Genomic DNA, 223313 nt, shown 5'->3' on the forward strand with positions numbered 1-223313 from the left:
AGCGCCGGGTCTCGTATCTGGTCAGCACCACGCCGCCGGGAAACGTCTGCGTCTCGACCAGGTTCAGGTTGACCCAGCTGTCCAGCACGGTGAATTGCGGTGTGCCCCCGCCCACCAGGACCGGGTAGGTGGCCAGCGTGTACTCGTCGATCAGCCCGGCGCGCATGGCAGCCCCGGCCAGCGTTGCACCGCCGATGCTCATCGAGCCGCCGTCTTGGGCCTTGAGCCGGGTGATCTCGGTGACCGCATCGTCGGTGACCAGGCGGGCGTTCCAATCGACGTTCTCGATCGTCGAGGAGAACACCACTTTCGGGGTATCGCGCCAGTTGCGCGCGAACTCCATCTCCGCCGGGGTAGCGTCGGGCTGCTCGTCGCCGGTCGGCCAATAGGCGCTCATCGTCTGCCAGAGTTTGCGGCCGTACAGTGCCAGGTCGCAGGCCAGATCGTGGTCGAGCCACCACTGGAACAGTTCGTCGCTGGGCGGTCCGCCCCAGGCGATGTCGTCGCCGGGTGCGGCGATGTAGCCGTCCAGGGTCACGTTCATGCCGTAGATGAGCTTCCGCATGTGCCAGCCTCCGTCGTTGGGTCTTCGGCGTAATGACCGGCGCTGGGCGCGAAACTCATCGCTGCCGGGTTGGGGCTAGCGTTCCACGGTCGCCAGCACCGTGTTGTTCGCATCGACGATGTTGAGCTTGCGCAGCTTCGGCATCGGGATGGATGTCGCGCCTTGGACGACACCTGCCCCGGTCGGCATCGCCGCCCAGGTGGCCGCAGGCTGCATCGCGCCGCTGTCGTCCATCGTCCGCAGCGTGAATACGCCGTCGGTGGGCAACTTTTGCAGGTTGAGCACGATCGCGGTGCCCCATGGCTTGGGTGTCAGGGTCACCGACCCCGATGCGCCGGCGGCGGACACCGACTGCATCGCGAAGGTGCCGGTGCCCGGCGGAGGCGTCTCACCGCGCGGGATGACGAATACCAGGGCGACGGCAGCCAGTACCGCGGCGCACGCGCCCACCGCCACCCGGCGGCGGATGCGGCGGCGGTTCGCTGCCGCACGTCGCGCGGCGAGCATGTCGCCCAGAGCCAGGACCGCCTCGCCGCCGTCAGTGGGGCCGGTTTCCAGATCCACCGGGTCGGCCTTGCTCAGGAGCGATGGCAGCGGCGCGAAATCGGCAGCCTGGGCGCGGCATTGCGCACATTCTTTGAGGTGCGTCTCGAATCGTGCGCGTTCCTCGGCGTCGAGACCGCCGAGGATGTAGGCGCCCAGCAGGACATGAGGTTCGTCGATCACAGCAGCCCCATCTCGTCGAACACCGCGCGCAGCGCGCGCACTGCGTAGTAACTGCGTGACTTCACGGTACCCACAGCAACATTGAGCCTATCGGCTGCTTCAGCGAGGGTGAGGTCATCGAAATACAGTGCCTTGACCACCTCTCGGTGTTCGGGCGACAACCGTTTCAGCGATTCCCCGATGACGATCCGCTCCAAGGACTTGTTGACGGCGTCAGCGCTGGGCAGCGTGATGTCGGTCTCGACGAGCACCTCGCCTCGCCGGGACCGCCGCCGCCATTGATCGACGATGACGTTGCGGGCGATCGTGAACAGGAAGGATCTGGGATTGCCGCCGTCTGCGTCGATGTGGTCGATGTTCTTCCAGGCCCGGACGAACGTCTCCTGCACGACGTCCTCGCGGTGCTGTACATCGACGACATGGCCGGCGACGAATCGCCGGACCGCTTCGCCGTGAACGGTGTACAGCGTGGTCAACAGCCGATCGTCGGCCGCACTGTCAAGTTGTGCGGCCGACGGTCGGCGACGTCGTGGGCGGTTCGGCACGGCTCAGTACCGGGGAAGCCCGTCGGATTGCATGACGCCCCATTTGGAGTTGCCGAGCTGCTTGCCCACACCGTTGTGCTGCCCGGCCGCCGTGTCTTGGACGAACGTGTAGAGCGGGTGCGAATTCAGGGTCAACTGGCGGGTGCCATCGGGACGTAGGTACACACCCAATACTCCATCGATGCCGGAAGCTTGTGCCGGCAGGGGGTCCGGGGCCAGGACGGCAGGCCACTTCTGCAGGCAACCCTCGCCGCAGCCGCTGCTTGCCGGAGTGTCGCCCTGGAACGCGTACACCGTCATACCCTCGGCGTCGACGACGATCTCGCCCAGGTCGGACGCCTGCCTCGTCAGCACCGGCTCCTCGGCGTTGGCGGTACCCGGAGCGGCGAGCCCGATCACCACGCCGGCGGAGAACAGCGCCGCACCAACAGTTCTTCTGATCCGATTGATTCCCATGGCCTTACGTACGCCGACGGAGTTCGCGAGGTTCACCGGATCCGAAAGACATTCGGCGCAGCATGCCGTCGCGCAGTGTCAGGGTGTGCAACAGCACCGCTGACACATGCGCGGCGATCAGCACCACCAGGCCGTAGGCCACCACCGAGTGGCCGTTGCGCAGTAGCCCGAACAACTCTGCATCGGCTTGGACGATCGGCGGCAACCGCAGGCCGCCCAGCACAACCGGGACTCCGCTCGCCGACAGAATCGCCCACCCCAGCAGCGGCTGCGCCAACAGCAGTACGTACATGCCGAACTCGGAGCCGATCACCGCCACGCGCTCTGCCCGCCCGACCGTGGCCGGTAGGGCAGGCCCGCGATCGGTGATCCGGTTGACGATGCGGATCACGAAGACCACGAACACCAGGGCGCCCAGACCTTTGTGCACGGTGAGGAGAACCCTGTAGTCGGCGAGGGAGTTGGCCAGGGCGAATCCGGCGAGCAGTGTGCTGAATACGAGCGTGGCGCCCAACCAGTGCAGGATGCGAGTGCGTGTGGCGTAGCGGGAGCGAGAGTGTGTGGGAGTCACCATCATCGGGCAACCTCGTCCGCCTGGACCTGTGGGGCGGCTCCGCTGACACCGGCGCGGCGGCGGAATGACGCCGCGTATACCGCCGAACGTGCGGGCAGCAAGGGGTCTTCTGAGGGTTCGATCCCGTCCGGCAGCACCATGGGATCGAAATTGACATCGCGGGCGTTGCCGGCGGACTCTGTCGCGATCGAGTCGAGCACCACGGTGCCGGTGTCGATGGTGCGCCGATCGGGCGGCCAGGCGATGGTCGCATCACGCACGTCGTCGTCGGGTTCGCCGATTGTCACGATCAGCCGCCAGCGCAACGGCGCGGACCGGATATCGCGAACGACGTTGTCGAACAGCCAGTTCGGGCTGATCGACGAGGTTGGTGGTGGCGTCACCTCCCGCAACGGGGCCAGCGACCATCGCACCGGGGTACGGTCGCCGGCCGTGCCGACGAAGTAGAAGGCGTTGAGCCCCCGGAACGTGCTGTCGGCAAAGCCGGAGGTGGGTGGTTGCTGCTTGATCACCGACATCGCCCGCGCGGTTTCGGGATGGGCGGCCAGAAACCGTGTCATGGCCGCGGGATCCGGTTTGCCGGTATCGGGCAGCGGTTTGGATGCCAGCAACCGGTCGTAGAATCCCTGCACCGAATTATCCTGGAATACCGGCAGGTTCAGCATCGCCGTTCGCCACTGCCCGGCACCGGGATACCCGATCGCCAGACCCAGACCGCGCGGGCCGGCGGCGGTATCGGACACCGTGGGATTGCCGCCCGGCACTGAGAACCGTCCGAGCAGCGGGGTGCGTCCGGCGCGGAAGACGGCCGCCCGGCTGACTTCGGCGCCGGCACCGTTGCTGTCGAAGTATCCGCTGACCGCAACCCCTTTGGCATGGTTGAGGCGATAGCCGGGGTGGACCCCGGTGACCGCCCGGAACGCGTCGATGAATGCCTGGGGGGTCAACCGGTGTTGCGATCCGAGTGGGCCACGCGCGTACAGCACGGCGCCCAGGTCGGCGGCCAGGAAGGCGCCGACGGCCGCGATGCCGACGACGACGCTGCGCCGGCTGGCAGATGTGTCCCGCCAGGATGAGGGAACGATCGATCTCCGGTCCATTGGTCACCTTCCAAACTTGGGTGCCGGTGGTTCACCCGAGGCATACGCCGAGGGGGCGGCGCAGGTTCATTGCGGAAGGAAGACGCTGGTCAGTACCGGCTCGGCAGACGTCACCGCTAACCCTGGCCCGGCCACCCCATCTCAAGGCCGAAGTGGCCCTCGATCAAATGCCGCTTCAGGACCTTTCCGGTGGCGGTGCGTGGCAGCTGATCGACGAATGTGACATCACGCGGAATCGAGAAGCGGCTCAGTCGGTTGCGCACGTAGTTCTTGACGGTGTCTTCGTCGAGTGATGTCCCCTCGGCGCGAACGACGAATGCTGCCAGGCGCTGGCCGAACTCGGAATCCGGGACGCCGACCACCGCCACGTCGGCGACCTGGGGCAAGACGGCGATGGCTTCTTCGACCGGCCGCGGGAACACGTTCTCGCCGCCGGAGATGATCATGTCGTCGTCGCGTCCGGCCACGAAGAGGCGTCCGCTGGCATCGAGGTACCCGAGATCGCCGGTGTCCATCAACCGGTCCTCGACGGCCGGCGACGCCGCATTCGTGTAGCCGTCGAAGAGCATGTCATTGCCGACGAAGATGCGACCGACCACGCCGACCGGGACGACGCGGCCGCCTTCATCGAGGATGGCGATGCGGGTACCCAGCGGTGGCCGCCCCGCTGTGGTCGGCGCGACCCGCAGGTCGGCAGGATCGGCGATCGTCGCCCATGACACCTCGGTGGAGCCGTAGAAGTTGTAGAGAACGTCGCCGAAGGTGTCCATGAATTTGGTGACGGCTGCGCCGGGTATCGGCGAACCGCTGCTGGCCACCACCTTCAGCGACGAGGTGTCGTATCGCTTGACCACGGCGGCGGGCAACTCGAGAATGCGCTGCAGCATCACCGGAACCAGAACCACCACGGTGCAGCGATGGCGCTCAATGGCTTTGAGGCAGGCCTCGGCGTCGAACCGTTCCATCAGCACCACCGTCGCGAGCAGCGGCGTGCTCACCTGCAGTGCGGCCAGACCCCAGGTGTGGAACAGCGGCGCCGACAGCAACATCACTTCGCCCCGGTGCAGCGGCATGCGCGACAGCATCGCGGCGATGGCGCCGAATCCGGGTGGCGTGGGCCGCCGGGCACCTTTGGGGGTGCCGGTGGTGCCCGACGTGAGAGCTACCAGCTTGCCGGGTTGCTTAGGTGGCGCCACCGGTGTGGCGCCGGTGCCGGTGGCGATGAGCTCTTCCACCGAGCGACGCTGCGGCGTAGCCGAATTGGGGTGGATGGAGATCCGCGGGGTGTCCGCGGCGACATACCGCACCTCGGGTTCGAAACCGCTGTCGACGAATATGGCGTCGACGCGGTGGCGTTTGACGATCTCTTCGATCGCGCGGGCGGCGAGGCCGGTGTTGAGCAGGACCAGGTCGGCGCCCAACTTGCTGGCCGCCACCATGCATTCGACCATCGCCGAATGGTTGCGGGCCAGTACCGCCAGCGTGCTGTCGCTGGTGAAACCGATCACGGCCAGACCCGATGCCAAGCGGGTGGTGCGTTCGGCCATTTCGGCGTAGGTCGAGGTCCCGTACTCGTCGATCGTCGCTGTGGTGCGTGGTGCGCGCGCAGCTGCGGCGGTGAGGCCGCCGGCCAGCGTGAACCCCCATTTGGCGAGCGAATTGAGTTGGCGGATACCGCGATCGGGTCGAGATGCGCGCACCACGCCGCTGGTGATCATGGTCTTCAGGACGTTGAGTTGCAGTGACCGCCCGTCGCCCATGTTGACCAGTTGCGCGGACGGCTCGCCGGCCAGGTAGTCCGAGATTCGCCGCAGCCCGTCTCGTATCCAGCCCTCGACGGCGTTGTCGCCGGCCTTCGCGATGTCGGGGTGCAGCGTGCCGACCGCGAAGATCCGCAATGCGATCCGCGCGCCGCTGCCTTCAGGGGTCAGACGAATCGAGGCGAAGCAACGCCCGGTCTGCGTTGCGTCGAGGCGCAACTCCATGCCCGACAGGCGGACCGTCCGGCGCATCTCGTGCACGACGACGGCACCCCGGGAGGTGGACAGACGCACCTCGAAGAGTTGCGGGTCGCTGGTGGCCCGTTCGCACGAACCGAGGCCACGGAAGAACCGCGGGTACAGATCCGGTGTCTCCAGAATGGCCCAGATATCCGGGCATGGGTGATCGAGCGTTGTGTCGATGGCGATCACATCTCGTGCCACAGTGGTTCTGCCCGGCTGTCGGTAGTTAGCTGCGACTAGCCATTGTGGTCCATCTGTCCCCGGTCCGGACCTGTTTCGCCGACGAGCGCGAATGTAACCACTCCCGAGGAACGTTCAGCGCTGGGCAGTTCCGAGGGGATCGAGCTGGTTGGGAGTGATGTCGTCGGCGACGGTGGAGATGCTCAGCGGCTCCCACCGCTCGTCGTCGGCGAGCAGGTCCCGCCCGGCCGCGGTGGCGTAGCGGTAGGCATCGGGCCCGACGAGCAATCGTGCGGGAGGCTCGGGCATGTCGACGATCTTGAGCAGCAGCGCGGCGACCTTGGCCGGGTCGCTGGCGCCGAGATTATCCGAATTTCCCATGGCAGCGGACGCACCCACCGTGGAGGCGTATTCATCACGCACCGGCGCGATGCTCATCGAGGAACCTGCCCAGTCGGTGCGCATGCCACCGGGTTCTAGCACGGTGACCTTGATTCCGAGCGGTGCGACCTCCTGGGCCAGCACGCCGGAGAAGCCGGTGACAGCCCACTTGGACGACTGGTAGGCCGACAGGCCGGGGCGCACGAGCCGTCCGCCCACAGATGACACCTGGATGATGTGCCCGGAGCGCTGGCCGCGCAGGACGGGCAATGCTGCCCGGGTCAGGCGCACCACGCCGAAGAAGTTCGTGTCGACCTGGGTGCGGAAGTCCTCGAAGTCGACGTCTTCGATAGCGCAGAGGTTGGCGTATCCCGCGTTGTTGACCAGCACGTCGAGCCTGCCGAACCGGTCGATCGCGGTGGCGACCGCGGAGCGGACGTGGTCGTCGTTGGTGACGTCGAGCTCGACGACGGCGAGCCGTTCGGCGTGCGTGGCGGCCAGGTCGCTCAGCGCGCCAGGCGAGCGGGCACCGGCGACCACGCGGTGGCCGGCATCGAGGGCGGCTTCGGTGATGGCTCGGCCGAGGCCGCGGGAGGCACCTGAGATGAGGAAGACATGGGATGCAGTGGTCATGTCATCTATCAGAGCCCCTGATCTTCATCGAGTCCAACGATTACTTTTTATGAAAGTGATCAATCACAGCGATGACATCGGGGGTGGAGTTGCGTCCGCTCCGCGGATACGCTTCACGCCGTGACGCAGTCCGCTTCACGCCGTGAGGTCCTTCGGTACGCCGCGCTGTTGGCGCCGGCGCTGGCCGTCCCGGGTGCGTTGGCGGCGTCGACCGGCACACCTACGGCTGCCGGCGACGGACTGCAACTCGTCGATTTCGCCCATCGGCTGGTTCAACCCGAGCAGATCAAGTCCGCCGGCTTCGGCGGCGCGTTGGTCTACGTGTCCGAGCTGCGGCCGGGAGCCACATTCGATTTCAAGCCGGTCACCCGTGACTATGCCGACCGGCTCCGGGGTGCGGGCCTGCAGGTCGTCAGCTGTTACCAGTTCGGCAAACCGGGATGGCCGACGCCGTCGGATTTCACCCGCGGTTATGACGGCGGAGTGGCGGATGCGCAGACGGCGGTGGGGCTGCACACCGCGGCGGGCGGTCCGCCGTCGGCGCCGATCTTCTTCAGCGTCGACGAGGATATCGACGCCTCGACGTGGAAAAGCCAGGCAGTGCAATGGTTTCGGGGCATCAACTCGGTTTTGGGGGTCGGCCGCACCGGGATCTACGGAGGTCGTCGCCAGTGTGGCTGGGCGATCGCCGACGGCGTCATCGGATCCTCGAGCAGCCCGGGCCATCGCTGGGCTTGGCAGACGAAGGCATGGTCACGGGGCGAGCGTGAGCCGGCTGCCGTGCTGTTCCAGAGGGAAGTCGTCACCGCGTCCGACCCGGGGTTCGTGATCGACGGCATCCATGTCGACGTGAACGATGTTCTCGCAGCGGATTTCGGCCAATGGGATCTCGCGAGATGATGCGCCGGCACTCACGACGGCGGGTGCGGTTCAGTCGGGGGACTCCCCGGTGTGCTTCTCCACCACGTCCGGGGCGACCTCTCGGGTAGCCATTCCGCCTTCGCGGCCGTGATCGGTGGGACCCGGCGGAGGGTCATTCTCCTTGTTGCCCTGTGCGGGCTGCTCCGAGCCGGTGTTGTGGTCGTTCATGGGAACGGGATGCCCCGAGTGAGCGGATTTCATTCCCCGAAACGGGGCGTGAGTTTGCGCTGCAACCCCCACGGGGTATGCCGCACGGCATGACGGCGCAGGCCATGGTGGGCGGGCAGCACGACGAGGAAGCCGGCGGAAAGCTCAACCGCAAGATCACCGGGCCGCTGCTGTACTTGTTCATCCTCGGCGATGTTCTCGGGGCCGGCGTCTATGCGCTGATGGGTGTGCTGGCAGCGAAGGTCGGCGGGGTGCTGTGGGCCCCGTTGCTGGTGGCATTGGTGCTCGCGCTGCTGACCGCGGGTTCCTATGCCGAACTGGTCACCAAATATCCCAAGGCCGGCGGTGCGGCGGTGTTCGCCGAGCGGGCGTTCGGCAAACCGCTGGTGTCGTTCCTGGTCGGGTTCGCGATGCTGGCGGCAGGAGTGACCAGCGCGGCGGGGTTGGCCCTGGCTTTTGCAGGTGACTACCTCGCCACCTTCATCGACGTCCCCATGGTGCCCGCAGCCATCGGCTTTCTCGCGCTGGTCGCCGCCCTGAATGCCCGGGGTATCAGCGAATCGGTGAAGAGCAATGTCGTCATGACAGTCATCGAGCTGAGCGGTCTCGTCATCGTCATCGCCGCGGGTGCCATGCTGATCGGCCGTGGCGGCGGCGATGTCAGCCGCGTGGGTCAGTTTCCTGCCGAATCGGTTCCGGCACTGGCAATCCTGGCCGGCGCGATCATCGCCTATTACTCGTTCGTGGGATTCGAGACCTCCGCGAACGTCGCCGAGGAGATCCGCCGCCCGGCCAAGGTCTACCCCGCGGCGTTGTTCGGTGCGCTCGTCACGGCCGGCATCGTCTACGTGCTGGTCGGCATCGCCAGCTCCGTTTCCCTGCCACCCGAAGAACTGAGCCGGTCCTCTGGCCCGCTGCTCGAAGTGGTGTCGGTGTCCGGCCTGGCCGTACCCGAGTGGGTCTTCAGTGCGATAGCCCTGGTCGCCGTCGCCAACGGAGCGCTGCTGACCATGATCATGTCGAGCCGGCTGGCGTTCGGGATGGCCGAACACCGATTGCTGCCGGGTGTACTCGCGCGGGTGTTGCCGCGGCGTCGCACACCGTGGGTGGCGATCGTCGCGACCACGGCCGTCGCGATGGTCTTGACCCTGGTCGGTGACCTGTCCACGCTGGCTGAGACAGTGGTTCTGCTGTTGTTGTTCGTGTTCATCTCCACGAATGTCGCAGTGCTGGTGTTGCGGCGAGAACATTTGGAGCGCAAGCATTTCCGGGTATGGACGCCGGTGCCGGTACTCGGCGTGGCGTCCTGCGTGATGCTGCTGACCCAGCAGACTGCGACGGTGTGGCTGTTCGGGGCCATCCTGTTGGCCGTCGGTGTGGTGCTGTACGTCCTGGCCCGGGCGGCGACGCGACGGGCAGACCGCCCGAAGCCGTGAGAAGTCGCTGGATACGCTGGGCACTGAAGTGAGCCGCCGCTGCAAGCGGTCGTCACCGCCACCCAGGAGGAACCATGAGCAACACCGAGATGCTGGGCGCCGCGGCGGCCACGGGCGACGCAATGGAGCAGGCCGTCGCGATCTTCATGCTGCATCCGGAGACATTCGGCGCCAGCACCGCTGCCGGTTACGCGAACCCATTGGCGCACTATGTGGCCGGCCGCGGCGGCGTGCTCGGTGAGGCCACCGGGGCCACCGTCAGCGCGGTCTTCGCGGTGTTCGAGCCCAAGGGACTCGCCGCGATGTGGGATGAAGGTGTCGCGGTGCGCGGCGCCGCCGGTGCGGCACAACAGTATTGGGCGCAGGCCGCGGAGTTCGGCCGCAAGTACCTGTCCGGGGCCCAGGGGTTGGACCGCATCGCCGCGTTGGGGGAGAAGCTCATCGCCGCCACACCTATTGCGGGGTTGCCGTTGTTCGCCGGCTGGCGCGCGATGCCGCTGGCCGACGATGCACCCGCCCGGGCGCTGCAGGTGATGTTCGTCTTGCGCGAGCTGCGTGCCGGTGTGCACTTCAATGCGCTCACGATCTCGGGTATCGCACCGGTCGAGGCACACATGCTGAACAAGGGACGCCAGTACACCACGATGTTCGGCTGGCCCGAACCGTTCGCGGACGGTGCGGACAAGAAGGACCGCTACGGTGAGATCGAGCAGGCGACGAACCGGCGGATGGCCGAGATCTTCACGGCTGCCCTCGATCCGGCCGAGGCCGGGGAACTCGCCCGGCTCAGTACTGACGTGCTGGCTTCGATGAAAGCGAACGTTCCGGGCTGAGGGGACCGCCGTGCGGTTGAGTTCGGAGGAGCGCGAGCGGGTGTTCGCGGCGGTGGCCGATGAGCGACGGTCGATCGGGGCCTTGATCGGTGGGCTCGATGCCGATCAGCTGGCCACACCGAGCCTGTGTGCCGGCTGGGACGTCAAAACCGTTGCGGCTCATCTGGTCAGCGATTTCACCGACGGCTTCTGGGGCTTCTTGGCCAGCGGCATCCGCCACGGCAGCATCGACCGCGGGATTGATGCGCTGGCCCGAAGCCGGGCGCGACTCCCGGCGGCCGAGATCGCCGAGACGCTGCGCAGCCGCGCCGACTCCAGACTGAGCCCGCCGGTCACCGGTCCGTTGTCGGGCCTGACCGATGTGTTGGTACATGGCGCGGACATCCGGATCCCGTTGGGGCTTGCGCACCGACCGGATCCGCAACACGTCGCGCGGGTGCTCGATTTCCTCACCGGCCGAACGCAGCTCGGGTTCTTTCCGCACCGACGTCTGCGCGGTATCGCGTTGCACGACGAGGACACCGGGCGAACCTGGGGTGAGGGCCAGGTCATCACCGGGCCAGGGGTGGCGGTGATGCTGGCCGTGTGCGGCCGCACCGTCGCGTTCGACCGCTTGTCAGGCGCCGGGCTGACGGTTCTGCGATCGCGGCTTCCTAGTTGAACCGGACGTTCATCGTCGCCAGGCCGAAGATCTTCTTGCCGTCGGACTTGGCCGCGACGATGATCACGCCGGAGCGGGTCTCCGGGTCCAGCGACTTGATCTTGCCGCTGAACTCGATGTCGGCGCCCTCCTTGGCCGACACGATCGCGGGCTGCGACAGCCGCACCGCGTAGCGGGTGACCGCACCCGGGTCGCCGGTCCAGGTGGAGACGAATCCGGCCCCCAGCCCCATGGTGAGCATTCCGTGGGCGATCACGTCGGGCAGCCCGGCCAGCTTGGCGATGTCCTCGTCCCAGTGGATCGGGTTGGCGTCGCCGGCCACACCGGCATAGTTCACCAGGTCGCCGCGGGACAACCGGGTGTGGTGCACCCCGATCTCGTCGCCGACCTTGACGTCCTCGAAGGACGGCGTGCCCGGCGTGCGGGTGGTGCCGCCATCGGCGATCCGGATCTCACCTTCGGGGCGCACCGTCTTCTGGTACTCGTCGTCGCCGACCCCGAAGATGTCGACGTCGTGCATCATCGCTCGCTGCACAGCGGTCTTGATCTCCGGATTGAGGTCCTCGGCGGTGACACCGACGACGGTGGTGTGCAGGGTGTGCACCCGCTCGCCGGCCCGGTCGGTGAACGTGTTGGTGACGGTGATCATGTCCCGACCGGCGATCCTGCGCACCGAGGTCAGTTCGACGTCGACATGCAGTTCGTCTCCGGCCACGATCGGGCGATGCTGCTCGAAGACCTCTTCGGTCTGCAGGTAGGTGTCATAACCGACGACGATCGACTCGAACATGCGCCGGTTGCAGGCCATGGCCGGGGTCGAGGTGAAGGTCAGCGGCGCGACCAGGCCTGAGTAGCCCAGCTTCGCGGCGGCGTCGACGTCCCAGTGTGCGGGGTGGTAGTCCTGCACGGCACGGGCGTACTCGCGTACCTTTTCGCGGCCGACCAAATAGAGGCCGTCCGCCTCGTAGTAGTGGCCGACCCGGGCTTCGAGCGCCGATGCTTCTGGTGCTGCGGTCATGGATTTGCTCAACTTTTCTATCGACTTGTTCGCTGAAGCCGACGAAAGCACACTAACGTCTGCCCACCACGACCATCTACCTCGGTAGGGTGCGGCCATGGCCGGCGTGAGTACCCCCGAGCTGGTGTCTGCCTACGCGGCCCGGTTCAACGAGTCCTTACTCGGTGAGCACGCGGTGGCCTCGCCGCTGGGCCTGTGGCTGTTGCTGGCGTTGGCAGGCCCGGCCGCCTCGGGCGAGTCCAGACGTGACCTCGAGAGGGTGCTCGGCACGACGGTTGAGGACGCCGCCGCGCGGGCGGCCGCCCTGCTGAGCGAACCGCACCCGGCGGTGTCGGCGCTCTCAGCGGTATGGGACCGCGCACTGGGGCCGGCGTTCGACGACTGGGCGCGGACGCTGCCTGCGGTCGTGGAGCGGGGCCCGGTGCCGGATCAGGCAGACGCCGATGCCTGGGCGCAGTCCCACACGAACGGGTTGATCAACCGATTCCCGCTCCAGCTCAGTGAATTGACCAGGCTGGTACTCGCCTCCGCGCTGGCCACCGACATCAGCTGGGCCGAACCGCTGGCCACGACGGCAGAACTCGGTGGGGCGTTCGGTAAACGGATCGGCACCGCGCTGATGTTCGACGACGGGATCCAGTTGGTCGCCGACACCGATGCGGCCGGAATGGTCGCGGTGGCGGCGCCGCCCTCGTCATCGGCGCTCGACGTCCTCAGCGTGATCGCAGCCCCCGAGGTGCCGCCCCGCGATGTGGACACCGCCGCGCATCAGGTGGCGGCGATGCTGCGCGGTGACGAGCGCGCGGCGCGCCGCGTCCCGGTAGAGGAGCTGGCTGCCGGGCATGCGTGGACGGTGACCGAGCGGCGCGAGCGCAGGGTCGGCGGGCCGGGCGTGCAGGCGGAGTGGCGGACCCGTCTGCCGGCCTGGTCGGCGATCAGCGACCACAACCTCGAGAATGCGCCCGGGATGGCTCCGGTGTTCGACACGCTGCGTGGTTTCGCCAGGCCGGAGGATCTGCCGGTGGAGTTCAGCGCCAGGCAGGCGGCCGTCGCTTCTTATACGAGAGAGGGTTTCAAGGCCGCGGCGGTCACCGCGATCGGGATGGTGGCCGGTTGCCTGCCGCAGTTCCATGAGGTGTTGGTCCGCCGGATCGACCTGTGGTTCAACCGCCCGTTCGCGGTCTTGGCCTGCGCGGACCGCTATGACGGACCGCAGCCGTGGCGCGGGGTGCCGGTGTTCAGCGCCTGGGTCACCGAGCCGCAGGAGACGCGGCCAACCGCCGTTGGATGACGGCCAGTGCCCGGTCGGCCCAGTCGACGTTCTCTTCCTCGAACCGGATCCCGCGCAGCAGTGTGAGATACGGGCCGATGCGCTCGGCCCCGGCCAGATAGGCGTCCTCGGTTCGTCCGGCGAGCAGGTGGTCCTGAACACGGCGGTAGCGGGCGAGTTTGGCGGTGGCCCAGTGCCGGCGTTCGATGAGCGCATCGCGGACCGCTTCGATGTTGCCGGTGTCGACGGCTTGAACCTGGACGAGGAGGTCTTCGCGGATCGCCCCGGGTTTCGGGGGCATCTCGGTGAACTCGAGCAGGGCTCGGCGGCCTTGGTCGGTCAGCGAGTACAGGCGCTTGTTGGGCCGCCGGTCCTGCTCGACGAGGCGGGCGGCGATCAGTCCTTCGGCCGCCATGCGATCCAGTTCGCGGTAGAGCTGCTGAGGCGTGGCCATCCAGAAGTTGGCGACCGACGCGTCGAAGCCTTTCGCCAGGTCATAGCCCGAAGCTTCGCCGTCGAGGAGCGCGGCCAGAACTGCGTCGCGTAGCGCCATGAGGCAGATGCTAGCAGCGAAGTGAATAATCAAAATGTTGACTATGGAAACCGGTCGGGCCTAGCATCGCCGCAAGTCGATGAATCAGGTAGGAGGTGCCGCATGCATCCGTTCCGGGAGGCAGTGGAGGCCCGTGACGAGGCCGCGATCGAAGCACTGTTGGCCGACAACGTCGTGTTCACCAGCCCGGTGGCGTTCAAGCCGTATCCGGGCAAGCCGATCACCGCGGCGATCCTGCGCGGGGTGATGCGGGTCTTCGAGGACTTCCGGTACATCCGCGAGATTGCCGACGCTTCGGGACGCGATCATGCGCTGGTCTTCGAGGCCACGGTCGACGGCAAGAAGATCACCGGTTGTGACTTCCTCCATCACGATGACGACGGCAAGATCGACGACTTCATGGTGATGGTCCGCCCACTGTCAGGCGCGACCGCCCTGGCCGAGGCCATGGCCGCGCAGTTCGAGCAGATCAAACAGGAAGCCGCAGAACAGATTCAGCGGCTCGCCGCTAGGGCCTGATCAGCGTTCCCGCATCCGACGCCGCCTTCTGCAATTCCGGAATCGTCATGTCGGCGTAGTCGGCGTTGACCGGTCCCGACGCGTTCCCCAGCCACGGCACCACGCCGGGGTCCGGGTCGACGCCCAGGTGGTATGCCTGGATGCCGGGCAGGTGGTACTGGAGGAAGTTGACCAGGATGTCGGCGACGAAGATGGCGGCGCCGACCGGTCCGGTGTTCAACAGCGCCGCCGAGTTCATCAGCGGGATGGCAGCGTCGGGATTGCCGATCATCACGATCGCGCCGTAGTGCGGCTTGCTGCCGCCGCCGGGCACGTACTCGGGCATGAACGGCTGGAGCCCGGGCAGGTCGGTGGAGAAGTAGGCAGCGGTGTCGCCGTAGGTCAGGACGTTGACGAATCCGGAATCGGCGCCGTTGCCCGGCACCGTGGTGTTGAGACCGGGGCTCTCGAATCCGATGCCCCCCACGCCCGTTTGTTGCGCGACGTATGCGGCTTCCCAGCCGCCGAGTGAGTGGCCGGTGACGAAGATGTCTTCCTTGGTGTAGCCCTGCTCGATCGCCGCGGCCTCGACCTGCTGCTCGAAGGCCACCGAATCGTGGAAGGCCTGCGGTGTGGTGTCGGTGAAGATCACCTGCGTATCGGCGATGATCTGGGACACCACGATCAGCGGATTGTGCAGCAGGTTCGTCCCGCCCGTCGTGCCCTGGTAGGCGATGATGATCTGGCCCTCTGGAGTCACCCACGCCTTGGCGGACATTCCCGACAGCACGTTGGTGGACTCCATCTGCTTGCCGTCGACCACGAACGGTTTCAGATCGCCTGGGGCGCCGCCGTACACGTACGCAGCGGTGGCGGCGTTGAGGAACTGCGACACCGTCGGGGTCTTGCCGGTGGTGGGGCCGTTGTACGTCATCGTCGGCGGCACCGGTTGCACGTCAGGCGTTTTGGTCAGCCCGAGCTTGCCTTCGATCTCCCGGAACGCCGCGAACACGGCGTCGTTGATCGGGGCGAAATCGATCGGGCTGGTCGGGCCGTTGGCGGAGACGGTGATGTCCAGCACCTGCAGCACCGTGTTGACGATGCGCCCGGGCAGCGCGGCGATCTTGGCGATAGGCGACAACGGCTCCGGAGGTTTCGGAGTCGTCTTGGTCGTGGTGGTGACCGCGGCGACCTTCGCCGTCAGGGGCACCGTGTTCACGGCGGCCGGGGGAGCGGCCGGGATGACCGCGGTGATGTCCGGCAGCGCAACCTTGGACACCTCAGTCGGCGTCGATGCCGGCGCGGGTGCCCGCGTGGTCGGCACGTCGGGCAGCGCGGACGGTGCGACCACCGCGAGGCGCTTCGCCGCCGAGCGGGGTGACAAATCGGACTTGGCCAGTCGCGTGCCGTCGGCCCGGACCGGACTGTCCGGCTTGGTGGTGCTGAGTTTGCCGCCAACGATGTCGCTGATCGTCTCGCGTAGCTGTGTCGCTGAATCCGGTGCTGCGGCAGGGGATCCGACGGGAGTCTTCGCCGCCGACGACGACGGCCGGCCCGGCCGGATGCCGGCACGGTCGGCCGGCTTCTTGGGGCCGTGGCCGGTTCCCGCTTTCGAAGGCGCCGAGGAGGCCGATGAGCTCGACGAGCTCGACGAATCTGAGCTGCCGGGGTCCGCCCATGCCACGGGGTGCGCGCTCGCGCCGGCGATGCCGATGCCCATGGCGACGACCGCGAGGCCGTACCGCAGTGGTGTGCGTCTGACGTTGTCCGGGCAGCGCGAACCGTTCACCATTGTTGATGTCCCCCTTGACATTCCGCGCTGGTGTCCGGATCTGCCGGTGACGGGAATGCCAGCCGCCGCGAACACACGCCGGCCCAATATATGACATCGACCGATGTCATTCATGGCTTTTGCCGGATCGGTGGATTCAGCCCCTTCGTCGCGGGCGTCGGATCGCAGCCAGGCCGTTGCGGCGCACCGCCGTGATGGTGCTGCGCCACCACGGCAGGCCCGGATCGGGTTCGAGTCCCTTGGCGATCCGGTGGATCTGGTCGGTGTGCCATTGGACATCGAGAAATGCGTCAGCGGCGTGCAGGTCGACGAAGCGGCCCAGTAGTGAACGGGCCCCGATCCGCGGGGTCCCGGACGCGGCGTAGTGCCCGGTGTTGTCGAGAAGGCGGCGTGCGGCCTTTGGGTCGATGCACAGCGGACGACCGATACCGACTATGTCGCAGGCGCCTTCGGCGAGTGCCTGTTCCATGGCGGAGCGGGAACGGAAGCCGCCCGTGACGGCGAGCGGCACCTCTTTGGCGTGCTCGCGAACCCGTTCTGCGTACGTGAGAAAGTAGGCCTCCCGTTCGCGGGTGCTTTGCCGTGCGATCGATCCCATCATCGCCGGCTGCTCGAATGTGCCGCCGCTGATCTCGATCAGGTCGATCTGCTCACCGGCGAGGCATGCGACGACTTTCTCGGACTCGTCCTCGGTGAAGCCGCCGCGCTGGAAGTCGGCCGAGTTGAGCTTGATTCCGACGGCGAATCGGTCACCGACCGCCGCGCGCACCGCGCGCAACACTTCCACCGGGAACCGCATGCGGCGTTGAAGATCGCCACCCCAGTCGTCGTCACGCTTATTGGCCAGCGGGGAGAGGAACTGCGAGATCAGGTAGCCGTGCGCGCCATGCAACTGGACGCCGTCGAAGCCGCATTCTTTGGCGACGGCCGCCGCCGTCGCGAAACGCAGCACGGTCGCCTCGATCTCGCGACCGGTCAACGCGCGCGGCCGTGGCGCACCCGGAACGGCGAGTGCGACTGCGCTCGGTGCCACCGGGCGCGTGCGCCCGGCAAGCGGGTTGGCTTGGCGCCCAGGGTGATTGAGCTGCAGCCAGATCGATGTGCCGCCCCGCTTGGCGGCAGTTGCCCAGCGGGACAACCGCTCGCGGTCGCGGTCGTCCTCAATGGCAACATTGCGCGGTTCGGCCATGTGGAGCCGGTCCACTGTCACGTTCCCGGTGATGGTCAGGCCGCAGCCGCTACGCCCCCACCGTTCGTAGAGGTGCTCCAGGTGCACGGTGGGTGCGTGGTCGCGATCGCTCAGTTGCTCACTGAGCCCGGCTTTCATCAGCCGGTTCGGCAGGGTCTGCCCGCAGGCCAGCGTCAGGGGCTGACCGATGTGGCTCATCGGGCGAGCGCTCTGTCGAGAAGCCGGGGCAGGCCGCCGATCATGGGGCAGAGTATTGCACGATTCCTCAGTTTTTGAAGTGCCGTTCAGTTATTGTCATGCGTCATGCGGGTCCTCGCGGCGGCAGTACAACTCGAGGCGGTCGTCGGCGCGGTCGACGCCAACCTCTGCGCGGCCGAACGGCTGGCAGATGAGGCCGGCACCGCCGGGGCCAAGGTCATCGCCCTGCCCGAGTTCTTCTCGACCGGTATCGGTTTCGTCGAAGAACTCAAAGACGCTGCCCTGCCGCCGGATGGAGAAGCCACCGCTTTGCTCTGCCGGCTCGCCCGCCGGCACCAGGCGCTCGTCGGTGGATCGTTTCTGTGCCGCGACCCCGACGGGAACGTCCGCAACGCCTATATCGCCGCCAACCCCGAAGGCGTCATCGGTCGGCATGACAAGGACCAGCCGACGATGTGGGAGAACGCCTTCTACGTCGGCGGCAACGACGACGGGGTGTTGTCCAACGGGGATTACCAGATCGGGGCCGCAGTGTGCTGGGAACTGATGCGCACCGGCACGGCGCGTCGGCTGCGGTCGCGCATCGATCTGGCGATGACCGGCTCGGGGTGGTGGTCGATTCCGGCGTGGCCTCCCCGGATGTTGTTCGAGCGGTGGGAGCGCAACAATTCCGCCACGGCCCGGGCTGCCGCCGCGTCGTTCGCGAAGTACGTCGGGGCACCGGTCCTTCATGCCGCCCACGCCGGCACGCTGACCTGCCCGATGCCGTGGTTGCCAGTCCCCTATGAGGGCCGGTTCGAAGGATCCACCCTCATCGCCGACGCACAGGGCACGGTGGTCGCCGAACGCCGAGCTGACGAGGGCGAAGGTGTTGTCCTCGCCGAGATCGAGATCGGGCGTCGGCCACCGGCGCTCGAGCCACCTGACCGGTACTGGCTCCATTCACGCGGCGCCTTGGCGACCGCCACCTGGCACTATCAGCGCCTGCACGGCAAGCGTTGGTATCGGCGTCACGTGGCGAGTGCGCGGGGGTGAGCCCTCATGCCTGCAGCGCGTCGCGCACCAGTCCGCGCCCCAGCTCGAGGCAATGCTCGAGCTCGGCGAAGCTGAGGGCGAGGTCGTCCTGGCGCAAAGCCAGGGCGATCACACCGTTCCAGGCTCCCCACAGAAACTGCATCGTGGTGGGTACGTCGACATCGCGGATCAGCCCGGCGGCGCGCGCCTCGACGAGGTCGGCTTCGACATTGCCGACGATCCGCCGCACCCGCGCCGCGATCCGCAGCTCGGCGTCCTCGAGCGTGCCTCCGCTGGACGGTTCGAGCACACGCAGGACCACGAGCCTGAACTTGTCCGGATGGTCGAGGAAGAAGCGCAGGTAGCAATCGCCGGATTGCAGCACGCGGTCGAAGGGTCCCCGGTCGCGATCGATCCGGCCCATGTACTCCTCGTTGACGTCGAGAGCGCGCTCGACGAGCGCGAGGTACAACCCGTCTTTCGACTCGAAGTGGAAGTACACGGTTCCGACCGAAACGTCGGCTGCGGCGGCGATCTCGTCAACGGTCGTCCGCACCAAACCCTTTGCCGCGAACAACCGCTCGGCGGCATCCATGATCGGGCCGGCCGTGCGCATCCGACGGCGCTGCGCCCGCTCGCTGAGACTCTTTTCCGCCATACCGAATCGAACGCTACCTCGCGTTCACCCGAGACCGGGCGCTGACCCACTGGCATGGATCCGCGCCCCGCAAGAACTGGACCAACCGAGGAGGATTCATGAACCGAGCAACAGAAGCACTGTTCGAGCGCTATCACGCTGCCTGGGTGGGGCACGACCCTGACGCCATCGCCGGCATGCACAGCGTGGGCTCGGTCTTCCATGTGCACACGGGCCAGGAGCCGGCACACGGCCGGGAGGCGATTCGGCAATCGGCGGCCCACGTCTTCGAGCTGGTCCCGGACTTGGGCTTTGAACCGGTGTCCTTGCGGGTGGGGGAGGACTACTGGGTCGCGGAGTGGAAGATGACCGGCACGACGTCTGCCGGTGTGCCCGTCGAGATCGATCTGGTGGATGTGGTGTCCGTCGAAGACGGGCTGGTCGCCGGTAAGCAGTCCTATGTCGACGGAGCGGCCATGCGGGCCGCGATGGGCGGCTAGGCGTATTCCGCTGCACCACAACGGGTCACCGTTCTCTCGAAGTCACCTCTTGACAACGTACAACTAATCGGTTGTATATTGAGGATGTGACCGAGAGCGACGAGGACCGGGCGGACGCCCTGTTCCAGGCGCTCGCCGACCGGACGAGGCGGGACATCATGCGCCGGGTCCTGGCCGGGGAGCACTCGGTCTCGGTGCTCGCGGCGAAGTACGACATGAGCTTCGCCGCAGTGCAGAAACACGTCGCCGTGCTGGAGAAGGCCGGGCTGATCACCAAGCGGCGCAACGGTCGTGAGCAGCTGGCCAGTGGTGACGTGCAAGCGGTGCGGTCGGTGGCGTCCATGTTGACCGAGCTGGAACAGGTTTGGCGTGGCCGCATCGCACGCATCGATGAACTGATCGCAACCGATCCCTTGGAGGACTGAACCATGCCCGTGACCGACGTCCAACACGACCTCGACAAACTGACGCTGACGATCACCGCCGAGTTTGCCGCGCCGGTGCAGCGAATCTGGCAGGTGTATGCCGATCCGCGTCAGCTGGAGAAGGTGTGGGGTCCGCCGACCTACCCGGCGACGGTGGTCGACCACAGCCTCACCCCCGGCGGCCGCGTCACCTACTTCATGATCGGCCCGGAGGGCGACAAGCACGCGGGGTACTGGGATGTCACCGCCGTCGACGAGCCGACGAGCTTCTCGTTCGACGACGGTTTCGCCGACCAGGACTTCAATCCGAACCCCGACATGCCGGTGTCAAAGAACGTCTACACCTTCGCCGAACACAACGGCGGCACCCGCGCGGTCTACATGAGCACCTACGAGTCCGCCGACGCGCTGCAGCAGGTGCTCGACATGGGTGTGGTCGAGGGAGCTTCCTCGGCGATCAACCAGATCGATGACCTACTGGCCGCCTGACCTGTGCCCCGGGCGTGCGCTTAACGGTGGCGCCCGGCTGCCGCCGCCACGGGGCGTGACTCGGCTGCGTCCTCGTCGGCATTGCGATCAGGTGCCAGCATCACGGCGGTGATCGGGACGACGAGGGCGAGCAGGCCGATCACGAAGACCGGGAACAGGAACGAGAACACCTCGGGCCCACCGGGAACCGGCATCGTGTGGTCGACACTGACGCGCACCGCGGCCATGCCGGTGTAGTGCATGCCGACGACGGCAACGCCCATCACGAGGCCGGCGATGAAGCGCAGTCCGCGTGATTTCAGAACCAGGGTGAACCACAACGCGGCCGTGGCAGCCACCACGGCGATGACGAAGGAGATGACGACGAGCGTGGTGTCGTAGGTCATCGTGCCCTGCATCTGCACCGCCCACATACCCGTGTAGTGCATCACCGCGACCGCGAGGCCGGTGATCACACCGCCGGCCAGCAGCCGGCGCAGATCGAATTCCCGGCCGATGGTGATCAGACCGACGAAGACGGCGACGATCGCGATCACGGCCGACGCGATCGTCCAGCCGAGGTGGTACCGGACCATGCTGTTCGGAATGGCGAAGCCGAGCATCGCGATGAAGTGCATGAGCCAGATGCCAACGCCGCCAATGGCGATAGCGGCCATGAGCAGCCAGCGGAGCCGATCGCGGCCATTGGTTGCCCTGGCGCCGCACCGGGTGCAGGCCAGGCCGACGACCGAGCCGGTCACCGAGACGATGTACGCCAGGAACAGCAGCCACAGGCCCATGTCGAAGTGATGTACTTGGTGGTTCATGACGGGTTCCTCGAGACTGTGTGACTGACGGGGCTGAGGGGATCTAGGAAGTAGTCGACGGAAGGCGTTCCAGCGCGAACGAGGTGATGGCGATCAGCGCGTTCTTCGCCGATTCACGTTGCCGTGCATCGACATTGATGATCGGGACATTGGGGGACACCGAGAGCGCCTCACGCAGCTCTTCGGTGCTGTAGCTCGGTGAGTCGTCGAACTCGTTGACGGCGATCAGGAACGGCAGGCTGCGGGCCTCGAAGAAGTCGACGGCCGCGAAGCTGTCCTCGAGCCGGCGGGTGTCGACCAGCACCACCGCGCCGATGGCGCCGTGGACCAGGTCGTCCCACATGAACCAGAACCGCCGCTGCCCGGGTGTGCCGAACAGGTACAGCACGAGATCGTCGGCGATCGTGATACGGCCGAAATCCATGGCGACCGTGGTGGTTTCCTTGCCGGGGATGGCCTCGAGGTCGTCGTGGCCCTGCGAGGCGTTCGTGACGAGGGCCTCGGTGCGCAACGGCACGATCTCCGACACGGCGCCGACGAACGTGGTCTTGCCGACGCCGAAGCCGCCGGCGATCACGATCTTGGTCGACGACACCGTGGGGCCGGAGTCAGAGTGCGCGTAATCCACTGAGGGTCCTTTCGATCAGTAGGCGCCGTTCTGCAACGGTCGAGCGGTCGGTCAGGGTGGCGTGAACACGCAGGTGGCCGCTGTCCACCAGATCGCTCACCAGTACCCGGGTCACCCCGATGGGCAGCCCGGCGTACGCGGAGATCTCGGCGATCGACGGTCGGGTGTCGCACAACCGGACGATGACGGCGGGGATGTCGCCAGGCGCGCAGTCGAGTTCTCCGGAGGACAGCAGGGCCTCCACCGGAGCTTCGATCGGCACCTCGACGCGGGCACGGGTTCGTCCGCCGGTCAGGGTGTACGGCCGCGCGCGACTGGCGGACCGAGGCTGCTCGGGTTTGTCCATGCTCAGGGTCATCGAGCTCCATGCGTGGCGCGCGGCGTCGCCTCGACGGTCTTGCCGACCCGGTCGACGAGCAACGCCATCTCGTACCCGACCTGCCCGATGTCGCACGAGATCGACGCCAGGGTGGCCAGATACGAGCCGTTGCCGACACCCATCAGCAGCAGAAACCCGTCGTCCATCTCGACGATGGACTGGCGCACGTTCCCGGCCTCGAACAACCGGGCCGCGCCGGTCGACAAGCTGGCCAAACCGGACGTGACAGCGGCCAATTGCTCGGCACGATCGGCCGGGAGGTGGGAGTTCGAGGCCATCAGCAGGCCATCGGCCGACACCAGAATCGCGTGCGAGACACCCGGCACGTCACGCACGAAGTTCGACACGAACCAGTCGAGGGTGCCTGAGGTACTTCTCGGTGTTGCAGCAGAGCCCGCGGACCGGTCATGTGATTGCGTGCCGGTGTTCATCGATCTCCTTCGATTCGGCTGTGTGCTGCATCGGTTTCGGCTCGGCCCCTGCGTACGCCGGCCAGCTGTCGGCTCAGGACGTCTCGGATTGCCGCGGGATCATTCCCGCCGTCGGCCCTCGCCTGGGTTTCCGATCTTGCCTCATCCGGCACCAGGCGCGCTCCACGTTCACGAATCGGCAACCCGGATGCGGTGTGCCGCTTCGGTTCCTGTTCGACGGCCTTTGCCGCGGCGGCCCAGCCGGCGTCGGCGGCGCTGGACCACACCCGGTTGCGGGATTCGGGTGCTGTCGGATCCATCAGCCACTCCGACGCCATCCGCTCGAAGATGGGCGCACTCTCCAAACTCTCCGTCTCGATATCCACCCAACTGGATTCTCTGGCCGGCGCAGGCTCGGGCGTCGCCGGTTCGGCGGCCCCCGAGCCGGCGTTGCCCGAGGTGAAGTAGGAAAGCGGATTGCCGCGCTGTTGGCGTTCGGGTTCCTCGGGAGCCGGAGCGGGCGCCGCCAGTCCGTTCGCGGGGGCGGGAGCACCGTTCACGCCACTGGCACCGGGCGAACGCTTGGGCAGTCCGCTGGCGGTCGCCTGGACGGGGGCATCAGATCGGCGTTCGGTGTGCGGCGAGGCGGTAGGGGAGCCGGTGGCCTCGGCCTGTATCCCGGTGGCGGCGCCCCCGCGCCCGTGGCCGGACGGCCGCGGCCGCGATTCGGTAAACGAGCCGGTCCGCAGCTCATCGAGGGTCTCGCCCATTCCGATCGGCGACACCAGCGTGCCGGGAAGGTGCACACTCGCCGTCACACCGGGCCGCTCGGTCAAGGCCGAGGTGGTCCGCAGCCGCACGGTCGCCTCATGACGTCGCGCCAACCGGCCGACCACGAACAGACCCATTCGCTTGGCGGTTTCGGAGGTCACCTCACCACCGAGAGCGAGGCGTTCGTTGGCGGCGGTCAGGTCCTCCTTGGACATGCCGAGGCCACGGTCGGCGACTTCGACCAGCAGACCGGCGTCGACGGCGCGTCCGACCGTCACCATCACCGGCGAGTCCGGCGGCGAGTAGCGCAGTGCGTTGTCGAGCAGCTCGGCGATCAGGTGGCCGATATCGCTCGCGGCCGAGCCGGCGATCGAGACGTCGGCCATGTGCCCGACCTGCACCCGGCGGTATTCCTCCACCTCGGACATCGCGGCGCGCAGCATGTCGGGCAGTGCGACGGGCGGGGACTGGCGGTGGCGTTCCACGGTGTCGGCGAGGACGAGCAGGTTGTCGCCGTTGCGGCGCATGCGCGTCGCCAGGTGGTCCAGCCGGAACAGGTGGTCGAGACGGACCGGATCCTCTTCGTCGAGCTCGAGGGTCTCGATGAGTGCCAGCTGCTCTTCGACCAGCGACCGGCTTCGGCGGGACAGGGTTTCGAACATGTCGCCGATCTGCAGCCGCACCCCGTGCTCGCTGGCCAGGCGGACCGCTTGGGAGTGGATGTCGTCGATCGCGCGGGCGAGCTGTCCGACCTCTTCGTTGGTACGGAACGGCAGCGCCTGGATCTCCGGCATGCCACCGCCCTTGCTGAGGCGTTCGATCTCCTCGGGCAGCTCGACCTGGGCGACCTGCAGCGCGCCCTGGCGCAGCCGGCCGATCGACCGGATCAGAGAGCGGCCGACGGCCAGTGCGAAGACGAGTGCGGCCAGCACGGCGCCGAGGATGATCGCGGTGTCTCGCAGGGCGTCGGATCGCAACGCGTTGGCCCGGTGGTGCAGGGTGCCGTCGAGGTCGGAGGCCAGCCGCTGCGTCATCGCGCGGTACGCCTCGCCGCTGGCCCGCATGGCATCGGTGAACGCGGGCGCGTACACGCTGTCGCCGGACGCCTGGGTATAGGCGTGGCGCCGCACGTCGGACTCCTTGGACAAGGTCGTGGCCTCGTCCGTGGGCGTCAGCCGGGTGAGCCGGTCGATGGCCGCGGCCTCCGCGCCTGCCGCGTCCGCCACCTCGGCGCGCAGTGCGTCGGAGTCGGCGAAATCGGGTGCGGCGATCAGTACGCGCTGCGTGGTCAGTGCCCGTTGTGCCGCGAGCGTGTCCACGAGCTGGTCGGCGAGGGGGCGAACGGTGCGGTCGTCCACCGTCTCGGTGGTCTCGGCGATCACGGAGACCACGCCGGAGGCCACGTCCGATGCACGGTCGGCGATCACCTGTTGCGGCAATGGGCCGGAGGTGATGTCGTCGCGCAGCGTCTTGGCGGTCGAGGATGCGGTCGTCAGCTGTGCGGCGACAGCCTGGTCGAACTCGGCGGACTTGATCAGCGAGTCCAGGGTCTTGGCGCTCTCGTCGAACTGAGCGAGAGGTTCCTCCAGTGGTGCGCCCGACGCGGCCGCGTATGCCAGCCCGTCGAGCCGGTCGACCAGCTCTACTGCCGGCACGACGATCACCGCATTGTCGGAGGCGAGATTCAACCGTGAGGCGGCGGACAGTTCGTTGTAGATGCGAACCGCGCCGAACGTCGCCGCGAGCAGGATCGGCAGCACCAAGGTCGCGGCCACTTTCCATCGCAGCGGCCAGCTCTCGATCGCTGCGCGAGACGCCCGAGTCACGGTCGGACGCGCATGTTCTCCGACGCTCGGATCATGTGCATCCACAGCCGTACCACCCTTCACCGAGCTAATTGACGTTCCAGCAGGCGAGCTCGGCCACGGGACAGGGTAAATGATAGGTAACGATTCTGCATCGACGGGGCTAATGGCGGCGCGTTCGCTGGCGCGCTTCCTTAATTTGTGCGCGGCGCCTACATGCGGGTTTCCGTCGAATGTAAGAAGATGCTGCGATTGCGGCCGCCCGGTAGCTGGCATCGTCGCCGGCGATGATCTTGATCGTTCGATCAGTCGCACGGGCCCGCGGAAACAGCAAACATGGCGAAGAAAAATGTCAAATCCGAGAGTGTGAAATACGTCTCTGTCGCGGGTCTTTCAGTGTGTGAAAGCTCATTAAGAGGGATCCTTAATGTGTCCACGGCCAACTCGATGGATCGTCTCAGCTTGGCCGAGCACGCTTGCCACTGTGTAGAAGTGTCGTGAAGCTCCGCTGGAGGTCATTGAAAATGGCGACAAAAGCTGCCGGCTCGACGGTTATCGAGCTGGCGACGCACCCGCTCTGGTGTTCGTCGCAGCGGTACTCCAATGAGCTCGCCGCGGCCAAGCGCAGGCATCCGTCGTCGTATCGCCTTGAGAGTGAAGGCGACGCCTCGGAGCTGGAATCTCAGCGCCCGACGACGTCGGGTCTGCGGACCAACGCCTTGGTGACCCCGCTGTCCTGTGCGCGGGTGCTGAAGCTGAACGCGGCCGGCGCGGACGCCGTGGCCGAAACGTGACGAACGCTTGACCGAATTGCCTACGTGTGACTACACATTCGGGCGGCTGCGGGCCAATACCATGACAACGTTCAAGATCATGGGGGCATCGCAGAGGGATCGAATTGATGCGCGCGGTTGTTCAGGGTGTTCTCGTTGTGGTCGTGGTCGCCATGGCCTATTTCTCGGGAGGCACCGATAGTGTCGACACGGCGGCGGCCAGCCTGCCGTTGAGGTCGACGATCGAATCGATCGCGCCGTCCGAAGGCGCTGTCGTCGGTGTGGGCCATCCCGTGGTGGTGACGTTCAAGAACCCGGTCACCATCACCAACCGGTCGTCGGTGGAACGTGCCCTCGGCCTGAAGTCCACGCCGGTACGCACGGGCAGCTACGAGTGGCTCGATGCCAAGGTCCTGTCATGGACACCGGCACAGTTCTGGCCCGCCCACAGCACGGTGATGCTGTCGGTCGGCGGCATGCGGACGGAATTCCAAACCGGCCCAGCCGTTATCGGCGTTGCCGACATCTCCGATCACACCTTCACCGTGACCATCGACGGTCTCGGTGAAGACCCGCCGATCGCTCTGCCGGCGCCCCATCACCTGCCCCACGCCGGCGAACCGGGTGTACTTCTGGCCTCGTTGGGCCGTCCCGAATACCCGACCCCGGTCGGCACCTACACCGTCCTGGGGAAAGACCGCACGGTCAGGATGGATTCGAGCAGCGTGGGCATTCCCGTCGATGCGCCTGACGGCTACCTCCTGGATGTGGATTACGCCGTCCGCTTCACCCATCGCGGCTTGTTCGTGCATTCCGCGCCGTGGGCCGTGCCGTCGATGGGCCTGGATAACACCAGCCATGGCTGCATCAGCCTGATCCCGGCGGCTGCCGAGTGGTACTTCAACACGGTCAACGTCGGCGACCCGGTGATCGTGCAGGAATAGCCGGTGTAGCGGAGCCGCAGGAGTAGCAAATCCTGCTGGGACACAACGGAAACAAGGCAACGCAAAAGGCGCCTGGCTCGCAAGCCAGGCGCCTTTTGCTGACGCTACGTGGTGATCGGCGGACCCAGCCGCCTAGGAACCGTCCGCCGGACCGGGCAGGGTGGGTGTCCCGGCGACCGGGCCGCCCCCGGGTGAAACGGTGGGCACACCCTTGCCGGTTCCGGCGGCCACGGCCACCGGGGCAGCGATGGGCGCTGCGGCGGGGACCGGGGCGGCGGCCGGTACGACCGGCACAGGCGGTGCCAGGGGGACCGGGGGAACGGGTACCGGAGGGGGCGCGAGCGGTACCGGCGGGGCGGCCACCGGTGGCGGTGCGAGCGGCACCGGAGGCACCGCCGCCGGCAGCGCCGGCTGCGCACTTGTACCCGCCCGTCTTGAGTTGCAGCACCGCCGCCGCTTGCGGGCTGAGAGCTATTGCGGTTGCGGCTGCGGTCACGCACAGTCCTGCGCTGACAACAGTTTTGACCGTGAAGCGAGCAAAGGTGGCCATCCCCGATCAGCTCCTTCGATTCGTGCGGAAAATTACATCGATGAAAATTGTGCCGAGCTGAACCGTAGAACTGTCTGAAATCGATGTCTACACAAGTGTTCGGATGGATACGGGGTTGACATGTGAGCGAGCCGTAGTCGTGACCGCTTCGTATCCAACCGATAGCGTGCGCCGTGATATGGCGGTGGTCGGAAACGGCTCAACTCTTCGCCAGGGTGCGATTTCGGCAAAGCTCAGTGACCGAGCTGCATCAGAATGCCTTTGGCCACAAGCTGTTCGAAGGTATAGCTGAATTCGCCACGACGCCCGACGGACAGCACGTAGCGATCCTGACCTTCGGTCAGCGGCACGGTGAAAGAGAAGGTGCAGTTGGCGTTTCCGCTCTTGCCGGGCCCCAGGGTGGTGCTGGCGAGCACTTCTCCTTTGCCGTTCTTCACGGTGACGAGGGTGCCGGGATTGACGTCGGAGTACCCGTTGGCTCCCTGGCATGTCGCTCCGTCGGAGACGATGCCCGCTGCTCCCGCGTTGTCGTTGAGGACGAAAGTGCCCGTGATGGTCGCCTTTTCGAGCACGTGGAAGCCTTTGGAGAAATGCGGGCAGAACGTGTCGACGGCGATCTTGTCGGCCAGGAGGCCCTGTTGCGGTTCGCCGTCCTCGAGGTGCCGGCACACCTGCCGCCCGTGGGCGACGGCATTGGCATCCGAATTGAACTGGTCGCTGACTCCGGCATCCCTCAGTGCCGCAAGGTATCCGGTTTCCGGCGGAGGCGGCGGCCGGCGGCCCGCCATCAGCAGCACCCACACCACCGCGGCGGTCATCACGATGATCGCCGCCGCGGCGCTGGTGCCCAGCCAGGTCGACCGAATGCCGGAGGTCTTGAGCTCGAGGTAATCGGGCAGCATCCGCCCACCGGCCGGGTCGCTCGATGTGGTCCTGCCGTCGCGTACGCGATTCGTCGGATGCCCGGTCACGAAGTACCGGCCTTCGTGGCGAGCGGTGGGGTCCGGGCGCCAGCCGGTCGGCGCGGTCGCCTTGATCGGCCCGCAGCGACCGCAGGTCTCGGTTTCGTCGAGCGGGGAACCGCAATACGGGCACGTCATATCCCACGACCCGCCTCGGGTGATCGACAACGGGTCGCCGGCGTCATCGTTGGGCCATCTGACATCACTATTGGTTATATGCCGGTCGGCGCGCCCGCACAGCGGTGCCGTTCACATTGGTTGCCCGGAAATTGCGGTAATGACGATGCTGAGCAGGTGCATGACACCCTCACTGCGCGACTGCGGACCCGCCGTATACCGTGCTACTCATGACACGGGTGACGGTGATCACAGGCGGCGCAGGTGGTATGGGACTCGCAACGGCCAAGGTCGTCGGGCGGGACCAGCCGGTGGTGCTGTGCGATGTGCGGCAGGAGCGTCTCGACCACGCCGCCACCGCCCTGGGTGACCTCGGAATCACCGCCACGATCGTCAACGCCGACGTCACCGATCGGGCGGCCGTCGACCGGCTGTTCGAGACCGCGGCCGGGCTCGGCACGCTCAGCGCTGTGGTCCATGCGGCCGGGGTCAGCCCCAGCATGGGTGACGCCGAATACGTCATGAGGACCAACGCGCTGGGCACGTTGCATGTGAACGAGTCTTTTTTCGCGTCCGCGGCCGAGGGTGCGGCCATCGTCAACGTGGCATCGATGGCGGCGCACCTGTTGCCCGAGGAAGTCATCCCGGCGCAGCATTTTCCGCTGGCGCTGCAGGACCAGGACCGATTCCTCACCGAAATGCTCGCGGCGTGCGCCATCGCTCCCGAAGACATGCGGTCGGGTTTCTCCTACGCGATCAGCAAGGCGTTCGTGAAGTGGTACAGCTCGTCGCAGGCCGAGCGGTTCAACGGTCGCGGCATCCGCATCGTCTCCGTTTCGCCCGGCTCCATCGACACCGAGATGGGCCGGCTGGAGGAGCAGGCCGGGGCGGGAGCCATGGTTGCCGACGCCGCGGTGCCGCGGTGGGGCAAGCCGGAGGAGATGGCGGACCTGCTGGCCTACTGCGTCAGTGAGCGTGCCGGTTACCTCACCGGTACGGACATCCTCAACGACGGCGGCGTCGTCGCCTCGATGCGTGAACGCGCTCGACTGGCCGCTACCGGCGGCTAGTCAGCCGAATTCCAGCAGCGTGTAGGCCCCGCGAATCTGTCTCGTGGGCTTGAATTGCCAGAACGCCGGAAATGCGGTGCGGAAGAACCATCCGCGTCCGCGCGGCATCGGCAGATCGTGCACTGCCTTGATGCCCGGCACGGTGTGCGCCAGGTCCGCGAGCTGCGCCGGTGACAGGCTGAACGGCATCGGTGGCACGCGGTAGTGCCGCGATGATCGCATGCCCTTCGGCGCGAACTTCTTCACCAGCACGGGGGGAAGGTCGAAGATCATCTGGCCGCCCGGAAATCGGCGGGCGCACTCGGCGATCAGGCCGAGCGCTTCCTCGGGCTGCAGGTACATCAGCAAGCCCTCGGCCGTGATGAATACCCCTTCGGTCCGGTCCACCGCGTCCATCCAGCTGTAGTCCAGCGCCGACTGCGGCCGCACCCTGATGCGGTCGGACGCGGGCAGCAGCCGCTCGCGCAATTGGATGATGGGCGGGAAATCAACGGTGAGCCAACGGAACCGCGCAGCCGGCAGCGCCGCATCCAGTCGCCAGAAACTCGTCTGCAGACCTTCGGCGAGTGCGACCACGGTTGCCGACGGGTGGTCGCTCAGGTACCGCCGGGCGGCCTGGTCGAAGGCCAGTGAGCGCAGCGCCATCTCCTGGCCCTTGCGCCGGCCGAACTTGTCGAAGTCGAAGTCGATCGAATCGGCGAGTTCGATGGCCATAGGGTCGTCGATGATGGCATGGGGATGGCGGGCCTGATGGGCCCGTCCGTTGAGGGTCAACAGTGCGGTTTCCGAAACCCCGGTCAGGGCACTTGCGTCGACTCGGCCGTCGTCTGGGACATCCACCACAGGAACGCTACCGGGGGCTATCCGGCCAGTGCCTGTGCGATGCGGTCGCTCACCGTGACCAGGTACCCGTCACCGGTAACCCCAAACCACAGCGCCGTGCCGTGCAGGCTCGGTCTGCTTCGGGTACACCTCGAGTGGTAGGCATGTTCACGACCCGCAAACCCGGAAGTGCCGATGTTGGAAACGAAACCATAAGGGAGCCAGGTTGTTTGGTAGCTCGGTGCAGCACATCAGGCACGTCATGCACGCCCGGATGGCGCGTAGGGCCGCGTTCAAGGTTCCGTTGGTCATGACGGTAGCCGCGGCTCTGGGAAGGGCGCCGCGGGCCGATGCGCAGGTCGACGGCCATGGGGCCCGCTGGTCACCCGAGCGTGCGCACGGTTGGTATGCCGCGCAGGGTTGGCTGGTGGGCGCCAACTTCATTCCGTCCAACGCGGTCAATCAGCTGGAGATGTTCCAGCCCGACACCTATGACCCACAGCGGATCGACAACGAGTTACGCATCGCCCGGTTGGCCGGATTCAACACGGTGCGGGTGTTCCTGCATGACCAGTTGTGGGCCCAGGACCATCTGGGCTTTCAGAACCGCCTGGCGCAATTCGTTGCCCTGGCATCAAGCCATGGCATCAAACCGCTGTTCGTGCTGTTCGATTCGTGTTGGGATCCTTTTCCCCGGCTGGGGCGCCAGCGCCGGCCACAGCCCGGCATACACAACTCGGTGTGGGTGCAGAGCCCGGGCGCCCAGAACCTCGACGACCGCCGGTACCGGCGTACGTTGCGTGAGTATGTCGTCGGTGTCATCAGCCAATTCCGTCGTGACGAGCGGGTACTGGGGTGGGACCTGTGGAACGAGCCGGACAATCCCGCGGCCACCTACCGCGAGGTCGAACGGCAGGACAAGGTCGGCCTGATCGAAAAGCTGCTGCCCGAGGTTTTCTCCTGGGCCCGTTCGGTCAATCCCGTGCAGCCGCTGACCAGCGGGGTGTGGGACGGGGCCTGGGCTGACCCGCAGAAGCGCAGCGCGATGGCGAACATCCAGCTGGGCCTCTCGGACGTGTTGACGTTTCACAGCTACGACGATCCGGCCGGATTCGAGGCCCGGATCGGCGAGTTGGCGCCCATGGGGCGTCCGATCCTGTGCACCGAATACCTGGCCCGCGGTGAGGGCAGCACGGTCGAGGGCGTGCTGCCGATCGCCAAACGACACAACGTCGGTGCCTACAGCTGGGGTTTGGTGGCCGGTAAGACGCAGACCTATCTGCCGTGGGATTCCTGGGAGCATCCGTACAAGACGCCTCCACGCGTGTGGTTCCACGACCTGTTCCATGCGGATGGACGGCCGTATCGGGACGGTGAGATCCGCACGATCCGGGAGCTGACGGGCCGGCCGTATCCCTGATGAGGTCAGCGCCCACCCATGCGACTGACATCGGCGATCGCGGCGACGAACTGATCAGGTGCCTCCTGCGGCACGTTGTGCCCGATGCCGTCGAGCACGCGGTGTTCGTAGGGGCCGGTGTAGAGCGCGCGGTAGCCCGCGCCGTCCTTGGCCGCGCCGTCGAAGTCGGACCCGATCGTGATCGTCGGCACGGTGACGGCCGGCTTGGCCGCCAGCCGCGCCTCGTCGGCGTCGTAGCGGGCCTCCCCGGGAGCCAGGCTGAGCCGCCACCGGTAGTTGTGCACCACGATCTCGACGTGGTCGGGGTTGTCGAAGGCGGCGGCCGACAGGTCGTAGGTGGTGTCGTCGAAGTGCCACAGCGGTGAGGCCTTGGTCCAGATCAGCCGGTTGAACTCCTTGGTGTTCTGGCGGTAGCCGAGCTCACCGCGCGGGGTGGCGAAGTAATACTGGTACCACCAGCCCAGTTCGGCCTCCGGTGCCAGCGGCTTCAGGTTGGCCGCGAGGTTGACGGTGATGTAGCCGCTGACCGCGACCAGCCCCGCGCAGCGTTGCGGCCACAGGGCGGCGACGTTGTTGGCGGTGCGTCCGCCCCAGTCGTATCCGCCGATCACGGCCTTGGGGATGTTCAGCGCGTCCATCAATGCGATGACGTCGTCGGCCAGGGCGGCCTGCTGGCCGTTGCGGACGGTGTCGGCGGAGCGGAACCGGGTGGACCCGAACCCGCGCAGGTAGGGCACGATGACGCGGAAGCCCTTGTCGGCGAGCAGTGCCGAGGCATCGGCGTAGCTGTGGATGTCGTAGGGCCAGCCGTGCAGCAGGATGACGGGCGGTCCATCGGCGGGTCCGGCCTCGGTGTAGCCGACGTTGAGTTCGCCGGCGTCGATCTGCTTGACCGGGTTCAGGGTGTGCGACGGCTTCGAGGGAATTCCGGCAGCCGGTGCCGATGAAGGCGATGGTGTTGGTGTGGTGCCGCAGGCGGCGAGCGTCGCCGCCCCGGCCGCGGCGACCGTGAGGAAACCGAAATTCCTTCTGCTCAAACCATTCACCGTCGCTGCTCCTTCTCGCGGGCTGTCGGCGTTCATTTCACCCGCAGCCTGCCATCAAGTCCAACGATTGCAACTGATGAGGGTCATCCATTGGATAGATAGGCTGGCACCGTGGAGTTACGGCAGATCGAACACTTCATCGCGGTGGCCGGCGAGATGAGCTTCACCCGTGCCGCCGAACGCGCGCATGTCGTGCAGTCGGCGTTGTCGACGTCGATCGCGAAGCTCGAGCGCGAGCTCGGGGTCGCTCTGTTCGACCGCTCGCGGCAACGGATCAGCCTCACCGCCGCGGGTGAGGCGTTCCAGGCGCATGCCCACACAGTGCTCCACGCGGCCAGGGCGGCAGCCGAATCCGCCGGCCAGTTCCGTGGATCTCTCATGGGTACAGTCGAATTCGGTTCGCTGATCTCCTACGGTCCGGTCAACGTCGCCGGTGCGCTCGGTGACTTTCACCGGGCCCACCCCCACGTCCGGCTGCGGTTGAGGCTCAGCCAGTCCGGGGCATCGGCCTATCTGGCCGCCCTCCTGGAGGGCTCGCTGGATCTGGCCCTGGTGTCGCTGCCCAACCGGTTTCCGCCGCAGCTGGACATGAAGCTGTTTTTCGAGGAGCCGATGGTGTTCGTCTGTCGCGAGGATCATGGGCTGGCCCGCCGCCGTCGTCTCGACCTGGTGGATCTGGCCGGCGAGGATCTGGTCGGGTTCCCACCCGAATTCGGCCTGCGGCGCCTGATGGACGAGGCGTTTCACCTTGCCGGTGTGGAGCCGCACACGCAGTACGAGGTTCCGGCCGGGTTCGCCGCGATCGCCGAATTGGTCGGCAACGGCCTGGGCACCGCTTTCATGCCCGCCTCCGAGGCGCGTCGCTTCGACGAGCTGCGCTCCGTCGCCTTGCGCGAGCCGGCGGTGTGGCAGGTGTACCTGGCCGCGCCGCCGGTCGACCGGATGACCCCGGCCGCCGCGCGGCTGACCGAAACGCTGCTCGACGCCGCGGCTTCGGCAAGCGGCTAACGAGACAGCGGGCTGTAGAACACCAGGCCGTTGCCCTTGTTGTCGTAGACCACGGCGCGGCGCTCGTGCGCGTCGTCGTACGGGTGCTTGATGATGCCGCCGCCGCTGTCCTCGATGGCCTTGGCCGCGGCGTCGACGTCAGCGGTCTTGATCCCGACGACGACCTGGCCGGGGATCGGATGGTCCACCGACGTGGCCAGGGCCAGGGTCAGCGACCCACCGTCGAGCGCGGCGAAATGCGCGCCGTCGCGGAACTTCAGCGGCATTCCCAGCGTCTCGGTGTAGAAGCGGATCGACTCGTCGAGGTCGTCGGTCGAGAGAATGATCATCCGTACGTCGTGGTCGCTCATCGAGATACCTCCTCCAAGGCCGGGTTTTCAGCTTAAGCCACGCGCGCCGGCAGACCGGTTTCGGTTGCTCCCGCCGGGGGTATGAGTACCGGATCGAGCTAGCTGGACTTCTTGTGGAAAGCGGGACGCCACAACGATTCTGATCGGCCCGAACAAAGGAGGACATGGTGCGGCATGTCCGTCGATGGGGCGCGGTGTACGTCCTGCTGGTGTTGTTCGTCGGTTCATGGATCGGACAGTTCGTCACCCAGCTTCAAACGTTTCACGCCGAGCAGGCCGCGCACGGTCAGCCGTTCCTGTGGCCGGAGTACTGGAGCACCTTCTTCGCCAGCACGCTGGAGAACTGGCAGAGCGAGTGGTTGCAGCTCGTCTTCCAGGCCATCTTGTTGCTCGGCGCCAAGCACTGGATATTCAAGGTCGACGCCGACGACATGGAACGGATCGAAGCGAAGATCGACCGCATCCAGGACCGGCTCGGGTTGCCCACGCCACCGCCGGGCGAGGAGCAGAGCGAGCAGGCAATCCGCTGACTCGACCTCGAGTCTCTACTGACATAGAGACCTGGGCTAGGTTGTCCGAAACGCGGACCGCGAGGAGGACCACCGAGGATGACGCTGCAATTCGACCTGTCAGCACGGCGCGTGCTGATCACCGGTGCCGGTCAGGGTGTCGGTCGTGGCCTGGCTGAGGCGTTCGGTGCGGCCGGGGCCACGGTACTGATCAATGACCTGCGCGCCGAGCGGGCCGAGGCGGTGGCCGCGGAGCTGCGAGAAGCGGGCGGCGATGCGGTACCGGTGCCGTTCGACGTCACGGACTATGACGCGGTCACCCAGGCGATCGGCGCGGCCGGGGACGTCGACATCCTGGTCAACAATGCGGGCAATGCCGGTGCCGAGGGCTTCGCTGCCCGGATGCCGTTCGCCGAATCCACGCCCGCGGACTGGAATCCCTTCCTGCAGGTGAATCTGTATGGCGTGCTGCATTGCACGCGGGCGGTGCTGCCGGCAATGGTGGACCGGCAGTGGGGCCGGATCGTGACGATCGTCTCCGATGCGGGACGCACCGGGGATGCCAGCGGCGCGGTGTACGCGGCGGCCAAGGCCGGCGCCGCGGGCCTGACCCGGTCGATCGCCCTGGAGAACGGCCGCTACGGCATCACCGCCAACAACATCGCGCTGGGGACCATGCGCACCCCGCTCACCGAACCGCTGTGGGCCGAGATGGCGGATTCTCCGCAGGCCAAGGCGATTCTGTCGCGCTACCCGATCCGGCGGCCCGGCCTGCCCGAGGACGTCGCCTACCTGGCGGTGCTGTTGGCCAGCGACCACGGCTCCTGGATCACCGGCCAGACGCTACCGGTCAACGGCGGCTATTCCTTCGCGATGTGAGGCGGCCGGGGCTGCCGCGACGATCGCGGTGATGATGTCGTGGAGCTCGTCGTCGGAATTGATCGTGCGGTCGCCGCGGGCCAGGGCCATCATCAGCCCGCTGATGAAAGTCAGCAGCACATAAGCCTTTTCGTCGATCAGTGCCGGATCGGTGTCGGCCGGGCAGAGCGCCACCACGACGTTGCGGTGCAGTTCGAACAGGCGTTGCCGATTGTGGCTGAAGGCCTCGGCCAGGCCCGCGTCGCGGCTCGACGGCATGGCGAGCTCGAAGCGGGCTTTGCTGCGGATCAGGCGGGCCCCGGTGCCGGACCGGATGACCAGCCGGGCCAGTCCGCGAACATCACCGTGGGTGCCCGAGCCGGTGGCCGCGGTGAGATCGGCCAGGTCGAGATCGGCGATCCGGTTGGCCGTCGCCTGCATCAACGCCGAGCTGGTGCGGAAGTAGAACGATGTGGTGCCGTCCGGAACGCCGGCCTTGCGGTCGACCTTCAGATGGGTGACGCCCTTGATGCCCTCGCGGGCCAGCAGAGTGATTGCCGCGTCGCACAATTCGCGCCGCCGTTGTTCCGGATTCTGTTTACCTCCCACGCTGCACCTAACGGCGGGCCGGCTCGGGCACGTGTTCCGGGCGTACCCCCGTGCCCACCAGGTACGCGGGGATGACGCTCAGTTGGGGGAACCGTCGCATGATGCCCACGAGCGTGCCAGGCGGGGTGATCTCGGCGCCGGCCATCACCGGCTGCATCACCTGACGGTGCAGGATCCGTTGGAGGCCTTGGGTGATGGTGGTCGGCAGAGCACGTTGACGCTGCACCGCGGCCAGGTTGGAGGTCGTGACCCGGTGTTCGCGCAGCGGTTGGTACAGCAGGCGCGCGGCCGCGGCGGCGTCCTGGATCGCGACGTTGATACCGACTCCGCCGACGGGCGACATGGCGTGGGCGGCGTCGCCGATGCACAGCAGGCCGTCCAGGTACCACCGCGACAGCCGGTTGAGTTGCACGTCGAGGCGTTTGACGTCGTCGAAGGAGGACAGGGCACTCAGGTCGGCCTCGGGGATCAGCTCGGCGAGTTCGGCGCGGAACGCCTCCAAGCCGCGGGCCCGCAGCCCGGCGTCGCTGCCCTTGGGAATCAGATAGGCGACCTGGAAGTAGCCGGTGCGAGGAATCATGATCAGCGCACGCCCGGGTCCGGTGCGCGGGATCAGCGAGTACTGACCGTCTTCGGCCCGGGGCAGGCGGAACCACCACACGTCGAAGGGGACCGGATAGTCCCGGGTCTTCAGCCCGGCCTCCCGTCGGACCACCGAGGTGCGTCCGTCGCAGGCCACCGTGAGTTCGGCGGTCAGCTCGCCCTCGCCCTGCGGGCTGGTGTAGCGCACCCCGGTGACGCGTTCGCCACTGCGCAGCAGCCCGGTCACCTCGGTCTGCATGCGCAGGGTGAAGTTGGGTTCGCATTTGCCGGCATCGGCCAGCAGGTCGAGGAAATCCCACTGGGGGACCATCGCCACGTACGGGTGGGGTTGGCGCAGCCGACGGAAGTCGACGAGGGTCACCGGCTTACCGTCGACCGGGAACTCGGCCTTTTCCACCTTGCTGTAGCCGGTCTTGCCGAACTCGTCGAACAGCCCCAGTTCGTCGAGCATCCGCATGGTGCTCGGATGCACTGTGTCCCCGCGGAAATCGCGCAGGAAGTCAGCGTGCTTCTCCAGCACGGTCACCGCCACCCCGCACCGGGCCAGGATCAGCCCGAGCATCATCCCGGCGGGCCCACCGCCGACGATCGCGCAGGTGGTGTCAGGCATGGGCGAGTCCGTTCAGTGCGTCGGGTAGTGGCTCGGTGTGCAGCACGCCGAGGCGCTGCGTCGCGCGGGTGAGGGCGACGTACAACTCGGCTGCACCGCGGTCACCGTCGGCCAGGATGTGCGCCGGCTCCACGACCAGCACCGCATCGAACTCGAGCCCCTTGGTTTCCGACGGTGCCACCGCACCGGGCACCTCAGGCGGGCCGATCACCACACAGGTGCCGTCGCGGGTGGCTTCGTCGCGCACGAATTCGTCCACGGCGGCTGGGATTTCGGAAGCGGTCAGCTGCCTGGCCCACGGCTGCACACCGCAGGCCCGCACCGATTCCGGCGGCTGTACACCGGGTGCGAACTCGGCCAGCAGCGCACCGGCCACCGCCATGATCTCGGCCGGGGTGCGGTAGTTCACCGACAACGTCCGGTAGATCCACCGGCCGGGCACGTACGGCTCGAGCATGGCGTCCCAGGACCGGGCCCCGGCCGCCGAGCGGCGTTGCGCCAGATCGCCCACCACCGTGAAGGACCGCCGTGGGCAACGACGCACCACCCCCCGCCAGTCCATCTCGGACAGTTCCTGGGCTTCGTCGACCACCACATGACCGTAGGTCCAATCCCGGTCGGCCGCAGCACGTTCGGCCAGTTCGCGGGTGTCGCGTTCGAGGAAGCGGTCGGCCAGGTCCTCGGCGTCGATCAGGTCGCTGGCCAGCAGGTGGTCCTCGTCGTCCATCAGATCCTCGCGCGCGATCATCAGATCGAGCACGCCGGCGGCGTAGGCGGCTTCCTCGCGCCGTTCGCGTTCGGCAGCTTCGTCGGCCGCCTTGTCCCGGCCCAGCAGGTCGACGAGCTCATCGAGCAACGGCACGTCCGAGATGGTCCACGCGCTGCCGTCGGCCCGGAACAGCCGCGGGTCGGCACCGGCCGCGGCCAGCCGCTCGGGTGACGAATACAGCGGGGCCAGGAGGGTTTCGGGGGTCAGGATCGGCCACAACGCGTCCAGTGCGGCGGTGAACGCGGCGTTGTCGTCGAGTTCGCTGACCACACTGGCCCGCAGCTCCTCCCAGGCCGCCTTGTCCTGCCGGCTCAGCCAGCCCTTGCCGATGCGGGCCACGGCCCGTTCGGTCAGGACATAGGTGACGATGTCGCGGAACGTCGCGCGGGCTTCGTTGTGCGGCAGCCCGGTCTCCCGGGCTTCCTCTTTCGCCCACTGTGCGGTCTCGGCGTCGATCCGCACGGTGACATCGGGCAGCTCGATCAACATCGGCTCGTCGGGGATCGCCTGCCGGTCGGCGACCGCGGCGGCCAACACGTCGAGGATCTGCAGAGAGCCTTTGAGCGCGGCCACCTCGGGCGCGTCCTCGGCGGTGACATGCAGTCCGGGCACCAGGTCGCCCGGCGTCATGAACACCGCATCCGATTCACCCAGCGAAGGCAGCACCCGGCCGATGTGGTTCAGGAACGCCTCGTTGGGGCCGACGACGAGAACGCCGTGGCGTTCGATGCGCTCACGGTGGGTGTAGAGCAGGTAGGCCACCCGGTGCAGGGCCACCACGGTCTTGCCGGTACCCGGGCCGCCCTCGACCACCAGCACGCCGGTGTGTTCGTTGCGGATGACCTCGTCCTGTTCGGCCTGGATCGTGGCGACGATGTCGCGCATGCCCGCGCCGCGCGGGGCGTTCACCGCGGCCAGCAGTGCGGCGTCCTCGTCACCTTCGTCGCCCGCGGTGGGCCGGCCCAGCACCTCGTCGGTGAAATCGAGCACCCGCCGACCCAGGGTGCGGAACTGGCGCCGCCGGCGCATGTTCTCCGGGTTGGCCCCGGTCGCGGTGTAGAACGGCCGGGCCAACGGTGCCCGCCAGTCCAGCAGCAACGGTTCGTAGTCGTCCTCGCGATCGAACAGGCCGAGGCGCCCGACGTAGAGATGTTCTCCGGCAACGGTTTCCAGCCGTCCGAAGCACAGGCCGTTGTCGGCCACGTCGAGACGGTTGGCTTCCTTGGCCAATGCGCGAACCTCGGCGTCGCGTTCCACCGCGGAGCCGCCGTGCTCGCGCAGCGCGGTGCGGTAGCGGTCACGCACCCGGATGCGTTCGGCGTCCAGGCGGGTATAGAGCCCGTCCACATAGGTCTGTTCGGACTGCACTTCGACATCGTGATCGTCAGCTGGCACGTGCTCCTCGTTCATCCTTGGTGTGGTTCGGCCAGCGATTGTGCGCCATCACCGGGGCCTTGCCGCAAGGCCCCGGGTCCGCGATAAAATGGGGTTCAGCAACCGGTCATCCCATTCGGCCGACATCCACGATACGCAGCACCGCGGCACCCTCTTCGTCGCTGGCGGCCAGGTCGACTTCCACGTCGAAGCCCCAATCGTGATCTCCGGCAGGATCTTCGAGGATCTGTCGAATTCGCCACACCTGCGGCTGCCGGTCGAAGATCAGCAACGCCGGGCCACGCGCGTCAGCTCCGGTGCCCACCTCGGCATGCTCGTCGAAGTACTCGTCGCCGACCTCGGCCCAGCGCTCGGCCGTCCACCCGGACGCGGCGTCCAGCGCGCCCAACTCATCCCAGCGGGCCCGGGCGAACAACTCCACCCGCCGGAACAGCGCGTTGCGCACCATGGCGGTGAACGCCCGCTCGTTGCCCGTCAGCGGGCGCGGCCGGGCCGGCACCGGAACCGGCACGTCGTGCGGCTGGTCGGGGCTGGTGAGTTGCTCCCATTCGTCGAGCAGGCTGGAATCGACCTGGCGTACCAACTCGCCCAGCCACTCGACGATGTCGCCCAGCGCTTCGGTACGAGCGGCCGTCGGTACGCCCGAGCGCAGCGCCTTGAACGCGTCGGACAGGTAGCGCAGCACGGCACCTTCGGAGCGGGTGAGCCCGTAGAGGCTGATGTACTCGCGGAAGGTCAGGGCGCGTTCCCACATCTCCCGCACCACCGATTTGGGGGACAGATGCCCGTCGGCCGCCCACGGATTGGTCTGGCGGTACACCTCGTAGGTGTGCTCCAGCAGTTCTTGCAGCGGCTTGGGATAGGTGACCTCGTCGAGCAGTTCGATGCGTTCGTCGTACTCGATCCCGTCGGCCTTCATCTGCGCCACGGCCTCGCCCCTGGCCTTGTTCAGCTGGGCGGCCAGGATCTGCCGAGGATCTTCGAGGGTGGCCTCGATCACCGAGATGACATTCAAGGCATAGCTTGCTGGATCTTCTGGTTCGGGATCCAGTACGTCGACCGCGGCCAGGGCGAAGGTGGACAGGGGTTGGTTGAGCGCGAAGTCGTCGGGCAGGTCGACGGTGAGCCGGTACCGGCGGCCATCGGGTTCGGGTTCGTCGAGCCTCTCGATCACCCCGGCCTGCAGCAGCGAGCGCGCGATGCCGACGGCCTCCCGGATGTGCCGGAGCTGACGTTTGCGTGGCTCGTGGTTGTCGGTGAGCAGCCGTCGCATCGCCACGAACGGGTCACCCGGACGGTCGACCACATCGAGGATCATCGCCGTGGACACCCGCATGTTGCTGGTCAACGCTTCGGGGGCGGCCTCCATCAGGCGGTTCATGGTGGCCTCGCCCCACGGCACCATGCCCTCGGGTGCCTTGCGGCGCACCAATTTCCGGCGCTTCTTGGGATCGTCGGCTACTTTCGCGAACTGCTTGAGGTTCTCCACCTCGTGGTCGGGAGCCTGCACCACGACGGTGCCTGCGGTGTCGTATCCGGCCCGGCCGGCCCGCCCGGCGATCTGATGGAACTCGCGGGCATTGAGCAGCCGCATCCGGGTGCCGTCGTATTTGGACAGCGCCGAGAACACGACGGTGCGGATCGGGACGTTGATGCCGACGCCGAGGGTGTCGGTGCCGCAGATCACCTTCAGCAGCCCGGCCTGGGCCAGCTGTTCCACCAGCCGCCGGTATTTGGGCAGCATGCCGGCGTGATGGACGCCGATGCCGTGGCGCACCAGCCGCGACAGCGTGGTCCCGAAGGTCGTCGAGAAACGAAAGCTGCCAATGTGTTCGGCGATCGCGGCCTTCTCCTCCTTGGTGCAGACATTGACGCTCATCAGCGCCTGCGCCCGTTCCAGCGCCGAGGCCTGGGTGAAGTGCACGACGTAGATCGGCGCCTGCTTCGTCTCCAGCAGGTCGGCGATGGTCTCGTGCATCGCCGTGGTGGCATACGAGAAGAACAGCGGCACCGGCCTTTCCGCGCCCGCGACCAGAGCCGTCGTCCGCCCGGTGCGCCGCGTGAGGTCCTCACGCAGGAACGTGACGTCGCCCAGCGTCGCCGACATCAGCAGGAACTGGGCCCGGGGAAGTTCCAGCAACGGCACCTGCCAGGCCCAGCCGCGGTCCGGGTCGCCGTAGAAGTGGAACTCGTCCATCACCACCAACCCGATGTCGGCGTCGGCGCCTTCGCGCAGCGCGAGGTTGGCCAGGATCTCGGCGGTGCAGGCGATGATCGGGGCATCGGCGTTGACCGACGCGTCCCCGGTGAGCATGCCGACGTTGTCGGCCCCGAACACATCGCACAGCGCGAAGAACTTCTCACTGACCAACGCCTTGATCGGCGCGGTGTAGAAACTGACGCGGTCCGTGGCAAGCGCCGCGTAGATCGCCCCGGTGGCCACCAGGGATTTACCCGAACCGGTCGGCGTCGCGAGGATCACGTTCGCTCCGCTGACCAGTTCGATCAGTGCCTCCTCCTGCGCCGGGTACAGCGTGGTGCCGTTGGCCTCGGCCCAACTGGCGAAGTCGGTGAACAGCGTGTCGGCGTCGTCGCCCTTGGCGCGCAGCGCCGACAGGTCGTTCGGATCGTCGAGCAGGGGAGTGGTCATATTGATGACCAGCGTGCCAGTCCGCCCCTGCCGACGATCGTCCCGGTCGACCGGTCGTTATCCGAACTGTCCCGGCTGGTAGTCGCCGGCGGGCATCTGAACGATCACGTTCAAGCGGTTGACGGTGTTCATGAAGGCGATCAGGCACACCAGCGCCGCCAGCTGATCCTCGTCGTAGTGCTTGACCGCATTGGCCCACACTTGGTCGCTGACCCCGCCCGCCGCGTCGGCGATCCGGGTGCCCTCCTCGGTCAGTTCCAGCGCCGCGCGTTCAGCCTCGGTGAACACCGTTGCCTCCCGCCAGGCCGCGACCAGGTGCAGACGCTGCTGGGTCTCCCCGGCGGCAGCGGCGTCCTTGGTGTGCATGTCGGTGCAGAAGGCGCAGCCGTTGATCTGGCTCGCGCGCAACGCCACCAATTGCTGAGTTGCCTCGGGGAGTGCCGAATCCGTGATCACCTTGCCCGCTGACGTGACGTACTTGAGCATCTTGGTGGCGGTCCGGTTCTCGAACAGGTTCAAACGAGCATCCATTGGTGCACTCCTATGTTGTTGGTGACTACCCCCTCAAGACACCTCGAATCGACGAAATGTGACATGCGGCGATAATCAGCAGGTGCCGATGCCGACCACTGTCGAGTTCGTCCTGCTGGCGGCTGTCGTCGTGCTGTTCGCGGCGTTCGTCACGTTCCTGGTGCTGTTCATCGTGAGCCGGCGTCAGCTGACCAATGCGCGCCGCGAGATCGAGCGCATGAAGCTCGAGGACGAGGACCGTCGGCGGAAGCGCCGTCGCGGGGTGGCGCCGTTGGCCATCAAAACGGTGTTCCAGACCGCGGACATGTTGATCAACAAGGGGCTGGGCGCGACGGTTCGCAACTCGATCGAGGATCTGGCCGGGTGGGCCCAGGTGGAGCGTCCGGATCTGGCCCGGCTCACCGCTGACGGCCGGGTCGTCATCGTCTTCTCCGACATCGAGGGCTCGACCGAGTACAACGCCGCGATGGGTGACCGGGCCTGGGTCAAGCTGCTGGAGAAGCACAACAAGCTCGTGCAGACGCGGGTCGACAAGCACGGCGGTCACGTCGTCAAGACGCAGGGCGACGGATTCATGATCGCGTTCGCCGATCCGGAGAACGCGGTGCGGTTCGCCGCCGATGTGCAGCGGGCACTGGCCGAGAACGCGCAACGGTGGCAGGCGATCCGGGTGCGCATCGGTGTGCACATGGGCACGTCGGTGCGCCGGGGTGACGACCTGTTCGGGCTCGACGTCGCGATGGCGGCGCGGGTGGCCGGTCAGGCAGACGGCGGCGAGATCCTGGTCAGTGAGGCGGTCGCCGAGGCGGTCAGGCACCTCGATGACTTCCAGCTAGGTGCTCCGCGCGAGGTGGAACTGAAGGGCCTGCCCGGAAGCCATCGGCTCTACCCCGTCCTCAGCGCCGAGCAGCGGGCGCTGGAGGCGGCGGCTGAACATGACGCGTGACCCACTGCGCGGCCAGCTTGATCAGGCCTGACTTCGGATAGCTGATGTGCGCGTTCCAGTCCCGGCCGAGCGAACAGATCGGGTCGTTGGTGTTGCACAGATCGGCGGTCCTGGCACCGAAGTCCGGACTCATCCGGGTCAACGGCTGGCCGAGGCGGGCGGACGGATTGCCGAAGACCACGACGGAGGCGATCCGCGGGACCACCGCGGCGGGCAACGGGGCCGTGTAGCCCAGCCCGGCGATGGGTGAGGTGGCCACGACGTCGACGACGGCCGCGCCCTGTGAGTAGCCACCCATCACGATCTTCGTCTTGGGGCAGCGCGCCGCGGTGGCCTGGACGCGCTTGCTCATGTCGGTGGCTCCGGCGGCGGCCTTCATGAAGTCCCACGATGCCGGGTACTGCACCGCGTAGGTGCCGACGGTCGAGCCTTTCACCATGGGACGCAGCGTGTCGACGAACGCCTTGCCGACGTTGCCGATGCCGGCGGGTTCGTCGGTGCCGCGGGCGAAGACCACTTCGATATCCGGACAGTCCGGTGCAGCCGCGGCGAAGGGCGTCCAGATCGTGCCCACCGCGGCGGCCGCAGTCACTGCTGCGCTGCCCGCGAGGGCCGATACCTTACGGACACCCACGAATCACTTCTACCACTGTTTTAACAGTAATGCCCAGGCATACCAGGCGCGGGTAACGGGTATCACGTAGCGGTGACCAGCCAAGTTCTCGACGAACTCCTGCACATCGAACGCGCCGGGTGGGATTCGTTGTGCGAGTCGACCGGCGCGGATTTCTACGGCGAGCTGATGTTGCCCGAGGGGGTCATGGTGCTCGCCAACGGCATGGTGATGGACCGGAACACCGTCGTCAGCGCCTTGGCGGAGTCGCCACCGTGGCGCGCCTATGAGATCAGCGGTGTTCGGCTGATCGCTCTCGACGACGACAACGCGGCCCTGGTCTACACGGGTACGGCGTACCGCGACGGGGAGGAGCCGGCCTTCGTCGGCGCCATGTCCAGCGTCTACCACCGGGTCGCCGGGGTGTGGAAGCTCGCGCTGTACCAGCAGACGCGCAAACCCGACCACTGAGCACCTCGGCGGCCGGTCGGGCCACGCCCCGCATATGGTCGATCGGTGACGATCGCCTATGACGAAGCCCTGCGGGCCCGCATCGGGGTGCATCTGGCGGGGCACGAGCGCCGCGCCGTGACGGACCAGACGAAGCGGCATGCGGCCGTCGCGGTCGTCCTGGTCGACTCCGAACTCGGAGAGGACCGGGTAGATCCGGCTCCGGTCGACGAGTGGATCGGGGGCCGGCCGATGCCGGAACCCGGACTCGACGGGCGCATGGTCGATGTGTCAGGCGGGGCCGCTTTTCTGTTGTGCCGCAGGACTTCTCGACTTTCTTCTCACGCCGCGCAGTGGGCGCTGCCCGGCGGCAGGCTGGACCCGGGTGAGACCGCGGTCGAGGCCGCGCTGCGGGAACTCGACGAAGAGGTCGGGGTGAGCCTGCCCGAATCGGCGGTGCTGGGCCTGCTCGACGACTACCCGACCCGCTCCGGGTACGTCATCACCCCGGTGGTCATCTGGGGCGGCGGACGGCTCGATCTACGCCTGTCGCCCGACGAGGTGGTGGCGGCCTACCGGGTGGGCCTGCACCAGCTTCAGCGCGAGGATTCCCCGCGATTCATCACGATCCCGGAGAGCCCGCGCCCGGTGGTGCAGATTCCGTTGGGCAACGACTTGATCCACGCACCGACCGGTGCGGTGCTGCTGCAGTTGCGGTGGCTGGCGCTTGAGGGCCGCACCGATCCGGTCGACGAACTCGAACAGCCGGTCTTCGCCTGGAAGTAGGGCTCAGGCCTCGTGTCCTGGCTTGAGATCGGCCACGTCGGTGAGGCTGACCCAGGGCTGCGGCTCGTCGGGCGCCTGGCCGGCCACCGGATTCAGTAGATATCCCACGTGGTCACCGAGGTCGAAACGGTCGAGTTTGGCCCCGACGAACCAGGCCGGCGAGCCGTCGAGAACGGGGGTCCCGGCCGGGCCGGGATGCCAGCGGCAGCCGGCGAACTTGTCCACCTCGTCACCGGTCCGGCCGCCGAACCACCGGGCCAGCTCCAGGTCGTCACGGGCCAACAGGTGCACACCCAGATGGGTGGCTGCTTCGGCCACGGCAAAGGTGTGGTTGTTCTTCGAGATCCCCACCAGGAACCGAGGCGGGTCGATGCTCGACTGTGTGGTGAATCCGACCAAGCAGCCCGCCGGCCCGTCCGCGGCCTGTGCCGTCACGACGAACATCGGGTAGTCGAGCAGCCCGAGGAATCCGTCGAAACCTTCCCAGTGGTGCGCCATCAGACCATTCTCGGCCACCGCGGCGCAGTTTGGCGCGGGCCTGGCGGGGTAGCCCCCACCTGCGACACCGCGAGCGATGGGAGTGCAGCTGTGAAAGCCGTTACCTGGCATGGCCGGCGCGATGTCCGGGTGGACACCGTGCCGGACCCGAAGATCGAAGAGCCCACCGACGCGATCATCGAGGTGACCTCGACCAACATCTGTGGGTCCGATCTACACCTATATGAGGTGCTCGGCGCCTTCATGCACCCGGGCGACATCCTCGGCCACGAACCGATGGGCATCGTGCGGGAAGTCGGCTCGGGGGTCGACAGCCTGTCGGTGGGTGAGCGCGTGGTCATCCCGTTTCAGATCTCGTGTGGCCACTGCTTCATGTGCGATCAGGATCTGTTCACCCAATGCGAGACCACCCAGGTCCGCGAGCACGGCATGGGCGCGGCCCTGTTCGGCTACTCGGAACTGTACGGTCAGATCCCCGGCGGCCAGGCGCAGTACCTGCGGGTGCCCCAGGCCCAGTTCACCCACATCAAAGTGCCTGACGGGCCACCGGATTCGCGGTTCGTCTACCTCTCGGACGTCCTGCCCACCGCGTGGCAGGCCGTGGCCTACGCCGAGATTCCCGACGGTGGCTCGGTGACGGTGCTCGGGCTCGGGCCGATCGGTGACATGGCGGCCCGGATCGCGGGGCATCTGGGCTACCGCGTGATCGCGGTGGATCGCGTCCCGGAACGGCTGGCCCGCGCCGAGGAGCGTGGCATCACCACCATCGACCTCAACTCACTCGACGAATCGGTGGGTGATGCGGTGCGGTCGATGACCGACGGCCGTGGCACGGATTCGGTGATCGATGCGGTCGGTATGGAGGCGCACGGCTCCCCGGTGGCCTCGACCTTGCAGAAGCTGACGGCGTTGATGCCCGATGCAATCGCCAAGCCGTTGATGCAGACCGCAGGGGTGGACCGGCTGGACGCGTTCTATTCGGCGATCGACATCGTGCGCCGCGGTGGCACCATCTCCCTGATCGGCGTCTACGGCGGCATGGCAGATCCGCTGCCGATGCTGACCTTGTTCGACAAGCAGGTGCAGCTGCGGATGGGACAGGCGAACGTCAAGAAATGGGTGGGCGACATCCTGCCGCTGCTCGGCGACGACGACCCTTTGGGCGTCGACGATTTCGCCACGCACGTGCTGCCGCTCGACGAAGCGCCGCACGGCTACGACATCTTTCAGAAGAAGAAGGACGGCGCGGTCAAGATCATCCTCAAGCCATAGGAGTTTCGTGGCGCCCAGGGCGGGAACCCGGACGCCATGACAATTGATGTGCAGCCGGGAACTGTCGTGGTCTTCACCGATGTGGTGTGCGGGTGGTCGACCGTTGCGCTGCACCGCTTCTACGCGGCGCGCGAGAAGGCCGGCCTGACCGACGCTGTCCGCGTGGACCATCAGCTGTTCCTGCTCGAAGACGTCAACGAATTTCCGATTCCGAAGCGCTTCCTCGACAGTGAGATCCCGGTCGTGGGCGCACTGGCACCCGAGTTCGGCTGGAAACCGTGGCAGGGTGACGCCTCCACCTGGCCCATCACCTCGCTGCTCACCAACGAGGCCGTGCACGCGGCCAAGCGGCAGTCTCTTCCTGCAGCCGAACAGCTCGACATGGCATTGCGGCACGCGTTCTTCACCGACAGCAGGCCGGTCTCGTTGTTGCACGAGATCATCCGGGTGGCGCAGCGGTGCCCGGACGTCGACGCCGGCGCGTTGCGCCGCGACCTGGAGGACGGCACGGCGCGGGCGGAGATGATGCGGGGGTACCGCCGCCACCGGGAAGAGGTCCAGGGCAGCCCGCACTTCTTCCTGGCCGACGGTTCTGACGTGCACAACCCGGGCATCGAGCTGCACTGGGTGGGCGAACCGGGATCCGGTTTCCCCGTCGTCGACAGCGACGATCCCGCGGGCATGGAGCAGCTGGTGAAGCGCGCGTCGGGCTAAGGGCGCTGCGTCCGGCGGCCGCGCCGGACGGTGGCAGCCGGGGGTGCACTCGGGCGTGGCGGGTTCGACGGCGGATCCAACCGCTGAAATGACTGCTGGATGCGTTCCCGGTCGCCGCCGAGCCCGATCAGCAGGTTGGTGATGTGGGGGGCCAGAACCCGGGTGACGCCACCGCCGTCGGTGCCGAACACGCCGATGATCTCGGCCAGGACGTAGCCGTGCATCATGGTCCAGATCTGTGCGGCGACGGCCACCGGATCGCCGTCGTCGATCGCGCCGGCCTCCATGCAGCGCCGCACGAATACGGGGATCTGGGCGTACACCGAGTTGATCTCGGACAGCGCCGCCGGGTTGCCGTCGACCGTGACGTCCCGGCCGATCGGCAGCGTGATGGACGGTGAGGTGATTCCGAACATCAGCCGGTACCGTTGCGGATAGGTGAGCGCGTAGTCGCGGTAGGCCAGTCCGGAGGCGAGCAGGTCGGCCACCGGATCGTCGGTGTCGGGACGTCGGCTCAGGTGTTCGCCGAAGCGGACGAACGACTCGCGCACGAGTGCCTCGTAGAGGCCGGACATGCCGTCGAAGTGGGTGTAGACCGCCATCGTTGAGGCGCCGATCCGCTTGGCCAACATACGCGCGTTCAGCGCCTCGGGCCCGCTCTCCTCGAGGATCTGCAGGCTCTCCTCGATCAGGCTCTCGCGAATTCCCATGGTGGACATCGTCCTGGACATGCTGCCATAACAATGTTATACCTGCCAATAACATTGTTATGGACGGGTGGGGAGCGATGTTGGAGACCATTGCGCGAACGACAAGCAGGTACGCGGTCCTGATCGTGGCCGCGTGGCTCCTGCTGGCCGGCGTCGGCAATCTCGCGGTGCCCCAACTCGAACACGTCGTGAAGGAACAGTCGCGGGCGTTCTTCCCGACCGACTCCGGCGCCACCCAAGCCGCACAACGCATGGGCACGCTGTTCGGGGATTCCGACAGCAACAACATTGCCTACGTCGTCCTCGAGGCGGACCGCACACTGGGGGACTCCGACCGCGGCTACTACCGCACGCTGGCTGACCGGCTGCGCACGCACACTCCCGGTGTCGAGTCGGTGATGGATCTGTGGGACGACCCCGCTGCCGCCGCCGTATTCGAAAGCCGAGATCACCAGGCGGCCTACCTGATGGCAAGGCTGTCCGGCCAATTGGGCAGCAGCACCGCCACCGACGCCGTGGCTGCGCTGCGCCAAGCGGTGGCAGCGATCAGTCCGCCGGACGGACTGCGGACCCACGTCACCGGGCCCGGGGCCAGCCTGGTCGACGAATTCGCCGCCCTGGACGCACAATTGGCGAGAATCACAGTGCTCACGGTCGCGATGATCGCCGCCCTGTTGTTGTTCGTGTACCGCTCGCCCATGACCGCGGCGGTACCCCTGGCGTCGGTGGGGCTGTCGCTGGCGGTCGCGCGTCCGGTGGTCGCCCTGCTGGGTGAGCACGGGGTGATCGAGGTGTCGGTGTTCTCGGTGGCATTGATGTCGGCGATGGTGTTGGGCGCAGGCACCGACTACGGCATCTTCCTGCTCGGCCGTTACCACGAGAACCGGCGCGCGGGCATGGCGCCGCCCGATGCGCTGGCCGACGCCTACCGCCGGGTGGCGCCGGTGATCGCCGGGTCGTCCGCCACCATCGCCACCGCGCTGTTCTGCCTTACCTTCGCCAAGGTGAACTTTCTGCGCAGCGCGGGAATACCCAGTGGGATAGGGGTTCTCGCCGCAATGCTGGGTGCGCTGACGCTGACCCCGGCGTTGATCGGCTTGTTCAGCCGGCGTGGGTGGGTTGAGCCGCGGGCGGCCAGGATCAGCCGTCGATGGCGCAAGATCGGCACCGCGGTAGCCCGCTGGCCGGGACCGGTCCTGGTGGTCGCCGTGACTGCCCTGATCGTCTGCACCGTACCGTTGCTCGGTGCCAAGGTCAGCTTCGCCGAGCTGAGCGCACAGCCGGCCACCACGGATTCCAGTCGCGGTTACCAGGCGGTGCACGGCCGATTTCCGGATAACCGGCTGCTGCCCGAGATCGTCTCGATCCGGTCCGACCGCGACCTGCGCACCCCCGCCGGACTGATCACGATCGAGCGGGTCACCAGGAAGATCCTCGAGGTCCGCGGAGTACGCACAGTGCAATCGGCCAGCCGGCCCGCCGGGGCCCCGGTACGCCAGGGCACGCTGACCTACCAGGCCGGGCAGATCGGCGAACAACTCGACGGCACAGCACAATCCGCGCTCGATGGGATGAACTCCGTAGACACCGTCGCGGCCACCATCGGACAACTCGACTCCGCCCTCGACGGTATGCAACGCGGGCTGACCGGCGCCGTCGACGGGCTGAACCGGGTCGGAACCGGCTCGCAGGACATCGGAGCCGGCATGACCGGCTTGCGGGGCAACCTGCAGGAGGTCTCCGGATACGCCGACCCGCTGCGCCAATTCGTCGACGGCAACCCCGACTGTGCGGCCAACCCGATCTGCGCCGCGGTGCAGAAAATCGTCAAGCCCCTCGACGATGCGGTGAGTGCGACGGGCACGCTGGCCGGTGGGGCAGGGGCGCTCAAAGACGGCGCCACCAGCGCCACCGATTCACTCGACGGCGCGGCCAGGGGCGTGGCCACGATGCGGGCAGCGCTGAACCGGCTGCGGGGTCTCACCTCCGCCCTGCGCTCCAGCCTGGACAGCGTCGGACCGCAGATGCAGCAGATGACCGGCTACCTGTCCCAGCTGAGCACCGACTTCGACGGCAGTGCTGAGGGCGGGTTCTATCTGCCGCCAAGGACTTTCGACGATCCGGAGTACCGCCGGGTGATGGCCATGATGTTCTCCCCGGACGGCCACGCCACCCGCCTGTTGGTCTACGGCGACGGTGAATCCTGGGGGCGCGACGGCGCGGAGCGGTCTGAGGAGATCCGCATCGCCGCCGCCGAAGCCCTCAAAGACACCCCGCTGGTGGCCAGTGGTGTCGTCGACCTCACCGGCGTCGGGACCGCCACCGCAGAACTCATCACCTACGTGCAGCACGACTTCGCCCTGCTCGTGATCGCCACGCTGGTGCTCATTTTCGTGATCGTGGCCGGCATGCTGCGCAGTCCCGTCGCCGGGATCGTGGTGCTGGCCACCGTGACGATCTCCTATGCCTCGGCGCTGGGCGCCAGCGCCGCCATCTGGCAATTCCTCTTCGACCAACCGCTGCACTGGGCAGTGCCCGCATTGGCGTTCATCGCCCTGGTCGCTGTCGGCGCCGACTACAACCTGCTGCTGGCGATGCGGCTACGCGACGAAGCCCACGCCGGCGTGCGGACCGCGACGATCCGGGCCTTCGCCGGAACAGGCAGTGTCGTGACCATCGCCGGAATCGTGTTCGGGCTGACCATGTTCGCGATGCTGGGTGCCAGTGTGGTGACGATCGCCCAAGTCGGATCCACCATCGGAATCGGCCTGATGATCGACACCCTGGTGGTACGCACCTTCGTGGTACCGCCGATCGCCGTGCTGCTCGGACGCTGGTTCTGGTGGCCCCGGCGCGTGGCGGTCGTCTCTAGTGTGTCGCCACCGACGACTGCGCGGCCCTGCGATTGGCGGTGAAGTCGAGGGTGAGCTGGTTCAGTGTCATGGGCAGCGGCTGGTCCGGTTCCAGGCGCGGAGTAGAGGTCAGCCGAAGATCCAAGGCGTGCAACAGGTTCGCGAGCACGGTGCTGGCAGCCAGAAGCACCAGGTTGCGGCCCGGGCATTCGGCGGGCCCGGCGGAGAAGGGTACCAGCTGTGGCTGCTGTTGGGCGCGGCCGTCCAGCCAGATGTCCGGGACGAACTGGTGGGCGTACGGCAGCAGCGCTTCGTCGCGATGGAAGGCGGGCACCACGATCATCAGTCCGGCGCCCTTGCCGATGGTGAACCGGTCAGCACCCTCTCCCCAGGTGGTGTCAGCGGTGGTGTCGCGCAGGATGGCCGGGGTGGTCGGCCACAACCGCACCGACTCCAGGACGGTCGCGCGTAGGTACGGGCGCAGCGAGGGTTGCCCTGGGTCGGCGGCTTCGCCGAGGGCGCGCGCCAATGCGGACGGATGGCTGGCCACCAGGGCAAGGGCCCGCACCGAAGCCTGCCCTGCCGCGTCGAACGCGAACAGCCACTGCGGCATCTGGCCGACGGGATCCACCGCGCCGCTCGCTGGTGTGGTGGCCACGGCATGGACCAGCGTGCCGGGCTCGGGATCCTCGGCATACCGGTAGAGCCGGTCGAGGAACCGCGCCCGCTTGCGGTAGTGCGGCAACGACAGAAACGACCAGTTGCCGGCCTTGCGCAGCTGCATCAGCTCGTCGGTGACGTCCTCGTCGTCGCGTGCCCGCTCACCCAGCGTCAGCCGGCGGACCATCCGCCACCAACTGGTCATGAACATCGACGAATCCAGATGCCCGTGATCGGCGACATCGGCGATGAGGTTGCCGGCCTCGTCGGCGATCACCTCGACGAACGAACCCGCCAGGCGGTGCACTTCCGAGGCGGTGTCCAGCGCCGCCTCGTTGAACGCCCGCCGCGGTTCGCGGATGGACCCCTGAGAGATCAGCACGCCGTGCGGCTGAAACCACTGCAGGGCTTTGCGTTTCTCCAGATTCGCGGGATGAAACGGCACCGGGGCCTCTTGCAGCACCTGTCCGACATCGTCGGGGTCGAGCACGACGACGATCCGCCGGCCCGGGATCACCACCTCGACCGGGCCGCGACCGAACCGCCTTCGGAGCTGATGTATCCGTTTGACCGCTCGCGCGTCGGCCTGAGTGCGTTCCAGCAGCCGAACCACAGGCCGACGTCGAGCCAGCACCCCCGCCGCGATGGAGGAGAACCCGAGATCGGTCAGAGTCGCGACTGCGGCCATGCCGGTGACAACGTGTCGTCGGTAACCCATGGCAAACCAACTACCCGCGCCGCCGGCATTGAAACGCCGCCACCGGTGCGGTGCGCATGACATCGGCAAAGTCTGGGTACATCGACTGGGTCTGGGGAAGGGGGACGACCGACCGGAGAGGATCCATGACCGCACCGCGATTGCAGGCTGACCAGCGCGATGCCGCCGAGGCGCAGCGCATTGTCGGGGCGGTGACCTCGGCGTTCGCCACTCGGGTAGTAGGGCAGGAGCACCTGCGGGAATCGATGCTGGTGGCGTTGCTGGCAGGCGGCCATCTGCTCCTGGAGAGCGTGCCGGGACTGGCCAAGACCACGGCCGCCCGCGTGGTGGCCGAGTCCATCGAGGGCAGCTTCCGCCGTATCCAGTGCACGCCCGACCTGTTGCCCAGCGACATCGTCGGCACCCAGATCTACGAAGCGGCCAGCAACTCCTTCGTCACCCAGCTGGGGCCCGTACACGCCAACATCGTGCTGCTCGACGAGATCAACCGGTCCAGTGCCAAGACTCAGAGCGCGATGCTGGAGGCGATGGAGGAGCGCCAAACCACGATCGCCGGCGTCGAATATCCCATTCCCGAACCGTTTCTCGTCATCGCCACCCAGAACCCGGTCGACCAGGAGGGCACCTATCCGCTGTCCGAGGCCCAAACGGACCGCTTCATGCTCAAGGAGATCGTCGGCTATCCCTCGATCGAGGATGAGGTCGAGATCGCCGCCCGGATGGACGCCGGCCTGTACGACCGCAGCCACCGTGCGGCCCCCGTCGTCACCATCGACGACGTGCGTCGTGTGCAGGACATCGTGCGCACGGTGTATCTGGACCGCGCACTGGTCGAGTACGCCAGCCGCCTCGTCGGGGTGACCCGTGAGCCCGGGCACTACCTGCCGGCCAACTTGGCGCGGGTGATCGAGTACGGGGCCAGTCCGCGCGCGACCCTGGCGTTCTGCCGGACCGCGCGCGCACTGGCTGTGCTGCGGGGGCGCGACCACGTGGTGCCCGATGACATCGCCCGGTTGGCCCACCGCGTCCTGCGGCACCGGCTGATCCTCGGCTTCGAAGCCGCCACCGCCCGCATCACCCCCGACGTCGTCGTCGACGCGGTGCTGCGCGCGGTGCAGGTGCCGTGAGGCCACGATGGGCAGATACCTGGATTCCGCCAAGGCGTATGCCGGCCGCGATATCGGCGGATTGCTCGAAGGCGGCCGTTATGCCCTGGTGCACACACGCAGCCTGGAATTCGACGAGCTGCGTCCCTACGTCCCCGGTGACGACGTCCGCGACATCGACTGGAAGGCCACCGCACGTTCCGGGCACACCTTGATCAAACGGTTCGTCTCCGAAAAGCACCACAAGGTTCTGGTGGTCGCCGACGCCGGACGCAACAGCTGCGCGCTGGCGCCGTCGGGTGAGCTGAAAAAGACGGTGGCCCTACACCTCATCGGGGCGATCGGGCTGATGACGCTGCCCCGATCGGACGAGATCGCCATGGTGCTCGGCGACCATCGCGGCAACGTGGACATCCGGCTGCGCCGCGGCGAGACCCACATCGAGAGCATGCTGCACCGGTTCGACCACCACGCCACCGACGACCCCGGTCCGAGCGACATCCTGGTCCAGCTCGAGTGGGTGGCCCGCCATTACCGCCACCGGCTGTTGATCTTCGTCGTTTCCGACGAACCGGAGGTCAGTGACCGGCTGGCCGAGGTGCTGGGTTCGCTGACCGCCCGCCACGATGTGCTGTGGGCCCTGGTGAGCGACATGCCTGCGGTGAGCGCACACCGGGACGCCGGCCTCAGCTACGAGGTGGCCGACGGCCGGCCCCTCCTGGCCGGTCTGGGCCAACAGGTCATCGAGGCCTACCGGCAGGCGGAAGTGCAACGGCGCGAGCGACTTTCCCAGTTCCTGACCCTGCAGCGGGTGCCTCATGCCCGGGTAACCGGCAGCATGCGGATCAGGTCGGCACTGACCGCGATGACCGGGGTGTACGCCCGTGCCGGATGACCTGCTGCAGCACGTGATCGGTCCCACCCCGTACTCATCGGGGTGGCTGTGGGTCGCGATCGGCCTGATCCTGCTGCTGGGCGGGTGGTATGCCGCCGTCTTGGTACTGACGTCGCGGCGACGCCCCGTCCGTGAGTTGCCTGTCCTCGGCGCGGCGCGGGCCGAACTGCTGCGCCGACGGTCGGCCCGCGCGGTCCGCAATATCGGGAACCGTTATCGGGCTGGTGATCTCACCGCGGCCGGTGCCGGTGCCGCGCTCAGTGCCGAGCTGCGCGGATTCCTGCATGCCGCCACGGGAGTGCAGGCGCAGTACATGCAGATCGACGCCATCGCCGACAGTGACGCCGCCCCCGCCGCGCCGATCCTGGCCGAGCTCACCGACATCCAGTTCAACCACCGGTCGATGCTCGATGCCGGTGCGGCCAGCGCCAGCGCCGAGGAGTTGATCCGCGGATGGACCTGATCTGGTGGGCGGTGGCGATCACCGGTTGCATCGCACTTGCCGGGTGCGTGGGCCTGGCTCTGTTGCCGAAGCAGTCGGTGGACAAGGACGAGTTCATACCGCTGGCCAATACCCGGCGGCTGACACTGCTGCCCGAGTATGTGCGGGCCGTGCGCCGGCGGACCGTGTCAGCAGTCGTCGCCATGGTGACGCTGACGGTCGCCTTCGCCGCCTCGGCGCTGGTCGCGGCTCGCCCCACCGGCCTGCCGTCGTGGAGTCGCGCCAATGAGGTCGCGACCCCCGAGGACATCATGGTCTGCGTCGGTGGCCCGCTCACCGACCCCGCTGTCGGCACCACACTGCGGTACTTCGCCGATCGGGTCGGCTCCTTCGGCACCGAGCGGGTCGGGCTGACCTCGGCGAACCGGCGGGTCATCCCGCTCACCCGTGACTACCAGTACGCGGCAGCACAATTCGCCTCCTTCGGTCGGCGGGAAGGTTCCCGGCCGTTCGTCGCGCCGGTGTCCTATGTCGATTACGCCGCCAGCGTCGAGGACGTGCTGGCATTGTGTCTGACCGGGTTCCCGTCCTTTTCGGAGCCGTCGGCACAGCGACGGTCGATCGTCTACGTCGGCCCCGAATCCCTGCCGCGACCCGGCGAGGTGGCACCGCTGTTCGGTACGGACCGGCTCCGCGACCTGGCGGTGACGGCAGGTGTGCAGGTCAACGCGATCACTCCCGGATCCGGGGACGGGCCCGCGGCCGACCTGGCTCGCAGCACCGGCGGCCGGTGGTTTTCCGATGCGGCGGATGTGGATGCGCATCTGGACGAGATCCGGGACCATCCGCCGCAGGCCGGGTCGACCGGCGAGTCCGCGGATGTCCGGTCTGCCGAAACGCCGGGGGTTCCCGTGTTGCTCGCCTCGCTGGCGATGACGGTCTTGTGGTGGTGGCCGGTGGTGATGCGGCGATGAGGTTCGAACCGGTCCTGCCGCCGCTGCTGGTCGCGGCGCTGGCGGTGATGCTGATCGTGGCTCGCGCGCTCACCTTCGGGCGGGTCCGCGCCGAAGGCGGCGGCTGGGCTGCGGTGTGGCGCTGGTCGGCACTGACCACCGCCGGGTTGTTGCTGCTCGTGGCCGCCCTCGGCCCGGTCGCCGGCAGAACCCACGACACCGTGCCCCGGCCGGCCGGGGATCGCGACCCCAATATCTTTGTGCTGCTGGACCGTTCACCGGATATGTCGGGGACCCGGATCGCGGCGGCCCGCGAGGACATCGCAGCTCTGATCGAACGCTATCCGCGGGGCCGCTTCGCGCTGATCAGCTTCGCCGACCGCCCGTCCGTGGACTGGCCGCTGTCCGCCGATACCTGGAGCCTGAGCCCGGTGGTGGCGGCCACGAATGCGCGCCCGGCGGCACCGGACACCCCGGATGCCAATGTCGGCGCGGCCGCCAGCATCCTGCGCTACCAGTTGATCAGCGCCGTTCAGCAGTTTCCGAGGGCCCGGAACCTCGTGTTCTACCTCGGCGCGGGCGCCCCGGATTCGCAAGCACCGCAACGCCAGTTCCAGCTGCCCGAGGACGTTGTGGACGGTGGCGCGGTACTGGGATATGACGGCGCCGGGGCGCAGGCTCTCGGCGGGGTCGCCGAGCAGATCGGGGTTCCGTTCGTGCCGCGCACCGACACGACACCGTTGGCCGAGGCCGTTGCCGGTGACGAAACCTCAAGCCAGGCGCCTCCGGCCGCGCCGGTGTCCACCGCCGTCGAGCTGTACTGGGTCTTCGCCGCTGCGGCCGCGCTGCTCATCCTCGTCGAGCTCTATTTGGTGCTTCGTGAATTCCGCCGCTCTCAACCGATCGATCTGGGACTGCGGTCATGAGCACGGTGCGTCGTCGCCTTCTGGTGTACTCGGCCCCGGTGGCGCTGGTACTCGTCATCGCGATCGTCAAGCTGCTGTCGGTTGTGGTGATCGGCAACTCGGTCGGGGCCAGCTTCACCGAACGAGACACCGAGGCGATGGCAGATCAGGTTTCGCGGTTGCAGACGCTGAACATCGTCGAACCCGGCAAGGCGGACTTCGCGGCAGGCGCGCTGGCGGTACTGGAAGACCGGCTCACCGATGCCGAGCGTCATTTTGCGGCCGCGGTGGCCCGCCTGGATTCTGATGAATCATGCTCGGCCAGGGTCAATCTGGAGCTCGTGCGGGAGACGCTCGGTGACCGGGCAATCGCCGCGGGGGACAGTCGGCTGGCATTGACCCACTACCTGGCCGCGCGGGACGTGGTGGAGCGGGCGCCCGGCGGCTGCTTCGCCGGCAACGACGCGCCGGCCCGGTTGAACCGCAAGATCGGTGCGGCCGGTGCCATCGTGCCGCCACCGGTGTCTCCCCCACCGGCAGCGGCACCGGCGCCGCCTCCGGCAGTGGCCGGTGCGTCACCCAATTCGCCGCAGAACCGGCTCAACCCCGCCGCGGGGGATCCGTTGGAGCGGCTGCAACAGATCCTGCGTGACGCGGCCACACGTTAGATTCGGGGTGATTGGGTTGTGTGGTCAGTGCGGAGGAATGGAATGGCCGTGGCGGACGGGGTGTCTGCGCGTGAGGCGAAGCGCCTACAGACGCGTGAGCGGTTGATGGGTGCGGCGATCGCCGAGTTCAAGCGCGCGGGGATGGCCGAGGCCGACGTGGGTGCGATCGTGACCGCGGCCGGGGTCGCGCACGGCACGTTCTTCTTTCATTTCCCCACCAAGGAGCACGTGCTGCTGGAGCTCGAGGAGCGTGAAGAGGAACGCATCGCCAAGCAGTACACCCAATTCCTCAAGAAGCCGCACAGCCTGGACGACGGGCTGCGCGAAGCCATGCGGTTGGTGGTCGGGCTGGAACGGCGCCTGGGCGGGGTGCTGTTCAAAGACTTTCTGGCCCTGCATTTCTCGCAGACGCGGCCACCTGCACCCGACAGCCAGGAGCACCCGGTGATCTCGGGGGTGGCCCGGGAGATCGAACTGGCCCAGCAGTCGGGCGAGGTTGCGGCCGACGTCAGCCCGTGGAACAGCGCGGTCTTCTTTCTGCTCGGGTTCTACGCGCTGCTGGTCACCACCAACGACTGGCCCACCCGCGACGCCCTGCTGGATGACTACGTGGTCAGGACCATGCGCAGCCTGGCGCCCTAGACCGCAGCGTTGTGTTGCGGAGACCTAACGATTCGGTGGTGTCTCGGTGCTGACGCTGACGTAACCAGCAAAGCCGTGGTTCAGTGGTAACCGATGTCTGGTGCCTGCTCCCCGCGTCGCTGTCTCACCGCTGCGGTGACGGCGGGTGTCATGTTGCTCGCGGTGGGGATTCCGGCGGCCTCGGCCGCGCCGACCAGCGATGCCCGCGGATATGTCGACTCCACGGCGCGCTGCGCCAGTGCGGACGCGACCGTACTGTTCGGCAGCACCGACGCCTCCCGGGTGGCGATCTGTTCGGTATCGGGCGGCAAGTACGAGTACCGCGGTGTCCGGCTGCGTGACGGCGCGAAACTGATCGTGCCCGCGACGCGCAACGACGACGGTGCGTTTCGAGTGGAGAACTCCGGGATCGAATACCTGGTGACCTCGAAGTCGCTCGTGCTCAGTGTGGGGGAGAAGGTGATCCGCGAGGAGCCGATGGTCGATTTCCACCGCCCGGGGGCGGCCCCGGCTCCCGCGACGGCGTCACCCACGCCCACTACCCCGCTTCCGCCGCCGCTTGCAGCCGAGGTGGGTGGCAGCGGCGCCCGGCGCTGACCCGCTGAACAGCGCACTTGCCCGCGCGGTTGAGGGCAAGTTCTGAAAATGATAATCATTAACGGTATGCGTGCGTGTTTGTCGTCCCTGCCGGCGGCTGATCTCGACCGGCTTTGCCGGGGAACAACCCGTCTCACCGTCCCGCTCGTCGACGATGTGGTCCAGGTGGGTATCGGTGGCGACTTCGCAACCACCACCGTCGCCGTCACGGTGAAGGCGTCATCGGTGCGCGTGCGCCGGCTCGACGGCAGGGCGCTGCAGGTGCACATCGTCGACGGATGGCTCAGTCCGAGCGCACCTGGCGTGGCGTCCCCGGTATTCGACGAGCCGGTGGAGGCGCTGGTGCTCGAGCGCTGCGCCGGACACTGGGTTCCCGGGCCGGGGATGCGCTACCGGCTGGACGATCTCGCCCGGTTTGTCGGTACCCTGACCCGGTTCGCCCTGGTCAAGCAGGGCGCCGATCAGGCGGTCGGCGCGGCGTAGGTCTGCAGGTACTCGGTCAGCGCCTTCTCGCCCTCGGTGAGGATCGTGCGGTCCTTGTCCGGGCCCGCGTGGAAGGCCATCTGCAACAGGCGATCACCCATCTCGACGGCAACCATGGTGACCAGCGCGTCCGTGCCCTCGCGCAGCAGGCCCCAATGCAGCAGCGCGCCGTGCAGGGCGTTGGCGAACTCGGCCCGGCGCGCACGCGGGTCGGCGAGCAGACCACTGGCCAGGCTGGTGTAGTGCAGGTTCACCAGGTGCGGATGGTTGCGCAGGTGCTCGTAATGGAATTCGAAGATGCCATGGGCCACCTCGGCCAGGCTGGTCGGGGCGAGTGCCGCCAGTATCTCCGCACCTTCGGCATCGCGCCGGTCGAGATGGTCGGCGACGATCTCCTGCAGGATCGCGTCCCGGTTGGGGAAGAACTGATAGACGGTTGCCACGGGCACATCGGCACGTTGGGCGATGGCCCGGGTGGTGACGGAGTCGACGCCCTGGGTCTCGAGTAGCTCGAGTGCGGCGGCGCGGATGCGTTCGACGCGGCGCCTGCTGCGCTCCTGCACGGGTTGCCGTCGCCGTAGTGGCTTGTGGGTGACCACGACTAGATCGTCGCACATGGGTGACGTGAGCCATGTTCATGTTTCCTGCACATCAGGCTGTTTTGCAGGCACTTCGACTGTCCGGACGACGGCCGGCGTGGCCGGATTCACAATGCGCACCCGAAAATGGCCGCGTGCCCCCGATAGTTCTGCGCGTGGGTCAATAAACGAAACCGACAGGCCCTCGGGTCATCCAGACAACGAAATCCTCACTGGCTGCCGAATGGTGCGATTGGGTCGAAAACCATTGGGGTGAAGGGTGTTTCACAGGTTTCCCGGCTGGTGTCCCGTAATCGGAATCGATCCTGGCCGACCATGATCGCGATAACCTCAAGGCGGTTGAGGACACAGCCGGTCACGTGGTCGAGGGTCACCTCGGCCCCCCTGTAGCTAGGCGATGGAGTGCCATCATGACTGCTGTTCACCATCCTGGCCGGCTACGACCGGTTCGTTCGCCCGATGCCGGCGTCATCGACTGCGCCGGAGCGCGGGTCTCGGCGCACATCAGGGGCCCGGCCACCGTGCTGGTGGTCGAGGGGGAAGTCGACATCTGCAACGCGGACCGGCTGGCCGCCGCGATCCGTCGCCTGGCGCGGCCCGGGAACCCCTTTGTTCTGGACCTGCGCTCGGTCGACTTCATGGCCGTCGAGGGATTCCGTGTGCTGTTGGCATTTGCCGACGAATGCCACCGGGCGCACGTGTCCTGGCACGTCGTGGCCGGACCGGCGCTACGCCCACTGCTGCGGGTCTTCGCCGATCATCACCTGCCGGTCGTCGGCGCCGCGGGTCTGACGGCCGGTTCTGGCTGACCGGCCCCGGGGCGGACTCAAACCGTTGGCCGTATACAACGTAAGCATCCCAGGTAGGATGGCTTTCTCGGGACTGCGACCGCACCCCGTCAGGTCACCTGAGGCGAAACGTGATGACGGCGAACGAAGACCTCGATTTCACCAGTGCGGACCTCGGCGCGACCGAGGAATTCCTGGTCCGCGCCTACACGAAGATGAGCATCGGCCGAGGGAGCGGCGAGACACCGACCACGCGCATCGTCCGCAAATGGCTGGGCCCGATCAGTTTCGACGAACTCGAGCTCGACTATCACATGTCCTACGACGCCGATCCGCTGAACCGGGTCTGTCTGTGCCGAGTGCATTCGGGCCGTATCGAGGAGAACTTCATCGGCGAGCCGCAGGACGTCTTCGGTCCGGGTGACGTCACGTTGTTCTCCCCGCCGGAGCTGCCCTACTCGGGCCGGGTGTGCCGGGCGGACTACGACCTGACCATGTTCGACACCGAATTGCTGGGGCGCGTCGCGGCGACGGGTCCCGGTGAGCCGGGCGAAACCGTGCGACTGACGGGCCACCGTCCGATATCGCCGCAGGCGGGTCGCCAACTCGACGCGGCGATCGAATACGTGCGGTCGGTGGTGCACGGCAAGACGGGGCCCGTTCCGACGCTGGTGGCCTCGACCACTGCCGCGATGCTGGCTGCCGCGGTGGTGTCCACCCTGCCGACCAATGCGGGGCTGGAGCCCGGTCCGATCGATCGGCGCGATGCGAAGCCGGTGCTGCTGCGGCGGGCCATCGCCTACATCGAGGCGAACGCCGACCGCGATATCGCTCTGGTCGATATCGCGGAGGCCGTCTATGTCACGCCCCGCGCCCTGCAATACATGTTCCGTCGCCACCTCGAAGTGTCGCCGATGGGTTATCTGCGCCGGGTCCGCCTCGACCACGCCCGCCAACAGCTGCTCAAGGCCGATCCGGCGACGACGACCGTGCAGGCCGTCGCGGCCCGCTGGGGATTCGCCCATACCGGTCGTTTCGCCGCGGTCTACCGCCGCACCTTCGGTGAGAATCCGTCGGACACCCTCAATTGAGTTGTGCGCGGTAGCGTCGAGTGCGATTGTTGTTGGCTCGACCCCTCATTCGAAGGAAATCGTGTCCATACTGTCTACACCGCTGCTGGCCGATGCCCTGGCCCGGTTGTTCTCCGCGGCGGTCAACCCGGCTCCCAAACCAGGCGTGCGGTTTACCGAAATCCCCGGGCGCACAACACTGATCGATATCCCGACCCGGCACGGCGCGGTCGCCGCGACGGTGTATCACCCGGCGTCCGGCGAGGCGCAGCCGGCGGTGTACGTGAACGTGCACGGCGGAGGTTTCGTCGTCGGGCACCGCGAGCAGGACGACCCGTGGTGCCGCTTTCTGTGCGCCCACGCCAATGTCGTTGTGGTCAACGTCGATTACCTGCTGGCCCCGAACCGCAGGTTTCCCACCCCGGTCGAGCAGATCTATGACGTGCTCGGCTGGGCCTCGGCGCCCGAACGGGACTGGGATGGCAGCCGATTGTGTGTCGGAGGGCAGAGCGCGGGCGGCAGTCTGTCCGCGGCAGCCTCGCGGTTGGCCCACGAGAACGGTGGGCCGCAGATCGCCCTGCAGGTTCTGCACTACCCGCCGTTGGACCTCGTCACCGCCACGAAGGACAAGAACTCGCCGTTGGGCGCAAAGGCCGTGATGAAGCCGTGGATGGGTGAGGTGTTCGACACCGCCTACATCCCCGATCGGGCCCAGCGCAGGGATCGTCTGGCGTCCCCGGCGTGGGGCACCAACGCTGACGGCCTCGACGGCATCGCCCCGGCGCTGATCGTCACCGCGGAGTACGACCGGCTGCGTGACGAGGCCAAGCGGTACGCGCAGACGCTCGATGCCGTCGGCTCCCTGGCCGAATACCTCGAAGTGCCCGATGTCGACCACGGCTACAACATCATGAGCGACGACGTCGAGGTCACCCGGAAGATCTACGAGCGGATCGTCGAGCACGTGCGCCGCGCCACCGCACCGTGACAGGGATCTCCCAGGGGAGGCCGCACAAGGCGTGGCGTTCTATTTAGGCTTGCCTTACCTAAATAGAAGGGCGCTCATGAGGAAGATTCAGGTAGCAGTCATCGGCGCGGGCCCGGCCGGCATCTACGCCGCCGACATCCTGACCAAGGAGTACGAGCACGCGCGCGTCGACGTATTCGACCGGTTGCCTGCGCCCTATGGCCTCGTGCGCTACGGCGTCGCCCCGGATCATCCGCGGATCAAGGAGATCATCAAGGCGCTGCGTCGGGTGCTGTCCCGTGACGAGAACAGCGTGAGGTTCATCGGCAACGTCCACTACGGCACGGATCTGCGGTTGGCCGATCTGCGGCGCCACTACGACGCGGTGATCTTCTCCACCGGGGCCAGGGCCGACCGTGCGCTGGACATCCCCGGTATCGACCTGCCCGGAAGCTATGGCGCTGCCGACTTCGTGTCCTGGTACGACGGGCATCCGGACGTGCCGCGTACCTGGCCGCTGACCGCGAAGCACGTCGCCGTGCTCGGTGCGGGCAACGTGGCACTGGACATCGCGCGGATGCTGGCCAAGCCGGCGGACGAACAACTCGGCACCGAGATTCCCGGCAACGTCTACCAGGGGCTGGCCGCCAACCAGGCCACCGATGTCCACGTCTTCGCGCGCCGCGGGCCGGCTCAGATCAAGTTCAGCCCCATGGAGTTTCGTGAGCTGTCGCACTCGCCGAGTGTCGACGTCATCGTGCATCCGGAAGGCTTCGAAATCGATGAGGCCAGCCAGCAGGCCATCAACACGAGCAAGTCGACCAGGCTGGTGGTGGACACCATGATGAAGTATCTGCAGCGCGAGCCGACCGGCGCGCCGCACCGCATTCACCTGCACCTGTGCCAGTCACCCGTTGCGGTCCTGGGCACCGACCGGGTCGAGGGCCTGCGCACCGAGCGCACCGAGCTTCGCGGTGACGGAAATGCCTGTGGCACAGGTGAATTCACCGACTGGCCGGTCGAAGCCGTTTACCGTGCGGTCGGCTACCTGTCGACTCATCTGGCGGACCTACCGTTCGATCACCATGCCGGCGTGGTGCCGAATGACGCGGGCCGGGTGCTTGACATCGACGGAGGCCTGATCGATGCCGCTTATGTGACGGGATGGATCAAGCGTGGGCCGATCGGACTGATCGGGCACACCAAGTCCGACGCGGCCGAAACCGTCACCAGCCTGCTCAACGATCTGTCCGGCCTGCGGACCCCCGAAACCACCGATCCCGATGCGATATTCGCCCACCTGGCCGCCAACGGGGTCGACTACACCACATGGGCGGAATGGGAGCGCCTCGACGCCCACGAGGTGTCACTGGGTGAGGTTCAGGGGCGCGAACGTGTGAAAGTGGTGGCCCGAGAAGACATGATCCGGGCCGGCCGCGACGCCCTCGTGCGCGATTAACCCAGCGAGGCGTGTACGGCCAGGGTGGCCGCGACGGCGTTGGCCGCCTCGGCGCCCTTCTTGACGAAGTGCCTGGTGAAGTAGTCGACGTGCTCGTCGTGCTCGTGGAAGTGGTGCGGGGTGAGCACGACCGAGAACACCGGCACATCGGTGTCGAGCTGGACGCGCATCAGGCCGTCGATCACCGCGGTGGCCACGAAGTCGTGGCGGTAGATGCCGCCGTCGACCACGAGCCCGGCCGCCACGATCGCCCGGTAACGTCCGGTCAGTGCCAGACGCTTTGCGGTGAGCGGGATCTCGAAGGCGCCCGGAACCTCGAAGAACTCCAGGGCCGCGCCATCGACGCCGTGGGTGCCGATCTGATCGGTGAATCCCTCGCGGGCCTTGTCGACGATGTTGCGATGCCAGGTGGCTTGCACGAACGCGATCTGAGTGGCTGCGTCAGACATGTAGCGACGCTATCGCACGTCGAGGTAGGCGTCGGCCCAGGCTCCGATGATCCGTCCGGCGCGTTTTGCCTGCCCCGGCCCGGTCAGCAGGTGCTCGGAACCTTCCAGGGAGACGAAGCTGCGCGGATGGCGGGCGGCCCAGAAGATGTCGCTGGCGTTCTGGATGCTGACCGTGTTGTCGGTCGGGGAGTGCAGGATGAGCAACGGCATCTTGAGGGCCTGGATCTTGTCGCGCAACTCGGCGGTCCGGACATCCTCGACGAACGACCGCTTGAGCGTCAGCGTCTTCCCGCCGACCATCCACTGTCCGCTGCCTTCGGCGAACACCTGCTCCAGGCACGCGTCGTACTGATGCTCGACATGGCCGACGTCGAACGGCGCACCGACGGTCACCACGGCCCGTACGCCGGGGGATTGCCGGGCGGCGGCGATGGCCGCCGACCCGCCCCAGGAATGCCCGATCAGGATGTCGGCCGGGGTGCCCCGTTCCGACATGAACGTGCACGCCGCGACCACGTCGTCGACCTTCACCGTGAACGAACCGTCGCCCCAGTCGCCCCCGGAATCCCCCAGGCCCAGCGCATCGAAGCGCAACATCCCGATGCCGTCACCGGCCAGCTGCTTGCATATGCGCGAGGCGGCCGGAGAGTCCTTGCCGAGCGTGAAGCCGTGCGAGAACACGCCCCAGCCCCGCACCGGCCCGTCCGGCCGGTCGATCACCCCCGCCAGCGTCGGGCCGGTCGAACTGGGGAACGTGACGCGCTCAGCCATGACGGTGGTTTACCACGACCGAGCCGGCGCGGCGCGATGTGGGCCGGGTCACTTTCTCACCCCAGCGGGTGACCGGCCCGTCATTGTGAAGGCCCCGATACGTAGTCTGGAGAACATCGTCTGCTGCTGGTCAGTGCCGCCCGGCAGGCTGCGACTGAACGTAATGAGATGTGGAGCAAGTCCGTGCCCCTGAACACCATCGCGCTGGAACTCGTCCCGCCGAACCTGGAACGCGGTGAGCAGTACCCCGTTGAAGAGGCGCGGAAAGTGCTCGCCTTGGCGGCTGAAACCGGCATCGAAGGCCGGATCCGGCACGTCATGATCCCCGGGATGATCGACGAGGACGACGACCGTCCGATCGAGATGAAGCCGCGGATGGATGTCCTGGACTACTGGAACATCCTGCGGCCCGAGCTGGCCGGCATGCGCGGTCTGTGCACGCAGGTCACGTCGTTCCTGGACCAGGACGCGCTGGGCAAGCGGCTGACCGATCTCAGTGGGGCCGGATTCGACGGCATCGCGTTCGTCGGCGTGCCCCGGACCATGAAGGACGGCGAAGGCGAGGGTGTCGCGCCCACGGACGCCCTGACGATCTATGAGCAGCTGGTCCCCAACCGCGGCGCCATCCTCATCCCGACGCGTGAGGGCGAGCAGGGCCGGTTCAACTTCAAATGCGACCAGGGCGCGACGTACGGCATGACTCAGCTGCTGTACTCCGACGCCATCGTGGGCTTCCTCAAGGAGCTCGCCGAGACCACCGATCACCGGCCCGAGATCCTGCTGTCGTTCGGCTTCGTGCCGAAGATGGAATCCAGGGTCGGGCTGATCAACTGGCTGATCCAGGATCCGGGCAACGAGGCCGTGGCCGCCGAGCAGGAGTTCGTCAGCCAACTCGCCGGATGCGACGTGGATGAGAAGCGCAAGCTGATGCTGGACCTGTACAAGCGGGTGATCGACGGGGTGGCCGACCTGGGCTTCCCGCTGAGCATCCACTTCGAGGCCGCCTACGGGGTGTCAAAGCCTGCGTTCGAGACGTTCGCGGAGATGCTCGCGTACTGGGCGCCCGACCGCGTCAGCTAGTACCACCGTGCGGCCACTTTTTGTCAGTGGTCGAATGTATGTTCGAGTCATGCAAGCGGGTGCGGTTGGCGCGGTAGCGGCGTTACGCGCGGCGTTCGACGCGTTCGCGGCGTGTGACTTCGAATCGTTGACCCGCTGCGAGCTGATGGCGGTGATGGACGAGTACGAGGCGTTGACCTGCCAACTGCCGGGTCCGTGGCATCGACTGCTGGCGCGGTTGCAGGCCGAGGCCACACCCCGCGAGCTGGGCGCCAAATCGTGGAACGAGGTGCTGCGCATCCGCTGGCGGCTGTCGACCACCGAAGCGGGCCGTCGGTTGGGTGAGGCAGCCGAGTTGGGGCCGCGCCGCGCTGTGACCGGGGAACCGTTGCCGCCGGAGCTGCCGGTCGTTGCCGCCGCCCAGGGCGCCGGACTGCTCACCGCTGACCACGTCAAAGTGCTACGCGATGCCGTGAAAGACCTTCCCGGGTTCGTCGACCAGAGCACCCGCGAACAGTTCGAAGCCGACCTGGTCCGGGTCGCGGTCGGGGTGGGCCCCAAAGAACTCAAAGACACCGCCGCGCTGCGCCTGTTCCTGCTCGACCAGGACGGCCCCGAACCCGACGACACCGAACGCGCCCGCAAACGCGGCCTGACAGCCGGCAAGCAGTGCCGCGACGGCATGATCCCGCTGACCGCGAATCTGACGCCGGAAGCGGCGGCCGTCATGGAAGTGCTGTTCGCCAAATTCGCCGCGCCGGGCATGTGCAATCCCGATGACGACGAACCCTGCACCAGCGGCACCCCCACCCAAGCCCAGATCGACAACGACCACCGCAGCCTGGCCCAACGCCAACACGACGCGCTGCTGGTCATCGGACGCATCGCGTTGATGACGGATCTGGGTCAGCTCAACGGATTACCGGTGTCGGTGATCGTCCGCACCACCTTGCAAGACCTCGAATCACGTGCCGGGATCGGTGTGACCGGCGGGGGTACCAAGATTCCCATCCAGGACGTCATCCGCATGGGATCCCACGCCAGTCACTACTTGGCGGTCTTCGATCAGGCCACCGGAGCGGCCCTGAACTATTTTCGGGCCCGGCGCATCGCCAGCCCGGCCCAGCGGATCATGCTGATCGCCCGCGACGGGGGCTGCACCAAACCGGGCTGCACGGTCGGCGCCTACGGCTGCCAAGCCCACCACGGCGCTGCCGACTGGGCTGATGGCGGCGACACCAACGTCAACGAGATGTCCCTGGCCTGCGGGCCCGACAACCGCCTCGTCAACAGCGACGGCGGCTACACCACCACCATCAACCAAAACGGCGACGTCGAATGGCATCCCCCACCCGACCTCGACCACGGCCAACACCGCATCAACTACCACCACCGCCCCGAACTCCTGCTCACCCCACCCCCGCTGCACGACCCACAGCCCGCGTGCATCCCGGAGTCAGAGCCGCAGCCAGACCTCGAGCGGACATTGGAGTCGGAATACGACCCGGCGCCAGACCCCGAACCCGCGTGGCAGTTCGCGCCAGACCCCGAACCCGATTGGCACCTGGCGCCCGACCCGCAGTGGGTGCCCGACTGGGACCTGGGCTGGGACGACCTGAACCAACCCATGCCACCCAACATCGAACACCTCTGGAACACCCCAGCATTCGACCCCGCGGTTCCCATCCCAGAGCCGACCAACCGCCCCACCTTAGGCGGCAGGGCAGTACGCGGACCCTGACCGTCGCCTATAGCGGCGGTCGCCGCCTGCGCGCCATGCGGACTGCACCCGCACTGGCAATACGCATCGCGATGGCGACGAGAATCTGTGTGCCCGGGATGATCGTGCAAAAGCTGATAACCGTCGACATCAGGCTGCCGGTTTCCGTGGGCTCGATGGTGATCTGGCCTGTGTACTCGCGAAAGGGCAGGCCCGACATCAAGCGGTACTGCATCGTCGTCGGCGGCTCGAACGCTGTAATGAGTTCCCGGATAACGGGTCCGAACATGTGAAGGGCGCGGATTGTGCCCACGCCGTTTCGGTCAGGGCTGCCGGGGCGTTCCAGAACCACCCTGCGAGAAGGTGTCCACTCGGACATGCGTTCATGGTTGGAGACAATCTCCCAAACGACGGCTGGATCCGCGGTGACGCGACGAACATCGGTATACCGGTAAAGCCGCCCCATGTGCTCAGGCAATCACGACGAAAGCCCGCTGTCGAGGTCCGTCAAGTCAGCCGAGTGATTGCACGCGTGCGGCGAGGGTCGCGGTCCATTCCTTCAGATACTCATCGTCGGATGCCGCTGCCGTTGCGTGGCCGAACAGGTTGGCGGCGAAGCGTTCTCCGAGCAGGCTGTTGATTCCGAGTGAAGCCAGGACCCGCGTCTCGTCAGAAGATCTGTCCGGAACCCAGACATTGATCCACCCGTGCAATTCGTCGCACAGCCCGTCGACGAGCGCGGCATAGGCGGTGTCCAGGCGATCGGACAGCCCGGCCGGTGTGCGGGCCGCGACCTGGAGTAGCTCGCTTTCCTGATCGATCACCGTGAGCAGGTACCGACCGAGCACGGTCAGTTCACTGTGTAAGTCCCCGAGCCCGGCGAACAGGGCGCGGATGTCCTGCATGGCTGAGCGCCGATCGAGTTGGCGGTCGATACCGGCTGACAGAAGAGCGTCTTTGGATTTGAAGTGGCGGTACAGCGCTCCCGAGCCGGCGGACAAGCCTGCCGCGGCCTCGATTTGGGACACGCTGGTGGCTTCAAAGCCCCTGTCGCTGAACAGCTTCATTGCCTCGGTGACCAGCCGCTCTCGGGTTGATCCGGCCGCCATCGTTGACCTCCTGCAAGTGATCACTTACTCTGCGTATGAATGCACTGTACTACGAGTCCAACCCTGTGGGAGCGGTTCGATGGCAGAACACCACCAGCATGTGCCCCAAGGCCGGCTTCGCAGAACCATGCCCCTGGCCGGGTTCACCGCTCGTGCCGCTGGTGGGCGGCTCGTGGCGGGATTGCAACAGCGGGTCGGTGATGACGGTGCGGTGCGGCGGTTCCATGAGCGCACCGCCGGCCGTTACGTCGAGATGCTCGGCCACTCCAAGGGTGCCCTGATGAAGATCGGGCAGCTGATGTCTCTGATCGAATCATCAGACGTGGGGAACGGCGGATTCCAGCCTTACCAAAAAGCACTCGCCCGGCTTCAGGCGGATGCTCCTCCCATGGAGTCCGCGCTCGTCCACGACGTCCTGAATGATGAACTCGAAGACGGTATGGGGACTTTCGTCGAGTTCAGCGATGAGCCGATTGCGTCAGCCTCGATCGGCCAGGTCCACCGCGCTGTCCTTCCCGACGGGCGTGACGTTGCGGTCAAGGTGCAGTATCCCGGTGTGGCGCAGGCGATCCGAGAGGACCTAGCCAACACGGAGCTCATCGCCACGTTCCTACGATTTGCCACATCGGCGTCGGGGATCGTATTCGACCCACGCGAGCTGGCCCGTGAGTACACCGCGCGTATCGCCGAGGAGGTGGACTACCGACGCGAGGCGAAAATGATCGCAACCTTCCACCAACTGTACTTCGACCATCCGTTCTTCCGGGTCCCCGAGATCGTCGGCCATGCCTGTACGGACCGGGTCCTCACGATGACATATCTGGATGGAATCAGTTGGGCTGCAGCGCAACAAGCTGAGCAATATCTCAAGAACCGCTGGGCCGAAGTGATCACTCGGTTCAGCTATTCGAGCCTACGGCACAGCAATCTGCTCCATGCTGACCCGCACCCGGGCAACTATCGGTTCGGCAGCGACGGCAGTGTTGGGTTCGTCGACTTCGGCTGCATCAAAGTGCTCGCGGAACAGAAGCGCAGGATGTGGATCTCCATCGTGCGCAACACCATCGACAAGCGCCTCGACGCCTTGCGTGCCGACGTCATCGAAGCGGGATTCATCACCGATGACTACCCGATCAGCAGCGCGGAGCTCTGCGACTTCTGGACTCAGGTGTTCTACGACATCGTCGCCGCTCCGCAGCCGGTCACGTATACCGCGAAGAGCACCGCACGCACCACGCGTTGGATGTTCAGCCCTGACTCCGCCAATCCGTTGTCTCGCATGCGGGTGCCCGACGCCTACGCCTTTGCCCCGCGGGTGAATCAGGCGCTCACGAGTATCTCCGCCAAACTGCACGCCACGCTGCCCGCCCGCAGCATCGTCGACGATATGGATGGAGTCGCCGAACCCACAACCGAGCTGGGCAAGCTACACCACGCGTGGGTGCGTGAGCGGGGTCTACCAGGTGCTCTCGATGACCACACCGCGACCCGGCTCGGGAGGGAAGGCCGATGACCGCAGCAGACGACATGGTGCCGCGCGGCCGTTTCCGCCGGACCATGCCCCTGGCTGGGTTCACTGCTCGCGCCGCAGGCGGCCGGCTGGTGGCGGGACTGCGGGAGAAGAGCGGGTCACATGGTGCAGTCGAGCGGTTCCACGAACGCACCGCGGAGCGCTACACCGAACTGCTGGGTCATTCCAAAGGTGCCTTGATGAAGGCAGGCCAGATTCTGTCTATGGTCGATGCCGAGGCGATCGGCAGTTCGGGATTCGCACCTTATCAGCGGGCGTTGGCCCGGTTACGGACCGACGCGCCGCCGATGTGCCCCGACCTCGTGCGGACGGTGCTCGCTGACGAGCTCGGTTCGGGTACCGAATGTTTCGCCGAGTTCGACGATGAGCCGATCGCGGCGGCATCGGTCGGTCAGGTGCATCGGGCCGTGCTTCGTGACGGGCGTGCGGTTGCGGTCAAAATACAGTATCCCGGTGTCGCCCAGGCGATCCGGGATGACCTCGCCAACACTGAACTGTTGCTCACGTTCATGCGTTTGGGAGCCGCTGCGTTGGGTGTGATGACCGACATCCGTGCCATGGCCGCCGAGATCACCGCCCGGATCGGCGAGGAAGTCGACTACCGACACGAAGCAGCGATGATCACCGCGTTCGCCGACCTCCTGCGGGGCCACCCCTTCATCCATATCCCCGACGTCATCGCTGAAGCTTCCGGCGAGCGGGTGCTGACGATGACCTACCTCGATGGAATGGATTGGGCCGCAGCTCAACACGCCGAACAAGACCTACGGAACACCTGGGCCGAAGCGGTCTTCCGATTCATCAACAGCGGGTCCCGCCACGGCAACCTCGTCCAGGTCGACCCGCATCCCGGCAACTTCCTGTTCAACCCAGATGGCACCGTCGGTTGCCTCGACTTCGGCTGTGTCCAGTCCTTCGCCGAACGGCCCCGTTGGCTGTTCCTTGCGCTGATGCATGCCGGGATGGAGGGTCGCTACGACGATTGCCGTGAGCTGATGCTCCAGATGGGGCTGATATCGGCTGATTCGTCGCTCAGTGACGACGACCTGCGGCGCGTCGTCTCGGACATGACGCACGCGACCACCCAACCGCAACCGGTCACGTACACACCGGAACTGATGGCGCGAAGTCTCCGCGCGTTCCTGGGTGACCAGAACTCCGCACACATGACGGTGACCCGTGAATTCGTGTTTCTGCCCCGGTTGCAGATCGCCTTCGATCACATCGCCACCGGACTACGCGCAACCGTGCCGGTGCGGTCCATTCTCGAAGACCTCTCCGGCATCGCTGAACCCAACACCGAACTCGGGAAGCTGCACCATGCCTGGGTCCGTGAACGCGGATTGCCATGCGGATTGGATCACCATGACCATCCCTGACCTCTCACCGGCACGACTTCCCTGGGACGCGGCCGATCCCTATCCGTTCTATGAGGCGCGGCGGCGCGGCGGTGACGTCGTCTGGGATGACACCGCGCAGGCCTGGCTGGTCCTCGGCTATCACGCCACCCGCGAGGTACTCACCGGAACGCAGTGGACCGCGGACCCCCGCGCGAGCATGGCCGCCTCCGGTGCGTCGGACTTCTTCAACTCGACGTTCGTCGAAGCCAGCATGCTGTTCACCGATGGCCCTGCCCATGACCGGTTGCGTGGCGCGGTGCGGGACGTATTCGGCCGCGCCTTCATCAAACGACTCGCCGACGGTGTCGAAACCATCTGCAACGACACGGTTTCCACGATTCCCGCCGACGAGTCGTTCGATGCGATGGCGCAGATCGCCCTCCCGCTACCGATAGCGGTCATCGGCGCGTGGCTCGGCTTGGACACCGACCAGTGCGCGGCACTGCGTGAGCACTCGTCGGCCATCATCCGCATCCTCGGCGGGTTCACCGATCAGGAAGAACTCGCACAGGGCATCGGCGCGGCGGCGGTACTACTCACCGAGATGCTGCCCGCGGCCGCTGACCGCCGCACCCATCCCCGAGACGACCTGCTCAGCTACATCGCGGCGGACGCGTCTCTCACGCTGGGCGAGGTTGTCACCACCGCGATCCTGATCGCGGTCGCCGGACACGAGACCACCGCAAACCTGCTCGGAGCCGGCCTCGTCCGACTACTCAGTCCTGATGACGACGGCACCTGTCCCGCAGACCGGATCGACCCCGCCGACCCGGGAGTGGTCGCCGAACTGCTGCGTCTCGACAGCCCCGTCCAGGCGACCGCTCGCACTGCGACCGCCGACCAGACCCTCACCGGCATCGATATCCGTTGTGGAGAAACCGTTCTGGCGTGTGTCGCGGCAGCCAACCGCGATCCGGCCGTCTACGCCGATCCGGACCTGTTCCGTCCGGGCCGGCCTGGACCCGCACCGCTGACCTTCGGGCACGGCGCCCACTACTGCCTGGGCGCCCCCTTGGCCCGACTGGAAACCACCGCCGCCCTATGCCACATCTTGCGCCGCGGCCCCGCACTCGTGGGCACCCCGACGTGGCGCGACACCCCGGCGATCCGAGGGCCGTTGACGGTCCCCGTCCGGTTCGGGGTCAGGTGCCCATCGCCGCTGTGACTGCCTGCGCGATGAACCGCACCGCATCGTTGCGGCTCACCGAGGCCATCAGCTGCGCGGCGGCCTGAATCTCCGGGCCCACCAGGCAGGTCGGGCCGTCGGCGAGGTTGTCGAAGGCTGCTGCCACCACATCGTCGAGGGCCGCCGCACCCGGCGGCGCTTGATCGGTCGAGTCGATCTGGCCGCGCTCGTGCTCGAGCTTGCGCAGTGCGGGGGTGTCGGTCTTGCCGAGGATCAGCCCGAGGACATCAACGCCCTTGTCGTGCAACTCGGTCCACAACGCCTCGGCGAACACCATGTCGAACGCCTTGCTCGCGCCGTAGGCCACCATGTTCGGCCCGCCGGCGAATCCGGCCCCTGACCCGAAAATGACGATGCCGCCACGACCGCGCTCGACCATCGGTTGTGCGTAGTGGTGACACAGCTGCATCGGCACCATGCAGTTGCGCTGGACCAGTGACTCGGCGTCCGAGAGCGGACCGGACAGGAACGGTGTGAACTTGGGATCGGCCCCGGCGCAGTACACCAGGAAGCCGATGTCCAGGTCCGCGGTCGCGTCGATCACCTGCCCGGCGGCCCCCGGCACGGCCAGATCGATTGCCAGCGTGCTCGTCTGCACCCCGGTGCGCGCGCGGATCTGCGCGGCGACATCTTCGAGAACCGCCTTGCGCCGGGCCAGCAGGACCACGTTGAGGCCACGGCGGGCCAGCTCTTCGGACATCGCCGAACCGACGCCATCGGACGCGCCGGCCACCAGTGCCCACGGCCCGTACTTCTCTGCGAAGTCAGACATTGGCGATCCGCACCGTGGTGAACCGTCGCCGCGCGATCCGCCAGCCCGCGGCGGTCCGGACCAGTTCGTCGTCGTAGAAACCGATGGCGTTGACACCGGAGTTGTTGTCCTGGGCCAGGATCAGCGCATCGACGTAGGTGCGGGCCGTGGCGGTGTCACCGTCGGCGGTGATCGCGTGGTTGCTCAGCCGGTGCATGGTGTGTCCGGCCATGGCGTGGGACTGGTCCATGAACTCGGTGACCGCGTCCACCCCGTTCCACTGCCCGATCTCTCCGTAGTCCAGCAGGCAGTCGTCGGTGAACACGGTGCGGAACAGCGGCCAGTCCCGCCGGTCGATCCCGGTCGCGTAGCGGACCAGTACGTCGGTGATGTCATCACGATCGCTCATTGCCAACTCCATTCGGACGAACGATGATTCGCGCCGGTCCCACCGACCGGCGGGCCAGGTCGAGCGCGTCGGGAACCTCATCGAGGGGCACCACCATGCCGATGCTGGGCGTCGGGTCAAGCTCGCCGGCGGCGATAGCGCCCAGCGTGCCGTACCAGTCCTGCGGCCAGGGCCCACCGCCGAACTGCAGGGTCACCCCCTGGCGGGTGGCCGTGGTGATGTCGAGGGTGTCGCCGGTGTACCAACCGCCGGCACAGTAGATGCGGGTGCCCATGTCGGCCTCCTCGACGATCTTCTGGATCAGGCCCGAGGCTCCGACGCATTCGAAAACGACGGCCGGTCCCCACAGGTTGCGTTCGGCGCGGACCTCACGCCAGACCTCCAGCGGTGAGCGCTCAGCAGGGTCGACGGCGATGTGCGCGCCGAACTCCTTGCAGGCCAATGCCCGCCGGTCGGCCTGATAGTCCGACACGATGATGGGCTCGGTACCGCGGCGGGCGAGGGCGGCGACGGCCGACAGCCCGATCGCTCCGGCTCCGATGACGATGGGGATCTCGCCGGACTCCAGGCGGGCCGAGCGGACGTAGAACTCGCCGACGGCGAACGCGTCGGTGAGGGCGACGGCGTCGTCGGTCGCGGTACCGCCGGCGACTCGGGCGATGGATTCGGAGACCACCACCAGCTCGGCGAAGCTGCCGGGGGAGTCGGGGTGCTGACCGATGATGTGTGCACCGTCGGCGCCCCCGTTGATCAGCCTGATGGGAATCGACGTGACCCTGGCACCGACCGGGAACTGGCCGGTGCAACCGGGCCCGTGCGCGATGACCTCGCCGACGAACTCGTGGCCGAGCACCACGTCCCGGTCAGAGTCATACAGCGATCGGCCGGTCGGGTCGTCGAGGCCGAGTTCCGGATGGTCCATGAAATGGACGTCGGAGGCGCAGAGCGCGGTACTGAGTACCCGCAACAGGAGCTCGCCGGGTCCGGGTACGGGATCGGCAATCTCACGCACCGTCAGGGCGCCCTCCCGCAAGACGACTGCGCGCATCACATCTATCCATTCTCGAATAGTCGAGATAGTATCTCGAATTGACAAGGCTGACTGTAGGAACCACCCAGAGGGGAGTCAAGGGTGCGTGGTGCGAGCTCGGCGCCCACCGGCCGGGTGCTCGACGTCATCGAGTTGCTGGCGGGTTCCGGCGATACGGGGCTGCGGTTCTCCGATGTGGTGAGCGCACTGGGCCTGACGCAGGCCACCGCGCATGCCATCCTCAAGACCTTGTGCGACCGGGGCTGGCTGATCCGCGACCCCGCGGGCAAGACGTTCGCGCTCGGGCCGGGCCTGGCCGTGGTGGCGGCGCGAACCGAGGCTGCCCGACCATTGGCGCATGCGGCTCGCATTGCCGCACAAGAGCTTTCAGAGCTTCTCGGGTATGCCGCCTCGGTGGTCGAGCGGGCCGGTGCCGAGCTGGTGATCACCGCGTTCGAGGGCGCCGGATCGGGCGGTCCCCCGACGGACCGTATCCGTTACGCACCGCCGTTCGGCGTCGCGTTCGCGGCCTGGGATTCGCCTGCCGAGCAACGCGCCTGGATCGACCGGGCGCCCACCGCGGGCAGCACGCTGACCGAGCGGCTCGTCGAGGTGCTCGCGCAGACCAGGGACCGCGGATTCGACGTCGACTGGACGACACCGGATCTCACTCGGGCGGCACAGGTGGTCGGCGCGCTGCCGAGCGACGGCCTGCCCGATCACGTGCGCGACATCACCGATCAGCTGCTCGCCGAGTTCACCACCATCGGTCTGGCCCCGGTCGGCGACGCGGCCCGCAGATCCCAGCCGGTGGCCACGATCGCCGCACCGGTCTTCGGCGCTCACGGCCGGGTCGCGCTGATCCTGTCCGTCCACCCGTTGCGGCCCATGACCGCGCGCCAGGTGGACACCGTTGGGCAACGGGTCAGGCGGGCCGCCGATCGGCTGAGCCGATCGTGAAGCTGAACTCCGCGACTCCTTCGACGCCGCCGGACACGACATCGCCGGGCTGCATCGGACCGACCCCGGCCGGGGTTCCGCTGTAGATGAGGTCACCTGGTGCCAGGTCGATGGCGGACGAGATCGCGCTGATGACCTCCGGGACCGACCAGATCAGGTCCTTCAGGTCGCCATGCTGCTTGAGCTCACCGTTGACCCGCAGCCAGATCTCGCCACTGTCTGGATGACCGACCTCTGAGACCGGATGAATCGGCGTGCACGGCGCGGACGCGTCGAAGCCCTTGGACCAGTCCCAGGGACGGCTGAGTTTCTTGGCCTCGTCCTGTAGATCGCGTCGGGTCAGATCGACACCGACGCCGTAGCCCCAGACGAGGCTGAGCGCGTCGTCGGCAGCCACGTCCCGGCCACCGCCACCCAGCGCCACCACGAGTTCGATCTCGTGGTGGAAGGCCGAGGTCAGCGAGGGATAGGGCACCGCGCCCGCCGCGTCGATCACGGCGTCGGCCGGCTTCATGAAGAAGAACGGCGGCTCCCGGTCGGGATCCTTGCCCATCTCCCTGGCGTGGGCCGCATAGTTGCGGCCCACGCAGAACACCCGCCGGATCGGGAAGCGCTCCGGCCCGGTGCTCACCGGGAGTGACGCGTGCGGTGGGGGAGGGATCACGAAGTCGGCCATGGAAACCATCTTCCCCGGCCGGCCTCAGAACGCGTCGTTGTCCAGCTCCATGACGTCGCCGTCGACCGACTCGACTACTTCACGAACCGCCGTCAGCAGCGGCAACATGTTGTGCGCGAAGAACTTCGCCACCGCGACCTTGCCTTCGTAGAACGGCCGGTCGCGGTCGGTAGCGGTGGCCAGCGCGGTCCGGGCCACCTGCGCACCGACCAGCAGGCGCCAGCCGATCAGCAGATCGCCCACCGCCAGCAGGAACCGCACCGAACCCAGGCCGACCTTGTACAGCTGCTCTGGCTGTTCCTGGGCGGCCATCAGGTAGCCGGTGAGCGTTGCCGCCATCGACTGCACATCGGCCAGCGCCGTGGCGAGCCGGTCGATTTCGGGCTTCAGCTCGCCGCCGCCGGCGTCGATCGTCGCCGAGATCTGGGCCGCGACGTGGGCCAGCGCACCGCCCTGGTCGCGGACGATCTTGCGGAAGAAGAAGTCCAGCGCCTGGATGGCGGTGGTGCCCTCGTACAGCGAATCGATCTTGGCGTCGCGGATGTACTGCTCGATCGGGTAGTCCTGCAGGTAACCGGATCCGCCGAGGGTCTGCAGCGATTCGGTGAGCAGCTCGTAGGCCCGTTCGGAGCCGACACCCTTGACGATCGGCAGCAGCAGGTCGTTGACACGATGCGCCAGGCCGGCATCGGCGCCCGAGACATGTTGCGCCACCACGGAATCCTGATGCGCCGCGGTGTACAGGTACACCGACCGCAGGCCCTCGGCGTAGGCTTTCTGCGTGAGCAGGCTGCGCCGCACGTCGGGGTGCTCGATGATCGCGACCCGCGGTGCGGTCTTGTCGGCCATCTTGAGCAGGTCCGAACCCTGGATGCGTTCCTTGGCGTAGGCGAGCGCGTTGAGATAGCCCGTGGACAGGGTGCCCGCCGACTTCACCCCGACCGTCATACGGGCGTTCTCGATCACCCGGAACATCTGCGCGATGCCGTTGTGCACATCGCCGACGAGGTAGCCGACGGCCGGGATGCCGTGCGCACCGAAGGTCAGCTCACAGGTGGGCGAGGACTTGATGCCCATCTTGTGTTCGACGCCGGTGACGAACACGCCGTTGCGTTCGCCGAGTTCGAGGGTCTCGGGGTCGAAGTGGAACTTCGGCACGTAGAACAGGCTCAGCCCCTTGGTGCCGGGTCCGGCGCCCTCGGGGCGGGCCAGCACGAGGTGGAAGACATTCTCGGCGGTGTCGCCGACCTCTCCGCCGGAGATGAAGCGCTTCACCCCGTCGATGTGCCAGGTGCCGTCGGGTTGCGCGATGGCCCTGGTGCGTCCGGCGCCGACGTCGGACCCGGCGTCGGGCTCGGTCAGCACCATGGTGCCGGCCCAGCCCTTGTCCATGCTCATGCGCGCCCAGCGCTGCTGCTCTTCGGTACCCACCTCGGCCAAGGTGTGTGCCATCGCCGGGCCGAGGCCGTAGAAGAACATGGCGGATGGGTTGGCGCACATGATCATTTCCTGGATCGCCCATACCAGCGATGCGGGTGCCGGTGTGCCACCGGCATTCTCGGCGATACCGATGCGCCACCACTCGGCGTCCTTGACGGCCTGCACGGTTTTCGCCAGCGGGCCGGGCACCGTGATCTCGTGGGTGGCCGGGTCGAACTCGGGCGGGTTGCGGTCGCAGTCGGCGAACGACTCCGCCACTATCCCCTCGGCAAAGCGCGCGACCTCGTCGAGCATCGTGCGGGCGGTGTCGGTGTCGAGATCACCGAACGCGCCTGAGTCGAGGACCGGGCCCAAGGCCAGAACCTGGAAGAGATTGAATTCGATATCGCGAACATTGGCGATGTAGTGAGCCACGATCCGCAAGCGTCGCGGACGTCCGGGCAGGTACGCAACCGTAGGTTGCGGCAACCTACGGCTACGGAACCGGAGGTTGCCAGTTCAGTGCGACCTATGACCTACATCACAGTTGCTCGTGCACCTATCCTTGACCGAGTGTCCGAATCGTCAGTCGCCGAGCTGCGCTCCCGCCTCGACGGCCTGACCATCCGTGACGCGGACCGGCTGCGCCGTCGCCTCCGCAATCTCCGTGGCTCCGACCCGGCCAAGATAGCCGAACAGGTGGCTTCCGCCGAGGCCCTGGTGCTCACGCGCCAGGCCGTCGTGCCCGCCATCACCTATCCGGACCTGCCGGTCAGTGACCACCGCGACGAGCTGGCCAAGGCCATCAACGAGAACCAGGTCGTGGTCGTCGCGGGGGCGACGGGCTCGGGCAAGACCACACAGTTGCCCAAGATCTGCCTGGACCTGGGCCGCGGTATCCGCGGCACCATCGGCCATACCCAGCCCCGCCGGCTCGCGGCCCGCACGGTCGCGCAACGCATCGCCGATGAACTCGGCACCCCGCTCGGTGAGGCCGTCGGCTACACCGTGCGCTTCACCGATCAGGCCAGCGACTCCACCCTGATCAAGCTGATGACTGACGGCATTCTGCTCGCCGAGATTCAAAGAGACCGGCGGCTGCTGCGCTACGACACGCTGATCCTCGACGAGGCGCACGAGCGCAGCCTCAACATCGACTTCCTGCTCGGCTACCTGCGCGAGCTGTTACCCCGCCGCCCCGATCTCAAGGTCATCGTCACCTCGGCCACCATCGAGCCCGAGCGTTTCGCCGCGCACTTCGGCGGTGCCCCGATCGTCGAGGTGTCGGGACGGACCTATCCGGTCGAGATCCGGTACCGGCCATTGGAAGTCCCGGCACCGCCTTCGGAAGACGATGACCCCGACGATCCCGACCACGAGATCGTGCGTACCGAGGTACGGGATCCGACCGAGGCCATCGTCGACGCGGTTCGCGAGCTCGAGTCCGAGCCCCCGGGAGACGTCCTGGTCTTCCTGTCGGGGGAACGCGAGATCCGGGACACCGCAGAAGCGTTGAAGGACCTGAGGAACACCGAGGTGCTGCCGCTCTACGCGCGGCTACCCACCGCCGAGCAGCAGAAGGTGTTCCAGCCGAGTCATACGGCTCGGCGAATCGTGCTGGCCACCAACGTGGCCGAGACCTCACTCACCGTGCCGGGCATCCGCTATGTCGTCGATCCGGGGACCGCGCGGATCTCCCGCTACAGCCGCCGCACCAAGGTGCAGCGCCTGCCGATCGAGCCGATCTCCCAAGCGTCGGCCGCGCAGCGGGCCGGGCGTTCGGGACGTACCGCACCCGGCGTCTGCATCCGGCTGTATTCGGAGCAGGATTTCGAATCCCGGCCCCGCTACACCGATCCGGAGATCCTGCGGACCAACCTGGCCGCGGTCATCCTGCAGATGGCTGCCCTGCAACTCGGCGACATCGCGCAGTTCCCGTTTCTGGATCCCCCTGACGCCCGCAGCATCCGCGACGGTGTCCAATTGCTGCAGGAGCTCGGTGCGTTCGATGCCGCCGGCGCCCTGACCGACGTCGGACGACGGCTGGCCCGGCTGCCGCTCGACCCGCGCGTCGGCCGGATGATCCTGCAGGCCGACACCGAGGGCTGTGTTCGTGAGGTGCTGGTGCTGGCCGCGGCACTGTCGATCCCCGACCCGCGCGAGCGTCCTACGGACAAGGAAGAGGCGGCGCGGCAGAAGCACGCCCGGTTCGCCGACGAGCATTCCGATTTCATCTCCTACCTCAACTTGTGGAACTACCTGCGGGAGCAACGGAACCAGCGCTCCGGCAACGCTTTCCGGCGGATGTGCCGCGAGGAGTTCCTGCACTACCTGCGGATCCGGGAGTGGCAGGACCTGACCGGGCAGCTACGCAGCATCGCCCGCGACATCGGCATCCGCGAGAGTGATGAGCCGGCGGAGCCGGCCGCCATCCACGCCGCGCTGAGCGCGGGCCTGCTGTCGCATGTCGGGCTGCGTGAGGGCGAGGGCCGCGACTATGCCGGAGCCCGCAATTCCAGGTTCGTGCTGGCTCCCGGCTCGGTGCTGACGAAGAAACCGCCGCGCTGGATCGTGGTGGCCGACCTGGTCGAGACCAGCCGCCTGTTCGGCCGCATCGCCGCCAAGGTCGAACCCGAGGCGATCGAGCGGGTTGCCGGACATCTGGTGCAGCGCAACTACAGCGAGCCGCACTGGGAAGCCCGGCGCGGTGCGGTGGTGGCCTTCGAGCGGGTCACGCTCTACGGGCTGCCGCTGGTCCCGCGCCGCAAGATCGGCTACACACAGATCGATCCCGAGCTGTGTCGTGAGTTGTTCATCCGGCATGCGCTGGTCGAGGGCGATTGGCAGACCCGGCACCACTTCTTCCGTGACAACGCCCGGCTGCGAGCCGAACTCGAGGAGATCGAGGAGCGGGCCCGCCGGCGTGACCTGCTGGTCGGCGACGACGACATCTACGCCCTGTACGACGCCCGCATCCCGGCCGACATCGTCTCCGCACGCCATTTCGACGCCTGGTGGAAGAAGCAGCGGCACAAGACACCTGACCTGCTCACCTTCACCCGTGACGATCTGTTGCGCTCCGACGACGGCACCGACAACCCGGACACCTGGAAAGCCGGGGATCTCGAACTCCCGCTGACCTACCGGTTCGAGCCAGGGGCGGCCGACGACGGCGTCACCGTGCACGTGCCGGTGGGTGTGCTGGCCCGGCTCGGCGGTGACGGGTTCGCCTGGCAGGTACCGGCTTTGCGGGAGGAACTGGTCACCGCGCTGATCAAATCGCTGCCCAAGGACTTGCGGCGCAATTTCGTCCCCGCCCCCGACACCGCCCGGGCCATCCTGGGTGACATCGATCCGTCGGCCGGGTCGCTGTTGGACGAGGTGCAGCGCGAACTGCGCAGGCGCAGCGGCATTCTGGTACCGATCGACGCGTTCGACCTGAGCAAGGTACCGGATCATCTGCGCATGACCTTCTCCGTGGAATCGGCCGACGGCAAACAGGTGGCGCGCGGTAAGGACATCGACGCATTGCGCGAGCAACTGGCAGTGCCCGTCGCCCAGGCCGTCGCCGACGCGCTGGGCGGCGATCTGGAACGCACCGGATTGCGGGCCTGGCCCGACGACCTCGACGAGTTGCCCCGCACTGTGGAGAACGTCAGCGGTGGGCACACGGTCCGCGGCTACCCGGCCTTCGTCGATACCGGAAAAGCCTTCGACATCAAGGTGTTCGCGAACCCGGCCGATCAGGCTGCGGCCATGCGGCCGGGCCTTCGCCGCCTGCTGCGGCTGACCGTACCGTCGCCGGTCAAGGCGATCGAGCGAGGCTTGAGCACCCGGACCCGGCTGGCGCTCAACGCCAACCCGGACGGCACGCTGGCCGCGCTGCTCGAGGATTGCGCCGACGCCGCCGCCGATGTGATGCTTCCCAAGCCGGTGTGGACCAAGGCGGCGTTCACCGAGCTCGTCACGCGGGCCGGCAAGGAACTCGGGCCGACCACGCAGGCCGCGGTGAGTCGCGTCGAGAAGGTGCTGGCCGCGACGCACGAGGTGCACGTGGTGCTGCCCGACAAGCCGTCGGCGGCCCAGGCCGACGCCGTCGCCGACATCCGGTCGCAATTGGACCGCCTGTTGCCCAAGGGGTTTGTCACGGTCACCGGCGTTGCCCGGCTGAACGATCTGACCCGGTACGTCACCGCGATCGCCCGCCGGCTGGAACGGTTGCCGCAGGCGCTCGGCGCCGACCGGGACCGGATGTCGCGGGTGCACGCGGTCGAGGACGCCTATGACGATCTGGTTCAGGCGCTGTCACCGGGTCGGGCCGCGGCCACCGATATCCGTGACATCGCCTGGCAGATCGAGGAACTCCGGGTGAGCCTGTGGGCTCAGCAGCTCGGCACCCCACGCCCGGTCAGCGAGCAACGCATCTACAAGGCGATCGACGCCGTCGGCCGGTAGTCAGTCGATGCGATGCTCGATCTGGCCGACACCGTCCAGGGTCAGCGTCAGGGTGTCGCCGGGGCGCAACCAGTGCCCCGTCTCCATACCGCTGCCCCCGGGCAGCGTCCCGGTCCCGAAAAGCTCACCCGGATAAAGCGGTTCGCTGCGTGACGCATGCGCCAGCACCTCGCCCAGGCTGTGCTGCATGCCCACGCTGCTGACAGTGCTGAGGACCGACCCGTTGAGTGCCACCGAACCGGTGAGGGTGTCGATGCGCGGCAGGATCTCGTCGGCGGTGACCGCGGTATCCGACATCGAGCTGGCGAAATGTTTGGATTTCTGCGGGCCGAAGCCGCTGAGCATCTCCGGACGTTGCACGTCACGGGCGCTGAAATCGTTGAGCACGACGAACGCGCCGATCGCCTCGGCGGCTTCGGCCGCTGTCGCATTGAACAGCGGTGCGGCCAGGACGAATCCGATCTCCAGCTCGAAGTCCAGGGCCTGCGAATAGTCCGGCACCGCCACCGGGGTGCCGGTCGGCACGAACGTCTGCGCGTTGGACATGTAATAGATCGGCTGCTGGTAGAACAGCGGCTTGGGTTTGAACTGCGGCACCGGCCGGCCGGTGATCCGTTCGTACATCGCGGTCACCCGGTACAGGCCAGGGTGGAAACGCCGGATCAGTCCGCGGGCGGCATCGATGTTGTGCTGCTCGTACAGCATGAAGTCGCGGAACGACACCGGCTGGAACGGCAACAGATGCTCGCTGTGCCGCAGTTGGCGTTCGGCCGAGGCGGTCAGCCAGGAATCGTCGAACACCCGGCCACCGAGCGGGGTGAGATCGGCCGAGGCAACCCAATTCCCGTCGGAATCAAGCGTTTCTACGGTCAGGCCGGTGTCGGCGAGGACGCGGCGCAGCTTCACGGCATACGCCCGAGTTGCCGACGCAGGAACGCCGTCACGTGTCCGGCCACCACGTCGGGTTGCTCAAGCCATGGCCAATGGCCCGTCCCCGGCACCGGCTGCACCTCACAGTTACGGAAGATCCGCCGGTAGTCGTCGGTCTGTGTCAGTGGCACGTAATGGTCGTCGGCACCCCACACCACCAAGACGTCACCGCCGTAGCCGGCGAGCCGATCGATATACGGCGCAAGGGCGTCGGGGCCGGTGGACCGGTACAGCTTGAGCACGGCGTCGGGTGTCCCGCGGGCGAACATGTGCTCGGCGATCGAGTCGAGCGCATCGGACGGCAGACCGGGATCACGCATGGCGAGCACGCGACGCAGCACGGCCGGGTTGCCGATGCGCGACAGTGCCTCGGCGAGCACGGGTGTGCGCCACAACTTTGCGGCGAAGTGGTTGATCACCACCGGGGCGTTGATCAACGTGATGCTGGCGACCGAGTCCAGATGGTCGACGGCCCATGCGAGCGCCCATGGCCCACCGAAATCGTGGGCCACCAGATGCGCGCGCCGGACCCCGAGTTGATCGAGGAGCGCATCCAGGTGCGCCGCATAGGCAGCCACCGTGTAGGGCCACTGGGAGGGTTTGTCGGCGGCCCCGAATCCCGGCATCTCCGGGGCGATCACCCGCGCGAAATCGGAAACCGGCGTCAGCAACCGGTCCCACTTGGCCCCGGCGTTGTTGCCGTGCACGAACACCACCGCCTCGCCGGTGTCCGGCCCGGCCACACCTGCGACGAGCACCGGTGACCGGACCCCGTCGACAGCCAGCGTGCGGTGTTCGACGGGGCTGTCCATCAGCGGAATTGTACGGTCGCCTAAGGCTTGCCGCGCGTTTTCAACGGATCACTGCGTACCGGTGGCCACCCACGGCGCTCGCTCGGAAGTTGCGTCGTCAAGCACCAGCTCGGCCACCCGCGACCGATGCGCTTCGGCACTGCCTAGCAGTGCGGCATCGGTGGTGGCTCGCTTGAAGTACAGGTGCGCCTGGTGCTCCCAGGTGAAACCGATACCGCCGTGCACCTGGATGGTGTCGGCAGCAATCTTGGCGAACGCCGCCGACGCGGTGGCCTGCGCGATGCTGGTCGCCAGCGCCGGATCGTCGGTGCCCTCGGTCAGCGCCCACACCGCGTGATAGGTCGCCGACCGGGCGTGCTCCAGATCGACCAGGCAATCCGCCAGTCGATGCTTGACCGCTTGGAACGACCCGATCTGCCTGCCGAACTGCAGCCTCGATTTCGCGTACTCCACCGACAGGTCAAGCAAATGCTGTGCGGCGCCGACCTGTTCGGCCGCCAGCAGTGCCGACGCGACCTGGAAGGCGTGAGTGATGACGCGATCGGCCTCTCCGGTCCCGGCCACGAGTTGGGCGGGGGTACCGGTCAAGACGACAGTCGCCTGCGGCCGGGTGAGGTCGAGGGTGTGCAGCGCGGTGCGCTGTACACCCGGTCCGGCCGCGTCGACCGCGTACAGGGCCACGCCGTCGGGTCCGGTGGCAGCCACCAGCAACACGTCGGCGGCATCGCCGTCGACGACCCGCGCCACCGTGCCGGTCAACGTCCCGTCCTCGGCGGCAGTGACATTCAGCGCGGCCGCGTCGAAAGCTCCCGCCTGGTCCGGCACCGCGAAGGCTGCGGTGCGGGTGCCTTCTGCGAGTGCGCCGAGCAGTTCATCACGCACCGGACCGGCCGAGGCGGCGACGAGCGCCGGGATGGCCAGCAGCACGGTGCCGAACACCGGGCCGCAGGCCAGTGCCGCGCCGAGTTCCTCGACCGCGATGGCCTGGTCGACGAGCGTGCCGCCGGCGCCGCCGTCGGCTTCGGGAACCGCAAGGCCGAGCACGCCGAGTTCGCCACCCAACCGCGCCCAGACCGGCGGATCGAACCGGGGTTCGGACTCCATCAGGGCGCGCACGGTCTGCTCGTCGAAGTTCTCGGCGCAGAACTTGCGGACCGCTGTCCGCAACTGCGCCTGCTCGTCGGTGAATACGTACTCAGCCCCGCTGTTGGGCTGATCCGCAAGCTTCTCAGCCACGCGGGATCTCCTTCCACGGCATACCGGCATCGGCCCGCAGATCACCGGGCAACCCGAGGATCCGTTCGCCGAGAATGTTGCGCATCACCTCTGACGTGCCGCCTTCGATCGTGTTGGCCTTGCTGCGCAGGAAGCGCTGTTGGATGGGGCCGCGCCAGTCCTTGGCGTTCTCGTCCTCGTCTCGGTCACCCGAGCCGTAACCGTGATACAGGATCCCTTCGGGCCCAAGCAGATCCATGCACCACTGGTAGATGTGCTGGTTCAGTTCGGCACCGACGAGCTTTCCGATCGAGCCTTCCGGACCCGGACCGCCGGCGGTGGCGGCCGCGCGGGAACGTTCTGCGGTCAGCCGCTGGGCCTCGGAGCGCAGCCAGAGCTGGGTCAGCCGATCCCGCAGCACCGGGGTGCGCAGATCCGGGCGTGACGCCCACAGCGCCACGGCATCCGAGATGGTTCCGGCTCCGCGCCGGTTGCCGCTGCCGCCGAGCGCGCTGCGCTCGTTCATCAGCGTGGTCATCGCGACGTTCCAGCCGTTGCCCACCGCGCCGAGCCGATGGGCGTCGGGGATGCGGGCGTCGGTGATGTACACCTCGTTGAACTCGGCCTGCCCGGTCATCTGCCGCAGCGGCCTGGTCTCGACGCCCGGCCCGTGCATGTCCAGCACGAAGTACGTCAAGCCTTTGTGTTTGGGCACATCGGGATTCGTGCGGGCCAGCAACAGGCCCCAGCGGGCGCGGTGCGCCAGGCTGGTCCACACCTTCTGGCCGTTGAGCACCCACTCGTCGCCGTCGAGGACCGCGGAGGTGGCCAGCCCGGCCAGATCCGATCCGGCGCCCGGCTCGGAGAACAACTGGCACCAGATGTGTTCGGTGCTCGCCAGCGGCCGCAGCCACGACTTCTTCAGCTCGTCGGACTGAGCGTGTTCGCGCACCGTCGGTGCGGCCATGCCGTAACCCATCGGGTTCAGACCCAGCGGGACCGGCCCGCCGGCGCCCTGCAGGATGCGGTCGGCCACGGCCTGCAGACCGCGCGACACCCCGAGGCCGCCGAGGCCCTCCGGGAAGTGCACCCAGGACAGGCCGGCGTCGTAGCAGGCGGCCAGATACTCGGGAATCGGGACTTTCTTGGGGTCGTGGTCGGCCACGACCTTGCGGGCGAGGTCGGCGACCCGGTCCGCATCAGCGACGCTGCTCATCCAGCCACGATAGGGAAAGGGATTCAGCGGTCCGCGGGCGGGCGGTAGCGTCACCGGTCGTGGACCGAAAGCGCGTGGTGATCGCAGGGCTCGGTGACACGGGCGTGCTCACCGCGATCCGGTTGGCGCGTCGCTTCGACGTCGTCGGCATCTCGGTCAACCCCGGCCTCGTCAGCGGTCAGGAGCTCGGCACCCGGCTGGCCCGGCCCGATGACTGGGCCCGCAATTACTGGATCGGCTTCGACCGGTTCCGTGAACTCGACCGCGTCCGCACCGTACACGGCACGCTGACCGGGGCCGACCTGTCCGCCCGCACGGTCGGCGTGCGCGACGCCGACGGGAACGTTCGGGTGGAACCCTATGACGCGCTGGTGATTTCCACCGGTGTGACCAACGGCTTCTGGCGACGAGCCGTTCTACAGTCGGCGGGGGATGTCGATGCCGGGCTGCGCGACGCACACGAACGCTTGGGTTCGGCACGCTCGGTTGCCGTCATCGGCGGTGGCGCGGCGGCGGCCGGCAGCGCCGTCAACATCGCCCTGCGGTGGCCGGACACCCGGGTGGAGCTGTACTACCCGGGCGAACACCTTCTGCCGCAACATCATCGGCGCGCCCGCCAGCGTGTTGAGGCGAGACTGGCCGCGGCGGGGGTGACGCTGCACCCGGGCCACCGCGCAGTCGTGCCCGACGGCTTCGACTGCGCGGCGATCACCTCCGATGACGTGCACTGGGCCACCGGCCAGCCACCGGTGCGGGCGGACGCGGTGCTGTGGACGATCGGGCGGGTCCGGCCCAACACCGACTGGCTGCCGGCGGAGATCCTCGACGAGCGCGGGTTCGTTCCGGTGACCCCGGCGTTGCAGGTGCCTGGCCACGACGGCGTGTTCGCGGTCGGCGATGTCGCGGCCACCGACCCGCTGCGCTCCTCGGCCCGCAACCGAGCCGACGGACTGCTGGCCCGGAATGTCGCCGCCTACTTCACCGGTGGCCGGATGCGCGGTTACCGCCCGCCCACCAGCCGCTGGGGGTCGGTGCTCGGAGTGCAACCCGACGGGCTGGAAGTGTTCGCGCCCAACGGCTTCGCGTTCCGATTTCCGGCCTGGTCGATCGAACGGGTACTGCAGCCGTGGATCGTCCGGCGTGGCATCTACCGCGGAGTCCGGGATCAGGACACGGTCATCAACGGCTGAATCCTTCGGCGTTCGTAACGTCACGGCGAAGATTCGCGCGAATTCCCGCCCTGGGGTTACGAACGTGATCGCTACCGCGGCAGCGCGACGGGGATTGTTTGCAGGCCCGGTGCCGCCGGGGCAACGGGTACGCCGGCCACCCGAGGAACTCCGGCCACACCGGGCACCGGGGCGACCTGGCCGGGCACCGGGGCGACCTGGCCTGGCACCGGGGTGACCTGGCCGGGCACCCCTGGGATCGGAGCAGCCGGAGCAGCGGGTGCGGCCGCAGCGGCAGCGGCAGCGGCGTTCTGGCTGAGCACCCGCAGCAGGTCGGGCTTCATCTGCTGCAGCTGCGCGCCCCAGTAGCCCCAGCCGTGGGTTCCGTTCGGCGGGAATTCGAAGCGGGCATTGCGCCCGCCGGCAGCCACGTACTTCTGCTGGAACTCCTTGTTGGAGTTGATCGTGATGTTCTCCAGGAACTGTGCGCTGTACAGCGTGCCGAAGTTGCCGCCGGGTCCGTCGAGTTCGGAGGGAACGCCGTTGCCGCAGTACACCCAGATCGCGGTGTTGTTGGCCACCAGCCGGTTGATGTTGACCATCGGGTCGTTGCGGCGCCAGGCGGGATCGTTGGAGATGCCCCACATGTCGGTGGGGTTGTAGCCCCCGGCGTCCTTCATCGCGAAGCCGATCATGGTGGGCCACAGGCCTTGTGACGGGTTCAGGAAGCCGGACAGGGCTCCGGCGAAGATGAACTGGGCCGGATGCCAGATCGCCAGGTTGAGGGCGGCCCCGCCCGACATCGACAATCCGACGACGGCGTTGCCGGTCGGCGCCACATCGCGTTTGGCGGCCAGGTAGGCCGGAAGTTCCTGGGTCAGAAAGGTTTCCCACTTGTAGGTGGTGGTGCCCGCACTGCCGGTTGCCGGCCGGTACCAGTCGGCGTAGAAGCTGGACTGCCCACCCACCGGCATCACGACCGAGATGCCTGACTGGTAGAACCACTCGAATGCCGCGGTGTTGATGTCCCAGCCGTTGTCGTCGTCCTGGGCGCGCAACCCGTCGAGCAGGTACAACGCGTGCGGACCGCCACCCTGGAACTGCACGGTGATGTCGCGGCCCATCGCCGCTGACGGAACCTGCAGGCGCTCCACCGGCAGCCCGTCGCGCGAATACGCCGCGGCGGTCGGTGCCGGCCCGGCCATCACCATGGCCGGCAACATCAAACCTGCGATCGTCGCAGCCACCACGCGGCGCGACATCCGACCGAACCCTCTCAGTCTCACACGGGGCACGCTAACAACGCCTGAGCAGTGCCTATTCGGGCCGCGCCCGGTGTAACACCTCTGTTATCAATGTGATTCGGTTCCGATGCCGGGACAGTCCGCTCGGCGCCACTGTCGAGGCGAGACGCCGTGCGTCCGGCGGAACTGGCGGCTGAAGTATCCGGGATCGGCGATGCCCACCCGCGCGGCAACCTCGGCAACGGGCAGGCCGGTTTCGCCGAGCAGATCACGCGCCCGGCTCATCCTGCGCTCGTTGATCCATTCGCCGACCGTGCGCCCGGTCCGCCGCCGCACCAGTGTGGTGAGGTGTCCTGCGGTCATCCCGACCTCGGCCGCGACGTCGCTCAACGACAGTGGTTCGGACAATCGGCGGTCGATCACCGTGAAAACCTCGGCGAGCAACGGTTCGCCGCTGCGTCGTAAGTCGGTGACCACATCGTCGGCGAGCCGGGCCAGATCGATGAGCAGCAGGGTCAGATGAGCCAGAGTGGCCTGCCGGTAGCCCTGGCGCCGCCCCGCCAATTCGGTCTCGATCGACCGGATTGTTCTGTCCCACAAGTGCTGTCGATCGGCCGGCACCTTCAGGTGCAGCAGGCCGCCTGACTGCCCGTGAATGAACGGGAACAACAGGGGATGGGTCTGCCAGGCGGGCCAGGGCGACGCGGCGTCATTCCCCAGGGCCGCGGGGTCGAAGAACACCCCGACCCCCTCGGGCCCGGCGACCAGGGGGCGTGGGTCGATCACCTCCCCGGCGGCGACGACATGGACCACACCCGCCGACGGCACGTACCACAGCACGGGGAAATCGTGAATGTGCGGACGGTGCTCGGGCAGGTCTGCGCGCTGACCCCGGATTACCGTCACCGGCGGCGCATCGCGCTCTGTCCAGTACCGATAGACCGGGACGCCGCCGCGGTGCCGGGCCAATCGGGACATCTCGGTCACGAGACCGAAGATAATCCTGATTTGGCCAAAGTTCACCCAACAATCCAGTTCCGAACCGCAGGATCATGGGGATCATGACCGAACATCGTCCACATATGTTGAAGAACCGGCATGACTATCTGCCCGCCGCCGGCCGGGACGCATTCCTGCCCGGTTATGACCTGCTCACCCGGGCGTTGGGGATGAACCCTGTCTACCGCGCGCTGGTGGCGCAGGCCGGCCTCTCCGATGGTCAGCGGGTCATCGAAATAGGCTGCGGTACCGGCAACCTCACGGTCCGTGCGAAAAGGTCCTGTCCAGCTGCCGACATCGTCGCCACCGACCCCGATCCGCGGGCACTGGAGCGGGCCGGGCGAAAGACCAAGGGCATGGCCGGTATCCGCTTCGAACGCGCCTATGCGCAGGAACTGCCGTTCGGCGACGGCGAATTCGACGCGGCGCTGTCGTCGATGATGTTGCATCACCTCGACGGCGACACCAAGGTGGCAGCCGTCGGCCAGCTGTTCCGGGTCCTGCGGCCCGGCGGCGTACTCCACATCGTGGACGTGCGCGGCGACGGCGTCCCACGGCTGCTCGAAGATGCCGGATTTGCCTGTGAGATAACCGGATCCGACCGCATCCGGCTGGCCGGCCGAGTTACGTACTTCCGCGCGACGCGTCCGCGGTGAAAGCGGCGGGATCGGCCAGCGAGATCAGCAGGCTCGACGGCGCATCCCCACCCTGGCGGATCCGGTAGGTGCCGCCGGCCAGGGCATGGCGGGCCGGCTGCGTGGGCACCAGGTGAGGGAAGTCGTAGGTGGTCACGGTCAGCCGTAGCCGATGGCCCGGTTCGATCAGCGCCGCGGTGGGGAAGACATCCAGGTCGTACCTGGTCAGCTCACCAGGCACCACCGGTTCGACGGCGGCGCGGGTACTGATGTGCTGGGGCCGCAGCACCGTTCCGTCCGGCAGGTACCACGTCGTGTCCGGGTCGAGCGCCCGGTGCGATCCGAGCAGCGCCCCCTGGGTCAGCGGACGGCTGGCGCCGTCCGGCGCCACGTCGTCGAGGTGGGCCACCCACAAGGTCTCGGTGGTGTCGGCCGTCGCATGCACGGTCAACGTGACCGCACCGGCGATGAGCCGAGGCTGGGTGAACTCGGCCGTGGTGTAGGTCAGCGCCTCCCGCTGCAGCCGGCGGTTGTCCAGGTCATAGCGGATACGCCGACCCGCCTGGGCAGCCATGAAGCTGCCCATCCCCAGGGTCCACTGCTCGAGGCTGCGACCGGACACCGGCCCCCGCACCACGTAACGCAAGGTGGCCTCGGTCTGCTCGGTAACCGGATCGGTGACCAGGTTTCCGCCGTCGGCCAGGTACAGCCGTGTCGGTGTGGCCTCGGGGAACGGGTAGTCCTCCGCCTGGAACCACGACTGACTGCCGATCGCCTGGAAACGGACCGGGGAACCGGTCACCGCGGCCTCGGCGTCGTCCTTGAGCCAGCGGTCGAACCAGCGCAACTGCAACGCATGCAGATGCAGGCCGTCCAGATCGGACACGTGATACCAGGGGCCCATGATCAGCTGCACCCGGTCCGAGAGCGGCTGGCCGGGCTCCATCGGGGCGTTCGGCGGCCGGCCGGCGTAGGCGTTCTGCAACGCGGCGTAGTTGAGCGGGGCGCCGCGCTGGAAAGCGTCGTGCCAGCCCCCGACCAGGAACACCGCGACGTCGTTCTTCGCGATCTGGGGCAACACGTCCGAAGCCCGCATGGTGTCCCAGAACGGCCCGTCGAACGCGGTGTCGCCGCCGGCGGTGGCATCGCCGATCATGGTGCGGAAGTACTGGCGCTGGTCGCGCCCGCGTTGGCGGACCGCGGCCAGGCCGCCGGCGCGGGGGCGCTCATGAGTGCCGCGCTTGGCGAACTCCAGCGCCGGGTTGACCACATTGAGCAGCGAGTAGACCGCACCGTAGGCGCGCACGGTGCGCATGTGCGGCACACCGCCCATCGTGACCACGTCGCGGTAGAAGTCGTTGGCGGCCATCACCGGGAAGATCGCCTTCAACGGCGAGTCGGGGCCGACCGCGGCGGCGGTGAGCAGCTGATTGATGGCCAGGTAGGAAATGCCGAACATCCCGACTCGGCCGTTGGAATTGGGCAGCCGCGCAGCCCAATTCACCAGGTCGACACCGTCCTGGACCTGGACCGCACCCAGCATCTCGAACGATCCGCCTGAGACGCCGGTGCCGCGTACGTCGGCCATCACCTCGATGTAGCCGCGCCGGATCAGGTACGGGGTGGCCCCGCCGCCGATCTGGGCGGCCGGCGGCGGGGCCTTCTTGCCGTAGGGCGTGATGGACAGCAGCACCGGGAACGGTCCCGGTGCCGGTGCCCCGGTCTCGGGGATCGTCGGATAGTGGATGTCCGCCCGCAGCACGGTGCCGTCGGAAGCGCGGACCGCCACGTTGTGGTGGACCCCGACGCCGTAGCGGGCCGGTGGCGGCGTCCAGGCCGGTTCCAGTGGCGACGGGTTGCGCTTACGCACGCGGGTTGCCGTTTGCCCGGCCACCTTCTTGCCTCTGACCACCTGCCACGGGTTCGCCATCCGTCCTCCTTGACGCGTGTCGGCCTGGCTCCACGTTATGACGCGGGTTTCACTGGGTTGGGTCGGCCCCACGTCTCGCCGGAACCGTCACCTGTGAGCGCGGACCGAGTGATTCGGGACAACGCCTTGGGACCGACGGCGAGGGAACGGGGGCAGCCCGGCTGTCAGGTCGACCCGGCGCAGTCGCTACCCCACCGTCCGCCGGACCGCCGTCCGCACCACGCCACGCAGCCACTGATGCCGCGCATCATTGTCGAGGCCCGGGTGCCAGACCATCCGGTACGCCATGGTGGCGATCTCCTCCGGTGCGTTCAGGACCTGAAATTCGCTGGCCGAGATGAGGGTGCTCACGCACTGGCTCGGCAGGGTAGCGATCAGGTCCGTGCCGGGCAGCAGTTGTGCAGCCACCGAGTGGTACGGCACGATCACCGCCGCCTGCCGCGGGTAACCCAGCTTCTGCAGCGGGTGATCGATATCCGGCTGAACTCCGTTATGGACGTCGACGATCACGTGGCGGGCTCTGACGTAGTCGGCCAACGCGATGCTGTCGTGCCCGGCCAACGGATGGTCGCTGGCCAGCAGGCACACGAACCGCTCGACCAGCAACTCCTCGGAATGCAGGTCGGCAGTGGTGTAGCCGCCGAAAAGTCCCAGGTCGACCCCTGAGTCGCGGATTTGCTCGGCGACACTCTCGTGGCTCCAACTGCGGAACCGTACCGGTGCCGTCGACTGGCGGAGCACTGCCTGGCAGATGGCGGGACCGAAGGCTTGCACCGCGTAGTCGGTGGCGGCCAGCCGCACCGGTGCGGTTGCCGATTTCGGATCGAAATGGTCGGGGGCGAAGAGTGTTTCGAGTTGGGGGAGTACCGCGACCAACTGCGTCCGGATGGACTCCGCTCGTGCGGTCAGCCGATACCCGGCGGAGTCGCGGACCAGTAGTGGATCACCCAGCAGTCGACGCAGCCGCTGTAACGCGCGGCTCATGGCCGGCTGGCTCAAACCGACTCGCTCGGCGGCGCGGGATACCTGCCTTTCTTCCAGCAGCGCCAGGAGGGGTGGGATCAGGTTGAGATCGACGCCCCCGATATGCATCGCGCGCATATCCAACATACTAACTATGCATGTGACTTATATGCCGGAGGCTGCCACGCTGGACGACAGAGACAGAAAGGGGCTTCACCGTGAAGATTTCCGGCAACACCATCTTCATACCGGGCTCGACCAGCGGGATCGGTCTGGCGCTTGCCCTCGCCCTGCAGGCCAAGGGCAACACCGTGATCGTCGGTGGCCGCCGCACCGAACTGTTGCAACAGATCCGGACCGAGCACCCCGAGATGGACACCGTGCAGATTGACACCGCTGATCCGGACAGCATTGCCACGGCCGCCGCCACGGTGCTGCGCGATCACCCCGATCTGAATGTTGTGATCGCCATGGCCGGCATCATGGCGATCGAGGACTGGCACACACCCGAGGGGTTTCTGCGCTCGGCCGAGGCGACCATCACCACAAATGTGCTTGGCCCGATTCGTCTCATCGCAGCCTTCGTCGATCACCTGCGGGCCCAGCCGGACGCCACGATCATGACGGTGTCCTCGGGCCTGGCCTTCGCGCCGCTGCGGGCGACGCCCAGCTACAACGCATCTAAGGCGGCCATCCACATGCTCACCGAATCAGTGCGCATGCAACTCGCGGACACCAGCGTCGAGCTGGTCGAGCTGATCCCGCCATCAGTGGCTACTGACCTGGTGCCGGGCCAGCGCGAGAGCAGCTTCGCCATGCCCCTCGACGAGTTCGTCGCCGAGGTGGTCGATCTGCTCGAGCGCCGGCCCGACGCCAGGGAGGTCCAGGTGGACCGGGTCAAATTCCTGCGCTATGGCGAGGCGCGCGGGGACTACGACCAGGTGGTCGCCACTCTAAATGCGGCTGACCCACACGGTCATTGACTCCATCCATGGCCTACCCGGCCATGAACTCCGAGTAGGCGGAGGCCAGTTCGGGCGACAGTGCCGTCACGTTGCACGCGCGCTGGGTGTCCCCGATGGGGGCCAGGATGCCGCGCAGGTCGTAGTACTCCTGCGGGTTGGCGGTGAAGTAGCTGCGCAACGTGGCCGCGGCCTCGGGACGCGGCTGGGTGAACGCGGCGCTCACGGCCTGGTTGGCCCCCGGGTGGCTGTCGAGATAGGCGCGGGCGGCACCGGTGGTGCTGCTGACCGTGCCGGCCACCCCACTGGCGCTGCAGTCGGGTGTCGGTGCGCCGATCATCGCTGCGGCCACTCCGCCGAGCAGGCCCGCCGCGCAAGCGCCGGCAATTCCACGGCGCGCGGTGATACCAGTGAATTTCATGATCATTTTCCTTCTGGATTCTGGGTTTCTCGTTGGGTCGCGATCAGCGATCGCTTTCCCCGGCCCGAATTCGAAAGTAACCGCGTCGCGCCCGAGCAAAACGTCTCTGCTGTGAAACGGCTGTGACAGGTGTGGCGGCGTTACAGGTGAGGGCCGTGAATTGCGCCTCAATCCCACCGAATTGCAGCCAATGATCTTGAAATGTCTCAGAGACCGGCCGCCATTCTTAATTGATCGTGATTTGCGGCCTCGGGCGTAGTGACCGAATCGTTATCCAGGTTGTGTCCAGCTAACTGATCCGGTCAGTGTTTGAGGGTTAGCCCGGACAACGAGTTGCGGAGCCCGCCGTCGAGGTAGATCTGTACACCCGCCACGGCCAGCATCACCGCGGCGGTTGCCAGGTGTACGACCGCATCGGTGATGTTGTTGGGGAAGGCGAATATGTAGGCCACCTGGTTCGAGAAGAACGCCCAGATGCCGGGTAGCGCGCCGGCCACCGCGGCCAGCAGGAGATAGAGCACCGCCCAGGATTTCCGCAGGCACAGCACCAGGCCCGGGCCGAACAATGCCAGCCCGGCGACCGCATGCCAGCCGTTGTAGTCCATGCCGAGGATCGGTGTGGTCGGTGCGTCCGGGCCGATGGCGAAACTCGGCTCGGCAATGAAACCGATGATTGCCTGCACCACGTGGAACAGCGAGATGATCAGCAGTCCCCATTGAGCGAAACTCCACTGCCGCATACCCGGACCGTACGTCTACTACAGTGTGTAGTCAACGGTTGGCCGTATTGTCAGGGCGTGGAAATTCGTGCGGCCACACCAGAGGACATCGCCGAGATCGCGCCGTTCTTCCGGGCAATCGTGGCCGACGGCGAAAGCTATACGTGTCCCGATGATCTGACCGATCAACAGATTTCCGAATTGTGGCTGGCGCCCGCGCCGGGGCACACCATCGTCGCCCTGGCCGACGGGGCCGTCGCCGGCGCGCGGCGTCGGTCGGGCCCTGGCGCGGTGGGTGATCGACTGGCACCGGGAAAACGGTTACCGGGCAATCCAGTTCAATGCCGTGGTGGAGACCAACGTGCGGGCCGTGGGCCTCTGGCAAGACCTGGGCTTCCGGATCATCGGAACCGTTCCGAAGGCCTACCGGTCGCGGACCCAGGGCCTGGTCGGGCTGCACATCATGTACCTGGAGCTGTGACCGTCACCAGGTGTCGACGAATCGCGCACGCGGTGCGGGGCGTTCATGCTCGGCGGCCGCGGCCAGCGTGGCCGCGATCAACCCCCGGGTCTCCGCGGGGTCGATGACGTCGTCGATCTCGAACAATGACGCGGAATTGAGGGCCCGCGCGTTCTGTTCGGCCGCCGCGGTGGCCGCCCGCACGGCCTGCTCGCGTTCGTCTTCGTCGGAGATGGCCTCCAGTTCCTTGCGCAGGCCGAGCCGGACCGCGCCCTCCAGACCCATCGGACCCAGGTGCGCACCCGGCCAGGCCACCGTGAGCAGCGGCTCGTGCAGGCTGCCTCCGCACATCGCCTGCGCCCCAAGGCCGTAACCGCGCCGCAGGATCACCGCCACCAGCGGCACCGTCAGCGCCGCGCCGGCGACCAGCAGCCGCGAGCCGCGCCGTACCAGGGCTTCGGCCTCGGCTGCCGGGCCGACCATGTACCCGGGGCAGTCCACCAGGGAGACCACCGGCAAGCCGAACGCGTTGCACAGCTGCAGGAACCGGGCCGCCTTGTCCGACGCGGCGGCCGTGATGGCGCCGGCCATCACCATGGTGTTGTTGGCGATGATGCCCACCGGTCTGCCGTCGATACGGGCCAGGGCTGTCACCATCTCCGGGGCAAACTTGTCCCGCAGCACGGTTACCGACCCGGTGTCGGCGAGCGTCTCGATGACCGGCCCGACCGGATACGCGCGCCTGGCGCGTTCGGGAACCATTGTCCGCAAAGCGGTTTGGTCGGTGATCGCACCGGGTTCGGTTGGCCCGGTGAAGTAGCCCATCAGCGTCCGGGTGGTGGCGACCGCCTCCGCCTCATCGGCGACCACGACGTCGACGACGCCGTTGGGGGCTTGCACCGAGATCGGGCCGACGTCGTCGGGGGCAACGTCGCCGAGGCCGCCGCCGGCGATCATCGCCGGCCCGCCCATACCGATCGAACTGTCCTCGGTGGCGACGATCAGATCGGCCGCACCGGCGATCACCGCATTGCCGGCGAAACAGCGGCCCTTGACCACGGCAATGCGCGGCACCACACCGGACAGCCCCGCCCACAACGCGAACGCCCGGATCTCCAGGGAAGAGACCGTCGGAATGTCGGTGTCACCCGGACGCCCACCCCCGCCCTCGGCGAAGAACACCGTCGGCAACTTCATGCGCTCGATGATCTCGAACAGCCGGTCCTTCTTACGGTGGCCGATGGCGCCCTGAGTCCCGGCCAACACCGTGTAGTCGTAGGACAGCACCGCACATGCGGCACCGCCGATCCGCGCGGTTCCGGCCAGCAGTCCGTCGGCGGGCGTGCGTTCGATCAGGTCGTCGAGGCTGCGGCGCTGCCGCTGCGCCGCGATGGCGAACCGCCCGTATTCGACGAACGACCCGTCGTCGACCAGGTCGGCGATGTTCTCGCGTGCGGTGCGGCCGCCGGCGGCGTGGCGGCGGGTGACCGCGTCGGTCCGGTCGGGGTCCTGTGTCAGCGCCCTCCGGCGCAGCAGTTCGGCGAGATCGTCGCGCAGCGGTTCGTCGGGCATCGGCAGGCTCCTGGAATAGCGGGCGTACGGTCCGAGGTTGCGCACAGATGTGACCGCCACCTCATCTAACCCGTTCGATCCGCGCGACCTGCTGGCCGAGGCCCGGTTGGGCGTGTTGGCCACGATCAAGGCCTCCGGTGTGCCGCAGCTGTCACCGGTGACGCCGTTCTACGACCGGGCCGCAGACGTCATCTACGTCTCGATGACCGAGGGACGGGCCAAGACGGTCAACCTGCGTCGCGATCCGCGCGCGGCGCTGGAGGTGACCAGTGCCGACGGCTGGGCGTGGGCCACCGCCGAAGGGACGGTGACGTTGACCGGACCCGGTACCGATCCGCACGGGCCCGAGGTCGAGGCGCTGGTCGACTACTACCGCAGCGCGGCCGGGGAGCACCCCGACTGGGACGAGTACCGGTCGGTGATGGTCTCCGACCGCCGGGTGCTGATGACGCTGACGGTCGAGCGGGTGTACGGGGAGAGACTGCGCTGACTCAGCTTCCCGCTCAGCCGATCGGGATCTCGGCCGAGATCCGGTTCAGCACAGCGGGGTAGCGGTTGGCCTCCCGCTGGGCCCCCGGCTTTCCACTGCTCACGATCGCGGCCGACAGGCTGCGCTGCGGGTCGGCCCACACCGCGATGTCGACCAGCCCGGTGTGCCCGAACGCCGCCGGGGTGTTGCGCCCGAACGGCCCGAACCGCTTCCCGCCGAGCATGTACCCGGTGCCCCAGCGCATCGGCTTGAGCCCGGTCGCCACGTCCGGGCGCATGCGGCGGCACGGCGTCGTCGCGGCCCGCAGCGTTTCCGGCTTCATGATCCGCACCCCGTCGAGTTCGCCGCCCCGGCGCAGGATCTCGGCGAACCGCGACAGTTCGTCGGCGTTGGAGACGGTGGTCGACGACGGGATGACACTGGTCAGGAACAGTGGGGTGTTGCTGAGCGGGATGATGCGGTCCGGCGTCCCGCCGACCGCGGCCCGGAATGCCGCGGCGATCGGTGGCGGCAGCGGCTTGCCGGTGACGTGGCTGGGCGCGACCAGCGGAACCTCTTCCGGGGCAACGCCGTAATTGGTCCATCGGAAACCCAGCGGGTCGAGAATCTCGGTGGCCAGGATGTCGCGGATGTTGCGGCCGGTGGCAGCCGAGACGATTTCACGGACCAGCGGGCCCCAGGTCAGCCCGTGGTAGATGTGCACCAGACCCGGTCGGTACACCGGTTTGAGCAGGGCCAGTTGCTCCCGGGTGTACTCGCTGTCGTCTACGCGGGTGACGTCCGGACGCGGTCCGGTGTGAATCGGCACGCCGGCGCTGTGGGTGATCACGTGCCGGATCGTGGTGCGGTCCTTGCCGTGGCTGGTGTAGTTGGGCAGGTAGTCGCACACGCGGTCGTCGAGGGAGAAGTGCCCCTGCTCGACGAGCATGTGCACCACCGTCGTGCTGATCGCCTTGGCCGCCGAGTAGACGCAGAACGGGGTACCGGTGGTGACGGGAATCTTCTCGGCATCCGGCGCATCGGTCGGGCCGTTGCCCCAGCCGTGCCCGATCGCGCGGTTCAACACGGTTTTTCCGTTGCGCCGTAAGCAGACCTGAATGGCGGGGTGCATGCCGGAGCCGTACCAGTACCGTACCGATTCCCAGATCCGCTCGACGGCGCCCGGGTCGATCTCCGAGTGATCCTCCTCGCCGATGTCGGTGACCGAGTCCAGGTCGGAGGGGAGGGCGATCTTGCCGTCGTGGCTCATGCGGTCTTCCTGGTCAGGGTGGCGGAAAGGTGGTGTTGCAGCGGCTGTCCGACTGCGCCCATCCGCAGGCTGTACGTCAGCTGATCACCGTCGACGTGGATGGAACGTGACAGTGCCGCAACATTTTTGGCGGATGCGGTCAGGCCTATGGCGGTCGCGGTCAGCTCCAGGTCGATGCGTCCGTCGACGACGCGTACCGTGCCCTCCTGGATCTCGGTGATGCCGGTCGGATGGGCGAGCACCCACTCGGCCCGGCCCGGCTCCGGGACCCGCAGATATCCGGTCTCGGCGTGCAGCGGCCGGCCGTCGTCGCGCGCTTTCGTGCGCTGGCTGTAGGCCAGGAACGGCTTGCCGACGTGGCCGAAGGTGATCTCCTCGAGGTACTCGAACGACTCGATCGTCGGGTACTCACCGGCGCCGGGACCGGCCCAGGTGCCGAGCAGCGGGGCCAGCACGGTCAGGTTCGGGTGGAGATCGGGCACACCGACAGGGTACGGCCCTGGTCAGCCCCCGGTGTAGGCCGCGGCGGTGCGATCCGCCGCGGCACGCGCCTGGGCCGGATCCTCACCAGCTGCCACGTCGGCCTGGTACCAGAGTTCGCTCGCCGAGGTCATGAACGCGCGGCCCTCCTCGCCGGCCGCCCAGGCCGCGCCCTCTTCCGGGGTGATGCGCTCACCGCTACCGAGGTAACCGGCGAGGCCGAGAAGCCCGGAGTCCCAACCGACTCCGACCGCCCCCGGTCCGAACTGCTGCCAGAACTCATCGTCGTCGCCGGAGTGCATGATGTGGTCGAGCGTGAAGGTGGCCCGACTCTCGCCGGCCTCGGTGATGGTGACCTCGACCCAGCTGGTGGCGCCCATGGACTCCCACGTCGTCGTGAACGACCGCGGCGGGTCACACATCAGGACCTCGCCCGAGGCGTTGCCTTCCAGCTGGAAACGGCCGCCCACCTGCAGGTCGCCGGTGATCGGCAGGAACCAGCGGGGGATCCGCTCCAGGCTGGTGCAGGCATCCCACAGATCGGCGGCATCGGTGTCGTAGGTCTGGCTGACGCTCACGACGCGGGCCTCGCGGGCTTCGAAGGTCTTGCGGCCCACACTGCGGCGCACGGCGTTGAGCTGGTGCTGGACGTCGATCATGGGGAGGTCTCCTTGTTCGTGGTTCTTCTTCGTTCCCGTTTGCCGCGTGCGATCTCGGTCGCCAGCGCATCCAGGTGCGGCGTCCAGTTGCGCCGGAACCGTTCCAGCCACTGGTCGACCTCACGCAACGGTGCGGTGTCGACGCTGTAGAGCCGACGCGTGCCTTCTGCCCGGACGCTCGCGAAACCGTTGTCCCGCAACACCTTGAGGTGCTGCGACACCGCAGGCTGGCTGATCTCGAACTCGGCGCGGATCACTTCGGTGATGGCGCCGGACGACATCTCTCCGGCCTGGATGAGCTCCAGGATCCGCCTGCGCACCGGATCTCCGAGGATGTCGAAGGCGTGCACAGGTCCAGATTAAAAGCTTGTACTTATATAAGTCAAGGCTAATGAGCGATGATCATGGCCTGGGCCGTGGGCTCATCCAGCTGCGCCTGACGCGCCCGCTTGGTGGTGGAGTACACGGTGAATCCCGACGCTTCCAGGGCCGCGCACACCATGGCGATGTCGTGACGCAGGAACGTCAGCGCCACGTCGCGGCCGAAGGCGTGGTCGTAGACCCCGGGCGGACCGTCGGTCTGGAAACCCAGCAGCAACCACCCCGGATCGGTCAGGACCCGCCGGTACTCGGCGAACAGGTCCGGCAGTGCCTCGGCGGGTGTATGGATGATCGAGTACCAGGCACACACCCCACCGAAGGTGCCCGCGTCATACGGCAGGTCGAACATGTCCGCGGTCCGGAACCTCAACTCCGGCCACCGCTGCGTGGCGATGGCAACCATTGCGCCAGACCCATCGATGCCCTCGGCGCACAGTCCGGACGCAGCGAGTTCGGCCGCAGCCTCACCGGGCCCGCACCCCACGTCGAGAACGGAACTGCCGCCGGACCGCTGCACCAGCTCGGCGAAGGAACGAAGGACCGCGCGATCGAACGGCCGGTCATCGAATTCGCCGCCAAAGGCCCGGGCGTACCCGCCAGCGATCAATTCGTACTGCTCATATGCCCGGCCGCCCACCGCGCCAACTCTAGGCATCCGTAAGATTCCGCAGGTGAGCACGTCCGCCAAGCACGCCGCGCGCCTGCGCGGCGCTCTGGTGGGTGCGTGCTCGGCGCTGACCGCAACGCTCGCTCACACCGCGGCCGGCGGAACGGCCCCGACGAGCAGCCCGCTGATCGTGCTGCTGCTGTTGTGCGCGGCACTCGGCGCCGCCGTCGGCGGGTTCAATCCCCAGGCGCGCTGGGCCAAGACCGGTCTACTGATCACCGGGCTCGGCGCGGGCCAGCTCCTCGGCCACTTCGCCCTGGCGATGTCCGGCGGGCACCATCATGCGGATTCTCTGCTGACCGCGCCCATGGTCGGTCTGCATGCTGCCGCGGCGGTGGGCCTCGGCCTGTTGATCGGCATGGCCGAGTACCTCTTCGTGGTCTGCGCTTCGGTGCTGTCGTGGTTTCGGATCTTTGCCGCCGCCCGGATCAACCCGTTGGTCCGTGAGGTCTGGCGGCCCTCGAATGTGGTTGTGGCCCGGCCTGTTCTGCTGCATGCCGGGCTGGGCATGCGGGCACCGCCTGCGCTGCCCGGCATGGGCTTCTGACGCCCACTCCTACACCTGCGCCCGTCGACGACCGGGCCGTTTTCCCTTTGCGGAACTCATGAGCGCGCTCGTACGCGCACGTTTGCACAGTCTTTTACGCGAAAGCACCTCCATGACCACGACGCCCGACGACCAATTGCGCGAGGAATCACCTCCAACGGTCAAACCCCGCTCCATCCGCCGCCTTCTGGTGCGCCTGCACTTCTACGCCGGCGTATTCGTCGGCCCGTTCATCCTCATCGCAGCCATCACCGGCCTCCTCTATGCACTGATTCCGCAGATCGACACGTTCGTCCACCGGCATGAGCTGACCGTCGAGCACGTCGGGGCCGAGCGGCTTCCGCTGGCCGAGCAGATCGCCGCGGCCCGCCACGCTCATCCCGAGGGAACGGTGGAGAGCATCCGGCCCCCCGTCGGGGCCGACGAGACCACCCAGATCCGGCTCCTGGTGGGTCCGGAGTTCAAGGACATTCCGCCGGACTACTCGCGCACGGTGTTCGTCGACCCCTACACCGGTGAGGTGCGTGGGGCGCTGACCACCTACGGGCAGTGGATGCCGGTGCGGGCCTGGTTCGACGAGCTACACCGCAACCTGCACCTCGGGGCGTTCGGCCGCAACTACAGCGAGCTGGCCGCCAGCTGGATGTGGGTGATCGCCCTGGCCGGGCTGGCCCTGTGGGTGATGCGGCGCCGGGAGAACCGCGCGATGCGTGACCTGGTCCTGCCGGACCGCACGGCCACCGGGCGGCGGCGCACGCTGTCCTGGCACGGTGCGGTGGGGGTGTGGACCGTGGCGATCCTGTTGGCGTTGTCGGTGTCGGGTATCACCTGGTCGCGTTACGCGGGAGAGACGGTCAACAGTATTCAGGCACAGCTGAACACCACGGCTCCCGGCGTCGACACCGCGCTGTCGGCCGCGCACCACGGCCAACACGCCGGCCACGGTGGCCCGTCGGAGGTGCGCGGCGCCGACACCGTGCTACGCACCGCCGAGCAGGCCGGGCTGCGCGGCCCGATGTGGATGTACCCGCCGACCGAAGCCGGCCAGGCCTGGAAAGTAGCTGAACGCAAACGTGATTGGCCCACCCGTGCCGATGAGATCGCGGTCGACGCCGATTCCGGGGCGGTGACCGATCGGGTGAACTTCGCGCAGTGGCCGCTGCTGGCCAAGCTCACCGACTGGACGATCGATGCGCACATGGGCCTGCTGTTCGGTGTCGCCAACCAGATCGTTCTGGCGCTCACCATGATCGGGCTGATCACCGTCATCGTGCGCGGTTACCGGATGTGGTGGCAGCGCAGGCCCACCCGGGGCTCGGACTGGGCGGTGGGCCGGCCACCGCTGCGGGGAACCCTGCGCCAGTTGCCGCCCTGGGCCGCCGTGGCCGTTGTCCTTGTCGCGGCCGTCGTCGGCTGGGCCCTGCCGTTGTTCGGGTTGAGCCTGCTGGGTTTCCTGCTGGTCGATGTCGCCGTGGCGTGGTGGAAAGGAAGATCAAATGTCTAGGGTTGCAGCTGTTCTGACGGCGACCGCGCTGACCGTGGCGGTCGGGTTGGCCGCCTGCACCGAGAGTCATCACGACGAGAAGATGGCCGAGACGGTGCAGGTGAGTGAGCAGTGGGCCAGTGCCGCCGACTCCGGTATGACCGCGGTCTTCGGAACCCTCGCCAACACCGGGCATCACGACGTGCGCATCGTCTCGGCCACCTCGCCCGCCGCGGGCATGGTGGAACTGCACGAGGTCGTCGGCGACGGCGGCGGGTCGAAAACCATGCGGCCCAAGGAAGGTGGTCTCACCATTGCGGCGGGCGGAAGCCACGAGCTGGCCCCCGGCGGCGATCACCTGATGTTGATGGACCTCAAGGAGCCCCTGCAACCCGGTGCCGACGTTCCGGTCTCGCTGGTGTTCGAGGACGGGTCATCGCTTCCGATGACCGCCCAGGTACGTGATTTCGCCGGCGGTAACGAGAACTATCAGCCGTCGTCCCCACACGGACATGGCTGATCCGTCCACCCGCCTGTCGGTCAACCGGCGGCGCCTGATCACCGGGGGCGCCGCCGCGCTGGCCGCCGGCGCAGTGCTCAGCGAGTCCGGCGCGGCCCATTCGGCCACTGTGCAACAGGGTTTCGGTGTCGATGTGGAACCCTTCTACGGATTACACCAGGGCGGGATAACCACCGCGCCGCAGTCGCACGGGTTGTTCACAGCGTTCGATCTGACAGCTGGTGGCACGGCGGGCACGCGGCGCACCGAGCGGGAAACCGTCGCCGCGATCCTGCGGTTGTGGACGGCCGACGCGGCGAGGCTGACCCGGGGCGCGCCGGCGTTGGCCGACACCGAGCCCGAACTCGCCACCCGCCCAGCCAGATTGACCATCACGGTGGGCCTGGGAACCGGCCTGCTCGACCGCATCGGGCCGGCGAGGTCCCGGCCCCGGTCCGCCCGTGCGCTGCCGGTGTTCGACGTGGACCGGCTCCAAGACAGGTGGTCCGGTGGTGATCTGCTGCTGCAGATCTGCGCCGACGATCCGGTGACCGTGGCCCACGCCAACCGGGTGCTGACCAAGAATGTCCGGTCGATGGCAACGCCGCGCTGGCGGCAGGCCGGATTCCGCAACGCGCGCGGCGCCGATGCGAGCGGCACCACTATGCGCAACCTGATGGGCCAGGTCGACGGCACCGCGAACCTGCCGGCGGCCGACTTCGACGACCTGGTCTGGATGTCCGGCGACGTGCACCCGGGTCTGGTCGGCGGGACGTTGATGGTCATCCGTCGGATCGCCATGCAGCTGGACACCTGGGATGAGCTGGACCGCCAGAGCAAGGAGTTCACCGTCGGCCGCACCCTGGATTCGGGCGCTCCGTTGACCGGCACCCGCGAGACCGACGAACCTGATTTCACCGCGACCCACCACGGCATTCCCGTCATTCCCGAGAATTCCCACGTGGCGCTGGCACACCATCGCGGTACCAGGGAACGGTTCCTGCGCAGGCCCTACAACTACGACGATCCGCCGGAGCCGGGCCAGACGTCGAACACCGGATTGATCTTCGCGACCTTCCAGCGCGATATCGACGAGCAGTTCCTGCCGGTGCAGCGGCGTCTCGCCCAGTTCGACGCGCTCAATCAGTGGACGACCGCGATCGGCTCGGCGGTGTTCGTGGTGCCCGGCGGGGTGCGCACACCGAACGACTACCTGGGGCAAGAGTTGGTCGGCTGATGCACTCCACAGAGCACAGATTGCTGATCTACTCTCGCGGTATGACCGATCACGACATAGCCGCGGCCCGGCGCGAAATTGCCGACGCTCTGCTCAACGCCCTCAACCGGCGCCACGAAGTGCTCGACGTGATCGTGGACGCCGACGATCGTCCGGCGGCCGTCGACGCGGTCGCCGGCTTGCTCGGCACCTCGCACGTCGCGGCCGAGGCCGTGGTGGGGTTGTCGTTCGCACAGATCACCAAGGATTCGCGAAAGGGGATCGCCGCCGAGCTCGACGACCTGAACAGCCAGCTCAGCTTCACCGTCTCCGAGCGGCCGGCGGCCTCGGGCGAATCTCTTGAGTTGCGGCCGTTCGCCGCCGATACCGACCGCGACATCTTCGTCGCCCGGACCACCGACGTGGGTGCCTCCGGCGACGGGTCGGGCGCCCCGGCAGCCGATGTCGACGACGAGATCCGTGCGGCCCTGGGCCGGGTGGACGCCGAGGAGGCCGCCTGGTTCGTCGCACTGGAGGGCGAGGACAAGGTCGGAATGGTCTTCGGCGAACTGGCCCACGGCGAGGTCAACGTCCGGATCTGGATTCACCCCGACTTCCGCAAGCGCGGCTACGGAACCGCCGCCCTGCGTAAGTGCCGCTCAGAGATGGCGACCTACTTCCCCGCCGTGCCGATGGTGGTGCGGGCTCCCGGAGCCGTCCCCGGCGCGTAACTCAGTCGGTTTGCGCCCGCAGGCTCGCCACGATCACGCGGGCCATGGCCTCGGCGCGCTGCCGGGAGTAGCTGCGTCCCTCGGACAGGATCGGATAGACCACACCGCCGAGCAGTGCGTCGGCGGCCGCACCCGCCAGCTCGGCATCGATGCGCTCGGCCAGCAGGCGGGTGCGCACCGACTCGACCAGCGGCCGGCTGAAACCGGCCCGCAACCGCGCCGCGGTGTCCTCGTGTTCCAGTGAGGCCGCCGTCAGGATGCGCAGCATGGCGTTGCCGCGCTTGGTGGTCAGGGCCGACGCCAGCGTGCCGGACCAGGAGACCAGGTCCGCGGTGACGTCGCCGGTATGCGGCATGGTGGCCAGGATCTTGTCCGCGTCCTCCAGAAGCACATCGGCGACCAGCGCGGGCCGGCTCGGCCACCAGCGGTAGATGGTCTGCTTGCCGACCCCGGCCCTGGCGGCAACCGCTTCGATGCTCAGCCCGTCAAAACCCCGCTCCAGCAGCAATGCGCGGGTGGCCTCGATGATGGCCACCCGCGATTTTTCGCTGCGCCGCCGCGGAGGCGACACCTCGTCGGTAGTCGGGATCATCGGCACGTCCTCGTCGGTCCTTCGCAGGGATCTTTACATGGAAAGCTACCGCCCGTAGTCTCCCACAAGACGAGACGTAGCGTCTCGTAAACACTCGGAGAACGACGAACGCAAGGGCACATGGCAACAAAGAAACTGGTCATCGGGGCCAGCGGATTCCTCGGCTCACATGTCGCCCGGCGGCTGGTCGAGCGCGGCGAGGACGTTCGGGTGCTCATCCGCAGCAGCAGCTCCACCCGTGGGATCGACGACCTCGATGTGGAGCGGTTCTACGGTGACATCTTCGATCCCGAGTCGGTGCGCGACGCGATGGACGACTGCGACGTCGTGTACTACTGCGTCGTCGACGCACGGGCCTGGCTCGGCGACCCGGCCCCGCTGTGGCGGACCAATGTCGAAGGGCTGCAAGAGGTCCTGGATGTCGCGGTCGAAGCGGGGCTCGGCAAGTTTGTCTTCACCAGCTCGATCGCAACCATCGGTATCGCCGAATCTGGCTGCGCCACCGAAGATCTGCCGCACAACTGGCTCGATGTGGGCGGCGACTATGTGCACACCCGGGTGCTCGCCGAACAGATGGTGCTGCGCTACGCCCGAGAGCACGGACTGCCCGCGGTGGCGATGTGTGTGTCCAACACCTACGGGCCCGGTGACTGGTTGCCCACACCGCACGGCGGTCTGGTCGCCGCCGCGGTGCGGGGCAAGATGCCGTTCTACGTCAAGGGGGCCGCGGCCGAGACGGTCGGTGTCGCCGATGCCGCCGAAGCGCTGATCCTGGCCGGCGAACGGGGCCGGGTCGGTGAACGCTACATCGTGTCCGAACGCTTCATGACGGCCCAGGAGATCTACCAAACCGCCTGTGCGGCTGTTGATGTCGAACCGCCCCGGCGCGGGATCCCGATCCGTGTGCTGGCCGCCGCCGGTGCCGTCGTCGATCCCCTGGCCCGGCTGCGAAAGAAGGAGAACCAGCTCAGCCCGTTGACGGTGCGGCTGATGCACGTGATGTCGCCGATGGATCACGGCAAGGCGGTCCGCGAACTCGGATGGCAGCCGCGCCCGACGACCGAGGCCATCGCCGAGGGCGCGCGGTTCTTCGCCTCCGATCCCTACGCAGCACGGCGGCGCGCATGACCACCCATGTCTCCATCGCGCTGACGCCCGAACAGCAGCAACTGGGCGACGCCGTCGGGCAGTTCGCGGCCCGGCACGCACCGATCGACGCGACCCGGGCCGGACTGGACGACCTGGCGGCCGGGAGGCTGCCGGCCTGGTGGGACGCCTGGGTGGACAACGGCTTTCATGCCGTGCACCTGCCGGAAGAGGTGGGCGGGCAAGGCGGCGACCTGGAGGACATGGCCGCTGTGCTGGAGGCCGCGGGATCGGCGCTGCTGCCGGGTCCACTGCTCACCACGGCGATCGCCGGAGCCGCCGTGGCCGCACACCAGGGCGCCGCGGCCGAGACACTGCTCAAGGAGATCGCCGCGGGCACCACCGCCGTCATGGTGGCCGGCGAGCATTCCGCGATTCGCGGCAGCCGCGACGGCGACGGCTGGCGCCTCACCGGCTCGTCCGGCCTGACCCTGGGGCTGTGCTCGGCGCAGCGCCTCGTGGTCCTGTTCGTCGACGAGGCAGATTCCCGGCTCTGGGCGGTGCTGAATGCGGCCGAGGGGCAGGTCGAACCGCGTCGCGGCACCGACCTGACCACCGATCTGGGAGTCCTGCACCTGGACTCGCACGCGGTACCCGCGACCGCGGTGCTGACCGGGATGGACACCGAGCTGGTCACCTGCCTGACCGTCGCGTTCACCGCGGCGGCAGCCGCCGGCATCACACAGTGGTGTGTGGACACGGTGACCGGACATCTGCGCACCCGCGAACAATTCGGCAAGCCGATCGGCACGTTTCAGGCGCTGCAGCACAAGGCCGCGATGCTGTTGGTGAACAGCGCCCTGGCCACGGCAGCGGCCTGGGATGCGGTGCGGGCGCTCAACGGATCCACGGACCCGGACCAGCACCGACTGACCGCCTGCTCGGCCGCGGTGATGGCGGTCATGCCGGTTCCGGGCCTCGTGCTCGAGGCCCTCACCATGCTCGGGGCGATCGGATTCACCTGGGAACACGACCTGCACCTGTACTGGCGCCGGGCCACCAGCCTGGCCGCCTCGATCGGCCCGGTGTCGCGCTGGACTCGCAACCTCGGCGAGCTGTCGGCGACCGCCACGCGGGACGCGACGGTCGATCTCGGCGATTGCGACGCCGATTTCCGGACCGAGGTCGGCGAGCTCCTCGACCGCGCACTCGCCCTGTCCGACAAGGGTTTCGGACGACAAGGCGACTATCCGGAGTTCGCGATCGGCGCCCGGCGTGAGCTGCTGGCCGATTCCGGGTTGATCGCGCCGCACTGGCCCGCGCCGTGGGGGCGCGACGCCACCGTGCGCCAACAGCTCATCGTGGACGAGGAGTTCGGCAAGCGGGCCGGCCTGGTGCGGCCTTCGGTCGGTATCGCCGAATGGATCCTGCCGAGCCTGATCGCGGCCGGAACCCCAGAACTGCAACAACGTTTCGTGCCCGCCACGCTGCGCGGGGACCTGTCCTGGTGCCAGCTGTTCAGTGAGCCCGCAGCCGGCTCGGACCTGGCCGCGCTGAGCACCCGGGCGGTACGGGTCGACGGCGGCTGGCGCATCAACGGACACAAGATCTGGACCTCGTTGGCGCACCGGGCCGATTACGGTGCGTTGCTGGCCCGCACCGATCCCGACGCCCCCAAGCACCGCGGTATCGGCTACTTCATCCTCGACATGCGCTCGCCCGGAGTGGAATTCCGGCAGATCACCCAGTCCAGCGGGCGGGCCGAGTTCAACGAGGTGTTCCTGACCGACGTGTTCGTCCCCGACGAGATGCTGCTGGGAGAGCCGGCCTCGGGCTGGCAGTTGGCCATCAGCACCATGGCACAGGAACGGGTGGCGATCAGCGGCTACGTCAACATCGACCGGATGGGGGCGCTGCGCGAGCTCGTCGCGGTGACCGGTGATCCCGACCCGGTACTGCATGCCATCGGCGAGATCGACGCCTACACCAACGCGCTCAAGGCACTCGGGGTCCGGGAGACGCTGCGGCTGCTCGACGGGCAGCCGCCGGGGCCGGCGTCCAGCATCGCCAAGGTCGCCACCAACGTGATGTTGCGCCGCGCATCCGCACTCACGCTGGGATTGACCGGACCGCTGGCCCTGGAACAGGACAGCCGGCCGGCGGTGGTGGGGCCCTACCTGGACCTGCCCGCCGAGCTGATCGGCGGCGGCACCACCGAGATCCAGCTCAACATCATCGCCCAGCTGATCCTGGGGCTACCCCGCAAGTGAGGAGTGACCATGAGACCGCGTAGGGGATTACAGGGTGACGCCGCCATCGTCGGCTATGTCGAGCTGCCGCCCGAGCGGATGACCAAAGCCTCGCCGGCCCCGTTCACCCTCGAACAGTGGGCGCTGCTGGCGGCGGCCGCCCTGGACGACGCCGGCCTGTCGGCCGAGCAGGTCGACGGCGTCGTCACCTCGCACCTGGGTGAGTCGGAGATCTTCGTACCGTCGACCGTGGCCGAATACCTAGGCGTACGAGCAAACTTCGCCGAGTTGCTCGACCTCGGCGGGGCCAGCGCCGCGGGCATGGTGTGGCGCGCGGCAGCGGCCATCGAACTCGGTCTGTGCGACGTCGTGCTGTGCGCCCTACCTGCGCGGTACATCACTTCGAGTTCGGAGCTCAAACCGAAGACGCTGACCGACGCGGTGTTCTTCGGCTCGTCCAGCAACCAATTCGGTTCGCCGCAGGCCGAATTCGAGATTCCCTACGGCAACCTCGGCCAGAACGGTCCGTACGGGCAGGTGGCGCAGCGTTATGCCTACGAGTACGGCTACGACGAACGGGCGATGGCCAAGATCGTGGTGGACCAGCGGTTCAACGCCAACCACACCGACGGCGCCATCTGGAAAGACACCCCGCTGAGCATCGAGGACGTGCTGAACAGCCCGGTGATCGCCGACCCGCTGCACATGCTGGAGATCGTGATGCCGTGCGTCGGCGGGGCGGCCGTCGTCGTGGCCAGTGCCGAGGTCGCCGCGCGCGCCCGAAACCGGCCGGTGTGGGTCAAGGGTTTTGGCGAACACGTACCGTTCAAGACGCCCACCTACGCCGAGAATCTGCTGGATACGCCGATCCGCAAGGCGGCCGACACCGCGTTCGGGATGACCGGGCTCACCCGCGGCGACATGGACATGGTGTCGATCTACGACTGCTACACGATCACGGTGCTGCTCAGCCTCGAGGACGCCGGATTCTGCGAGAAGGGCAAGGGCATGTCGTTCGTCTCCGACCACGACCTGACGTTCCGCGGCGATTTCCCGTTGAACACCGCGGGCGGCCAACTCGGGTTCGGGCAAGCAGGTTTGGCCGGCGGTATGCACCACGTTTGCGATGCCACGAGGCAGATCATGGGCCGCGCCGGCGCCGCCCAGGTGGCCGACTGCAATCGCGCCTTCGTCTCCGGCAACGGCGGCATCCTGTCCGAGCAAACCACCCTGATCCTGGAAGGCGAGTGAACCGATGACCGGATTCGCCCGGCCCATGCCGGTGAAAACACCGACCAGCACGCCGTTCTGGGATGCGTTGGCCGAGCACCGCATCGTCATCCAGTACTCGCCGTCGACGCAGGCCTACGTCTTCTACCCGCGCGTGCTGGCGCCCCGCACGCTGGCCGCCGACCTAGAGTGGCGGGAGATCTCGGGGATGGGCACGCTGTATTCGTTCACGGTGGCACGGCGCCCGGTCGGCCCGCACTTCGCCGACGCGGTCCCGCAAATCCTGGCGATCGTGGAATGGGATGAGGGGCCGCGCTTCTCCACCGAGATCGTCGACGTCGCACCCGAAGAACTCACCGTCGGGATGCGCGTGAGACCCGTCTTCTGCGACTATCCCGACGCATTTGCTGGGACTGGAGTGACAATGCTGCGCTACACGCGGGCTTGATCACATCACTTGGCAGGAGGCTCACAGGAGAGCAATATGGAGACATGCTAACCATACGAAAACTCATGGGGTCAGTGTTCGTAGCGGGAGCCGCAGTGGCGATTGCAGCGGGTCCGACCGCCGCACTCATGGCAGACGCCCCTACTCCGACCATCAGTGCTCAGCCCAGTGGCAGCGGTGACGCCGGTGGCGGCGGAGGCTGCGACAGCGGCCCCGGCTGGAACGGCTGTGGTGGCTGGAATCCGGTCCAGGGCGGTTGGGGCCATGGCTGCCTCAACGGCATCTGCGGTGGCTGGGACGGCCAGCGCGGTTGGGGCAACTGACCACGCATTGGACGCCCGACCGCCTCGGCGATCTCACCGGCACGCGCATCATCGTGACGGGAGCGACCAACGGGGTCGGTCTCGGTACCGCCAGGGCGCTGGCGCATGTCGGTGCCCACGTGATCCTTGCCGTACGCAACACCGCGCTGGGCGCGCAGCGTGCGGCAGAGATCGGCGGCTCCACCGAGGTGATCGAACTCGACCTCGCGGATCTGTCCTCGGTGCAAGCCTTTCCGGGGCGCCTCGACGGTGACGTCGACATCCTGATCAACAACGCCGGCGCTCTGAGCCAGCACCGCACCGATACGGTCGACGGTTTCGAGATGACCATCGGCACCAACCTGCTCGGACCGTTCGCGTTGACCAATCTGTTGTTCGGCAGGATCGGCAAGCAGATCGTCAATGTCGGCTCCGAGGCGCACAAGTCCGCGACGCTCCGACTGGACGACATGCACCTGCGCCACCACAAATGGACGGTGATGGGAGCCTATGGCCGGTCGAAGCTGGCGGTCATGCTGTGGGGCCTTGAGCTCGACCGCCGTTTGCGTGCCGCTGAATCGCCGGTGGTCACCCAACTCACGCACCCGGGTTGGGTGGCCTCCAACCTGCCGAACGTCTCGGACAAACCGTTGATGTCCGCGGTACAGCGCGGCGTCAAGGCCGTGGCCGACGTGTTGGCCAACGACATCGACGCCGGGGCCGCACCGACGCTGTACTGCCTGAGCGAACCGATCCCGCCCGGAAGCTATGTCGGTGTGGACGGCCGGTTCGGGCTCCGTGGCGGTCCCGTACTGACCGGACGCTCCGCGGTGGCGTGCGACTACGAAATTGCCGCCCGGGTAGTCGAATTCGCCGAACGGGAGACCGGCACGGCCATCCCGGTTTAGCCGGCCTGGGCAGCCGTCAGCGCCGCGACCGCGGGACCGAACATGCCCTGCTTGATCGCGCCCAGGGTGCCGGGATCCTTTCCGCCCAACGGGCGCAGCAGATCGGTGGCCGTCGTGGTCACCCAGCCTTCGGCCGCCGTGGCGTCGACGATTCCATAGGCCTTGGCATCGCCGCCGCCGAACCGCCGGCCCGTGGTCATGGACGCGACTGCGGCCTGCGGGGTCAGCTTGGCCTGGATCAGCGCGGCCATACCGGGGGTGAACGGGATCCGGATGTCGACCTCGGGGAAGCAGAAGAAGCCGCGATCGTCGCGCATCACCCGGAAGTCGTGGGCGATGGCGAGCATCGCGCCCGCTCCGAAGGCGTGCCCGACTACGGCGGCGGCGGTCGGGATGGGCAGTGTCAACATGCGGGCCAACAGGCCCTGCACCCGGCCGACGTACCAATCACCCTGATCACTGTGGGCGCCAAGCCAATCCAGATCGAGACCGTTGGAATAGAACTTGCTGTCGGCCGTCGTCACCAGACCGTGTACGCCCTTGGCCAGGATGGTGTCGAGGTGTGCGTTCACCTCGTCGAGGAAATCAGGTGAGAACCGGTTCTCGTCGTCGCCGAGATCGAGGACGGCGATGTCGCCGTCGTAGTCAAGGGTTGCGGTCATGAGGTTCCTTTCTCGGAGGGGTTGGGGGCCGGCCCCACCGCCAGCACGGCCGCCACGGCGGCGCCGAGATGGTGGCGGGCAGTCGGGTCATCGAGGCGGTTGCGGCGCAGCAGGATGGCTGTCGGCAGGTCGACGATGCACGTCGTCACGGCGTCCACGGCGGCCCGGTCGCGCCGGTCCCAGGCCGCCGTGGCGAGTTCGATCATCAAGTCCACCAACTGCTTTTCCAGATCGCGGGTCTGCTCGGCCAGCTCGGCAGGCAGATCCTCGCCGAGGACCTGGTCACGCCGGATCTGCAGGAGAAGCCGCGCCGAGCTCGGGTGGCGCTCGGCGAAGATGACCGGGGCGTAGGCGGCCGCGGCGATCGCGTCGACACCCTGGCGCGCCGCGGCGACCTGCTCTCGCTGCAGGGCCAGGAAACGCCGCCCGGCCCGCAGCCACGCCTGGCCGAGCAGGCCGGCCCGCGAGCCGAACGAGTGATACAGCGCGCCGTTGGACAGTCCCACCGCGTCGCTGAGGGCGCGGATCGTCACCGAGGCCGGTCCTGAGCACACGGCCAGGGACTCCGCGGCATCGAGGACCGCATCCGGGTCGTAGACGCGAGGGCGGGGCACCGCGTCACCATAACAGAGCGGACGCTCTGTTATAAACAGAGTGGTTGACGATCACTAAGGTGACCCTTAGTTTGTGGGGGTAACTTTCCTGTGGAGGTAGTCGTGGCCGGAACCGGTGTCCCCGCGCGCGTGGGTGGACGCCCGCCGCTCATCGCGGTGTCCGACATCGTCTCCGCCGGTCGCGAGCTCGGCATGCGCAACTTGAGCATCAACGCCGTCGCCGCCCGGCTCGGGGTCTCCGCGACCGCGCTGTATCGCCACATCAGCGGCCGCTGGGAGCTCGAGCGCCTGGTCGGGGAGAGTCTGCTCGCCGAACTCGAGTTCGTCGACGATCCGGCCCGGTCCGTCGAAGACCATCTGCTGGCGTTCGGGGTGAGCCTGCACCGGTTCACCCTCGACAACCCGGGCCTGGCCACCTACATGCAGGTGCTGTTCCCGCGCGGGGAAGCCGGAACCCAGCTGCTGACCGACGAGATCGCCGCACTGGGCCGGCGCGGCTACACCGCCGAGGGCGCGGCACTGCTCAGCAGTTCGGTGGCGGTGCTGGCCATCGGGCTGGCGGCCCAGCACGAACTCAAGGCCGAGGCCAGCGGAGGCGACGAATTCGTCCTCGAGCGCGATGCCGCCGCCCAACGACTGGCCGGGGACGCGGCGCTCGGGCCGGTGCACACGGCGGGTACGCAACTGAGCAGCCCGCAGTATCTGGAACTTCTGATGACTGCGCTGATCCGGGGATTGCTGACGTCCGTCGCGCCCGGCAGGCCGATCAACGACATCGTGGCGGATCTGACCGCCAGGGGAGAGGACCGCTGATGGCACGCGGATTTCAGGGAGTGATGATGCGTGGCTTCGGCGCGCGTGATCACCAGGCGACCGTGGTCGAGACGACCTACCTGACGCCCAACATGGTGCGCCTGCGCATGGTGTCGCCGACGGTGTTCGAGGATGCCGTCGCCGAGCCCACCTCTTACCTGCGGTTCTGGGTTCCGGACCCCGACGGCTCCAAGACCGAGTTCCAGCGTGGCTACACCATGTCCGAGATGGATCCCGGCACCGGCCATTTCGCGGTCGACGTGGTGCTGCACGAACCGTCGGGTCCGGCGTCCAAGTGGGCCAGGGCCGCCAAGCCGGGCGACAGCATCCCGGTGATGGCCCTGGGCTCGACGGGATTCACCGTGCCGGACGACCTGCCCGCCGGCTACCTGTTGATCGGTGACGCGGCGGCCATACCCGCCATCAACGGGATCATCGGTGCTCTGCCGCACGACATCCCGGTCGAGGTCTATCTCGAGCAGCACGACGAGAACGATCTGCTCATCCCGATCACCGAGCATCCGCGGTCGCGGGTGCACTGGGTCGAACGTCACGACACGACCTCGCTGGCCGCCGGGATCGAGGCCAGGGACTGGTCGGACTGGTACTGCTGGGTGACGCCGGAGGCCGGCTCCCTCAAGCATCTGCGGACCCGGTTGCGCGACGAATTCGGCTTCCCCAAATCCGAGCTGCACGCCCAGGCCTACTGGACCGAGGGCCGGGCGATGGGCACCGACCGCACCGAGGAGAAGGCCGAGGCCCCGACCGAACCTGCTGTGGAACAACCTGTTTCCGCACCGGCCGCCGCCGCCCCCGCGCGCGGCACCTGGCGGGCTCAGGGTGCAGGCCGGCTGCTGGCCCCGCTGAAAACCCCGCTGATCGTGTCGGGTGTGCTGCAAGCGCTCATCACCCTGATCCAGCTCGCCCCGTTCGTGCTGCTGGTCGAACTGGCCCGGCTGCTGTTGAGCGGTGCCGGCGAATCACGGTTGTGGACACTGGGGTTGACCGCGGTCTGGCTGCTTGGCCTCGGCGCGCTGTTGGGTGCCGGCCTGACGCTGTGGCTGCACCGCCTCGACGCGCAGTTCGCCCGGGAACTGCGGACCCGGTTGTTGACCAAGATGTCGAAGCTGCCGCTGGGCTGGTTCACCGCCCGCGGATCGGGCTCGATCAAGCAACTGGTTCAGGACGACACCCTGTCGCTGCACTACCTGGTGACCCATGCGATCCCCGATGCCGTGGCGGCGGTCGTCGCGCCGGTGGCCGTGCTGGTCTACCTGTTCACGGTCGACTGGCGGCTGGCCCTGGTCCTGTTCGTCCCGGTGCTCACCTACCTGGTGCTGATGTCGGTGATGACCATCCAGTCCGGCGCCAAGATCGGTCAGGCGCAGCGCTGGGCCGACCGGATGAGCGGCGAGGCCGGTGCCTACCTCGAAGGCCAGCCCGTGGTCCGGGTGTTCGGCGGTGCCGCATCGTCGAGTTTCCGTCGTCGCCTCGACGAGTACATCGGCTTCCTGGTCGGCTGGCAGCGTCCCTTCACCGGCAAGAAGTCGTTGATGGACCTGGTGACCCGCCCCGGCACCTTCCTGTGGCTGATCGTCGCCGTCGGCACGCCGATGATCATCGGCGGCTCGATGGATCCGGTGGACCTGCTGCCGTTCCTGTTGCTCGGCACCACGTTCGGGGTTCGGCTCCTCGGGGTGGGCTACGGGCTGGGCGGAATCCGCGGCGGCATGCTGGCCGCGCGTCGCATCCAGAACGCGCTCGACGAGGCTGACCTCTCCCTGGTGGAGCACGAGGGCGAGTCCGGAGCACCGGGAGCAGTGGTGTTCGACGGGGTCACGTTCGGGTACCGGCCGAGCGTCCCGGTGATCCAGGACGTGTCGTTGACCCTGCGCCCGGGCACCGTGACCGCGCTGGTCGGCCCGTCGGGATCGGGGAAGTCCACCCTGGCGGCACTGCTGGCCCGGTTCCACGACGTCGACTCTGGATCGATCCGGCTCGACGGCAAGGACATTCGATCGTTGACCGCCGACGAGCTGTACCGCCGCGTCGGCTTCGTCCTGCAGGAGACCCAGCTGGTGGCGGGCACCGTCGCCGAGAACATCGCACTGGCCGACCCGGACGCCGACCAGGACCGGATCGAGCAGGCCGCCCGCGACGCCCAGATCCACGACCGCATACTGCGGCTGCCCGAGGGATATCAGACGGTGCTCGGCGCGTCGTCGGCACTGTCCGGCGGTGAACGCCAGCGGCTCACCATCGCCAGGGCCATCCTGGCCGACACCCCGGTTCTGATCCTGGACGAGGCCACGGCCTTCGCCGACCCGGAATCGGAATACCTTGTGCAGCAGGCACTCAACCGGCTCACCAAAGACCGCACCGTTCTGGTGATCGCGCACCGGCTGCACACCATCACCCACGCCGATCAGATCGTGGTCCTCGACGGTGGCCGTATCGCCGAAACCGGAACCCATGAGGAGCTGCTGGCGGCGGGCGGGCGCTACCACCAGCTCTGGCAGACCGGACAGTCGCTGCGCCCCGGCGATGCCGTCACCGCAGGAGAGGCCGCACGATGATCCGCACCCTGATCGCCCTCATCCCCTCCGACCGGCGCGGCAAGGTCGGCATCTACGCCATGCTCACGCTGGTCTCGGTGGTGGTCCGCGCTGCAGGCACGGTGCTGCTGATCCCGCTGGTGGCAGCGTTGTTCAGCGACGTGCCGCGCGATGCGCTGCCGTGGCTGGGCTGGCTCACCGCCGCGACCGTGATCGGCTGGATCGTCGACACCGCGACCTCGCGGCTCGGATTCGACCTCGGGTTCGCGCTGCTCGACCACACTCAGCACGACGTGGCCGACCGCCTGCCCGGCATCCGGATGGACTGGCTGGGCGGCGACGGCGGTGCGAATACTGCCAACGCGCGTCAGGCGATCGCGGCCACCGGGCCCGAACTGGTCGGCATGGTGGTCAACCTGCTGACGCCCTTGATCGGCGCGATTCTGCTGCCCGCGGCCATTGCGCTTGCGCTGCTGCTGATCTCGGTCCCGTTGGGGCTCGCGGCGCTGGCCGGTGTGGTGATCCTGCTCGGGGCGTTCTGGGCCTCGGGCCGGCTGAGCCGCAAGGCAGATGCGGTGGCCGACGAGACGAACCGTGCGTTCACGGAACGCATCATCGAGTTCGCCCGTACCCAGCAGGCGTTGCGCGCGGCCCGCCGCGTCGAGCCGGCCCGCAGCATGGTCGGCGACGCTCTGGCCGCCCAGCACGGAGCCAGCATGCGGCTGCTGCTGATGCAAGTGCCGGGACAGCTGCTGTTCAGCCTGGCCAGTCAATTGGCGCTGCTGATCCTGGCCGGGATGGCCACCTTCCTGACGGTGCGCGGCACCCTCGGAGTGCCCGAGGCGATCGCGATGATCGTCGTCGCCGCCCGGTATCTCGAACCGTTCACGTCGCTGTCCGAACTGGCCCCGGCCATCGAGTCCACCCGGGCCACGCTCGGCCGGATCCGCGCCGTGCTCGACGCCCCCGTGATGGCCACCGGCACCGCCGCGTTGTCCACGAACACCGCGCCCCGAATCGAATTCTCTGGTGTGACTTTCGGTTACGGAACCACCCCGGTGTTGAAGGACGTCAGCTTCGTCCTCGAACCCGGAGGCACCACCGCGATCGTCGGCCCGTCCGGATCGGGCAAGAGCACGATCCTGTCGCTCATCGCCGGACTGCATCAACCGAGCTCGGGCCGCGTTCTGATCGACGGCGTCGATACCGCCCAGATGGATGCCGAAACCCGCCGGGCGACAACCAGTGTCGTGTTCCAGCACCCCTATCTGTTCGACGGGACCATCCGGGACAACATCCTCGTCGGCGATCCAGGGGCCGACGCCGAGCAGTTGGCCGCGGCGGCGCGACTGGCCCGCGTGGACGAGCTGACCGGGCGGCTGCCCGACGGTGACGGCGCCAAGGTCGGGGAAGCCGGGACGGCACTGTCGGGCGGGGAGCGGCAGCGGGTCAGTATCGCCCGCGCGCTGGTCAAGCCGGCGCCCGTGCTGCTGGTGGACGAGGCGACCAGCGCACTGGACACCGAGAACGAGGCCGCGGTGGTCGATGCCCTGACGGCCGACGAGCGGTCGCGCACCCGGGTGATCGTCGCGCACCGGCTCGCCAGCATCCGGCACGCGGACCGGGTGCTGTTCCTCGACGGCGGTCAGATCGTCGAGGACGGCAGCATCGACGAACTGCTGGCCGCGCATGGGCGGTTTGACGAGTTCTGGAACCAGCAGCGCGAGGCCGCGGACTGGCAGATCACGCACTGAGTAGCCGACCGGATACTTGATCCGAGACTACTGTAACTATTACAGTTGGGCGTCCCGGAATGATGTCGGGTCAGGTTGCGTATCCGGCGGGAGGCCACGTTGACGACGTCGCAGGTGGTGTTCGACCCGTTTTCGGCGGACTTCTTCAACGGTCCGTACGAGACGTATCGGCGCATGCGTGAAGAGGCTCCGGTGTACTACAACGCCGAATACGACTTCTACGCGCTGACCAGACACGTCGACGTGGCGGCCGCGTTCAGGGACTTCGACACGTATTCGTCGGCCTACGGGGTCGACCTGGCCATGGTCCGGACCGGGCAGAAGGTCCCGGCGAAGATGATCATCTCGATGGACCCGCCCGAGCACCGGCACATGCGGAGCCTGGTCAACAAGGTGTTCACCCCCAGGGCAATCACCGCACTGCGCGACATGGTGACCCAGCAGATCGGTCGCTACCTCGGCGCCGTCGACCCACAGGAATTCGATGTGGTGTCCGACTTCTCGGCGTACTTCCCGGTCGAGGTGATCACCGCGATGCTCGGGGTCCCGCCGGAATCGCGCCAGCAGGTGCGGCTGTGGATCGACGTGTCCTTGCATCGAGACGCGGGTCAGATCGAGATGTCCGAAGCCGGTATCGAGGCGATGGCACAGGCCTGGCTGATGTACTACGAGCTGATCAAGGCGCGCCGCGCAGAACCTCGCGACGACATGATCAGCGGGCTGATCGCCGCGGAGATCGAACGTGAGGACGGCGAGGTCACGAGGCTCCGAAGTTCCGAGATCGCTGGATTCGCCACGCTTCTCGGCGGTGCCGGCGCGGAGACGGTGACCAAGCTGGTGGGGGCGGCCGCGGTGATGTTCGCCCGCCATCCCGATCAATGGCAGCAGCTGCGAGAGGATCGCAGCAAGATCCCGGCCGCGATCGAGGAGCTGCTGCGCTACGAGGCCCCGGCCCAGTACAACGTGCGGCGCTCACAGCGCGAGATCGAGCTGCACGGCGTGACGATTCCCGCGGGCAAGCCGGTGTTCCTGGTCGGCGGCTCGGCCAACCGGGATCCCGAGGCGTGGACGGACCCCGACACATTCGACATCGGCCGGGACCGTACCGAAGCCCAGAATCTGGGATTCGGATACGGGATCCACAGTTGCCTGGGTGCCGCACTGGCGCGGCTGGAGTGCAGCATCGCCCTGGACCGGCTCCTGGACTTCATGCCCCGATACGAGGTGATCTGGGACCGGTGCGAACGGGTCAGCATGCAGAACGTCGCGGGATGGGCCCACGTCCCGGTGCGGGTGTTGCGATGAAGAACGAGAAGCCCTGCGGCACGGTGGGCTACCGGATGCATGTGATCGCCCGCGACGCCGCTGAGCTCACCGCCAACGCCGGCGGACTGATCGTCGACCGGATGATGAGCGGCTGGCGGGTCAGCGTGCAGCTGCTGGAGAACGCCGATGCCCCCGACGGGGTGCGCCCGGTCCACATTCTCGGTGCTGAGCTTGTCGACGAGCAACCGTCGCCGGGGCTCCCGGACGAGGAACAGTGCGTTCTGGTGATGGGTGCCGATGCGTATGCCCGCGCGATTTCCGGTGCCGGGCAACAGCTTCCGACCGGGTGCGCCGAGGTGCTGGTCTGGGGCGAATCGCCGGATCCGAGCCATGTGTTCGGACACAGTCTGAGCTCGGCGGCGCGGGCATTCAAAACGCTGGCGGTCAGCGCCGCCCGGATCTCTGCCGACGAAGTATCCGCCGCAGAGGCCTTCACATCGATGAATGCCAAGGGTGGCGGCGTAACCCTGCGGGCCTGAGGCTATTTCGCCGGTGCGCAGGCCGTCAGGAAGTCCTTGCCGTCCCGGGCCGAGACCTCGGCGGGACTGAGCCAGCCGAACCCTTGGAACCAATAGGTGTCTTCGGCGTGTTGCGTCGACTCGGTCCTTGCCGGGGCCAGCGCCGTGGGCGCCGTCCAGGGGTCGGTGTTGGTCTGCTGGAAGACGCGCAGCAGGACGGTGGCTGCGGCAATCGCGTCGAATCCGCGGGGGAGTGGTCGGGTGACGTCGAAGTCAGGCAATGGGCTCCCGACGGTGAGCTGATCGAGTCGGACGCTGTAGGGGTGAGATGTGCTGAGGACGAGGTCGGCTTGTCCGGGTTGGAATGTGACGATCACGTGTTCGACGGCGTCGCATTGGGATCCCGGCCAGATTCGTAGCGTGCCGTCGGTGATGCGGACGCCGAAAACCCGTGGCAGCTGGTGGTTCTTGGCTGGGTCGGCGCTGCAGACCGGGATGAAGGTTCGGCCGGCTTGCTCGGCCACCTGCGCTGGGTTCAGCCACCCGACGCCCTGAAACCAGTAGGTGTCACCCGGATGCTCGTCAGAGTGTTCCTTGACCTCGGCAAGTTCGCTGTCGGCTCCCCAGGTGATCGGTGCCCCGCGGGTGAACAGCGACACCACATCGGCTGAGCGCCAGTCGAAACCGTCGGGCAGGGCCGTGCGGACCTCGAATCCGGGGTAGGGTCCGCCGACCGTGAGGAACTCGACCTCGACCCCTGGGGACGGTGCGGCCCCCTGTCGGTCGGCCGGTCCCGGAGTGGCCAGCTTCAACTCGGCCCGATCGGTCTGTTCCTGATCGAAGGTCACGTCCACCTCGGTGGTACCCAGGCAAGGCAGGCCGGTCCAGAAGCGCAGGTTGCCGTCGGTGACGCGGATACCGAACGCGACGGGCACAGAGGGGGCGATCGGGTTCTTGCCGAGCGGATTACAGCCGGACACCGCGAGAAGCAGGATGAGGGCAACCAGGCTCGCGCCGGTCCGCGTCCTCATGAGTAACCGCCATCTGACGCGCCGGCATTGGTCTCGAACGGGTTTCGGCTCCCGGTGACCTGCTCTTCCAGCATCTTCTGCCCGTATTGCTCCACAAAATTCTTGAAGCCCAGCTGAGCCCACTGTTGGGAATGGCGCTCCTCGTGGTGCAGGAGGCGATCCAGATCCAGCGCGCCGGGACGGGCCGGCCCGCCATTGTCGTTTTCGTAGTAGGCGTGACCGTTGTGAATGATGTCGCGCAGTTGTTGAGCGGGATCGGACGGATTGTCGATGTTCATCAGGAAGACATCGCCGTAGGTTGAACCGCCCTGTTGGCTGAACGGATCTTCGATCAAGTTGCCACCCAGTCCCATCAGCATGCCGTTCGGTGTGGTGGTGAGGCGGCCGGTGAAGTGCTCGGCGGCGGCGTAGCTCCAGCCGTTCGCATTCTGCCGGTCGACGATGCGCTGCACCTCGGCCGCGGTATACGGGGTCTCGGAGAAGTCATTGCCTGCGCTGCCTTCTGCATCCTCATACCCGGTGTCGGCATTGAGGATGTAGGTCATCAGCGCCGCCTTCCGAGCATCCTCGCTGCTGGTGCCCTTCGGCAGCAGGAAGTAGGACTTGCCGTTGTTGTCGGTGACTCGCTCCGCACCCTTGAGTACGTCGAAACTCTGAGGTGTGAGGTGCTGGCTGCGGGCGATGTCGACAATCACTGCGGGCGGAACGTCATTGCGCGCGGCATTGGCCAGCCACTCCCGGTATAAGCCCGCTGACGGGCCGTCGAGCAGACCCGCGTCATGCAGCGCGTCCTCGTATTCGTTGACCGGGTCGTAGCCTGGTTCGCCCGGGTCGTCGCCGATTCTCTTCTCCTCCTCTTCCGGAGGATCGAACTCGATACGTTCGGCGGCCTCGCTGTCGCCGCGCTCGTAGAGGAAAGCCCCCGAATCCAGCTTTCCGGCGAAGGTCGTTGCCGCGGTCCCGAGAACCTGCGCACGCCGCTGAAAGGCGTCACCGACTTCGCGGCAGGCGGAGCCGGTGTCCAGTCCGGAGACGGGACCGGCCGCGGCCGACAGCACCGGCCCGCCTCCGTCGTTGTAGAAACCACTCGCCAGAGCCTCCAGACCGGTCGAGGTCGCACGCATCGTCGCGACCGTCACGGTCAACGGCGGAGTCACGAGAGGTCCGAGCCGATCTGGCGAAGCTTGTAGGCGGTATCGCGATCCACGGCTTCGAACTGGGCGAGCTTCAATTTGATGTCACACTCGATGGGGATCCGCCTGGATTCCACGATCAGTGCGTTCACCCGCGAGCGCGAGGCGAACCAGGCAAGCATCCGGCCGGGCTTCACTGCTCCGTCGTCGGAGACATCCCACCACTCTTCGGCGGAATCGACGGCCTTGTCGAGGCTGGAACGAGTGTCGGCCAGTTTCCTGCCGCCGTTCGACAGCGGAGTTTTCAACTCGCGAAGTTTGTCCCGGTATGCCGCCTGGTCCTCGAACATTTCGCGGCCCTGCTTTTGCGCGGCTTCGGAGGCGGTTCCCGTCCAGTCGTTGGCGAGGGTGGCGAACTGTGACTGCGCCTTGCTGATTTGGGCGTCGACCCGGGCCGCTGCTGCTTCCGCTTCACGGGAAGCGTTGAGCAACGACTCGGGATCGGACGCTCGCACCTGTGACACCGTGTACGGCACCTCGTGACCCCTCGTTCGCGTGAGTGATCACATTGTCACCCACGGAACGAGAGGTGCGCGGCACCAAATTGTCGGCGACCGGCAGAATCAGGCCTTGGTCAGCTGCTTCTGCTCGTAGAGCCGCGCCCACTCGGCACGGGGGCGGATCGAGGTGTCGACATCGGTGGCCTTGGCGCGCAGTGCGCCGACGTTGGCCTGATCGCGTGCGGTGTGCTTGAACGGATCCCAGCTGAAGAACCGCGCCGAGTTCTCCCAGGTGATCTTGTTGATGTCGGAATCGCTTGCGCCGGCGGCATTCAGCTCGGCCAGCACCTGCTCGGGCGCGTCGGGCCAGAAGCAGTCGCTGTGCGGGTAGTCGCACTCCCAGGCGATGATGTCGATACCGATCTCGTGGCGCAGCTTCAGCGAGGTCTTGTCGGTGACGTAGCAGGCCAGTGAGTGCTCGCGGAACACGTCGGAAGGCAGCTTGTCGCCGAAGTCGCGGCGCAGCCACTTCTGGTTGGTGTAGTGGCGGTCGCTGCGGTCCAGATAGAAGGGAATCCAACCGATTCCGCCTTCGGAGAAGGCGAACTTGAGATCGGGGTAGTTGCGCATGGCCGGTCCCCACAACAGGTCCTGGGCGCACATCGCCGAGACCTGGGTGGCCAGGATGATCAGGTTGTCGATCGGGGCGTCCTTGGCCATCGAGATCGCTCCGAAGCCCGTCCCGATGTGCAGGCACATCACCACGTTCTCCTCGGACAGGGTCCGCCACACCGGGCCCCAGTAGTCCTCGTCGAAGTAGCTCGGAAGTCCTTCCAGGTGCGGCAGTTCCGGCATGGTGACGGCCCGGCAGCCCTTGGCGGCGACCCGGCGGATCTCGCGGCACATCGCCTCGGGGTTCCACGTCGGCAGGATCGCGATCGGCACGAACCGGCCCGGGTACGACCCGGCCCACTCGTCGATGTGCCAGTCGTTGTAGGCCGACACCATGACCAGCGTCGCCTCTTCTCGGTGCATGTTGAGGTGGCGTGCGGAGAAACCGGTGAAGGTCGGGAAGCACATCGAGGCCAGGATGCCGTTGCGGTCCATGTCTCGGACCCGCTCGTGCACGTCGTAGACACCGGGACGCATCTCGGCGAACCCGGCCGGGTCCCGTCCCCACTCTTCGGCGGGCCAGGACACCACGGCATTCAGCCCAGAAACACCCTGCGGGCGGCCCTGATACATCCACTGGTCGACGCCCTTGTCGTCGGTGACGACGATGGGGGCCTCTTCCTTGTACTTGGCCGGAACGTGCCGCAGGAACATGTCGGGCGGCTCGACGACGTGGTCGTCGATGCTGATGAGGATCAGGTCGTCAGGGCGCATCGCTTCGCTCATAAACAAAGTAGTACCCTCGGACAGCGTGACCGTCTCTGCACTTTCGGACAGAGGTTTGACTCAATCGGCCAACCTTGCCCGGCCGGTCATCGAGCTGCGCCGCGGCGGTCACGCGCTGGCCGGCAGCTACCTCTACGAGGGCGACGGGCTGATCACCGGCTGGCACTCCCACGAGGTGCACCAGATCGAATACGCCTTGCACGGAGTGGTCGAGGTGGAGACCGACGTCGCGCACTATCTGCTGCCGCCGCAGCAGGCCGCCTGGATCCCGGCCGGACTGGCGCACCAGGCGGTGATGAACCCCGACGTCAAGACCGTCGCGGTGATGTTCGATGCGCAGATGATCGCCGATCCGGGGGACCGGGCCAGGATCATCGCGGTCTCCCCGCTGATCCGCGAGATGATGATCTACGGGCTGCGCTGGCCGGTCGACCGCGCCCATGGCGATGACACATCCGACACGTTCTTCCGGACCCTGGCCAACCTGGTCGTCGAAGCCCTCGATCACGAAGCGCCGCTGAGCCTGCCGACCACCGATCATCCGATCGTCGCTGCCGCGCTGGCCCACACCAAGGAGCACCTAGCCTCGGTGACAGCCGAGGATGTCAGCCGGGCGGTGGCCGTGTCCGAGCGGACGCTGCGCCGGCTGTTCGCCGAGACGATCGGGATCTCTTGGCGGACATACCTTCTGCATGCCCGGATGCTGCGGGCCATGGCATTGCTGGCCGGGCCCGATCAGTCGGTGCAGGCGACCGCGACAGCGGTGGGGTTCGAGAACCTCAGCTCGTTCACCCGGTGCTTCAGCCAGTTCTGTGGTCAGACGCCATCGGCGTACCGGAACCGCTCGCGTGAGGAGCATCAGGCGTAGCCAACCCGGCCCGCTCGACGCTGAGCAGACTCTCGGTGTGATGCTCGGAGCGGTAGGCCTCGCCGCCGCCGTTGATCCCGAAAAGCCGCTTGCTCCAGAGCAACCAGATGACCGCCGCGAGGTTGATCGCCAGCGCACCGACCCGCAGGACCGTCACCTTCTCGGTCAGTTCGTAGATCTCCAGCGGCAGGAAGACACCGGTGGCGATCACCGCGAAGTACTCGCCCCACCGTTTCATCAGCCACAGGCCGACGGCCTCGGTGAACTCGATCAGCGCATAGGCCGCCACCCCGACGGCGATCCACAGCAAGGTGGTCGACGACAGGGTGAAGGCCTCGCCGATGTGCCGCACGATCTTGGAATCGTCGATGTTCCAACCGATCTGGTCCGCCAGCGGGCGCATCAGCGGAATGTCCTTCTCGAACGCGTCCTGCAGCTCACTGCGGGACGCCCGGACCTTGAGGACACCCGCGGCCAACAGCAGGAAGACGACTCCGCGCACCGCGCGTTCGGTGGCCAGCAGCCGCATCAAGGTGCGGTCGCGCAGCAGCCGTCCCCGAGGGATCTCCGGTGCGGTGTCGGCAGGTCCGTGACCGCGCGGCGGGCCGACGACGAACGTCTCGCACCGCAGGCAACGCCACGCTTCCCCAACGGGGGTGTCGACCCGCAACCGGTCGCGCAGCTCGGGCTCGTCCGGGGCGAACGTCGCATGGCCGCGCAGGCCACAGGACCTCAGCGCGAAATCCACCATGTCAGCACCGTAGCGGTGCGGCGTGGCCTAGGCCCGGCAGCTGAGCTCCATGCTGTCGCTGTCGCGGGCCAGGAAGTTCACGCTCACATACCCGTTCGCGGGTTCGCGCACCCGATCCAGGTACGGCTGGGTATCGGCCATCGACGTGTTGTCCGCGACGATGAGCGCGCCGGTGGTCAATTGGGGCTCCAGCAGCTCGAGCACCGGCAGATAGAGCTCCTTCCAACCGTCGAGCAGGACGAATCCGATGTCACCGGTCACGGTCTTCAGCGTCTCCAGCGCATCGCCTTCGAGCACGGTGATGACGTCGTCGAGGCCGGTCTCGGCGAAGGTCTGCTTGGCCGCCGCGATCTTCGTGGCGCTGAGCTCGGTGGTGAAGACACGTCCGGTTCCGTTGTCGCGCACGGCCGATGCCAGATGCAGCGCCGACAGGCCGAACGACATGCCGAACTCGACCACGATCGCGGGCCGGGTGGCGCGCACCAGCGAGTACAACAGGCGGCCGGCCTCGGGGGTCACCGGCATGTAGATGTCGCTGAGCGCATCGGCCCGCTCCTGCGCGCTGGCCTCCGACAGATCCGCGAACCTGCGGGACCCGTCCTCGCGAAGTTTCGCGAACTGTTCGGCGGAGGCGGTGTACATCCGGTCCAGGGCCCGTGCGACCCTGTCATCGTTAAGGGTAGTCATGCTAATGAAACTACGCGGAGAGGCTGAGGATGGGTCGGCTACAAACCCTGTGCGCGGTGGTTGCGCTGGTCGTCGCAACCCTGCTGGCGCCTCCGGCGACGGCGGGCGGCTATCGCACGATCACCCTGACCTTCGTCCGCCATGCCCAGTCGGCGGGTAACGCCTCAGGCCTCATCGACAGCTCCACGCCCGGCCCCTCGCTCACCGACCTGGGACGTACCCAGGCCGTCGCCAGCGCGCAGCGACTGGCTCCCAATCATTACGACGGCATCTTCGCCTCGACCATGGTCAGGACCCAGCAGACCGCCCAGCCCATGGCTGATGCCCTGGGGGAGCCGATCGCAGTGTTGCCCGGCCTCCACGAGGTCGAGGCAGGCGTCTATGAGGGACAGCCCGAAGCGAGCGCAGTGCAGACCTACTTTGCGGCGCCGGAGCAGTGGCTGCGTGGCGACCGCGGCGCCCGGATCCCCGGTTCGATCGACGGCAACGAGTTCGACGCCCGGTTCGCTCGCGCAGTTCAGCAGATCTACGACAGCGGCGACGACGATCCCGTCGCGTATTCGCACGGCGCCGCGATCATGTTGTGGGTCCAGATGAACGTCCGCAATCCCAATCCCCAACTGCTGATGCAACACCCGCTCGACAACACCGGCTACGTCGTGGTCAAGGGCAATCCGACCGACGGCTGGACGCTGACGGACTGGGACGGGGCCGGAAGCTAGCTGACGATGTGATCCGCCCGCCATAAACTGCCGGAATGCGGTGCCCGTCACGTCTGGCTCGAACCGCGGCCGGGCGCGGATACTGTGTGCCAAGGCAAGCGCAGATGGGAGCGGGGCTATGAGGTTTCGATTGTTGCCATACGTGACCGTCGAGGTCGACGACCGGGTACGGCTGCGGGCGCGCCGGGCCGGTGAGCGCCTCCGGATCAACCTCAGGGCCTACCTGCGCAGCGCGGCCGATGAGGTCGAGACCGCCAGCGGCCGGGTCCGCGACCTGTGCGACACCGCGGTCAACCGCGTCGACCTGGCGGTGGCCAACGTCAACGACAAGATCGCTCCGGCCCCGCCGACCGATCCCGCGGGCTCTTCCGACGAGCCCCCGAAGCGGCATCTGCAGGTCGTCTAACCCCGCGCAGCGCGAGGGCGGTCGGCGCTCTACGGTTGGAGGGCACTGGCCTTCTCCCCTCTAGAGGCGGCCGACACACTGGCCCGAAAGGGGTTGACGAGGCTTGCTCGGCAACGGACTTGCGGTGCTGTTCGCCCTGTGCGCAGCGATTTTCGCGGCTGTCGGCATTGTGGTGCGACAGCGCGCCACCATGGACGTACCGCCCGAGAAGGGCGTCAGCACGGTCATGCTGCGCACACTGCTGCGGCGCAAGCTGTGGTGGGCCGGAACCGCGTCCGCGGTGGCCGGGTACGTATTCCAAGCGCTGGCGCTGGGCTTCGGTTCGCTGCTGCTCGTCCAGCCGGTGCTGGTGTCGGCGTTGTTGTTCGCGCTGCCGCTGAGCGCCCGGCTGGCCCACCGTAAGGTCAGCCGCGCCGAATGGGCCTGGGCCCTGCTGCTGACCGGGGCGCTGACGGTGTTCGTCGCGCTGGCCCGGGCCACCACCGGCACTTATGCGGTGTCGGTGACCACCACCGTCACCGTCGCTGTGGTGTGCGCCGTGGCCGTCACCCTCTGCGTGCTCATCGCGACGCGCAGCGCCAACTGGCGCCGGGCGGTGCTGCTGGCACTCGCGGTGGGCGTGATGTTCGGCGTGGTGGCGGTGCTGACCAAGATCGTGATGCACACGATCACCGAGAACAGTGTGCTGACCGCGCTGACCACGCCGGCCCTGTACCTGGTCGTGATGCTCGGGGTGGTGGCGACGCTGCTGCAGCAGTCGGCGTTCCACGCCGGATCGTTGCAGACGTCGGTGCCGACCATGCTGGTGCTCGAGCCCGTGGTGGCGGTGGTGCTCGGCTCGGTCATCTTGGGCGAGCACCTGTCGATCACCGGCTGGGAACCGGTGGCCCTGTCGGTGGCCGTCGGCGCGATGGCCGCAGCCACCATCGCCCTGGGGCGTGACGAGGGCGCCTACGAGGAGAAGCTCGAGGCCGAACTCGAGGTCAAGATGGGCCGGCCCGGCTGAGATTTGGTGCGCCGAGCGGCGCCGCGGCCCGCTTACGGTACCGGTATGCAGCGAAACCTCCGAAAGCTCGGCAAACTGGCTGGGGCCCTGCTCGCCGGGGTGGTGGTGTTGGCCGGGTGCACCGATGAACCGACGTTGACGGTCGACTCTTCCTTGACCCGGCTGTTGGTCACCGGCAGCGATTTTTCGGCTGGTTGGCACGTCGAGGACGTCAGCCAGAAGATGGCCGAAGGGTCGGGCGGTGGCGGCACGGGCGCCGCTGACCCCGCGGAGTGCGACTCCTCGGACAAGACCGCGCTGTCCAGCGGCGTGGCAGCGATGGTCAGCGAACGGCAGGGCACCCCGGGGGTGGTCGCCGCCCTGAGCCGTGAGCCGGGCTCCGAACTGGTCGACGTGACGGAGAAATGGCTGAGCCGGTGTCAGACGTTCAGCGTCCAGAAGGACGGTGTGAAAGCCAGGGCGACCGTGCAGCGTCTGGAACCACCCGCCGGCCAGGCCGACGCCCAGGTGGGCTTCGACATGACGTCCACCGCGGGTAGTGGCGGCGAGACGGTGAAGATGCTGATCAAGGGCTACACCGCGCAGGTCGGCGACATCATCGTCATGTGCATCGCGGTGGGCGGCGAATCGAGCGCCCGCAGCGTCGTGCCGGACATCGAGATGCTCAACACCGTGTTCACCGAACAGGTGACCAAGGTCCGCAATGGCTGACGTCAGGGATTGATCGTGTGCTCGCCGATCTGGCGGCCCCACACGTACTCGGTCACCAGTGGCTGGCCGAGTTCGAAGTGGTTGTACGGCGCGATCGAGGCACCGATGTCCATCACCAGATACGGCGCGGGCCACAGGTCCTTGGTGACCGGCTGCCAGCAGCCGGGCCGGCCCTCGGGCCCGCCCCTGGCGTTCACCCGGGGCAGGTTGTCCGGGTACACCCACGCGTTGGGCGCACCGACGAGGAAGTCCTGCAGCTCGAAGCCGTAGCCGTTGCGGGTCTGCTGGGCGAACTTCGGGGCGGCCTCGGCGTAGTTGTGGATCATGCAGTACAGCGCCGGGCTGTTGCGGTCGAGCATCTCGCTGACCGGAAGCAGGTCCTGGTTGCCCCGGACGAAGTAGGGGCCGCCGCGCTCGAAGATGTCGCCGCCGGTGTTGCCGAAGCCGACCGCAGCCACCAGCGCCTGATCCAGATTGCCGCGCTGCTGGTTCAGCGTGCGGGCGGTGGTGACGGCGTTGGTCAGGCCGTCGAACAGGTCCGGAGCCGCGTTGGCGTAGACCTCGCCCAGGTCGGCCAGTCCGGCGATGTCGCGGCGGATCTCGGGCATCCGGGGGTTCAGGTCGGCCAGGATGTCGTTGCCGTTGACGATGGACTGGCCGAACTTGTCGCCCAGGCCGTCGAGCGCCTGGGCGGTGGCCGTCAGGGTTTCGTTGAGCTTGATCGGGTCGATCTGCTCGGAGATCGCGGTGATCGTCTCGAACAGGGTGTTGAATTCCGTCGTCACACCCTGCGCGCGGATCGGAGTGGACGGAGAGATCCGTTGCGGCGACGGGTTCTCGGGAGCGACGAACGAGATGTACTTGTTGCCGAACACCGTGGTGGCCTTCAGCTCGGCGGTCACGTTCTCCGGGATCAGCTTGAGGTACTTGGGCTTGATGTCCAGGGTCAGCTCGGCCTGCTGCTCGCCGTCGACATCGGCGACGTTCACGGCGGTCAGCCGGCCGATCGGCACCCCGTTGAAAGTGACCTTCGAGCCCGGATCCATCGACAGACCCGACCGGTTGGACAGCACGGTGAGCTGCGTCTTCTCCTCGAAGACGCCCCGGAACTGCATCCACGTCAACGCCAGAACCGCGACCAGCAGAATGACCATGCCCGCGCACGCGGTCTTGTACGGCGGGTCGTACCGCCAGTGCTTGAACCGCTGTTCGAAGCGGTCCCGCAGTGTCGCGGTGGATGAGGCCACGCGCAAACCTCCGAATTATTGACGCAGCCAGCAACTAAAAGGGTCTGCAAACTGTCCCAAACAATTAGAGATAAGTGCAACTACCGGCGCCCCGGTGCGGCGAATATCAAATCCGCCGGCACTGGGAGACCCCCGTCACAGACTAGGCGCTGATCAGGTATTGCGACCGCCGTTCACGCCCACGATTTGGCCCGTGATGTAACCGGCTTCCTCGGAAATGAGAAACGAACACGTGGCAGCAATGTCCTCGGGTTTACCCATTCGACGTACCGGGGTGGCCTCGATGGTGTTGCGGATGTCGCCGAGTTCCCCGCGGGATTCGGCGGCGCGCAGCATCGGGGTGTCGATGAAGCCCGGTGGTACGGCATTGACCGTGATGCCGGCCGGACCGAACTCCAGCGCCAGCGACTTGGTCAGTCCGTTGACGCCGGACTTGGCGGCGACGTAGTCGCACATGTACGGCACGCCGGAGTGCGTGCTGGACGAGGAGATGTTGACGATCCGGCCCCAGCCGGCCTCGATCATGTCGGGTAGCGCTGCCTGCACGACGTGGAAGACGCCGTTGAGGTTGACGTCGATGACCTTCTGCCACCGCTCGAAGGTGAGCTCGGTGAACGGCGTGAAATCGCTCAGACCGGCCGAGTTGACCAGGATCGTGACGGGGCCCAACTGCTCACGCACCGCCTTGAAGACGGCGTCGACCTGCGACCGGTCGGTGACGTCGGCGGCGTACGAGTGCGGGTCGTCGGTGGCGTTCAGGTCCAGGGTGGCCACCCGATATCCGTCGGCGGCCAGGCGGTCGGCGATCGCCTTGCCGATTCCGGACGCGCCTCCGGTCACCAGCGCTGTTTTCTGTTGCGGGGCGGACATGGTGTTCCTTTCGGTAATTCGTTGGTGGTCAATCGTTTTCGTCAGCGCCGGGGAGCGCGCAGGCCGAGTGTGCGGCGCGCCGCGTCAACCAGGTAACGGCAGAGCTCCTCATCGGAGGTGCCCGCAGCGGCCACGCCCGCGCCGCCGGCGATGCCGGAGAAGACCATGGCGGCCTTGACCGTCCCGGCCGGTCCGGGATCTACGTCGGCCAGCAGGGCCATCTGCCGGTTGATGACGCCGTCCCAAACCGGGCGGTTCCGCAGCGCCTCGTTCACGCTGGGATCGCTGGCCAGAACGGACACCAGGGCGCGGTTTGCGACCGCAAGTTCGGCGTAGCCGCGCACCATCTGATCGGCGCGGGCGGCTGCGCTGCGCTGTCGCTCGGCTGCCTCGATGACGGTCTGCAACCGGGTCAGGAACGGCTCGACCACCGCGCTCAACAGCTGTTCGCGGGTGCGGAAGTGGTAGTAGATCGCGGCCTTGGTGAACCCCAGTTCGTCGGCGATCATCTGCAGCGATGTGCCGGCGAAGCCGTGCCGGGTGATCAGCCGGACGGCGGCTTCGACGAGTCGCTCACGGGTTGCCCCTGCGCCGTCCGCGCCGTCCATTCGGCTCTCCCTTCCGAGTGCATTCTTAGTCGATCTACTTTACGATCGTAAAGTACGCTACTAGTCGATCGTAAAGCAGATCGACATGTTGGAAGGACTGTGCGGATGCTGACGCCGTTGCCGGCAGAGGATTGGGACGATCAGGTGCGCGAGGCGCTGGCCTCCACGGTGCCGCCGGAGCGCCGCCGACCCGACAAGGCGGGCAACGCGCTGTCCACGCTCGTGCGCCACCCGGCACTGGCCGGGGCGTTCCTCCCGTTCAACACCTACCTGCAGAAAGGGTCCACGCTGCCCGAGCGGATCCGCGAACTCGTCATCCTGCGGACCGCGTTCCACCACGGCTGCGTCTATGAGTGGGGACATCACAGCGCGATGGCCCTGCAGGTCGGGCTCACCGAGGCCGACGTCGAGGCGGCCCAAAGTGGCGTGACGGCAGACGAATCCGACCAGGCCGTGCTCGATGCGGTCGACGAGTTGCATGCCGGGTCGCGGATCTCGGCACCGACCTGGGAACGCCTGGGGCAGCGTCTCGACGACCGGCAGCGGATGGACCTGATGTTCACCTTCGGTGGTTACAGCACGTTGGCCTTCGCCCTGAACACCTTCGACGTCCCGCTCGAGGACGGCGCGGGCACCGACGAGTTCTACGCCTCGATGGGGAGCTGAGATGACCGGTATCCAGGACTTTTTCCGCGACGAGAGCCTCGTGCCCGACCCGTATCCGTTCCTGGCCGGGCTGCGTGGGCGATGCCCGGTGCTGCGGGAACCGCATCAGAACGTGGTGATGGTGACCGGCTACGACGAGGCCGTCGCGGTGTTCGGCAATGCCGAGACGTTCTCCTCGGCCACCTCGGTGACCGGACCGTTCCCCGGATTTCCGGTCGCGCTGGAAGGGCGCTCCGACGAGGAGGTCAGCGAACTCATCGACCGCCATCGCGATGAATTGCCGATGAGCGACCAGATCACCACGTTCGACCCGCCCACCCACGGCCGGCACCGCGCGCTGTTGATGGGCCTGATCACGCCGAAGCGCCTCAAGCAGAACGAGGACTTCATGTGGCGGCTGGCCGACCAGACGCTCGAGCCCTACCTGGCCCGCGGTGGTGGCGAGTTCATCGGCTTCGCCGGTCCGTTCACGCTTCTGGTGATCGCCGACCTGCTCGGTGTCCCCGAGGACGACCGCGCCGAGTTCGCCGCCCGGATGGGCGGGCACGATCAGGCCGGCATCGGCAGCACCGCCGAGGAGGCCGTGGAACAGAACCCGCTGGCCTATCTCTACGAGAAGTTCTCGGCCTACATCGCCGATCGTCGGGAGAACCCGCGGCAGGACACCCTCACGGAGATGGCCGCCGCGAAGTTCCCCGACGGCTCGACCCCGGAAGTCATCGACGTCGTGCGGCTGGCCGCCAACCTCTATCTGGCCGGTCAGGAAACCACGGTGCGGCTGCTGAGTTCGGCGCTCAAACTGCTTGCCGAGCGCCAGGATCTGCAGGATCTGCTGCGTGCCGAACCCGCCCGGATCCCGAACTTCATCGAGGAGGCGTTGCGGTGGGAGAGTCCCATCAAGGGCGACTTCCGGCTGGCGCGGAGCGCGACCACGATCGGTGAGGTGGAGGTGCCGGCCGGGGCCACGCTGATGGTGTGCAACGGTGCGGCCAACCGGGACCCGCGCCAGTTCGAGAACCCAGACACCTTCGACGTCCACCGGCCCAATGCCCGCAGGCACATCGCCTTCGGTCGCGGCGTGCACTCCTGCCCAGGTGCGCCGCTGGCCCGGGCCGAGGCCCGGGTGTGCCTGGAGCGAATCCTGGCCCGCACCACACAGATCCGGCTGTCAGAAGCCGAACACGGCCCCGAAGGCGACCGCAGGTTCGAATACGTTCCGACGTACATCTTGCGTGGTCTGACCGAACTGCACCTGGAACTGACGGTCGATCACACCGCCTTGCGCACCCGTGCCGCGGCCGATTCGGGCATCGGCTCATAACGGGCGAACCCGCGGGTGAACGCCCCGGCTCCGTGCGAGAGGGACCGCAGGTCGATCGCATAGCGGGTCAGCTCGACCTCGGGAATCTCGGCCTTCACCAGCGTCCGGTCGTCGTCGGCCTTGTCGGTGCCCAGCACCCGGCCGCGCCGGCCGGCCAGATCGCTCATCACCGCGCCCACCAGATCGTCGGGCACCACCACGGTCACGTCGTCGATCGGCTCCAGCAGGTTCACCCCCGCCGCCGCGGCCGCCTCACGCAGGGCCAGCCCGCCCGCCATCTGGAACGCGAAATCCGATGAGTCGACGCTGTGCGCCTTGCCGTCGACCAGCGTCACCCGGATGTCGACGACGGGATACCCGACCTCCGAGCCGACGCCCTTCTCCATCTGGGCCCGCACGCCCTTCTCGACGCTAGGGATGAACTGGCGCGGTACGGCCCCGCCGACCACCTTGTCGACGAACTCGAATCCGCTGCCCTCCGGTAGCGGCTCGACCTCGATATCGCAGACCGCGTACTGGCCGTGGCCGCCGGACTGTTTGACGTGCCGGCCGTGTCCTTTCGCCTTGCCGCCGAGCGTCTCCCGCAGCGGCACCCGCAGCTCCACGGTGTCCACCGAAACGCCGTAGCGCCGTGACAGCGCGTCGAGCACCACGCCGGCATGCGCCTCGCCCATGCACCACAGCACGATCTGGTGGGTTTCCGGATTCTGTTCGATGCGCAGGGTGGGGTCCTCGGCGGCCAGCCGTTGCAGCCCGACCGAGAGCTTGTCCTCGTCGGTCTTGGCGCGGGGCTGCACCGCGATCGGCAGCAGCGGGTCGGGCATCGTCCATGGCCGCAGTACCAGCGGATCGGACTTGTCGCTGAGCGTGTCGCCGGTCTCGGCGCGGCTGAGCCGGCCGATCGCGCAGATGTCGCCGGCCACCACCGACGGAGCCGGGCGCTGCTGCTTGCCCAGCGGGAAGGACAGGGTGCCGATGCGCTCGTCCTCGTCGTGGTCGGCGTGGCCGTGCGATCCCTCGGCCGCCACCGCGTCGTTGAACGCAGAAAAATGGCCCGACACATGCACGGTGGCGTCGGGCCTGATGGTGCCGGAGAACACCCGGACCAGGCTGACCCTGCCGACATAGGGATCCGACGTCGTCTTCACCACCTCGGCCAGCAGCGGGCCGGACGGATCGCAGTCCATCGGCTTGCGGCCGGCGCCGCCGGCGGTGAACACCTCGGGCAGACGGTGTTCCGGCGGTGACGGGAAGCCGCGGGTGGCGACCTCCAGCAGTTCCAGCGTGCCCACCCCCGATCCGCTGCACACCGGGATCACCGGGAAGAACGAGCCGCGGGCCACCGCCTTCTCCAGGTCGGCGATCAACACCGATTCGTCGATCTCCTCGCCACCGAGATAGCGCTCCATCAGCGTCTCGTCCTCGGACTCCTCGATGATCCCCTCGATCAGGGAGCCGCGCAGTTCGTCGATCTGCTCGTCATACGAGCCGTCGGGCGGGCGGGTGGTGCGGACGCCGTCGCTGTAGCAGTAGTGCGTGCGAGTCAGCAGCCCGATGACGCCGTCGCCGGCGGGAAAATACAGCGGCGCCACCTTGTCGCCGAAGGCCAACTGGGCGCCGGCCAGCGCATTGGCATAGTTGGCCCGGGCGTGGTCGAGCTTGGTGATGACGACGGCGCGCGGCATCCCCACCGCTGCGCATTCCTGCCACAACGCCTTCGTCGGCTCGTCGACGTCTTCGTTGGCCGCGATGACGAACAGCGCACAGTCGGCGGCCCGCAGCCCGGCCCGCAACTCCCCGACGAAATCGGCGTACCCGGGAGTGTCGATCAGGTTGACTTTGATCCCGTTGTGCTGCAACGGGGCCAGCGCCAAGCCGACCGAGCGTTGCTGGCTGATCTCGGCGTCGTCGAAATCGCAGACCGTCGACCCGTCGACCACCGAGCCCGCTCGGGTCAACACCCCGGCGGCAACCAGGAGGGCCTCCACGAGCGTGGTCTTGCCTGCGCCCGACGGGCCGACGAGCACCACGTTGCGAATGGCGGTGGGACTGTCCGCGGTGGGAACAGCCCCGTTGCCGGCCGAGTGTGACTTGTCCGCCATGGCATTCCTCCTGGTCCCCTGTTCTCCACCATTCCCCGATGTGACCTGGAGCACAAGTCCCGCCTGCGCCGCTGATCAGACCTGCCAGGAAGACCAGTGTGTGACCTCGACCGTGATCACCGGGCCGTTCAGCGCAATGCGCTCGTACTGCGGGTATTTCGCCCGCAAGAGCCCATAGCCCGTGGCCATCTGTTCACCGCTGTGATGGACCGCGGCGCGTCCGTCGGCCCGCACCCACCACAGGTGCGCCCATTCATCGGAGTAGTGGTCGACGAGCAGACTGACCCGGGCATCGCCTTCGATGTTCACCAGTCGGCGCAGCCGTTGGGTGGACTTCGGTTTGGCGTCCACCGCGGTGTAGACGGTGGCCGCGGTGTGCGCATCGGCTGGCAGATGGACCGCGAACACCACCGGAACCAGATGCGGTGCCCCGTCGGCGCCCAGCGTCGCGAGCACGGCAGAGGGTGCGGTTGCGAATTGGGCCATCGCCTCGAGCCCGGCCATGGACTCAAGCGTAGGCGGACCCGGGCGTGCGGAGGGGTCAGTTGCGGGGATGCCGCGGCTGCGGGGCCACGCTGATCGGCGAACGGGTGACCGGGGTGCGGGTGACACCGATCTCGGGTTTCTTGGTCTCGGCGGGCCGTTGGGTGGGGCGGTAGACCGGGGCCTGCCGGGTCTCCGGTGGCGGTGCGGGCGGTGGTTCCGGGGGTGCGGGCGGCACGCCCACCCGCAGCGACGGCGACGGCGCGGGAGCCGTGGCCGAGCCCGCCGGTGACGGCGTGGTTGCCTGCTCCGGTACAGCCGGTGAATCCCTAAGCAGCAAAAGCACACCCGAGACCACGATGGCTCCGGCTGCCACCGCGGCGGCGATGATCGCGATCATCGCCGTGCGGGCGCGGTACCACGGCAAAGGCGCCGGCTTGAAGCTCCAGCCGTCGAGGTCGAAGCCCCCTCCGGGGCCCGGAACTGACATCAAGCGATGCTAGCGCCCGTCGCGATAGGGTGCCGGTGCGCGCTTGGTGACCATCGGAGGAATTGGCAATGATCGCATCCCGGATCGCGACGGTATCCGCCCTCGCCGTGTCGGCACTCGTCGCGGTGGGCCTGGCGGCGTGCGCGCCGCCGCAGAAGGATGCCGCCGGTGGCAAGACCGATACTGGGGTCAAGGTCGCCGAGGCCACCTCGGCCGCGGATTTCGGCGGGATGGACAAACTCGTCGCAGCGGCCAAGGCCGAAGGCGAGCTCAATGTGATTGCCCTGCCGCCGGATTGGGCCAACTACGGCGCCATCATCAAGGCCTTCTCCGAGAAGTACGGCATCAAGGTGAACTCGGCGCAGCCCGACGGGTCCAGCCAGGAAGAGATCAACGCGGCCAACCAGCAGAAGGGCAAGAGCACGGCGCCCGACGTGTTCGACCTCGGACAGTCGGTGGCGCTGGCGAATACGTCGATGTTCGCCCCGTACAAGGTGGCCACGTTCGGCGACATCCCCGACAAGCTCAAGGACCCCGACGGCACCTGGGTCAACGACTACGGCGGCTTCATGTCGATCGGGTTCGATTCGACCAAGGTCCCGCCGGTGACCTCGGTCGAGGACCTGCTCAAGCCGGAGTACCACGGCAAGGTCGCGCTGAACGGCGACCCGACCCAGGCCGGCGCCGCCTTCGCGGGCGTGCTGATGGCGGCGGTGGCCCAGGGCGGATCGGCCGATGACATCGCGCCCGGGGTCGAGTTCTTCGCGAAGCTGAACGAAGCGGGCAACTTCCTGCCGCTGGACCCGACCCCGGCCACCATCGAATCGGGACAGACCCCGGTGGTGATCGACTGGAACTACCTCAACGGCACCGAAAGCCAGAAGGTCCCCGGCTGGCAGGTGATCGTTCCTCACGAGGCCCTGGTCGCCGGGTACTACTACCAGGCCATCAACAAGGACGCGCCGCATCCGGCCGCGGCCCGGCTGTGGCAGGAGTTCCTGTTCAGCGACGAGGGCCAGAACCTCTACGCCAAGGGCGGGGTCCGCCCGGTGCGCGCCGACAAGATGATCTTGGCGGGCAGCGCCGACCGTGCGGCGTTCGGTCAGCTGCCGCCCATCGACGGCCCGGTGACCGTGGCGAGCCAGGAGCAAACCGACAAGGCCAACAAGTATCTGGCCGACAACTGGGCCGAGGCAATCGGTTGAGCGCCTATGCCGGCTAGGACTTCCGACCGGGACCTGCGGGCCCACCTCCGCGACGCGCTGCCACTGCTGCCGTTCGTGGCCGTGGTGACCGTGTTCCTGATCGTGCCCACGGTGACGGTGATCGTGATGGCGTTCTTCGCCGACGGATCCTTCTCACTGGAGCGCATCGCCGCGCTGTTCTCCGGCACCGCCTTGACCGCGCTCGGCAAGAGCATCGCGCTGTCGGCCAGTACGGCACTCATCGGCGCGGTGCTCGGCGCGGTCCTGGCCTGGCTGATCTTCAGCAGTCCGCCGCAGTCGATGCTGCGCCGGGCAGTGCTGGCCCTGTGCAGTGTGCTGGCTCAGTTCGGCGGCGTGGCACTGGCTTTCGCGTTCCTGGCCACGATCGGCCTCAACGGCGTGCTGACCTTGTGGGTCAAGGAGAACCTCGGCTGGGACCTGGCCGGCTCGGGCTGGCTGTACGGTCTGGCCGGGCTCATCGTCGTCTACTCCTACTTTCAGATCCCGCTGATGGTGATCGTGTTCCTGCCCGCCCTCGAGGGATTGCGCGAACAGTGGCGCGAGGCCGCGGTCAGCCTCGGCGCCTCACGGTGGCAGTACCTGCGCGAGGTCGCCGTGCCGCTGTTGAGCCCGGCCTTCCTCGGCTCGGCACTGCTGTTGTTCGCCAATGCCTTTGCCGCCTACGCCACCGCGGCCGCCCTGGTCAGCCAGGGCAGCCCGATCGTGCCGCTGTTGATCCGCGCCGCACTCACCAGCGAGGTGGTACTGGGGCAGTCCGGCTTCGCCTATGCGCTGGCCCTGGAGATGATCGTGGTGGTGGCCGCGGTGATGATCGCCTACAACGCGCTGGTCCGCCGGACGGCAAGGTGGCTCAAGTGAACCGGTCATTCCATCCGGCTTGGAGATGGGCGCTGTGGGTCCTGTTCGGCCTGTTCTTCCTGTTTCCCCTCTATGCCATGGCGGACTTCTCCACCCGCAACCTGCTCGCGGGCGGGCGTACCGCCGCGGCCTGGCGCAATCTGGTGGCCGACGAGGCGCTGTACCACGCCATCCTGATCTCGCTGCTGCTCGCGGTGTTCACCGTCGTCGCGATGCTGGTGCTGCTGGTGCCGACGATGATCTGGGTGCGCCTGCGGGCCCGGTGGGCCGGGCGGTTCGTGGAGTTTCTGTGCCTGTTGCCGTTGACCATTCCCGCGCTGGTGATCGTGGTGGGCCTGCGCAACGTATACCTGTGGGTGACTTACCTTCTCGGCGAATCGGCGCTCACCCTGACGTTCGTGTACGTGGTGCTGGTGCTGCCGTTCGCCTACCGGGCCATCGATTCCGCGCTGGCCGCGATCGACCTGCAGACGCTGTCGGAGGCCGCCCGGTCGCTCGGGGCCGGCTGGTGGTCGACGATCGGCCGGGTCATCGTGCCCAACATCTGGTCCGGCATCCTTTCGGCCGCCTTCATCTCCATCGCGGTGGTGCTCGGTGAGTACACCATCGCCTCGCTGAGCGGCTTCGAGACGCTGCCGGTCCAGATCGTCGCGATCGGCAAGAGCGACGGACCGACGTCGGTGGCTGCCTCGCTGGCCACCCTGCTGCTCGGATTCGCATTGTTGTTGGTGCTGGCGGCCCTCACCCGTGGCCGCCGCAGAAGATCAGGAGTCTCAGCGTGAGTGTCGGAGCCGGTGTGCGGGTTGAACTTCGTGACCTCACCCGCACCTACGGCAACGTCAACGCACTCGACGGACTGAACCTGTCCATCGAGCCCGGGGAGTTGGTGGCACTGCTCGGTCCGTCGGGCTGCGGCAAGACCACGGCGCTGCGGATCCTGGCCGGACTGGAGGAGGCCAGCTTCGGCTCCGTGCTGGTGGGCGGACGTGACCTCAGCTCGGTGCCGGCCAACAAGCGAGACATGGGCATGGTGTTCCAGGCCTACAGCCTGTTCCCGCACCTGACCGTGCTGGACAACGTCGCCTTCGGGTTGAAGATGCGCGGAAAAACCAAGCGGGACAGGCTGTCCCGGGCCGCCGACATGCTCGACCTGGTGGGCTTGGCAGCGCACAAGGGCAAGTTCGCCAGCGAGCTGTCCGGCGGTGAGCAGCAGCGGGTGGCCCTGGCCCGGGCTTTGGCGATCGAGCCGAGGGTGCTGCTGCTCGACGAGCCGCTGTCGGCACTCGATGCCAAGGTGCGCTCCCAGTTGCGCGACGAGATCCGGCGGGTTCAGCTGGAGGTCGGCACCACGACGTTGTTCGTCACCCATGACCAGGAAGAGGCCCTGGCGGTTGCGGATCGGGTCGGGGTGATGAGTCACGGCAAACTCGAGCAACTCGCCACCCCGGCCGTGCTCTATGCCCGCCCGTCCACCCCGTTCGTCGCCGAGTTCGTAGGTTTGCACAACAAGGTGCGCGCGCGGGTCTCAGGTGGACGGGCCCGCCTGCTGGGCGCCGAGCTGCCGACCCTGCCCGGGTCGATCACCGCGGGTCCGGGCATCGCGATGCTGCGTCCGGAACAGATCAGGGTGCGCGCCGATCCGGACGGGCCGGTGGTGGTGGAGTCCGTGGCGTTCCTGGGGCCGACATCCCACGTGTATCTGAGCCTGCCGGACGGCTCGTTGATCCATGCGCAGCTGCCCAGCTCGCGGGCGCGGGCCTTCGGCCCCGGCGTGACGGTGAACCTCGCGCTGGAGCGGGCGCCGGTGCTGGTGATCTAGCTCAGGCGTCGCGCCCTAAACATCCTTGACCGGTTCGATGCCCAGATCGCGGTAGGTGACCAGGGCCGCGAACGGGACCCCGCGCTTGGCGAACCGCCCGGTCGCGATGTCGCCGCGGTCGACCATCGGGATGACGCCGGTGACGACGGCGCCGACGGCGGTCACGCGCTCATACGCGATCTCGGTGGAGCCACCGGTGCTGATCACGTCGTCGACCAGCAGCACGCGGGTGCCGGGCTCGAGCCGGGTGCCCTCGATCCACTGCTCGCGGCCGCGGGACTTCTGCTCCTTGCGCACCGAGAACCAGGCCTTGCCGGTCACCATCGCGACGCCGTGCGCCAGCGGATCGGCGCCCATGGTCAGCCCGCCGACAGCGTCGAACTCGATGCCGGTCGCCGCCGCGAGATCGGCGACCGCACGGCTGACGACGGCCATCCGCTCACCGGTGTCGATGGCGAACTTGCCGTCGATGTAGTCGTGGCTCAGCTGTCCGCTGGCCAACCGGAACGGTTCCTCACGGTGTTCGTAACCGCGGGTGCGGATCAGGTCGAAGGCGGCTTGCCAGGTCTCCGGGCGCTCAGGCATACCGCGATCGTATTGCACGGGCTGACGCGGTCTCAGCCCTGCCTGGCGCGCCGGGCCAACTCGACTGTGGCCGCGCGCAACTCGCCGTATGAGCTGATCGGCGCGGCGTAGCCGACCCGGATGTAGGCCATTCCCCGCTCGGTGGTGACCCGCAGATCCAGGCCGTAGCGGTCGGCGCCGGTACACACCGCCGCTCCTGCGTCGGGGTAGCCGCCCAGCGTCCGGGCCATGTCGGCCAGCGAATCGGCGTGGTCGGCGTTGAGATGCTCGATCGCGCCGGCGGCGTGCGGTGAGACCGGGTCGGGTTCGGCGGCCGAATAGGCCTGCCCGGTGGTCGAGTCCATCCGGCCGTAGCCGCCGACCCAGCGCACGCGGTGTACCCGCAGCACCCAGAGCGAGAAGTCGCTGAAGTCGATGTAGTACCGGGCGGCGGCGACCGCGTCCAGATGGGCTTGGCGCGCCGCGGCGAGCTCGTCGCCGGTGGGCCGTTCGGCGATCCCGGCCAGCGTGATGCGACTGCTGGCCAACGGATCCGACCCGGAATGGGGCGCGACGATGGAGATGCTGGCCCGAGGGTCGCCGGCCAGATTGCGACCGTGCTCGGCCATGTTCGACACACAGAGCACCGGGGCGCCGGCCAGCAGCCCGTAGGTGACGAACGATGCCCACGGGTCGCCGTCGGCGGTGAGGGAGGCCAGCGTGCCAGCGTTGGTCGACGCCGCGATCGTGCGGGCTTCCTCGCCCGCAGACGGACGAGCCCCCTCGGTCACCTCCGTCAACGGGGGAGGAACCGAAGGGGCATCACCTGGGTCGCCATGATCGCGCGTCACGCGGCGACCCTACCGTTCGTGCGTTGCGTGCTAGCCGCCGAGAGCGGCGATCAGATCCTTGATCTGAGCGGTTTCGGACTCGGTCGCGGGCTCCTCGGCCTCGACGGCCTCGATGAGGTCCTTGCGCAGGCCGACGCCGTTGGCGGCTTCCTGCGTCGACAGCTTCGCGCGGCCGCGGGCGACGTAGAGACGCTGACCGAGCGTGGCCCCCGGGCCCTCGGACGCGGTCGTCATCAGTTCGTCGTAGCGGTGCCGCACGCCGCTGAGCGCGACGATGACGGACGGGGTCACGCGGCTGCGGCCCGCCGCCTCCGACAGCGACGTCTGCAGCTTGCGCAGACCGCTGAGAACGACTGCGACACGGTCGGCGTACTCGGGGTCGCCGACCGGCGGTAGCGCGTCGATCGCGGCGATGTACATGTGCATCGCCGCATCAGACAGTCCAACGATTACTGGTGCTTCACCGTCATTTGGTGCGGACTCACCCACAGGCCATCCCTCGTCGAATGTTCGTGATCGCCGGCCCATAGCCGACGAGGAGATCAAATGCGGGAAAAACGTAACCCGTCGCGGTCTCTTATTCAACCGTTAGTTTTTCCGCAAACAAGTGCGCGTGGGCGAATCACGTTGCTGCAGGATCGTTTCGGGATGGTGACGTGAGGCAGAGGTTCGCAGCGGGTGTCGAGTGGGAAGGAAGTGGGTACGTTGGGAAGCTGATGGACAACGTTCAGGACGATCACTGCATGGTCGAGCACCCGACCGCGGACGACTTCGGCCACGCCAGAACGCTGCCGACCGACCGTGACTGGTTCAAACACGCGGTGTTCTACGAGGTTCTGGTCCGGGCGTTCTACGACTCCAACGCCGACGGTGTGGGCGATCTGCAAGGTCTGACGCGGCAACTCGACTATCTGAAGTGGCTGGGCGTGGACTGCCTGTGGCTGCCGCCGTTCTACGATTCGCCGCTGCGCGACGGTGGCTATGACATCCGGGACTTCTACAAGGTGCTCCCCGAGTTCGGCACCGTGGAGGACTTCGTCACGCTGCTCGACGGCGCGCACCGCAGAGGCATCCGCGTGATCACCGATCTGGTGATGAACCACACCTCCGATTCCCACGCCTGGTTCCAGGAGTCGCGGCACAACCCCGACGGTCCGTACGGCGACTTCTATGTCTGGAGTGACACGAGCGACCGGTACGCCGACGCCCGCATCATCTTCGTCGACACCGAGGAGTCGAACTGGACGTTCGACCCGGTGCGCCGCCAGTTCTACTGGCACCGGTTCTTCTCGCACCAGCCCGACCTCAACTACGAGAACCCGGCCGTGCAGGAAGCGATGATCGACGTCCTGCGGTTCTGGCTGGATCTGGGTATCGACGGCTTCCGGCTCGACGCGGTGCCCTATCTGTTCGAGCGCGAGGGCACCAACTGCGAGAACCTGCCCGAGACCCACGCTTTCCTCAAACGCTGCCGCAAGGTGGTCGACGACGAGTTCCCGGGCCGGGTGCTGCTGGCCGAGGCCAACCAGTGGCCGGCCGATGTCGTGGAGTACTTCGGTGATCCGTCCACCGGCGGCGACGAGTGCCACATGGCGTTCCACTTCCCGTTGATGCCGCGCATCTTCATGGCGGTGCGCCGGGAGTCGCGGTTCCCGATCTCGGAGATCCTGGCGCAGACACCGGAAATCCCGGACCTGGCGCAGTGGGGGATCTTCCTGCGCAACCACGACGAGCTGACGCTGGAGATGGTCACCGACGACGAGCGTGACTACATGTACGCCGAGTACGCCAAGGACCCGCGGATGAAGGCCAACGTCGGAATCCGGCGCAGGCTGGCCCCGCTGCTGGAGAACGACCGCAACCAGATCGAGCTGTTCACCGCGCTGCTGTTGTCGCTGCCCGGGTCTCCGGTGCTGTACTACGGCGACGAGATCGGGATGGGCGACATCATCTGGCTCGGCGACCGCGACAGCGTGCGCACCCCGATGCAATGGACGCCGGACCGCAACACCGGCTTCTCCACGGCCAACCCCGGCCGGCTGTACCTGCCGCCCAACCAGGACGCCGTCTACGGGTACCAGTCCGTCAATGTCGAAGCACAGCGCGACAGTTCGACGTCGCTGCTGAACTGGACCCGCAGCATGCTGGCCGTGCGCAGCCGCCATGACGCGTTCGCGGTAGGAACGTTCCGTGAGCTCGGCGGTTCGAATCCGTCGGTCCTGGCATATGTGCGCCAGGTCGAAGGGGATGGCGACGCGGTGTTGTGCGTCAACAATCTGTCCCGGTTCCCGCAGCCCATCGAACTGAATCTGCAGGAGTGGAACGGGTATACCCCCATCGAGATGTCCGGCTACGTGGAGTTCCCGAGTATCGGCCAGCTGCCTTACCTGCTGACCCTGCCGGGGCATGGGTTCTACTGGTTCCAGCTCCGCGAGCCCGAGCAAGACCCTGGAGTGCAGCAATGAACGTCGAATTCGGTGACTGGCTGGGCCAGCAGCGGTGGTATGCCGGCCGTGGCCGTGAGTTGGCCGCCGCCACACCGGATTCGGTGGTCGCCCTCAGCGACGACCTCGACCTGACATTGCTCAAGGTGTCGTACGCCGACGGTGGCACCGAGCGGTACCAGGTGCTGGTGAAGTGGGATGCCGACCCGATCGACGAGTACAGCGCGGTGGCGACCATCGGCGCCGCCGGTGGGCGGACCGCCTACGACGCCCTCTACGACCCCGAGGCGGCGCGGTATCTGCTGGAGATGATCGACCGCTCGGCCTCGGTGGGCGGGCTCAGGTGCGGCAAGGAGCCGGACGCCGTCCTGCCGCTGGACGCCGCCGCTCGCGTCTCCGCGGCCGAACAGAGCAACACCAGCGTGGTGTTCGGGCAGGACGCCGTGTTCAAGGTGTTCCGCCGGCTCACCCCTGGCGTCAATCCCGACATCGAGCTCAACCGGGTGCTGGCCCGGGCCGCCAACCCGCACGTGGCGAGGCTGCTCGGCTCGATGGACATCGACTGGGACGGTGAGGCTTTCGCACTGGGCATGGTCACCGAGTTCGCCGCCAACTCCGCCGAGGGCTGGGACATGGCCACCGCGAGCACCCGGGATCTGTTCGCCGAGGGTGACCTGTACGCCGACGAGGTGGGTGGGGACTTCGCCGCCGAGTCCTATCGCCTGGGTGAGGCGGTCGCCTCGGTGCACGCCTGTCTGGCCGAGGAACTCGGCACCGAGTCGGTGCCGTTCCCGGCTGAGCTGATGACCACGCGGCTGACCGCCGCGGCTGAGGCGGTACCCGAACTGCGCCAGCATGTCTCGCTGATCGAGGACCGCTACCGCAAGTTGGCCGACGAGCGGGTGAGCGTGCAGCGGATACACGGCGATCTGCATCTGGGCCAGGTGCTGCGGACTCCGGAGCGGTGGCTGCTGATCGATTTCGAAGGGGAGCCCGGCCAGCCGCTGGAGCTGCGCCGCAGCCCCGATTCCCCGATGCGCGACGTCGCGGGCATGGTGCGGTCCTTCGAATACGCGGCATATGCGCGCCTGGTGGATCTGGCCACCGACGATGACCGGGCTCGGCAGCTGGCCGCCCGGGCCCGCGAATGGGCCGACCGCAACAGCAACGCATTCTGTGACGGGTATGCCGTGGTGGCCGGAAGCGACCCGCGCGAACACGCCGCTCTGCTGGCCGCCTACGAGTTGGACAAGGCGGTCTACGAGGCGGCCTACGAGGCGCGGTACCGGCCGAGCTGGTTGCCCGTCCCGCTGGGGTCGGTGGCACGCCTGCTCGGCTGATCACCTATCTTCATTAGCGTGCCTAATCAGCCTGCGCGCCGATCGGCGTCCGGTGGGCTGCTGATCGCGGTGCTCGCCGCCGCCGGCATCAGCGTCTCGCTCATGCAGACCCTGATCATCCCGCTCATCCCGCAGTTGCCAACGCTGCTCGGCACCAGCGCAGCGAATGCGTCGTGGGCGGTCACCGCGACGCTGCTGACCGGTGCCGTGGCGACCCCGATGCTGGGCAGGCTCGGAGACATGTACGGCCCCAAGCGGATCCTGGTGCTGTGCGCCGCGCTGCTGTTCATCGGATCGCTCGTCGCCGCCCTGACCACGTCGCTGATCCCGCTCGTCATCGGCCGCGGGCTGCAGGGATTCGGCGCCCCGGTGATCCCGCTGGGCATCAGTGTGTTGCGCGCCGCCCTGCCCGCCGAGCGGGTGGCCTCGGCGATGGGGATGATGAGCGCCTCGCTCGGGGTCGGCGGGGCACTGGGCCTGCCGTTGTCGGCGGTGATCGCCGAACATTTCGACTGGCATGCCCTGTTCTGGTGTTCGGCCTTCCTCGGCCTGGCCTCCGCGATCCTGTTCGTCCTGCTGGTGCCCGACTTGGAACCGGTGTCCTCCGATCACCGCTTCGATCCGATCGGGGCCCTGGCACTCGGTGCCGGTCTGGTGATGCTGTTGCTGCCGATCTCCAAGGGCGGGATGTGGGGCTGGGGCAGTCCAACCACGTTGGGGATGTTCACGGCCGCGGTGGTGACTTTCGCGGTTTTCACGTGGTGGCAGTACCGGGCTCCCTCGCCCATCGTGGACATGCGCACCACGCTGAAACGACCGGTCCTGCTGACGAACGTGTCGTCCATCGCGGTGGGCTTCGGAATGTTCGCGTTGTCGCTCGTGGGCCCGCAGCTGCTGGAGATGCCCCGGGAAACGGGATTCGGGTTGGGACAGAGCATGATCGCAACCGGCCTGTGGATGGCCCCCGGCGGGCTGGCGATGATGGCGGCCGCACCCGTGGCCGCCCGGGTCGTGGCCGCGCGTGGGCCGAAGATCGTCCTGGTGATCGGCAGCGTCATCATCGCCGCCGGCTACCTGGCCGGCACCGTGCTGCTCAGCACCCCGGTCGGGGTGATGGTGCTCGGCCTGATCGTCAGCTTCGGCGTCGGGTTCGCCTTCGCGGCACTGCCCGCCTTGATCAACGCGGCGGTGCCGGTCTCGGAAACCGCGTCCGCCAACAGCATCAACTCACTGGCCCGCTCGCTGGGCACCTCGACCTCGAGCGCGGTCATGACCGCGGTGCTGGCCCAGATGACCGTGACGGTCGCGGGGTACGCGCTGCCGTCGTTGGCCGGGTTCCGTGTCGCGCTCCTGATCGCCGCGGCCGCCGCGACCGGTGCCGCGCTCATCGCCATGGCGATACCAAAAGCGCCCCGGCCCGGCGAGACAGAACCGGACGGGGCGCTTTCAGAAGCTGCCGAGCGTTTGGTGTCAGAGCGTAGCGATCTCGTAGCTGTCGAGCTGGCCGACCAGCGTCCGTAGCTGATCGGCGGACGAGCCCAGGGTGTGCTCGATCGCGGTCAACCGGGCTGCGTAGTGGCCGATCGGGTACTCCGCGGTGACGCCGATGCCGCCATGCAGCTGGATCGATTCCTGCGCGATGTGCCGGCCCGACCGCCCGATCTGCAGCTTGGCGCGGGCGGCGATCACCGGGTCGAGTTCACCGTCGGCGATGGACATCGCGGCGTAGTTGCCCATGCTGCGCGCCAGCTCCAGCGACATGTACATGTCGGCGGCCCGCTGGGTCAGGGTCTGGAACTTGCTCAACGTGACCCCGAACTGCTTGCGCTGCTTGAGGTAATCGGTGGTCAGGCGCAGCGACTCGTCCATCGCGCCGACCGCCTCGGCGCACAGGCCCGCCGAGATCCGGACCAGGGCGTTGGCGATCGCGGCACTGGCATCGGCTGCCTCACCGAGCGGCTCGGCGGGAGCGGCGTCCAGGTCTACCTGGGCCCCGCGCTGGCCGTCGAACGTGCGGTAACCCTGGCGCGTGACGTTCGCGGCGTCGACCAGGAACAGTCCGGTGCCGCCGTCGGGCAGGGCGGCACTGACAATCAGCGTGTCGGCGACATCACCGGCCAGCACCGGGTTCTTGGTGCCGCTCAGGGTCCAGCCGTCGCCGCTGCGCGACGCGGTCGTGGTGACACCGGCCGACCCGCGCACGCCCGGTTCGGCGTGGGCGAAGGCCAGGATCCGCTCGCCGGAGGCGACATCGTCGAGCAGTGCGCGCTGGGCGTCGGTCCCGGCCTCGGCGATGATCGCACCCGGGCCGATCGCTCCGTGCAGTACCGGCTCGGGTGCCAGCCGGCGCCCGATCTCGTTGAGTACCACCATGATCTCGATCTGGCCACCGGAATCCTCGTCGAAACCCAGTCCGAGAACGCCGACCTCGGCGAGCTGCCCCCACACCTGGCGGTCGAATCCGGGCTCGGTCTCCACCACCTTGTTGCGCTTCTCGGTGTCGTAGCCCGACAGCAGGTCGCGGGTGGTGTCGGCCAGCAGGGTCTGTTCGTCAGTTAGCTGAAAGTCCATGGCTCAACTCACAATCCGAGAATGGTGGACGAGATGATGGTGCGCTGCACCTCGTTGCTACCACCGTAGATCGAGGTCTTGCGGTAGTTGAGGTAGTGCGGGGCGGCATGCTGAGCCCAGTCCGGTGAGGCGATATCGCCCGCCTCGTAGGGCAGCGCGTCGGCACCGGCGACCTCGACCAGCAGTTCGGTGGCGGTCTGCTGCAGCTGGCTGCCGCGCAGCTTCAGCACCGACGAGGCCGGGCTGGGCTTGCCGTCGGCGGAATCCGAGGTCACCCGCATCTGGGTGAGTTCCAGTGCCAGCACGTCGTTTTCGGCCTCGGCCAGGCGGGCGGCGAACAGCGGATCGGCCAGCAGGCCGTTGGCCGCGGCACGCTCCTTGACCTCGGCCAGGCGGACCTTGGTGCGGGCCACCTGGGCGATGCCGGTGCGCTCGTTGCCGAGCAGGAACTTCGCGTAGGTCCAGCCCTGGTTCTCCTCGCCGACGAGCTGGTCGGCGGGCACCCGGACGTCCTCGAAGAACACCTCGTTGACCTCGTAGCTGCCGTCGATCAACTTGATCGGGCGAAGCGTGACGCCGGGGGTGTTCATTTCGAACAGCAGGAACGAGATGCCGGCCTGCTTCTTGGGGGCCTGCGGGTCGGTACGCACCAGGCAGAAGATCCAGTCGGCGTGCTGGCCCAGCGTGGTCCAGGTCTTCTGGCCGTTGACCACGTAGCTGTCGCCGTCGCGAATCGCGGTGGTACGCAGCGAGGCCAGGTCGGAGCCGGCCTCGGGCTCGGAGAAGCCCTGGCACCACCAGATGTCGAGCGCCGCGGTCGGCGGCAGGAATCGCTCCTTGATCTCCTGCGAGCCGAACTCGGCGATCACCGGGCCGACCATCCGGGCGTTGAAGGTCAGCGGCTCCGGGACGCTGGCCAGCTGCATCTCGTCGAGCCAGATCTGGTGCTGGTTGGGCGTCCAGTCCTTGCCGCCCCACTCGACGGGCCAGTTGGGCACAGCCAGGCCGTGCTCATGAAGGATCTTGTGCGCCGTGATGATGCCGTCTTTGCCGATTGGCAGTCCGAGCCGGTTTCGTTCGCGCAGTTCCGCGGGGATCTTCGTGGTGTAGAAGGTGCGGAGTTCGTCGCGGAAGGCGGCTTCCTCCGGGGTGAGGGCTAGCTGCATGTCTGCACACTAAACCACCCGGTTGGTCGGGAGCCATGGCGGTCGGCAAGTCCGCCGTCGTCAGCGCACCAGCCGGCGCAGGAGTGCCGAGGCCGCCGCGATGCCCACCACAGCGGCCGCGACCAGCACGCCGATGTCCAGCGCCCAGTTGGTTCCGGTGCCGAGCAGCAGCCCGCGCAACGCGTTGACCTCGTAGCTGAGCGGGTTGACGGTGGACAGCCAGCGCAGCCAGGTCGGCATGATGTCGACGGGATAGAGCGCATTGGACGCGAAGAACAACGGCATGGTGATCGCCTGGCCGATGCCCATCAACCGGTCCCGCTTGCGCACCAGCCCGGCCAGCGTCATCGAAAGACAGGCGAAGAACGCCGCGCCCAGCGCCACGACGGCCATCGCGGCCAGGATGCGCAACGGATTGGTCGTCATCGCGATCCCCATCAGGTATGCCAGGGCCACCACCCCGAGCACCTGAACCACCGAGCGCACCCCGGCCGCGAACGCCTTGCCCGCCACCAGCGCCGAGGCCGGCGCCGGGGTCACCATGAGCTTGGCCAGGATGCCCGCATCGCGGTCCCAGATGATCTGGATGCCGTAGAAGATCGAGATGAACAGGGCCGATTGGGCGATGATGCCCGGCGCCAGAAACGCCAGGTAGGGCACATCTCCGGTGTCGACGAGGTGCAGCCGGCTGAACGTCTGGCCGAAGATCAACAACCACAGCGCCGGCTGCACCATGCGGGTGAACAACTCGGTGCGGTCATGGCGCAGCTTCTGCAGTTCGACGAGGGCGAAGGCCGACATGCGCCGGGCCATCGCGCGCACCCGGCGCATCCCGCGCGGCGCCAGGACCAGAGCATCAACCGACACGGCGCGCCGTCCTGCGGGTCGCACGCACCTCACGCACGCCGCCGGGCCGCTGCCCGGCATCGGCCAGGTCGGACCCGGCGTAGTGGCGGAAGACGTCCTCCAGCGAGGCGTCCTGGGCGTCGGTGGCCTTCAGCACTCGCTCTTTCAATTCCGACGGTGTCCCGACCGCCTGCAACCGCCCGTGGTGCATCAGGGCGACCCGGTCGCACAGCGCGTCGGCCTCGCCCATGTAGTGCGTGGTGAGCAGCACCGTCATGCCGAACTCGGCCTGCATCCGGCCGACCTGCGCCCAGACGCTGTCGCGGGCGATGGGATCCAGCCCGACCGTGGGCTCGTCGAGGATCAACAGCAGCGGGCGGTTGACCAGTGCCTGGGCCAGCTCGAGGCGGCGCACCATGCCCCCGGAGTAGGTGCCGGCCACGGCGCCGGCGACATCGAGCAGCTGCATCGACTCCAGCGCCTGGTCCACCCGCTCTCGGCGTTCGGCCCGCGGCACGTCGTACAGGCGCGCGAACAATTCGACGTTCTGCCGGCCCGTCAATGAGGCTTCGATCGAGAGTTGTTGCGGGACATAGCCGATGTTGTGCCGGATGTCCATGGTGCGGCCGGTGGCGTCAAGGCCGAAGATCCGTACCTCCCCCTGCTGTACCGGTGTGAGAGTGGTCAACACCCGCACCGCGGTGGTCTTGCCCGCTCCGTTCGGGCCGAGCAGGCCCATGGTCTCACCGCGATGGACCTGCAGGGTCAGATCGTCCACCGCGGTGAACGAGCCGTAGCGGTGGGTCAGGTGCCGGCAGTCGACGGCCGGGGTCTGCTGGATCATTCGTCCCCCTGTTCGGCTTCGTGCAGCAGCCGGGTCAGTTCGGTCATCACGTCCAATCCGTTTGCCAGGTCCGTGATCTGGCTGTCGTCGAGCTGTGCCAGCGCTGCCCCCAGCGCTGCCCGCCGAGCGGCCCGGGACTCGTCGGCGATCGCCTGCGCGGGCGGGGTGAGCCGCAGCCGGACCACCCGCCGATCGGCGTCGTCGACGGTTCTGCTCAGCAGTCCGTCGGCGACCAGTCGTGACACGAGCGTGGATGCGGTGTTGGGCACCAGACTGAGTTCGGCAGCCGATTCCCGCACCGAGATGTCGGGCCTGCGGCCGACCAGGCGCAGCAGTTCACCCTGTGACTGCGTCAATCCGGTGGCATCGAATCCGCCGCCGGTGGACCGGCGCAGTTGCCTGCGGAAGCGGCCGACGACGCTGAACAACTCGCTGATGAGATCGCGGTGGTCCGGCATGCACGCCACGATACCTCTGTAACAGAGGTATCTGCCCACGGACGGCGTCCGGTGAACATTGAATGAATCGATCGGGGTGTCGCGGCGATGCCGCTGAGAGGCCGCAGCCGTGGCCGCAGGGTAGTTGCCGCCGCTCTTCGGCTCGTACCCCCCAGCCCGCCCGGCCGGTGACATCGAACAAGCGCTCAATGTCTACTTAGGCGACCACGGCTGCTACATGCTCAAGGTACCAGACTTCCTGGTTAGGGCACGGACATCCGGCCGATGAGCAACTTCTCGAATTGACGTTCAATCTGATTCGGACTGCAGCACCAGGACGGCTCGCGCGTCCACGCTGACCGTGCCGCCGGCCGCTACCGCGTCGCGCGTGGAGTTTGCCGACGTGTTGATCGCCGGTGCCCATCGGGCCGCGAATTGTGCCGGAGGTACAACGAACTCGATCGGCTCGTCGTGCGCGTTGAAACACAGCAGGAACGAGTCGTCCACCACGCGCTGGCCCCGGACATCGGGATCGGCGATGCCTTGCCCGTTCAGGTACACCGCCACCGACTTGGCATATCCGGTCTCCCAGTCCTCGGCCGTCATGTCGGAGCCGTCGGGCGCGAACCAGGCGATGTCCGGTGTTCCCTCCGAACCCGCCTCGCGCACCGGCCGGCCGTCGAAGAACCTGCGGCGCCGGAACACCGGATGCGCGGCACGCAGCGCCGAAACCGAGCGGGTGAACTCGAGCAGGTCGACATCGGCTGTGGCCCAATCGATCCAGGAGATGTCGTTGTCCTGGCAGTAGACGTTGTTGTTCCCCTGCTGGGTCCGGCCCAGCTCGTCACCGTGCGACAGCATCGGAACACCTTGGGACAGCAGCAGCGTGGCCAGGAAGTTGCGCTGCTGGCGGGAGCGCAGCGTATTGACCGCCGGATCGTCCGACGGACCTTCGGCGCCACAGTTCCACGACTTGTTGTTGCTCTCGCCGTCGCGGTTGTCCTCGCCGTTGGCCTCATTGTGTTTTTCGTTGTAGGACACCAGGTCACGGAGGGTGAAACCGTCATGGGCGGTAACGAAGTTGATCGAGGCGAACGGGCGGCGGCCGGTCTGCTCATACAGATCGGCCGAACCGGTCAACCGGTAGGCGAACTCGTCGAGGGTGGCCGGCTCACCACGCCAGTAGTCGCGCACGGTGTCGCGGAACTTGCCGTTCCACTCGGTCCACAGCGGTGGAAAGTTGCCCACCTGGTAGCCGCCCGGCCCGACGTCCCATGGTTCGGCGATCAACTTGACCTGGCTGACGATCGGATCCTGTTGCACGAGTTCGAAAAACGCGCTCAGTCGATCCACGTCGTAGAACTCGCGGGCCAGGGTGGCGGCCAGGTCGAAGCGGAACCCGTCGACATGCATCTCGGTGACCCAGTAGCGCAACGAGTCCATGATCAGCTGCAGCGAGTGGGGATGGCCGACGTTGAGACTGTTTCCGGTACCGGTGTAGTCCATGTAGTACTGCTTGTCGTCGTCGACCAGCCGGTAGTAGGCGGCATTGTCGATCCCGCGCATCGACAGCGTCGGCCCCATGTGGTTGCCCTCGGCCGTGTGGTTGTAGACGACGTCGAGGATCACCTCGATGTCGTTGGCATGCAGGTCACGCACCATGGCCTTGAATTCCTGGACATGGCCCCCGGGGGTGCCGGCCGAACTGTAGCGGGGATCGGGTGCCAGGAACCCGATCGTGTTGTAACCCCAGTAGTTCGACAAGCCCTTCTCGACCAGGGTCGAGTCGTTCACGAAGTGATGCACCGGCATCAGCTCGATGGCGTTGACCCCCAAGGCTTTCAGATGCTCGATGATCACCGGGTGTGCCACGGCGGTGTAGGTTCCGCGTAGTTGCTCGGGGATGTCGGGATGGGTCTGGGTGAGGCCCTTGACGTGGGCCTCGTAGATGACGGTGTCGGCGTACTCGTGACTGGGCGGGTGATCGACACCCCAGTCGAAATACGGGTTGATCACCACGGCCTTCGGCATGCTGGCCGCCGAATCGTCGTCGTTGCGGCTGCCCGGATCGTCGAAGTTGTAGGAGAACAGCGGCTGGCCCCAATCGAAGGAACCCTCGATCGCCTTGGCGTACGGGTCCAGCACCAGCTTGTTGGGGTTGCACCGGTGGCCGGACGCCGGGTCGTACGGGCCGTGCACCCGGTAGCCGTAGCGCTGGCCCGGCTCGATCCCGGGAACGAAACCGTGCCAGACGAATCCATCCACCTCGGGCAGTGTCACCCGCGTCTCGTGCAGCACGCCGGACTCGTCGGGATCGAACAGGCACAACTCGACCCGCTCGGCGACCTCGCTGAACAACGCGAAGTTGGTTCCCGAACCGTCGTAGGTCGCACCGAGCGGATAGGCCTTGCCTCGCCACGTCTCCAAAGTCACAAATTCGACCTTACGGCGCTCGGGGGACTGCGGCCGGGCGAACGACCGGCGGTACGTTACGTGCTGTGACCACTCGCCCTGATCTGCCGGAGTACCGGACCCTGCGGGTCACCGTCGACAAGTCCGTCGCGATCATCGCGCTGGACCGTCCACAGCAACGCAACGCCTTCGGCGGCGGGATGCGCGAGGAACTGGCCGATGCCTACCGGCGCTGCGACGCCGCCGACGCGATCCGGGTGATCGTGCTGACCGGAGCCCCGCCCGCGTTCTGCGCGGGGGCCGACCTCGGCGCGGGGGATCAGACGTTCACCGAGCCCGGCGAGGAGTTCAGCGCCGCCGGGCTGGCCGTGCCGGCGTGGACGCTGGCCAAGCCGGTGATCGCCGCGGTCAACGGGCATGCCATCGGGATCGGCCTGACCCTCGCATTGCAATGCGACATCCGGTTTTTCGCCGCGGACGCGCGCTACGGCGTGGTGCAGGCCCGGCGCGGCATGGTAGGCGACGCCTACTCACACTGGGTTCTGCCGCGGCTGGTGGGTTTGGCCAATGCCGCGGAGATCCTGTTGTCCGGCGCCACATTCGACGGGCATCGTGCCGTCGCGCTCGGCCTGGGCAGCCGGGTGCTTCCGGCTGATCAGGTGTTGCCCGCCGCACTGGAACTCGCCCACGACATCGCGGTCAACACCGCGCCGATGTCGGTTGCCGCCAGCAAGCGGTTGCTGTGGGATTCCTACGACCTCGACCGGACCGGCGTCGGCGCCCGGGAAACCGAGATCCATCTGCGCCTGATGGCGCACGACGACGCGCGTGAAGGCGTACGTGCCTACGTCGAGCGCCGCGACCCCCGCTGGACCGGCCGGCCGGTCGACCCGACTAGCTGATTTCCGCCCCGGCGGAACGCAATTCGGCCAACGCCGCGGTGGAACTCTCGGCCGCGACGCCGGCGGTCAGGTCGGTCAGCACCCGGGTGCGCAGCCCGGCCCTGACCGCGTCGGCGGCGGTGGCGGCGACGCAGTAGTCGGTGGCGATGCCCACCACGTCCACCGCTTCGACACCCCGGCGGCGCAGCCAGTCTTCCAGCGTCGTCCCGGAGTCGTCGATGCCCTCGAACCCGCTGTAGGCCGCCGAATGATGGCCCTTTTTGAAGACCGCCTCGACCGCGGCCGGATCGAAATCGGGATGGAACGCCGCACCCGGCGTATCGGCCACGCAGTGCCGCGGCCACGAGGTCCGGTAGTCGGGGGTGTCGGAGAAATGATCGCCCGGATCGATATGGAAATCCTTGGTGGCCACCACATGGTCGTATCCGTGGCCGGAGGCCAGCAGGGCCGTCACGCCCCGCGCCACCGCCGCACCGCCCGCGACCGCCAGTGAGCCCCCCTCACAGAAATCGTTCTGCACGTCGACCACGATGAGTGCCCGAGTCGGCCTGGACATCTGCATGGTTCCGACGCTACCCGCCGAACAGCAGGTACAGCCCGGTGAAGGTGTAACCGACCATCACCAGCATGGTCGCCAGCTGGCCGGTGAGCTGATGCTGCTTCGGCAGCAGGCGCAGGGCTCGGTCGTGTGCCGCGATCACCCCGGCGACGTGGCCGGCCAGCACTAATCCGACCTTGAGAGTGGCCAGAAGTGTGGGGTGGGCCGACAGGACGTAGCTGACCTGGACGTCCTGGAGCCCGAACAGCAGGATCAGCGTCTGCTGGCCGCGCTCCACCAGATACGACAAGTAGTGCGCGAACACGTAGCCGATGACGATCGGGATGAGGGAATGCGCCATCAGCCCGGGCAACTCGCGTCGCAGCCGGCGATCGACGCCGCCGGTGGTGCGGGTGGCGGCCCAGAACGTGAGCGCCACCGTGCCGGCGAAGACCAGTAGGCCCGCGGTACGGATCAGGCTGGCGCCCAAGGGCGAACCCGAGTGCGCGTCGACGAAATTGCGCCACTGGGGCATCGCCGAAAAGCTGTCGAATGCCGTGGAGCCCAGCAGCACCGCCAGCACCGCGACGAGCCCCGGCCGCACCGGCACCGACGGCAGGTGGTCGAACGGGTTCCCGAGCACGAACCGGCCGTCATGGCGGCGCAACGGGGACAGCTTCGACACCGTGGTGCTGTACACCTCGAACGGATCGGCGCTCTCCAGCCACCGCGGCCCGCAGCACACCGCCCCGGCGAGCGTCACCACGAGGTAGACCAGCAGCCAGTTTCCAATGGCCGCAACCGATCCCGGGTCCGGGCTGGCCAGCTCGAGCCATACGAACGCGAACAATCCCGCGACGGCCGGCCAGTAGCCGAGACGTTCGGGGTAGCGCCGAAGCGGCGGTACGGGTAGGAACCGGTGCAGCGCGCGGACGGGGGAGATCAGCCGCCACACCGGGCCGAACAGCACGGAGGCCGCGACCAGCCCCACCCACAGCAGCACATAGAAGACACCCGGCAGCGGATTGGCATCCGCGGGCCGGGTGATCGCGGTGTAGGCCACCCACCCGGTGAACGCGAGCGAGAGCAGGCCCACGCCCCAGCGCGTCACGGCGGAGTCGATGGTCGCCGTCGCCCAGGGCGGCAGCGGCAGGCCCGGCTTGTCCGGATCGAACCGGGGCCGCCGCCAGGCCAGCGCCACCACCGCGAAGGTGAACGTCAGCGTCCACGCCGCGCCGATCAGCGCATAGGTGTAGGGGATGGGAAGATCGGTCGAACCGCCCAGACCATGGGCCAGTACCGCGGTCGACCCGGACGTCACTGCTGCACTTGCACGCTGGCGATCGTGCGGTTCAGCTGGTGCAGCTCGATGTCGACGGTGCCGGGCACGTCGACGGTGAACTGGAACTGCTGGCCGTTACGCGGCTCGATCTTGAAGCTGTGCTCGGGGTTGGAGTGCACGTGCAACTCGTCGGCGGCGTCGCTGTTGACGCGCACCACGATCGGCTCGCCGACCTTGCCCTGCAGCCGCTGATTGGTCGGGGTGACCTCGCCGCCCTTGATGGTGACGTCGATCCGCAGCCGGGTCGGTGCCTGCTGCTGGTTGGTCATGTCCGAGGGGTTGACCGTGGTCGCCGAGGGCGTGGCCGAACCGGCTGCGCCGTCGGTCTTCTGAGATTCGCCGGAACGGCCGCAACCGGCCGTCACCAGGGCGAGGGCGGACGCCAGGACGATGACACTGCTTCTGAGGTTGATCACGGTGAACCATCTTCGCCTGAGAGGTCCGCACCTTCATCTCGAACGTCGTCCTGGGGCTCGCCGCCGTCGTCCCCACGGCGGCGGTCCCGCATGGCGACATAGACGACGACACCCACCACGACGACCGCCGGGGCGAAGGCCGGCAACGCCAGCAGCAACGTGTGGTCGGCGAGGATCATGTGAGCTCGGCGGGTTCACGGCCCGCGGCCAGCTCTCTGGCATTGATCCGCCCCGCGCCCCAGGTCAGTCCGGCGATCAGGATCAACGTGCACACCAGGACCACCAGCGACGCCACGTTGTACAGCCAGGTCGGGTGATCGAGGTTGCGCTCGCGCTGCAGGATCGTGATCTCCTGCACGAACTCACGGGTGCTCGAGGAGAGCGCCGGCGTCTCGGCGGCCCCGATACCCGGATCGGCCGGCAGGAAGATCGGCACACCGGCCATCGTGGTGCCGTCCTGCACACGCAGCAGGGTCTTCCAACTACCGGACACCGGGATGGGCTGCGTCGAGCGGTAGTGGCCGGGGCCCACCTTCTCCAACCGGTCGATGATCAGGCCGCGATGGTTGGCCAGACCGCCTTGCCACGCCAGGATCGACACCCACTCCGGGTCGTCGCCGATCAGGCCGGCCGGGGTGATCTGGACATCGGCCGAGGCCATGCGGTGCCCGTTGTCGGCCGGTAGATCCGTCAAAGTGATGGTGGCACTGGCATTTTGCGGAACCTCGGTGCGCAGCCCGTTGGCCACGGCGCCGCCGATCACCAGCACGGTCGCCACCACGATGGAGATCCCCACCGCGGGCCGGGGCAGTGGCTGACCGGTGAGCACCAGCGCCAGCAGCGCGCCGCACAGGCCCATCGCGACGGCCACCGGGATTGCCATGGCCAGCGCCTCGCCCCACATGCTCATCGGCCACGGGTAGCGATACACCGCGCCGATCCACAACGATTCGAGCCACAGCCCGACGGTCGCCACGCCCAGACCGGCCACCGCACCAAAGAGGATGGGCCGCTTGACAAGCGGGGTAAGGGCGAGCAGCTCGACCACCAGTGCCGGACCGAGATAGAGCGCGAACCAGCTCGTCGGGGCACCGAACACCGGGCCGACGACGAAGGCCACAGCCCCGCGCAGAGCTATCGCGAACCCGGCGGCGATCAACGCCGCTCCCGGGCCCAGCACCAATCGAGCCGCGACCGCCGCCAGGGCGGCCGCACCCGCGATCATCATCGGCTGCAGCACCAGGCGGAACTGCTCGACACCGAAGTCGTATTCGATCTGGAACACCGACAGCCCGATGAACAGGCCGCCGAACGACAGGAAGTACAGGAATTTGTTGAACTTGCTGTCCTCGGCCATGCCTTCGGGGCCCATCGCGACCCTGCCCTCATGCTCCAGTAACAGCACGGCGATCAGCGACAGCCCCGCGCCACCGATGAGCATCAAATGGGTTGGGCCCCAGAGGGTCACATCCTGACCGAAGATGCGGTGCCAGATGTCGTCGAGGGGAAAGCCGATCAGGGCGTACAGCCCGCACAGCGCCATCAGCACACCGCCCACCGGGGCGTACCAGGTGCGGGTGATGCGGATGGCAGCCGGGCCGGGCTTGTCGTAGGGCAGCACGATCGCCATCGAGCCGGCGATGAAAAGCAGGAACAGCCCGATCAGGATGAAGTAGTGCGCCGGGTTGGCCAGCGGTCCGGCGTCGCGCCCCTTGCCGATGTGCAGGCTGACGTCCCAGATGAAACCGAAGAGCGCGCAGATGATGGTCGCGGTGAACAGGAATACCTGCAACGCCACCCATGGTGGCCGATGGAATTTGCGGCCCAGCCATTCGGCGAAGTTGTTCAGCCAGGTGATGCGCCGGTTGCGGTGCAGATAACCGATCCACAGGAGTGCGACCGTGACCACCAGGGCGACGACCGACATGCCGATCACCTGATCGAGTGCGGCACCACCGCCTTCGGTTCCGGCAGCCGCGGTGAGTGTGACATCGGATGAGCCCATCATGACCTCCGGTCAACTGACTGTGGTGTCGCTGTCTGATGTTGCCAGAAGCAGACGCCTCCAAACAGACCTTCCGTCAGCTCCACGGCGTCACGGGACGATCCATGCGCTCCCCGTCGACGAATACGTCGACCCGCTCGTCGAAGAAGCAGATGTGGTCACGCACCCGCACCGCGTCGATCAAGGGCTCGTGGTACGACCAGGCCAGGTCGGCGGGCCCACCGGCCAGCGAATAGTAGGTGGCCCGGCCCTTGTACGCGCAGTACGTGACGGTGTTGCTGACGACGAACTCGGCAGTCACGTCTTCGCGGGGAAGGTAGTGGCGGGTGGGCAGCCCGGTCTCGAATAACAGCATGGGACTGCAGGATTCGGCCAGCACCCGGCCGTCGAGTTCGATGCGGATACGCCGCCGGCTGCGCAGGATGTCGATCCGGTGGAACGGATCATGCGGATGCGCGACGATCGGCTCGTCCTCCTCGCGCCATTCGAAGGTCGCGAAGTCCAGGATCAGATAGTCGGCCAGCTCCGCATCGTCGGGCTGAAACGCCGCGGCGGCACCGGTCTCATCACCGGCGATGACGTCGAACGCGGTGCCCGGACAGGTGTGCGCGGTGAACGGCACCGACGGGTCGAGAAATCCGGGGATCTCGTCGTCGCCCACATCCCCGCCCGCCGGAACGAGTTGTGCCGTCAGCGCCGAGCGCGGCACCGCGTATGTCGGAACCACCCGGCGCGGCTCCCAGATCAGAACCGCCGCACCGGTATCGGCCACCGGCTCACCGCCCAGGCAGACCCGAATTCGTTTGGCAGTGGGCTGATATCGCAGGGCGCCCAGGTTGCTGCCCAGCAGATCAGCCATTTTCACCGCCATCAGGTCATTATCGACTCCGACGCGGTGGCTGTCTGCTACTTGACGTCGACGTAGACCGTGCGCGTGGTGACGGCACTGAGCGTGTCGGTGCGGCTGAAGTTCGGCCCGGGCCGTACCGCGACGACCGAAGCCTGCTCCAGAGGTGATGAGCCGAGGCGGTTGACGATCACCGTATAGCCCTGGGACTGAAGCTGTCTGATGGTCTGCTCGGCGTTGCTGGGCCCGTTGGGTGCGGCCGAGGCCACCCCCGCCGAACCGACGATGGCCGCCACCGCAACGCCCAGCGCCGCGGAGACGATCCGAGAGTTTCCGATGGTGTTTCGCACTGGAGTGTCCTTACTTCCGATAGTCGCTTACGCTGCCATGTACCGGTAAGAACCGGCAGCTCAGAAGCTTTAGTTCCGATGGCAGAAATTGATCGATGCAATGACCGGATCTGTGTGAAGCCAGCGAAACTGGCGGCCCTACGGCTACGGCAGCGCGACGGGATCACCTGTGGTCCGACGGTCGCCGTGGTGGCCGGCGCGATCCTGGATCACACGTATCGCGCGGAGTTGCTGACCGCCGACGGCGAGACCTGGTTCGCCGCGGAACAAGGCCGAATTCACGCTGCCGTCAACCGGATTTGGCCGCGCCAACTCGGAACCACACCCGCCGGGATGGCCCGCGCGCTGACCGAACACAGCGCCAAACGCGGGGTGACGTACCGGTGGCGACGTTTCCGCGGCGCCCGTGATTCGCTGACGGAGGTGCGCGGCGCCGTCGCCGCGGGCTGGCCGGTGGCGATGTTGATCGGCGAGCGCGGTATCCCGCGGCACTGGGTGCTGCTGATCGGCGCAGACCAAGATGTCGTGGAGTGCTACGAACCGTCGTCGGGCAAGGTGCTGCCCGTCGAGATCGAGGCAGTGCGCGGCGCGCGGCTGACCGGCCTGGGTTTCCCACGGCCCTTCGCCTTTGTCCTACCGTCGAACCATGGCCCGAAAGTATGCGACCGCTGACACCGTAGGGATCGACGAACTTCTGGACTTCGTGCGCCCCCGGCACCACATGGTGCTGACCACGTTCCGTGCCGACGGCTCGCTGCAGGCCTCGCCGGTGACCGGTGGGGTGGACCAGCACGGCCGCATCGTGATCGCGAGCTATCCGCAGCGCGCCAAGGCGGCCAACCTGCGCCGCACTCCCCGGGCCAGCGTGACGGTGTTGTCCGAGGAATTCGACGGGCCCTACGTACAGGTCGACGGGGACGCCGAGGTGATCGGCCTGCCCGACGCGGTGGAACCGCTCGTCGATTACTTCCGCGCGGTCGCCGGTGAACACCCGGACTGGGATGAATACCGGCAGGCGATGGTGGACCAGGGCAAGTGCCTGATCCGGATCACGCCGACCCGATGGGGTCCGGTAGCCACCGGGGGCTTTCCTCCGGCGTAGACGCCGGCCGACGCGTTGCGTTGACTAGCAGGTCAAACTATAGTCTGGACACATGTCCAGAGGGTTCGGAGTCGACGCGTGAGCGTGTATTCCCAGCTCAGCATGCTTCCGGCCGTCGGGTGATCTGATTATGCGTATCGCGTTGCTGTCCTATCGGAGCAAGACTCATTGCGGTGGCCAGGGCGTCTACGTGCGCTATCTGAGCCGCGGGCTCGCCGAACTCGGCCATGACGTCGAGGTGTTCTCCGGCCAGCCCTACCCCGAGGGCCTTGACCCCCGGGTGAAGCTGACCAAGGTCCCGAGCCTGGACCTTTACCGTGAGCCGGACCCGTTCCGCGTGCCCAGGCCCAGCGAGATCCGCGACCGCATCGATGCGCTCGAGCTGGCCACCATGTGGAGCGCAGGGTTCCCCGAGCCCAGGACGTTCACCATGCGTGTGGCCCGGATCCTGGCCGACCGCCGCGACGAGTTCGACGTGGTTCACGACAACCAGAGCCTGGGCTCGGCGCTGCTGAAGATCGCCGAGAGCGGCCTGCCGGTCGTGGCCACCGTGCACCACCCGATCACCCGCGACCGGGTCGTCGAGATCGCCGCCGCCAAGTGGTGGCGCAAGCCGCTGGTCCGGCGCTGGTACGGGTTCGCCGAGATGCAGAAGAAGGTGGCCCGCAAGATCCCCGAGCTGCTCACCGTGTCGTCGTCCTCGGCCGCCGACATCGCCGAGGACTTCGGCGTGACGCCGGGGCAGCTGCACATCGTGCCGCTGGGCGTGGACACCGAACTGTTCAAGCCGAGCGATCACCGGGTGAGCGGACGCATCATCGCGATCGCCAGTGCCGATGTCCCGCTCAAAGGCGTCAGCAATCTGCTGCATGCGGTGGCGCGGTTGCGGGTCGCACGCGACCTCGACGTGCAGCTGGTGTCGAAGCTCGAACCGAACGGTCCGACCGAGAAACTCATTGCCGAGCTCGGCATTTCCGACATCGTGCACAGCTCCAGCGGGTTGAGCGATGAGGAGCTCGCCGCGCTGCTGGCCTCCGCCGAGGTGGCCTGCATCCCGTCCCTGTACGAAGGCTTCTCGCTGCCCGCCGTGGAGGCCATGGCCAGTGGCACCCCGATCGTGGCCAGCCGTGCGGGCGCCCTGCCCGAGGTGGTCGGAGACGACGGTTCCTGCGCCCGGTTGGTGCGCCCGGCCGACGTCGACGAGCTGACCGCGGTACTGGGCGAACTGCTCGACTCGCCGTCGGAACGACGCAAGCTCGGCGCCGCCGGACGCCAGCGCGCCCTCGATGTCTTCAGTTGGGAATCGGTTGCCGCGCAAACGGTATCGGTGTACGAGATGGCCCGCGAGCGGGCCGGGAAGGTGACGTCATGCTGACCGTCGATTTCGACCGCCTCGGTGTCGGCCCGGGCACCACGGTGATCGACGTCGGCTGTGGCGCGGGCCGGCACACCTTCGAGGCCTACCGGCGCGGGGCGGATGTGATCGGCTTCGACCAGAGCGTGTCCGACCTCAACGATGTCGACACCATGCTGCAGGCCATGCGGGAAGAGGGCGAGGTTCCGCTGTCGGCCAAGGGCGAGGCCGTCAAGGGCGATGCGCTCGACCTGCCGTATGCCGACGGCAGCTTCGACTGCGTGATTGCCTCGGAGATCCTGGAGCACGTCCCGCAGGACGAGCGGGCCATCGCCGAACTGGTGCGCGTCCTCAAACCCGGTGGCTCGCTGGCCATCACCGTCCCGCGCTGGCTCCCCGAGAAGGTGTGCTGGCTGCTGTCGGACTCCTACCACGCCAACGAGGGCGGACACATCCGCATCTACAAGGCCGACGAACTGCGCGACAAGGTGCTTGCGCACGGTCTCACTCTCACCCACACGCACCACGAGCACGCGCTGCACTCGCCGTACTGGTGGCTCAAATGTCTTGTCGGCACCGAGAAGAACGACCACTTCGCAGTCAAGGCATATCACCAGTTGCTGGTGTGGGACATGATGGGCCGGCCCTGGCTGACCCGCACGGCCGAGTCGCTGCTGAACCCGGTGATCGGCAAGAGCGTCGCCCTCTACTTTCACAAGCCAGAATCCAACGGGTAGGCCGCAGCTGTGCTTGTGCCTGAGATCCCCGGTGTGCCCGGAGTTTTGACACCAGACGACTGCCTGCAGACGGCGCGTTCGATCGCCGCGACCCAGGAATCCTCCGGCGCCCTGCCGTGGTTCGACGGCGGCCACACCGACCCGTGGGATCACGTCGAGAACGCCATGGCCCTGACCGTGGCCGGACTGATCGAGCCCGCCCGCGCGGCATTCGACTGGTGCCGCACCGTGCAGCGCCCCGACGGCTCCTGGCCCATCCAGCTGCGCAACGGTGTCATCGAGGACGCCAACAGCGACAGCAACTTCTGCGCCTACGTCGCCACCGGCGTCTGGCACCACGTGCTGATCACCGGAGACCGGGCCTTCGCCGAATCGATGTGGCCCGTGGTGACCCGTGCTCTCGACTTTGTGCTGGGCCTGCAGGCCTCCGGCGGTGAGATCTACTGGGCCGCAAGCCCGGCGGGCCCGGTCGAGGAAGCGCTGCTGACCGGCTGCGCCAGCGTGTACCACAGCATCCGGTGTGGCTTGGCGCTCGCCGACTACCTCGACGATCCCCAGCCGGAATGGGAGGTCGCCGTCGGGCGGCTCGGCCACGCCATCGCCGCGCATCCAGAGGCGTTCTCCGCCAAGGACACCCACGCGATGGAGTGGTACTACCCGGTGCTCGGCGGTGCCCTGCGCGGAACCGCGGCCCGGGCGCGGATCGACGACCGGTGGGACGACTTCGTGGTGCCCGGACTGGGCATCCGGTGCGTCGACCACCGGCCCTGGGTCACCGGCGCGGAGACCTGCGAGCTGGTGATGGCCCTGGACGCGATCGGTGATTCCCGGCGGGCCCACGAGCAGTTCACCGCCATGCAGCACCTGCGCGAGGACGACGGATCCTATTGGACCGGGCTGGTTTTCGCCGACGGCAAGCGCTGGCCCGAGGAACGCACCACCTGGACCGGCGCGGCCATGGTCTTGGCTGCCGACGCCCTGTCGCAGACCACCGCGGCCAGCGGCATCTTCCGGGGTGTCGGACTGCCGCGCGGCCTGGAGGGTGAGTACGACTGTGAGTGCGTCGGTGGGAAGGCCGGGGACCGCTAGTCCAGCTGCCCCGGTTCGCCCGAGGTCCGCTCCAGCACCCGCATCGAACCCATCACGGCGACTTCGGCGAAGGCGCCCGTCGCCAGCGCACGCTGGTAGATGTGGAACGGGGCCTGGCCGCCGTCGTTGGGGTCGGGGAACACGTCGTGGATGACCAGCGCGCCGCCCACCTCGACCCAGCGCGCCCACCCGTCGAAGTCCCGCTGTGCGGCCTCCTCGGTGTGCCCCCCGTCGATGAACAACAGCCGCAACGGCATTCGCCATCCCCGGGCCACCACGGGTGAACGGCCGACCACGGCCACCACATGCTCGTCCAGGCCGGCGGCATCGAGGGTGTGCCGCATCGTGGGCAGCGTGTCGAACAGCCCGGTCACCGGATCGACCATCGTGGTGTCGTGGTACTCCCAGCCGGCCTGATGTTCCTCTGAACCGTGGTGATGGTCGACGGTGTACAGCACCGAGTCCGTCTCCTGCGCGGCCGCGCCCAGCATCACCGTCGACTTGCCGCAGTAGGTGCCGATCTCGACCCCGACCCCGCCGCCCAGGTAGCGCACCCCGGCGTCGTAGAGGGCCCGGCCCTCGTCGGCCGGCATGAAGCCGGTGACCTGCTCGGCAAGGGCGAACAGGCGCTCGGCGCGGGGCGGCAGGGCGGTGTCAGCGGTGCTCATGAATGCACAACCTACCGTTGCTGGCCACCCGCTGTTGTAGTAGCGTCCGGACACGTGTCTGATGCGGCCCTGGAGTCGACGCGCCGCCGCCTGAGTGCCCGGCAGGCCGACACCGTGGAACGACTGGGCAATGCCGCATTGCAGCTGATCAGCCGAGACGGATTCGCCGGACTGACCGTGCGCCGGGTGGCCGCCGAGGCCGGCGTCGGGGCCGCGACGGCCTACACCTATTTCTCGTCGAAAGAACACCTCGTGGCCGAGGTGTTCTGGCGCCGACTTTCCGCCGCGCCGCCGGCCGCGCACGAATCCGCCGACCCGGCCACCCGGGTGGTCGAGGTCTTGCAGCACATCGCGTCACTGCTGGCGGGCGAACCGGAGTTCGCCGGGGCGGTGACCAACGCGCTGCTCGGTAAAGACCCCGATGTGGACGCGCTGCGACAGCGCATCGGCGCCGACATCCGCGGCCGTCTGGTGGCGGCGCTCGGGCCCGATGTGGACCTCGATGTGATCGAGGCGCTGGAATTGCTCTACACCGGCACCCTGGTGTGGGCGGGCATGGGATACGAGAACTATGCCGGCATCTCGAGCCGGCTGGAGAAGTCAGCGCGGTTGTTGTTCAACTGAATTCGCGGTCATGATCGCCGTCGACGCGGCCACCGCGGGTCCGTAGATCTCGTGGATGTCACGGCCGTCCTCGACGATCAACGCGGTCAGTTCTCGGAGTCCGCCGAGCAAGATGATCGCCATCGGCTCGGAGAGCCGGGGCAGGGCCGCGCGTTGAAAGCCCGCGCTGCCACTGAGTTCGATCAACAGGTCGGTCAGATCCCGCAGGGCTGCACGCTGCAGCGGGCGGGCCCGGCTGCCCAGCGCGGGCAGTTCACGGATCCAGCTCAACGTGATGGCCGGGGCGGACGCGATGTGATCGACGTAGGCGCCCACGGCTTGTCCGATCTGGTCGCGCCAGGGCGCCTCCGGGTCGACGGCGGCCTGGATGCCGTCGACGAGGGCGGCATTGTTGGCGCGCAGCAGTTCGAGGAAACCGTCCTCTTTGGTGCCGAACTGGTCGTAGAAGGTCCGCTTGGACGTACGGGCGTGCCGGACGATGTCGGCAACCGTTGTCTCGCGATAGCCCTTGTCGGCGATGGCCGCGGCGAGGCCGTCGAGCAGGCGTAGCCGGTAGGTGTCGGTGGGGGAATCGGCAGCGCTCAGCGTAGTCATCCGTCCCACCCCCTTGCGCTACCTGGTACCTCAGAGTACCGTACCTCACAACCGTTGGTACCGTGCGGTACCAGGACCTGGCTGGAGATGGTATGACCGAGCTGGCAGCAGCTGAGAAGGCCACCGACACCGTTGAAGACGTCGCACCGGGCCGTACCCCGCCACCGGCGCGGGTTCCGAAGCCGTTGCAGGCCCTCGGCTTCGCCCTGGCCAGGCGCTGGGTGGTCAAACAGATCTCCCGCCGCCAGGGGGACGTCTTCAGCCTCAGACTTCCGATCTTCGGCCCCACCGTGATCGTCGCCGATGCGCAGCTGGCCAAGCAGCTCTTCGCTGCCAACACCGACGACGTGGGCAACATCCAGCCCAACCTGAGCCGCATCCTCGGGTCCGGCTCGGTGTTCGCCCTCGACGGCACCGACCACCGACGCCGTCGCAAACTGCTCACCCCGCCGTTCCACGGCAAGAGCATCAGGAACTACGAGCGGATCTTCGAAGAGGAGACCCTGCGGGAAATGGCGAACTGGCCGCAGGGCCAAGAGTTCGAGACCCTCGAGCCGATGATGCGGATCACGCTCAACGTGATTCTGCGCGCGGTGTTCGGCGCCGACGGTGAACAACTCGACGAGCTGCGCCGCATCATCCCGCCCTGGGTCACCCTGGGCTCCCGGCTCGTGGTGGTGCCCACCCCGAGCCGAACCTACGGCCGGTTCAGTCCGTGGGGCCGGTTGGCCCGGTACCGCGAGCAGTACGACGCCGTGATCAACCGCCTCATCGACAAGGTCGAAGCCGACCCTGAACTCGATCAGCGCGACGACATCCTGGCGCTGCTGTTGCGCAGCACCTACGAGGACGGATCGGCCATGTCCCGCAAGGACATCGGCGATGAGCTGCTCACCCTGCTGGCCGCCGGGCACGAGACGACGGCGTCGACCCTGGGGTGGGCATTCGAGCGGATCAGCCGTCATCCGCGGGTGCTGGCCGAACTGGAGGCCGAGGCCGCCACGGACGCCAACGAATACCGTCAGGCCACGATCCTGGAGGTGCAGCGAAACCGCACCGTGATCGACTTCGCCGGCCGCCACGTGTATGCACCGTCAATCCGGTTGGGGGAGTGGGAGATTCCGCGCGGGCACTCGGTCATCGTGGCGATCTCGCAGATCCAGGAGGCGCAGAAGGAATTCGCCGATCCGGGTCGGTTCGATCCGCAGCGTTTTGTCGGCAGCAGGCCCGGTCTGGGCTGGTTGCCGTACGGCGGTGGCACCCGGCGCTGTGTCGGAGCGGTGTTCGCCAACGTGGAGATGGACGTGGTGCTGCGAACCGTGTTGCGGCACTTCGTGATCCAGACCACCACCGCGCCGGGGGAGAAGGTGCACTCCCGCGGCGTGGCCTACACCCCCGCGGCGGGCGGGCGCATCGTCGTACACCGCCGCGCCACGCCGCTGGGGGCCTGAGCCGCTACTGGTTGGCGGTCTGCCGCTTGGGCAGCTTCCAGCCCGGCCGCGGGAAATGGCAGGTGTAGCCGTTCGGGTAATGCACCAGATAGTCCTGGTGCTCAGGCTCGGCCTCCCAGAAATCGGTCGCCGGCGTCACCTCCGTCACGACCTTGCCCGGCCACAGCCCCGACGCGTCCACATCGGCGATGGTGTCCAGGGCGACGCGCTTCTGCTCGTCATCGAGATAGAAGATCGCCGACCGGTAGCTGGTGCCGACGTCGTTGCCTTGCCGGTCCTTGGTGGACGGATCGTGGATCTGGAAGAAGAACTCCAGCAGCGCGCGGAAGTCGGTCTGTGCCGGGTCGTAGACGATCTCGACGGCCTCCGCGTGGCCCGGATGGTTCCGGTATGTCGGATGATCGTTGCGACCGCCGGTGTAACCGACCCGGGTCGAGATCACGCCGGGTTGCTTACGGATGAGGTCCTGCATGCCCCAGAAGCAGCCGCCCGCCAGGATCGCTGTCGAATAGTTACCCATGTGCCCCATTGTGCTCCGTGATTACCGTGGTGGTCATGCGTGTAGTTGCAACTGCGGCGCTTGCCGGTTTACTCCTGCTCACCGGTTGCCCTACCGCGGCCGCCGAACCGAGTCCGGTCGCGGTGCCTGAGGCACCGGCAGATCCCGGCCGGACGCTGTTCACCGACAATCCGGCGATCGTCGACCCGCACCTGACCGAGATCGAATCCTTCAGCCGCGTCGGTGCGGGACTGCGGGTCAACTTCACCGCGGGTACCCCGGATTGCTTCGGCGTCCACCCGATCACCGAGGAAACCGCTGACGCGGTCACGATCGAGCTTCGCGGGGGAACGCCACCGGAGTCCGTCGGCCGCATGTGTATCGCGCTGGCGGTGCCCGGCGAGGTCGAGGTGCCCCTGCGGTCGCCGCTGGGGTCGCGGCGGGTGCTGGCCGTGCAGTGACGGGTCTCGACAAAGACCGGTAGAACGTGTTCTAGTTTTGGGGTGACGAGCAGGTCTTTCAGCCGCGATGAACTCGCCGCTGCCTTCGAAACATTCGAGCAGACCGTCGACCGGGCCGCGCAGACCAAGAACTGGGATGTGTGGGCCGACCACTACACCGTCGACGTCGACTACATCGAGCACGCCGTGGGCACCATGAAAGGTCGCGAGCAGGTACGGCCCTGGATCTGGAAGACCATGACCACCTTCCCCGGCAGCTACATGACGTCGTTTCCGTCGCTGTGGTCGGTGATCGACGAGCCGACCGGCCGCATCATCTGCGAACTGGACAACCCGATGCGAGACCCCGGTGACGGCACGATCATCAGCGCCACCAACATCTCGATCCTGACCTACGCCGGCGACGGTCTGTGGTCACGTCAGGAAGACGTCTACAACCCACTGCGGTTCGCGTCCGCGGCCCGCAAGTGGTGCCGCAAGGCCGCCGAACTCGGCACGCTGACCGAGGAGGCCGAGGCATGGCTGCAAAAGTTCGGGGGCGGCAAGTGAGCGCCAAACTGGTCATCGGCGCCAACGGATTCCTGGGCTCCCATGTGTTGCGGCAGCTGGTGGCCGCCGACGACGGGTCCGAGATCCGGGCCATGGTGCGGACGAATGCCAACACCATCGGGATCGATGACCTCGACGTCAAGCGGGTCCACGGCGACGTCTTCGACACCGCGGCCCTGCGCGAGGCGATGACCGGCTGCGACGTCGTCTACCACTGCGTCGTCGACCCCCGCGGCTGGCTACGCGACCCGGCCCCGCTGTTCCGCACCAACGTCGAAGGCACCCGCAACGTGCTCGAGGTGGCCGCCGGTGTCGCGGGACTGCGCAAGTTCGTCTACACCAGCAGCTACGTCACCGTCGGCCGGCACCGCGGCAAGCGGTCCACCGAAGCCGACGTCGTCGACGTGTCCAAAGTGACGCCGTACGTGCGCTCCCGGGTGCAGGCCGAAGACCTGGTGCTGCAGTACGCGCGGGAGCGCGGCCTGCCGGCCGTCGCGATGTGCGTGTCCACCACCTACGGCAGCGGGGACTGGGGCCGGACCCCGCACGGCGCGATCATCGCCGGCGCGGCATTCGGCAAGCTGCCGTTCGTGATGAGCGGGATCGACCTGGAAGCAGTCGGCATCGACGACGCCGCCAAGGCCATGCTCCTGGCCGCCGAGCGGGGCACCCCCGGCGAGCGCTACCTGATCTCGGACAAGATGATCAGCAATGCCGAGGTGGCCCGGCTGGCCGCCGAGGCCGCCGGTGTCGCACCGCCGCAGCGGTCGATTCCGCTTCCGGTGTCCTACCTGCTGGCCGCGGCGGGCACCCTCAAGGGCAAGCTGCGCGGCACCGACGAGCGGCTGTCACTGGAATCCCTGCGGCTCATGCGGGCCGAGGCCGAACTCGACCACTCCAAGGCCGTACGTGAACTCGGTTGGCAGCCAAGGCCTGTCGAGGAATCGATCGCCGAGGCCGCGAAGTTCTGGGTCGGCCTGCGTGCGGCCAAACGCGCACAGAAGGGCAGCTGAACACCACGCCGTGAAGTGTTAAGCCACTGGGCGGCAAGCGGATTGCGGCCTAACCTGGCGGATATGACCGACAAGCTGAAAGTCGACCTGTCCGGGGCTCCGCAGACCATGTTGGCGACGTTCTATGCCAAAGCGCTCGACGCCGGGCTGCCCAACCCGATCCTCGGCGATCAGATGGCCAAAGAGATAGCCGAACGCATCGACTACGACTGGAGCCGTACCTCGATCACCGAGGCCACCTCACCGTCGGTGACCACCCGCAGCGCGCACTTCGACCGGTGGACCCGCCAGTTCCTGGAAGTGCACCCCGAGGCCGTGGTGCTGCATCTGGGGTGTGGACTGGACGGCCGGTTCTTCCGGCTGAGGCCCGGGCCCGGTGTCGAGTGGTACGACATCGACTACCCCGACGTGGCGCACCTGCGCGAGCAGCTCTACCCCGCCGCCGAGCACTATCACGTGGTGGCCGCGTCGGTGACCGACCCGGCGTGGCTGCGGGACATCCCCGCCGACCGCCCCACCCTGATGATCGGTGAGGGGCTGACGATGTACCTCACCGAACATGACGGCGTGGCACTGCTGCGTCGCATCGTCGACGGATTCCCTTCCGGAGAACTGCAATTCGACGCGTTCAACAAACTCGGGATCAAGGGGCAGTGGGTCAACACCGTGGTGCGCCGATCCGGGGCCAAACTGCATTGGGCCATCAACAAACCAGAAGACATCCTGCGCGCCGTCCCCGGCACCCGGCTGCTTGCCTGGGCATCGCCCTTCGACGACAAGGTGTTCAACACGCTGCCCTGGCACTACCGCATGATGCTGGCCGTCATGAAGCCGGTCCCGGTGCTGCGGTACATGGCGCAGTATCACCGCTACGCCTTCTGAGTTCGCGAACAGCGAAGAGGGGCAGCCCATTCCGGGCTGCCCCTCATCGCCTGTCGGCGTCAGCGGTTTCCGCTGTGACGAACGGTGGTGTCCACCTTGGGGACCATCGGCTTGGGGTGCAGCTGGTCGAGCCAGTCCAGGCGGTCGACACCTGTGGAGAAGGTGACGGAGCTGGGTGCTGCGACGTGAGCGGGCTCGGCGGCCAGGGCCGGGGCGGCCAGGCCGAGAACGGCTGCGCTCAGTCCGCTTGCGGCGACGATGGCGAATCCGAACTTCTTCATTTTCTGCTTCTTCCTTCCGGTTATGACTGTGTAAACCGAGAGGTCAGAGCAACAATTTCCGATGGCAGAAATTGATCGCCTCATGGCAGTAACAAGTATGTTCAGGCGCTTTCGGGGGATGCCCGCAAGCCCAGAACAGGTTGGCGAGGCCCGCCCCGGTTGAACTCGGAACACCACGGTGAGTGACCGTGACGGTCGTACCAGACCACCTGCAGCGCGCGGATATCGCGACCGCACAACTCCACTGCGAAACCGAGATGCGCAGTGGGCTCGCTGACTTCGATGAACTCGGCGAACCAGTCATCGGGCAACGTGATCGTGTCGCCAGGAGAAGGTTTGGACTCGTCCACCATGTATTCCGCCACCGTGTTGAGCAGCTTGCTCGTCATCAGCGGTGGCAGTCCGGTGATCAGCAATTCGGGCAGCCCGGCCTCGCTGAGTCCGATCGTGTAGCCGAACGGTCTGCGGGCGTGCTCGACGTAGTGCACCGCCCAGCCTCGCTTGAAAGTCTTCTCCCGCAAGAGATCGAGATAGTCCTGCCTGGTTGCCTCGGGGTGGTCGCAGATCCAGCACATCGGGTCCCCTTTCATTGGTGCTTGGCCGCCACATTCCTCTCGGGGTACGACATGCTTCGGCAAGGCCCAGGGTTTGTCGGTGGGCGGTGGCATGCTCGAACGTATGTTCGATGTGGTGTCTGATGTGGTCCTGATCGACCAGGTCGGTGCTGCTTCGCGGGCCGAGTCGGTGGCGATCGCGGCCCGGTTCGCCGCGATCGGGGCGTTGGACACCCTGCGTGAACAGGAACTGATCGACAGCATTTTGTGGCGCACCGACCCCTACGAGGAGGTGTGCGCCGAGGTGTCGGCGGCGATGCGGATCAGCCGGGGCCGGGCCCGCACCCAGGTGCATCACGCCCGGGTGTTGCGCGACAAGCTGCCCCAGGTGGCGGCCCGCTTCGCCGTCGGCGATATCGATTATCGGGTGGTTCGGATGATCATCACCCGCACCGAGACCGCGGCGCGAAGATGCCCAAACGCTCACGCACCCGCGAACAAGACCGCCAAGACCGCATCGCCGAAGAACGACGCCTGCGCGCCGAACTCAACAACGACCTCGCATACGAACGCCACTACCAAGCCTGGCTCGCCGAAGAATACGGACCACCACCACCATTCTGACCCGCTGGTCGTATCAACCCTCGGCGCGTTCCTTTAGCCGTTGCAGGGTGAGTTGGATGTGTTCGGCGTTGGCGCTGTCGCGGTCGGGGACCCCGGTGGCCAGCCCGGCGATCTTCTTGAACCAGCCCGCGCGGCGGTCCCAGGTGGACTCGGTGACCGTGCAGCCACCGTCGGTGGCCGCGATGTCATAGCGCCAGTGCGCGACCGGGAACACCAGGGACTTCACGTCGAAGGCGAACGTCTTGCCCGGCTCGGCATCGGTGACGGTGCAGACGGTGCTCCAGGCCTTGGAGCCATTGCGGTTGTGGCCCTTGAAAACCGAACCGGGGGCGGCGGATGTGCCCTTCTGCCACTCCATTGCATGCGCCTCCTCGGCGAGCGAGGCCAATGTGGGGAGATCGGTGATCAGTGCGTACACCGCGGCGGCGTCGGCGGCGATGGACACGGTGGCTTTCACAGGCTCGGTCATGGGCCGATCGTAGCGGCGGGCTACCGGTCGATCATCCGCATCTGAGCTTCGGTGTGATGATCACCGGCAGCGGGGGCGAGGTTGTCCAGGCTGGCCAACTGGTCGTCGCTCAGTGTCACGGCATCAGCGGCCACGTTCTCCTCCAACCGTTCGACACGTTTGGTGCCGGGGATCGGCACGATGCCGGGCCCGCGGGAGAGCAGCCAGGCGAGCGCAACCTGTCCCGGCGTCACACCCGAGGAGTTGGCGATCGCCCGCACCTCGTCGGCCAGACGCAGATTCGCCGTGAAGTTCTCCCCGGTGAACCGGGGGTTTTCCCGGCGGGTGTCGTCATCGGCCAGATCATCGACCGAGCGGATCTGCCCGGTGAGGAAACCGCGTCCCAACGGTGAATAAGCCACGAAGCCGATGCCGTTCTCGCGCAGCACATCCAGAATCCCGTCCTCGGGATCACGAGTGAACAACGAATACTCCGACTGCAGTGCGGTGATGGGGTGGACCGCGTGTGCCCGCCGGATGGTCTCGACCCCGACCTCGGACAAACCGATGTGACCGACCTTGCCCTCGGTGATGAGCTCGGAGAGAACACCGATGGTGTCCTCGATCGGTGTCGAGCGGTCCAACCGGTGTTGGTAGTAGAGGTCGATGTGGTCGGTGCCCAGCCGCCGCAACGACCCCTCCACCGCGGTACGGATGTTGGCCGGGCTGCTGTCCACCCCGTCGCGACCGGTATGCGAGATCATCCCGAACTTGGTGGCGAGCACGACCTTGTCCCGTCGGCCCCGCAGTGCCCGGCCGACCAGCTCCTCGTTGACATACGGGCCGTACACCTCAGCGGTGTCGATGAGGGTGACGCCGAGGTCGATGGCCCGGTGGATTGTCCGGACCGACTCCGCGTCGTCGCGGCCCGCGCTGCCGTACGCGAACGACATACCCATCGTGCCCAGACCGATCCGCCCCACCTCGAGCTGGCCCAGCCGCGCCTTGTGCAAATCTGCCATCGCCCCAGTCTGCCCGGGAATCCATGGCGATGCCTGAGACGTTGTGATCCATATGACAGAGCGCCAGGTGCTGCAGCCCAGCGCCGCCCACCCCATCACCATCACCCCGACCGGGCGTCGGGTCACCGTCACGGTCGGCGGCGCGATCATCGCGCAGACCGATGCCGCGCTGACGTTGCAGGAGTCGACGTACCCCGCGGTGCAGTACATCCCCCGAGCCGACGTGGTATTCGAGACGCTGACCCGCAGCGACGCCACCACCTATTGTCCGTTCAAGGGTGAGGCGAACTACTACCACGTCGGCGGGATCGAGGACGCGGTCTGGACCTATGAGCAGCCGTATCCGGCTGTCGCTGAGATCGCCGGCCACCTGGCGTTCTACCCGGACAAGGCTGAGATCGTCCTGGCCTAATCTGGTGCGGTGCCCTCCACCAGCGTCGTCTTCAAGGGTCCGGCCAGCCCGGGCCTGACGCTGGCCCCATGGCGGCGCGGCGGCGCTGACCCGTCGAACCGGATCGGTGCTGACGGCGCGATCTGGCGTGTCAGTGCCATGACGACGGGTCCGGTCACCGCAAGGATCACCAAATCGGCCCCCGACACCGTGGACTGCGAGGCGTGGGGCGCCGGCAGTTCGGAGTTCCTGGACGGATTCGCGGCGCTGGTCGGCGCCGACGACGACGCCAACGGCTTCGACCCGGTCGAACCCACGATCGCCGAGGCCCACCGGCGGGTGCCCCATCTGCGTCTCGGCCGAAGCGGCCGGGTGCTGGAAGCTCTTGTCCCCGCGATCATCGAGCAGCGGGTCTCGGGCATGGATGCCTGGCGAGCCTGGCGGCGGCTGGTGACCAAGTACGGCGCCCCGGCGCCCGGACCGGCGCCGGCAGGGATGCGGGTGCCGCCCACCGCGGAGGTATGGCGGCGTATCCCGTCGTGGGAATTCCACCGGGCCAACGTGGACCCGGGCCGGGCCCGCACGATCGTCGGGTGCGCGCAGCGCGGCGATGCCCTCGAGCGACTCACCGCCAAACGGGCGGTTGCGGGTCTGCGGTCCCTGCCCGGGGTCGGCGAGTGGACGGCGGCCGAGACCGTGCAGCGCGCGTTCGGCGACGCCGACGCCCTGTCGGTGGGGGACTATCACCTGGCGACGATGGTGGGCCGCACCCTGCTCGGCCGGCCGATCGACGACGCGGCGATGGTGGAACTGCTCGAACCATTGCGCCCGCACCGGCAGCGGGCCGTTCGATTACTGGAAGCCAGTGGGCTGGCGCAGAATCCGCGCTTCGGAGCGCGTCAGGCGATCCCGAACCTACGCACGCTGTAGCCGGCGTGATTGCCCGGCACGGTTGCTGGGTACCCGGGTTGGGACCGATCGTGAACACGAAAGGAACCGCAATGACCGCGTTCACCATTCCCGGACTGACCGACAAGCAGGGCAGCGATGTGGCCCAGCTGCTGCAGAAGCAGCTCAGCACGTACAACGACCTACATCTGACCCTCAAGCACATCCACTGGAACGTCGTCGGCCCGAACTTCATCGGGGTCCACGAGATGATCGATCCGCAGGTCGAGCTGGTGCGGGGGTATGCCGACGAGGTCGCTGAACGGATTGCCGCACTGGGCAAATCGCCGAAGGGCACCCCGGGCGCCATCATCGCCGACCGCAGCTGGGACGACTACTCCGTCGGCCGGGACAACGTGCAGGCCCACCTCGCCGCGCTCGACCTCGTCTACAACGGGGTCATCGAAGACACTCGTAAGGCGATCGACAAGCTGGAGAAGCTCGACCTGGTGTCCCAGGACGTCCTCATCGATCACGCCGCCGAGCTGGAGAAGTTCCAGTGGTTCGTCCGCGCGCATCTGGAGAGCGCCGGGGGCAAGCTGGCCCACGAAGGTGCGCCCACCGAGCGGGGAGCAGCCGGCAAGGCGCGACGCAAGAGCGCATAGCTCGCCGGGTTGACCTCAACATTTGTTGAGGTGTCAGCCTGGAGGCATGCCAACCTGGATATGCACCGGATGCGGTGTGGAACACCCGGATTCAGCGACGGAACCAGCGAGCAGCTGCGTGCTGACCTCAGAGGTCGTGTCGATCGAGGAACGGGGTGACCTGCCGCCGCACGGCACCTGGACCACACTGGATGCGCTGGCGGCCCAGCCGCACCACACCGAACATGTCGACCACGGCCGCGGTGTGCACAGCCTGCGCAGGGCGCCAAGGTTCGCGATCGGGCACCGGTCGTTCCTGGTGCAGACCGCGGCCGGAAATCTGTTGTGGGATGCGCCGAGTTACCTGGACGACGAGATCATCGGCCTCGTGCACGGCCTCGGCGGTGTCGCCGCCGTCGCGGCCAGCCATCCTCACATGTTCGGTGCGCAACTCAGTTGGGGCAGGGCATTCGGTGCGGTGCCGGTGTGGGTGAATTCCCTTGATGCCGACTGGCTTCCATCCCCGGATCCGTTGATCCGGCTGTGGAATGAGCAGTCCGAACCACTTCCCGGGCTCCGGCTGATACATGTCGGCGGCCACATGCGCGGGAGCTCGGTGGCGTTGACCGCCGACGGCACCCTGCTGGTCGGCGACACCATCTCCGGAGGCCTGGCCCGCAACTGGGTGTCGTTCCAGCGGAACTTCCCCAAGCACGTGCCACTGTCGGCCGCGGTGGTCCGGCGGATCGTGGACCGGCTCGACGAATTCGAATACGACCGGCTCTACACCCTTGGCGGCGATGAGATCGACAGCGCCGCCAAGGGTGTGGTGCACCGGTCAGCGGAGACCCATATCCGCTGGGTCAGTGGTGAATTCGACCACCTGACCTGATGCGGGCTACTGGTCGAGCGCCTCCTCGCGTACCGGGCGCTCGGCGAGTTGCTCGGCGACACCGAACAGCCACGGGTAGGCAAGGCCGGCGACGGCCGCACCGACCAGCGGGGCGAGCCAGAAGGCCCACAGCTGCGCGGGCGCGCCGTCCCCGTTGAAGAACGCGACGGCCGTCGAGCGGGCCGGGTTCACCGAGGTGTTGGAGATCGGGATCGAGATCAGGTGGATCAGCGTCAGGGTGAGCCCGATCGACAGACCGGCAAAGCCCTTCGGTGCCCGGTCATCGGTGGAACCAAGGATGACCAGCAGGAACACCGCGGTCAGGATCACCTCGGCGAGCAGCACCGCGGCCAGTGAATACCCGCCGGGGGAGTGGTCGCCGTAACCGTTGGCGGCCATGTTCCCCGTGGCGGTCCAACCCTCCTTGCCTCCTGCGATCACATAGATCACCAGACCCGCCAACAGGCCACCGATGACCTGTGCGATCCAGTACGGCACGAGGGCCGCCCACTCGACGCGGCGGGCCAGCGCGGCGCCCAGTGTGACGGCCGGGTTGAAGTGCCCGCCGGAGATCGTGCCGAAGGCGTACACGCCGGTCAGCACCGTCAGGCCGAACGCAAGGGCCACCCCGAGGAAGCCGATCCCCACGGAGTAGCCGTCGGAGAGAAACTTCGCAGCGAAAACCGCGCTACCGCAACCGCCCAGGACCAGCCAGAACGTCCCGATGAACTCGGCTGCCAATCTATGTGACATTGTCGGTGTACTCATGGCGAACTCCCTCACGTAGGTGTGGTTCACCGGGAGCGTGTCACGCCAGTGGCTGATGGCAGAGTCGTTGTTGCGAAATCGATTGCACAATGAAATTTACGTTGCAGCAACGCAATCAGCGGTATGCGGTCAGCCGGGCCACCAGGGCGACGGTGCCGTCGGCCCCGACGGCCTGGGCGTCGGCCACCCCGGAACTTCGCCCGGTACGCAATACCCTTGCCTCATAACGAGATTCGTCACCACCGCGGAACTGACGCAGATAGTTGACCCGCAGCGAAGCCGTTTTCCACGGGGCGCCGGTGCCGTCGCTCAGTGCGGCGGAGCCCACGAGTTCGAGGGCGGCCGCGGACACCCCGCCGTGCACGATGCCGATGCTGTTGTTGACGACGGGATCGGGCAGCTGCCGTAGCACCGCCGTGCGGCCCCCGGTCTCGGCGACCTCGACCGACATGCGGTCTTTCAGGGCGGCAGGCGGTGTGCCCTCGGTCGAGTCGGACGGCCATACGACGACGTGACCCGGTGTGTGGATGTGGAAGGACCGCACCGTCGCCGTACCTACCGGATGGCCGCCATGGGTCAGCTCGGACAGGCTCAACGATCCCGTGCCCTTCGGGCCGAACGGCCGGGCGGTCGCCACCACCTGTTCCTCGGGCGCTGCCGTGACGAGCTCCAGCGCGTGCGGGGTGAGCTCGATGGCCAGCTCGCTGGACACCGTCCACTCGTCCTCGCCGCGGCGGTAATGGTTGGCCAGACCGCCGACGTGGTCGACCAGCATCGCCAGCGGGGCCAGCGTCGGTGCCTGCGTCAACGGATTGATCAGACCGCCCACGGGTATGGACGCCACGCAGCGGTCCGGGCCCTCCTCGAGGGTTTGGACGCCCATGCGGCCCAGCGGGGTGTTCAGCGGATAGTGCATCGCCGTCAACAGTTACGCCCATCACGGTGGCCATATACCCCCTAGGGGTATACAGTGGCGACATGACCACGACCGAACATGCGATGCACGAACACGAAGACATGGGTCACGCGGGACATGCCGGCCACGGCGACCATGTCGCCCAGTTCCGGAGGTTGTTCTGGGTCATGACGGCGCTGGCCCTGCCGACGGTGGCGCTGTCCCCGATGTTCGCGATGCTCCTCGGCTACGACGTTCCGGGCTTCCCCGGGGCGCGCTGGATCTCCCCGGTGCTCGGCACTGTGATGTACGTGTGGGGCGGCCGCCCGTTCCTCACCGGTGCGATCAGCGAAATACGTTCGCGCGCACCGGGAATGATGCTGCTGATCGGTTTGGCGATCACCGTCGCCTTCATCTCGTCGTGGGGCGCGAGCCTGGGCGTGCTGCACCACCAACTGGACTTCTGGTGGGAGCTGGCCTTGCTGATCGTGATCATGCTGCTGGGCCACTGGATCGAGATGCGCTCGCTGGCCCAGACCACCTCCGCGCTCGACTCGCTGGCCGCGCTGCTGCCCGACGAGGCCGAACGCGTCGACGGTGACGGCGACGCCGAGCAAGTGGTGACGGTGCCGCCGTCGGACCTGCGGGTCGGTGACCTGGTGATCGTCCGCCCCGGAGGCAGTGTGCCTGTCGACGGCCGCATCGTCGACGGCGCCGCCGACATGGACGAATCGATGGTCACCGGGGAATCGCGGACGGTGCGCCGAGGTGCGGGTGACGACGTCGTCGCGGGCACCGTCGCCACCGACTCCGGGCTGCGGATCCGGGTGACCGCGGTCGGCGACGACACCGCACTGGCCGGCATCCAGCGGTTGGTCGGCGAGGCGATGAACTCCTCGTCGCGGGCGCAGCGCCTGGCGGACCGGGCCGCGGGTTGGCTGTTCTGGTTCGCTCTGGGCGCGGCCGTGCTGACCGCGCTGGCGTGGACGCTGCTGGGCGAACCCGATCAGGCGGTGGTCCGCACCATCACCGTGCTGGTCATCGCGTGCCCGCACGCCCTCGGTCTGGCCATTCCGCTTGTGGTGTCCATCGCGACCGAGCGGGCCGCGAGGGGCGGGGTGCTGATCAAGGACCGGCTGGCGCTGGAAACCATGCGCACCGTGGGGGCGGTGCTGTTCGACAAGACCGGCACGCTCACCAAAGGCGAGCCGACGGTGACCGCGGTGGCCCCGACGAACCGCACCGAGAACGACCTGCTGGCGCTGGCCGCGGCCGCCGAGGCGGATTCGGAGCACCCGCTGGCCCGCGCCATCGTTGCCGCGGCCCAGCGGCGCGGCCTCGACATCCCGGCGGCGAGCGACTTCAGTTCGTCACCCGCGGTCGGGGTCAGCGCCCAGGTCGGTGGGCAGCGGGTGCAGGTCGGCGGGCCGGCCCTGCTCGATCAGGCTGGGCGCACCGCCCTGCCGGACACCGCGCAGTGGGATGGCGCCACCGTGCTGCACGTCCTGGTCGACGGCGACGTGGCCGGGGCGCTGGCGCTGGCCGACGAGATCCGCCCGGAATCCCGGGAGGCCGTCGATGCGCTGCACGCTCTGGGCGTCGAAGTGGTGATGATCACTGGCGACGCGCCGCCGGTGGCCTCGGCAGTGGCCTCTGAGCTGGGCATTGACCGGGTATTCGCAGGTGTGCGGCCTGAGGACAAGGCCGCCAAGGTCGCCGAGCTGCAGAGTGAGGGGTTGACCGTCGCGATGGTCGGCGACGGTGTCAACGATGCGCCGGCGCTGGCTGCCGCCGACGTCGGTATCGCGATCGGCGCGGGTACCGATGTCGCCATCGCCTCGGCAGGTGTGATCCTGGCGAGTTCCGATCCGCGATCGGTGCTCTCGGTGATCGAACTGTCCCGGCAGTCCTACCGGAAGATGAAGCAGAACCTTTGGTGGGCAGCGGGTTACAACCTGATCTCGGTTCCGCTGGCCGCTGGTGTGGCCGCTCCGCTGGGATTTGTAATGCCGATGTCGGTCGGGGCGATATTGATGTCAGCGTCGACGGTTGTCGTGGCACTCAATGCGCAGTCGCTGCGCCGCCTCGACCTGCGACCCGAGGCCGGCGTGCGCAGCGTGATGCGGGCCTCGGGACGTTGACGATGCAAATCTAAGAATCTGACTAAGCTTTCCCGCAAACTTCATTCACGGGTATAACGGCACTATAACGGCCAGAATAAATATTATGAGCAAACGAACTTGCCAGTTCGGGTGCCGGTTGGCTCAGATGGGGGGTGGGTAGCCCACTGTTGGGAAAGTGTGAAAACGCAATGGTTGCAACGTGATTCGCTGTTCTCGCGGCAGGTCCGCGCGTGCAGCCAAAAGCCGACGGCGGAGTATCGTTAGGCTTAGCTAAGTTGGCATCTGCCACGGTAGGTGCCTTATCGTTTTCTCCACTTATGGCGTGTGGGACATAGCCGTCGTCCAGTGCTGCACGGAGGCCACCCACGCCGAGCCGGCTTCTTCGTAGAAGCGTGTTGAAGGGCAAGGTGGGAATGGCGCCCAGCAAGGTCGGGCTGTACAACCCCGCATACGAACATGATGCGTGCGGTGTGGCAATGGTGGCAGACATTCACGGTCGCCGCAGCCGGGACATCGTGGACAAGGCCATCACGGCACTGGTGAACCTGGAGCACCGCGGTGCACAGGGCGCCGAGCCGAACACCGGCGACGGCGCCGGCATCCTGCTGCAGGTCCCCGACTCGTTCCTGCGTGAAGTGGTCGACTTCCAGCTCCCGGAGCCCGGCAGCTACGCCACCGGTATGGCATTCCTGCCGCAGTCGTCTCGCGACGCCGCCGCGGCAGCCGAAGCCGTCGAGAAGATCGTCGAGGCCGAGGGCCTGCAGGTGCTCGGCTGGCGCGAGGTGCCCACCGACGACTCCTCCCTGGGCGCGCTCGCACGTGACGCCATGCCGACCTTCCGCCAGCTGTTCATCGCCGGCGCCACCGGCATGGACCTGGAGCGCAAGGCCTACGTGGTGCGCAAGCGCGCCGAGCACGAGCTCGGCACCAAGGGCCCGGGCCAGGACGGCCCCGGCCGCGAGACGGTGTACTTCCCGAGCCTGTCCGGTCAGACCTTCGTCTACAAGGGCATGCTGACCACCCCGCAGCTCAAGGCGTTCTACCTGGACCTGCAGGACGAGCGCATGACCAGCGCGCTGGGCATCGTGCACTCCCGCTTCTCCACCAACACGTTCCCGTCCTGGCCGCTGGCCCACCCGTTCCGGCGGATCGCCCACAACGGCGAGATCAACACCGTCACCGGCAACGAGAACTGGATGCGCGCCCGCGAGGCGCTGATCCGCACCGACCTGTTCGGTGCCGACGGGCTCGACAAGATCGTTCCCGTCTGTACCCCCGGCGCGTCGGACACCGCTCGGTTCGACGAGGTGCTCGAACTGCTGCACCTCGGCGGCCGCAGCCTGCCGCACGCCGTGCTGATGATGATCCCCGAGGCGTGGGAACGCCACGAGTCGATGGATCCCGCCCGTCGTGCCTTTTACGAGTTCCACGACTCGCTGATGGAGCCCTGGGACGGCCCCGCCTCGGTGTGCTTCACCGACGGCACCGTCATCGGCGCCGTGCTGGACCGCAACGGGCTGCGCCCCTCCCGCATCTGGGTGACCGACGACGGCCTCGTCGTGATGGCGTCGGAAGCCGGCGTGCTGCCGCTCGACCCCGCCACCGTCGTCAAGAAGCTGCGGCTGCAGCCCGGCCGGATGTTCCTGGTGGACACCGCCCAGGGCCGCATCGTCTCCGACGAGGAGATCAAGTCTCAGCTCGCCAGCGAGCAGCCCTACCAGGAATGGATCGAGGCGGGCCTGTTCCCCCTCGACGAGCTGCCGCCGGGTGACTACGTCCGGATGCCGCACCACCGCGTGGTGCTGCGCCAGCAGATCTTCGGCTACACCTACGAGGAGCTGAACCTGCTGGTGGCGCCCATGGCGCGCACCGGCGCCGAGGCGCTGGGTTCGATGGGCACCGACACCCCGGTCGCCATCCTCTCGGCTCGGCCGCGAATGCTGTTCGACTACTTCCAGCAGCTGTTCGCCCAGGTCACCAACCCGCCGCTGGACGCCATCCGCGAAGAGGTGGTCACCAGCCTGCAGGGCGTGATCGGGCCCGAGGGCGACCTGCTCAACCCGGGGCCCGAATCGTGCCGGCAGATCGTGCTCCCGCAGCCGATCCTGCGCAACGCCGACCTGTCCAAGCTGATCTGCGTCGACCCCGACCACGAGGTCCGGGGCCACAAGCACGGCATGCGCGCCGCGGTGATCCGCTGTCTGTACCCCGTCAACCGTGGCGGCCAGGGTCTCAAGGAAGCACTGGACAACGTCCGCGCCAAGGTGTCGGAGGCGATCCGCGAGGGCGCCCGCATCATCGTGCTGTCCGACCGCGAGTCCAACGAGACCATGGCGCCGATCCCGTCGCTGCTGTCCGTGGCCGCCGTGCACCACCACCTGGTCCGCGAGCGCACCCGCACCAAGGTCGGCCTGGTGGTCGAGGCCGGTGACGCCCGCGAGGTGCACCACATGGCCATGCTGTGCGGCTTCGGTGCCGCCGCGATCAACCCGTACATGGCCTTCGAGTCCATCGAGGACATGGTCGACCGCGGCGTCATCGCCGGGATCACCAGTGACCAGGCCAAGGCCAACTACGTCAAGGCCGCAGGCAAGGGCGTGCTCAAGGTGATGTCCAAGATGGGCATCTCCACCCTGGCCTCCTACACCGGTGCCCAGCTGTTCCAGGCCATCGGCATCTCCCAGGAAGTGCTTGACCAGTACTTCACCGGGCTGAGCTGCCCGGTGGGCGGCATCGACCTCGACGACATCGCCGCCGACGTCGCCGCCCGCCACTCGCTGGCCTACCTGGACCGCCCCGACGAGCGCGCCCACCGCGAGCTAGAGGTCGGCGGCGAATACCAGTGGCGCCGTGAGGGCGAGTACCACCTGTTCAACCCGGACACGGTGTTCAAGCTCCAGCATTCGACTCGCACCGGCCAGTACTCGATCTTCAAGGAGTACACCGCGCTGGTCGACGACCAGAGTGAGCGGATGGCCTCGCTGCGCGGTCTGCTGAAGTTCAAGGACGCCGACGACACCGGGCGGAAGGCGATCTCGATCGACGAGGTCGAGCCGGCGTCCGAGATCGTCAAGCGCTTCTCGACCGGCGCGATGAGCTACGGCTCGATCTCGGCCGAGGCGCACGAGACCTTGGCCATCGCGATGAACCGCCTCGGCGCCCGGTCCAACTCGGGCGAGGGCGGCGAGAGCGTCAACCGCTTCGAACCCGAGGCCAACGGCGACTGGCGCCGCAGCGCCATCAAGCAGGTGGCCTCCGGCCGGTTCGGCGTGACCAGCCACTACCTGACCAACTGCTCTGACATCCAGATCAAGATGGCCCAGGGTGCGAAACCTGGTGAGGGCGGCCAGCTTCCGGGGCACAAGGTGTACCCGTGGGTGGCCGAGGTGCGGCACTCGACCCCGGGTGTCGGCCTGATCTCGCCGCCGCCGCACCACGACATCTACTCCATCGAGGATCTGGCACAGCTGATCCACGACCTGAAGAACGCCAACCCGGCGGCCCGCGTGCACGTGAAGCTGGTGTCGGAGAACGGTGTGGGAACGGTCGCCGCGGGCGTCTCCAAGGCGCACGCCGACGTGGTGCTGATCTCCGGCCACGACGGCGGTACCGGTGCCACCCCGCTCACCTCGATGAAGCATGCCGGCGCCCCGTGGGAGCTGGGCCTGGCCGAGACGCAGCAGACCCTGCTGCTCAACGGCCTGCGTGACCGGATCGTGGTCCAGGTCGACGGTCAGCTCAAGACCGGCCGCGACGTGGTGATCGCCGCACTGCTCGGCGCCGAGGAATTCGGTTTCGCCACGGCGCCGCTGGTGGTCTCGGGCTGCATCATGATGCGTGTCTGCCACCTCGACACCTGCCCGGTGGGTGTGGCCACCCAGAACCCGGTGCTGCGTGAGCGGTTCAACGGCAAGCCCGAGTTCGTCGAGAACTTCTTCATGTTCATCGCCGAAGAAGTCCGGGAACTCATGGCGCAGTTGGGCTTCCGCACGATCAACGAGATGGTCGGCCAGGTCGGCGCACTGGACACCACCCAGGCCGCCAAGCACTGGAAGGCCCACAAGCTGGACCTGACGCCGGTGCTCTACGAGCCCGAGTCGGCGTTCATGAACCAGGACCTGTACTGCAGCTCGCGTCAGGACCACGGCCTGGACAAGGCGCTGGATCAGCAGCTGATCACCCAGAGCCGCGACGCCCTCGACAAGGGCACCCCGGTGCGATTCGCCGCCAAGATCACCAACGTCAACCGCACGGTGGGCACCATGCTCGGCCACGAGGTCACCAAGGCCTATGGCGGACAGGGCCTTCCAGACGGCACGATCGACATCACCTTCGACGGGTCGGCCGGTAACAGCTTCGGTGCGTTCGTGCCCAAGGGCATCACGCTGCGGGTCTACGGCGACGCCAACGACTACGTCGGCAAGGGCCTGTCCGGTGGCCGGATCGTGGTCCGTCCGGCCGACGAGGCGCCGGCCGGCTTCGCCGCCGAGGACAACATCATCGCCGGCAACGTGGTGCTGTTCGGCGCCACCAGCGGCGAGGCGTTCCTGCGCGGCCAGGTCGGCGAGCGGTTCGCGGTGCGTAACTCCGGCGCCCACGCGGTCGTCGAGGGTGTCGGCGACCACGGCTGCGAGTACATGACCGGCGGCAAGGTCGTCATCCTCGGACCCACCGGCCGCAACTTCGCGGCAGGCATGTCCGGCGGTGTCGCCTACGTCTACGACCCGGCCGGCGCGCTGGGCGAGAACCTGAACACCGAGATGGTGGAGCTGGAAGCTTTGGGGCCGGCCGATGCAGAAGACACGGTGTGGTTGCACGACTTCATTGCTGCCCACGTCGACGCGACCGATTCGGCTGTGGGACAACGGGTCCTATCTGATTGGGATGACGAGTTGAAGCACTTTGTGAAGGTCATGCCGCGCGACTACAAGCGCGTGCTGGCCGCCATCGCCGAAGCTGAGCGTGCCGGCGAGAACGTCAACGAGGCGATCATGGCGGCCGCCAATGGCTGATCCGCGCGGTTTCCTCAAGCACACGTCCAAGGAGCTCCCGGTCCGCAGGCCGGTTCCGCTGCGCCTCAAGGACTGGAAAGAGGTCTACGAGGACTTCTCCCACGAGAAGCTGCAGAACCAGGCATCGCGATGCATGGACTGCGGTATTCCGTTCTGCCACAACGGCTGCCCGCTGGGGAACCTGATCCCCGAGTGGAACGACCTGGTCTACAAGGACCGGTGGCGCGACGCGATCGAGCGGCTGCACGCCACCAACAACTTCCCGGAGTTCACCGGGCGGCTGTGCCCCGCTCCCTGTGAGGCCTCCTGCGTCCTGGGTATCAACCAGGATCCGGTGACCATCAAGCAGGTCGAGGTCGAGATCATCGACAACGCCTTCGACCAGGGCTGGGTCGTTCCGAAGATGCCCGACGTGCAGACCGGCAAGAAGGTCGCCGTCGTCGGGTCCGGGCCGGCCGGACTGGCCGCCGCCCAGCAGCTCACCCGGGCCGGCCACACCGTGACCGTGTTCGAGCGCGCCGACCGCATCGGCGGCCTGCTGCGCTACGGCATCCCCGAGTTCAAGATGGAAAAGCGCCACATCGACCGGCGTCTGGAACAGATGGCGGCCGAGGGAACGCAGTTCCGTCCCGGCGTCAACGTCGGCGTCGACATCACCGTCGCGCAGCTGCGGCTGAACTACGACGCGGTTGTGCTGGCCGGAGGTGCCACCGCTTGGCGTGACCTGCCGATCCCGGGCCGCGAGCTCGACGGCATCCACCAGGCCATGGAGTTCCTGCCCTGGGCCAACCGCGTCCAGCTCGGCGACGACGTCCTCGACGAGAACGGCCAGCCGCCGATCACCGCCAAGGACAAGCACGTCATCATCATCGGCGGTGGCGACACCGGCGCGGACTGCCTGGGCACCTCGCACCGTCAGGGCGCGGCCAGCATCCACCAGTTCGAGATCATGCCGCGCCCGCCGGAGACCCGCGCCGATTCGACCCCGTGGCCGACCTACCCGCTGATGTTCCGGGTGTCCTCGGCCCACGAAGAGGGCGGCGAGCGCGTGTTCTCGGTCAACACCGAGGAATTCATCGGCGAGAACGGCCGCGTGACCGGCTTGCGCGCGCACGAGGTCAAGATGAACGCCGGCAAGTTCGAGAAGGTCGAAGGGACCGACTTCGAGCTCAAGGCCGACCTGGTGCTGCTCGCCATGGGCTTCGTCGGCCCCGAGAAGGAAGGTCTGCTGACCAAGCTCGGTGTCGAGCTGACCGACCGCGGCAACGTCTCCCGTGACGACAACTTCCAGACCACGGTGCCTGGCGTCTTCGTCGCCGGCGACATGGGTCGTGGGCAGTCGCTGATCGTGTGGGCGATCGCCGAGGGCCGGGCCGCCGCCGCGGGCGTGGACCGCTACCTGATGGGCAAGACCGCCCTGCCGGTGGTGATCAAGCCGACGGCTGCGCCGCAGCGCTAGTCACGCACGAGCCGGGTGACCAATTCGGTTCGTGAATGCACGCCTGATTTTCGATAGACGTGCTGCAAATGGCTCTTCACCGTCGGAATGCTGATGAACAGGGCGCGCGAGATGTCGCTGTTGCTCGCGCCCTGGGCGAGTAGGTCGACCACGTCGCGTTCCCGAGCGGATAGTTTCCAATGTTCGGGAACGGCAGAGGAATTCGGTGCGCTCGGCAATTGGCCGAGCATGCGGTACGACTGCTCGACAAACCCGTGGGACTTCTGCAGGAACTGAATTTCGTCCCTTGTGAAGTCGCCGTCCTTGGCGCTTTTCAACAGGGAGACGCCGGCCACGATGCGACCGGCGTGGCGCAGGTACAGCTCTGCCTCGTACCGGTAACCCATCGGACGGAAAAAGCCCGCGTAATAGTCGGTCCGATCCAACCGCTGCCCGAGGTCGTTCGACGTCGCCAGGTCGGCGCCCGACCCGGCGAACCTGCGGGGATGAAACGGGTCCAACTCGTGGAAGTAGCCGGTGTACGGGCCGTTCTCCTCGGGACGGATCCGGTCGAACACGTGCTCGCCGGCATTCATGCCGCGGTCCACCGAGTAGAAGACCATGCCCGAGACGCGGACGAACCGGGACAGGAACGCCATCGTGTTGCGCTTGAACTCCGTGTTGCGGTCCATGTCATCCTTTCGGACGATTCTCCCCAGGTCAGGCCGCTCATAGAGTGCCCACGTGAGCAGAACAATCATCCGGTCTTCGAAGATCCTGACCTTCGACGATACGAGACCGGCCGCCGAAGCCATCCTGACCGAGGACGGCGTGATCCTCGAGGTCGGCAGCTTCGCCGACCTGGCCGAGTCGGCGGGTCCGGATATTCAGGTCATGGATGCCGGCAGCGCGGTGGTCATGCCGGGGCTGATCGACACCCACCCCCATGTCATGCACTTCGGCGCATTGCGCGGCGGCCTGGTCGAATTGAGCGATGCCCTCGATCACTCCGACATCGTCCAGCGGATCCGCGACCGCGCAGCCGAGACCCCTCCGGGCGAGTGGATCATCTGCACGCCTGTCGGCGAGGCCCACTACTTCATCCGGAGATCGTGGCGCGACCTCGCCGAACGCCGCCTGCCGGATCGTCATGTGCTCGACCGTGCGACCGCCGAGCACCCGGTGCTGATCCAGGCTTGGGCGCCACGGACCCCCAATGTCGTGGCGTTCAACAGTGCGGGCCTGCGCGCCGTCGGGCTGTCGGACTTCATCCCCGATCAGGTGTGCGACGTGGAGATCGACAAAGACGAGTCCGGGCGGCTGACCGGCATCCTGCGGGGGCCGGTCAACAACTACTACACATACGACCCGTTCTGGGGCCAGATCCTGCTCAAGCTGCCACCGCTGAATCCCGACCACGCCGTGCCCGGTGTACTCGACGAGATGGCGAGGTTCTCCGCTCGGGGCGTGACCACCCTGTACGAGGGCCATGCCATGGAGCCGGTCCACCTGCAGATGTATCAGCACCTCCGCAGCGCCGGGCTGCTCACCATGCGCGTTCAAGCGACGTTCGACGTGGAGTCGGTGATCTTCTATCCCTTCGAACCGCTGTCGTTGTCCGAGTTCGACGAACGGTTGAAATCGCTTGCGCCCCAGGCATCCGATACCACCGACGAGCTGTTCCGAATCGCCGGTATGACAATCAGCCCCGGCGGGCCGTGTTTCGCAGGCCATTTCGCGATGCACGAAACGTACGCGGATCCGTTCGGCAGGCCCACGAAGGGAAATCGGTTCGTCTCGCTGAAGAAGGAAGAGTCGTTCGTCCGGTTCTGCGCGAAGAACGGGATCAGGGCGAACATCTGCATCGGGTCCTACCGGGAGCACGATGACTTCCTCGAGATCGCCGAACGTGTCGTCACCGAGCACGACTTCCGCGACCAGGCCTGGATTCTGCAGCACGCCATCACCATCAGCCCCGATCATGTGCGCCGGTACAAGGCCCTCGGTTTTCAGATCACCACCTCCGTCGGATTCGCCTGGGGCAAGGGCGCGATGTACGACGAGCGCATCGGCCGCCACGTCTGGCGAGACATGGTGCCGCTGCGGCGCCTGCTGGACGCGGGTCTCGACGTCTCCGGCGGATCGGATTGGGGCCCCAAGAGCCCGTGGGAGCAGATTGCTCTGGCACAGACGCACGAGATCGCCGGAACCGACCTCCGCAACGACGGGCCTGATCAGGTCATCACGCGCATGGAGTCGCTTGCCATGTGGACCACGAGCGCCGCGAAGATCTTGGGCTGGAACGAGATCGGCTCCATCCGGCCGGGCAACCAGGCAGATCTGATCTTCGTCGACCGGGACCCGGCGACGTGTGGTGTCGAGGAGCTGAAACAGACGCGCGTCCACCGGACCGTGCTCGCGGGCAAGGTCGTCCACGACGACGGTGTGCTCTGATGAAACCAGACGAATACGCGCGCCACGACGCGACCGGCCTCGCTGAACTGATCCGCGACGAGCAGGTCTCGATCGGCGAAGTCCATGATGCGGCCCGCAGCGCGATCGAGGCGGTCAACCCGGTGCTCAACGCCGTGGTGGCCGGGCCGTGGGAGGCCGCGCTCGACTGCGACGGCCAGGGGATGTTCGGCGGGGTTCCGTTCGCGCTCAAGGATTTCGCGATCCACGCCGCCGGAGTGCCGACGCGCTTCGGCACCCGGCTGGCCGGGCCTGGCGTGGCGTTTCCGCACGACACGGAACTGATGACGCGATTCCGCGCGGCCGGGCTGGGCACTCTGGCGCTGACCACCACGCCGGAGTTCGCGTTCAACGGGAACACCGAGCCCGTCGCACACGGGTCTACCCGCAACCCGTGGGATCCAACGCGCAGTGCCGGCGGTTCCAGTGGTGGCTCGGCAGTGCTTGTGGCGGCCCGCGCCCTTCCGATGGCACACGCCACCGATGGCGGCGGATCGATCCGAATTCCGGCTTCCGCCAACGGATTGGTCGGGTTGAAGCCGAGCCGTGGCCGGGTACCTGCCGGGCCGGACACGAGCGAGCCGCTGTCGGGGTTGGGTGCCGAATTCGGATTGACGCGGTCGGTGCGCGACTGTGCGGCGCTACTGGATGCGGTCTGTGGGCCGGCTCCCGGGGACAAGTACATCATCCGCGACCCGCAGCGACCCTACGTCGAGGAGCTCGGCCGGGACCCCGGGCGATTGCGCATCGCGATTCACACCGAGTCCTGGTCCGGCGGGCCGGTCGACGAGGAGGTATCCGAAGCGGTGGCGGCGGCCGGGAACGTGCTGGAAGGGCTGGGCCACCACGTCCGCCCGGATTCACCGGTCTTCGACTGGGATCGGTTCGTCGACGCCAACCTCCCGGTGTGGAGCGTGTCTTTGGCCGAAGGCATCGACGCGCTTGCCGCTGCGCTGGGAACCCCACCCGGCCCCGACAACCTCGAGGCGACGACCCTGGCCTGTGCGGAGTACGGCCGACGCGTCCCGGCCACCGAGCTGGGTGCAGCCCTTGCCGTCCTCAACCAGGTTTCGCGGGCGGTCGGAACGTTTTTCACCGACTACGATCTGCTGCTGACCCCCACGCTGAGCCAGCCGCCTCAACCGCTGGGGGAGCTCGACGCCGACGACGCGTCGCTCTCACCTCGTCAATGGATGCAGAAGCTGCTCGGCGTCTGTTCTTTCACCCCGCTGTTCAATGCCACCGGTGGACCGGCGATCAGCCTGCCGCTGGGGTGGACCCGGTCCGGGCTGCCGATCGGCGTCCAACTTGCCGCGCCCATGTGTGACGAGGGCACCCTGATCGCCGTTGCGGCCCAACTGGAAACGGCGATGCCATGGACCCATCGAGTACCGAAAGTGAACGCCTGTGGACACTGACAACGCCGGGACACCCATAGCCCCGTATCTGGCCGTGGGACTTTCGACCGTGGTCCGCAATATCGAACGGCGGTCGCAGATCCAGGCGAACCTCGACGTCATCGAGGACACCGTCCACGCCGCGGTATCCACGGTTTCGATCAACATGCCGGTCAAGCTGGTAGCCCTCGCCGAGGGCGCGTTGACGGGGTTCGGAGATGAGGCATTCGACATTCCTCACGTGCAGGCCGCGCGGGAGATGTTCATCGACATCCCGGGCCCCGAGACCGAGCGCCTGGGGTCCCTGGCCAGACAGCACGGGATCTACCTCATCGCGCAATGCAAGGCGCGGTGGCCCGAGGTGATGCCGGACCGCTACTTCAACTCGATGATCGTGATCTCCCCGGCCGGTGAAGTCGTCCATCGCGCGACCAAGAATCACGTCTGGTGCCGCGAACGGTCCTGCACGCCGCACGACGTGTACGACCGATGGGTCGAACTGTTCGGCGACGGGCTCGATGCGTTTTATCCCGTGCTGCGCACCCCGGACATCGGTGTCATCGGCACGATCTGCTGCAGCGACGGCGAGTATCCGGAAGCGGTGCGGGCGTTGGCATTCCAAGGTGCCGAGGTGGTGTACCGGCCCAGCGAGGCCGTCCCCATGACGCAGGCCGGCCCCGACGCGGGCGGGACCTGGCTGCTGCAGAACCGCGCCCATGCGCATTTCAACAGCCTCTACATGCTCTGCCCGAACACCGGTCCGGTCTATCCGACGCAGGCCGCCGCGCAGCCCTTCGACATCGCCGGCGGCAATTCGCACATCGTGGACTACAACGGTGCGGTGCTCGGCCACACCGTCTCCGGATACAACTCCGTGGTGGCCGGCGTGATCGACATCGAGGCGCTACGCCAGTTCCGGGTGATGAATCTGAACTCCAACTGGCTCAAAGACCTTCGCACCGAGATCTTTCGCGGAATGTACGACGAGCCGATCCACCCGATGAATCTGTGGCTCGACCGCGAGCCGGTGCCGCACGCCGAGGCCGACGAGATCTACCGGGCGAACATCGCACGCCTGGTCGCCCGCGGGGCGTACGCCGAGCCGGCGCACCGTTTCCCCGGTGCCGGCATTCGGATTCCCTGAACCTCTGGAAAAGTTGCCACGGTGCATACCGGGGGTGCAGGGATGAGGCTGCGACGCCGCGTCGTCGCGGCCACGGTGATCGTGGCGGCGCTGGCACTGCTGGCGCACAACCAGCTGGTGCCGTTCGGCGCGCATTTTTTCGGCTTGACCGGGAACAACTTCGACCTGGACACCTATCGGGCGGCGGTACACGCGTCCTGGGACGGTAGGAGCCTGTACGCCGAACCGGCGCTGCGCGGGGCCTGGTTCGTCTACCCACCGTTCGCGACCTTCGTCCTCGCGCCGCTGGCCTGGCTCGGCTTCGATGTCGCCAAGTACCTTCTGCTGGCCTTGTCGATCGGCCTGCTGGCGCTCATCGCGTGGCGCATCATGCGGTTGGCCGGAGTGCGTACGGGCCTGGGGCTCGTCGTGATGAGCGCCGCGCTCGCGGTGACCGTCATCGACGTCGAACCGGTGCAGGCGACCCTGTGGTGGGGCCAGATCAACGTCCTGTTGATGGCGGTGGTGCTGCTGGATCTGTTGCGGCCCACCCATGCCCGGTGGCGGGGGATCGGCCTGGGGATCGCCGCGGGTATCAAGCTCACCCCGCTCGTGTTCTTGCCGTATCTGTTGCTCACCCGGCAATGGCGGGCTTCGGCCATCGCGGCAGTGACTTTCGTTGCAACCGCGGTGTCCACCTGGCTGTTCCTGCCGCGAGACAGTGCGTGGTTCTGGAGTCACCTCGGCGACACCGCCCACATCAGCTCCATCGATCACCTGGCCAACCAGTCGATCAACGGATTCCTCGCCCGGTTCTTCGCGCCCGACCCGCGGCCGGAGTGGTTGTGGATCGGGCTGAGCCTGCTGGTGGCCGCCGCCGGTTTCGTCGTCGCGGTATGGGCGCACCGACGAGGGGAACGGGCGCTGGCGGTGGTGCTGGTCGGGCTGACGGGTTGCGCGGTATCGCCGTTCAGCTGGGCGGCGCACTGGGTGTGGTTCGCCCCGGCGGTCTTCTGGCTGATCGCGAAAGCGTGCACGACGCAAGGCGTGTGGGCCCGAGGCTGGATGTACCGGGCAGCCGGCCTGTACGCAATGGTGTTCATGTGGACGCTGCATCGTCCGGGGCGCGACCACAGCGCCATGTACTTCAGTGGCGTGTACTGGAACTTCCTGGACCTGCGGCGCTCTTGGGTCGGCCAACTGGCGAGCGGCTGGTATCCGCTGACATTCCTGTGCTTCATGGCCGTGGCGGCGGGCTGGTTGCGGCTGAGCACGATCGCGATGACGCCGGACGACCTCGGCGACTATCCGCCAGAGTTTCTCGATGAGGAGCTGGCGCAGTTTGAGAGATCTCTTAATTAACTGTTGTGTGGTGCATCACAGCGGGGGTACGCGCTACCCGGGCGGTAAAAGTGATCCACATCTCTTTTCGGACCCATTTCACCGCCACATTTGTCCCAGGAGTCCCACTAGAAACATCGGATTATTTTTCGGCGTGGCTCACACTGTTTGCCGAATGTCGGGTATCTAATGACGTGGTGAGAGTGCTGCGGTAACGTGGAACTACGGGTACAGCTACCAGTAAGTCGCAGGAGTGATCACCGTGTACATCAATCCGATCAGTCGGTCACGGATGACTCGTATTGCCTGGTCATTGTTCCGTCATCCGATGAAGAGCCGTGAGTTCCCGGCCAAGAACGAACGCTTGGTCACGGCTGACGAGCTACTTCGTTTCGGGGTCTGACGAGTATCCGTCGAATGCGCAACGCCCTCGAACCAGCGTGACTGCGCTGATCCGAGGGCGTAGCTGTATGTGTCAGTGGGTCAGCTGACCCGACTCCCTGATCGCCTCCGCCAGCGGCTCCAGCACGGCGGGGTCGTAGGGCGGCGGCAGGTAGATGATCGCCAGGTCCAGCCCCTCGGCGCCCAGCGCGGCGGCCTCGTCGACCACCTTCGTGAAGTCGTGATCCGCACCGAGCCGCACGTGCGCCGACAAGGTGATCTCTTTGGGGTCGCGGCCGATGTCGGCGCAGTGCGCGGCCAGCACGTCGCGCTTGCGGGCGAATTCCTCGGGCGGGCCGCCCACGAAGTTCCAGTGGTCGGCGTATTGCGCGGTGATGCGCAGGGTCCGCTTCTCGCCGCTTCCGCCGATACAGAACGGCGGATGTGGCTGCTGCGGGCCTTTCGGCTCGTTGCGAGCGTCTTTGAGTTGGTAGAACTTTCCGTCGAACGTCGTCGTCTCCTGCGTCAGCAGCCCCTTGAGAACCTGGCAGGCTTCCTCGAATCGGTCGAAGCGCTCTTTGATCGAACCCAGTTCGATGCCGTAGGCGCCGGACTCCTCCTCGTTCCAGCCGGCTCCGATGCCCAGTTCCAGGCGTCCGTTGGAGACGATGTCGAGTGCGGAGGCCATGTTCGCCAGCACGGCGGGATGGCGGTAGTGGATGCCGGTGACGAGCACGCCGACGCGCAACCGCTCAGTGGCCTGCGCCAGCGCGGTCAGCGTCGTCCAGCCCTCGAGGCAGGGGCCCGAGGAGTCGGAGAAGATCGGATAGAAGTGGTCGAACGTCCAGCCGGATTCGAAGACGTCGATCGTGTCGGCAGCTTTCCAGATGGCAAGCATGTCGGCCCAGGTCGTGTTCTGCGGGGAAGTCTTGAAGGCGAATCGCACAACACTCCAAACTAGCCACGTAAGCCGATTAATTCCTGCGCGGCGACAGGTCTTCACTTTCATGGTCGAGTTGATGAAAGCCTGTGAGCGCACTGCGAAACTGCTGGATAACGTGCGGGATGAGGATTTCGGCGGGCGTACACCGTGCGAGAAATTGTCGGTCGCCGAATTGGTGGCGCACATCGGCGGGCTGGCGCCAGCCTTCGCCGCGGCGGCCCGCAAGGAATTCGGCCCACTGACCGATACGCCCCCCGATGACAGCGCCTACCGGCTCGATGACGATTGGCGCACCCGATACCCCGATGAGCTTGCCCGCCTCGCCGCGGCCTGGCAGGCACCGGACGCGTGGGACGGGATGACCCGCATCGCCGGTTTCGACCTGCCGGGAGAAGTGGCCGGGACGATCGCGCTGACCGAGGTGGTGATTCACGGCTGGGACCTCGCCCGCGCCACCGGCCAGCCCTATGACGTCGACGATGACGACGTGCAAGCCGTGCTGTCCCATGTCACCGCGGTCGCCGCCGAGGGTCCGGCCGAGGGATTGTTCGGTCCCGCGGTGCCGGTGGCCGGTGACGCATCCCCGTTCGAACGCGCGTTGGCGCTCAGCGGCCGGGACCCACGCGGCTCCTGAACCCCGGAAGCTGCTGATTCCGTATCTTTAGTGCCATTTTGTCGCTGCAATCGGTAGTCTCGGGCAGGGAAATGTACGGAATCCCCCGATTCGACCCGTCTGGGAGTGAACATGAGTGAATACGCAGTCACCGATCCGGCGACCGCCGAGGTGGTCGCCACCTACCCGACCTCGACCGACGCCGAGATCCAGGCTGCGATCGCAGCTGCGGCCAAGACGGGGCGCAGCTGGGCCCGCACCACCACGGTGGCCGAGCGGGCCGCGCTCATCGGTAAGGTCGCCGCCCTCCACGAACAGCGCCGCGAACAGCTCGCCGATGTCATCGTCCGCGAGATGGGCAAGCCGCGCGACCAGGCCCTGGGCGAGGTCGACTTCAGCGCCGCCATCTACCAGTACTACGCGGACAACGCCGAGAAGTTCCTCGCCGACGAGGAGATCACCCTGCTCGAGGGTGAAGGCAACGCGGTGGTCAAGCGAGGCCCGGTCGGGGTGCTGCTCGGCATCATGCCGTGGAACTACCCCTACTACCAGGTCGCCCGGTTCGCCGGACCAAACCTGATCGTGGGCAACACAATTCTGCTCAAGCACGCTCCGCAGTGCCCGGAATCCGCCGAGCTGCTGCAGCTGATCTTCCTCGAAGCCGGACTGCCGCAGGGTGCCTACGTCGACATCCGCGCCACCAATGACCAGGTCGCCGAGATCATCGCCGACCCGCGCGTGGCCGCGGTATCACTGACCGGGTCCGAGCGCGCGGGCGCCGCGGTGGCCGAGATCGCCGGGCGCAACCTCAAGAAGTGCGTGCTGGAACTCGGTGGCTCCGACCCGTTCATCGTGCTGTCGACCGATGACCTCGACGCGACTGTGCAGGCCGCCGTCGACGGCCGGATGGAGAACACCGGGCAGGCCTGTAATGCCGCCAAGCGGTTCATCGTCGCCGAGAACCTCTACGACGACTTCCTGGCCAAGTTCACCGAGAAGCTGCTGGCCGCCGCCGACGGAATCGCCCCGCTGTCTTCGGAATTGGCGGCCGAGCGGCTCGAACAGCAGGTCAAGGCCGCCGTCGACCAGGGCGCCAAGCTGACGTCCGCGGGTGAGCGTCGCGGTGCCTTCTACCCGCCGGCGGTTCTGACCGGCGTCACCGAGGACAACGACGCCTACCGGCAGGAGCTGTTCGGCCCCGTTGCCGTGGTGTACAAGGCCGGCTCGGAGGACGAGGCCGTCGAGATCGCCAACGACACCCCGTTCGGGCTGGGTTCCTACGTCTTCACCACCGACGCCGATCAGGCCGCACGCGTGGCCGATCGCATCGATGCCGGCATGGTGTTCGTCAACGCGGTCGGAGCCGAAGGCGCCGAATTGCCGTTCGGCGGCATCAAGCGGTCCGGATTCGGGCGGGAGCTCGGCAGGTTCGGTATGGACGAGTTCGTGAACAAGAAGCTGATCCGCACCGTCAACTGACGTGCGTGCGCGCATGCTCGATCGCGTCGTCCAGTGAATCGAGCAGGTGGTTCTCGTGTCGCAATGACTCGAACACGCCGACGTTGGAGAGCAACTCGGCGTGTTCGGGTCGAACACCCTTGATGATCACCGTGATGCCGCGGGACTCCAGCTCGGTCGCGATCTCGGCGAGGGTGTGCGCGCCGGTGGCGTCGAGCATGCCCAGTTGCGACATCCGGATGATGACGACGGATGTGTGCGGATGCTCGGCATCCACAATCGCACTCGAAATGCGTTCGGCCGCACCGAAGAACATCGCGCCGTCCAGACGCAGCAGCATGATCTGATCGTCGCCGGGTTGCGGTGGCCCGGGAAGTTCCTCGCGAGTGACGCTGCTGCGCCGTGCCACCGAACGCAACGCGAAGAACGCGGCGACGACAACGCCGATCTCGACTGCCTCGATCAGGTCGAAGCACACGGTGACCGCAGCCGTCAGTGCGAACGTCAACGCGTCGGATCGGGTGGAGCGCAGGATCTTCCACATCGTGGCCGCCGAGATCATCCGGAACGACGTCACCATCAGCACACCGGCCAGCGCGGCCAGGGGAATGGCCGACACCGGGCCGGTGGCCAGGTACACCACACCGAGCAGCACCAGCGAGTGCACGATCGCCGCGACGCGCGTCCTGGCGCCGGACCGGACGTTGACCGCGGTGCGGGCGATCGCACCGGTCGCGGGCATACCGCCGAACATGCCGGAGGCGACCGAGGCCAGGCCCTGACCCACCAGCTCGCGGTCGGGGTCGTACGGTCCGGTCGGTGACATGGTCGCCGCGACGCGCGCCGACAACAGCGATTCGATGGCGGCCAGCGCGGCGATGGCCAGTGCGGCCCCGAGCAGGGTGCGCAAAGCGCCGACGTCGGCCTGCGGCAGCACCGGGGTGGGCAGGTGCGAGGGCAGCTCGCCGATGGCGGCGACGGGGATGTGCAGCAGGACGACCAAGACCGTCACGACGATCACCGCGGTCAGCGACTCGGGAATGGCCCGATGCAGCCGGGGGAGTGCGATCATCAGGATCGCGACAACGGCAACTACCCCAAGGGTTTTCACCGCGGCCGCCCAGTCGGCGTGGGCGATGACGGCGAACGCCGCAGGCAGCGTGCGCGCACCGGCCGGAGCCTGTTGCGCGAAGGCAGCGGGCACCTGCTGCAGGAAGATGATCGCCGCGATGCCCAGGGTGAACCCCTCGATCACCGGCCATGGAATGAACGTCACCGCCCGGCCGAGACCCGTGGCGCCGGCGGCCAGCACCAGCACACCCGCCGCCACCGTCACCAGCGCGATACTGCCGAGCCCGTGCTGGGCGACGATCGGCGCGAGGACCACCGCCATCGCCCCGGTCGGGCCGGACACCTGCACGTGTGATCCGCCGAATACTGCCGCAACCAGGCCGGCCACCACCGCCGTGACCAGTCCCGCGGCGGCCCCGACGCCGGAGGAGATCCCGAACGCCAACGCCAACGGCAGTGCCACCACGCCGACCGTGACCCCCGCGAGGACATCACGGCGCCACGAGCGCGGCAATTCGGAGTAGTCGTCGCGATGGGGCAGCAGCCGGCCGAAAGTGCCGGCGGCGGTTCTGATCACGGATGTTGCCTGACGGATTTATGGATTGAACGATTTCGCAAGTCACTGTACGCCATCGCAAATGCTGGGCACACTGAAGGTATGAGCGGCGTCCTGTACTTCGACGGCAACTGCGGTATGTGCACCCGCAGCGTCAACGCGCTGATGCGACGGCAACGGACCGGAGACCTGCACATCGAGCCGTTTCAGCGGCCCGGCACCGCCGCGTTGCTCGGTGTGACCGGCGATCAACTCACCGAAGCGGCGTGGTGGCGGGACTCGTCGGGTGAGGTGTACCGCGGTGCCGAGGCGATCAACGCTGCTGTGTCCGCCGGGATGGGCAGCCGGATTCCATTGGGGGTGTACCGGATGCCGGGCGTGAAACAGCTGCAGAACGCCGCCTACCGCTGGGTGGCGAGCCATCGGTACCGGTTCCCGGGCACCACGCCGTACTGTGCGGCGCGGCCGGGAGACTGCTGAGCAGTGCCGATGGATCCGGTGACCGCACTGCGCCAGATCGCGTACTACAAGGATCGGGCCCGGGAAGAACCGCGACGGGTGATGGCCTACCGCAATGCCGCCGACGTCGTTGAAGCGCTGACCGATGCCCAGCGGGAACGGCTGGGCGCGACGAACAGCTGGCAGTCATTGCCGGGCGTCGGACCCAAGACCGCAAAGGTGATCGCCCAGGCCTGGGCCGGTCGCGAACCCGATACCCTTGTCGAACTACGTTCGGCCGCCAAGGATCTCGGTGGCGGCGACCTGCGTGCCGCCTTGCGCGGTGACCTGCATGTGCACTCCAACTGGTCGGACGGATCGGCCCCGATCGAAGAGATGATGCTGGCCGCGCGCGATCTGGGCCACGAGTACTGTGCGCTGACCGACCATTCGCCGCGGCTCAAGATCGCCAACGGGCTGTCGCCCGAGCGCCTGCGTGAACAGCTCGACGTGATCGAAGAAGTGCGCGAACTCGTCGCACCGATGCGCATCCTCACCGGCATTGAGGTCGACATCCTCGAAGACGGATCCCTGGACCAGGAACCCGAACTGCTGGAACGTCTCGACGTGGTGGTGGCCAGCGTTCACTCGAAACTGGCCATGGACTCGGCATCCATGACCCGGCGCATGGTCGCAGCGGTGTCGAACCCACACACCGATGTTCTCGGCCATTGCACCGGACGCCTGGTGACCGGCGGGCGCGGCATGCGACCGGAGTCGAAATTCGATGCCGAGAAGGTGTTCACCGCCTGCCTGGATCACGGCACCGCCGTCGAGATCAACTCCCGGCCCGAGCGGCGAGACCCGCCCACCCGGCTGCTGAACCTCGCCCTGGAGATCGGCTGCGTTTTCAGTATCGACACAGATGCTCACGCACCCGGCCAGCTGGACTTCCTCGGCTACGGAGCGCAGCGGGCCCTGGACGCCGAGGTGCCGGTCGAACGGATCGTCAACACCTGGCCGGCCGAGCAGCTACTCGACTGGACCTCCCGCTGACAGCACGGTCTAAGCTCACGCGATGCACGCGGATCTCGGCATCGATACCGTCATCACCCTGCTGGCCGCCGGCCTGATCTTCCTGCTGGCGCTGGTGCTCGGAGTGTGGAAATACCGGCAGATGGCCACCAGTGAGAACCACCTGGCCCACCCGTACGTCGACATCGCCCACCGGGCCGCCCTGCTGTACTCCTTCGCCACGCTGCTGGTCGCGGTGTTCGTCGAACTCAGCGCCTGGCCCACCTGGGTGAACCTCACCGCCGCGATGGTGCTCGTGCTGTTCTTCGTCGTCGCCATCGGCAGCTACATCGAGCACGGCGCCAAGCGCGACACCACCAACCAGTTCGAGCGGCCCACCGGTGCCCTGCACGCCGGGATGGTCGCCCTCATCGTCGGTGAGATCGGCGGATTCGCCGTGCTGCTAGCCGGATTCGTTGCCGCGCAGTTCTTCTAGTAGGGCAGGGTCGGCATCTCCAAGCCGGGATCGCGCCCGACCAGCACGCCGCGGGTCAACATCGCGTTGCCGAACCGCTGCCGCACCTCGTCGATGGCGCCGTCGATGGCCACCGGATCGGGCTCGGATTCGAACGGCAATTCCAGCTGCTGGCTGCCCTCGTGGTCGATGTTGGACACCGCGAACCCGATGAGGGTCAGCCCGCGTTCGGCGATCACCGGAGCGGCGGCCGTCACCAGCGCCCGGGCGGCGGCCAGGATCGCGTCGGTCGAAGCGGTGGCGCGGGGGAGGGTGTGTGACCGCGTCGCCCGGCCGAAATCATCGAAGCGCAAGCGCAATACGACGGTGCGCCCGGTCCGCCCGGCGCCACGCATGCGGCGCGTGATGCGGTCGACGAGGTTGATCACCACGACATCGACCTCCGCAGCCGACATCGTGTTGCCGCGCCGCCCGAGCGCGCGTTGGGCTCCGATCGAACTGCGCCGCACCCCCGTGGTCACCCGGCGCCGATCGATGTTGCGCGACAACGCATACAGCTGACGTGCCATCGCGCCGCCAACCATGGGGCGCAGGGCCGACTCGGGGAGTTCGGCCACATCCGCAACAGTCTCGATCCCATGGGCATGGAGCTTCTCGGCCGTCTTGGCGCCCACTCCCCACAGCCGGCGCACCGGCAGCGGATGCAGGAACGCCAACTCACGATCGGGCGGGACCAGCAGCAGACCGTCCGGTTTGGCGACCTGGCTGGCGACCTTGGCCAGGAACTTCGTGCGCGCGATGCCGACGGTGATGGGCAGGCCCACCTGCTCGCTCACCTGCTCGCGCAGGCGTCGGGCGATCTCCACCGGGGTGCCCGAAACCCGGCCCAGCCCCGACACGTCGAGAAACGCCTCATCCACCGACAGCGGCTCCACCACAGGTGTCGTGTCATGGAAAACCTCGAACACGTGCCGGCTGGCCTCCGAATAGGCCGACATGCGCGGCGGCACCACCAGTGCCTGTGGGCACAGCGCGCGGGCCTGACCGCCGCTCATCGCTGTGCGTACCCCGAATGCCTTGGCCTCGTAACTGGCCGCCAGCACCACACCACCGCCGACGATCACCGGGCGGCCGCGCAGGGCAGGATCGTCACGCTGCTCGACCGATGCGTAGAACGAGTCGAGATCAGCATGCAGGATGGCCGCCTGCACAGCAGCGGTTTGTGCGCCCGACACGAACATATGTTCGCATAGCGGTCAGACGGGCTACAGGGCCTCGCCGTAGATGCTGGTCAGCCAGATGTGGGCGAGGGTGTCGACCACCTTGCCGTACTCGACGGCGGGTTGTTCGGCACTCAGGGCGGCCATCATGGTGCGCTCGTTCATCAGGTTGAGCGAGGTCGCCAGGTCCATGGCGGGAATCGTCTCCGGGGCTGCGCCGCGTTGGCGTTCGGCGGTGATCAGCGCGGCAGTCAGGGCGATCCACTTCTGCATGAGCCCGGACCAGAGTGCGCGGAACTCCGGACTGCTGTTGAGGGCCTCGGTGCCGGCACGCGCCGTCGCCGGATCCGACCCGAACGAGCTGAAGAAGATCTCGATGCCGCGGCGGATTGCCCGCCTGGGTTCGGCCGGCATGTCCTCCAGTGCGCTGTCGAAACCGGTGTCCGCCTGCTTGATCAGCGGATCGAGCAACGACAGCACCACCGCTTCCTTCGAGGGGAAGTAGAAGTAGAACGTCGGCCGGGAGATCCCGGCGCCTTTGGCCAGGTCATCGACCGATATGTCGGCGAATTTCTTCGTCTCCAGCAGCTGCCTGGCGGTCGCGAGGATCGCCGCTTCGCGGTCGTCGCCCGAGGGGCGAGCGGCGCGGCGACCGCGCGGGGCGCGGGTCGTGCTGGAGGTGGCCACAGTGAGTGAGCCTAACACCGAGTTGAATTTTTCAACACACTGTTGACCCATTCAACACCATGTTGATACCGTCGGTCCCATGACCGAACATTTCGATGTTGTGATCGTCGGTGCCGGCATTTCCGGCATCAGCACGGCCTGGCACCTGCAGGACCGCTGCCCGACCAAGAGCTACGTCATCCTCGAGCGCCGGGAGAACATCGGCGGCACCTGGGACCTGTTCAAGTACCCGGGCATCCGCTCCGACTCGGACATGTTCACCCTCGGATTCCGGTTCAAGCCGTGGGAGTCGGCCCGCTCCATCGCCGACGGCAAGTCGATCTGGAACTACATCAACGAGGCCGCCGACGAGAACGGCATCCGCAACCACATCCGCACCGGCCACCGCGTGCTGTCGGTCGACTGGTCGGACGCCGACAACCGCTGGACCGTCGACGTCGAGACGGGTGGGGAAACCAAGCAGATCACCGCGTCATTCCTCTCGGTGTGCAGCGGCTACTACAACTACGACCAGGGCTACTCGCCGGAGTTCCCGGGCGCGGCGGACTTCAAGGGCCAGATCATCCACCCGCAGCACTGGCCGGAGGATCTCGACTACACCGGCAAGAAGGTCGTGGTGATCGGTTCCGGCGCAACGGCCGTCACGCTGATCCCGTCGCTGGTCAGCAGCGGCGTCGGACACGTCACGATGCTGCAGCGTTCACCCACCTACATCGGATCCCTGCCGCTGGTCGACCCGGTGGCCGTGAAGACCAACAAGTACCTGCCCAAGAACCTGGCGCACTTCGTCAACCGGTGGAAGCAGATCGGGTACAGCACCGGTCAGTACCAGGTCGCGCGCCGCTTCCCGTCGGTCTTCAAGCAGTTCCTGCGCAAGATGGGGACCCGCCGTCTGCCCGAGGGCTTCGACTACGACAAGCACTTCAGCCCCAGCTACGCCCCGTGGGACGAGCGAGTCTGCCTGGCGCCCAACGGTGATCTGTTCAAGGCCATCCGCTCGGGCAAGGCCGACGTCGTCACCGACACCATCGAGACCTTCACCGAGACCGGTATCAAGCTCACCTCCGGTGAGGAGCTGTCGGCCGACATCATCGTCACCGCCACCGGGCTGAACATGCAGTTGTTCGGTGGTGCGACCGCCAACCGCAACGGTGAGCCCATCGACCTGACCAAGTGCATGACCTACAAGGGCCTCATGCTCTCGGGTGTGCCCAACATGGCCATCACCTTCGGCTACACCAACGCCTCGTGGACCCTCAAGGCCGACCTGGTGTCCGAGTTCATCTGCCGCCTGCTGAACTACATGGACGCCAACGGTTTCGACCGCGTCGAGGCGCAGCATCCCGGCGACGCCGTCGACGAGCTGCCGTTCATGGACTTCACCCCCGGCTACTTCCGGCGGGCCATGGACAGCCTGCCCAAGTCGGGTTCGGAAGCGCCGTGGAAGCTCAAGCAGAACTACTTCTTCGACATGCGGACGATCCGCTACGGCAAGGTCGACGAAGAGGCCCTGATGTTCACCAAACACCGTGCCGCAGTAACGGTTTAAGCCCGGTCAGAACGAAAAAGCCCCCACCTCGCGGTGGGGGCTTTTTCGCGTCGGCCTCACGGGGCGACGACGACGATGCCGTCCTCGTCGGCATAGGCGATCTCGCCCGGGACGAAGGTCACCCCGCCGAAGCTGACCTCGACGTCACGCTCACCCTCGCCAGTCTTGGTGCCCTTGCGCGGGTTGGTGCCCAGTGCCTTGATCCCGACGTCGATGGTGCGCAGCGCAGCCGCGTCGCGCACCGCGCCGTGCACGATCACCCCGGACCAGCCGTTGTCGGCCGCCAGGCCGGCGATGATGTCGCCGACCAGGGCGGTGTGCAGCGACCCGTTGCCGTCGACCACCAGCACCCCGCCGTTGCCCGGCGTGGACAGGATGGACTTGAGCAGCGCATTGTCCTGAAAGCAGCGCACCGTCGTGATCGGCCCGGCGAACATGACCTTGCCGCCGTAGTTCTGCAACTGCAGATCGCAGCTACGGACGTCGGGGTAGATCTCGTCGACCAGGTCAGCGGTGGCGCGCGGTTGGATACTCACCCGGCGATTATCGCAGCCCGTCAGTCGGCGACGCTTTGCACGATGATGTCGTGCACGAACTGGGCCAGGCCCGGCTCGACATCGTCGTAGTAGCGGGTGAAGCGCTCATCGGCCAGGTACATCTGGGCCAGGCACACGTGCATGTCATCGCTGCAGTCGTAGAACCGTTCGATCCCGGCTCGATGGCGGGCCGCGAGCCGGCCGGCAGGCACCGACCCCGGCTCCACACCCGACCGCTTGGCCGCGGCCAGATCGGCCAGCAGCCGATCACCTTCGGACTTGATCTCGAGCCAGGCCTGTTTGGTCAGCCTGGCCGCGCGTTCCTGCGACTGCCGCCACTCGTCGGTGTCACCCCAGCGTTCCCGGACCTCGTCGGCATGCTCGTCATACACGGCACTGCCGAAGATCTCGGCCTGCTCCTCGGCGGTGAGCTGAATACCCCTGTTGTGGGCGCTCATCAATTCCTCCACTGCCTTGATGGTCTGCTGCAGCTGCTCAGCCTGGTCGCACAGCAGGCTGTGCTGGCGTTGCAGATGGGCGAGCACGTCGGCATCCTCGTCGTCGAGCAGGGACCGGATCTCGTCCAGGGCCAGCCCGACCGAGCGGTACACCAGCACCAGGTGCAGGCGCTCGACATCGGCGTCGGTATAGCCGCGGTAACCCGCCGCGGTACGGACGCTGGGCACCACCAGGCCGATGTGGTCGTAGTGATGCAACGTGCGCACCGAGACACCCGTCAGTGCGGCGACCGCACCAACGGACTCCTGCGATGAATTCGCGTGCATCAGGCCACTATCGACCCTGACGTCGCGTCAGGGTCAAGCCCGGATCAGCTGTTTTCGGAATGACGGCGGCTGAGCAACACCAACAGCACCGCCAGAACGCCCACGGCCACCGCCGCGGCCAGCGGCAACTTGGACGACGAGGTGTCGCTGACCGGAACGGGCACCGGGCCCGATACCGGGTTGGCAGCCGAGGTGACGGTCGACTTTGCTTGTGCAGCAGTCTCTTTGGCGGCCTTGGCGACATCGGGCAACGGAGTGACGGTGGCCGGTGCGGGTTCGGCCGGGGGCGCAGCGGCCGGGGGCGGCGGGGCGGGCTGGGCCTTCTTGGCCGGAGCCTTCTTCGCCGGAGCTTTCTTGGCGGCCTTGGCCGGAGCCTTCTTCGCGGCGGCCTTCTTGGCGGCGGCCTTCTTCGCCGGAGCTTTCTTGGCCGGTGTTGGACCGGGCTTGGGCACCGGGGCCGGAGCGGGCGGAGCAGGATCCGCGCCGGCCGCCGACGCATCGGCCGCAGCCGACTCCGCTGCGGGCTCGGGCTTCTCGGCGGGTTGATCCTGCTGCTCTGGCATCTGGCTGCTCCTTCGCAGTGTCCGGTTTTCCGCGCCAGCGCGGTGGGTGGGGGCCGGCAGTGTTTCCATCATGCCAGGCGCCGCAGCGGTCAACCCGTGACGGCCAGAACCGCGGCGAGGGTGACCGCAACTGCCATGATGCCCAATTCCACCAGGGAGCGGGTCTGCGACAACGCGGCGCTGCTGCGGTGCGCCCGCGCCGCGGGCAGCCATTGCGACCGGTTTCGCCAGGCCAGCACCAGCAGCGCCACGGTCACCGCGATCTTGGCCATCAGCACCCGGCCGTAGCCGGTGGCCCACAATTCGGCGGGCGAGCTCAACTTGATCACCGCCCCGGCCACCCCGGCGAGCAGCAGCACGCCCACACACGACAGCGACAACTGCGAGAACCGGGGCAGCACCCTGGCCCACTGGCCGCGGTGCGACACCGTCAGCACCAGCGCCGCCAGGACACCGCACCACACCGCGGCGGCCAGGGCGTGCACCGCGACAGCCATCCCGCCGACCGGGCTCTCCGAGAGGTGCCCGGACAGGGTCCGGGCCGCAACGCCGACGGCCGCTAATCCGATGGTCGCGGCGGTGGCCGTGGCGGATCGAGGGGCCAGGACCGCCACCACGCCGACGATCAGCGCCGCCGCGATGCCGACCAGACCTGAACGGCCCGCAGCGGTGTACAGACCGAAATCGGCCAGGGTGTGCACCCCGATCTGCCAGAACCCGACGCCCGCGGTCTGCGCGGCCTCCACGGTCAGCCGAACGACCTCGGCGAGCAGCCAGATCGCCGCCGCCAGGGCGAGTGGCCCGGCCGCCTTCCGGCTCAACTCGGCGCGGTAGCGGTCGGATTCCAGCAGGGGCACCGCGGCCAGGCCGAGGGTGACGATGGCGGCGCAGTCGGCAAGCGCCCGGATCAGTGCTCCGGTCACCGTCGGCGCCGGACCGCCCACCAGGCTCCGCCGCCGATGAGCACGACGGCAACCAGCACGAACGGCCACACCACGATTCCGCCGTCGGACGGTGCCTGCGCCGATGCGGCCGACCCCGGCGTGCCCGTGCCCGCGACGGTCAGCTCGAACGACCACGAACCCGAAACCACGTGCCCGTCGGCCGAGGTCACCCGGTAATTCACGGTGTAGGTACCGGCCGGGCCCAGCGGGCGGACCCCGACGCTGAGCACCGCACCGGCGACCTTCGGCTCTCCCTCGGACCACAGGTTGTTGTCCGGCCCGACGACCGTCATGTTGGCGAATGCCGGCTGCAGTGCCTCGTTGAAGGTGGCGCTCACCCGGGGCGGCGAGGCGCTCAGCGCCGCGTGCTCGGCCGGCTCGGCGGCAACCCGGGCCGCGTGCGCCGATGCGGCCGGGGCCCCGACCAGTGCCGAGGCGGCCAGGATCAGCCCTGTGCGCGGGCGGCGGCCAGCGCCAGTTGCGGTGCGGGGTGCTCGGGCTCGCTGCCGTCGGGCAGCGGGGCTTCATCCCACCGGACCACGGAGCCGTCGGAGTAGGTCTGGGTGACGGGGAAGCTCGCCGTCTCCGCATCGGGCAGCTTGACCGACAACCGGAACAACGCGAACTGCTCGGATGAGATACCGACCCCGGGCGCCGCGGTCCAGGTGACCGTCCGGACCGTGCCGGCGGAGGCATCACGGTCGAGCTTGGCCGTCCAACCCGGCATCACCTCTGTGCGGGCCGAGGCCACGTCGGGCAGATCGACGGTCAATTGTGTTGTCAGCGCGCCGGAATCGGACTCGCCGGGGACCCGGAAAGTCAGTACCGAAGTGGTTCCGGGCGTCGGATTGTCGGCGTCGACGTGGACGTGCGCCCATGCCGGTGCCGCGGTGAGCAGGCCGATGACCGCCACCGCCGCGGTCGTGAGCAGGGCGCGCGACGGCGCCCCGGTGAGGGGTTGCATTTCTGGGTGTCTTTCTGGAGTCGATCGGATCGGACGGTCAGGCGATGACGCCGGCCGGCGGACCCCGATGAGACACCGAAGCGGCCAGGAACAGGGCCGAGTGCAACGGCTGATCGGCGCCGCGGGCCATGACGCACACCGCCGGTGCCGGGACGGTCCGGACTTCCTGCACCGCCACGCGCGCCACGCGCGATACCGCTGCGCACAACCTGGCACCGCAGGCGATCAGACCGGCGCCGAGCGATACCGCGGCCAGATGCGCCACGAGCATCACCACGCCGGGCCGGGCCTCGTGGGAGTGACCCGCCGTCGCCAACAGCGCGTGAGACAGCAGCTGCCCGGTCCCGAGCAGGCCCCACAGCACCGCGGCGCGGTTCGCGCCCGCCACGGTCGCGGCGACGGTGCCCAGGGTCACCGCCAGCACCGTGAGCTGGGCGGCCACCGCCCCGGCCGGCAGGGCTCCGCCGGCGACGCCGTGGGCTGCGATGGCCAGTGCGGCCGTGAGGGAACCGACGGCCGTACCGCGCAGCAGGGCTGCGGAATCGATACGGGCGCCGGTCATCGAATCGGGGTCAGACCAGTCCCAGCCGCGCCATCAGGTCGGCATCGATGCCGTCGAGCTGGGCGGCGATCGCCGCGTGTGCGCCGCGGCGACGTGCGGTCGGCATGTTCTCGGCGGCGGTCACCGCGGCGGCCAGATCGGTCAGGCGGTCATTGACCGCCGCGACGAACTGCTTGGTCTCGGCGTCCTTCGGCTTCTTCTCGGCGACTTGCCGCAGAGTCTGCTCGGCCCCGGAAATGCGCGCCGACAGCTCCGCGCCGTGTCCGGAGAACTGTCCGAGCTGGGCCAGCGGCACGCCGAGACGATCGGCGCGACGTTCATCCAGGGCGCCGCGGGCGGCCGTGGCGGCACGGTAGATCAACGGCACGAGGACCGGCGCCAGCAAACGCGTGACCGTCAGCAGCCGACGAATCCGGGCGGGGGCCAGCAGACGTCCCTCCCGCGCCGCCTTCAGCTCGGCCTCGGCCACCTTGAGGGCATTGCGGTCGCTGTCTCGCTGTGCCTTGACCTGAGCTTTGAGGGCCCGCTGGGCAGCTTTTTGGTCGGACTTGATGCGACGAGCCTCATTCTTTGCGGTGAGCCGGGCTTCCAGCTTGGCCTTGGCCTTGATGGCGCGGGCTTCGGCGCGGCGGGTGGCGCGGCTTTTTCGTCGCGTGAACAGGCCCATTCCGGTTGCCTCCCGGTCAATTCGTCGTGTGTTCATGGTCACCGCAGAACTGCTGCAGACCCACAGTATCGTCCGGTGGATTTGCTCCGCCGCGCGTCCCCGCGATCACGGCGGGCAATCGTCTCAGCTAGCAAATTTGGGCTGCCCGTTTGTGCAAGAATCGAATTCATCAACGGAGCTTGCGGGCGGTGCGCGAAAGGGTGGTGACAACGTGCGTTCGCGGTTGCGCGTCGCCGCCTCGACCGGTCTGGTGCTTACGGGCCTGATCATCGCCGGTCTCGGGGGAGCTTTGGCGTTTGCCGATCCGGATCGGGGCCGGCCCGACAGCGGTCAGGGCTCGTCGAACAATGGCGGAAACGGCCACGACGGGCACGAGGGCAAGGATCACGGAGAAGGTCACGATCAGGATGGCGACTCCCAGGGCGACGACGACGACGAGGACGGCCCGTCGGGCACGCGCACGTCCCACAAACCCACCAAGACGAGCGGCAAGCCGACGAAGACAAGCGGCAAACCGACCAAGACAGACGAACCAACCGGCACCGCGCATCCGTCCGGCACACACACGCCCCCGCAAACCGAAACCGGAACCGAAACCAAGACCGAGACCGAGACGCCACCGAGCACACAGCCGTCCGAATCGGAGACACCGACGACATCGGCCAGCGAGACCGTGACGACCACTCATTCGACGACGGCGGTCACCACGACGGCCGTCACGACGACCGAGACCACCTCGCCGACGACCTCGCGCACCACCGAGACGACCAAGTCGACTTCCGAGACCACATCGGAAACCACCGAGACGACTTCGGAGACCACCGAGACCACATCGGAAACCACCGAGACCACCACGACCCTCATCGGTGGCGCCGCGGGCGGGGGAGGCGGCGGCGGTGGCGGTGTGCCCGCGCCGTTCAACTATCCGCGCCCGCCCGACATGCAGTTGCCGTCACCTCAGGCGCAGGCACCTGACGTGGCCGTGCCGCCGCCGCCCGGCCTGGCCGCAGCGGCCGGGTTGCCGCCGATCGTGGCGCCGGTCGTCGTCCTTCCTGTCATCGTGCCGCCGCTGGCAGTGCCGTTGCAGGCTCCCGGCTCCGACCAGGGGCCGCAGTCCGGTCCGCGGTCGGGACCCGACGTGCAACCGTCCACGAAGATGCGGACCGAGACGCGGCCGCCGGCCGCCGTCGGATTGGAGGCCGGGCTCGCGCCGGTGTCCTTCCGGGCGGGCTATGCGGACTACCTGCGGACCGCGAACACGATGGAACTCGCGGCAGTGGCACTGCCCGGCGTGGGCGGAATGATGGCACTGACCGGGCTGGGCGGGCTCGTAGGTTACCGGCAGGCCAAAGCGGGCCGTACCGTCCGAGTCGATGCCAGCCGGTTCATGAGGTAGGAACGACCTGGGAGAATCCAGGTAAGAGGACTTGTCCAGGCGTACTACGAAAGGGTGGAAAGGGGGGAACATGTCCGCCAGTCGAAGCGTCACGCGCGCTGTCAACGAGGTTCTCGACCTCGCCCCTCGACAGGGCGAAGTCACATTGACCCGGCTGGTCGACGCGGTGAGCGCCGACCGCGGTAGGCCGATCGAGCTGACCATGGCCGAACTACCCCCCGGCGTGTGCGGGCAATGGCGTCAATACGCCGACCGTGACGTGTTCCTGATCCAGCAGGGCCTGCCGGCCTGGGATCGCACCCTGGCGCATGAACTCGGCCACCTGGTCCTCGGCCACGAAGGCATCTCGATTGTCGACGCGGCCGCAGCCACCGCCGAGGTCGCGACGTCGGATCTGATTTCCTACATGCTCAACCAGCGGACCGGCTGCATGGGACCCAACGGCGAGGACATCGAGCAGGAGGCCGAGGACTTCGCCGCGCTACTGCTCTACCGCCTGGGCCGGCTGCCCTCCGATCGCTCATCGATCGTGCAGGTCCGCCTCGGAGAGGCATTTGGTTGATCGTCTGGGTGATCGCCGGCCTTCTCGGCCTGGCTACCGGCCTGCGCATCGGCTGGGCACTGGTCAACAAGCAGTCCTTGGTGAGCTCCGCGATGATCCTGTCGTTGGGCAGCCTCGGCGTCGTGGCCGCGCTCAACTGGCAGCCGCTGGCCCTGCTGATCGACACGGTGGTGCACTGGCCCAACATCGCGGTCGGACTGAGCCAGGTCGCGCTGATCGCCTGCGCGGCCGGCAGTTGCGTGATGATCACGACCGCGTCGTCGGGTCATTCGGCCACCCTCACCCGTCGCATCGCATTGATCCAGTACGGCGTCGCGGGCATCGTGGCCGTCGTCAGCCTGGTGATCTTCTTCCGGGCCGGTAGGCAACCGGAGATGTCTCCGTCGGAGTATCTGAAGCGGGACCTCGGATCGAGCGGCACCTCGTGGCTGCTGCCGCTGCTCTACGTGTTCCTGGCGCTGACCCTGGTGGCCTGGGCCGGGCTGCGCTACTCGAACCGCAGCCGGCGCGGCCGCGCGCTGTTCCTGTTCACCGTCGGCATGGTGCTGATCGTCGCCGCCAGCGGCTTCGTCCTGCTGCGGGCCGCGGGGCGGACCGAGCCGGTCGGTGTCGGCGCCGCGGCGACCATGCTCGGCTGTGCGATGGTCATCGTCGCCGCCGGATCCCTGCTGCCGAGCGTCGAAGACTGGTTCGGTGCCCGGCAGGAATTGCGCACCATCAAGCCGCTGCTGGGCGAGCTGGCCCGGCGGCAGCCCGACGTCGGGATCGGGGTGCGTCCGCGCGGACCGCTGGTGTTCCGCGTCGCCGAACGGATGTCACTGATCTCCGACGCGCTGTACCTGGAGGCGACCGCCGCCGACGCGCGTCAGCACGAGAACGCCGGACCGCGCGGGTCGAGCGGATCAAGTGGCACAACACATTTGGGGGATGCCGAGCGACCCCAGGTGTCCCCGCGCGATCAGGCGCGGGCCATCGCCCAGTGGATCTACGACACCCGCGAGGCGAACGAAGGTTCGGCGTTCCCGGGGCTGGCCTGGCTCAGCCAGCCCGAATCGTATTCGGACCGGGAATGGATTCTGGCGATCGCCGAGCAGTACCGGGAACTGGACCGCACAGCAGCGCGCAGTTGAAACCCACGTGCGCGGGTTTCAACTGCGCGGCAAGGTGTCAGACGAATCCGACGAGTCAGTCGTCGAGGTTTTCCCGGCGACGCAGCTCATCGACCTTCTGGACCAGGTCCTGCTGGGCTTCGGAGGACAGCCCCACGGTGCGGGCGGCGATCCGGCGGATCCCTTCGTCACGCATGCTGGCCAGCCAGGTCAGCTCCTTGTCGAGCTTCTCGTAGTACTCGTCGTCGGTGAAGTAAGCCGGCTTGATCCGGAAGAAGTTGGCAAGTGCGGCCATGGTTGCCGCCGACGGGTTGGTCCGGTTGCCCGAACGGAGCTGCGACAGGTACGGGGCCGACATGGTGACGCCCTCAGACTTCAGTGCGGCGATCACCTCGGCAGACGTGTGGGGTCCGCGCCCAGGCGGATAAACCGTATCGAACAGGCGGTTTAGGCGGGCGGCGAACGTCTTGCTCATCGATTTGACCTCCACATGCTTCACGAGCGGTACGAATAGGCGGCGTATTTGCTGACTATGGTAGCGAGTGTTGTGACCACAACCAAGTGCAAACGCCACAAAAGTTAAACTGGCTTTGCGTTTTGACCCCCTCTGCCACGGAAACCGGGGTCTTCGCCGTGAGGGTGCGGCGGGATTGCGCCGTCTGGCAATGCAAAAGGTGACGGTCGCGTTGTATTGAGCGCGGTGAGCTGCGCTCACAGGTGCGCTCGATCATGATCAACTTCTGAGCCGGCAACTGGCGCGCCGCTGTGACTAGGGGAAACGGATATTTGCTGTAGCACGGGCCCCAGGCCGCGTCGGATAGCGCGCAACGCCGTTGTCGAACGACGTGGAACACGTTACAGGTGGGGCGATGGAATGCGCATCAGCCCCCTTGCGTGCGATAGCCAGATGGTCACAGAAGGATTCTGGCGCCGATTCCCGGCGTGGTTGCGGGGCCGAAACCGGAGGAGGTTTGCCTCTCCGCTGGACAAACATCGGTACAAATGCGGTTGCGGCGCGAGGTCGCGGCTACCTGAGGGATGGTGCGGGTCACCCAGGCCGGCGCCCCTGCCGGTGACGCTGACGCGGACCCCTGCGGACATGGCGACCTTTCGACACACCGCCGACACGTGCCGCTGACGCGGCGCACTTACATACGGTCGAAGGTCTCACCCAACGCATCGCGGTTTGTCGGCCGGGCCTGACGCCAGCGTGTCGACGCGACGATTGCGGGCTGCTGCCCTTCGCTGATCTAGAGGGACCCTAGCCGTTGTCGGCTTGCAGCGCTACGTTTCCTACCGTTTTCGGGTAGCTGGATTCTCCAGTTTGGAGAAGGAGCAACGGCAGGCGGTGTCATGCCGCCAGAAGCATCGCCAGGATCGCGGTGTCCGGGTGGCTGATCGGATCGACGCCGACGCGGCTGACCACCGAGGTCACCGTGCCATCGGATTCGGCTTCGACCCAGGCCGCCCGGTGTTCCAGCCCGAGATGCGGAAGCCCGGGTAACAATACGCAACCCGAAGCGGCGCCGGTGCATTCCGGAAGGGAAGGCGTTGTCTCCGAAGGCGGATGCAGCATCAGCAGTGCCGGTGGCTGATGCTCGGCGAAATACCCGGGTGGAACCGCGGATTCGCCGACCACCGGCCCCTCGGCGATCACCAAGCCTACGGTGCCGGGATGCGGCTGCTCGGGCAACTCCTCGCGGACCCCGAAAATGGTTGTGGTCGAGAGCAATCCGGGCAGTGACGCGATGCGGACGGTGACCATCAGAAGCTGCGCCCACTCTTTCGTGGAGTCGGGCCATCGCCCCAGGACCACAAAGCCTTTGAGCGCACCGCCGGAATGAAAGGGGGCGATCTCAATCGCCCGGCCGGACCCCGTCGTATCCATATCGCCTCCGGGACATCGGTGTTGGCTCGCCGGCTGGCCGGTGTTCCGACACGTCTGTGGGTCGATCAGATCAGAATGCGGCAGTATCGGCGGCGGTGCAAGGCGACACGGCCCGGAAACGAGGGCGGGGCGCCACGCTGTGTGCGCGACGCCCCTTGGTGAGAGATCGGAAAACCGATCCAGCCCTCGATCGGACCGAAACGGGACTAGCCGAAGATCAGGCCGTTGGTCTTGGAGGTTGCTGCCGCGTAGCGGTTCTGCACGTCCTCCCAGTTCACGACATTCCAGAACGCCTTGACGTAATCGGCCTTGACGTTCTTGTACTGCAGGTAGAAAGCGTGCTCCCACATGTCGACCTGCAGCAGCGGGATGATGCCGAGCGGCACGTTGGCCTGCTGGTCGTAGAGCTGGAAGGTCAGCAGCCGGTCACCGAGGCTGTCGTAACCGAGCACGGCCCAGCCCGAACCCTGCAGGCCGTTGGCGGCGGCGGTGAACTGCGCCTGGAACTTGTCGAACGAGCCGAACTGATCGTCGATCGCCGCGGCGAGGTCGCCGGTCGGCTTGTCACCACCGTTGGGGGACAGGTTCTTCCACCAGATCGAGTGGTTCACGTGGCCGCCGAGGTGGAAGGCGAGGTTCTTCTCGTTGAGGAAGATCGCCGCGTGGTCACCGTTGGCGCGCGCCTCGTCGAGCTTGGCGACGGCGTCGTTGACGCCCTTGACGTAGGCCGCGTGGTGCTTGCTGTGGTGCAGTTCGTTGATCTGCCCGGAGATGTGAGGCTCAAGCGCTCCGTAGTCGTAATCCAGGTCCGGCAAAGTGTATTCAGCCACGAGATTCCTTCCTCATTATCGATCGATGGAGCGAGGCGTCGTCATCGATCTCAAAGTTCGACACTCAAGATCACTGCCAACATTGCTCCATCGCAGGGCGCACCGCAAGGACGCGCGTGCCGACCACACGTATACCCGATGGGGCGAGGGTCAGAACAAGACGATCACGGCGAGCACGCCGAGCAGCAGCAGGGCGATCACGCCGGCCCGAAGGAAGGCCATCAACTGATTACGGGTGTGCAGATGCCCGGCGGAATGCCACTCGGGCTGCGGAAAGGCCGATCCCGATCCGATTGGATGCAACGCCATCAAACACTCCTGACCTGCACGATCAATGCTTGCCCCCCAGTGAGTTCTGTCACAACAGCTGGTGTGACGCCGATCATAGCCCCCTCGGCGTGTCCGGGGGAAATCGGCGCCCGCGTCGATGAAATCGGTTCGGCCGGGCGAGATCGTTACTGAAATCAGGCTGATCCCAATCGATCCGGTACGGGGGCGGGGCCTCGTTTAGCCGAATGCTTAATTTCGCTCCGCACCGGTGACGGTTGTTGATCGCTGCCGTGGACACCCCAGGTTTATCCACAGTGATGGACAGCTACCGCACAGTAATCCCCATATCGCGGGCTTTTCCGCTGGTGCCGGGCTGTGGATGAACCTGTGGAAACTGTGGATAGCTTCCCGTTGCTAACGCGGCAGCGAGGCACGGGGGCGGCTGCGCTCGGCGCCGTCGGCGTGCGAGCATTGGGGGCATGGACGATGTGGAAGTCGGGCAGGCAGATATCGCGGCGGTGCCCACCACGTTCGAAGGTTCGGTGGTGCTGCTCGACGTCCGTGAGGACGACGAATGGCAGCGCGGCCATGCCGCCGGCGCACAGCACATCCCGATGGGCGACGTCCCGACCCGGATCGCCGAGATCGACCCGGACGCCGAGCTGTACGTGATCTGCCATGCCGGCGGGCGCTCCCTGCGTGTGGCGAACTACCTGGCCCGCAACGGCTACACCCCGATCAACGTCGAGGGTGGAATGCTGGCCTGGGCCGGCGCCGGACGCCCGGTCGTCACCGACGCCGGCGGCCCCGGCAGCGTCTGACCGCAAGACCTTCGGGGGATCGTGGCTAGGCTGGTCGGATGATCCAGGTGTGTTCGCAGTGCGGGACGCGCTGGAACGTGCGTGACCGGCAGCGGTCGTGGTGCCCCAGGTGCGGCGGCTCGTTGTTGGCGCCGTCCGCGCCGTCGCCGCAGTCCCAGTGGGGACCTGCCGCACAGTCTCCCGCGTCTTTGGCCCCGGCGGCGTCGCCGACGGCTCAACGCACGCCGCAACTCGCGCCCGGCTATCGCTGGGTCGCCCTGCGCCCGGGCTCCCCACCGCACCAGCGGCGCTCGCGTCGCCCGCTCGGCCCGACACCGCGCTACCGCATGATCCCGAGCTGGGGTCTGCATCAGTATTTCGATGTCGACGAGCAGCCCGAGAAGACGGCTGACGAGTCCGGCGTCGGCACGGTGCGGCTGATGCTCGTCGCCGCCATGGTGGTGCTGGGCGTCGCGGCCTTCGCGCACGTGATCAGGTATGTGCTGCTGCTGATCAACCGCAGCGTGCTGCTGCACCCGCTCATCGCGATCGCCGGGGTGGTGATCGGCCTGCTGGCCAGCGTGCTGGCGATGCTCGTCGTGGTCATCACGGTGGTGTCCCTGGTGCGCTGGCTGATCACCCGCCGGGCCGCCGGGTACGCCGAGCACGGCGAGGTTGATCCGCGCAGCACCAGGACACTGTGGCTCGGCTGCCTGGTGCCCGGGGTGAACCTGGTGATGGCGCCGGTGTTCGTCTGGGAACTGGCGGCTCTGGAAGCACGCCTCTCACACCTGCGACGACCGATCGTGGTGTGGTGGATCGCCTGGGTCTTCAGCGCGGTGGTCGCCGGTTGGTCGATGGTCAGCACCGTGTACGTCACCTTCTTCAACAACACACCGCAGAACATCGCCGACAACACCGTGATGACGATCGTCGGGTACCTGTTGGCGCTGGCGACCTTCTTGCTGACCGCCAAGGTGTTCACCGGATTCGAGGGCAGCGGTACGACGGCTGAGCGCAGCGTCCGGCGCTGGGTGGTGGTCCCGCCCGACACCTCCGGTCCGGAGCCCGCTCCGGCCGATCCCGAAGCGGCTGCCCCTTCGCAGAATGGTGAGGATTCGGCCGAATCCGCCGTTCCGGTTGAGTCCCAAGGGCAGAACCCGGCAGCATAGGCCGTATGGAAACGGGCGACGGCGGAGCCGCTGCGCAGGCGACCCCGGGGCCTGGGCATCCGTTCGTGGTGGCCCACCGCGGCGCATCCGCCGACAAGCCCGAACACACGCTCGCCGCGTACGACCTCGCCTTGCGTGAGGGCGCCGACGGCGTGGAATGCGATGTCCGGCTGACCCGCGACGGGCATTTGGTGTGTGTGCACGACCGCCGGGTGGACCGCACCTCCACCGGCACCGGGCTGGTCAGTGAGATGACGCTGGCCGAGTTGCGCCGGCTGGACTACGGGTCGTGGCATGCCGGTGGACGTTCGGAGAACGACAGCGACGGCACGCTCGGGGACACCGGGCTACTGACCCTCGACGACCTTGTTTCGCTGGTGCTGGACTGGAATCGGCCGGTCAAGCTCTTCATCGAGACCAAACATCCCGTGCGCTACGGCGCACTGGTGGAGAACAAGGTGCTGGCGCTGTTGCACCGGTACGGTATCGCCGCGCCCGCCTCGGCGGACCTGTCGCGCGCGGTGGTGATGTCCTTCTCGGCGGCCGCGGTGTGGCGCATTCGGCGAGCCGCCCCGATGCTGCCCACGGTGTTGCTCGGTGAGACGTCGCGGTACCTGGGTGGCAGCGCGGCCACCACGGTCGGGGCCACTGCGGTCGGCCCGTCCATCGCTACCCTGCGCGAGCATCCGGAACTGGTCGACCGCGCCGCCGCCCAGGGCCGCGCGTTGTACTGCTGGACTGTCGACCACTACGAGGACGTCCAGTTCTGCCGCGACATCGGCGTGGGTTGGGTGGCCACGAACCACCCCGGCCGCACCAAGACCTGGCTGCAGAACGGCCTGACCGGTGCGGGCCGGGACTGAGCGTCAGAGGTTGCCGCCGGCGGCCTTCGGGGCCCCCGGGTCGGCGCCGGCGCCACCGGCGAGTTCGCGGGCCACGAAGTCCTCGATGTGGAACAGGTTGGCGCCCGCGCGGTCGGCGATACGCACCAGCGTCGCCATCGACGACACCTCTTCGATCTGTTCCTTGAGGAACCACTGCATGAACTGCTCGCCGAGGTAGTCACCCTCCTCGCGGGCGACGCTCGCGAGCCGGCTGATCTGCTCGGTGACCGTGCGCTCCTGGCTCAGTGCCAGGGCGAGCGCGTCCCGGGGCGTTTCGAAGCGGTTGCACACCGCGTCGACACCGGGGATCTCGGGGTCGATATCCCGGTCGAGCAGATACTGGACCAGCATCATGGCGTGGTTGCGCTCCTCGACCGCCTGCGCATAGAAGTGCTTGGCGAGCTGCGGAAGGTCGGCGCCGTCGAAATAAACCGCAATTGCGATGTATTGCTGTGACGCGGTGAACTCGCTGCGAATCTGGTCGGAGATAAGTGCGTGGAATTTCGTGTCGAGTTCGGTCGGCGTCGTCATGATCGCGAGGATATAGCAGGTCAGGGCACATTGTCATCGAAGGTAGACCTCATTGAGGTCAGCTTTACCTTAGTCGTGTGGCGTGGATTACATGCGACCTCACGAATTTGCTATTGCCTAATTTAGCTTTGCCTAAGCTCAGGGTTGGGGCTTTTCGATGACGTCGTCGGGGACCGCCGTGTCGTTGGCCAGCGCGGTGAAAAGGCGCCCGGCCGCGTCGCTGTCCCACACCACTACCGAGCCCGAGTCGCCGCCGGTGAACTCACCGATCGGCACCGTGGTGGTCACCATGTCGTCCCCGTGCATCGCCCAGGCCAGCCGGCCGAGGTCCCAGACGTGGGCGTCCTCGTCGACGGCGACCGAGTCGGTGGCGGCCCGTGCCATCGGCTGCCACCGCAACGGGTTCAACAACACCTCTGGGCTGGTGGCCCGGTGCAGCAGCGCCGACATGAACGCCCGCTGGTTGATCATGCGGTCCAGGTCGGCGCGCGGCGTCGCCCGGGTGCGGACGTAGCCGAGCGCGCTGCGCCCGTCGAGCTCCTGGCAGCCGGCCGGCAGGTCGATCCCGGCCAGCGGGTCGCTGATCGGTTCGGCGGGGCACATCCTCACCCCGCCGACCGCGTCGACGAGTGCGGCGAATCCGTCGAACCCGATCTCGGCGTAGTGGTCCAGGTGCAGACCGGTCGCGAGCTCGACGGTCTGGGCCAGCAGCGGCGCACCGCCCAGGGAGAACGCCGCGTTGACCTTGTCCTCGCCGTAGCCGGGGATCGGCAGGTACGAATCCCGGGGGATCGACACCATGGTGGCCGGGGTGCCCGAACCGATGCCGGGAATGTGCACCAGCAGGATCGTGTCGGTGCGGCCGTTGCCGATATCCCCGCCGGTGGCCAGGTCGGCCTGCTGCTCGGGGCTGAGGTGCTGACGGCTGTCCGACCCGACCAGCAGCCACGTGGTGCCGTGGGCTGGACCGGGACGCTCGGGGTAATCGGCCAGGGCCGGGATGCGGTGCAGCGACGAGTCGATCCAGAACCCGCCGCCGATCACGCCCAGCACGGCGACCAGCAGCACGGCCAGCAGGATGCGGCCCCAGTGGCGGCGCCGGCGGGGCTTGCGCACCGGTGCGGGTCGCGGCGGATCACCTGGGACGGCTCGGCGTCACGGCGGCGCGGTCCCGGACGCCGCGAGCGCGGGTCGGGATGTCCCCCTGAGGCGGTGAAGTCGTCCACAGCAGAAATGTACGTGCCGAAGTCGTTATCGCAGCCAGCTCAGATGATCAGCCACCAGCGCGTACCCGACGAAGGCCACGGCATCGATCAACGTATGGGCGATGATCAGCGGCCACAGCCGCCCCGTGCGCTGCCACGCGTAGCCGAACACCAAGCCCATCACCACGTTGCCCAGTCCCGCGCTGTAGCCCTGATACAGGTGATATGCGCCGCGCAGCAGGCTGGAGATCACCAGCGCCCGCCCGGGGCTCACATCGAGCTGGCGCAGCCGGGTCAGCAGGAACCCGACCACGATGATCTCTTCGGCCCAGCCGTTGGCGAATGCCACACCGAGCAGCATCGGGATCCGCCACCACGTGTCGTACAGTTCGGCCGGCTCGACGTCGGCACTCAGTCCCAGCATGCGGGCCAGTACGTAGAAGCCCAGTCCGGGCAGGCCGATGAGCGCGGCCAGGCCCAGCCCGCCCAGCCCGTCGGCGCGCCACTGCGGGCGCGACAACCCGATCGCTGCCGGTCCGAAACCGCTGCGCCACAACAGGTACAGGGCCAGCGCGCCCCAGGCCAGGAGCTGCAGGACCACG

The 223313-nt window shown here is 67.4% G+C and carries 230 protein-coding genes and 3 pseudogenes (2 of these 233 only partly in view); 114 read left to right on the top strand and 119 right to left on the bottom strand.

Annotated elements, in window-relative coordinates; translation table 11 throughout:
* From BN2156_RS20790 to BN2156_RS20825, 8 genes are all read right to left on the bottom strand, one after another.
* Nucleotides 1–565 carry the 5' portion of a dihydrofolate reductase family protein gene (locus BN2156_RS20790; RefSeq protein ID WP_090516822.1) on the bottom strand. The gene continues 2 nt to the left of window position 1, outside the view, so only the first 565 of its 567 coding nucleotides appear in the window; it begins with the start codon at nt 563–565; the stop codon is cut by the window's left edge — 1 of its three bases falls inside, at nt 1.
* Between the two features lie 75 nt (nt 566–640).
* Complete coding sequence (locus BN2156_RS20795) at nt 641–1291, bottom strand: zf-HC2 domain-containing protein (RefSeq protein ID WP_090516823.1); 651 nt, start codon at nt 1289–1291, stop codon at nt 641–643.
* Nucleotides 1288–1836, bottom strand: coding sequence for a sigma-70 family RNA polymerase sigma factor (locus BN2156_RS20800; protein ID WP_090516824.1), 549 nt, complete (start codon nt 1834–1836; stop codon nt 1288–1290). Before BN2156_RS20800 ends, BN2156_RS20795 begins: the two co-directional genes overlap by 4 nt.
* Before the next feature lie 3 nt (nt 1837–1839).
* Entirely contained in the window at nt 1840–2292 is a 453-nt protein-coding gene (locus tag BN2156_RS20805; protein ID WP_090516825.1) for a COG4315 family predicted lipoprotein, read from the bottom strand.
* A gap of 4 nt (nt 2293–2296) precedes the next feature.
* Nucleotides 2297–2866: a cytochrome b gene (locus BN2156_RS20810; protein WP_090517528.1), complete on the bottom strand. Its 570-nt coding sequence runs from the start codon at nt 2864–2866 to the stop codon at nt 2297–2299.
* Nucleotides 2866–3966, bottom strand: a complete 1101-nt coding sequence (locus BN2156_RS20815; RefSeq protein ID WP_090516826.1) for a catalase family peroxidase — start codon at nt 3964–3966, stop codon at nt 2866–2868. Before BN2156_RS20815 ends, BN2156_RS20810 begins: the two co-directional genes overlap by 1 nt.
* 116 nt (nt 3967–4082) lie before the next feature.
* A complete protein-coding gene (locus BN2156_RS20820; protein ID WP_090516827.1) occupies nt 4083–6170 on the bottom strand; it encodes an AMP-binding protein in 2088 nt (695 codons plus the stop codon).
* A gap of 114 nt (nt 6171–6284) precedes the next feature.
* Entirely contained in the window at nt 6285–7163 is an 879-nt protein-coding gene (locus BN2156_RS20825) for an SDR family NAD(P)-dependent oxidoreductase (RefSeq protein ID WP_090516828.1), read from the bottom strand.
* A 120-nt stretch (nt 7164–7283) separates the two neighbouring features.
* Between BN2156_RS20825 and BN2156_RS20830 the strand changes: the two genes are divergently transcribed.
* On the top strand, nt 7284–8063 hold the full coding sequence (locus BN2156_RS20830) for a DUF1906 domain-containing protein (protein ID WP_090516829.1): 780 nt from the start codon (nt 7284–7286) through the stop codon (nt 8061–8063).
* Between the two features lie 30 nt (nt 8064–8093).
* Here BN2156_RS20830 and BN2156_RS30910 read toward each other — a convergent pair whose 3' ends face one another.
* Nucleotides 8094–8252: a hypothetical protein gene (locus tag BN2156_RS30910; protein ID WP_090516830.1), complete on the bottom strand. Its 159-nt coding sequence runs from the start codon at nt 8250–8252 to the stop codon at nt 8094–8096.
* Between the two features lie 89 nt (nt 8253–8341).
* On the opposite strand from BN2156_RS30910, the gene BN2156_RS20840 reads away from it, so the two are divergent.
* The 3 genes from BN2156_RS20840 (at nt 8342) to BN2156_RS20850 (ending at nt 11182) form a co-directional block, all read left to right on the top strand.
* Nucleotides 8342–9688: an APC family permease gene (locus tag BN2156_RS20840; RefSeq protein ID WP_090517529.1), complete on the top strand. Its 1347-nt coding sequence runs from the start codon at nt 8342–8344 to the stop codon at nt 9686–9688.
* A 74-nt stretch (nt 9689–9762) separates the two neighbouring features.
* Nucleotides 9763–10521 (top strand): SCO6745 family protein, encoded by a 759-nt coding sequence (locus tag BN2156_RS20845; protein WP_090516831.1) that lies wholly within the window; start codon nt 9763–9765, stop codon nt 10519–10521.
* A gap of 10 nt (nt 10522–10531) precedes the next feature.
* Complete coding sequence (locus tag BN2156_RS20850; protein WP_090516832.1) at nt 10532–11182, top strand: maleylpyruvate isomerase family mycothiol-dependent enzyme; 651 nt, start codon at nt 10532–10534, stop codon at nt 11180–11182.
* On the opposite strand, the gene BN2156_RS20855 is transcribed toward BN2156_RS20850, so the two are convergent.
* On the bottom strand, nt 11175–12200 hold the full coding sequence (locus BN2156_RS20855) for a fused (3R)-hydroxyacyl-ACP dehydratase subunits HadA/HadB (RefSeq protein ID WP_090516833.1): 1026 nt from the start codon (nt 12198–12200) through the stop codon (nt 11175–11177). The two genes, BN2156_RS20850 and BN2156_RS20855, sit on opposite strands and share 8 nt — an antisense overlap.
* A 97-nt stretch (nt 12201–12297) precedes the next feature.
* On the opposite strand from BN2156_RS20855, the gene BN2156_RS20860 reads away from it, so the two are divergent.
* Nucleotides 12298–13491: a serpin family protein gene (locus BN2156_RS20860; RefSeq protein WP_090516834.1), complete on the top strand. Its 1194-nt coding sequence runs from the start codon at nt 12298–12300 to the stop codon at nt 13489–13491.
* Here BN2156_RS20860 and BN2156_RS20865 read toward each other — a convergent pair.
* Nucleotides 13451–14023: a PadR family transcriptional regulator gene (locus BN2156_RS20865; protein ID WP_090516835.1), complete on the bottom strand. Its 573-nt coding sequence runs from the start codon at nt 14021–14023 to the stop codon at nt 13451–13453. The genes BN2156_RS20860 and BN2156_RS20865 overlap by 41 nt on opposite strands.
* 102 nt (nt 14024–14125) lie before the next feature.
* On the opposite strand from BN2156_RS20865, the gene BN2156_RS20870 reads away from it, so the two are divergent.
* Nucleotides 14126–14542 carry a nuclear transport factor 2 family protein gene (locus BN2156_RS20870; RefSeq protein ID WP_090516836.1) on the top strand — a complete coding sequence of 139 codons (417 nt, stop codon included), beginning with the start codon at nt 14126–14128 and terminating at the stop codon, nt 14540–14542.
* On the opposite strand, the gene BN2156_RS20875 is transcribed toward BN2156_RS20870, so the two are convergent.
* A complete protein-coding gene (locus BN2156_RS20875; RefSeq protein ID WP_090516837.1) occupies nt 14532–16313 on the bottom strand; it encodes a hypothetical protein in 1782 nt (593 codons plus the stop codon). The two genes, BN2156_RS20870 and BN2156_RS20875, sit on opposite strands and share 11 nt — an antisense overlap.
* Before the next feature lie 136 nt (nt 16314–16449).
* Entirely contained in the window at nt 16450–17700 is a 1251-nt protein-coding gene (locus BN2156_RS20880) for an NADH:flavin oxidoreductase/NADH oxidase family protein (protein WP_090516838.1), read from the bottom strand.
* Nucleotides 17701–17805: 105 nt separating this feature from the next.
* Between BN2156_RS20880 and BN2156_RS20885 the strand changes: the two genes are divergently transcribed.
* Complete coding sequence (locus tag BN2156_RS20885) at nt 17806–18735, top strand: carbon-nitrogen hydrolase family protein (RefSeq protein ID WP_090516839.1); 930 nt, start codon at nt 17806–17808, stop codon at nt 18733–18735.
* A gap of 4 nt (nt 18736–18739) precedes the next feature.
* Here the strand turns inward: BN2156_RS20885 and BN2156_RS20890 are convergent, their stop codons facing one another.
* Entirely contained in the window at nt 18740–19372 is a 633-nt protein-coding gene (locus BN2156_RS20890; RefSeq protein ID WP_090516840.1) for a TetR/AcrR family transcriptional regulator, read from the bottom strand.
* Between the two features lie 98 nt (nt 19373–19470).
* On the opposite strand from BN2156_RS20890, the gene BN2156_RS20895 reads away from it, so the two are divergent.
* From BN2156_RS20895 to BN2156_RS20905, 3 genes are all read left to right on the top strand, one after another.
* Nucleotides 19471–19851, top strand: coding sequence for a nuclear transport factor 2 family protein (locus BN2156_RS20895; RefSeq protein WP_090516841.1), 381 nt, complete (start codon nt 19471–19473; stop codon nt 19849–19851).
* Between the two features lie 86 nt (nt 19852–19937).
* Entirely contained in the window at nt 19938–20276 is a 339-nt protein-coding gene (locus BN2156_RS20900) for an ArsR/SmtB family transcription factor (protein WP_090516842.1), read from the top strand.
* A gap of 3 nt (nt 20277–20279) precedes the next feature.
* A complete protein-coding gene (locus tag BN2156_RS20905) occupies nt 20280–20765 on the top strand; it encodes an SRPBCC family protein (RefSeq protein WP_090516843.1) in 486 nt (161 codons plus the stop codon).
* Nucleotides 20766–20785: 20 nt separating this feature from the next.
* On the opposite strand, the gene BN2156_RS20910 is transcribed toward BN2156_RS20905, so the two are convergent.
* Genes BN2156_RS20910 through BN2156_RS20930 form a run of 5 tightly spaced genes read right to left on the bottom strand, consistent with a single transcriptional unit; the run spans nt 20786 to nt 25585 of the window.
* Nucleotides 20786–21571 (bottom strand): MHYT domain-containing protein, encoded by a 786-nt coding sequence (locus tag BN2156_RS20910; RefSeq protein WP_090516844.1) that lies wholly within the window; start codon nt 21569–21571, stop codon nt 20786–20788.
* Between the two features lie 43 nt (nt 21572–21614).
* A complete protein-coding gene (locus BN2156_RS20915; RefSeq protein WP_162490903.1) occupies nt 21615–22199 on the bottom strand; it encodes a GTP-binding protein in 585 nt (194 codons plus the stop codon).
* Nucleotides 22180–22557: a DUF742 domain-containing protein gene (locus BN2156_RS20920; RefSeq protein ID WP_090516845.1), complete on the bottom strand. Its 378-nt coding sequence runs from the start codon at nt 22555–22557 to the stop codon at nt 22180–22182. Before BN2156_RS20920 ends, BN2156_RS20915 begins: the two co-directional genes overlap by 20 nt.
* Nucleotides 22554–23009 carry a roadblock/LC7 domain-containing protein gene (locus BN2156_RS20925; protein ID WP_235625424.1) on the bottom strand — a complete coding sequence of 152 codons (456 nt, stop codon included), beginning with the start codon at nt 23007–23009 and terminating at the stop codon, nt 22554–22556. The genes BN2156_RS20920 and BN2156_RS20925 overlap by 4 nt, the downstream gene beginning before the upstream one ends.
* Nucleotides 23006–25585: an ATP-binding protein gene (locus BN2156_RS20930; protein ID WP_159402858.1), complete on the bottom strand. Its 2580-nt coding sequence runs from the start codon at nt 25583–25585 to the stop codon at nt 23006–23008. Before BN2156_RS20930 ends, BN2156_RS20925 begins: the two co-directional genes overlap by 4 nt.
* Nucleotides 25586–26088: 503 nt before the next feature.
* Here BN2156_RS20930 and BN2156_RS20935 point away from each other — a divergent pair.
* Both BN2156_RS20935 and BN2156_RS20940 read left to right on the top strand, forming a co-directional pair.
* On the top strand, nt 26089–26358 hold the full coding sequence (locus BN2156_RS20935; protein WP_090516847.1) for a hypothetical protein: 270 nt from the start codon (nt 26089–26091) through the stop codon (nt 26356–26358).
* Between the two features lie 107 nt (nt 26359–26465).
* Complete coding sequence (locus tag BN2156_RS20940; RefSeq protein WP_090516848.1) at nt 26466–27281, top strand: L,D-transpeptidase; 816 nt, start codon at nt 26466–26468, stop codon at nt 27279–27281.
* 132 nt (nt 27282–27413) lie between these two features.
* Here the strand turns inward: BN2156_RS20940 and BN2156_RS31220 are convergent, their stop codons facing one another.
* Together BN2156_RS31220 and BN2156_RS20950 are read right to left on the bottom strand one after the other, a co-directional pair.
* On the bottom strand, nt 27414–27665 hold the full coding sequence (locus tag BN2156_RS31220) for a hypothetical protein (protein WP_162490904.1): 252 nt from the start codon (nt 27663–27665) through the stop codon (nt 27414–27416).
* 399 nt (nt 27666–28064) lie between these two features.
* Nucleotides 28065–28931, bottom strand: a complete 867-nt coding sequence (locus BN2156_RS20950) for a DUF732 domain-containing protein (protein ID WP_090516849.1) — start codon at nt 28929–28931, stop codon at nt 28065–28067.
* A 209-nt stretch (nt 28932–29140) separates the two neighbouring features.
* Here BN2156_RS20950 and BN2156_RS20955 point away from each other — a divergent pair, with 209 nt between their 5' ends.
* Complete coding sequence (locus BN2156_RS20955) at nt 29141–29980, top strand: SDR family oxidoreductase (protein WP_090516850.1); 840 nt, start codon at nt 29141–29143, stop codon at nt 29978–29980.
* Here BN2156_RS20955 and BN2156_RS20960 read toward each other — a convergent pair whose 3' ends face one another.
* A complete protein-coding gene (locus tag BN2156_RS20960; RefSeq protein ID WP_210436680.1) occupies nt 29981–30820 on the bottom strand; it encodes a class I SAM-dependent methyltransferase in 840 nt (279 codons plus the stop codon).
* A 256-nt stretch (nt 30821–31076) separates the two neighbouring features.
* On the opposite strand from BN2156_RS20960, the gene BN2156_RS20965 reads away from it, so the two are divergent.
* Nucleotides 31077–32222 carry a glycoside hydrolase 5 family protein gene (locus BN2156_RS20965; RefSeq protein WP_090517533.1) on the top strand — a complete coding sequence of 382 codons (1146 nt, stop codon included), beginning with the start codon at nt 31077–31079 and terminating at the stop codon, nt 32220–32222.
* 5 nt (nt 32223–32227) lie between these two features.
* Here the strand turns inward: BN2156_RS20965 and BN2156_RS20970 are convergent, their stop codons facing one another.
* Nucleotides 32228–33304, bottom strand: a complete 1077-nt coding sequence (locus BN2156_RS20970) for an alpha/beta fold hydrolase (protein WP_162490905.1) — start codon at nt 33302–33304, stop codon at nt 32228–32230.
* A 75-nt stretch (nt 33305–33379) separates the two neighbouring features.
* Here BN2156_RS20970 and BN2156_RS20975 point away from each other — a divergent pair, with 75 nt between their 5' ends.
* Entirely contained in the window at nt 33380–34276 is an 897-nt protein-coding gene (locus BN2156_RS20975) for a LysR family transcriptional regulator (RefSeq protein ID WP_090516851.1), read from the top strand.
* On the opposite strand, the gene BN2156_RS20980 is transcribed toward BN2156_RS20975, so the two are convergent.
* A complete protein-coding gene (locus BN2156_RS20980) occupies nt 34273–34626 on the bottom strand; it encodes a VOC family protein (RefSeq protein ID WP_090516852.1) in 354 nt (117 codons plus the stop codon). The two genes, BN2156_RS20975 and BN2156_RS20980, sit on opposite strands and share 4 nt — an antisense overlap.
* A 164-nt stretch (nt 34627–34790) precedes the next feature.
* Here BN2156_RS20980 and BN2156_RS20985 point away from each other — a divergent pair, with 164 nt between their 5' ends.
* Together BN2156_RS20985 and BN2156_RS20990 are read left to right on the top strand one after the other, a co-directional pair.
* Nucleotides 34791–35156 carry a DUF6766 family protein gene (locus tag BN2156_RS20985; RefSeq protein WP_235625425.1) on the top strand — a complete coding sequence of 122 codons (366 nt, stop codon included), beginning with the start codon at nt 34791–34793 and terminating at the stop codon, nt 35154–35156.
* A 78-nt stretch (nt 35157–35234) separates the two neighbouring features.
* A complete protein-coding gene (locus tag BN2156_RS20990) occupies nt 35235–36014 on the top strand; it encodes an SDR family NAD(P)-dependent oxidoreductase (RefSeq protein ID WP_090516853.1) in 780 nt (259 codons plus the stop codon).
* Here the strand turns inward: BN2156_RS20990 and BN2156_RS20995 are convergent.
* From BN2156_RS20995 to BN2156_RS21015, 5 genes are all read right to left on the bottom strand, one after another.
* On the bottom strand, nt 35979–36602 hold the full coding sequence (locus BN2156_RS20995) for a TetR/AcrR family transcriptional regulator (protein ID WP_090516854.1): 624 nt from the start codon (nt 36600–36602) through the stop codon (nt 35979–35981). The genes BN2156_RS20990 and BN2156_RS20995 overlap by 36 nt on opposite strands.
* 7 nt (nt 36603–36609) lie before the next feature.
* Nucleotides 36610–37815: an FAD-dependent oxidoreductase gene (locus BN2156_RS21000; RefSeq protein ID WP_090516855.1), complete on the bottom strand. Its 1206-nt coding sequence runs from the start codon at nt 37813–37815 to the stop codon at nt 36610–36612.
* Nucleotides 37808–39994 carry an RNA polymerase recycling motor ATPase HelR gene (gene helR / locus BN2156_RS21005; protein WP_407661734.1) on the bottom strand — a complete coding sequence of 729 codons (2187 nt, stop codon included), beginning with the start codon at nt 39992–39994 and terminating at the stop codon, nt 37808–37810. Before helR ends, BN2156_RS21000 begins: the two co-directional genes overlap by 8 nt.
* Before the next feature lie 91 nt (nt 39995–40085).
* Nucleotides 40086–42629: a DEAD/DEAH box helicase gene (locus BN2156_RS21010; protein WP_090516856.1), complete on the bottom strand. Its 2544-nt coding sequence runs from the start codon at nt 42627–42629 to the stop codon at nt 40086–40088.
* Between the two features lie 57 nt (nt 42630–42686).
* On the bottom strand, nt 42687–43160 hold the full coding sequence (locus tag BN2156_RS21015) for a carboxymuconolactone decarboxylase family protein (protein ID WP_090516857.1): 474 nt from the start codon (nt 43158–43160) through the stop codon (nt 42687–42689).
* 88 nt (nt 43161–43248) lie between these two features.
* Between BN2156_RS21015 and BN2156_RS21020 the strand changes: the two genes are divergently transcribed.
* Nucleotides 43249–44106 (top strand): adenylate/guanylate cyclase domain-containing protein, encoded by an 858-nt coding sequence (locus tag BN2156_RS21020; protein ID WP_090517537.1) that lies wholly within the window; start codon nt 43249–43251, stop codon nt 44104–44106.
* Here the strand turns inward: BN2156_RS21020 and BN2156_RS21025 are convergent.
* On the bottom strand, nt 44057–44740 hold the full coding sequence (locus BN2156_RS21025) for a cutinase family protein (RefSeq protein ID WP_162490906.1): 684 nt from the start codon (nt 44738–44740) through the stop codon (nt 44057–44059). The genes BN2156_RS21020 and BN2156_RS21025 overlap by 50 nt on opposite strands.
* Before the next feature lie 72 nt (nt 44741–44812).
* On the opposite strand from BN2156_RS21025, the gene BN2156_RS21030 reads away from it, so the two are divergent.
* Together BN2156_RS21030 and BN2156_RS21035 are read left to right on the top strand one after the other, a co-directional pair.
* Nucleotides 44813–45190, top strand: coding sequence for a nuclear transport factor 2 family protein (locus BN2156_RS21030; RefSeq protein WP_090516859.1), 378 nt, complete (start codon nt 44813–44815; stop codon nt 45188–45190).
* Between the two features lie 45 nt (nt 45191–45235).
* Nucleotides 45236–45955: an NUDIX hydrolase gene (locus tag BN2156_RS21035; protein ID WP_090516860.1), complete on the top strand. Its 720-nt coding sequence runs from the start codon at nt 45236–45238 to the stop codon at nt 45953–45955.
* Nucleotides 45956–45958: 3 nt separating this feature from the next.
* Here BN2156_RS21035 and BN2156_RS21040 read toward each other — a convergent pair whose 3' ends face one another.
* Nucleotides 45959–46453 carry a flavin reductase family protein gene (locus BN2156_RS21040; protein WP_090517538.1) on the bottom strand — a complete coding sequence of 165 codons (495 nt, stop codon included), beginning with the start codon at nt 46451–46453 and terminating at the stop codon, nt 45959–45961.
* 90 nt (nt 46454–46543) lie between these two features.
* Between BN2156_RS21040 and BN2156_RS21045 the strand changes: the two genes are divergently transcribed.
* Entirely contained in the window at nt 46544–47725 is a 1182-nt protein-coding gene (locus BN2156_RS21045; protein ID WP_090516861.1) for a zinc-dependent alcohol dehydrogenase, read from the top strand.
* A 36-nt stretch (nt 47726–47761) separates the two neighbouring features.
* Complete coding sequence (locus tag BN2156_RS21050; protein ID WP_210436681.1) at nt 47762–48439, top strand: DsbA family oxidoreductase; 678 nt, start codon at nt 47762–47764, stop codon at nt 48437–48439.
* Here BN2156_RS21050 and BN2156_RS21055 read toward each other — a convergent pair.
* The gene (locus tag BN2156_RS21055) at nt 48436–49170 is read right to left on the bottom strand and encodes a TetR/AcrR family transcriptional regulator (protein ID WP_090516862.1); all 735 of its coding nucleotides are present in this window, start codon (nt 49168–49170) and stop codon (nt 48436–48438) included. The two genes, BN2156_RS21050 and BN2156_RS21055, sit on opposite strands and share 4 nt — an antisense overlap.
* Before the next feature lie 56 nt (nt 49171–49226).
* Between BN2156_RS21055 and BN2156_RS21060 the strand changes: the two genes are divergently transcribed.
* Nucleotides 49227–52064: an MMPL/RND family transporter gene (locus BN2156_RS21060; RefSeq protein WP_090516863.1), complete on the top strand. Its 2838-nt coding sequence runs from the start codon at nt 49227–49229 to the stop codon at nt 52062–52064.
* Here BN2156_RS21060 and BN2156_RS21065 read toward each other — a convergent pair.
* The gene (locus BN2156_RS21065; protein WP_308207854.1) at nt 52018–53442 is read right to left on the bottom strand and encodes a cytochrome P450; all 1425 of its coding nucleotides are present in this window, start codon (nt 53440–53442) and stop codon (nt 52018–52020) included. The two genes, BN2156_RS21060 and BN2156_RS21065, sit on opposite strands and share 47 nt — an antisense overlap.
* A gap of 62 nt (nt 53443–53504) precedes the next feature.
* Here BN2156_RS21065 and BN2156_RS21070 point away from each other — a divergent pair, with 62 nt between their 5' ends.
* The 9 genes from BN2156_RS21070 (at nt 53505) to BN2156_RS21110 (ending at nt 60070) form a co-directional block, all read left to right on the top strand.
* A complete protein-coding gene (locus BN2156_RS21070) occupies nt 53505–54506 on the top strand; it encodes an AAA family ATPase (RefSeq protein WP_090516865.1) in 1002 nt (333 codons plus the stop codon).
* A gap of 7 nt (nt 54507–54513) precedes the next feature.
* Nucleotides 54514–55380, top strand: coding sequence for a DUF58 domain-containing protein (locus BN2156_RS21075; protein WP_090516866.1), 867 nt, complete (start codon nt 54514–54516; stop codon nt 55378–55380).
* Nucleotides 55370–55843 carry a hypothetical protein gene (locus tag BN2156_RS21080; RefSeq protein WP_090516867.1) on the top strand — a complete coding sequence of 158 codons (474 nt, stop codon included), beginning with the start codon at nt 55370–55372 and terminating at the stop codon, nt 55841–55843. The genes BN2156_RS21075 and BN2156_RS21080 overlap by 11 nt, the downstream gene beginning before the upstream one ends.
* Nucleotides 55834–56796, top strand: coding sequence for a hypothetical protein (locus BN2156_RS21085; RefSeq protein ID WP_090516868.1), 963 nt, complete (start codon nt 55834–55836; stop codon nt 56794–56796). Before BN2156_RS21080 ends, BN2156_RS21085 begins: the two co-directional genes overlap by 10 nt.
* Complete coding sequence (locus BN2156_RS21090; protein ID WP_162490907.1) at nt 56793–57701, top strand: vWA domain-containing protein; 909 nt, start codon at nt 56793–56795, stop codon at nt 57699–57701. Before BN2156_RS21085 ends, BN2156_RS21090 begins: the two co-directional genes overlap by 4 nt.
* Nucleotides 57698–58348, top strand: coding sequence for a hypothetical protein (locus tag BN2156_RS21095; protein WP_210436682.1), 651 nt, complete (start codon nt 57698–57700; stop codon nt 58346–58348). The genes BN2156_RS21090 and BN2156_RS21095 overlap by 4 nt, the downstream gene beginning before the upstream one ends.
* A gap of 42 nt (nt 58349–58390) precedes the next feature.
* Nucleotides 58391–58990 carry a TetR/AcrR family transcriptional regulator gene (locus BN2156_RS21100; RefSeq protein ID WP_090516870.1) on the top strand — a complete coding sequence of 200 codons (600 nt, stop codon included), beginning with the start codon at nt 58391–58393 and terminating at the stop codon, nt 58988–58990.
* A gap of 150 nt (nt 58991–59140) precedes the next feature.
* Nucleotides 59141–59587: a hypothetical protein gene (locus tag BN2156_RS21105; RefSeq protein WP_235625427.1), complete on the top strand. Its 447-nt coding sequence runs from the start codon at nt 59141–59143 to the stop codon at nt 59585–59587.
* A gap of 66 nt (nt 59588–59653) precedes the next feature.
* Nucleotides 59654–60070, top strand: a complete 417-nt coding sequence (locus BN2156_RS21110; RefSeq protein ID WP_090516872.1) for a hypothetical protein — start codon at nt 59654–59656, stop codon at nt 60068–60070.
* Here BN2156_RS21110 and BN2156_RS21115 read toward each other — a convergent pair.
* The gene (locus tag BN2156_RS21115) at nt 60049–60669 is read right to left on the bottom strand and encodes a TetR/AcrR family transcriptional regulator (RefSeq protein ID WP_090517541.1); all 621 of its coding nucleotides are present in this window, start codon (nt 60667–60669) and stop codon (nt 60049–60051) included. The genes BN2156_RS21110 and BN2156_RS21115 overlap by 22 nt on opposite strands.
* A 410-nt stretch (nt 60670–61079) precedes the next feature.
* Here BN2156_RS21115 and BN2156_RS21120 point away from each other — a divergent pair, with 410 nt between their 5' ends.
* From BN2156_RS21120 to BN2156_RS21135, 4 genes are all read left to right on the top strand, one after another.
* A complete protein-coding gene (locus tag BN2156_RS21120; protein ID WP_090516873.1) occupies nt 61080–61478 on the top strand; it encodes an STAS domain-containing protein in 399 nt (132 codons plus the stop codon).
* Nucleotides 61479–61591: 113 nt separating this feature from the next.
* Nucleotides 61592–62548, top strand: a complete 957-nt coding sequence (locus BN2156_RS21125) for a helix-turn-helix transcriptional regulator (RefSeq protein ID WP_090516874.1) — start codon at nt 61592–61594, stop codon at nt 62546–62548.
* A 61-nt stretch (nt 62549–62609) separates the two neighbouring features.
* On the top strand, nt 62610–63515 hold the full coding sequence (locus BN2156_RS21130) for an alpha/beta hydrolase (protein WP_090516875.1): 906 nt from the start codon (nt 62610–62612) through the stop codon (nt 63513–63515).
* Nucleotides 63516–63591: 76 nt separating this feature from the next.
* Nucleotides 63592–64953 (top strand): FAD-dependent oxidoreductase, encoded by a 1362-nt coding sequence (locus BN2156_RS21135; protein ID WP_090516876.1) that lies wholly within the window; start codon nt 63592–63594, stop codon nt 64951–64953.
* Here BN2156_RS21135 and BN2156_RS21140 read toward each other — a convergent pair.
* The gene (locus tag BN2156_RS21140) at nt 64950–65402 is read right to left on the bottom strand and encodes a 6,7-dimethyl-8-ribityllumazine synthase (RefSeq protein ID WP_090516877.1); all 453 of its coding nucleotides are present in this window, start codon (nt 65400–65402) and stop codon (nt 64950–64952) included. The genes BN2156_RS21135 and BN2156_RS21140 overlap by 4 nt on opposite strands.
* A gap of 9 nt (nt 65403–65411) precedes the next feature.
* Nucleotides 65412–66173: an alpha/beta hydrolase family protein gene (locus BN2156_RS21145; RefSeq protein WP_090516878.1), complete on the bottom strand. Its 762-nt coding sequence runs from the start codon at nt 66171–66173 to the stop codon at nt 65412–65414.
* A 183-nt stretch (nt 66174–66356) separates the two neighbouring features.
* Here BN2156_RS21145 and BN2156_RS21150 point away from each other — a divergent pair, with 183 nt between their 5' ends.
* Both BN2156_RS21150 and BN2156_RS21155 read left to right on the top strand, forming a co-directional pair.
* Nucleotides 66357–67253, top strand: coding sequence for a mycobacterial-type methylenetetrahydrofolate reductase (locus BN2156_RS21150; protein WP_162490908.1), 897 nt, complete (start codon nt 66357–66359; stop codon nt 67251–67253).
* Nucleotides 67254–67287: 34 nt separating this feature from the next.
* Entirely contained in the window at nt 67288–68973 is a 1686-nt protein-coding gene (locus BN2156_RS21155; RefSeq protein ID WP_090516880.1) for a DUF222 domain-containing protein, read from the top strand.
* A gap of 7 nt (nt 68974–68980) precedes the next feature.
* Here BN2156_RS21155 and BN2156_RS21160 read toward each other — a convergent pair whose 3' ends face one another.
* Entirely contained in the window at nt 68981–69418 is a 438-nt protein-coding gene (locus tag BN2156_RS21160; protein ID WP_090516881.1) for an SRPBCC family protein, read from the bottom strand.
* A 46-nt stretch (nt 69419–69464) separates the two neighbouring features.
* Nucleotides 69465–70061 (bottom strand): TetR/AcrR family transcriptional regulator, encoded by a 597-nt coding sequence (locus tag BN2156_RS21165; RefSeq protein ID WP_090516882.1) that lies wholly within the window; start codon nt 70059–70061, stop codon nt 69465–69467.
* 79 nt (nt 70062–70140) lie between these two features.
* On the opposite strand from BN2156_RS21165, the gene BN2156_RS21170 reads away from it, so the two are divergent.
* The 3 genes from BN2156_RS21170 to BN2156_RS21180 are packed head-to-tail and all read left to right on the top strand — an operon-like array spanning nt 70141 to nt 74157.
* Complete coding sequence (locus BN2156_RS21170; protein ID WP_456152357.1) at nt 70141–71574, top strand: ABC1 kinase family protein; 1434 nt, start codon at nt 70141–70143, stop codon at nt 71572–71574.
* Nucleotides 71571–72971: an ABC1 kinase family protein gene (locus tag BN2156_RS21175; protein ID WP_210436683.1), complete on the top strand. Its 1401-nt coding sequence runs from the start codon at nt 71571–71573 to the stop codon at nt 72969–72971. Before BN2156_RS21170 ends, BN2156_RS21175 begins: the two co-directional genes overlap by 4 nt.
* Nucleotides 72958–74157 (top strand): cytochrome P450, encoded by a 1200-nt coding sequence (locus BN2156_RS21180; protein ID WP_110811035.1) that lies wholly within the window; start codon nt 72958–72960, stop codon nt 74155–74157. The genes BN2156_RS21175 and BN2156_RS21180 overlap by 14 nt, the downstream gene beginning before the upstream one ends.
* On the opposite strand, the gene BN2156_RS21185 is transcribed toward BN2156_RS21180, so the two are convergent.
* From BN2156_RS21185 to BN2156_RS21195, 3 genes are read right to left on the bottom strand one after another with little or no spacing between them, the layout of a single operon-like run.
* Entirely contained in the window at nt 74135–74950 is an 816-nt protein-coding gene (locus BN2156_RS21185) for an SDR family NAD(P)-dependent oxidoreductase (RefSeq protein ID WP_110811036.1), read from the bottom strand. The genes BN2156_RS21180 and BN2156_RS21185 overlap by 23 nt on opposite strands.
* On the bottom strand, nt 74943–75338 hold the full coding sequence (locus tag BN2156_RS21190; protein WP_090516884.1) for a nuclear transport factor 2 family protein: 396 nt from the start codon (nt 75336–75338) through the stop codon (nt 74943–74945). The genes BN2156_RS21185 and BN2156_RS21190 overlap by 8 nt, the downstream gene beginning before the upstream one ends.
* Entirely contained in the window at nt 75325–76386 is a 1062-nt protein-coding gene (locus BN2156_RS21195) for a zinc-binding dehydrogenase (protein WP_090516885.1), read from the bottom strand. The genes BN2156_RS21190 and BN2156_RS21195 overlap by 14 nt, the downstream gene beginning before the upstream one ends.
* Before the next feature lie 117 nt (nt 76387–76503).
* Here BN2156_RS21195 and BN2156_RS21200 point away from each other — a divergent pair, with 117 nt between their 5' ends.
* Complete coding sequence (locus tag BN2156_RS21200) at nt 76504–77328, top strand: IclR family transcriptional regulator (protein WP_090516886.1); 825 nt, start codon at nt 76504–76506, stop codon at nt 77326–77328.
* Here the strand turns inward: BN2156_RS21200 and BN2156_RS21205 are convergent.
* Together BN2156_RS21205 and BN2156_RS21210 are read right to left on the bottom strand one after the other, a co-directional pair.
* On the bottom strand, nt 77294–78004 hold the full coding sequence (locus BN2156_RS21205; RefSeq protein WP_090516887.1) for a fumarylacetoacetate hydrolase family protein: 711 nt from the start codon (nt 78002–78004) through the stop codon (nt 77294–77296). The two genes, BN2156_RS21200 and BN2156_RS21205, sit on opposite strands and share 35 nt — an antisense overlap.
* 24 nt (nt 78005–78028) lie before the next feature.
* Complete coding sequence (locus tag BN2156_RS21210; protein WP_090517543.1) at nt 78029–79858, bottom strand: acyl-CoA dehydrogenase; 1830 nt, start codon at nt 79856–79858, stop codon at nt 78029–78031.
* 138 nt (nt 79859–79996) lie between these two features.
* Here BN2156_RS21210 and hrpA point away from each other — a divergent pair, with 138 nt between their 5' ends.
* The gene (gene hrpA / locus BN2156_RS21215; RefSeq protein WP_090516888.1) at nt 79997–83878 is read left to right on the top strand and encodes an ATP-dependent RNA helicase HrpA; all 3882 of its coding nucleotides are present in this window, start codon (nt 79997–79999) and stop codon (nt 83876–83878) included.
* Here hrpA and BN2156_RS21220 read toward each other — a convergent pair whose 3' ends face one another.
* Genes BN2156_RS21220 through BN2156_RS21235 form a run of 4 tightly spaced genes read right to left on the bottom strand, consistent with a single transcriptional unit; the run spans nt 83879 to nt 88051 of the window.
* Nucleotides 83879–84784: a fumarylacetoacetate hydrolase family protein gene (locus BN2156_RS21220; RefSeq protein WP_090516889.1), complete on the bottom strand. Its 906-nt coding sequence runs from the start codon at nt 84782–84784 to the stop codon at nt 83879–83881. It abuts the gene before it with no gap.
* The gene (locus BN2156_RS21225; protein ID WP_090516890.1) at nt 84781–85620 is read right to left on the bottom strand and encodes an alpha/beta fold hydrolase; all 840 of its coding nucleotides are present in this window, start codon (nt 85618–85620) and stop codon (nt 84781–84783) included. The genes BN2156_RS21220 and BN2156_RS21225 overlap by 4 nt, the downstream gene beginning before the upstream one ends.
* A gap of 48 nt (nt 85621–85668) precedes the next feature.
* Nucleotides 85669–86886: an acyl-CoA dehydrogenase family protein gene (locus tag BN2156_RS21230; protein WP_090516891.1), complete on the bottom strand. Its 1218-nt coding sequence runs from the start codon at nt 86884–86886 to the stop codon at nt 85669–85671.
* Complete coding sequence (locus tag BN2156_RS21235) at nt 86849–88051, bottom strand: acyl-CoA dehydrogenase family protein (RefSeq protein ID WP_090516892.1); 1203 nt, start codon at nt 88049–88051, stop codon at nt 86849–86851. The genes BN2156_RS21230 and BN2156_RS21235 overlap by 38 nt, the downstream gene beginning before the upstream one ends.
* A 59-nt stretch (nt 88052–88110) precedes the next feature.
* On the opposite strand from BN2156_RS21235, the gene BN2156_RS21240 reads away from it, so the two are divergent.
* Nucleotides 88111–89241: an FAD-dependent oxidoreductase gene (locus BN2156_RS21240; RefSeq protein ID WP_090516893.1), complete on the top strand. Its 1131-nt coding sequence runs from the start codon at nt 88111–88113 to the stop codon at nt 89239–89241.
* Between the two features lie 71 nt (nt 89242–89312).
* Here BN2156_RS21240 and BN2156_RS21245 read toward each other — a convergent pair whose 3' ends face one another.
* Together BN2156_RS21245 and BN2156_RS21250 are read right to left on the bottom strand one after the other, a co-directional pair.
* Nucleotides 89313–90482, bottom strand: coding sequence for an esterase family protein (locus BN2156_RS21245; protein ID WP_090516894.1), 1170 nt, complete (start codon nt 90480–90482; stop codon nt 89313–89315).
* A gap of 90 nt (nt 90483–90572) precedes the next feature.
* On the bottom strand, nt 90573–91451 hold the full coding sequence (locus BN2156_RS21250; protein ID WP_090516895.1) for a helix-turn-helix domain-containing protein: 879 nt from the start codon (nt 91449–91451) through the stop codon (nt 90573–90575).
* 74 nt (nt 91452–91525) lie between these two features.
* On the opposite strand from BN2156_RS21250, the gene BN2156_RS21255 reads away from it, so the two are divergent.
* Nucleotides 91526–92119 carry a class I SAM-dependent methyltransferase gene (locus tag BN2156_RS21255; protein ID WP_407661735.1) on the top strand — a complete coding sequence of 198 codons (594 nt, stop codon included), beginning with the start codon at nt 91526–91528 and terminating at the stop codon, nt 92117–92119.
* Here BN2156_RS21255 and BN2156_RS21260 read toward each other — a convergent pair.
* Nucleotides 92088–94028 (bottom strand): CocE/NonD family hydrolase, encoded by a 1941-nt coding sequence (locus BN2156_RS21260; protein WP_210436684.1) that lies wholly within the window; start codon nt 94026–94028, stop codon nt 92088–92090. The two genes, BN2156_RS21255 and BN2156_RS21260, sit on opposite strands and share 32 nt — an antisense overlap.
* Nucleotides 94029–94214: 186 nt before the next feature.
* Nucleotides 94215–95129, bottom strand: a complete 915-nt coding sequence (locus BN2156_RS21265) for a LysR family transcriptional regulator (protein WP_210436685.1) — start codon at nt 95127–95129, stop codon at nt 94215–94217.
* Between the two features lie 80 nt (nt 95130–95209).
* Here BN2156_RS21265 and BN2156_RS21270 point away from each other — a divergent pair, with 80 nt between their 5' ends.
* Nucleotides 95210–95974: an SDR family oxidoreductase gene (locus BN2156_RS21270; RefSeq protein ID WP_090516897.1), complete on the top strand. Its 765-nt coding sequence runs from the start codon at nt 95210–95212 to the stop codon at nt 95972–95974.
* 13 nt (nt 95975–95987) lie between these two features.
* On the opposite strand, the gene BN2156_RS21275 is transcribed toward BN2156_RS21270, so the two are convergent.
* Both BN2156_RS21275 and BN2156_RS21280 read right to left on the bottom strand, forming a co-directional pair.
* Nucleotides 95988–96374: a heme-binding protein gene (locus tag BN2156_RS21275; RefSeq protein WP_090517546.1), complete on the bottom strand. Its 387-nt coding sequence runs from the start codon at nt 96372–96374 to the stop codon at nt 95988–95990.
* 302 nt (nt 96375–96676) lie between these two features.
* Nucleotides 96677–97114 (bottom strand): DUF4383 domain-containing protein, encoded by a 438-nt coding sequence (locus tag BN2156_RS21280; protein ID WP_090516898.1) that lies wholly within the window; start codon nt 97112–97114, stop codon nt 96677–96679.
* Between the two features lie 274 nt (nt 97115–97388).
* Between BN2156_RS21280 and BN2156_RS31040 the strand changes: the two genes are divergently transcribed.
* Entirely contained in the window at nt 97389–97574 is a 186-nt protein-coding gene (locus BN2156_RS31040; RefSeq protein ID WP_210436686.1) for a GNAT family N-acetyltransferase, read from the top strand.
* 3 nt (nt 97575–97577) lie between these two features.
* Here BN2156_RS31040 and BN2156_RS21290 read toward each other — a convergent pair whose 3' ends face one another.
* The gene (locus BN2156_RS21290; protein ID WP_090517547.1) at nt 97578–99125 is read right to left on the bottom strand and encodes an acyl-CoA carboxylase subunit beta; all 1548 of its coding nucleotides are present in this window, start codon (nt 99123–99125) and stop codon (nt 97578–97580) included.
* A 49-nt stretch (nt 99126–99174) separates the two neighbouring features.
* Between BN2156_RS21290 and BN2156_RS21295 the strand changes: the two genes are divergently transcribed.
* Complete coding sequence (locus tag BN2156_RS21295; protein WP_090516899.1) at nt 99175–99615, top strand: PPOX class F420-dependent oxidoreductase; 441 nt, start codon at nt 99175–99177, stop codon at nt 99613–99615.
* Nucleotides 99616–99628: 13 nt separating this feature from the next.
* On the opposite strand, the gene lipE is transcribed toward BN2156_RS21295, so the two are convergent.
* Genes lipE through BN2156_RS21320 form a run of 5 tightly spaced genes read right to left on the bottom strand, consistent with a single transcriptional unit; the run spans nt 99629 to nt 103021 of the window.
* On the bottom strand, nt 99629–100864 hold the full coding sequence (gene lipE / locus BN2156_RS21300) for a lipase LipE (RefSeq protein ID WP_090516900.1): 1236 nt from the start codon (nt 100862–100864) through the stop codon (nt 99629–99631).
* Nucleotides 100861–101346 carry a peroxynitrite isomerase gene (locus BN2156_RS21305; RefSeq protein ID WP_090516901.1) on the bottom strand — a complete coding sequence of 162 codons (486 nt, stop codon included), beginning with the start codon at nt 101344–101346 and terminating at the stop codon, nt 100861–100863. The genes lipE and BN2156_RS21305 overlap by 4 nt, the downstream gene beginning before the upstream one ends.
* Nucleotides 101347–101367: 21 nt before the next feature.
* Nucleotides 101368–102003: an SRPBCC domain-containing protein gene (locus BN2156_RS21310; RefSeq protein ID WP_090516902.1), complete on the bottom strand. Its 636-nt coding sequence runs from the start codon at nt 102001–102003 to the stop codon at nt 101368–101370.
* Nucleotides 102000–102353 (bottom strand): ArsR/SmtB family transcription factor, encoded by a 354-nt coding sequence (locus tag BN2156_RS21315; protein WP_090516903.1) that lies wholly within the window; start codon nt 102351–102353, stop codon nt 102000–102002. Before BN2156_RS21315 ends, BN2156_RS21310 begins: the two co-directional genes overlap by 4 nt.
* Nucleotides 102354–102391: 38 nt before the next feature.
* Complete coding sequence (locus BN2156_RS21320; protein ID WP_090516904.1) at nt 102392–103021, bottom strand: class I SAM-dependent methyltransferase; 630 nt, start codon at nt 103019–103021, stop codon at nt 102392–102394.
* Between the two features lie 34 nt (nt 103022–103055).
* Here BN2156_RS21320 and BN2156_RS21325 point away from each other — a divergent pair, with 34 nt between their 5' ends.
* The 5 genes from BN2156_RS21325 (at nt 103056) to BN2156_RS21345 (ending at nt 107527) form a co-directional block, all read left to right on the top strand.
* Entirely contained in the window at nt 103056–103598 is a 543-nt protein-coding gene (locus BN2156_RS21325; RefSeq protein WP_090516905.1) for a hypothetical protein, read from the top strand.
* Nucleotides 103599–103710: 112 nt separating this feature from the next.
* Nucleotides 103711–105102, top strand: a complete 1392-nt coding sequence (locus tag BN2156_RS21330; protein WP_090516906.1) for a PepSY-associated TM helix domain-containing protein — start codon at nt 103711–103713, stop codon at nt 105100–105102.
* Nucleotides 105095–105601 carry a copper chaperone PCu(A)C gene (locus BN2156_RS21335; protein WP_090516907.1) on the top strand — a complete coding sequence of 169 codons (507 nt, stop codon included), beginning with the start codon at nt 105095–105097 and terminating at the stop codon, nt 105599–105601. Before BN2156_RS21330 ends, BN2156_RS21335 begins: the two co-directional genes overlap by 8 nt.
* Complete coding sequence (locus tag BN2156_RS21340) at nt 105594–106817, top strand: Dyp-type peroxidase (protein WP_090516908.1); 1224 nt, start codon at nt 105594–105596, stop codon at nt 106815–106817. The genes BN2156_RS21335 and BN2156_RS21340 overlap by 8 nt, the downstream gene beginning before the upstream one ends.
* Nucleotides 106818–106858: 41 nt before the next feature.
* Entirely contained in the window at nt 106859–107527 is a 669-nt protein-coding gene (locus BN2156_RS21345) for a GNAT family N-acetyltransferase (RefSeq protein ID WP_090516909.1), read from the top strand.
* 1 nt (nt 107528) lies between these two features.
* Here the strand turns inward: BN2156_RS21345 and BN2156_RS21350 are convergent, their stop codons facing one another.
* A complete protein-coding gene (locus BN2156_RS21350) occupies nt 107529–108119 on the bottom strand; it encodes a TetR/AcrR family transcriptional regulator (RefSeq protein WP_090516910.1) in 591 nt (196 codons plus the stop codon).
* 120 nt (nt 108120–108239) lie between these two features.
* Here BN2156_RS21350 and BN2156_RS21355 point away from each other — a divergent pair, with 120 nt between their 5' ends.
* From BN2156_RS21355 to BN2156_RS21380, 6 genes are read left to right on the top strand one after another with little or no spacing between them, the layout of a single operon-like run.
* Nucleotides 108240–109247 carry an NAD-dependent epimerase/dehydratase family protein gene (locus BN2156_RS21355; RefSeq protein ID WP_090516911.1) on the top strand — a complete coding sequence of 336 codons (1008 nt, stop codon included), beginning with the start codon at nt 108240–108242 and terminating at the stop codon, nt 109245–109247.
* Nucleotides 109244–111475 (top strand): acyl-CoA dehydrogenase family protein, encoded by a 2232-nt coding sequence (locus tag BN2156_RS21360; protein WP_090516912.1) that lies wholly within the window; start codon nt 109244–109246, stop codon nt 111473–111475. Before BN2156_RS21355 ends, BN2156_RS21360 begins: the two co-directional genes overlap by 4 nt.
* A 9-nt stretch (nt 111476–111484) precedes the next feature.
* Entirely contained in the window at nt 111485–112705 is a 1221-nt protein-coding gene (locus tag BN2156_RS21365; protein WP_090517548.1) for a thiolase family protein, read from the top strand.
* Nucleotides 112706–112709: 4 nt separating this feature from the next.
* Nucleotides 112710–113132, top strand: coding sequence for a Zn-ribbon domain-containing OB-fold protein (locus tag BN2156_RS21370; RefSeq protein WP_090516913.1), 423 nt, complete (start codon nt 112710–112712; stop codon nt 113130–113132).
* 44 nt (nt 113133–113176) lie between these two features.
* On the top strand, nt 113177–113455 hold the full coding sequence (locus tag BN2156_RS21375; RefSeq protein WP_162490910.1) for a hypothetical protein: 279 nt from the start codon (nt 113177–113179) through the stop codon (nt 113453–113455).
* Nucleotides 113452–114342, top strand: coding sequence for an SDR family NAD(P)-dependent oxidoreductase (locus BN2156_RS21380; protein ID WP_090517549.1), 891 nt, complete (start codon nt 113452–113454; stop codon nt 114340–114342). Before BN2156_RS21375 ends, BN2156_RS21380 begins: the two co-directional genes overlap by 4 nt.
* Here the strand turns inward: BN2156_RS21380 and BN2156_RS21385 are convergent.
* Together BN2156_RS21385 and BN2156_RS21390 are read right to left on the bottom strand one after the other, a co-directional pair.
* Nucleotides 114339–115004: an enoyl-CoA hydratase-related protein gene (locus BN2156_RS21385; protein ID WP_090516915.1), complete on the bottom strand. Its 666-nt coding sequence runs from the start codon at nt 115002–115004 to the stop codon at nt 114339–114341. The genes BN2156_RS21380 and BN2156_RS21385 overlap by 4 nt on opposite strands.
* The gene (locus BN2156_RS21390; protein WP_090516916.1) at nt 115001–115618 is read right to left on the bottom strand and encodes a TetR/AcrR family transcriptional regulator; all 618 of its coding nucleotides are present in this window, start codon (nt 115616–115618) and stop codon (nt 115001–115003) included. Before BN2156_RS21390 ends, BN2156_RS21385 begins: the two co-directional genes overlap by 4 nt.
* Before the next feature lie 102 nt (nt 115619–115720).
* Here BN2156_RS21390 and BN2156_RS21395 point away from each other — a divergent pair, with 102 nt between their 5' ends.
* The 5 genes from BN2156_RS21395 to BN2156_RS21415 all read left to right on the top strand — a co-directional run bounded on the left by BN2156_RS21395 (nt 115721) and on the right by BN2156_RS21415 (nt 122545).
* The gene (locus BN2156_RS21395; RefSeq protein WP_090517550.1) at nt 115721–116431 is read left to right on the top strand and encodes a TetR/AcrR family transcriptional regulator; all 711 of its coding nucleotides are present in this window, start codon (nt 115721–115723) and stop codon (nt 116429–116431) included.
* The gene (locus BN2156_RS21400) at nt 116431–119007 is read left to right on the top strand and encodes an ABC transporter ATP-binding protein/permease (protein ID WP_090516917.1); all 2577 of its coding nucleotides are present in this window, start codon (nt 116431–116433) and stop codon (nt 119005–119007) included. The genes BN2156_RS21395 and BN2156_RS21400 overlap by 1 nt, the downstream gene beginning before the upstream one ends.
* Nucleotides 119004–120740, top strand: a complete 1737-nt coding sequence (locus BN2156_RS21405; protein WP_090516918.1) for an ABC transporter ATP-binding protein — start codon at nt 119004–119006, stop codon at nt 120738–120740. Before BN2156_RS21400 ends, BN2156_RS21405 begins: the two co-directional genes overlap by 4 nt.
* A 99-nt stretch (nt 120741–120839) precedes the next feature.
* On the top strand, nt 120840–122045 hold the full coding sequence (locus tag BN2156_RS21410) for a cytochrome P450 (RefSeq protein WP_090517551.1): 1206 nt from the start codon (nt 120840–120842) through the stop codon (nt 122043–122045).
* Nucleotides 122042–122545 carry a hypothetical protein gene (locus BN2156_RS21415; protein ID WP_090516919.1) on the top strand — a complete coding sequence of 168 codons (504 nt, stop codon included), beginning with the start codon at nt 122042–122044 and terminating at the stop codon, nt 122543–122545. The genes BN2156_RS21410 and BN2156_RS21415 overlap by 4 nt, the downstream gene beginning before the upstream one ends.
* A 2-nt stretch (nt 122546–122547) precedes the next feature.
* Here BN2156_RS21415 and BN2156_RS21420 read toward each other — a convergent pair whose 3' ends face one another.
* The 4 genes from BN2156_RS21420 to BN2156_RS21435 all read right to left on the bottom strand — a co-directional run bounded on the left by BN2156_RS21420 (nt 122548) and on the right by BN2156_RS21435 (nt 126574).
* The gene (locus BN2156_RS21420; protein WP_090516920.1) at nt 122548–123555 is read right to left on the bottom strand and encodes a hypothetical protein; all 1008 of its coding nucleotides are present in this window, start codon (nt 123553–123555) and stop codon (nt 122548–122550) included.
* On the bottom strand, nt 123552–124694 hold the full coding sequence (locus tag BN2156_RS21425; RefSeq protein ID WP_235625479.1) for a WXG100 family type VII secretion target: 1143 nt from the start codon (nt 124692–124694) through the stop codon (nt 123552–123554). The genes BN2156_RS21420 and BN2156_RS21425 overlap by 4 nt, the downstream gene beginning before the upstream one ends.
* Nucleotides 124695–124708: 14 nt before the next feature.
* A complete protein-coding gene (locus BN2156_RS21430; RefSeq protein ID WP_235625429.1) occupies nt 124709–125203 on the bottom strand; it encodes a WXG100 family type VII secretion target in 495 nt (164 codons plus the stop codon).
* 108 nt (nt 125204–125311) lie between these two features.
* Complete coding sequence (locus BN2156_RS21435; protein ID WP_090517552.1) at nt 125312–126574, bottom strand: amidohydrolase family protein; 1263 nt, start codon at nt 126572–126574, stop codon at nt 125312–125314.
* Nucleotides 126575–126611: 37 nt separating this feature from the next.
* On the opposite strand from BN2156_RS21435, the gene BN2156_RS21440 reads away from it, so the two are divergent.
* Nucleotides 126612–127454 (top strand): AraC family transcriptional regulator, encoded by an 843-nt coding sequence (locus BN2156_RS21440; RefSeq protein ID WP_210436687.1) that lies wholly within the window; start codon nt 126612–126614, stop codon nt 127452–127454.
* On the opposite strand, the gene BN2156_RS21445 is transcribed toward BN2156_RS21440, so the two are convergent.
* Complete coding sequence (locus BN2156_RS21445; protein ID WP_090516924.1) at nt 127387–128205, bottom strand: DUF2127 domain-containing protein; 819 nt, start codon at nt 128203–128205, stop codon at nt 127387–127389. The genes BN2156_RS21440 and BN2156_RS21445 overlap by 68 nt on opposite strands.
* 27 nt (nt 128206–128232) lie before the next feature.
* Nucleotides 128233–128892, bottom strand: coding sequence for an O-methyltransferase (locus BN2156_RS21450; protein ID WP_090516925.1), 660 nt, complete (start codon nt 128890–128892; stop codon nt 128233–128235).
* 29 nt (nt 128893–128921) lie between these two features.
* On the opposite strand from BN2156_RS21450, the gene BN2156_RS21455 reads away from it, so the two are divergent.
* The 4 genes from BN2156_RS21455 to BN2156_RS21470 all read left to right on the top strand — a co-directional run bounded on the left by BN2156_RS21455 (nt 128922) and on the right by BN2156_RS21470 (nt 131737).
* Nucleotides 128922–129614 (top strand): histidine phosphatase family protein, encoded by a 693-nt coding sequence (locus tag BN2156_RS21455; RefSeq protein WP_090516926.1) that lies wholly within the window; start codon nt 128922–128924, stop codon nt 129612–129614.
* A gap of 118 nt (nt 129615–129732) precedes the next feature.
* A complete protein-coding gene (locus BN2156_RS21460) occupies nt 129733–130020 on the top strand; it encodes a hypothetical protein (RefSeq protein WP_077739572.1) in 288 nt (95 codons plus the stop codon).
* 103 nt (nt 130021–130123) lie between these two features.
* On the top strand, nt 130124–131026 hold the full coding sequence (locus tag BN2156_RS21465) for a DMT family transporter (protein ID WP_090516927.1): 903 nt from the start codon (nt 130124–130126) through the stop codon (nt 131024–131026).
* A gap of 45 nt (nt 131027–131071) precedes the next feature.
* The gene (locus tag BN2156_RS21470; RefSeq protein ID WP_090516928.1) at nt 131072–131737 is read left to right on the top strand and encodes a DUF5642 family protein; all 666 of its coding nucleotides are present in this window, start codon (nt 131072–131074) and stop codon (nt 131735–131737) included.
* A gap of 2 nt (nt 131738–131739) precedes the next feature.
* On the opposite strand, the gene BN2156_RS21475 is transcribed toward BN2156_RS21470, so the two are convergent.
* The 3 genes from BN2156_RS21475 to BN2156_RS21485 all read right to left on the bottom strand — a co-directional run bounded on the left by BN2156_RS21475 (nt 131740) and on the right by BN2156_RS21485 (nt 134462).
* Nucleotides 131740–132891: an MCE family protein gene (locus BN2156_RS21475; protein ID WP_162490941.1), complete on the bottom strand. Its 1152-nt coding sequence runs from the start codon at nt 132889–132891 to the stop codon at nt 131740–131742.
* A 246-nt stretch (nt 132892–133137) separates the two neighbouring features.
* Entirely contained in the window at nt 133138–133854 is a 717-nt protein-coding gene (locus tag BN2156_RS21480) for an SDR family NAD(P)-dependent oxidoreductase (protein ID WP_090516930.1), read from the bottom strand.
* A 41-nt stretch (nt 133855–133895) separates the two neighbouring features.
* Nucleotides 133896–134462, bottom strand: coding sequence for a TetR/AcrR family transcriptional regulator (locus BN2156_RS21485; RefSeq protein WP_090516931.1), 567 nt, complete (start codon nt 134460–134462; stop codon nt 133896–133898).
* A gap of 105 nt (nt 134463–134567) precedes the next feature.
* Here BN2156_RS21485 and BN2156_RS21490 point away from each other — a divergent pair, with 105 nt between their 5' ends.
* A complete protein-coding gene (locus tag BN2156_RS21490; protein WP_090516932.1) occupies nt 134568–135128 on the top strand; it encodes a carboxymuconolactone decarboxylase family protein in 561 nt (186 codons plus the stop codon).
* A gap of 1 nt (nt 135129) precedes the next feature.
* Nucleotides 135130–136449 carry a cytochrome P450 gene (locus BN2156_RS21495; RefSeq protein WP_090516933.1) on the top strand — a complete coding sequence of 440 codons (1320 nt, stop codon included), beginning with the start codon at nt 135130–135132 and terminating at the stop codon, nt 136447–136449.
* Here BN2156_RS21495 and BN2156_RS21500 read toward each other — a convergent pair.
* From BN2156_RS21500 to BN2156_RS21510, 3 genes are all read right to left on the bottom strand, one after another.
* Entirely contained in the window at nt 136398–138551 is a 2154-nt protein-coding gene (locus tag BN2156_RS21500; RefSeq protein WP_090516934.1) for an elongation factor G-like protein EF-G2, read from the bottom strand. The two genes, BN2156_RS21495 and BN2156_RS21500, sit on opposite strands and share 52 nt — an antisense overlap.
* A 75-nt stretch (nt 138552–138626) precedes the next feature.
* Nucleotides 138627–139055, bottom strand: a complete 429-nt coding sequence (locus BN2156_RS21505) for a TIGR03668 family PPOX class F420-dependent oxidoreductase (protein ID WP_090516935.1) — start codon at nt 139053–139055, stop codon at nt 138627–138629.
* A 37-nt stretch (nt 139056–139092) separates the two neighbouring features.
* A complete protein-coding gene (locus BN2156_RS21510) occupies nt 139093–139524 on the bottom strand; it encodes a hypothetical protein (RefSeq protein WP_235625430.1) in 432 nt (143 codons plus the stop codon).
* A 68-nt stretch (nt 139525–139592) separates the two neighbouring features.
* On the opposite strand from BN2156_RS21510, the gene BN2156_RS21515 reads away from it, so the two are divergent.
* From BN2156_RS21515 to BN2156_RS21530, 4 genes are all read left to right on the top strand, one after another.
* On the top strand, nt 139593–140729 hold the full coding sequence (locus tag BN2156_RS21515; protein ID WP_090516936.1) for an ABC transporter substrate-binding protein: 1137 nt from the start codon (nt 139593–139595) through the stop codon (nt 140727–140729).
* Between the two features lie 6 nt (nt 140730–140735).
* Nucleotides 140736–141608, top strand: coding sequence for an ABC transporter permease (locus tag BN2156_RS21520; protein WP_090516937.1), 873 nt, complete (start codon nt 140736–140738; stop codon nt 141606–141608).
* Between the two features lie 77 nt (nt 141609–141685).
* Nucleotides 141686–142390 (top strand): ABC transporter permease, encoded by a 705-nt coding sequence (locus tag BN2156_RS21525; protein WP_235625480.1) that lies wholly within the window; start codon nt 141686–141688, stop codon nt 142388–142390.
* Nucleotides 142387–143427 (top strand): ABC transporter ATP-binding protein, encoded by a 1041-nt coding sequence (locus tag BN2156_RS21530; protein WP_162490911.1) that lies wholly within the window; start codon nt 142387–142389, stop codon nt 143425–143427. The genes BN2156_RS21525 and BN2156_RS21530 overlap by 4 nt, the downstream gene beginning before the upstream one ends.
* 15 nt (nt 143428–143442) lie before the next feature.
* Here BN2156_RS21530 and BN2156_RS21535 read toward each other — a convergent pair whose 3' ends face one another.
* Genes BN2156_RS21535 through BN2156_RS21545 form a run of 3 tightly spaced genes read right to left on the bottom strand, consistent with a single transcriptional unit; the run spans nt 143443 to nt 145262 of the window.
* Nucleotides 143443–144012 (bottom strand): orotate phosphoribosyltransferase, encoded by a 570-nt coding sequence (locus tag BN2156_RS21535; protein ID WP_090516940.1) that lies wholly within the window; start codon nt 144010–144012, stop codon nt 143443–143445.
* Between the two features lie 32 nt (nt 144013–144044).
* A complete protein-coding gene (locus BN2156_RS21540; protein WP_090516941.1) occupies nt 144045–144842 on the bottom strand; it encodes a HugZ family pyridoxamine 5'-phosphate oxidase in 798 nt (265 codons plus the stop codon).
* A 30-nt stretch (nt 144843–144872) separates the two neighbouring features.
* Nucleotides 144873–145262, bottom strand: a complete 390-nt coding sequence (locus BN2156_RS21545) for a hypothetical protein (RefSeq protein ID WP_090516942.1) — start codon at nt 145260–145262, stop codon at nt 144873–144875.
* A 296-nt stretch (nt 145263–145558) separates the two neighbouring features.
* Between BN2156_RS21545 and treS the strand changes: the two genes are divergently transcribed.
* The 3 genes from treS to BN2156_RS21565 are packed head-to-tail and all read left to right on the top strand — an operon-like array spanning nt 145559 to nt 150147.
* Nucleotides 145559–147307: a maltose alpha-D-glucosyltransferase gene (gene treS, locus BN2156_RS21555; RefSeq protein ID WP_090516943.1), complete on the top strand. Its 1749-nt coding sequence runs from the start codon at nt 145559–145561 to the stop codon at nt 147305–147307.
* Nucleotides 147304–148626 carry a maltokinase N-terminal cap-like domain-containing protein gene (locus BN2156_RS21560; RefSeq protein ID WP_090516944.1) on the top strand — a complete coding sequence of 441 codons (1323 nt, stop codon included), beginning with the start codon at nt 147304–147306 and terminating at the stop codon, nt 148624–148626. Before treS ends, BN2156_RS21560 begins: the two co-directional genes overlap by 4 nt.
* 18 nt (nt 148627–148644) lie before the next feature.
* Nucleotides 148645–150147 carry an MFS transporter gene (locus BN2156_RS21565; protein WP_090516945.1) on the top strand — a complete coding sequence of 501 codons (1503 nt, stop codon included), beginning with the start codon at nt 148645–148647 and terminating at the stop codon, nt 150145–150147.
* On the opposite strand, the gene BN2156_RS21570 is transcribed toward BN2156_RS21565, so the two are convergent.
* The 6 genes from BN2156_RS21570 to glgX form a co-directional block, all read right to left on the bottom strand.
* Complete coding sequence (locus tag BN2156_RS21570) at nt 150097–151197, bottom strand: acyl-CoA dehydrogenase family protein (RefSeq protein WP_090516946.1); 1101 nt, start codon at nt 151195–151197, stop codon at nt 150097–150099. The two genes, BN2156_RS21565 and BN2156_RS21570, sit on opposite strands and share 51 nt — an antisense overlap.
* An 8-nt stretch (nt 151198–151205) precedes the next feature.
* On the bottom strand, nt 151206–152363 hold the full coding sequence (locus tag BN2156_RS21575; protein WP_090516947.1) for an acyl-CoA dehydrogenase family protein: 1158 nt from the start codon (nt 152361–152363) through the stop codon (nt 151206–151208).
* Nucleotides 152364–152423: 60 nt separating this feature from the next.
* Complete coding sequence (locus tag BN2156_RS21580) at nt 152424–153176, bottom strand: ABC transporter permease (RefSeq protein ID WP_162490942.1); 753 nt, start codon at nt 153174–153176, stop codon at nt 152424–152426.
* 43 nt (nt 153177–153219) lie between these two features.
* Entirely contained in the window at nt 153220–154053 is an 834-nt protein-coding gene (locus tag BN2156_RS21585; RefSeq protein ID WP_090516948.1) for an ATP-binding cassette domain-containing protein, read from the bottom strand.
* Nucleotides 154050–154511 (bottom strand): MarR family winged helix-turn-helix transcriptional regulator, encoded by a 462-nt coding sequence (locus BN2156_RS21590; protein WP_090516949.1) that lies wholly within the window; start codon nt 154509–154511, stop codon nt 154050–154052. The genes BN2156_RS21585 and BN2156_RS21590 overlap by 4 nt, the downstream gene beginning before the upstream one ends.
* A gap of 288 nt (nt 154512–154799) precedes the next feature.
* On the bottom strand, nt 154800–156917 hold the full coding sequence (glgX, locus tag BN2156_RS21595) for a glycogen debranching protein GlgX (RefSeq protein ID WP_090517554.1): 2118 nt from the start codon (nt 156915–156917) through the stop codon (nt 154800–154802).
* A 71-nt stretch (nt 156918–156988) separates the two neighbouring features.
* On the opposite strand from glgX, the gene BN2156_RS21600 reads away from it, so the two are divergent.
* On the top strand, nt 156989–157804 hold the full coding sequence (locus BN2156_RS21600) for an enoyl-CoA hydratase/isomerase family protein (protein ID WP_090516950.1): 816 nt from the start codon (nt 156989–156991) through the stop codon (nt 157802–157804).
* On the opposite strand, the gene BN2156_RS21605 is transcribed toward BN2156_RS21600, so the two are convergent.
* From BN2156_RS21605 to BN2156_RS21635, 7 genes are all read right to left on the bottom strand, one after another.
* Nucleotides 157797–158360, bottom strand: a complete 564-nt coding sequence (locus BN2156_RS21605; RefSeq protein WP_090517555.1) for an isochorismatase family protein — start codon at nt 158358–158360, stop codon at nt 157797–157799. The two genes, BN2156_RS21600 and BN2156_RS21605, sit on opposite strands and share 8 nt — an antisense overlap.
* 16 nt (nt 158361–158376) lie before the next feature.
* Nucleotides 158377–159663 carry a hypothetical protein gene (locus BN2156_RS21610; RefSeq protein ID WP_090516951.1) on the bottom strand — a complete coding sequence of 429 codons (1287 nt, stop codon included), beginning with the start codon at nt 159661–159663 and terminating at the stop codon, nt 158377–158379.
* A complete protein-coding gene (locus tag BN2156_RS21615; RefSeq protein WP_090516952.1) occupies nt 159660–160100 on the bottom strand; it encodes a hypothetical protein in 441 nt (146 codons plus the stop codon). The genes BN2156_RS21610 and BN2156_RS21615 overlap by 4 nt, the downstream gene beginning before the upstream one ends.
* Nucleotides 160097–160279, bottom strand: coding sequence for a hypothetical protein (locus BN2156_RS21620; RefSeq protein ID WP_090516953.1), 183 nt, complete (start codon nt 160277–160279; stop codon nt 160097–160099). The genes BN2156_RS21615 and BN2156_RS21620 overlap by 4 nt, the downstream gene beginning before the upstream one ends.
* The gene (locus BN2156_RS21625) at nt 160276–162105 is read right to left on the bottom strand and encodes a hypothetical protein (protein ID WP_162839241.1); all 1830 of its coding nucleotides are present in this window, start codon (nt 162103–162105) and stop codon (nt 160276–160278) included. The genes BN2156_RS21620 and BN2156_RS21625 overlap by 4 nt, the downstream gene beginning before the upstream one ends.
* 76 nt (nt 162106–162181) lie before the next feature.
* Nucleotides 162182–162976 carry a DUF427 domain-containing protein gene (locus BN2156_RS21630; protein ID WP_090516955.1) on the bottom strand — a complete coding sequence of 265 codons (795 nt, stop codon included), beginning with the start codon at nt 162974–162976 and terminating at the stop codon, nt 162182–162184.
* Between the two features lie 35 nt (nt 162977–163011).
* Entirely contained in the window at nt 163012–163275 is a 264-nt protein-coding gene (locus tag BN2156_RS21635; RefSeq protein WP_090517556.1) for a hypothetical protein, read from the bottom strand.
* Nucleotides 163276–163416: 141 nt separating this feature from the next.
* Here BN2156_RS21635 and BN2156_RS21640 point away from each other — a divergent pair, with 141 nt between their 5' ends.
* The 5 genes from BN2156_RS21640 (at nt 163417) to BN2156_RS21660 (ending at nt 167584) form a co-directional block, all read left to right on the top strand.
* On the top strand, nt 163417–163974 hold the full coding sequence (locus BN2156_RS21640; RefSeq protein WP_090516956.1) for a cysteine peptidase family C39 domain-containing protein: 558 nt from the start codon (nt 163417–163419) through the stop codon (nt 163972–163974).
* A complete protein-coding gene (locus BN2156_RS21645; protein ID WP_090516957.1) occupies nt 163949–164404 on the top strand; it encodes a PPOX class F420-dependent oxidoreductase in 456 nt (151 codons plus the stop codon). The genes BN2156_RS21640 and BN2156_RS21645 overlap by 26 nt, the downstream gene beginning before the upstream one ends.
* 130 nt (nt 164405–164534) lie before the next feature.
* Entirely contained in the window at nt 164535–165779 is a 1245-nt protein-coding gene (locus BN2156_RS21650; RefSeq protein ID WP_090516958.1) for an MMP alpha-(1->4)-mannosyltransferase, read from the top strand.
* On the top strand, nt 165773–166495 hold the full coding sequence (locus BN2156_RS21655; protein ID WP_090516959.1) for a class I SAM-dependent methyltransferase: 723 nt from the start codon (nt 165773–165775) through the stop codon (nt 166493–166495). Before BN2156_RS21650 ends, BN2156_RS21655 begins: the two co-directional genes overlap by 7 nt.
* A 9-nt stretch (nt 166496–166504) precedes the next feature.
* On the top strand, nt 166505–167584 hold the full coding sequence (locus BN2156_RS21660) for an MMP endo-(1,4)-3-O-methyl-alpha-D-mannosidase (RefSeq protein ID WP_210436688.1): 1080 nt from the start codon (nt 166505–166507) through the stop codon (nt 167582–167584).
* Here the strand turns inward: BN2156_RS21660 and BN2156_RS21665 are convergent.
* Nucleotides 167581–168252 carry a class I SAM-dependent methyltransferase gene (locus BN2156_RS21665; RefSeq protein ID WP_090516960.1) on the bottom strand — a complete coding sequence of 224 codons (672 nt, stop codon included), beginning with the start codon at nt 168250–168252 and terminating at the stop codon, nt 167581–167583. The two genes, BN2156_RS21660 and BN2156_RS21665, sit on opposite strands and share 4 nt — an antisense overlap.
* Nucleotides 168253–168306: 54 nt before the next feature.
* On the opposite strand from BN2156_RS21665, the gene BN2156_RS21670 reads away from it, so the two are divergent.
* On the top strand, nt 168307–168876 hold the full coding sequence (locus BN2156_RS21670) for a TetR/AcrR family transcriptional regulator (protein WP_090516961.1): 570 nt from the start codon (nt 168307–168309) through the stop codon (nt 168874–168876).
* Here the strand turns inward: BN2156_RS21670 and BN2156_RS21675 are convergent.
* A complete protein-coding gene (locus BN2156_RS21675; RefSeq protein WP_090516962.1) occupies nt 168853–169470 on the bottom strand; it encodes a TetR/AcrR family transcriptional regulator in 618 nt (205 codons plus the stop codon). The two genes, BN2156_RS21670 and BN2156_RS21675, sit on opposite strands and share 24 nt — an antisense overlap.
* A gap of 92 nt (nt 169471–169562) precedes the next feature.
* On the opposite strand from BN2156_RS21675, the gene BN2156_RS21680 reads away from it, so the two are divergent.
* Entirely contained in the window at nt 169563–170921 is a 1359-nt protein-coding gene (locus tag BN2156_RS21680) for a cytochrome P450 (protein ID WP_090516963.1), read from the top strand.
* Nucleotides 170922–170925: 4 nt separating this feature from the next.
* Here the strand turns inward: BN2156_RS21680 and msrA are convergent, their stop codons facing one another.
* Nucleotides 170926–171441, bottom strand: coding sequence for a peptide-methionine (S)-S-oxide reductase MsrA (gene msrA / locus BN2156_RS21685; protein WP_090516964.1), 516 nt, complete (start codon nt 171439–171441; stop codon nt 170926–170928).
* A 35-nt stretch (nt 171442–171476) separates the two neighbouring features.
* On the opposite strand from msrA, the gene BN2156_RS21690 reads away from it, so the two are divergent.
* The 4 genes from BN2156_RS21690 to BN2156_RS21705 all read left to right on the top strand — a co-directional run bounded on the left by BN2156_RS21690 (nt 171477) and on the right by BN2156_RS21705 (nt 174325).
* Nucleotides 171477–171881 carry a hypothetical protein gene (locus tag BN2156_RS21690; RefSeq protein WP_235625432.1) on the top strand — a complete coding sequence of 135 codons (405 nt, stop codon included), beginning with the start codon at nt 171477–171479 and terminating at the stop codon, nt 171879–171881.
* Nucleotides 171882–171923: 42 nt separating this feature from the next.
* Nucleotides 171924–172430 carry a nuclear transport factor 2-like protein gene (locus tag BN2156_RS21695; RefSeq protein ID WP_090516966.1) on the top strand — a complete coding sequence of 169 codons (507 nt, stop codon included), beginning with the start codon at nt 171924–171926 and terminating at the stop codon, nt 172428–172430.
* Nucleotides 172427–173443, top strand: coding sequence for an NAD-dependent epimerase/dehydratase family protein (locus BN2156_RS21700; RefSeq protein WP_090516967.1), 1017 nt, complete (start codon nt 172427–172429; stop codon nt 173441–173443). Before BN2156_RS21695 ends, BN2156_RS21700 begins: the two co-directional genes overlap by 4 nt.
* Before the next feature lie 63 nt (nt 173444–173506).
* Entirely contained in the window at nt 173507–174325 is an 819-nt protein-coding gene (locus BN2156_RS21705; RefSeq protein ID WP_090516968.1) for a class I SAM-dependent methyltransferase, read from the top strand.
* Between the two features lie 59 nt (nt 174326–174384).
* Here the strand turns inward: BN2156_RS21705 and BN2156_RS21710 are convergent, their stop codons facing one another.
* Nucleotides 174385–174606: a hypothetical protein gene (locus BN2156_RS21710; protein WP_090516969.1), complete on the bottom strand. Its 222-nt coding sequence runs from the start codon at nt 174604–174606 to the stop codon at nt 174385–174387.
* Nucleotides 174607–174707: 101 nt separating this feature from the next.
* Nucleotides 174708–175181 (bottom strand): DUF4262 domain-containing protein, encoded by a 474-nt coding sequence (locus BN2156_RS21715; RefSeq protein WP_090517558.1) that lies wholly within the window; start codon nt 175179–175181, stop codon nt 174708–174710.
* 91 nt (nt 175182–175272) lie between these two features.
* Between BN2156_RS21715 and BN2156_RS31225 the strand changes: the two genes are divergently transcribed.
* A complete protein-coding gene (locus tag BN2156_RS31225) occupies nt 175273–175821 on the top strand; it encodes a DUF222 domain-containing protein (RefSeq protein ID WP_235625433.1) in 549 nt (182 codons plus the stop codon).
* Here BN2156_RS31225 and BN2156_RS21725 read toward each other — a convergent pair.
* Nucleotides 175798–176253, bottom strand: a complete 456-nt coding sequence (locus BN2156_RS21725) for an SRPBCC family protein (RefSeq protein WP_090516970.1) — start codon at nt 176251–176253, stop codon at nt 175798–175800. The genes BN2156_RS31225 and BN2156_RS21725 overlap by 24 nt on opposite strands.
* 20 nt (nt 176254–176273) lie before the next feature.
* Complete coding sequence (locus BN2156_RS21730) at nt 176274–177245, bottom strand: aldo/keto reductase (protein ID WP_090517559.1); 972 nt, start codon at nt 177243–177245, stop codon at nt 176274–176276.
* A gap of 61 nt (nt 177246–177306) precedes the next feature.
* Between BN2156_RS21730 and BN2156_RS21735 the strand changes: the two genes are divergently transcribed.
* The 4 genes from BN2156_RS21735 (at nt 177307) to BN2156_RS21750 (ending at nt 180069) form a co-directional block, all read left to right on the top strand.
* On the top strand, nt 177307–177666 hold the full coding sequence (locus tag BN2156_RS21735) for a DUF427 domain-containing protein (protein WP_090516971.1): 360 nt from the start codon (nt 177307–177309) through the stop codon (nt 177664–177666).
* A 9-nt stretch (nt 177667–177675) separates the two neighbouring features.
* Nucleotides 177676–178575: a DNA-3-methyladenine glycosylase family protein gene (locus BN2156_RS21740; RefSeq protein WP_090516972.1), complete on the top strand. Its 900-nt coding sequence runs from the start codon at nt 177676–177678 to the stop codon at nt 178573–178575.
* Nucleotides 178576–178646: 71 nt separating this feature from the next.
* A complete protein-coding gene (locus BN2156_RS21745; RefSeq protein WP_090516973.1) occupies nt 178647–179198 on the top strand; it encodes a Dps family protein in 552 nt (183 codons plus the stop codon).
* Between the two features lie 118 nt (nt 179199–179316).
* Nucleotides 179317–180069 carry an MBL fold metallo-hydrolase gene (locus BN2156_RS21750; protein WP_235625434.1) on the top strand — a complete coding sequence of 251 codons (753 nt, stop codon included), beginning with the start codon at nt 179317–179319 and terminating at the stop codon, nt 180067–180069.
* A 6-nt stretch (nt 180070–180075) separates the two neighbouring features.
* Here the strand turns inward: BN2156_RS21750 and aqpZ are convergent, their stop codons facing one another.
* Both aqpZ and BN2156_RS21760 read right to left on the bottom strand, forming a co-directional pair.
* On the bottom strand, nt 180076–180837 hold the full coding sequence (aqpZ, locus tag BN2156_RS21755) for an aquaporin Z (protein ID WP_090517561.1): 762 nt from the start codon (nt 180835–180837) through the stop codon (nt 180076–180078).
* Between the two features lie 115 nt (nt 180838–180952).
* A complete protein-coding gene (locus BN2156_RS21760) occupies nt 180953–181753 on the bottom strand; it encodes a PaaI family thioesterase (protein WP_090516974.1) in 801 nt (266 codons plus the stop codon).
* 62 nt (nt 181754–181815) lie between these two features.
* Between BN2156_RS21760 and BN2156_RS21765 the strand changes: the two genes are divergently transcribed.
* The 3 genes from BN2156_RS21765 to BN2156_RS21775 all read left to right on the top strand — a co-directional run bounded on the left by BN2156_RS21765 (nt 181816) and on the right by BN2156_RS21775 (nt 190326).
* The gene (locus tag BN2156_RS21765) at nt 181816–183873 is read left to right on the top strand and encodes a heavy metal translocating P-type ATPase (protein ID WP_090516975.1); all 2058 of its coding nucleotides are present in this window, start codon (nt 181816–181818) and stop codon (nt 183871–183873) included.
* A gap of 395 nt (nt 183874–184268) precedes the next feature.
* Nucleotides 184269–188867 (top strand): glutamate synthase large subunit, encoded by a 4599-nt coding sequence (gltB, locus tag BN2156_RS21770; protein ID WP_090516976.1) that lies wholly within the window; start codon nt 184269–184271, stop codon nt 188865–188867.
* Nucleotides 188860–190326, top strand: a complete 1467-nt coding sequence (locus BN2156_RS21775; RefSeq protein WP_090516977.1) for a glutamate synthase subunit beta — start codon at nt 188860–188862, stop codon at nt 190324–190326. The genes gltB and BN2156_RS21775 overlap by 8 nt, the downstream gene beginning before the upstream one ends.
* On the opposite strand, the gene BN2156_RS21780 is transcribed toward BN2156_RS21775, so the two are convergent.
* A complete protein-coding gene (locus BN2156_RS21780) occupies nt 190323–190997 on the bottom strand; it encodes a helix-turn-helix transcriptional regulator (protein WP_159402859.1) in 675 nt (224 codons plus the stop codon). The two genes, BN2156_RS21775 and BN2156_RS21780, sit on opposite strands and share 4 nt — an antisense overlap.
* Before the next feature lie 52 nt (nt 190998–191049).
* Here BN2156_RS21780 and BN2156_RS21785 point away from each other — a divergent pair, with 52 nt between their 5' ends.
* From BN2156_RS21785 to BN2156_RS21800, 4 genes and pseudogenes are all read left to right on the top strand, one after another.
* Nucleotides 191050–192759: an amidohydrolase gene (locus BN2156_RS21785; RefSeq protein WP_131725188.1), complete on the top strand. Its 1710-nt coding sequence runs from the start codon at nt 191050–191052 to the stop codon at nt 192757–192759.
* Nucleotides 192759–194195, top strand: coding sequence for an amidase (locus BN2156_RS21790; RefSeq protein WP_090516980.1), 1437 nt, complete (start codon nt 192759–192761; stop codon nt 194193–194195). Before BN2156_RS21785 ends, BN2156_RS21790 begins: the two co-directional genes overlap by 1 nt.
* Before the next feature lie 49 nt (nt 194196–194244).
* A pseudogene (locus tag BN2156_RS21795) lies at nt 194245–195081 on the top strand (nitrilase-related carbon-nitrogen hydrolase); the annotation flags it as partial.
* A gap of 258 nt (nt 195082–195339) precedes the next feature.
* On the top strand, nt 195340–196659 hold the full coding sequence (locus BN2156_RS21800; protein WP_407661736.1) for a glycosyltransferase 87 family protein: 1320 nt from the start codon (nt 195340–195342) through the stop codon (nt 196657–196659).
* A 454-nt stretch (nt 196660–197113) separates the two neighbouring features.
* On the opposite strand, the gene BN2156_RS21810 is transcribed toward BN2156_RS21800, so the two are convergent.
* Nucleotides 197114–197965: an LLM class F420-dependent oxidoreductase gene (locus BN2156_RS21810; protein ID WP_090516983.1), complete on the bottom strand. Its 852-nt coding sequence runs from the start codon at nt 197963–197965 to the stop codon at nt 197114–197116.
* Between the two features lie 61 nt (nt 197966–198026).
* On the opposite strand from BN2156_RS21810, the gene BN2156_RS21815 reads away from it, so the two are divergent.
* Nucleotides 198027–198596: a TIGR03086 family metal-binding protein gene (locus BN2156_RS21815; RefSeq protein WP_090516984.1), complete on the top strand. Its 570-nt coding sequence runs from the start codon at nt 198027–198029 to the stop codon at nt 198594–198596.
* Nucleotides 198597–198707: 111 nt separating this feature from the next.
* Nucleotides 198708–200054: an NAD-dependent succinate-semialdehyde dehydrogenase gene (locus BN2156_RS21820; protein ID WP_090517563.1), complete on the top strand. Its 1347-nt coding sequence runs from the start codon at nt 198708–198710 to the stop codon at nt 200052–200054.
* Here the strand turns inward: BN2156_RS21820 and BN2156_RS21825 are convergent.
* The gene (locus BN2156_RS21825; RefSeq protein WP_090516985.1) at nt 200047–201681 is read right to left on the bottom strand and encodes a SulP family inorganic anion transporter; all 1635 of its coding nucleotides are present in this window, start codon (nt 201679–201681) and stop codon (nt 200047–200049) included. The two genes, BN2156_RS21820 and BN2156_RS21825, sit on opposite strands and share 8 nt — an antisense overlap.
* Nucleotides 201682–201762: 81 nt before the next feature.
* Here BN2156_RS21825 and BN2156_RS21830 point away from each other — a divergent pair, with 81 nt between their 5' ends.
* Genes BN2156_RS21830 through BN2156_RS21840 form a run of 3 tightly spaced genes read left to right on the top strand, consistent with a single transcriptional unit; the run spans nt 201763 to nt 203608 of the window.
* Entirely contained in the window at nt 201763–202140 is a 378-nt protein-coding gene (locus tag BN2156_RS21830; RefSeq protein WP_090516986.1) for a thiol-disulfide oxidoreductase DCC family protein, read from the top strand.
* Between the two features lie 9 nt (nt 202141–202149).
* Entirely contained in the window at nt 202150–203154 is a 1005-nt protein-coding gene (locus BN2156_RS21835; RefSeq protein ID WP_090516987.1) for a PHP domain-containing protein, read from the top strand.
* 22 nt (nt 203155–203176) lie between these two features.
* On the top strand, nt 203177–203608 hold the full coding sequence (locus tag BN2156_RS21840) for a hypothetical protein (protein WP_090516988.1): 432 nt from the start codon (nt 203177–203179) through the stop codon (nt 203606–203608).
* On the opposite strand, the gene dinB is transcribed toward BN2156_RS21840, so the two are convergent.
* A complete protein-coding gene (dinB, locus tag BN2156_RS21845) occupies nt 203605–204828 on the bottom strand; it encodes a DNA polymerase IV (RefSeq protein ID WP_090516989.1) in 1224 nt (407 codons plus the stop codon). The two genes, BN2156_RS21840 and dinB, sit on opposite strands and share 4 nt — an antisense overlap.
* 24 nt (nt 204829–204852) lie before the next feature.
* On the bottom strand, nt 204853–205545 hold the full coding sequence (locus tag BN2156_RS21850) for a TetR/AcrR family transcriptional regulator (protein WP_456152355.1): 693 nt from the start codon (nt 205543–205545) through the stop codon (nt 204853–204855).
* A 28-nt stretch (nt 205546–205573) separates the two neighbouring features.
* On the opposite strand from BN2156_RS21850, the gene BN2156_RS21855 reads away from it, so the two are divergent.
* A complete protein-coding gene (locus BN2156_RS21855; protein WP_090516991.1) occupies nt 205574–207043 on the top strand; it encodes a flavin-containing monooxygenase in 1470 nt (489 codons plus the stop codon).
* Between the two features lie 56 nt (nt 207044–207099).
* On the opposite strand, the gene rraA is transcribed toward BN2156_RS21855, so the two are convergent.
* The 8 genes and pseudogenes from rraA to BN2156_RS21895 all read right to left on the bottom strand — a co-directional run bounded on the left by rraA (nt 207100) and on the right by BN2156_RS21895 (nt 212064).
* On the bottom strand, nt 207100–207579 hold the full coding sequence (gene rraA, locus BN2156_RS21860; RefSeq protein WP_090516992.1) for a ribonuclease E activity regulator RraA: 480 nt from the start codon (nt 207577–207579) through the stop codon (nt 207100–207102).
* 20 nt (nt 207580–207599) lie between these two features.
* A complete protein-coding gene (locus BN2156_RS21865) occupies nt 207600–208364 on the bottom strand; it encodes a MerR family transcriptional regulator (protein ID WP_090516993.1) in 765 nt (254 codons plus the stop codon).
* A gap of 44 nt (nt 208365–208408) precedes the next feature.
* Nucleotides 208409–208927: a hypothetical protein gene (locus BN2156_RS21870; protein WP_090516994.1), complete on the bottom strand. Its 519-nt coding sequence runs from the start codon at nt 208925–208927 to the stop codon at nt 208409–208411.
* Between the two features lie 89 nt (nt 208928–209016).
* Nucleotides 209017–209871 carry a CopD family protein gene (locus BN2156_RS21875; RefSeq protein WP_235625435.1) on the bottom strand — a complete coding sequence of 285 codons (855 nt, stop codon included), beginning with the start codon at nt 209869–209871 and terminating at the stop codon, nt 209017–209019.
* Nucleotides 209847–210320 carry a copper resistance CopC family protein gene (locus BN2156_RS21880; protein ID WP_090516996.1) on the bottom strand — a complete coding sequence of 158 codons (474 nt, stop codon included), beginning with the start codon at nt 210318–210320 and terminating at the stop codon, nt 209847–209849. The genes BN2156_RS21875 and BN2156_RS21880 overlap by 25 nt, the downstream gene beginning before the upstream one ends.
* A gap of 5 nt (nt 210321–210325) precedes the next feature.
* A pseudogene (locus tag BN2156_RS21885) lies at nt 210326–210835 on the bottom strand (YcnI family copper-binding membrane protein); the annotation flags it as partial.
* Between the two features lie 37 nt (nt 210836–210872).
* On the bottom strand, nt 210873–211397 hold the full coding sequence (locus BN2156_RS21890; RefSeq protein WP_090516998.1) for a hypothetical protein: 525 nt from the start codon (nt 211395–211397) through the stop codon (nt 210873–210875).
* 10 nt (nt 211398–211407) lie between these two features.
* Complete coding sequence (locus BN2156_RS21895) at nt 211408–212064, bottom strand: DUF6474 family protein (RefSeq protein WP_090516999.1); 657 nt, start codon at nt 212062–212064, stop codon at nt 211408–211410.
* Between the two features lie 211 nt (nt 212065–212275).
* On the opposite strand from BN2156_RS21895, the gene BN2156_RS21900 reads away from it, so the two are divergent.
* From BN2156_RS21900 to BN2156_RS21910, 3 genes are all read left to right on the top strand, one after another.
* On the top strand, nt 212276–213460 hold the full coding sequence (locus BN2156_RS21900; protein WP_131725189.1) for a hypothetical protein: 1185 nt from the start codon (nt 212276–212278) through the stop codon (nt 213458–213460).
* 70 nt (nt 213461–213530) lie between these two features.
* A complete protein-coding gene (locus tag BN2156_RS21905) occupies nt 213531–214022 on the top strand; it encodes an ImmA/IrrE family metallo-endopeptidase (RefSeq protein WP_029109019.1) in 492 nt (163 codons plus the stop codon).
* Nucleotides 214019–215152, top strand: a complete 1134-nt coding sequence (locus tag BN2156_RS21910) for a hypothetical protein (protein WP_090517001.1) — start codon at nt 214019–214021, stop codon at nt 215150–215152. The genes BN2156_RS21905 and BN2156_RS21910 overlap by 4 nt, the downstream gene beginning before the upstream one ends.
* Before the next feature lie 55 nt (nt 215153–215207).
* Here BN2156_RS21910 and BN2156_RS21915 read toward each other — a convergent pair whose 3' ends face one another.
* The 4 genes from BN2156_RS21915 to BN2156_RS30915 form a co-directional block, all read right to left on the bottom strand.
* The gene (locus BN2156_RS21915) at nt 215208–215606 is read right to left on the bottom strand and encodes a transcriptional regulator (RefSeq protein ID WP_090517564.1); all 399 of its coding nucleotides are present in this window, start codon (nt 215604–215606) and stop codon (nt 215208–215210) included.
* An 876-nt stretch (nt 215607–216482) separates the two neighbouring features.
* Nucleotides 216483–217019: a peptidase gene (locus tag BN2156_RS21920; RefSeq protein ID WP_090517002.1), complete on the bottom strand. Its 537-nt coding sequence runs from the start codon at nt 217017–217019 to the stop codon at nt 216483–216485.
* A gap of 206 nt (nt 217020–217225) precedes the next feature.
* Nucleotides 217226–217849, bottom strand: a complete 624-nt coding sequence (locus BN2156_RS21925; RefSeq protein WP_003883955.1) for a superoxide dismutase — start codon at nt 217847–217849, stop codon at nt 217226–217228.
* A 150-nt stretch (nt 217850–217999) separates the two neighbouring features.
* Complete coding sequence (locus tag BN2156_RS30915; RefSeq protein ID WP_090517003.1) at nt 218000–218158, bottom strand: hypothetical protein; 159 nt, start codon at nt 218156–218158, stop codon at nt 218000–218002.
* Between the two features lie 440 nt (nt 218159–218598).
* Here BN2156_RS30915 and BN2156_RS21935 point away from each other — a divergent pair, with 440 nt between their 5' ends.
* The 3 genes from BN2156_RS21935 to BN2156_RS21945 are packed head-to-tail and all read left to right on the top strand — an operon-like array spanning nt 218599 to nt 220954.
* The gene (locus BN2156_RS21935) at nt 218599–218940 is read left to right on the top strand and encodes a rhodanese-like domain-containing protein (RefSeq protein WP_090517004.1); all 342 of its coding nucleotides are present in this window, start codon (nt 218599–218601) and stop codon (nt 218938–218940) included.
* 38 nt (nt 218941–218978) lie between these two features.
* The gene (locus BN2156_RS21940; protein WP_090517005.1) at nt 218979–220091 is read left to right on the top strand and encodes a DUF4328 domain-containing protein; all 1113 of its coding nucleotides are present in this window, start codon (nt 218979–218981) and stop codon (nt 220089–220091) included.
* A 5-nt stretch (nt 220092–220096) separates the two neighbouring features.
* Nucleotides 220097–220954, top strand: coding sequence for a glycerophosphodiester phosphodiesterase (locus BN2156_RS21945; RefSeq protein WP_090517006.1), 858 nt, complete (start codon nt 220097–220099; stop codon nt 220952–220954).
* A gap of 3 nt (nt 220955–220957) precedes the next feature.
* Here BN2156_RS21945 and BN2156_RS21950 read toward each other — a convergent pair whose 3' ends face one another.
* From BN2156_RS21950 to BN2156_RS21960, 3 genes and pseudogenes are all read right to left on the bottom strand, one after another.
* The gene (locus tag BN2156_RS21950; protein WP_090517007.1) at nt 220958–221506 is read right to left on the bottom strand and encodes a ferritin; all 549 of its coding nucleotides are present in this window, start codon (nt 221504–221506) and stop codon (nt 220958–220960) included.
* A 138-nt stretch (nt 221507–221644) separates the two neighbouring features.
* Nucleotides 221645–222741, bottom strand: a pseudogene (locus BN2156_RS21955) (LCP family protein).
* A 16-nt stretch (nt 222742–222757) separates the two neighbouring features.
* A protein-coding gene (locus BN2156_RS21960; protein WP_090517008.1) for a CPBP family intramembrane glutamic endopeptidase crosses the window boundary here: on the bottom strand, nt 222758–223313 show its 3' portion. 209 nt of this gene lie beyond the right edge of the window; only the last 556 of its 765 coding nucleotides appear in the window; its start codon lies beyond the right edge, outside the window; the stop codon is at nt 222758–222760.

It is taken from the genome of Mycolicibacterium neworleansense (assembly GCF_001245615.1).
Classification (GTDB): domain Bacteria; phylum Actinomycetota; class Actinomycetes; order Mycobacteriales; family Mycobacteriaceae; genus Mycobacterium; species Mycobacterium neworleansense.

What these genes read in the sequence shown, in the direction of transcription:
- BN2156_RS21065 (WP_308207854.1), bottom strand. Translation starts at nt 53,442, where the DNA reads ATGTCATGCGCACCGCACCGGTGGCGGCGTTTCAATGCCGGCGGCGCG.
- BN2156_RS21435 (WP_090517552.1), bottom strand. Translation starts at nt 126,574, where the DNA reads ATGCGCCCTGACGACCTGATCCTCATCAGCATCGACGACCACGTCGTC.
- helR (WP_407661734.1), bottom strand. Translation starts at nt 39,994, where the DNA reads ATGAACGAGGAGCACGTGCCAGCTGACGATCACGATGTCGAAGTGCAG.
- treS (WP_090516943.1), top strand. Translation starts at nt 145,559, where the DNA reads ATGGACAACGTTCAGGACGATCACTGCATGGTCGAGCACCCGACCGCG.
- BN2156_RS20920 (WP_090516845.1), bottom strand. Translation starts at nt 22,557, where the DNA reads ATGACCCTGAGCATGGACAAACCCGAGCAGCCTCGGTCCGCCAGTCGC.
- BN2156_RS21370 (WP_090516913.1), top strand. Translation starts at nt 112,710, where the DNA reads ATGACCGGATTCGCCCGGCCCATGCCGGTGAAAACACCGACCAGCACG.
- BN2156_RS21820 (WP_090517563.1), top strand. Translation starts at nt 198,708, where the DNA reads ATGAGTGAATACGCAGTCACCGATCCGGCGACCGCCGAGGTGGTCGCC.
- BN2156_RS21570 (WP_090516946.1), bottom strand. Translation starts at nt 151,197, where the DNA reads ATGGACTTTCAGCTAACTGACGAACAGACCCTGCTGGCCGACACCACC.
- BN2156_RS21040 (WP_090517538.1), bottom strand. Translation starts at nt 46,453, where the DNA reads ATGGCGCACCACTGGGAAGGTTTCGACGGATTCCTCGGGCTGCTCGAC.
- BN2156_RS21365 (WP_090517548.1), top strand. Translation starts at nt 111,485, where the DNA reads ATGAGACCGCGTAGGGGATTACAGGGTGACGCCGCCATCGTCGGCTAT.
- BN2156_RS21275 (WP_090517546.1), bottom strand. Translation starts at nt 96,374, where the DNA reads ATGAAATTCACTGGTATCACCGCGCGCCGTGGAATTGCCGGCGCTTGC.
- BN2156_RS21100 (WP_090516870.1), top strand. Translation starts at nt 58,391, where the DNA reads ATGGCCGTGGCGGACGGGGTGTCTGCGCGTGAGGCGAAGCGCCTACAG.
- BN2156_RS21415 (WP_090516919.1), top strand. Translation starts at nt 122,042, where the DNA reads ATGAAGAACGAGAAGCCCTGCGGCACGGTGGGCTACCGGATGCATGTG.
- BN2156_RS21335 (WP_090516907.1), top strand. Translation starts at nt 105,095, where the DNA reads ATGTCTAGGGTTGCAGCTGTTCTGACGGCGACCGCGCTGACCGTGGCG.
- BN2156_RS21515 (WP_090516936.1), top strand. Translation starts at nt 139,593, where the DNA reads ATGATCGCATCCCGGATCGCGACGGTATCCGCCCTCGCCGTGTCGGCA.
- BN2156_RS21490 (WP_090516932.1), top strand. Translation starts at nt 134,568, where the DNA reads ATGCTGACGCCGTTGCCGGCAGAGGATTGGGACGATCAGGTGCGCGAG.
- BN2156_RS21455 (WP_090516926.1), top strand. Translation starts at nt 128,922, where the DNA reads ATGGGTCGGCTACAAACCCTGTGCGCGGTGGTTGCGCTGGTCGTCGCA.
- BN2156_RS21405 (WP_090516918.1), top strand. Translation starts at nt 119,004, where the DNA reads ATGATCCGCACCCTGATCGCCCTCATCCCCTCCGACCGGCGCGGCAAG.
- BN2156_RS21230 (WP_090516891.1), bottom strand. Translation starts at nt 86,886, where the DNA reads ATGCCGGTATGCCGTGGAAGGAGATCCCGCGTGGCTGAGAAGCTTGCG.
- BN2156_RS21620 (WP_090516953.1), bottom strand. Translation starts at nt 160,279, where the DNA reads ATGATCCTCGCCGACCACACGTTGCTGCTGGCGTTGCCGGCCTTCGCC.
- BN2156_RS21340 (WP_090516908.1), top strand. Translation starts at nt 105,594, where the DNA reads ATGGCTGATCCGTCCACCCGCCTGTCGGTCAACCGGCGGCGCCTGATC.
- BN2156_RS21765 (WP_090516975.1), top strand. Translation starts at nt 181,816, where the DNA reads ATGACCACGACCGAACATGCGATGCACGAACACGAAGACATGGGTCAC.
- BN2156_RS21350 (WP_090516910.1), bottom strand. Translation starts at nt 108,119, where the DNA reads ATGATCCCGACTACCGACGAGGTGTCGCCTCCGCGGCGGCGCAGCGAA.
- BN2156_RS20940 (WP_090516848.1), top strand. Translation starts at nt 26,466, where the DNA reads ATGCGCGCGGTTGTTCAGGGTGTTCTCGTTGTGGTCGTGGTCGCCATG.
- BN2156_RS20950 (WP_090516849.1), bottom strand. Translation starts at nt 28,931, where the DNA reads ATGACGTGCCCGTATTGCGGTTCCCCGCTCGACGAAACCGAGACCTGC.
- BN2156_RS21020 (WP_090517537.1), top strand. Translation starts at nt 43,249, where the DNA reads ATGCCGACCACTGTCGAGTTCGTCCTGCTGGCGGCTGTCGTCGTGCTG.
- BN2156_RS21175 (WP_210436683.1), top strand. Translation starts at nt 71,571, where the DNA reads ATGACCGCAGCAGACGACATGGTGCCGCGCGGCCGTTTCCGCCGGACC.
- BN2156_RS21605 (WP_090517555.1), bottom strand. Translation starts at nt 158,360, where the DNA reads ATGTCCAGGCCGACTCGGGCACTCATCGTGGTCGACGTGCAGAACGAT.
- BN2156_RS21055 (WP_090516862.1), bottom strand. Translation starts at nt 49,170, where the DNA reads ATGTCCAGGACGATGTCCACCATGGGAATTCGCGAGAGCCTGATCGAG.
- BN2156_RS21360 (WP_090516912.1), top strand. Translation starts at nt 109,244, where the DNA reads ATGACCACCCATGTCTCCATCGCGCTGACGCCCGAACAGCAGCAACTG.
- BN2156_RS20955 (WP_090516850.1), top strand. Translation starts at nt 29,141, where the DNA reads ATGACACGGGTGACGGTGATCACAGGCGGCGCAGGTGGTATGGGACTC.
- BN2156_RS21780 (WP_159402859.1), bottom strand. Translation starts at nt 190,997, where the DNA reads ATGGACCGCAACACGGAGTTCAAGCGCAACACGATGGCGTTCCTGTCC.
- BN2156_RS20845 (WP_090516831.1), top strand. Translation starts at nt 9,763, where the DNA reads ATGAGCAACACCGAGATGCTGGGCGCCGCGGCGGCCACGGGCGACGCA.
- BN2156_RS21180 (WP_110811035.1), top strand. Translation starts at nt 72,958, where the DNA reads ATGACCATCCCTGACCTCTCACCGGCACGACTTCCCTGGGACGCGGCC.
- BN2156_RS20805 (WP_090516825.1), bottom strand. Translation starts at nt 2,292, where the DNA reads ATGGGAATCAATCGGATCAGAAGAACTGTTGGTGCGGCGCTGTTCTCC.
- BN2156_RS21535 (WP_090516940.1), bottom strand. Translation starts at nt 144,012, where the DNA reads ATGCCTGAGCGCCCGGAGACCTGGCAAGCCGCCTTCGACCTGATCCGC.
- BN2156_RS21545 (WP_090516942.1), bottom strand. Translation starts at nt 145,262, where the DNA reads ATGTACATCGCCGCGATCGACGCGCTACCGCCGGTCGGCGACCCCGAG.
- BN2156_RS20990 (WP_090516853.1), top strand. Translation starts at nt 35,235, where the DNA reads ATGACGCTGCAATTCGACCTGTCAGCACGGCGCGTGCTGATCACCGGT.
- BN2156_RS21420 (WP_090516920.1), bottom strand. Translation starts at nt 123,555, where the DNA reads ATGAGGACGCGGACCGGCGCGAGCCTGGTTGCCCTCATCCTGCTTCTC.
- BN2156_RS21680 (WP_090516963.1), top strand. Translation starts at nt 169,563, where the DNA reads ATGACCGAGCTGGCAGCAGCTGAGAAGGCCACCGACACCGTTGAAGAC.
- aqpZ (WP_090517561.1), bottom strand. Translation starts at nt 180,837, where the DNA reads ATGAGTACACCGACAATGTCACATAGATTGGCAGCCGAGTTCATCGGG.
- BN2156_RS21480 (WP_090516930.1), bottom strand. Translation starts at nt 133,854, where the DNA reads ATGTCCGCCCCGCAACAGAAAACAGCGCTGGTGACCGGAGGCGCGTCC.
- BN2156_RS21140 (WP_090516877.1), bottom strand. Translation starts at nt 65,402, where the DNA reads ATGTCTGACGCAGCCACTCAGATCGCGTTCGTGCAAGCCACCTGGCAT.
- BN2156_RS20815 (WP_090516826.1), bottom strand. Translation starts at nt 3,966, where the DNA reads ATGGACCGGAGATCGATCGTTCCCTCATCCTGGCGGGACACATCTGCC.
- BN2156_RS21475 (WP_162490941.1), bottom strand. Translation starts at nt 132,891, where the DNA reads ATGGTCATTCTGCTGGTCGCGGTTCTGGCGTTGACGTGGATGCAGTTC.
- BN2156_RS21760 (WP_090516974.1), bottom strand. Translation starts at nt 181,753, where the DNA reads ATGCACTATCCGCTGAACACCCCGCTGGGCCGCATGGGCGTCCAAACC.
- BN2156_RS21280 (WP_090516898.1), bottom strand. Translation starts at nt 97,114, where the DNA reads ATGCGGCAGTGGAGTTTCGCTCAATGGGGACTGCTGATCATCTCGCTG.
- BN2156_RS21225 (WP_090516890.1), bottom strand. Translation starts at nt 85,620, where the DNA reads ATGGACAGCCCCGTCGAACACCGCACGCTGGCTGTCGACGGGGTCCGG.
- BN2156_RS20965 (WP_090517533.1), top strand. Translation starts at nt 31,077, where the DNA reads ATGGCGCGTAGGGCCGCGTTCAAGGTTCCGTTGGTCATGACGGTAGCC.
- BN2156_RS30915 (WP_090517003.1), bottom strand. Translation starts at nt 218,158, where the DNA reads ATGGCGTTGCATCCAATCGGATCGGGATCGGCCTTTCCGCAGCCCGAG.
- BN2156_RS21715 (WP_090517558.1), bottom strand. Translation starts at nt 175,181, where the DNA reads ATGTGCTGGATCTGCGACCACCCCGAGGCAACCAGGCAGGACTATCTC.
- BN2156_RS20925 (WP_235625424.1), bottom strand. Translation starts at nt 23,009, where the DNA reads ATGAACACCGGCACGCAATCACATGACCGGTCCGCGGGCTCTGCTGCA.
- BN2156_RS21815 (WP_090516984.1), top strand. Translation starts at nt 198,027, where the DNA reads ATGGTCGAGTTGATGAAAGCCTGTGAGCGCACTGCGAAACTGCTGGAT.
- BN2156_RS20855 (WP_090516833.1), bottom strand. Translation starts at nt 12,200, where the DNA reads ATGACCGCAGCACCAGAAGCATCGGCGCTCGAAGCCCGGGTCGGCCAC.
- BN2156_RS21445 (WP_090516924.1), bottom strand. Translation starts at nt 128,205, where the DNA reads ATGGTGGATTTCGCGCTGAGGTCCTGTGGCCTGCGCGGCCATGCGACG.
- BN2156_RS20895 (WP_090516841.1), top strand. Translation starts at nt 19,471, where the DNA reads ATGAACCGAGCAACAGAAGCACTGTTCGAGCGCTATCACGCTGCCTGG.
- BN2156_RS21345 (WP_090516909.1), top strand. Translation starts at nt 106,859, where the DNA reads ATGACCGATCACGACATAGCCGCGGCCCGGCGCGAAATTGCCGACGCT.
- BN2156_RS20890 (WP_090516840.1), bottom strand. Translation starts at nt 19,372, where the DNA reads ATGGCGGAAAAGAGTCTCAGCGAGCGGGCGCAGCGCCGTCGGATGCGC.
- BN2156_RS21400 (WP_090516917.1), top strand. Translation starts at nt 116,431, where the DNA reads ATGGCACGCGGATTTCAGGGAGTGATGATGCGTGGCTTCGGCGCGCGT.
- BN2156_RS20810 (WP_090517528.1), bottom strand. Translation starts at nt 2,866, where the DNA reads ATGGTGACTCCCACACACTCTCGCTCCCGCTACGCCACACGCACTCGC.
- BN2156_RS21110 (WP_090516872.1), top strand. Translation starts at nt 59,654, where the DNA reads ATGCGTGCGTGTTTGTCGTCCCTGCCGGCGGCTGATCTCGACCGGCTT.
- BN2156_RS21505 (WP_090516935.1), bottom strand. Translation starts at nt 139,055, where the DNA reads ATGGCCGGGCTCGAGGCGATGGCCCAATTCGCAACCGCACCCTCTGCC.
- BN2156_RS21265 (WP_210436685.1), bottom strand. Translation starts at nt 95,129, where the DNA reads ATGCGCGCGATGCATATCGGGGGCGTCGATCTCAACCTGATCCCACCC.
- lipE (WP_090516900.1), bottom strand. Translation starts at nt 100,864, where the DNA reads ATGAGCCACGACGGCAAGATCGCCCTCCCCTCCGACCTGGACTCGGTC.
- BN2156_RS21235 (WP_090516892.1), bottom strand. Translation starts at nt 88,051, where the DNA reads ATGAGCAGCGTCGCTGATGCGGACCGGGTCGCCGACCTCGCCCGCAAG.
- BN2156_RS21940 (WP_090517005.1), top strand. Translation starts at nt 218,979, where the DNA reads ATGATCCAGGTGTGTTCGCAGTGCGGGACGCGCTGGAACGTGCGTGAC.
- BN2156_RS21010 (WP_090516856.1), bottom strand. Translation starts at nt 42,629, where the DNA reads ATGACCACTCCCCTGCTCGACGATCCGAACGACCTGTCGGCGCTGCGC.
- BN2156_RS21690 (WP_235625432.1), top strand. Translation starts at nt 171,477, where the DNA reads ATGCGTGTAGTTGCAACTGCGGCGCTTGCCGGTTTACTCCTGCTCACC.
- BN2156_RS21835 (WP_090516987.1), top strand. Translation starts at nt 202,150, where the DNA reads ATGGATCCGGTGACCGCACTGCGCCAGATCGCGTACTACAAGGATCGG.
- BN2156_RS21630 (WP_090516955.1), bottom strand. Translation starts at nt 162,976, where the DNA reads ATGGCGGTGAAAATGGCTGATCTGCTGGGCAGCAACCTGGGCGCCCTG.
- BN2156_RS21830 (WP_090516986.1), top strand. Translation starts at nt 201,763, where the DNA reads ATGAGCGGCGTCCTGTACTTCGACGGCAACTGCGGTATGTGCACCCGC.
- BN2156_RS21205 (WP_090516887.1), bottom strand. Translation starts at nt 78,004, where the DNA reads ATGGCCGACTTCGTGATCCCTCCCCCACCGCACGCGTCACTCCCGGTG.
- BN2156_RS21710 (WP_090516969.1), bottom strand. Translation starts at nt 174,606, where the DNA reads ATGAAGAAGTTCGGATTCGCCATCGTCGCCGCAAGCGGACTGAGCGCA.
- BN2156_RS21145 (WP_090516878.1), bottom strand. Translation starts at nt 66,173, where the DNA reads ATGGCTGAGCGCGTCACGTTCCCCAGTTCGACCGGCCCGACGCTGGCG.
- BN2156_RS21290 (WP_090517547.1), bottom strand. Translation starts at nt 99,125, where the DNA reads ATGCCCGACGAACCGCTGCGCGACGATCTCGCCGAACTGCTGCGCCGG.
- BN2156_RS21090 (WP_162490907.1), top strand. Translation starts at nt 56,793, where the DNA reads ATGAGGTTCGAACCGGTCCTGCCGCCGCTGCTGGTCGCGGCGCTGGCG.
- BN2156_RS20870 (WP_090516836.1), top strand. Translation starts at nt 14,126, where the DNA reads ATGCATCCGTTCCGGGAGGCAGTGGAGGCCCGTGACGAGGCCGCGATC.
- BN2156_RS21850 (WP_456152355.1), bottom strand. Translation starts at nt 205,545, where the DNA reads ATGGGTCAACAGTGTGTTGAAAAATTCAACTCGGTGTTAGGCTCACTC.
- BN2156_RS21015 (WP_090516857.1), bottom strand. Translation starts at nt 43,160, where the DNA reads ATGGATGCTCGTTTGAACCTGTTCGAGAACCGGACCGCCACCAAGATG.
- BN2156_RS20935 (WP_090516847.1), top strand. Translation starts at nt 26,089, where the DNA reads ATGGCGACAAAAGCTGCCGGCTCGACGGTTATCGAGCTGGCGACGCAC.
- BN2156_RS21735 (WP_090516971.1), top strand. Translation starts at nt 177,307, where the DNA reads ATGACAGAGCGCCAGGTGCTGCAGCCCAGCGCCGCCCACCCCATCACC.
- BN2156_RS21870 (WP_090516994.1), bottom strand. Translation starts at nt 208,927, where the DNA reads ATGCCAGAGCAGCAGGATCAACCCGCCGAGAAGCCCGAGCCCGCAGCG.
- BN2156_RS21355 (WP_090516911.1), top strand. Translation starts at nt 108,240, where the DNA reads ATGGCAACAAAGAAACTGGTCATCGGGGCCAGCGGATTCCTCGGCTCA.
- BN2156_RS21525 (WP_235625480.1), top strand. Translation starts at nt 141,686, where the DNA reads ATGGCGGACTTCTCCACCCGCAACCTGCTCGCGGGCGGGCGTACCGCC.
- BN2156_RS20905 (WP_090516843.1), top strand. Translation starts at nt 20,280, where the DNA reads ATGCCCGTGACCGACGTCCAACACGACCTCGACAAACTGACGCTGACG.
- BN2156_RS21650 (WP_090516958.1), top strand. Translation starts at nt 164,535, where the DNA reads ATGCGTATCGCGTTGCTGTCCTATCGGAGCAAGACTCATTGCGGTGGC.
- BN2156_RS21135 (WP_090516876.1), top strand. Translation starts at nt 63,592, where the DNA reads ATGAGGAAGATTCAGGTAGCAGTCATCGGCGCGGGCCCGGCCGGCATC.
- BN2156_RS21385 (WP_090516915.1), bottom strand. Translation starts at nt 115,004, where the DNA reads ATGACCGCAACCCTTGACTACGACGGCGACATCGCCGTCCTCGATCTC.
- msrA (WP_090516964.1), bottom strand. Translation starts at nt 171,441, where the DNA reads ATGGGTAACTATTCGACAGCGATCCTGGCGGGCGGCTGCTTCTGGGGC.
- BN2156_RS21450 (WP_090516925.1), bottom strand. Translation starts at nt 128,892, where the DNA reads ATGACTACCCTTAACGATGACAGGGTCGCACGGGCCCTGGACCGGATG.
- BN2156_RS21165 (WP_090516882.1), bottom strand. Translation starts at nt 70,061, where the DNA reads ATGGCGGCCGGATCAACCCGAGAGCGGCTGGTCACCGAGGCAATGAAG.
- BN2156_RS21945 (WP_090517006.1), top strand. Translation starts at nt 220,097, where the DNA reads ATGGAAACGGGCGACGGCGGAGCCGCTGCGCAGGCGACCCCGGGGCCT.
- BN2156_RS20885 (WP_090516839.1), top strand. Translation starts at nt 17,806, where the DNA reads ATGCGGGTCCTCGCGGCGGCAGTACAACTCGAGGCGGTCGTCGGCGCG.
- BN2156_RS21060 (WP_090516863.1), top strand. Translation starts at nt 49,227, where the DNA reads ATGTTGGAGACCATTGCGCGAACGACAAGCAGGTACGCGGTCCTGATC.
- BN2156_RS20980 (WP_090516852.1), bottom strand. Translation starts at nt 34,626, where the DNA reads ATGAGCGACCACGACGTACGGATGATCATTCTCTCGACCGACGACCTC.
- BN2156_RS20970 (WP_162490905.1), bottom strand. Translation starts at nt 33,304, where the DNA reads ATGAACGCCGACAGCCCGCGAGAAGGAGCAGCGACGGTGAATGGTTTG.
- BN2156_RS21460 (WP_077739572.1), top strand. Translation starts at nt 129,733, where the DNA reads ATGAGGTTTCGATTGTTGCCATACGTGACCGTCGAGGTCGACGACCGG.
- BN2156_RS21950 (WP_090517007.1), bottom strand. Translation starts at nt 221,506, where the DNA reads ATGACGACGCCGACCGAACTCGACACGAAATTCCACGCACTTATCTCC.
- BN2156_RS21675 (WP_090516962.1), bottom strand. Translation starts at nt 169,470, where the DNA reads ATGACTACGCTGAGCGCTGCCGATTCCCCCACCGACACCTACCGGCTA.
- BN2156_RS21185 (WP_110811036.1), bottom strand. Translation starts at nt 74,950, where the DNA reads ATGTCTGACTTCGCAGAGAAGTACGGGCCGTGGGCACTGGTGGCCGGC.
- BN2156_RS21580 (WP_162490942.1), bottom strand. Translation starts at nt 153,176, where the DNA reads ATGGCCCGGCGCATGTCGGCCTTCGCCCTCGTCGAACTGCAGAAGCTG.
- BN2156_RS21510 (WP_235625430.1), bottom strand. Translation starts at nt 139,524, where the DNA reads ATGTCAGTTCCGGGCCCCGGAGGGGGCTTCGACCTCGACGGCTGGAGC.
- BN2156_RS21000 (WP_090516855.1), bottom strand. Translation starts at nt 37,815, where the DNA reads ATGCCTGACACCACCTGCGCGATCGTCGGCGGTGGGCCCGCCGGGATG.
- BN2156_RS31225 (WP_235625433.1), top strand. Translation starts at nt 175,273, where the DNA reads ATGCTCGAACGTATGTTCGATGTGGTGTCTGATGTGGTCCTGATCGAC.
- BN2156_RS21120 (WP_090516873.1), top strand. Translation starts at nt 61,080, where the DNA reads ATGACTGCTGTTCACCATCCTGGCCGGCTACGACCGGTTCGTTCGCCC.
- BN2156_RS21245 (WP_090516894.1), bottom strand. Translation starts at nt 90,482, where the DNA reads ATGTCGCGCCGCGTGGTGGCTGCGACGATCGCAGGTTTGATGTTGCCG.
- BN2156_RS21745 (WP_090516973.1), top strand. Translation starts at nt 178,647, where the DNA reads ATGACCGCGTTCACCATTCCCGGACTGACCGACAAGCAGGGCAGCGAT.
- BN2156_RS21095 (WP_210436682.1), top strand. Translation starts at nt 57,698, where the DNA reads ATGAGCACGGTGCGTCGTCGCCTTCTGGTGTACTCGGCCCCGGTGGCG.
- BN2156_RS21665 (WP_090516960.1), bottom strand. Translation starts at nt 168,252, where the DNA reads ATGAGCACCGCTGACACCGCCCTGCCGCCCCGCGCCGAGCGCCTGTTC.
- BN2156_RS20880 (WP_090516838.1), bottom strand. Translation starts at nt 17,700, where the DNA reads ATGAGCCACATCGGTCAGCCCCTGACGCTGGCCTGCGGGCAGACCCTG.
- BN2156_RS21330 (WP_090516906.1), top strand. Translation starts at nt 103,711, where the DNA reads ATGACCACGACGCCCGACGACCAATTGCGCGAGGAATCACCTCCAACG.
- BN2156_RS21070 (WP_090516865.1), top strand. Translation starts at nt 53,505, where the DNA reads ATGACCGCACCGCGATTGCAGGCTGACCAGCGCGATGCCGCCGAGGCG.
- BN2156_RS21375 (WP_162490910.1), top strand. Translation starts at nt 113,177, where the DNA reads ATGCTAACCATACGAAAACTCATGGGGTCAGTGTTCGTAGCGGGAGCC.
- BN2156_RS20875 (WP_090516837.1), bottom strand. Translation starts at nt 16,313, where the DNA reads ATGGTGAACGGTTCGCGCTGCCCGGACAACGTCAGACGCACACCACTG.
- BN2156_RS21195 (WP_090516885.1), bottom strand. Translation starts at nt 76,386, where the DNA reads ATGCGCGCAGTCGTCTTGCGGGAGGGCGCCCTGACGGTGCGTGAGATT.
- BN2156_RS21645 (WP_090516957.1), top strand. Translation starts at nt 163,949, where the DNA reads ATGGCCCGAAAGTATGCGACCGCTGACACCGTAGGGATCGACGAACTT.
- BN2156_RS21895 (WP_090516999.1), bottom strand. Translation starts at nt 212,064, where the DNA reads ATGGGCCTGTTCACGCGACGAAAAAGCCGCGCCACCCGCCGCGCCGAA.
- BN2156_RS30910 (WP_090516830.1), bottom strand. Translation starts at nt 8,252, where the DNA reads ATGAACGACCACAACACCGGCTCGGAGCAGCCCGCACAGGGCAACAAG.
- BN2156_RS21855 (WP_090516991.1), top strand. Translation starts at nt 205,574, where the DNA reads ATGACCGAACATTTCGATGTTGTGATCGTCGGTGCCGGCATTTCCGGC.
- BN2156_RS20865 (WP_090516835.1), bottom strand. Translation starts at nt 14,023, where the DNA reads ATGGCGCTACGCGACGCAGTTCTGGCCGCGCTCCTCGACGGCGAAGCT.
- BN2156_RS21655 (WP_090516959.1), top strand. Translation starts at nt 165,773, where the DNA reads ATGCTGACCGTCGATTTCGACCGCCTCGGTGTCGGCCCGGGCACCACG.
- BN2156_RS21310 (WP_090516902.1), bottom strand. Translation starts at nt 102,003, where the DNA reads ATGATCGACGTCCAGCACCAGCTCAACGCCGTGCGCCGCAGTGTGGGC.
- BN2156_RS21840 (WP_090516988.1), top strand. Translation starts at nt 203,177, where the DNA reads ATGCACGCGGATCTCGGCATCGATACCGTCATCACCCTGCTGGCCGCC.
- BN2156_RS21890 (WP_090516998.1), bottom strand. Translation starts at nt 211,397, where the DNA reads ATGACCGGCGCCCGTATCGATTCCGCAGCCCTGCTGCGCGGTACGGCC.
- BN2156_RS21935 (WP_090517004.1), top strand. Translation starts at nt 218,599, where the DNA reads ATGGACGATGTGGAAGTCGGGCAGGCAGATATCGCGGCGGTGCCCACC.
- BN2156_RS20825 (WP_090516828.1), bottom strand. Translation starts at nt 7,163, where the DNA reads ATGACCACTGCATCCCATGTCTTCCTCATCTCAGGTGCCTCCCGCGGC.
- BN2156_RS21260 (WP_210436684.1), bottom strand. Translation starts at nt 94,028, where the DNA reads ATGGCGAACCCGTGGCAGGTGGTCAGAGGCAAGAAGGTGGCCGGGCAA.
- BN2156_RS21075 (WP_090516866.1), top strand. Translation starts at nt 54,514, where the DNA reads ATGGGCAGATACCTGGATTCCGCCAAGGCGTATGCCGGCCGCGATATC.
- BN2156_RS21160 (WP_090516881.1), bottom strand. Translation starts at nt 69,418, where the DNA reads ATGGGGCGGCTTTACCGGTATACCGATGTTCGTCGCGTCACCGCGGAT.
- dinB (WP_090516989.1), bottom strand. Translation starts at nt 204,828, where the DNA reads ATGTTCGTGTCGGGCGCACAAACCGCTGCTGTGCAGGCGGCCATCCTG.
- BN2156_RS21485 (WP_090516931.1), bottom strand. Translation starts at nt 134,462, where the DNA reads ATGGACGGCGCGGACGGCGCAGGGGCAACCCGTGAGCGACTCGTCGAA.
- BN2156_RS21495 (WP_090516933.1), top strand. Translation starts at nt 135,130, where the DNA reads ATGACCGGTATCCAGGACTTTTTCCGCGACGAGAGCCTCGTGCCCGAC.
- BN2156_RS21905 (WP_029109019.1), top strand. Translation starts at nt 213,531, where the DNA reads ATGTCCGCCAGTCGAAGCGTCACGCGCGCTGTCAACGAGGTTCTCGAC.
- BN2156_RS21050 (WP_210436681.1), top strand. Translation starts at nt 47,762, where the DNA reads ATGACAATTGATGTGCAGCCGGGAACTGTCGTGGTCTTCACCGATGTG.
- BN2156_RS21575 (WP_090516947.1), bottom strand. Translation starts at nt 152,363, where the DNA reads ATGCAGCTAGCCCTCACCCCGGAGGAAGCCGCCTTCCGCGACGAACTC.
- BN2156_RS21915 (WP_090517564.1), bottom strand. Translation starts at nt 215,606, where the DNA reads ATGAGCAAGACGTTCGCCGCCCGCCTAAACCGCCTGTTCGATACGGTT.
- BN2156_RS21790 (WP_090516980.1), top strand. Translation starts at nt 192,759, where the DNA reads ATGAAACCAGACGAATACGCGCGCCACGACGCGACCGGCCTCGCTGAA.
- BN2156_RS20910 (WP_090516844.1), bottom strand. Translation starts at nt 21,571, where the DNA reads ATGAACCACCAAGTACATCACTTCGACATGGGCCTGTGGCTGCTGTTC.
- BN2156_RS21500 (WP_090516934.1), bottom strand. Translation starts at nt 138,551, where the DNA reads ATGGCGGACAAGTCACACTCGGCCGGCAACGGGGCTGTTCCCACCGCG.
- BN2156_RS21560 (WP_090516944.1), top strand. Translation starts at nt 147,304, where the DNA reads ATGAACGTCGAATTCGGTGACTGGCTGGGCCAGCAGCGGTGGTATGCC.
- BN2156_RS21775 (WP_090516977.1), top strand. Translation starts at nt 188,860, where the DNA reads ATGGCTGATCCGCGCGGTTTCCTCAAGCACACGTCCAAGGAGCTCCCG.
- BN2156_RS21105 (WP_235625427.1), top strand. Translation starts at nt 59,141, where the DNA reads ATGTTGCTCGCGGTGGGGATTCCGGCGGCCTCGGCCGCGCCGACCAGC.
- BN2156_RS21590 (WP_090516949.1), bottom strand. Translation starts at nt 154,511, where the DNA reads ATGCCGGACCACCGCGATCTCATCAGCGAGTTGTTCAGCGTCGTCGGC.
- BN2156_RS20840 (WP_090517529.1), top strand. Translation starts at nt 8,342, where the DNA reads ATGACGGCGCAGGCCATGGTGGGCGGGCAGCACGACGAGGAAGCCGGC.
- gltB (WP_090516976.1), top strand. Translation starts at nt 184,269, where the DNA reads ATGGCGCCCAGCAAGGTCGGGCTGTACAACCCCGCATACGAACATGAT.
- BN2156_RS21725 (WP_090516970.1), bottom strand. Translation starts at nt 176,253, where the DNA reads ATGACCGAGCCTGTGAAAGCCACCGTGTCCATCGCCGCCGACGCCGCC.
- BN2156_RS21255 (WP_407661735.1), top strand. Translation starts at nt 91,526, where the DNA reads ATGACCGAACATCGTCCACATATGTTGAAGAACCGGCATGACTATCTG.
- BN2156_RS21125 (WP_090516874.1), top strand. Translation starts at nt 61,592, where the DNA reads ATGACGGCGAACGAAGACCTCGATTTCACCAGTGCGGACCTCGGCGCG.
- BN2156_RS21170 (WP_456152357.1), top strand. Translation starts at nt 70,141, where the DNA reads ATGGCAGAACACCACCAGCATGTGCCCCAAGGCCGGCTTCGCAGAACC.
- BN2156_RS20985 (WP_235625425.1), top strand. Translation starts at nt 34,791, where the DNA reads ATGGTGCGGCATGTCCGTCGATGGGGCGCGGTGTACGTCCTGCTGGTG.
- BN2156_RS21625 (WP_162839241.1), bottom strand. Translation starts at nt 162,105, where the DNA reads ATGGGCTCATCCGATGTCACACTCACCGCGGCTGCCGGAACCGAAGGC.
- BN2156_RS20860 (WP_090516834.1), top strand. Translation starts at nt 12,298, where the DNA reads ATGGCCGGCGTGAGTACCCCCGAGCTGGTGTCTGCCTACGCGGCCCGG.
- BN2156_RS21920 (WP_090517002.1), bottom strand. Translation starts at nt 217,019, where the DNA reads ATGGATACGACGGGGTCCGGCCGGGCGATTGAGATCGCCCCCTTTCAT.
- BN2156_RS21155 (WP_090516880.1), top strand. Translation starts at nt 67,288, where the DNA reads ATGTATGTTCGAGTCATGCAAGCGGGTGCGGTTGGCGCGGTAGCGGCG.
- BN2156_RS21865 (WP_090516993.1), bottom strand. Translation starts at nt 208,364, where the DNA reads ATGCACGCGAATTCATCGCAGGAGTCCGTTGGTGCGGTCGCCGCACTG.
- BN2156_RS21190 (WP_090516884.1), bottom strand. Translation starts at nt 75,338, where the DNA reads ATGAGCGATCGTGATGACATCACCGACGTACTGGTCCGCTACGCGACC.
- BN2156_RS21470 (WP_090516928.1), top strand. Translation starts at nt 131,072, where the DNA reads ATGCAGCGAAACCTCCGAAAGCTCGGCAAACTGGCTGGGGCCCTGCTC.
- BN2156_RS21705 (WP_090516968.1), top strand. Translation starts at nt 173,507, where the DNA reads ATGACCGACAAGCTGAAAGTCGACCTGTCCGGGGCTCCGCAGACCATG.
- BN2156_RS21520 (WP_090516937.1), top strand. Translation starts at nt 140,736, where the DNA reads ATGCCGGCTAGGACTTCCGACCGGGACCTGCGGGCCCACCTCCGCGAC.
- BN2156_RS21585 (WP_090516948.1), bottom strand. Translation starts at nt 154,053, where the DNA reads ATGATCCAGCAGACCCCGGCCGTCGACTGCCGGCACCTGACCCACCGC.
- BN2156_RS21085 (WP_090516868.1), top strand. Translation starts at nt 55,834, where the DNA reads ATGGACCTGATCTGGTGGGCGGTGGCGATCACCGGTTGCATCGCACTT.